The sequence below is a fragment of the Leadbetterella sp. DM7 genome (assembly GCF_040829825.2).
Classification (GTDB): Bacteria; Bacteroidota; Bacteroidia; order Cytophagales; family Spirosomataceae; genus Leadbetterella.
In genome coordinates, this window is the sequence record NZ_JBFOLH020000001.1 from 1 (window position 1) to 230,686 (window position 230,686).

Below are 230,686 nucleotides of genomic sequence, written 5' to 3' on the forward strand. Positions count from 1 at the left end.
ATGGCAGCAGGGATGATTGCTGCACCCATAGCGGCAATCGGAGCTGCTGAGTTTGGAGTAGGCGGAGCAATGGCCGCCGGGGTTTCTCGCTTGGGAGCTATCCGTACGCTTTCCATAGGCCGAGCTGTCTTAAGAGCCGCACTTGCCAAAGGCGCGTTTAATCTGGGAGGACAAACGGTAAGTAATGCTTTAGACAATAAAATGAGATTAGATTTGATAGGATTGGGCTTTGATATATTCGCACCAACTTATATTTCAGCTTTAACCGGCTTTGGAGGAGCAGGGTTTGATTTTAAATCAATGAGATTCTATGAAGATGTTAAACTTGATACTAAAGGAGCTATAAAAACCGGTTTAGGACTGGGTTTTGGGAGAGTGGGTGGCGGCTTACAAAGTGTGATGGGGGCCAATGGATTCTCTACAACTATGTCAAATATGGCTGAAGGTATTTTAAAGGTGTATAATGAAGCTTTTAATTCAATGATTGATAAATTCCCTTCAGGGCAGCAAAATGATAAAAAGGGCAATTAATGGCATATTAGAATTCTTGAAATTGGACAGTAAGGAATCACAAGTTAAGATCATAATTCTTCTTGTATTATTAGCTATCTTTCATATTTTTTACGTCAGACAAGAAGATGATATTACAGCTAAATTAGAGGAATGCAGTTTTTATACAATTATGGAACCCCGAATTATGCATTCAAGTGATTATTTATACTACGATTTCTACTATGACCATAAAAGATACTCTTCAAGTACAACTTTAGGTTCCGAAGATGTGGGTATCGGGCATACTAAAGAAAGCGTGATGAGGGAGCGATATTGGATACAAGTATATTGTAATGATTTTAAGACTGATCGGATTTTATGGAAAATCCCTGTACCGGATACTTTAAAATACATACCTCCAAAAGGCTGGAAGAAGATACCATATGGTTTAAAAGAAGAATCGGTCTGGTTTAAACGTTGGAGAAAGTAACTTTGATCCGTGGGGAGTACGTTTAAATGGTACGGGAGTAGTAAATTCCGTGCAGAACCGCTGGGAGTTGCAAGCGAAGGAAAAAGAATCTACCTTTAACCTCAACAGGATTAACTTTGGAGCGAGGATGTATAACCCGGCGATTGGCATGTGGGATAAGGTGGATCCGATGGCGGGGTAGTACTATGCGTATTCAGTCTATCAATATACATTGAATGATCCTCTCATTTCCCTCCTAAAAAGAATACCTGCAGCACAGAAAGCGTAAACCGTTCATCCTTATCCGGTTATCTGTGTATTTAAAATAAGGGGGGGGGCCAAATGTACAATTATACCTTTCCCAGGAGAGTAGTCATATAAACAGAAAGCACAAGCAATGCAAAACCGGTCAAAACGGCCAGGACATAGGTTCTCCTTTTCCCGGCGAAATCTTCACCGGTATCCGTGACAGGAATTGCAGATATACTTCGGAGAAGAGCATTTCCTATTACAATTACCGGCAGATAAATCACTGCTGCGGCAAGAACTATTTTTAACCCGGCGTTCGCCCCCAAAAGTACATTCATATCGGGTTTGAAAAACTTCCTGTAAAAATAAAGCGCCAGGCCCAGGAAGGTAAAATAGTAGATTCCGACAACATAGTAAAATTTTGTTTTATATCTTACTTTTTCATTTCCGGATAAATTCCCCATTTGCCTCTTTGTCCATAAATAGGAAAAGTCCCGTATATTCACCAGAATTTCTTTCATATTGTATAATTATTAACGTCCATCCCGACATACCCGTTCCCATTGACGTTTGCCGTTTGGTTCATCTGATCTCCCGGTCCCGGATATCTAAAAGCCAGTTCTTTATCATAAAAACAAAACAAGCACAACCACCGCAGTCTTTTTCACCGGGTTGTTTACAAGTTATCGCTGAAATTTGAAGTACCCGAAAATAAAAACACACCCAAAAATAAACACCAAACTCATAAAAAGGAACAGATAAGTGCTCAGAAGTTTCCTTCTGAACACTTTAGGGGTAATCTCGTCCTTCAACGGCAGAGGATTCCTGATCAATAAATAATCAAATCCTTTTGCCAATAATAATGCAGGAGCCATATACATAATATAACTGACTATTTGAACTATAGCAGGATATTGCCCGGTTTTTGCAATATACAGGAAAAGCCAATCCGGAATAAATATTCCTAATAACAAAAAGAATCCCAAATAGTAAAAGAACACTATCCCGATACAGTAAATCCAATATGGTAAATTACGGTTGTAAAAGGCCAATATATAAATGTAATCCCGTACATCTGTCAGAAACTTATTCATTCAATAACTAATTAATCACAAAAATCATAAATTGAAATTGGCTCATTATTCGCTTCATATATAACAATTCAGGTCATCTTAGATTTTAGGATGTAATGAAATTTTTAGTTAGTTATATAAATCAACGGGAATATGAGGTTATAATAAAAAACCACGAATAAATTAGAACTCAATAATGTTGTTCTAAAGAGAACACAATAACACGAAGACACTATCACTTCTAAGTTACGTTCCGGTAACAGAAGCAACTAATTTAACTCAAGAAGGGTTCATAATTATTCGCCAGTGATGCACCTGTGTCAAATTTGAATGTATAACCTAAACATTAAATTAAAAAATGATCTCCATAGCAAGAATCTTAAAAACCGGCCTGTTATCTTCCTTTTTGTTTTTATACGGGTGCTCCGATAAGAAAGAAAATGATTATCTTAAAAATAAAGCTATTCAGAATAAGCTGGACAAAGCCATTGCTTCTGCTCTCACCAACACGCCTTACCCTGATTATGTCACTGTTTACTTTACAGAATCTGGAGGAAAAGGGTACATTTTTATAACTCCTCATGTATCTATTGAGAACATTAGAAGTAAATATTATTTTGAAGCAGGTAAGAAGTTAATAATAATTGGTTATAAAAGTGAAAATATAGAAAACAAATTTGCCAAATTAAAATCTTCCAAACCGGAAAAAACTTTCAATTCCGCCAATAACATGACGGATATATATGATGGTAAACAAGCTGTTTTTGAAATTTTAAATGACAATAGTATTCAGGAAATTACTCCCACCGTAGAGGTTCTGGAGTTAAATGATTATGGTCTTGTTCAATTTGTTCCTCCTGACAAATAAGCTCTCTACTAGATTCACATCAGTGACCTGTAGAGAAATTTATTAAAAATTATTACCAGTAGAAACTTCGTAATCCTTTCAAGTTATAGTGCCAGATGCAATGTATCCAAAGAAACAAATTAATATGGAGAATTTAGAGGAGATAAAATCTTTATTGATGAAACAAGGCGTAGAAAAAGACAAAATTAATCTAAATACAACTATTCAATCATTGGGCCTGGGTCCAGAAGAAATAGATGAATTTTTCGGGGACTTTGTTAAAACTTTCTATATTGATGGCCAGGAATACAATTATTACGACTATTTTTTTGAAATGGTTCATCCTTTACATATGCTTTGTGACTTATTCTACCGCATTTTTTATCCTTCAAAAAACAAAAAGATAATGATAACGATGGCTCATTTATTAGCTGTGATAGAGAAAGGCAAATGGTTTAAGCCTCAAAAGGACCAATAGGTGGAATAATTAAACCATTGAGAATTCGTATGGACAAAACTATTTTTCTGAAAGAGATAAAGACGATTTCAAACCAGGTTTGGGGAGCAGAACCAAAATCATTAAATGATACTATTCGGCAAATGCGGGTTGCTTCTGATGATATCGAAATTTTCATGGAGAAATATGCCAGTAAATACGTAATAGATATGCAGGCCTATGATTATTCTGACTATTTTTACGATGATAACTTCTTTATAATTAATACATTCAGAGAGGTCGGTTTTCTACTGAATATTATTAAGCGAAAACAGGATTTAACATTTGAGCATTTATACACAATTGCAGAAAACAGAAAATGGGTAAACCCTTTCGTCTGAAAACCGTATTTGATGACAAACAAAGAAGTGCATTCTTCTTTACCCGGAAGCCCTAAAATAAAAACCTTTGCCATAATAAAGCCCCCGGCATTTCTTCCCGGAAAATTACTCCGCTTCGAATTTCATAAACAGGAAATCGAACGGATCAAGGTATTCGCCGTTCTTTTTGAGGGTATAATGCAGGTGCGGGCCCGTGACTTTCCCGGTGGCGCCTACCCTGCCGATCCGGGTGTTTCTTTGAACATCCTGGCCTTTTTTTACACTGATTTTGCTTAAATGGCCGTAAACAGATTCAAAGCCGTATTTATGCCGGATCTTCACAAAGTAGCCCAGGTCTTCCTGGAAGCCCGTTTCCGATACCGTGCCGTCTCCGCTCGAAACCACGTATTCGCCCGTCTTCCCTTCCAGGTCAATACCCCGGTGAAATTTGAGCACTTTGTGAATAGGATGCTTACGGGCTCCGTAGAACGAGTTCACTTCAACAGGCCTCTCCAACGGGTTGCCGGCAGGAATATAGCAGATGAACAGGTCTCTGAACGGGTCGTTATGAATAAAGCTCACCAGCTCTCCGAGGTCGGTCATCGGAGAAAGTTCTTTTTCCCAGTAATCGTCTACAGGCGTTTTATAACTATATTGGGCGCTCAAAATATGGACACTGCACACCAAAACCGTCAAAATTCTCAAAAACATGGGTATGAAAGTATTTGAAAGCATTATTGAGACGCAAAATTACATAAAAAGTCATTCCGTAGGTTTTGTTCCCACCATGGGCGCCCTGCACGAAGGGCATATTTCCCTGATCAGCCGGGCCGTAAAAGAAAACGAATTAAGTGTGGCCAGTATTTTTGTCAACCCCACCCAATTTAATAACCCCGATGACCTGGCCAAATACCCGCGTACACTGGAAACCGATCTCGACCGCCTGGAAAAGGCCGGCTGTGACGTGGTTTTTGTACCTTCTGTCCGGGAAATGTACCCCGGGCCCGCCGTCCTGAAAATCGATTTCGGGAGGCTTGAGCAGATTCTCGAAGGCGCCTTCCGCCCCGGCCATTTCAACGGCGTGGGGCTGGTGGTCAGCAAGCTGTTCCATATTGTACGGCCGCACCGGGCCTATTTCGGGCAGAAAGATATCCAGCAATGCGCCATCATCAACCGCCTGGTAAACGATCTAAGCTTTGGCATTGAGCTGGTTTTCTGCGAAACGGTGAGGGAACCTGACGGCCTGGCCATGTCGTCACGGAATGTACGCCTCAGCCCGGAAAAGCGGCAGGCCGCCCCCTTTATTTACCAGTCACTGCTGCAGGGAAAAGAGCTGCTGCTGAACGGAGTCTCACCGGCAGAAACAGAACGACAGGTAGCCGCCGCCTACAACGGGCACCCCGACTTTACCCTGGAATACTACGAGGTAGTGGCTTTTGAAAACCTTGAACGCATTCAGCACTACGACCCCTCCGTGAAAACGGCTGTCGTTACAGCCGCCCATCTTGACGGCGTGCGACTGATCGACAATATTATTTTCTGAAACATTTCAGCCGTATATCCTGTTATAGAAGTATAAGCGAATTTCTAGTAATGAACTGGCAGAAACTTACCGATATAAGCCAACTGGCGCAACTGAACGAAGAATCGGGTCAAACCCCCGTAGGCATATTCAAGCACAGCACACGCTGTTCTATCAGTGCCACGGCCCTTGACCGCCTCGAACGCAACTGGTCTAAAGCACAGGATACGGAAGCCGTAAGCATGTATTACCTTGATCTGCTGGCCCACCGCGACATTTCCAATGCCATTGCCGAAAAATACGGGATTCCGCACGAGTCGCCGCAGTTTATTTTACTGAAAAACGGGGAAGCCGTCTACCATGAGTCTCACTACGGTATTGACCTGGGGGAGATCCTGGAGCAGGCCAGAAACTAACCTGTGATAAGGCGCTTAATACGCTACCACAAGATAATACTCCCCGATACGGGTAATGTAAAACCGGCAATCCAGGCGGGTGCCGTTGATGTCGATCAATCCTCTTAGCTGCCCGCCGCTCCCGGAAAGCCGGAGGTGCTTTTTAAAATCTACCGACCTCTTGCCGTACAGCTTGTACAGGGCTTCCTTGGCTGACCAGTATATGGTGGCCGTATCCAGGTTGCCGTTTACAGCAGCCACTTCTTCCGGGGAGTAAAGCCGGGGCAGGATACGGAATATCTGCTCCCGGGGTTTTTCCAGGTCGATGCCTACAGGACAATGCCCCGAAAACACCACCGCAATAAAATCTTCGGTGTGGGTCAGTGAAATCTCGTATTTCCGGCCGGCCAGGTGGGGTTTCCCGTGCTCATCTTTCTCCATTCCCCCGTAAGCAATGTTCAGCAGCCGGCAGGCTTTCTCCAGCACATACTTCCCGGCCAGGAACTCCCGCTTCTTCGCCGGCACAGAAATGGCGTCCCAGGCCTCCTTCTCTTCCGGGGTCAGCGGTGTCAGCTCCTGCAGCTCTTCCAGGGTTTCGCTGAGATTCCATACCACAATCTGTAACCCATTCTCCAATGTTATGTTGCTAAAGAGAGACATTCAAGTTATTTTTGTTCGAAATACCGGCAATTAAACCACAGATCGCGAAGTGTACAAATGAAAAGGCATAAATTCAAAAGATACACGCACCAACCGGGAATAAAAGCCGGCATATACGTAAAATTCTGCGTATCTGCCCGTCAATTGGAAACAGATGAAATTTGAAATCAGCAAAGTGGCCACCTACAAAGGCCATAAAGACAGTGTTTACGACCTGGCCGACGGAATTACGGAAGGCAGGTTTCTCTCTGCCGCCGGCGACGGCTACCTGGTAGAATGGGTCTCGCCGGCAGAGGGCGTGCCGGTAGCCCGGGTAAACCACCCGGTATATGCCTTTGAGCACCGGAAAGAGCAGCACCTGATCTGGCTGGGTGAAAACTCTGAAGGCATCCACCTGATCGATACCGAAAGAAAAAAAGCCGAGACTTTCCTGAAGCTGGGCAAAGTATCTGTCTTTGCCATTGTTTCAGCCGGGAGCAAAACACTGGCCGGGAACAGCCTGGGGTATATCCACGTGATTGACAACCGGCAGAACACGTTCATCCGTCACCTGAAAGTAACGGATAAAAGCATCCGGGCCATTGCGGTAAACGGGGTGACCGGCGAGTTTGCCGCCGGTTCATCTGACCATTGCATCCGGGTTTATGACCTGGATACCCTGCAGCTGAAAAAAACCATACAGGCGCATTCCAATTCGGTATTTACGCTCGCCTACCGGGATCAGTTCCTGATTTCCAGCGGCAGGGATGCCCATATCACCCTCTGGGACAGCTCCCTTGATTATCAGTCCGCCATTTCCGTTCCGGCGCACAATTATGCCGTGAATCACATCCTGCCTTTAGCGGGCACTTCGCTCCTGGCCTCGTGCAGCATGGACAAGTCGATCAAAATATGGGATATCGATACAATGAACCTCCTGAAGGTGATTGACAAGGGGAAGTTCGCCTCGCACGGTACTTCGGTCAACCGCCTCTGGTGGAACAGCCGGACCCAAAACCTGTTTTCGGGGAGCGACGACCGGACGGTTTCGGAATGGAAACTGTTTTAAATGAAAAACTAAAAACTAAACGTTAAGGAACATCCTGAAACTCTTCACCGCAGCAGTGAACCGTTTTTAGTTTTTCACTTTTAACTTTTACTTTACTATCTTTTTTTTGTTATTTTGTGCTTAGAACAAGACTTGTCTCGTTATTAAGTGTATAGCGTATGTCACTTTATAATTAATTTTCCGTCTTATACATAACCGTTCTTTTAAAATTAGTAGAAATGAGAATCACTTCTTTGGAAATTAAGCAGCAGGAATTTGAAAAATCTTTCAGGGGATATAACGTGGACGAAGTCCAGGGTTTCCTGTCGGATATTGCCCAGGAGTGGGACAGAATGTTTAATGAGATAAAGATGTTAAAAATGCAGCTGGATATCGCGGAAAAAGAGGCATCCAAGCTCAGGGATGTGGAAATGACGCTGATTAAAACGCTGAGAACGGCAGAAGACACCAGCTCACGCATCGCCGAAACGGCCAATGCCGAAGCGACCAAAAAAGTAGAGAGCGCCCGCCTCGAAGCTTCCCAGACCCTCCAGAAAGCCGACCAGGAAGCGGCAAGAAAAGTTGAAGAAGCCACCCGGAAAGCCGATCAGATCATTCGTGAAGCAGAAAATACCGGCCGCCAGCTGGTTACCGAGGCAGAAAGCAAGGCGCGTGACATACAGAAAACTTCAGAAATGGAAATTGCGGAGCTGGACACTCGCTACAACGCCCTGGAAAAGAAGAAAAACGACCTGCTGTACCGGCTCAGGCAATACCATCACGAGCTTACAGCCCTGTTAAACGATACAGACCCGGCAGATATACCCGCACCGGCAGAAGAAAAGCCGGCCGTACCGGCGGCTCTGAAAGAAGAACCGGTAGACTTCTTCCGGGAAACCAGTGAAAAGATAGAAGACGATTACTCGAACGGCGTGAGCATTCCCTCAGCCGTAAATGCCATCAGCCTGGAAACCAGCCGGGAAGATGACGGCAAGACCAACCTGGAGGTAATTGAAGGGATTGGCCCCAAGATCAAAGAAGTGCTGAACAATGCCGGGATCATGGATTTCCGGACACTGGCCACCACTCCCGAATACCGGCTGAGAGATATCCTGGCGGCTGCTGGCCCTCATTTCGCCACGCACGATCCGGGCACCTGGAACGAGCAGGCGCTGCTGGCGGAGAACGGACAATGGGACAAGCTGGAAGAGCTGAAGGCCCGCCTGGTGGCCGGACGCCCCCAGGCAGCCCCGGCCGCCACTACCGACGGTTCCAACACCGAAGAAATGCTTGACAAGGTCAACAAGGTAAAGGCGGCCATCCGCAAGGCTATGGTAGAAAAATCAGCCCAGCCTGATGATGAAACACCTAAAAGCGGCTCCTTCTTCGACAGCATCTGATGGGACAAATAACGCTTGAAGGCATGGAGTTCTTTGCTCATCACGGGGTTTCAGATGAAGAGCAGAAAACAGGTAACCGTTACAGCGTAGATATCTGTATTGACGCTGACCTGCAGGCTCCCTGCCTTTCAGATGACCTCGCAGATACCCTGAACTACGGCAGGATCTACGCCATCATAGCAGAAGAAATGCAAACCCGTAGCCGGCTGCTCGAGCACCTGGCCTACCGCATCATCCTTCGCCTGAAAGAAGAATTTACCGGTATGTTAAAAGTTACCCTGCATGTTTCCAAATACAACCCGCCGGTGGGAGGAGTAGTGCACCGGTCAAAAGTTACTTTAGAAGAAAGCTTTATTCATTGAACCGCGTATATACCCTCCAGTTCTGGCTGCTCTGTACCAGCTCATTCTTGTTCTTTTCAAGTTTTAATATGCTCATCCCCGAGCTGCCCGATTACCTGTCGAAAATGGGCGGCGGTGAGTTTAAAGGACTGATCATTGCCCTGTTTACACTTACAGCAGGGGTTTCACGCCCTTTCAGCGGCAAGCTCTCCGATACGGTAGGCCGGGTACCGGTCATGGCCTTCGGCTCGCTGGTCTGCTTTGTATGCGGGTTTCTCTACCCGGTGACCACCACGGTCATCCCCTTTCTGCTGCTCAGGCTGGTGCACGGCTTTTCAACCGGCTTCAAGCCTACCGGAACAGCGGCGTATATTGCCGACATCGTGCCCTTTAACCGCCGGGGTGAATCTATGGGCATTCACGGGCTGATCGGCAGCCTGGGTATGGCTTTCGGCCCTTTCCTGGGCGGATGGATCGTACAGCATTTTGACTTTAATATCCTGTTTTACACCTCATCGGTACTGTCTTTCCTTTCCATTGCCATCCTGGTGAATATGAAAGAAACGCTGCCTTCCGGGCGCAGGGAGACCTTCCGGTGGTCATTGCTGAAGATCAGCCGTAGCGAGGTCTTTGACGGGAGTGTCATGCCCGTAGTGATCGTGGTTTTCTTCTGCCTTTTCTCGTACGGAACGGTCATCACGCTCATTCCCGACCTTAGCAAAAGCATAGGACTGAAGAACAAAGGATTTTACTTCCTGGTCTATACCCTGGCCTCCATCGGTATCCGGATCATTGCCGGCCGGTGGTCAGACAGGAAAGGCCGGTCTAACGTGCTGATCATCGGCAGCCTGTTCATGATGATGTCGCTGGTCTGCCTTATATTTACCCGTGACCTCTGGCTGCTGTCGGTCTCCGCCGTGCTGTTCGGAATAGGCAACGGTATCGTTTCGCCCATCACCCAGGCCTGGACCATCGACCTCTGCGCAGAGGAAAACCGGGGGAAAGCCGTGGCCACCATGTACATTGCGCTGGAAGCCGGTATAGGGCTGGGTGCCCTCCTGCCCACTTTTATCTACCGGAACAGGGTGGAAAATCTGCCGGCATCTTTTATTTTTACAACGGCAGTGGTCAGTGTGGCCCTTATTTATTTGTTGATATATAACCGGAAACATTCGGTTTCCATTACATAAGAATGACAATCATAGACGGAAAATTGATTTCAGGCCAGGTGAAGGCCGAATTAAAGCAGGAAGTAGAGGCCATCCGGGCAGCGGGCGGAAAAATTCCGCACCTGGCAGCCATTCTCATTGGCGACAACGGTGCTTCGGAGACTTACGTGGCAAGCAAGATCCGCTCATGCGAGGAAATAGGCTTTACATCCAGCCTGGTCAGAAGAGACTCTTCGGCCACGGAAGAAGAGGTGCTGGCCATCATTGACACCCTTAACCGCGATGCGGATATCGACGGCTTTATTGTGCAGCTTCCGCTTCCCGGGCATATCAATGTAGACAAGGTGATTGAAGCCATCGACCCCAGGAAAGACGTAGACGGCTTCCACCCCATCAATGTGGGCCGTATGGCCAAAGGCCTGCCGGCCTATATTTCGGCTACTCCTTTCGGTGTGCTGGAGCTGATCAAACGCTATCAGATTGAGACCTCGGGCAAGCATTGCGTGGTGGTAGGAAGAAGCCAGATCGTGGGCCTGCCCATGAGCCTGCTGATGGAGCGGAACGATTACCCCGGCAACTGCACCGTTACGCTTGCCCACAGCAAAACCCGGAATATCAAAGAGATCTGCCTGCAGGCCGATATACTGATTGCCGCTCTGGGCAAACCCGGCTTCATTACCGCTGATATGGTGAAAGAAGGCGCCGTGGTGATTGACGTGGGCCTTACCCGGGTGGAGGATCCCTCCAAAAAGTCGGGCTTTGCCCTGAAAGGAGATGTGGCCTTTGATGAAGTGGCCCCGAAGGCATCGTACATTACCCCGGTGCCGGGCGGCGTAGGCCTGATGACCGTGGCAGCCCTGATGCACAATACCCTGCTGGCCAGTAAAAAAGAAATTTACGGATAACCCCTCATTGCTATGAACTTTCATACCCGCAAATGGATCAAGCCGGAAGACCTGAACCCCAACCAGTCGCTGTTCGGCGGCCGTCTTCTCGAGTGGATTGACGAGGAAGCGGCCCTCTATTCCATCATCCAGCTTGAAAACCCGCGTTGTGTAACCAAGTACATGTCGGAGATCAACTTTGTCAGCTCTGCCCGGCAGGGCGATATCATCGAGATCGGCATCCTGGCCACTCATTTCGGCACTACCTCGCTGACCCTGGCCTGCGAGGTGCGGAACAAGATGACCCACCAGACCATCATCCGCATCGATAAGATCGTGATGGTGGCCCTCGACGAGGAAGGAAACCCTGCACCGCACGGGAAAACAAAAATTGAATATACCAAAGACCGGCTGGCGGGCAAATAAGAAGAACGGCTATAGCCCCTTCGTGGTCTGGTCATTTCACAGGGCCTGACCGGTCACGATCTGAACCTGTTAAGGCACAAACCATACACTTCTACTGCCAAATTGTCATATTTGTACCTCTTGGAATAACCTTTGAATATCCCAGGTAGATATTCATGTTAAATCAAGACGATAACCATAATATGACAACTGAAAAAGGTACGATTTCAATCAATACCGAGAACATTTTCCCGATTATCAAGAAATTCCTGTATTCTGACCATGAGATCTTCCTGAGAGAGCTGGTTTCGAATGCGGTAGATGCCACCCAGAAACTTCAGAAGCTTTCTTCCATTGGCCAGTTTGACGGAGAGCTGGGGGAGCTGAAAGTCAAAGTGTCATTTGACAAAGATGCCAAAACCATTACCATTTCGGATAACGGTATCGGTATGACCGCCGATGAGGTAAAAAAATACATCAACCAGATCGCGTTTTCAGGAGCAAAGGAGTTTGTGGAGAAATACCAGCAGGAGTCCGACAAAGGCAATATCATCGGGCAGTTCGGCCTGGGCTTTTATTCGGCCTTTATGGTGGCCCGCGAGGTAGAGATCATTACCCGCTCGTTCCAGCCTGACGCCCCTGCGGTAAGATGGTTCAGCGACGGCAGCACGGAATTTGAGATCTCAGCGGCCGAAAGAGCGGAAAGGGGTACCGATGTGATCCTGCATATCGCAGAAGACTCCGAAGAGTTCCTCGACGAATACAAGCTGGAGCAGATCCTTACCAAATACGGCAAATTCCTGCCTACCACCATTGAATTCAAAGATAAGGTGATCAATAATCCCAACCCGGTGTGGGTGAAAGCCCCGTCCGAGCTGAAAGACGAAGATTACCTGGCCTTCTATAAAGAGCTGTATCCTTACGCCGAAGATCCCCTGTTCTGGATCCATCTGAACGTAGACTACCCGTTCAACCTGACCGGGGTGCTTTATTTTCCGAAGATCCGGCAGGACTTCCAGCTGAACCGGGAGAAAATCCAGCTTTACAGCAAGCAGGTGTTCATTACAGACGATGTGAAAGATATCGTACCCGAATTCCTGCAATTGCTGCACGGGGTCATCGACTCGCCGGATATCCCGCTGAACGTATCGAGAAGCTACCTTCAGGCCGACGGTAACGTGAAGCGCATCAACACCTACATCACCAAAAAAGTGGGTGAAAAGCTGGCAGATCTTTTCCGCGAAGACCGCAAGGCTTTCGAGGAAAAATGGGAAAGCATCGGGCTGTTTGTCAAATACGGTGTGATAGCCGACGACAAGTTCTTTGAACGGGCCAAAGAATTCATCCTGTTCAAAAATACAGCCGGTGAGCACTTCACCATTGACGAATACAAAACAAAGCTGGAGGCCAACCAGACCGACAAAGACGGCAACGCCATTGCCCTCTATACCAATGATATCCAGAAAGAAGACGCCTACATCGCCGGCGCTGCCAAACGGGCGTACGACGTGCTGGTGTTTGACGATGTGCTGGATGCCCACTTCATTAACGCCCTGGAAATGAAAGTGGAAAAACTGAAATTTAAACGGGTGGACTCGGAAGCGGCCGACAAGCTGATCGATAAAGGACTCAAAACCGAAGTGGTTTTATCGGAAGACGAAAAGAAAAAGGTAGAAGAAGCATTCAAGCCGTTTATCGGCAACAATATTGTCCAGGTGGAGGCTCTGCCAACCGATGACCTCCCGGTATCTATTGTTCAGACCGAGTTTATGCGGCGGTATACCGACATGTCAAAAATCAACGGCCAGGCCGGTATGCTGGGGGCTATGCCGCTCATGTACAACCTCGTGGTGAACGGTAACCATCCGCTCATTCAGAAAATTGCACAGGAAGGCAACGAAAACGGCCTGGCCCGGCAGCTGGTTGACCTGGCACTGCTCTCGCAGGGCATGCTCACCGGGAAAGACCTTACCCAGTTCATTTACAGGAGTGTGGAAAAAATGGGGTAATTGAATTAAAAACCGGGGAAGCGCGTTTTATATAACCGGTTTCCCTTAATCTGCTTCCCCGGTTTTTACTTACTTCTATACACTTTTTCCCCATATAAAAAATGCAATGCATCATATAATAACCTGATCTTAATCATAAAAAAGTACCCGGAGCGAGGGGAAATTTGCATTTCAGTTATTTATATTTAGTCTAATTAATAATACAATGAAGTTCAGATTTCTGTTATTGTCGCTTGTACTGTTCATGTCCGCCTGTAAAGACAGCGAGGAAGAACCCAAGCCGGCACTCGAGGTAAAGACCGTACAAATTGATGCAAGAAGCTACGCCGACTGGGTGTATTTTTCGTTCGAGAAGGGAGAAGTGGTTTCGGTAGATCCTGCGGGATTTTCATCTGACCTGAACTGGGATATAGCTTTTCACCGGAACGACGTACGCCTCAACTGCGGGCTGTCTGGCAAAGGCGCCGGAGGAGCGCTGAAAACCACGGTAAAAACACTTGCCGACATTTCAACGGCCCCTACCAGCGGTTATGTAGTAGATGCAAAGAAGTCGATCATGACCAAATTCACCCTCCCCGTACCCGTTTTTGAAGATCAGCCCGCCAATACTGAGATCAACTGGCTGAACGTGGACACCAGCAATCCACCGCCGGTGTATACCCTTTTTGACGACGTGTATGTCATTAAAACCGCACAGGGAAAATACGCCAAGATCAAATTTAAGAATTACCTGAGTGATAAAAACGAGACCATGATCATCACCCTGGAATATGCCTACCAGGCGGATGGCTCAACATCGCTCTGATCGTGTATTTATCCTTGCCGGACGCTGTGAAAAAGGCTTTTCTCTTCGTTTTCATCTCCTGGTCAGCCCTGGCGCAGACCGATACCCTGCAGGTGGCCCCGGTAGAAGACATCACCCATCTGCATGAGGTGGTGATCACCGGTACGCGCACCCCCAAGCTGGTGAAAGACAGCCCTGTGCTGACCCGGGTGATTACGGCCAGGGACATCCGGAAGCTGAATCCCGGTAATTTCCAGTCCCTGCTGGAGATGGAGCTGCCCGGTATAGAATTTACCAGCAATGCCAATGTGCCCAACATCAACTTACAGGGCCTGGACGGCAACTATGTGCTTTTCCTGCTTGACGGGGAGCGGATAGCCGGTGAAACCCGGAACAATATTGATTATGACCTGCTTAACCCCAACAACATAGAACGGGTGGAGATTGTGAAAGGCTCACTCTCCACCCTCTACGGTTCCAACGCCATGGGCGGGGTAATCAATATCATTACCAAAAAGAATACAAAACCCCTTCATCTTCAGCTGAACGCCCGTACGGGTAGTTTTTCTGAGCAACAATACGCCGTGAACGCCGGCATAAGCCACAAAAAGCTGAACAGCTATACTTCCGCCCTCTGGAAAACCATTCATAACTACACCCTGGAAGACCGCGATTACCTGGAACGGATCTATACCGATAAAGTGGTTACCGACCCTGTTCTGCGAAAAAAGGAAGTGGAAGGCGGGAAAACCCTGAACCTGGAGCAAAAGCTGGCCTACCGTTTCTCAGACCGGCTGGTATCGGAGCTGAAAGCCACTTACCTGCAAAGAGAGCGGTTCAATGCCGGTGCGGAAGGTACCGTGATGCATAACCTGTACTATAGCTACAATACACTGCTCAGGAATACCTTCCGGTTTAACCCGGGAAACCAGCTGGACCTCACCTACAACTTCAGCACTTACGATAAGGTTAATTTTTACCACCGGATAGACCTTAAAGAGAAAGACTATACTCACCGGCTGCATAACCTGCGACTGATCTCCAACAACCGCCTGAGCAGCCGGCAAATGCTTACCAGCGGAGCTGAATTCCTGACCGAAGGCCTTTCCACCTACATGTTTCAAAGCGGGGAGAAATTCACCTCCGGCAGCTACACCCTGTACACCCAGCATGATTTTACCCCGGCAGAACGCTTTAACCTGCTGACGGGCTTTCGCTGGGACAAGCACTCCAACTACGGGGGCAATCTCAGTCCGTCGGTTTCCCTGAAATATACCCTTTCCAAAACCGTAAGCCTGCGCAGCACATATGCGGGCGGTTTTCGCTCGCCCAGCCTCAAGGAGCTGCATACCAACTGGGATCACCTCGGCATGTTCCAGATCATCGGTAACCCCGAGCTGAAGCCGGAAAAAAGCCGCACCTGGTCTGTTACCACCGATTATGCACACGGGAAGATGTATGCATCGGTCAACCTCTTCAGGAACCTCATTCACGACAAGCTTGACCTGCGGTGGAATGCCGCCAACGACACCGTGTATTACCACAACTCGGGGCGCCAGCTGCTGAAGGGGGCAGAGCTCAATACGGTTTTCTCTCCTTTGCAAAAATGGAAAGTTCAGCTGGGCTATACCTACACCCATGACGGACGGATACAGGGCGGAAAGAATCTCTCCTACACCCGGCCTCATACCGCAGTTTTCAAAACAGATTATACCTTTGGAAAAGCGAGCCACCGTACCGTGCTCAGCCTTAACGGCAAATACCTGAGCAGCACAGACGTGTACTCGGAAGATAACGATGATCTTTACTACAAAATACACTACCCCGGCTACAGCATCTGGCGCATCCAGGCCACACGGCATTACAAAGAGCACCTGGCTTTGAGTGCAGGCATCAGCAATATTTTCAATTACACCCCCGATGTCAACAGTTTTTACTCTTCCTCATCGCCGGGCAGAACCTTTTTTATCAGTCTTAACATAGATTCCGGTCTTATATTTTCAAATTAACTTTCAAACTTATGGAAATTATCTTCAAAATACTCCCTACCCTCCTGTTGACCGGCACTTTGCTGGCCTTTACAACCGATGACACGCCTGTAAAGGGAAAATACCGCTGGGATTTCGAGATCCCCGGATCGGGAACACAGAGCTCTGTACATGAATTTGCCGATGGCTATATCCTGTATACCATGAAAGGAGCCGCCTACACGGCAGAATACCGTATGGACATCGTAAAGCATGAGAAAAACCGTTATGTGCTGAAAGGCGCCGAAGGCGGTCCGAAAAGCGGGCGTTATTTTGTTATTTACCTGAAAGATATCTCGCCGGATACCATCACGATGTATAAAAAGGAATTGCCCACTTTAGAAGAAGCCCTGGCTTTCCCGGAACCGGATGCCGGCAATACCGAAAGCCACGGCTGGAACGTATATAGCCGTGTGAAGTAATGAAAATCTTTATGCTCTCCTGCAGGCCGGGCCGTGCAGGCTCAGAGTGGCAACGGTAAACGTTACAACTATCACCCCGGGCGCAGACGAGAACCAGATACCTCCCGTCTGCGCCCGGGGTGGCTATAACACCCTTACCTGTTAATGCCCATCATTCTACATAAAATTCCAATGTACCCGAAAGCGTACCCGTCTGGCTGAATGCCCCCGTATTGAGCGATTTATAAATGCTGTTCTGCGTGGTAGGCTTCAGGGTGATACCGTCTAATTTTACCTTCATCTTCTTCCCGCTCACCTCTACGGTCAGCTTTCCCGACGCATCGGTAGAAGTATATTCCAGCATGCCTCCGCTCTTGATTTCGGTGATGTTCATGGTAATATGACCGGGGTCTTCGTCAAATAAATCGCTTACCAGCGTATAGGTGGTTGTTTTTGCCGGTGGCGTATCCAGGTTAAAGAAAACGGAAAACGTTTTCAGGCTGTTAGAGCCGTCATTGGCTCCGATATACCGGTTACCTCCGGCCGAGGCCCAGCCGCAGGGGCCCTGAATTTTGTACTGCTCTCCACCGGCTGTAAGCGTAATGTCGGCTTTGCCTTCTGCCGTCTCGTCCGGAATGCCGGGCTCCCCTTTCTTTGTACAAAAGCTGAGTGAAACAACTACTGTACTCACCATTAAAATCCATTTTACTGTTTTCATCTTTCTTTTATTTTTAAGTCATTAATCTTTTGTGTTATATATTTCTGACACATTCCCGTAGTATACTACTCCGTTAGAAATCACGTAAGCTCTGAAGTAATAATACTTTCTATTTCCCTCAAGATTCAGGGTAAATGAATAATTATAAGGGAATGACCCCGGGTTACCTGCATTGCTTAACCTGGAATTGGCTATGGTAGGAGTATTAGTGGTTTCAGCATAGCATATCCCGTATTCCGATATACCATAACTGCCCCCTGAATTAACCCTTCCGTCAAAGCGAAAGCCTATGCTCACAATGGCAGCCCCCACAGTAGTCACACTGGGCGGTGAGGGGTCAGCCGTACGGAACGTCTGGTCGGCACCGTAGAGGGTCTGGCCGTTCGAAACCACATAAGCCCGGTAATGGTACGTGGTAGAAGCGTTTAATCCGTTTGCCAGCATGGTAAACCCTTTCGGGAACGACGTAACGTTACCGTATTCTGCAGCACGTGCATTACCGGTGGTAGGATTCGCAGAAGTGCTCCAGCAAATACCATACTCTCCTATCGGGTACGAGCCTCCGGAAGTCAGCGAGCCGTCGAGCCGTGCTGAATTGATGCTTATGCCGCCCGCACCGCCGGTGCTTACTCCCGGCCATGACACCGCCGATGTTCTGAAGCTTTGTTCCGACCCGTAGATAGTTACCCCGTTAGCTACCACAAAAGCCCGGTAATAGTAGGTAGAAGACATGTTCAGCCCGCCGGCCGTTACCGTAAAGTTCCGGGGGAAAGACGTTACATTTCCATACTCCGACGCCTTGGATCCCGCTGTGGTAGGGCCCGACGATGTGCCCCAGCAAACGCCATACTCGGTAATGGGGTAGGTTCCGCCGGAAGTCAGGGTGCCGTCCAGCCGGGCAGAGTTAACGGTTATATCGTGTGCTCCGCCAGTAGTTACCTGGGGCTGTACCACTGCGGTGGTCCGGAAGCTCTGGTCAGCACCATACGTGGTCACATTATTCGAAATGACATACGCCCGGTAGTAATAAAGCGTATTGGCGTTCAGGCCGGTGGCTGTAGCCGAGAACGAGGCCGGTACGGTAGCCACATCTCCTTTCTGCGCAGACTTGCTGCCTGCCGTGGTAGGAGCCGCCGCCGTACCCCAGCAGATCCCGTATTCAGTGACCGGGAAGGTACCTTTGCTCAGCACCGTACCGCTTAAGCGGGCAGTATTTGCCGTGATATCTGCCGAACCGTCGGTGCGTATCCCGGGCTGGCGCAGGTCTTCTGTCTTAAAGGTCAGGTCGGCTCCGTAAGAAACCACGTTATTCGCTATCACGTAAGCTCTGAAATGGTATGTAGTAGCGGGAGAAAGACTTTCCGCATTGACCGTAAACGAGGCAGGGAATGTAGAAACGTTGCCATTAATGGTTGTTTTTGTCGTCAAAGCCACCGTAGGGTTGGTCTCTTTACCCCAGACCATGCCGTACTGGGTGATCGGGTAGGTTCCTTTGCTGGTGACGGTTCCTTTCAAACGGGCAGAATTATAGGCCACCGCTTCAGCGCCATCGGTCCGGATACCCGGCTGTATAATGTTCAGGGTTTTGAAAGAGCTCTTCTCCCCGTAAAAGGTTCCGGCAGCCGTTATGGCATAAGAACGCACATAGTACGTTGTGTTCAATTTCAGGCTGCTGATGGTTTCCCTGAACCCGATCGGCGTAGGCTGGGTAGGATCCAGTGCCCCTGCCGTGGTTTTCACCCCGTCTGTAGCTTCTTCCTGCTCCGAATACACAAAGCCGTGCTCCCGGATATCCTGGTTTCCCGCCTTGCTGACGGCCGAGCTAAGCACGGCCGATGAAAGGGTAATGTCAGAAACGGCCACCCCGTCCAGCTCCGGTGGCCGGGAGGGCTCTTCCGCTACCTGACAGGAATGGAAAAGCCACATACAAAGGGCTAAAAGAAGCAAATTATATCTTTTCATCTTTGAAGAAGTTTTGAGTTCGGGGTGCCTGGTCCTGCTAAGACCGAAGGTCTTTAAAAGTTCACCACCAGGGGTTCAGCCCTGTTTTCCCTGCCTTTGAGATCTACGGTAGCCACCTGGTATGTGTAGCTTCTGCCTTTTTTCACCGCTATATCCCGGTACTGGGTCTTCTGGTTGTCGAGGGTAGAAACCAGGCTGATATTGCCGTTATCTTCTGCCCGGTAAATTTTAATGCTTTTGACCTGCCCCGCAGAGATGGCGGTCCACCGTAACGTAATCCCTTTGGCATCTGCCGCAAAGCCGGTTTCTTCCGGAACCAGCACAAACCTGCCTGACAGATCGAGGTTAACCGGGAGGCTCTGCGCCCCGGTATTTCCCATGCCGTCTACACCGGCAATCACGTAGCTGAACCGGGTTGCCCCGTTAAAGGCCGAGTCGAGGTACATATTCTGGCTGAAGTGAAGAGGCTCACGGGTGAGCTGGCGGTATTCTTTCTCGTCTTCCGATTTGCGGTATACCACGTATCCCAATACCCGCGGATACTCATCGTGCACGTTCTCCCAGGTAAGCCTTGCCGCAGTTCCCGTATACGAAAGATGGATATCGTAAGGCGGCTTCAGGTACGCCGGCGAGCGGCTCACGGCCGGCTGGTAAAAGAGGGTATCCGAAAAATCACTCTGGTTGTAGGTATCGCTTTCCGATTTTACAGCATAAAAATAATTAAATTCGGGGCTCAGCCGGGCCGAATCCAGGAAAGCACCTTTTCCTTCCCGGATCAGGATCATGGGAGAAACCTGCACAAACGTACCGTTAAGCCCTTCTTTCCTGAACACATAAAAGCCCCGTGTTATGCGGTCAGAAGCGGCCCAGCTTAGCTGCGGTCCCTGTGCGCTCTCCGTGAGCGTCACCTCTGCCGGAGGCGTAGGTATGCTGCTGCCTTCGTATACCGAATGGTAACGGACCGTGCGGGTGGAATGTCCGAAAATATCCTTTACTTCAAAATAGTAGAAATACAATTCATTGGCCTCACCCACATGATCCGTATAGCTCTTATCGGTACCGTTAAATACCCCTTCCACCCGGTAGCCGGTGTCGTACTCGCGGCTGCGGTACAGGGTAACACTCTGCACCCGGTCAGGCGCGCTTACACTCCAGGAGAGCTGCAAAGCACGGGCCTCCGGTGCGGAAACGATCTTTACATCAGACACCTCGGGCACCCATTGCCGGGGGATATTGTCTTCCTCAAAATAATATACGGCCGTGTCTTTGTTGCCGAAAATATCTTTCAGCTGTACCCGGTAATGGTAGGCACCCAACACCCGAAGGCTGGTGTCGGCTATCTGCATGACCTGCTTGTCGGTAACCGTAATCCGGGGATAGACCGGCTTGTACTGCCCGGCATCCTGGGTAATATTCTTGCGTTTTACGTCGGCGCTGATCACCTGTTTCCACTGCGCCGGGAAACGGAGATCCATATAAATGGACTGCTCATATTTGTCGGAAGCCAGCTGGGTCAGGGGTGGAAAATACGGTGGATGCGCATACAGGTATTCTTCCGAATCGAAACGGGAGGCCCCGGCCACTGCCCGGTACTGGTATTTCCGGCCGGCCTCCACTTCGCTGTCGAGCCAGGCTACATTAAAAATATAGGCCAGCTGCGGAACGGCATTGATCACGTCCAGCACCTGCCGGTTACCCGACCGGAAGTCCGTCCATATCTTTTCAAGAGAGGTGTCAGAGGGCTTTGCATCGTCGGCAAATACGCCTGCTGCCTCACGTATTTTTTCTCTTACGCGCTCTATGTCTTCGGGCGGGGTGACCCGGGCAATGGTTTTAAAGGCAGCCTCTCCTGCAGCTTTTCGCTGCAGCTCAAACGGCTTACCGACAAAATCCGGCTTTCCGAAAGAAATGAAGATTCCTTTCGGGGCAGCCCTGAGCACCAGGCCGGGAGATTGCTGTGCCCGCAGGGACAACGATACGAAGCTGATCAACAGAATTACTATCTTTTTCATCATTTTTGAGTGCTTAAGGTTTCCATAGGCATGCCGTTGCCGCAACTGTCAAAAGATAAGCTTATATCAGGCCGGGTACTGATCGTAAAACGGGCAGAGATGTTTTCATTAAAATTTATCAGCGTGTAACAATCCAATACCGGCGGACAAACTTCTATTTTCACACTGCCTCCTACGCTGCCGCATCCTTCCATCTTCAGGCTTTTGATACTTTTGGCAATGCTCTTGGCGCTGATACCCACTTCAGGACTTGCTTTTTGTTTTAATGACAGCTGAACGTTCAGCGCAAGGTGCCCGGCTACTCCCCCCACGGGCAATTCAGCCACGGCGTCAACTCCGGCTTCTCCGTAACCAAACATGCCGGTTTCCACATCAAAGCTGGTAGCCGACCGGAAGTTCAGGAACGTCCGGTATTCATAGGCCACCCGTACATACGCTTCTACGCCTACTTTTGCCACTTCGGCAAAATTCCGGATACGCCCTACGGTCTTATCTATAGAAAGGGTGTACGAAGAATACATGCCCTTGATCCCGCTGTTCAGCTCGGCCGGATACGATTTATTCACAGCCAGCTGGGTGAGGGTGCTCAGGTCTTCCGGGTAAATGGATTTGTTGTAATACCCCAGCAACAGGTTCACCGTGCCATTGATGGGCGTTGGGAGCCCGGCCAGTGTGAGCAGGCCGGTGGCAGAGGTACGCATGTACATACCGCCCGTTCCGATCACCACGGCGCCCCCTATCGAGGTGATGTCTACAATACCGCATTTAATGGGGGCATATTCCGGCAATACCAGGGTAAAGTCGCCCCTTACCTCCTGCCGGGCAAAATTGTAGAACAGGCTCATGTTGCCAAAGCCGGTGTCCATGCCTGTAACTCCCAGCTTCCCTTTTGAGGGGTCGGTCTCCAGCGCTCCCTTGACCACAAAGGTCAGGCTGCGGTCTGCCTCTTCCTTGCTCATATTCTGAAAACCACTTTCAGGAAGCACCGTGCTCAGCACCAGGTTCTGCCACGCTCCGCCGGCCACTTTCATGCTGCTGTTGTCCAGGCCGGGTTTGATCTCCAGGAATTTCCCTTCTAAGGGGATCTTCTGTTTTTCCAGCACTTCCACAGAAGTGCTGAACCCGTTGCCGGTTTTCCGGTGCGTCAGCAGGGCTTCTACCGAGAACCACTGGGAGCTGGGTGTATCGTATATTTTTAGCATCCCTTTTGACGTATAGAGGCCATCCGATATGCTCTGGCTCTTGGCCGCATCGTCGGCTTTAAAGGTCACCTGGCCTTTTCCTTCCACTTCAAAATACAGGGGCTTGATATCGGCTTTTATCTTCCCTGAAGCATTTTTTGCGTAGATAATCTGTCCTACTATGCCGTTTCCGCCCGAGCTCATATTGGGAATGTCCATAGACGCCTGCCCTACGAGGGTAAAGAAGTCTTTGCCCACGTCAATGGTGTTCAGTGAAAACTTCAGCACCTTAAACAAGGTCAGGCTTTTCGACGACGGGCCGTTGAGCTGCTGCTGGTTATCGGAAAACAGGTTCATGGAACCGAACTGCAGCTTGTCGCCGGCTGCCAGACCGTCGAGGTTCGAAACCTCAGCCGCTACCGTGCCCGACTTCCCGGCCAGAGTCAGCTTCCAGTGCGGCTTGTTGTCGTGATAACAGTTCGGATCGTAGGCAAACATGGTTTGCGTACCGGGCTTGATTTCCAGCGGTACAATACCGCCCAGGCTAAAGGCTCCGGCGTCTGAGCTGTTCAGATCCAGCTTGTCGGCAATAAGGCGGTCGGGTTTGATGATCAGGTGGCTCAGGCCAACCGCCACCACACCGGTATTTACCACGGCTTTGGCAATTGAAATTCCGCCGTTATTCAGATCGTATGTCCATACCTGACCCGTAGCCGGCTTTTGCCCGGTAACTTTCCATTTCTCCAGTGAGAAGCTGATGTCTTCTCCCCCGCTGAACGGCAATATTTTGTTGGGCAGCACCGTGATATACCCCGCTTTTACGGCCAGGTCTGAAGGCACCATGTCCGGGATGTTGGTATGCAGCACCGTATAGAAATTCACCGAATCACCCGAGATATAGGATTGCTCTTTCTCTGCCTCAGCCGGGAAATTATGCACTTTGTATTTCAGGTTAACCATTGACGAGTTGCTGCTGGAAGTACCCAGGTTCAGCCTTCTTTTCGGCAGGTTGGCAGCGCTGAAAATAAGTATATCTCCCGGGTTCATGTTCTCCCCGAGCTCTATTTTGCCGGAAAGCTGGTAAGTGCCTTCAAAAGAAGAAAGCTCAAGCCGTGCGGCTGCCCGTAGCTCGCCTTTCCCCTGGCTGTTCCGGGTCACCTGGATACGCGGGAAGTTCAGGCTGTAAACGTACTGCAGGGGGGTAGGCGCCACCACTCCCTGCAGGCCCTGCCCTATCTTCACCTTAAACGACTTCTGCTCCAGCGGGAACGCATCTTTCTCAGGCTGGTGGGTGTTCCCGTTTCCGGGGGCGGCCACAAACCGAACGTCTTTAAAATCGAGGCGGCCGTCTGTGGAAGAGAAGTTAGGATTACCGGGGATGTCGCGCAGGGAGCCTGACACCCGGTACGATCCGTCGGCCTGGGCCTGGGCTGTCTCAATATTCACAGGGAAACCCCACACATCGTTGATCTTAAAGCCCGATTGAAGGGTCAGCGTCAGCTCTACCTTTGACTGGAACTGCCCGTTCATCCAGAAAGCTTCTTTCTTTTCTCCTACGAAAGTCCCCTTATCCGACTCCTTGGCCACAAATACCTCCAGGTTATTTTCGGTGACCGGTATACCTTTCAAGGTGCATTGCCCGCTGGCATCTGTCGTGCACTCTGCATAATTCACTGTACTATTGCCCCAGCCGGTTTTCAGGGTCTTGATGTATACCCGGGCGCCGGAAGAAGGCCCTGTTTTCCCGTCTATGCTCTCTTTAACGGTGGCCAGAACGGTTCGGGCCGGGGTCAGATCTACTACCTTCTGTACGGGGGTGCGGGTAACCGGTATGGTCACTTTTTCTTCCCAATGCGAAAAGTTGTCATCAGCAGCCGGCTTCACGGCCACTACGAACTCCGTTCCGGGGCTTTCAAATTCCAGCAAAGCCTGCCCCTTGGCATTGGTAAGCGCTGTATATTCCTTAATGGTCACCGCGGCTCCTTCCAGCGGCATCACGTTGCTTCCCTGCCTGCCGTTTACCTGCACCCGGATCCGGTGCTTTTTCCGCAATACCGCTAACGTACCTGCCGGAATATTCGTGGTACCTTCCTCCTGGATATCGTACGTAAATTCTCCGTCAAAATACACATCCGAAGCCCGTGGATTCACTTTGATAGTACGGGCTTTTCCTACCTGTGCGGGGATATCCACCACACAGCCTTTCATGACCCCGCTTTCTATGGTCTTATAAAAAGCACCGTCACCCACCCGGATATCCGACACCACGCGGTGCCCGTCTTCATCCGACACACAGGCCGTTATACGCCCTGACGGGTTCATGACAATATCATTGGTCTGCAGCAGCTGGCCGGTCATCAGGGTGAAAGGCTTCAATACAATTACCATATTTCCGATGATCGTATTTCCGTCGGGGTACAACACCGGCTTGTAGCCCGGCTTTGAAAATTCGAGAAGGTAGTCGCCCGACTTCAGATCCTTGAACTCAAAATACCCGTCGTCTTTGGTCACCATAGCCGCCAGCGGTTTCCACTCGGTAGTTTTGACTTCCTCTTTAAACAGTCCGAACATGCCTGAGTCAACTACCTTGGTGGTGGTCACCTTGGTCTTGAGCAATACCTGTACAGAGGCCAGCCCCATGTTTTTCTCCACCACCTTGCCTTTTACCGCCGGATTTTTGGAGAGCATAACAGTTTCTACTTCTGAGCCCGTATACCGGTAAAGCGAGTTAAATTCAACAGCCGAATTCCATTCCGGGCTGTTCCCGGAGGGAATATCGATACCGCCCAGCTGCGGATAGCTAACGGCATCAACCACCTTTATGCCGTCAAATTTATTGTAAACCCCTACGTTTTTATCGCTGTACGAATGGGCTATGAAAGAGTCACTGGCCCGGGTGTTGATCCGTATTACCCGCTGAACTTTGAATTTACCCTGTTCCTGGCCGGCTCCGGTTCGGCCTACGGCCACCGTACGCCCCACTTTTGTGATAGGGTACATTTTGGAGTAATCGCCCATTTGCAGGGCCTGCACAGCCGACGGGGGCAAATTCTGCCCTTCTCCTTCCGGCAGGTCCACTTCCATCGGTTTCAGCCGGAAGAGCTCAATGTTTACATTCTCCAGCTTGCCCTCCTTGGAGCCCATCTGTCCTTCTTTTTCATTGTTACGGGCTATTATGGTCAGCTCCTGGCTTTTTACCAGGCTTACCAGCTCAGGCAGGACAATGTTGTCGCCGGGCCGGGCATTGACCATAATAAAAGGCGTGCAGTAATACGGGCTGTCTACGATCAGCACGCAGGTTTTTCTTACCGCACCTTCATACGAGCCCTTGAACTCTCCGCTTCCGAACGTACTTTTCATGCTTTTCATGCCCGAGGTATCCTTCATCGCAAAGGTCAGGTTAAACTCCCCGTTATCGTTGGTGAAACCGGTAGCCAGCACCTGGCTCACAGACGACAGGCTGGTAGCCTTATTGTTGATAAGCAATGTACCCTCAGCCGAGGTCAGGATGTTCCACTTGTGCCCTACCGGGATAGACGACAGGCTCACCCCGCTGCCCGTCATGAGCGCATCGTGATATGCGTATACCATCATGAGCATCACTTTTACCTTTCTGGCCGGCCGGGCGTCCGGTTTGGGACTCAGGTAGGCCGGGGCTTCGTAAAGATTTTCCAGCAGCCCTCCTCCCGGGCGGTGCTGCGATCTTGCAGAAAAGTTATCAGCGGTCAGTGTCTGGTAATGCTTCCCGATGACCGGTATCATCTTGTAGTCTTCCGGGTAGGAATAGATCAGCTTACCGCTGACTGAGGTCAGCAATTTGGTGATGTCCATTTCCGGGTCCAGCTTGGGCGTGGCTTTGATCGCCGGGGCATTTTTGCCGGGTTGAACATCGGTAAGGGCGGCCGTTCTCCGTTGCTTCCAGGTGAACGCCCGCACCTCACTTCTTCCGCCGTTCCGGAAGGCCGTTCCTTCGCTCCGTATGCTTTCATTCGGATCCAGCGCAGTCACGGCCCACGCATATTTCCGGCCGTCTGCCAGGGCCGGGTCTGCCGGGCCGTATACATATACGTTCCCCGTAACCACCTTTTCAAAAAACGGAGGTTGGGTGCCGGCCAGGAAGGCGTCGTTCGGGTTGCGTTTGGGATCCAGCAGTTCAATAAGCTTTATCCTGAACCGGGTACCCGGAGGTGCGCCGGCGGGCAGGCTCCAGCTGAAAATAATGTTTTGTGGCTGAACAGATGTCACCTCCTCGTTTTCAAAAGGTTTGATCAGCATGGGCGGCTCTATGCTGGTCAGCCGTATAGTGGTGCACCCCAGGGGTGATTCGGAAGACAAAGGCACCGTATGCCGTGTAAAATCATAAGCCCGTACACATACCTGGTACACGCCTTCGGGCAGGCCGTTCTTCCGTTCTATATCATGCATGGTAATGCCCCGGGTATTGAGCTGGTTAACATCAAATACCTCCTGGAGATCGCCCACGGTGAGGGTAAACGGGATATTCGGCCGGAGCGTTATGCCTCGTACCGGCCTGAAGTCAGGGCTGGTATAGACCATAATGCCGTTGTCGCCGCTGATGGTGGCCCGCAGGTAAACGGTCACCTCACGGGTCTGGGTATTCCGTAAGGTGATCAGCACCTTGCCCGGGTTATTGGCGTAATCGCTCAGCCGGGTGGAATACGGCGGTACCATGTTAATGCTGACATTGACCGGGAAGAGGGTCTGGGCCTGCGAAACAGCAACCCCCAGCATAAAAACCAAAAAGATAAAAGCTTTTTTCATAGCCTGTAAAAATTTAAAAGCTCAACGTATAACCTGCCTCTGCCGTAAATTCTGAAAATGTGTTCCCCATACCTTCTGCATAAGCCTGCTTCAGCGAGTTGATTCTCAGGCTTAAACGCTGTTTGGCTACCAGCTGCCAGGTAGCGGTACCGCCCAGGCTCAGGATATTGCTTTTGCCCTGGGGCAGGGTGCTGATGATATACGAGTTCTGGGTACCTACCTGCAATTTGCTCTTCAGAAATGCCTTGGAGGCCCCCAGTGAAAAACCGGTGTTGCTGATATCTCCGTCTGCTATTTTATTGACCGTGTAGTTCAGCCCCGACAGCAGAGTCAGCCCCGGCTGGTTCAGGGTAATGCTGTAATTCAGCAGCGCTACGGTAGAATTGATGTTGTTCATGATCTTGGTTTCCTCGTTGACATCCTTAAGGTTACTGTTATTGTACGAAAGGAGGAACATCTGTGTGCTTTCTGTGCGGGCCAGCACCAGGCGCGGGCTTACAGACAGGTTGGCGGTGGTTTGGGTAAGCAGGTACTTATTCTGCACCAGGGCCACCACAGGCTCCGAATTGGAGGAGAAGTTAGTATAGGCAATATCCAGCCCCAGTTTTTCGTTAATATCCCAGGAGAGGTTCGACAGGCCTATCACCCGTCGGGTTGTGGCCTGTTTTTGTTTTTTGGTGTTGTCGTCCTGCACGCCGATGCTGGCCATGAGCCGGAGCTTCCCGTTCAGTATATTCAGTGTGGGCGATACCGTCAGGTTTTTGATGTCATTCTGGAAATAGTAGGCTCCCATAGAGCGGAATTCCGGGTCCACATACCGGTAAGCCGCTTTCAGGCTGAAATTCTTTTCCTTATATCCCAGTCCGCCGCTGTAGGCAATGTAATATTCCGAAGTACCGTTGACCGGGATCAGCTTTTTGATCACGCCCGGCACCCCGGCTGAATCGGTATAGAGGGCTACGGTTGAGTTCCGGTCGCCGGTATAAACGCTGATCCCTCCGTCGCCAAAAACAAAGAACTTCCCGGCAAAAGTCAGCTTGAGATCTCCTCCCAGCACCACATTGGCAGCGGGCCGCAGGAGGCTGGTTTCCAGGTCACCCTTGAAATTCTTTTCGCCGTCTTTGGCACTGAGAAAGCTGAGATCGAAGTGATTATTTTCTGTGCCCACTCCTACTTTGGCGGCATAGCCGTTCCGTGAAAAGCTATACGGCTCTACCGCACCCGTAGTGGTATCGATGGTGGTGGCCCGGTTGAGCCGCCCGGCCATAAAGCCCAGCCTCAGCTTCCCCGGATTGAGCTCAAAACCTGCCCCCAGCATAGTGTGCCCGGCCAGGGTATACGGTGAGAAGGTGAGGTTCCGGTAGCCGGCATGAACCGTAGCCCATTTATAGGTAGGGCTCATGCCAAACTGGTTAAAAGGCTGGCGGAAGGAACGATCCTGCTCACTATACATAAAATACAGGGGAACAGAAATGCCGTATATTGAAAATACGGGGCTACCGCTGATCATGTACATAAACGGGCTTCTCCGGGCGGCAATGCCCGCTGCCGTGTACCCAATACCCCGAATATCCAGTGAACCGCTCATGCTAAAGGGTTTCTGGCTGCCGATGGCCGCCAGGTCCTGCGCATATGCTCCCAGCGGAGCAAGCAATAAGAGAAGTATCCGTTTTAGCATCGCTTTTGGAATTACTTCCACAAAGCTAGATTTCCTCTGTATGTGCGTCAATTACGGAAATCCGTGATAGGAACTAAAGTTGCTCCTTTGTTTTTTGTGAATTTACAAAACACACCCTTACAAACCCCGGAAATCACACCAACTTATCTCTATAGGCCTTCGTAATGGCCTCACCCTTGGAATTTACCCTCAGCTTCTGGTAAATATGAAGAATGTGCTTTTCCACCGTATTAATACTGAGGTCAAAGTGTGCGGCAATCAACTTATAGCTATCCCCCTCCACCAGCCGGCGAAGCACCCCCACCTCGCGTTCGGTAAGCCCGTAGGGATTCTGTTTGGGTTCATGAAAGGAGCTGAGCACCTTCAGGGCAATAGACGGGCTCATGGCTCCCCCGCCTTTGGCCACCTCCAGGATGCTCTCAATAATCTTTTCACCGGACGTGCTCTTCAGAAGATAACCCACGGCCCCGGCTTTAATGGCCTCAAAAATCTTTTCCGTGTCCTCAAATACCGTAAACATCAGCACTTTGGGCATATAAGTGGCCCGCTCCGAAATCTCCCGTAAAGCTTCTATGCCCGACATCTGCGGCATCTCGATATCCATCAGGATCACGTCGGGAAGCTCCTTCCCCACCTCTTCTGCTATGTGAACGGGGTGAAGATGTGTGCCGGTCAGCACCAGCTCATCACTGGACTCAATGATCCAGCCTAATGTTTCGCTCAGCTGGACATTATCTTCATAAACAGACACTCGGGTTCGCGCCATGGCATAGATTTTTGACCGCACAAATATAGGTGGAATAACCGCTTACCTCAATGACGGATTTATGTGAGAGGAAATTTGGTTAACTTTACAACAACCAAACCTTAAGCCAATGCCCGTAAATCTGGATGCCTTGTTGCGTTACCACACCATTAATAATTGCCTGCAAAGACGGGAGAAGAAAAGGACGAAGAGGCCAGGGGCATCCATTACCTTCAATCGTTGCTCCATCAAACTGAAACAAATCCACATCCACGATTTGGCATTTCAACAATTCGTACTGGAGCAATGCGGGTTAAAAATCAATAACACCCGGGTGATGCTGGCCAATAGGCATTAACGTGGCTACGGAGGCGCTGGATCAGATTTTTGTCATAATCCAATTCTATTCAAATCACTTTCTCCCTTAGTACGTACCAAGCAAAATCTGGAACCGTTTCGGGTCAGAAATGGGTTTCGTATTTTACATATCCATAGAGCTGCGTGTTTTGTATGTATCGAAGGTAATAAAATGTAATTTCCTGAAAATTAAAAATTAACCACTATCGGAATTTTGCGCGGTTTCGTATATTTGTGTGTTAGCTGCAAGGTAACGACAACTCAACAAAATTAAATGAATGAACAAGATTGACTCGACAATAAAAAAACTTAAATCAAGTCCTTTATTTTACCTTTTCTTGTCATCAAGAGAGCTTTTTCATTCTAACTTTTGGTTTTGGTTATCAACTTTGAATAAAACTGAAACAGCAAAACTTTTTAGCGACAAATCAGTAACTAGCGACATTACTTTCAAAAGAGAACACAATCAAACCAGTGGGGAATTCAAAGCTACTGTTGACTTATATGTGTCAGACAAAATTGCAATTGAAAACAAGGTCAAAGACTTCCCAACGGAAGGACAACTTGAACGAATTAAAAACTCATTTGGTAAATCTGATATAGAGTTTGTGCTTACAACTTTATTTTGGACAGATGAGCTGTCTTTCAACGGTTGGACAGTCAAAACCTATAAAAACATTTCTGATGCAATTGAGCCCGTAAAATTCACGAATGACACATACTACCAAAGCTTAATTTCTGATTACAAACAGTTCTCACTTAATTTATCGGAATTGGCCGAACAACTGGAAATAATGAATGAATACGATTTTGCTATTTCATTGAACAAAGTTTTATACGGCAAACTGAACGAGATAAAACTTTGGGAAGGTTATCAAAAATTAAGAGCAAGCCATTTACTAATCCATTTTAATAACTCAAACAAACATAACGTAACTACAGCTTACGGCATCAATAATCAAAAAGCAACTATTGACTTTGTACTTGACTTGAATGACGGTTACAAAATAGGGATTCAGATTGAGGATATTCAATACAGAAAATTCGTAATCGGAAGAAAAGCAGGAAAATTTGCAGAAAATTTAATAAGCAGCAATCTATTTCTAAATAATGCATTTTGGGGTAGAGGAAAAAAGAGTTACTTAAATTATGGCGACACCTTTAAATACCAATATGAAAAAATTGAAAAAATAACATTTACGGACTTGTTTGAAAAAATAAACAACGACTTCCAAAACATTCATAACGAAATTGACAACATTAAAGGACAAATACCCAGCAGCTAACAGCGGTTTGGCGAAGGGTGGGGTTTCGTGCCCCGCAGACACATTTGTGCAAGCCGAAAGTTTTATACTCCGAACAAACTTTAGTGCTAAAAATCCCGCCCGAACGCCAAGCCCCGAACCGTTAGCAACAAGGTTGACGGAACGGTAATTCTAAAATCAACATTCCCGAATTAACAAGTCGTCCGTTAGACTTTGTTGCTGCCCAAAACGAACGAGAGTAATTTTTACCTCTAGTTACACAACGAGAGTAATTTTTTTATATTTTTACCCTCGTATCGAAAACGAGAGTAAAACTTACACTTGAACGAAATGAGCAAATTTGATAAAAATATACCATACAACGACCTGCCTTTATTGCCGCCAAACGCAGATGTAGAAACAAAAGAGATATTGCGTAAAACGATTTCGGCAGGTAGAGCATTGGCTCAACTGAACGGGACTTTGAAGAATTTACCCAATCCAACTTTGTTTTTAGACACGATTTATCTTCAAGAAGCAAAGGCAAGTTCAGAAGTAGAAAATATCATCACAACCAATGATGAACTTTACAAATCGTTGGTTGCAGACAAAAAAGTTGAAAATTCAGCCACCAAAGAAGTATTGAGCTATAAAGAAGCTCTTTGGTTGGGTTTGGAACAGTTAAAGAAAAAACCGTTTATCACAACCAACCTTTGCATAAGCATTGTTCAATGTATCAAACAAAACACCGCTTCTATTCGGGTTACACCCGGAACAACTTTGAGCAACACAAAAGGCGAAGTAATTTATACGCCACCAAGTGGCGAAGCCGTTATTCGTGAAAAATTGGCAAATTTGGAAAAGTTCATCAATGAAGATGATACTATTGACCCATTGATAAAGATGGCGTTAATGCACTACCAATTTGAGGCAATCCACCCATTTGCAGACGGTAACGGAAGAACAGGACGGATTTTATTATTGCTATACCTCAAACTTTCGGGTTTACTCGATACACCAGCCATTTATTTGAGTGAATACATCATTAAAAACAAAGTGGATTATTACAAAAATTTGCGTAGTGTAACCGAAAAAAACGATTGGGAAAACTACATTTTGTATATGTTAGATATGATTGAGGAAACTTCTGCAAGAGGTTTAGAACGGTTGAATAAATTCACAAAAGTCATAGACAAAACCGCAGAAGAAATAAAAACAAAATTGCCAAAAATATATTCCAAAGATTTGGTTGAAATTTTGTTTCGGTTGCCTTACACCAAACGCCAACACTTAATTGATGAAAATTTCGGAAACCCCAAAACAGTCGGAAATTATTTGATAGCATTAGAAGAAAACAGCTTTTTGAAATCAGTAAAAGTCGGTAAAGAAAAATTGTATTTGAATGAACGATTGTTGGAAATTTTAGAGGGAAAGTAAAACAATGAATACGAAATTATGGCTTGATAATCCAGCCCAGCATTTCGCTCAGTTGCACGTTATCTTCATACACAGATACCCGGATTCGGCTCATATACACAGACTTTTGAGCGTACAAATATGGAGGCAAGTATCCTACTCCTCAATGGCGGATTTATGTGAGGAGAAATTAGGTTAACTTTACAAGCTTTAAACCTTAAACCCGATGCCTGTAAATTTAGATGCCCTATTGCGTTACCACACCATTAATAATTGCCTGCAAAGGCGTAACAGAAAATGGAGTTGGGAAGAACTGGCCAATGCCTGTGCGGAATATGCCGATGAAGTGGCTCACCGTGATACCCGAAATATACCTTCCAAACGGACCATCCAAAACGACATTAAAGTTATGCGATCGGGCGATTTGGGTTATTTCGCTCCGATTAAAACCGAAAATGGCCAATATTTTTATGAAGACCCGGATTATTCTATCAAGAACGCTACGTTAAATAAAAATGATTTCAGGGCTATCGGTACGGCGGCCAAAGTTCTCGGACAATACAGAGGCTTCGATTTCTTCAACGACCTTAATCCTATCTACAGGAAATTTGAGAGTAAACTGTATATAAAGTTACAGGAAGAAAATCAACACGCCATTTCTTTTGAAAAAGACGAAGAGGCCAGGGGCATCCATTACCTGCAATCATTACTGAATCATATTGAAACTAAAACCGTGCTCCACATCGGCTATAAGAAGTTCACAGACAGCGCCTTAAAACACCACATCATCCACCCCTATTTACTAAAAGAATTTGACGGGCGCTGGTACCTGTTGGGTTGGCACGATCAGGGGAAATATATTATCACCCTGGCTTTAGACCGCATGGAAGAGGTTTCGGAAGCCGTGGGTTATACCTACCAGGAAGGAAACTTTAATGCGGAAGAGTACTTTGGTAATACCCTGGGCATCACCTATACCGGTCAACCTGCTCAAACGGTTGGTATCGAGGTGGATGCAGATTTTGCCCCTTTCCTGCTGACCAAGCCTTTGCACAAAAGCCAACAATTATTATGTAACGATGCCCATGTTTATACATTCAGCTTCCGGTTAGTCATTAACCAGGAGCTGGAAAACTGGGTTCTAGCGCATTCTAACCATTTAAAAGTACTTGAACCCATAGAATTAAAACAATCCATTTTAGAAAAAATCAAAAAGGCTTACCATAATTTTTCATAGCGCAAATAGGCTGCACACCGGCTGTTTTCTTTGGATTTTAATTCAAAGATGATGATAATAGCCCTAATTGGAAGTCGTAATTTTAACGATTATGCGTATTTGAAAGAAAAAATGAAATTGTTTCCGGGGATTACAAAAATCATTTCGGGTGGTGCGAAAGGTGCTGATAAACTCGCCGAAAAGTATGCGAAAGAATTCGATATACCCATTGAAATAGTTCTGCCCGATTGGAAAAATCATGGAAAATCGGCCGGTATTTTTCGGAACAGACTGATTGTTGACAAAGCCGATTTGATCGTGGCATTTTGGGATGGAAAATCGGCCGGTACCCGAAGCGGCATTGAGTACGCCAAAAAAACACATAAAGAATTTCGTACCTTTATTTACACATTTACCTGAAAATATGCCCAAACTGTTAACCAAATCAAAATTTCTCAACGGCTTAGATTCCGAGGCCCTTTTGTGGCGCGTGGTCAATCAGCCCGAAACCATCCCTCCGCCGGGTGCTTTCGCGCAACAGATATTTGAAAGCGGTACAGAAGTGGGTCTGTTAGCTCAACAGTATTTTGAGGAAGGTATTGACTTAACTCCCTTCGATTTTCTTCCCAATATCCGGCAAACCCGTCTAGCCCTGAGGAACCGCAAACCTATTTTTGAAGCCGGCTTTCTCACCGGCCGGTTTTATGTAAGGGTAGATATCCTGATCCCTTCCGGGAAGGAGGAATGGGACATCATCGAGGTGAAATCCTCCACCAAACTGAAAGAAACCCACATTCATGATTTGGCGTTTCAACGATTTGTACTGGAAAAATGCGGGTTAAAAATTAATGCTACCCGGGTGATGCTGGTCAATAATCAGTATATCCGTCAGGGAGAACTCTCTACCCGGGATTTATTTTACTTTGAAGAGGTCAACGAACAGGTAAGCGAATTCCTCCATCAGGTTCCCGCATTGGCACAAAACATGCTGGCCGTCATGGATCAGCCCGTATGCCCCGAGTTCCGTCTTGAAGACCTGACTAAGGGTGAATACAGTAACGTATTTAAAGATGAATTTAACGCCGCTCTACCCAAAGGCTCTGTTTTTGAATTATATCGCGGTCAAAAGAAAAAGCTGATAGAACTCTGGTCTTCGGGCATTCATCTAATCAAAGACCTGCCCACAGATGAACAAACCCCGGACAAACACTTAATACAAAGGGAAGCCGCCATTTCAGGGAAACCCTATGCTAACCCCGAGCAAATACGAGCGTTTATTGAGGGGCTGGAATACCCCATCTATCATTTAGATTTTGAGACTTTCAACCCCGCCATTCCGCCCTTTGACGGCACCCGGCCTTATATGCAGATACCGTTCCAATACTCCCTTCATATAGAACAGGCAGATGGCACCATTGAGCATCGGGAGCACCTGCATACGGCTTCCACTGATCCCCGAAAGGCCTTATTTAGTCAATTACATGAGGATATAGGCCCACAAGGAACTATACTATCTTTTTACGAAACCTTTGAAAAGAGCAGGATAACCGAATGGGCAAGTGCAGCCCCCGAATACCATATCTGGGCCGAAGATTTAACTGCCCGAATGCAGGATTTGCTCACGCCCTTCAAGCAGTTCTATTATTACCATCCCGACCAGCAAGGCTCTTGCTCCATCAAAAAAGTACTGCCCGTAATGTCCGATTTATCCTACAAAGGAATGGCCATCTCCAATGGCGGAGAGGCGCTTAGTGCCTATGTCAAACATTTTGTTAATAATCAGCCGCATGATGATAATGAGCAGTTGATTAAAGATATGCTGGCTTATTGTGAACTGGATACTTGGGCGATGGTGATGATTTTGAGGAGGTTGGGGGAGCTAACTGAAAATTAGATTAATTTAAAAAAGAAAAATTAACCCAATTAATTTCTATCTTATAATTATACCCGCCTTCAACTATAAAGCGGGTAATCAATTTGTAAAGATTTAGGTATTGGTACAATTGTAATCGAAAACAACAAAGAAATAAATTATGTCAAGCGGATTTGTAACACCAATAACAATAAAAGATGCGATAGATAACATTGTTAGTAGAAATTATTTACTTCCTGCAATCCAACGAAAATTTGTTTGGAGTAGCGACCAAATTGAAGTACTGTTTGACAGCATAATGCGAAGCTACCCAATCAACTCTTTTATGTTTTGGGAGGTAAAAGAAAGTAAAATAAAAAACGATTTTAAATTCTATCAATTCTTAACTGAATATCGGCAATTTTTTAAAGAAGATAATCACGACATAGACACTAAAAGTAATCCTGACTTTAAAGCAGTTATTGACGGACAACAACGGTTGACAAGTATTTATATTGGTTTAAAAGGTTCTTACGCTTACAAACTACCAAGAAAACGGTGGGTTGATAACGAAGAAAATATCCCAACAAGACATCTATACTTAAACCTTTCAAACCCTTTACCTGACGAGAACGAAAGGCAGATGATTTATGATTTTCAATTCCTAACAAAACAAGAATTTGACAAAAAAACCGAAAGTGACGATATTTGGTTTAAAGCAAATGATATTTTAAAATTTGAGAAAACTAATGACCTTGACAGCCTTATAGATGAAAGCGGTTGGTTGTCAAAAACTTTTACAAAAGATACCATTCGCCAACTTCGCAAAGTCATTTTTGAAGATAAATTAATCAATTACTATCTTGAAACCACACAAGAAATAGACACCGTTTTAGACATTTTTATTCGGACAAATAGCGGTGGCGAGCCGTTAAGTTTTTCGGATTTGCTAATGTCAATCACAACAGCAAATTGGAAATCTGACGCACGAGAAGAAATTCCGGACGTTGTAAAGAAAGTTTTTGAAATTGGCAATCCCGGTTTTCTAATCAGCAAAGATTTTGTTCTAAAAACTTGTCTTGTGCTTTTTAATGACAAAAGCATTAAATTTCAAGTCAAAAATTTTGTTCAAAACGACGTAATTGTTTTTGAAGAGAATTGGGATAGAATAAAGAAAAGCATTATTGAAGCATTTACATTACTTTCTAATCTTGGGTTTAATGACCATAGTTTAAGAGCTAAAAATGCAGTAATTCCAATCATTTATTACATCTATCATCGTGGAATTGAAAACGACATAAACAGTCCGATAAAATACAAAGACGATAAGTTATTGATTAGAAAATGGCTTTGCCTTTCCCTTTTAAAAGGTGTTTTTGGTGGTCAATCCGACACTGTTTTAACAAGCATAAAAAAAGCAATCAAAGCGGAACTTGCAGACACAAGCAAACAACCAACGTTTCCGCTCGACAGAATTAAAGAGGAGTTTAAAGGAAATCCGGCCAAAAATCTTTCGTTTGACGATGATTTTATTGAAGGACTTTTGACAACACGAAAAGATGCACCTAACTGTTTTCCGGTTTTATCATTGATTTATTCGCATTTGAACTTCGGAAATCAAGATTATCACAAAGACCATTTGCACCCTGCGAGTTATTTTTACAACAGTAAACTAGCAAACTATCAAACAGAAGAAGATTTTAAATTTTATACCGACCCAACAAATTGGGACAGCATTTTAAATCTTCAATTACTGAACGGAACTTTAAATCAATCCAAACTTGACACTCCTTTGAAAGATTGGGTAACAAATAACAAAATTGACAAAGTAAACCAACTTATTCCTAATGTTAGTTTAGACATTGCGGACTTTAAAGCATTTTTAACTGAACGTAAAACTTTACTAATTGGACAATTAAAGAAAATGGTAGTGTAATGACAAAAGAAAGCATAGGATGTGAAAAGTTGCTAAGTAAATAACCAAATGAATTGTTTTTTAAACTACATAAAATATTGTTTAAAACAATATTTCGTAAATATAATAAACTCCCCACACCGAGTTGTGTTGTAAAAAATTATCCCCAGCGCAAATACACTGCACCCCATCCTTCCACATTTGTATCATATCAGAATGACAATTATAAAACCGAAAAACAATGCTTGAATACAACCTTGATCTATCATTCATCGAACAAAATACTAATCTGGATAGTGGTGAGTTAATTGTGTTGGGTGGACGCCCGGGAATGGGGAAAACGTCATTTATTATGAACTTATTAAGTAATAGTTCAAGAAAAGTGTGCTTTATCTCTTTAAGCGAATCCTTGGAGGAAATAGCCTATAAAAAAGAAAGAATGAATATATACCCCGACTCTAAAAAAAACTATGATACTATTTGTATTGACAGACCTCCGCTGATCGAATTACTGGAATTAATTGTAACTCAAAAAGGGAATTTTCAATATTTTGTAATTGACGACCTGAGAAGCTTAGAAGAAGATGTCAATCCTCTTTTTAGCGAACATAAGAACTATCAGTTGGTGTTAAGGCACCTGAAAGTATTAGCAAAAAGTTTACACACAAACATCATTTTAGTTTCGTTACTTGACAAAAGAGTGGAAGACGGTTTTCCTTTTAGGTTTTATTCGTCCAAAGAAAAATATATAGATCATCTTCTGATTATTCATCGCCCCGCATATTACCATATTCAAACAAACGAGTTCAATGACCCGATTGAATATGACGATGCTTTTTTGTACATCACTAAAACCAAGCTTTTAAAAGGCCGCGATGACTTTAGGCTAAAATTCAAATATCCGCTCTGGTATTTTCCCGGAGAAAAGTACCTGAATAAAAACGAAAATAATATTGTTCCGTTTTAAAACACTCTTCCTTAAACGGAACTTCACGTTTACCCCTTAATCTGTCGAATAAAAAACATTCCCAGGCGCAAATACACTGCGCACATTATCGACACATTTGCAGAAAACAAACGCAGTATATCATGAAAAATCTTTACCGGGAAAATCTGATTAGTCTGGTATGCTCCCTGGAAAACATTTTAGATGAATTAGAAATAACCATTATTAACCTGGCAATGAGCGGAGAATTTTCAGACTTTAATGATCAATGCGAGATCGGAGAAGTGATGAGAATCAGAATAGAAGATTTTAAAAATGCAGATGATCAAAATATCAAAACCTGCATCGAACTATTTAACAGCATAGAGCAATCCTATATCTATATCATGAACATTAACGCCATTAAACGGAAAGAAATAGAAGGAGATAACCCTAACGAGCATTAACCTTTATGATTATTAGGTATTTCAAAGTCTTGTAGTACTGCGGTAAACAATAACTCATAATTTTCTGTTTAATCGTACCATTTCGTAATTTAGGGCCACTTATCAATTGTAAACTATTATTCATCAATGAAAAAGTTACTACTCATTCTGAGTACGCTGGCTTTGAGCCCGATGGCCAGAAGCCAGTCTACCCCCCATTTTGCTACCGACCCAACCCTGAGCCCCGACGGAAAAACCGCCTATTTCAGCTTTGACAGCGACATCTGGAAAGTGCCGGTCAGCGGCGGCGAAGCCCTGCGGATCACAGCGCTTGAAGGCATTGAAATTAACCCGCGGGTATCGCCTGACGGCAAATGGCTGGCCTTCAGCTCCAACCAATACGGCAATTATGATGTATTTGTCATGCCGCTTGAGGGCGGGGAGATCCGGCAGCTGACCTGGCACCAGGCCACAGACCGGGTCGAAAGCTGGAGCTGGGACAGCAGGAAGATCTATTTCACGTCTGACCGGTACAATAATTTCGGAAGCTACTCGGTGGAAGTGAGCGGAGGCACGGCCAAACGCCTGTTCCCCCATTTCTTTAACACCACCAATGCCCTGGCTGAGACCCCTTCCGGCGAATACATTTTCACCGGTACCATGGAAAGCGACGGCCAGGCGACCCGTAAACGGTATAAAGGAGAGAACAACCCCGACCTGCTGGGCTACCATCCCAAAACGGGAAAGTTCACCCAGTATACCACCTATAACGGCAAAGACCTGAACCCTACCGTAGACAAAAACGGGATTATTTATTTTATTTCTGACGAAAAAAACGGCGAATACAACCTTTATTCGCTTCATAAAGGTACACAGCAGGCTTTAACCGGGTTTCCCACGTCTATTCGCCGGCCCTCTGTATCTGCCAACGGGGAGAAAGTCATCTTTGAAAAAGACTATCAGCTCTTTGTTTACGATGTAGCCGGCAAACAAACCCGGCCGCTCGACTTCAGGGCCAACTACAACAGAAGCCTGGTCAAAAGCCAGGAGTTTAAAACCGAAGGAAATATCTCCGCTTTTGATATATCGCCCGACGGTAAGAAGATCACGTTCGTGTCGCGGGGCGAATTGTTCGTGTCTGACATAAAAGGAAAGTTCATCCAAAAGGTGCTGGAGAGCCCGGAACGGGCTTTGGAGGTAAAGTGGCTGAAAGACAACCGTACCCTCCTCTTCAACCAGACCCGGAACGGTTACCAGAACCTTTACACGGTCAATGCTGACGGCAGCGGAAATCTCAAAGAGCTGACCACAGATGTGCGCAATAACCGTGACATCACCCTGACCCCCGATCTCTCCCGGGCCGTATACCTCAGCGGCAGAGACGAAGTCCGCATTCTGGACCTCTCCACCCTGCAGTCGTCTGTCATTGTAAAAGATGAGATCTGGGGTTTCCAGAATTCTTCTCCCTCATTTTCTCCTGACGGTCAATACGTACTTTTCACGGCCATAAGAAACTTTGAGCAGGATATCTTTGTGCATCACCTCAAAGACAACAAAACCATTAACCTTACCCAAACCGGGGTAACTGAAGCGGGTCCGGTGTGGTCGGCCGACGGCCGCTACATTTATTTTGCCAGCAACCGCACAGCTCCTTCCTACCCGTTCGGTATGCAGGATGCCACCGTTTATCGCCTGGCGCTCGACTGGTATGCCGACCCCTTCCGGTCAGATAACTTCTCCAGGCTGTTTGACGATAAAAAAGACAGCCTTGCCTCAAAGCCGGTCACGATCAATACCGACGGGCTGCTGGACCGGATCACCCCGGTTTCGAACCTTTTCGGAACCCAGTCAGGGCCGGTGACCTTTTCGGTAAAAGAAAAGAACTATATCTTTTACAATTCCAACGAAGAAATGGGCCGGCCCCGGTTCTTCCGCACGGTTACGTCTGACTTTGAACCCGATAAAACAGAAAAAGTGGCTGAGCGGCCCTTCTCTTCCATCGTAAAAGCGGCCGATAAGTTTTACGTGCTGATGGGCGGTGATATTCATACCTATTCTCCGGAATCCAATAAAACGGAGAAAATTACCATCGCATACAAATTTCAGAAAAACCTGGAAAACGAGTTCCGGCAAATGTATTACGAAGCCTGGGCCGGGCTGGAAGAAAACTTCTATAACGAGACCTTCCACGGGGTTGACTGGAAGGCCCAGCGCGACCGGTACGCTGCTTACCTGCCTTTTGTAAACAGCCGGAAAGACCTGCGGGTGTTGCTCGGCGACCTCCTCGGCGAGCTTAACTCCTCCCACCTGGGCTTTACTTCAGGCGGAGACGAAGAAAGCACCCATCTTAAATATATAACGAATGAAACCGGTATTGTATTTGACGGGGCCGATCCGTACAAAGTAGATCACGTGGTGCGGAAGTCGGCCGGAAGCCCCGTTCAGCTTCAGAAAGGCGACGTGCTGACTGCGGTAAACGGCGTAAAGACAGACAAAACCAGGGACCGCGACTATTACTTTACCCTGCCTACGCTACAGGAAGAAATCACCCTTGAACTGGAAAGAAACGGCAAACCGTTTACAGTAAAAATACATCCCGAAGCCAGCTTCTCTTTCAAAGATAAGCTATACGACGAGTGGATCCTGGAAAGCAGGAAGCGGGTAGATCGCCTGAGTAAGAACCGGATCGCCTACTCGCATATGAAGAACATGAGCGGACAGGCACTGGAATCCTTCCTGCTGGATATGGTGGAACAGGAAAACAACAAAGAAGCCACCATCCTCGACCTGCGTTTCAACCGGGGCGGCAACGTACACGACAAAGTGCTGCAGTTCCTGGCGCAGCGCCCTTACCTGCAGTGGCAATACCGGGGTGGGAAACGTTCGCCTCAAAGTAATTTTGCACCTTCGGGCAAGCCCATTGTTCTGCTGATCAACGAGGCCTCTCTGAGCGATGCGGAAATGACGGCGGCAGGCTTCAAAGCCCTGAAGCTGGGCACCATTATCGGCACCGAAACCTACCGGTGGATCATCTTCACTTCCGGCAAAAGCCTGGTTGACGGCTCGTTCTACCGTATCCCCGGCTGGGGTTGCTACACCCTTGACGGCCAGAACCTGGAAGTTACCGGCGTGTCTCCCGATATTTATGTGAAAAATACTTTTGAAGACCGGTTAAAAGGCAATGATCCGCAGCTGGACCGGGCCATAGAAGAGATTCTGAAACAGTTGAAATAAGAAGATGCCTGAAAATATGCAGAATGCAAGACGTTGAGAAAGAGCCTAACATACTCTGGTATGTGATTACGGGCAATTTTTCGGAACAACGCAGCATTTTGGATACTTTTCAGGCAGCTTTTGTTTCTTTTGCAGTTGCCCAATACACAAGTAAGTGCCTGGTTTCTGCCAGCGGATACCCGTTTTGAAGACTCCATGTTTTCACCCATCTCTTTCCGGTCTGATCGTATTTGCGTAATCATCCGAAGAAATCTACGGTTGCGTAAAGGATCAAGGCCACCCTTTCACAGGTTTATTGTTGGCCATGTAAACTAACATACGGGATATGGGTTCCGTAATGTTTATTGATAGCCCGGATTGTCTCATTCGCTAAGACGATTTGTCCTGCTAGAGACGGACTATAGCCATCTTCTGCAAAAAACTCCCTGCTACTGATTTTATACCCATCAGGACTCATGTACTTATTATTCATAATATCCCTGTAAATGGTGGTAATGTCAACTACAGCCCAGTTCAATTGCCGGCTCAGGCTGAATGCTTCCTTCCTGTAGCTTTCCAAACCACTTTCTAACTCAGTAACAGGATAAAACGGAACCGGAAAATATGGATTTGATCTTTGATTAATATATGGCTTAAGGCTCATGCCGACATTAGGGCCCATTAAAGAATCAACTGAAGGGTACGGGTATACAAACATTGCATTCTCAGGAAGTAAATAGCCTTTTTGATAAATATTCAGCTGCTTCCGTACATCATCAACTTTGAAAATCCGGGTAAAAGGCAGAATATGAGTGGGCACCCTTGTATATAAAACACCTTTTAAACCCTTCCTTTTACTGAGCTCCTTTAAAAAATTAAGCCGGTCACTATACCGGGGCTGACATCCCGGACCGGAACATTCAAGACGTTCATCTTTGTAGCCTTCTATCCCGTCTTCAAAAGGCATACTGGCTCCCATTATCGATAAATTAGCAGAATACTGGCTCATTAACGAAGCATCCAACAGGAGGTCAAACTTTTCGTTCAAAACAATATCCTTATAATTAGAATACCCTGCCCGTGTAAATTCGGTCAGCCTTCTGAATGACGGATCATAATATACCGAATTAGGTAACATATAATCGGAATAAGAAACAAATCCCGGGAAAATCTTCACGCCAAGATGATCGACCCTTCTCCCATCATTTTTTAAAGGTTTAAGCACGGGTTTGCCCTTTTCATCGATATCTTCTATAGCAAGATTATTGTTTATTGCTTTAAATTTTTGCAGGCTCCCGCCGGTTGGGTTAACACCTGTGGGTACAAACGCCCCGAAGCCATTCGCATCTTCCGGATCAAAATACGGCGGATAAAACTCAATCCCCATTTGATTGGCTACAAGGCTGGGGAAACTGGTCAATAAGTTTTCATTATTGTATCCCCCGTTTCTTATTCCTGCTACCGGGCCGCCTCCTATTGCAATCATTCTTAAGGGCCGGTTTTCAGGATCTTCTATTCCTTTTTTCAGGATTTCAATGTCTTTGGTATTCTGTGGTTCTTTTCTTAAGGTTCTCCTTACCACAATCACACTGGTATCTCCTACGATAAAGAAGTCAGGATTTTGTAATGAAAACTTATTATCATTTCTCTGCTTGATCGTATCTCCGTCAATCATCAGATACTCCGGAAACTCCGGCTCTAAAATAATATCGTTACGGCAGCTTGTTAAATTGCCCGTAGTGAATAGCAAAATTAAAATTATACTATTTCGCATAGCTGTATTTTTAATATTTATATCGGAGCCGGCTCCCTTATGATATGATAAACAGGGCCGCTGCATGCAGCGGCCCCTACATCATTTTTCTATTACTACCGTCCGGGCCTCCACCCTCTCCCGGGTAATCACCCGAATGTGATATAACCCGCTCATTACTTTATCTGCCCGGAACTTTAAGACATTCTTCCCTTTTGTTCCTTTATAGCTCTCTTCTTTGTATACAGCCCCTGTAGAATTTATCAGCGACACCCGTACTTCCTGGTCTGAAGCCAGATCCACACTCACCGTAAATTCACCCTTGCTCACATTCGGGTAAACGGCCAGAAATGACGTATCGGTAGCCGCTATCCGACCTGACGAACTGCACGCCAGCCTTGCCCTTGCCCAGTTGGCATGGTCACAGTAAATATTGTCCCCTCCGTCTTCCACCACCAGCTTCAGGTAACGGACTCCCGTAATATCCACGCTCATATCTGCCGTTTGAGGTAAGCCGTACGATGGCGTGCCCACTACCGGTGAAGTAGCCAGCAGTGCATTCGTAGCATTGTTATACACCTTGAACACCATCCGGTCTTCTCCGCATACCGACTCGTTGTCTTTCCCCACCGTAGATTTAAAATGTGTATAACTATGCGATGCTCCCAGGTCATAAATGATCTCTGAACTAGCATGGGTGCCGATTCCCGTTCCCGGGTAAGAGGTGCCGTAATTGACCGAGCCCATCGTCATGTTATTGCCATCAAACGACTGTCCGATTTTGGGGGTACTCCCTGTACTGCCCGCTGCGCTTGCATAAGTCCATGAATTGGTCAGATACGCATCTGTGCAGCCCACCGGAGGTGTTCCCGAAAGGGTATAATACGGTTGCCCCCCCGGCTCATAACCGATAGAGTATCCGGAAGGAGTGGGAAACTGCGTACTGTTAGGCGAGTACAGTCCTCCGTAATCACTATATGTATACGCAAAACACGACACCAATGTAGCGTACGTACTGTTCGTCAGGTTCACATCGCTCCGCGTCAGCATCTCTGAAGCCCGCACCACAAACTGCTCGGGGCTGTTGTTGATCTTTTGCACCAGCCACCAGCTCCCGTGAAAATATTTGGCTACCAATGCATGCCCTGTCACCGTCCAATACCCCATCACCAGGTCATTGGTAATAGCACTGCAGCTACCTGAAGACGATACCGTCACTGTAACAGACACCGGGCTACTCTCTGAACACGAACCCGAAACACATTTGGCCGTGTAGGTAGTGGTAGAACCGGTAAAAACCGTCACTGAATTACCCGTATGTCCCGTGTTCCATTGTACCGTAGCCCCTGAGCTGCAGCTGGCCGAGAGCGTGGTATTCCCTCCGCCCGAATTGTGCGAAGTGGGGGAAGCCGAAATACCTGTAGGGGCAGTGTTCGTACAAGGCGTACCACCCCCGCCGCTCAGGTACACATCCATCCAGTTGGCGTGGTCATAGTAATTCTCATCGTTATATTTATCCGCGATAAGCTCAAGTGTACTCTTACCCGCTACGTTAACACTGAAACTCTCTGCACCGGTGGTGTTCCCGTGTACACCGGAGGTCCACACGGTAGAACCATCTGTTTTAATACTGAACTGTATCTTTCCCAGATCCGAACCGTTATCTGCTTCATCATCGCGCCCTACCTTCCCATAAAAGGTCGTATATCCACCACCGCTAAGATTATATACCATCCGGCTGTTGGCGTGAGTGCCTATGCCCTGATAGTAGGACACTCCACTTACCTGCATGGTATTGCCATCAATACTCTTGCTGTCAAACCGCGTTGACCCATAGCCGCTCCACTCGCTGCTGTTGTTGGTGGGCGTCAGAGTAAGTAGCGAAGAGGTACCAGAAGAACTTGTACCTGATTGGTTGATGGTGATGGTTTTAGAGAGACCACCACCAACCTCCTGAATAATTATTTGACCTGTTCGACTTGCTCCGGTATTTACGTCAAAAGTGATATTTAAATTTTCTTCCCCGTAAGAGGATACCGTGGAAATATTTGAAACCCAGCCAGGTTTAGAACCTACTTGCCATGTTACATTTTTTGAATAAACATTATTAGAAACTTGCTGCCAACTTGAGTTTATATTCATTACTGAGTTTGCAACCTCAAGTTGCTTTGAATTGGAGATTGTTCCTACAGGCGTAGCATAGTATGGCTGTCCCTGAATTAATCTATTCCCTACTTTAACATAACAGGATAAAAACTCTCCCTCATTTACGTCTATATTAGCAAATGTATATGTGCGGTTAGAATTATCCGATGCCTGATTGAAATAGGTTTTATAACTTCCTGAAAGGCCGGGAATTGTACCTTCAAAAACGCCGTTTTGACCACGAACAAAATAATACTCGCTACCGCCGGCTTCATACGTTAATGTTATACTATTTCCACTTTGAGATACCGTCTGAAGTTTTATCATATTCGCCGGTGCAATACCATTATAGTTACCGTAATTAGCATAAATAGATGAATACCAATCATCTGCTATTTTATCCAGTAAATTAAGTGATCCGCTATAGTTCTTATCTCCTGAAAAGTGTATTTTAAATTTATTATCTCTGATATTTCCCCCGATGTTATCACTGTTTGTAAACCCGGCATAAATTTTATTTGAAGAATTAAATACACTCTGTTGCTGAGTTATTAATGTACTATTTGTATAAGAGTACCGTCCATTACCTGCGGATGCGGCCGTACTTATTCCCGAATTACCACTACTATTGGTTAAACTATTATTCGTAGATGTAAATAAGGAAGCCTTAGAAACATACCAGGCCATATTTTTCCCAGCATCTCCAATGTAGTCACGGGAGTTGTGGATCAGCCCGTTTAACCTGGATGAGTATGCTGACAGGTTAACATTCTCTGTGCCTGAGTATTCTGTTGAAGCTCTTGCCGCATCTTCTTCACCCTGATGCCATAAGATAGCTTTTACACCATGTGCTGAGCCGTAAAGGGCTAGTGTCTTGAGAAATTTCTCCTGCAATTCAGGATAATCTCCGGATGAATAGCTATCCTTCGTCCAGTGTTTTATTAGCGAGGTTCCCGGAACCGCCACATTAAAAAACAAAGTAGGAACGGCGTTCTCCCAACCTATCTTTTGCCCCAGCAAAGCCCAATACCACGAAGCCTGCCCATTGGGATAAATATGAACCGGGTCATTTAATTTATCCGTCCCATTTCTTAATCGTTCATATTTATGACCATAGGGTAACCCAAACCAGTTCCCTCTTTCCGGGCTGAGTTGATTATACTCCCGGGATTTTTGGTTAATATCAATTACTGATCCCGGGTCAACACCCTGCACACCTGCTGATTCAAGAATACTTGCCCAAAAATCAAACCTCCCGTTAAAGTTTAGCGAGCGCGACATAATATCTCCTTTATTCTCATGAGCAGGCTTAAAAGGAATGGTCAAATCATCCGTATTAGTTCCATCGTGCAGTCCTCTTCTGTGACGAATGTTTTCTACGTTAGTCCATGTTTCTTTTGGAAAGATATTATAGCCTGCAGCATTTGACTGACCTGCGATAAAGTAGACATCGCCAACACCTAATGCAATATAATCTGAAAAGCTCAATACATCGTTTCCGCGATGTAAAAAGAGAACGTACTGCTTTTTAGGTAAATTGTTAAGCTTTCCTGTTACATACACATACGAGCTATTGTTAGTGACAGGGGTAGATATAAAACCCAGTAACGGGTCGTTTAATGGCCTCATATTGTAATTAGGCACTATATTTACGTTATACCTTGTGGTAGCGCCCCCGGGTATCAGATCGTATTGCAAAAGTGTGATCCGCCAATCAACTGTAGGGTTAAAAACCTGAAAACAAACATCTATGCTATTCGAGTTGGTAGTAGTTCCCTGCATTACAGAACCATATACCGGATAAGTGATTTTACCCCAATACGTTTGCGCAAATACCTCACCATAGCACAATAGTGCCAGGAATAAATATAAATATCTCATTATTAAAAGTTGTTTACTTAAGGAATTCTCTGGTGTTGATATAAGAAAAAGAGGTACCGTAATATTCATTAATGGTTTTCAATGCTTCATTAGCTAAAATAATATTCAGAACTTTAGAAAAATCTAAATGATCTTCTTCGTATATCTCCTTATAACTAACTTTTACTCCGTCAGGCGAAATATATTTATTCAAATAAATTAGGGTAAATATATAGTTCACATCAAGCTCGGCCCAATTAAGCTGCTCTGCAAGTTTTGACCGTTTCGGTCTGTCATATATCTCAACTCTTGATTTGGGGTCTGAGCTAGAACTTAAAATCATTTCGTTATCATTTATATAGGGTTTTAAATTCATATTCACATTCGGCCCCAGCAGAGAATCAATTTTCGGAGTAGGATAAATTATTAATACGTCTTTATCCAATAATCGGCCCTTTTGATATTTCTCTAATTCCCTCCGAACATCTTCTACCCGAATTAATTCTAACATTAATGCAGGAGTAGTAATTCTGCTGTTTATCAAAATTCCCTTAACACCTTTTCTTTTGATAATTTCACTGAGCATATCCAACTTAGCACTTCTGTAAGATTGATCCCAGGGACTTTTAAGCGGTTTCCAGGGTTCATAGCCCTCCAAACCTTTATTCATCATGTAGTCATCATTCGGAAAAATATTAATCATAAAATCAAATTTCTCATGAAGGACGGTTTGTTCATAACTAAGTTTAGAATTTAATCTATTCAACCAGGGCTTTTCTCCCATAAAAAGAAGCAGGTTGTCCACTCTGTCTTGATTTAACTTTCTTAAAACAGGAGAACCATCCTTATCGAAATATTCTATTGCAAGGTTATTCTTCGCTGCTTTAAACTTGGGTAACGGCCCTCCTGTCGGGTTAAAATTAGAAGGCACATAGGTAAATACCCCATTAAAGTCATTACTATCAAAATAGGGATTTTTAAACTCTACACCCATTTGATTCGCTATGATGTTAGAAATGCTATATTCAATTTCCTCATTATTAATTGCCCTGCTTCTATTAAAATTCCCTGTAGCTATAATCCTTAAAGGCTTTCCTTTCAAATCAGAGTCTTCTATCCCCTGTTTTAATATTGCTTCGTCTTGTTTGCTTAATGGTTGCTTTATTCGCTTATTATAGTTGGGAATTACAATCGTATCACCTACTATATTTGTGAAAATATTATTCGGAAAGAGATAACGTTTTCCAATGTCTTCTCTAATCCCCACCGTGTCTCCATTAATCACCCAATACTCCGGAAAGTCCGGCTCTAAAAGCACGTCAGTATGGCAACTCATTAAGCTGCTCACAACCAATAGTAGATTTAACAACATAATTCTTTTCATTTTTGTGTTTATTCAATAAAAATTTCAGAAAGGGAGACGTCCTCCTTTTAACACTGCAAAGTTAAGGCGGGATTTACACATAATCTCTTGATTTAAAATAAGAAAAAAATTGATTTAAATCAATTCGTGTAGTTACACAGTTTCATTTCTTGCCTTACCTGACGTTCCCTGATGCATATCCCGAAACGAAATAATATAATTGATAACCTGAGAGAAAACACAAAATATCCCTGATCCCCCTGATAAACCTTCGATACGAATAAACCGTATCCGATGCAAAGAAAAGAAGCGGGCGATTATCCGCTAAATACCGGTGGCAAATAGCTGTATTACAGGTGAGGCGACGACAGAAATTCCCGTGTATTGATCAGCGGTACCATATAAATATCGATGGATAATCTCGATCTCCAATATATTAATGTCAGTAATTCACCGAATCACCAGACAAAAAGAATGCTTCTCTGCCACCGTAGCAATGGCTGCTGCCAACATGAGTAGCTACACCGGTTTGATCGCTATCATTAATAAGGAAAGACCCTCTAAGAAACCAAGAATTAGAATAGTACAATTAAATCTATTCCCTAAAAACAGAGGGGTAGTTTTTTGAACTCCTCAAAAAACTACCCCTATCATTCAATAAAGCCCCTTTTTGTATAAATTTAACTTTTCCGCGGACGATAGTAGTTGTTTACTTAAGGAATTCTCTGGTGTTGATATAAGAAAAAGAGGTACCGTAATATTCATTAATGGTTTTCAATGCTTCATTTGCTAAAATAATATTCCTTAGTTTAGAAAAATTCAAAAAATCTTCTTCATAAATATCTTTATAGTTAATCTTTACCCCATCCGGCGAAATGTATTTACCCAAATAAATTTGAGTATGAATATAGTTCACATCAAGCTCCGGCCAATTAAGCTGTTCTGCAAGTTTTGACCGTTTGGGCCTGTCATACACCTCAATTCTTTTTTGGGGATCGGTGCTTGAATAATCTAGAATCTTTTCGTTACGGCTTATATAGGGTTTTAAGTTCATATTTACGTTGGTACCCAGCAATGAATCAATTTTCGAAGTAGGGTAAATTATAACAGCGTCTTTATCTAATAAGCGGCCTTTTTGATATTTTTCTAACTCTTTTCGTACGTCTTCAACCGGGATTAACTCCAGCATTAATGAAGGAGTGGTAATTCTGCTGTTTATTAAAATTCCCTTAACACCTTTTCTTTTGATAATTTCACTGAGCATATCCAACTTAGCACTTCTGTAAGATTGATCCCAGGGACTTTTAAGCGGTTTCCAGGGTTCATAGTCCTCCAAACCTTTGTTCATCATGTAGTCATCATTCGGAGAAATATTAATCATAAAATCAAACTTCTCATGAAGGACGGTCTGCTCATAATTCAACTTAGAGTTTAACCTTTCAAGCCAGGTTTTCTCGTCCGTAAAAAGGAGCAGATTATCTACTCTGTCTTGGTTCAGTTTTCTTAAAACAGGAGAACCGTCCTTTTCAAAGTAATCTATTGCAAGATTATTCTTTGCAGCTTTAAACTTAGGCACAGGTCCGCCGGTCGGATTAAAAGTAGTGGGTACATAGGTAAATACTCCGTTAAAGTCATTGCTGTCAAAGTATGGATTTTTAAACTCTACTCCCATTTGATTAACAATAATATTAGAAATACTGTACTCAATTTCTTCATTATTAATCGCTGTCCCATTTCGACTAAAAAAGCCTGTAGCTATGACTCTTAACGGCTTTCCTATCAGGTCCGGATCTTCCATTCCCTTTTTTAAGAGCTCTTCATTTTGTTTACTTAATGGTTGCTTTATTCGCTTTTTATAGTTAGGCACAACAAGTGTATCGCCCACTATAATTGTAGAAAAGTCATGTGGTGAGAGATAACGTTTTCCAATGTCTTCCCTAATTCTCACCGTATCTCCATTAATCATCCAATACTCCGGAAACTCCGGCTCTAAAAGCACATCAGTATGGCAACTCATTAAGCTGCTCACAACCAATAGTAGATTTAACAACCTGATTTTTTTCATTTTTGTGTTTGTTCAATAGATATTTCAGAAAGCGAGACACCCTCCTTTTAATACTGCAAAATTAAGGGGAGGTTTACGCATAATCTCTTGATTTAAATTAAGAAAAAAATTGATCAGAATCAATTCATGTAGCTACCTGGTTTCTTTCCTGATACGGCTCAGCGTTTCGGGCGTCATGTTCAGGTAAGAGGCAATATCTTTGATTTTGAGTCGTGTAGCGATGTCTTTGTGGCTTTTCAGAAAGTAGAGGTAACGTTGCTTGTGGGGTTCTAACAGCTTCAGCTCCTCTCTCTGCTCCGCAAGCAGCTGGTACTGCTCTGTCAGGATCCTGACCAGTCGCTCCACTTTAGGAACACGCCTGTAGAGTTCTTCCAGGCCGGCTTTCGACAAAGACAGGGTCTGTGTACTTTCCAGCGCTTCGGCATACCGCATGGAAGGCTCCCCCGAAATATAGCTCCGGATACAGTAATAGAAATCGCTTTCCGTAATGAAACGGGTACACACCTCCTTCGGAGGCCCCCCGGCTTCAGAACGCGTATAATATTCCTTCACCAGGCCGGATACGATAAAAAATACCCGGTCTGATATTTCGTCTTCCCGCACCAGGAAATGCCCCTGTGCATATTTTTTCGGTTGGAGATACCTGCTGATCGCCTCTTCCTCACCCGGAAGGAAAGGAATGATCTTTCCGATAGCAGCAAAAAATGATTTCATTCGTTATGTGTTATTAAATATCCGGAGTAATGGACATATAGAGTAATTTTATACCTGACTTCCCTTCCTAAGACCTGTGCTGCCTGTCAAAAGGTTGTGCTTTTGCAAAGGTACAAACGGAAGCAATACGAAAAAACCCGTTAAAACACGGTATTTTTTTCAGGTGTTTTCACCCGGAATATCAAATATGTTGCCCGTGGACTGACGTTGAAGAACAGTAAAAAGGGCGACATTCGCCGCCCTCTTTCACTCATTTAACCCTTTTATACCAATTTGTAAATATCGCCCAGGTGCTCCGCTATGCCCTGGACATCTATTTTCAAATCAATGATCTTACCTGTAGAAATATCAAAAACCCAGCCATGAACGCGCAGGTTCCTGTCGAGTACCGCCCTTTGCACCTCTTTCATCTTCACCACGTTCAGGCATTGCTCCTGTACGTTCAGCTCTACCAGCCTCCTGTACCGCTGCTCTTCCGATTCAATGGCTTCGAGCTCTTTCTGATGCAGGCGCACCACATCACGGATGTTGCGCAGCCAGGGGTTCAGGATACCCAGGTCTTCGGGCTGCATGGCCGCCTTTATGCCGCCGCAGTTATAATGTCCGCAAACCACCACGTGCTTTACCTTTAAATGCTTTACCGCATAGACCACTACCGACAGGATATTAAGATCATTGTTAGGCGCCAGGTTGGCAATATTCCGGTGAACAAATACCTCTCCCGGCTTGGCTCCCATTACGGCTTCTGCCGACACCCGGCTGTCTGAGCAGCCGATATACAGGTACTTGGGATCCTGCCCTGCGGCCAGTTTTTCAAAATATTCCGGATCGCCCTCCAGGTTTTTCGCGATCCACTCTTCGTTGTTTTTAAATATCTGTGCTATTTCCATAACTAACCCGATTGATGTTGATGCGAAAGTACTTCAATCCCCGTAAGAAAACAACTAAGCCCCCTCTCACACAACATATTCTAATCACATTCTAACAAGGATTAAAAAAGGATAAGAAGCGAAAACTAAAAGTGAAAAACTAAAAGCTATGGAACATCCGTATTTTAATTATAAAAGAATGTTCCTTAACTTTTAACTTTTAGTTTTTATCTATCAACTTAAATCCCACCCCGTGAATATTCTCCAGCTTCACGGCCGGGTCTTTGGCCAGCATTTTCCGGATGCGCGTCAGGAACACGTCCAGGCTCCGGCCCAGGAAATAATCGTCGCGGCCCCAGATGGCCACCAGTATCTCTTCTCTTTTCACCACCTGGTTCTTTCGCTCCAGGAAATATTTCAGCACCTCAGCCTCGCGGTGGGTGAGCTTCTGAACCTCATCATCGTAAGTAAGGGTTAGCTGCGAATAGCAGAACTCGTATTTCCCGCAGAAAAACACATCGTGGGTCACCTGTGTACCCGAAATGGCATTTCTCTTCAGGAATACCCGGATACGCAGCACCAGCTCCTCCACGCTGAAAGGCTTGGTAATGTAATCATCACCGCCCACTTTCAGGCCCTGGATCCGGTCTTCCTGCATGGCCTTGGCCGAAAGAAAAATAATGGGGATCTGCGGATTCTGCTCCCTGATCTTCTCGGCCAGCGAAAAGCCGTCCAGCTCGGGCAGCATCACATCCAGGAGGCACAGGTCAAATTTATCCTTTTTAAAGGTCTTCCAGGCATCCTTACCGTCTGTAAAATGAAAAATTTCAAATCCCTCTTCCTCCAGGCTGTCGCGTGTAACAAACCCCAGGTTAGGGTCATCTTCTACATAAAGTATCTTCGCCATCTTTATTAATTGCCTGACAGGATTTAATTACTGATCGGAATCTTAATTACAAAGGTAGTGCCTAAACCTACTTCGCTGTTCACATCAATTTCCCATTTATGCAGCCTGACCATCTCTTTCACATAATTCAGCCCCAGTCCAAAGCCCTTTACATTATGCACGTTGCCGGTGGGTACCCGGTAAAATTTATCAAAGATCCGGTTCAGGTGCTCCTTGGGTATTCCTATACCCTTGTCTTCTACTGCCACATAAATAAACTGCTCGTCATTCAGGGTTCTGAGGGTGATCTGCGGGGTGTCGCCTGAATATTTCCGGGCATTGTCGAGCAGGTTCCGGATAATGTTCATCAGGTGAAGCCGGTCGGCCCTGACCGTGGTCTTATCGGCTCCGAGGTGAAGCTCGAAATGGTCACCCAGCTCTACCCGCACGCTTTCGGTCACTTCCCAGATCAGGGCATGAAGATCCAGCAGCTGCTTATCGATCTGTATGTTCCCCTTCCCGATCTTTGCCGTAGACAGCACCGCCTCCACCTGGTTTTTCAGCCGGTTATTCTCTGACCGGATAATGTCCACATACTTTTTCATGCGTTCGGGCTGGCTGATGATCTTTTCGGTTCCCAGCACATCGGTAGCAATTTTGATGGTCGAAATAGGCGTCTGGAACTCGTGCGTCATGTTGTTGATAAAATCCCGCTGCACTTCGCTCAGGCGCTTCTGCCGCAGGATAACCGACATGGCATACCCGAAAAAAACGGTAAAAAGAAGGGTAATTACCGAAGATACAATCCAGATATCCAGCTTGGAGGTCAGGTAGCTCGATTTATCCAGGAATTTCACCCCGAAATAATTCAGGAACTTATCGGTCTTGGGCAGCTCTCCTGTTTTCGGGATATCGGGGGTTTCAAATTTGCTGTTGACAAAGCCGCCGTAAATGATCTTGTCGGTATCGCAGTTGTAAATCCCGTATTCAAAATCCGAGCTCAGGTTTTTCCGTTTAAACTCCTCGATCAGCAAAGGTTCCAGCACCGAAGGCTCCAGCGGAAGCCGCAGATTCACCACATAATAATCAGAAGAAAGCTGCTCTACCGGGTTGTCAATGACAGACATATTGTGTGACTGCGATATCTTGTGCGCCACATTTCTCAGACTGATCATTACGCCCTGCCTGAATTGCTGCTCGTAAAGATCAAACGCCTTTTTCATCCAATAGATCTGGATACCGATAATCCCGCAAATGGCTATTACGCCTAAGATGATTACCGTCCTTATGGTCTGTCTGGTCAAGGTTTAAAAAATCTGTAAGGTTGTATTAAAAATGGTAAAGGCGCGCAAATTTAATCTAAATAATGACAATTCGCAATAAATCCTCCTTTTACTCAGCCGTTTATTAAAATTAACCGTGTAAAATCAATACAAATCCACCCGCCTGAAAGTGCCCGGTATCCTGAAATACTACGGCCATATAATGGGATACGTACGCCTAATTGCTTAATTTTGCGCAATTAACTGACAAGAAAGGATGCAGATCAAAGAAATTCTTAAACTGGAGCCCGCAGGGCAGCAGGTAGTTGTAAAAGGATGGGTTAAAACCAAGCGCGGACAGGCCAATATCGTCTTTATCAATATTAACGACGGGTCCGCCCTGAAAAATATACAGGCTGTGGTAGAAAACGGAAAAATAGGAGAAGAGCTGCTCAAAACCGTTACTACCGGTGCAGCCGTGGCGGTCACCGGTACGCTGGTAGCCTCTTCGGGTGCAGGTCAGGCAGTAGAAGTACTGGCTGAAAAGATTGAAGTATACGGCCCCGCTGACGAGAGCTTCCCTATCCAGCCCAAGAAGCACAGTCTCGAATTCCTTCGCGAAAAAGCCCACCTGCGTTTCCGGACCAACGTTTTCGGAGCCGTATTCCGGGTGCGTCATACCCTGGCCTACGCCATTCACAAATTTTATCACGAGCAGGGATTTTTCTACCTCCATACGCCCATTATCACCGCATCTGATGCTGAAGGGGCCGGAGAAATGTTCCGGGTAAGCACATTCCAGCCCAACAAGGCTCCTTTAACCGAAACCGGTGAGATTGATTTCTCGCAGGATTTCTTCGGAAGAGAAACCTCGCTCACGGTTTCCGGCCAGCTGGAAGGCGAGCTGGGTGCCCTGGCCTTGTCGCGCATTTATACCTTCGGACCCACCTTCCGGGCTGAAAACTCCAATACCTCCCGCCACCTGGCCGAGTTCTGGATGATTGAGCCCGAAGTAGCCTTCTTCGACCTCGAAGATAACATGAACCTGGCAGAAAGCTTCGTAAAATACGTGATCCGCTATGCCCTGGAGCATTGCGCGGAAGACCTGGAGTTCCTGCAAAACCGCCTGGTGGAAGAAGAGAAACAAAAGCCTCAGAACGAACGCTCTGAGCTTACGCTGATCGATAAGCTGCGGTTCGTGGCAGAGAATGATTTTGAGCGCCTGACCTATACCGAGGCCATTGATATCCTGCTGAAATCAAAACCCGCCCAGAAAAAGCAATTCCAGTATGAAGTGGCCTGGGGCATTGACCTGCAGTCGGAGCACGAGCGCTACCTGGTAGAGAAACATTTCAAAAAGCCGGTGATCCTGACCAACTATCCCAAAGAGATCAAGGCCTTTTATATGAAGCAGGACGACGACCTGAACGGTGCCCCCGGACCTACCGTACGGGCCATGGATGTGCTCTTCCCCGGCATAGGTGAGATCATTGGCGGATCGCAGCGGGAAGACAACTACGAGAAGCTGATAGCCCGCGTGCAGGAGGTAGGCATTGACCCCGAAAACATCTGGTGGTACCTTGAAACCCGGAAATTCGGCTCGGCACCTCATGCCGGTTTCGGACTGGGCTTTGAGCGGCTGGTTCTTTTTGTGACGGGAATGACCAACATCCGCGACGTGATCCCTTTCCCCCGTACGCCTAAAAATGCTGAATTCTGATAAGGTATGCTCCTGCCCCTGTTCATATTTCTCGCTGTAGCAGGAATTAACGTTATCCTGAGCGTATACCTTGAACGCAAGGTATCGGCGTTTATCCAGGACAGGGTAGGCCCTATGGAAGTAGGGAAATGGGGGATGCTGCAGCTTTTTGCCGACCTCCTCAAGCTGTTTCAGAAAGAAGATGTGATTCCGTATGCGGCAGACCGCCGTATGTTCAAAGCGGCGCCCTTCCTGATCTTCGGGGCCGTATTTTCCGGCTTTGCCTTTATCCCGGTCAGCAACGGGCTGCAGGGTGTAAACATACAAACCGGGCTTTTCCTGCTGATAGGCCTTATTTCTATGGATGTCATGGGCATCCTGCTGGCGGGGTGGGCTTCCAATAACAAATATTCGCTGCTGGGCGCTATGCGCTCGGCAGCCCAGATCATCTCTTTTGAGGTGCCGCTGGGGCTTAGCATTCTCTGTGTATGCATGATCTCCACCTCGCTGAACCTCCAGGAGATCATCACGCAGCAGGGCCTGCTCAGCCCCGAAAAAAACTATCTCTTCGGCATTAAGGCCCTGGGTATAGAAACCAGCCTGACCGGGGGCTTTCTTACCTGGAACATCTTCCGGAGCCCGGTATTGATCCCTGTTTTCTTTGTTTTCTTTATTGCGGCGCTGGCCGAAGCCAACCGGGCACCGTTTGACCTCTCCGAAGCCGAATCCGAGCTCATAGCCGGTTTCCAGACCGAATATTCCGGCTTTCGCTGGGCCATTCTTTTCCTGGCCGAATACGGCATGATGCTCCTGCTCTCTTTCCTGGCCGCCATTCTGTTTTTCGGAGGCTGGAACACACCGCTTCCCAACATAGGCAGCTTCCGGCTGGCCGACCAGACCAGCGGCACTCCGGGCCATCTCAGCATGTACCTTTGGGGAGCTTTCTGGATGTTCTCCAAAGCCTACCTGGGCATGCTGGTCCAGATGTGGGTGCGGTGGAGCTTCCCGCGGGTGCGGGTAGACCAGCTCATGTACCTGTGCTGGAAAGTGCTCACCCCCTTTACTCTCGTTCTTCTTCTTCTCTCGGCCGCATGGCGCATCCTGATGATCTATGGCTAAGAAAAAGATAACATCCGAGCTGGAGGAGGCCATCCTCAACCTGCCGCTGAAAGAAAAGAACAAGCTGCTGATCCGGCTGATCGGGAAAGACCCGGTCCTGACCGAGCAATTGCGTTATAAGCTCCTGGAGAATACCGAATCCGACCTGGTTTTCAGGCGTGCCGAAATAAAAGAACGGCTCACTAAAATCTTCGGCGATCACTCCATTTATTATTTCAAAGACCTGCTGTATTACGTACGCGACGGCGTTTCGTACATCAACCGGCACTTTAAGATCACCCGGGACAAAAAAGGAGAGCTCGAATTACTGATCCATCTTTACCAGCAGGCAATGAATACCCGCCACACCCTGAAAAACAACTGGCGAGATCAGGGCTTTAAGGTCAAATTTACAGAATACAGCCAGGCCAAGCTGGCCAAAATGAATACGCTGCTGAACGACCTGCATGAAGATTTCAGGGTAGAATACGAAGAAGACATCACCACGCTTTCTACCTTCATCACTGACCTCTGACCCACCCTGCACGCTATACCCGGAACTAACCCACTCAGAACTCATTTACCCAGAACTAACTTACTCGGAACTAACCTACTCGGAACTAACTTATGAAACGTGACCTCTTAGTCATAAAATTCGGAACAGCATCGCTCACCTTGCCTTCTGGCGAGCCCGATATCTCCATTCTGCAGGAAATAGCCCGGCAGGTGGCTACCCTGCATAAAACACACCGGGTGGTCATTGTGTCGTCAGGTGCCGTGGGAGCCGGGAAACAGTACATAAAAAATTACGAGGGCCAGATAGCACAGAAAAAAGCAGCAGCGGCTATCGGTAACCCGCTGCTTCTGAAAATGTACGATACGGTTTTTTCTGCCTACGGAATTACCGTGGCCCAGAGCCTCCTCGAACGCCAGCATTTTGCCAACCGGCAGCAGTTTCTGCAGCTTAAAGAAACGTATGAGGAACTCTGGCGCAACAACATCATTGCCATAGCCAATGAAAACGACGTGGTCAGCAACCGCGAACTGAAGTTTTCAGATAACGACGAGCTGGCTACCCTTATCGCCGGCGGGTTCGGGGCCAGGCTCATGATGCTCTGCACGGCATCCGGAGGACTGATGAACAAAGAGGGGCACCTGCTCAGCGCCGTTGAAGAGATCAATGAGGAGGTATTGTCGTATGTCAGCAAAACCAAAACCAGCCTGGGTTCGGGCGGGATGTCTTCCAAGCTTACCTTTACGCACCTGGCCGGCAAGATGGGCATCAAAGTGGTCATCTTTGGCATGAAAGAAGCAGACAGTATCCTGAAGGCATTTAACGGTGCTGCCGGCACCACGTTCACTCCGCAGCAAAAAAACCTCAAAGCCCGTAACAAGTGGCTGGCCAGCGCCGGTGTTTCTGTCGGGAAAATAGTGGTAGACGAAGGCGCCGCAGCGGCTGTACAGGACCGGAAAAGCCTGCTGGCGGTAGGCGTAAAAAGATACGAAGGAGGCTTTACCCGCGGAGAGCTGGTTGAAATTATAACCGAAAGCGGGGAAGTGATCGGGGTAGGAAAAGTGAGGATCTCGGCCGCAGCCCTGGCAGAAGAAACCGGCCGCAGCACCATTATCATCCATACCAATGACCTGGTACTGCTATAGAGGCGCCGGGTTCTCGTCTTCGCTCGAACTGACAAATGACACTCGAACTGACAAATGACGACCGCTACAGTCAGTTCAGGCACAAACGGGCACAGGAGCGCGAAGTTTGCCGGTGAAGCTGTCGGGAACCACAGGCAGTACATACAAAAACAGCGTGGATCTCCACAGAAACCTGTAAAAATCCACGCTGTTCACGGGTTAGCTTACTTATTTCTTCTCCGTTGTAGCCGGAGGAGGTGTAACACCCAGCTTCTTCAATACCAGGTTGGTAATGTTATCGTTATCAGGAGCTACCAGCAGTACCATGGTGGTTCCCATGCCGGCATCTGAGTTCAATACATACGTATACCCGCTTTCTTTCGCTACTTCGGTGATGGCATTCTGAATCTTATCCATTACAGGCATCAGCAACTCCTGCTCCTTGGCCTGCAGGGCAGTTTGCGAATTTTGCTGAAGCTCCTGAAGCTCCTGGTTTTTGTTCTGAAGAACTTTCTCCTTGTCTTTACGGATCACGTCAGACATGGTAGCCACATTCTTCTGGTAATCTTCCGCCAGCTTCTGACCTTCTGCCAGCTTCTCATTGAACAGCTTTTCATACTGCGATCTTTCCGTAGTCAATTTGGTTTGTATGTCTTTGAAATCAGGCAGACTCTGCAGGATAAAGTCAACGTTTGTCCAACCGATTTTTACGCTTGTCTGGGCATTCATGCTTAAGCTCCCCAAAAGTGCCAGCGCAGTTACAACTAATTTGATTTTCATTTTTTAAAACTATTAATTTACTTGGTTTACTACTTACTACTCAGACCCAGCTCCTCTAACATAAAATCTGTATAATCATGTCTTGGATCCGCATAAAAAATACTCAGGTCAGATGCTTTGTCAAAGATAAAGCTAAGTTTATGCTTCTTTGCAATTTTTTCCGACGTTTTATAAATTTCTTCTACAATAGGTTTCAAAATCTCCTTCTTCTTCTGAAACAACAGCCCGTTCAGGCCAAAAATACTGTTATTCAAATCTTTAAGATCCTCTTCCGCTTTTTCAATGGCCCGTTGCCGCTCCTGCCGCATATCCTGTGTCAGCAAAATCTCTTCCTGCTGGTACTTCACCTTCAGCTTAGCCACTTCCTCATATTTGGCAGAAACGTCACGTGTCCATTGCTCGGTCAGCCGGGTCATGGTTTCTTCCGCCTTTTTGTATTCGGGCATCTTGTTCAGGATATATTCACTGTCAATATAACCGAACTTCTGAGCCGAAGCAGAAAGCCCTGTAACGAAAACCAGCAAAAAGAGCACTAAACTTCTCATAACTTTTATTTAGCTGTGAGCCCTGAGCTATGAGCTGTGAGTTTTTAGCCCCGGCGATCTAATCACCACAGGTTCACAGCTCATAGCTCACAACTCTTTCCACCTGCACCAGTAAGACACCGTTTGTGCCGGATGGTTTATTCAATTAACAACTATTAACAATCTTTACCGTATCTGCTGACCTATACTGAAGGTAAAGGACTTCCTGCCCTGGTTAGGCAAACCGGGGATCGGGTCAAACGCATAACCGTAATCAATTCCCAGCAAACCGAAGGCCGCCATAAACACCCGTGCTCCCACACCGGCTGAGCGCCTGATCTTGAAGGGGTTAAAGTCTTTGTAACTTCCCCAGCTGTTACCGGCTTCAGCAAAAGTCAGCAGGTAAATGGTAGCCTGGGCACTCAGCGATACAGGATAACGTAATTCAAGGGCATATTTATTGTATATAATACCGCCCTGGCGGGTATAGCTGCTCTGGCCCAGCACTTCGGAAGCTTCTGAATAGGTAGGCTCATATACGATGCCCTCTTCGTAACCTCTCAAACCGATCAGCTCAATACCGATACTGTTGCTGTTTTGCATACCCATACCGGCACCTCCCAGCACAAAGCGTCCGAACGGACTGTAGGCCGTGTGCGTGTTGTATCTTCCGAGGAAGCCCATATTGGCCTTGGCCATGAATACAAACTTGCCTACCACCGGTGTGAACCAGTTCAGGTCAAACATCCACTTATGGCCTTCAATGAACATCCTGTCGGCTTTGGTTTCTATGCCCAGGCCCGAATAAGGCGGGTTAAAGGTACCGCTGAGTGAAATATTGGAGCCCGTACGGGTAAACTGCGGGTTATCCAGGCTGTAGCGTGAAATGTTAAAGCCCAGCGACACGTCATGCGCCACACCGTTACTGAAACCACGGAGATACCAGCTGTCTTTCACATCATAGAACTGGTACGACAAGCTGGAACTGAAGTTAAAGTTCCGGTCAGGCCAGTTCAGACGCTTACCAAACGACAGCGAGAGACCCGTATTTTTGAAGTATCCGTTGTAATACGCGCTGCTGTACAGGCTGTTATAATAGTCTGCGTAGGCCGAGTTGGCATAATACCGCCGCATACGGTCATACATCTTGCCCAGATCCTGCACAGAATGCCAGAGAGATACCGACAGCGAGTTCGGTTTTTTACCGCCCAGCCAGGGTTCTGAGAAAGAAAGGGAATAGTTCTGGAAGCCGCCGTTGGCCTGCAGGCGTATAGAGAATTTCTGTCCGTCACCCTTAGGCAGCGGCTTGTATTCCTTGAAATCAAAGATCTTGCGGATAGAGAAGTTATTGAATACCACCCCAAAGGTACCTATGATACCCTGCATGGCCGAATACCCTCCCGACAGCTCAATATTATCACTCGATTTCTCTTCTACCGTATATTCAATATTCACCGTACCGTCAGCCTGCGGAACCGGCTTGGGATCAATCTTCTGCGGGTCAAAATACCCCAGCCTCGACAGCCCCTGAACGGTTTCCACCAAATCTGAACGGCTGAATTTCTGTCCCGGCTTGGTCAGGATCTCCCTGAACACCACGTGGTCACTGGTTTTCGTGTTCCCGTTCAGTATGATCTTGGAAATAGTAGCCTGCTTCCCTTCCCGGATACGCAGTTCGATATCGATAGAGTCGCCCACTACAGCGGTTTCTACCGGTTCAATGTTGAAATACAGGTAGCCGTCATCCTGGTAGTACGAGCTCACGTCACCCCCGGTTGGCTTTCCGCTCAGGCGTTTCTGAAGGTCTTCCGGGTTATATACGTCGCCCTTTTCAATACCCAGGATCATGTTCAGGGTATCGGTATTCCTGACGTAGTTACCTGACCAGGTGATGTTCCGGTAATAAAAACGCTGCCCTTCGGTCACTTCCATGACAATGCCTACGTGGCCGTTAGGCTTGCGGTAAACCGAGTCTTTATCGATGCTGGCGTTCCGGTAACCGTTTTTATTCAGGAAAGCAACCAGCTTCTCTTTATCTTCTTTGTATTTCTTCTCCCTGAATTTTGAAGGCGTAAATATGCGCAGCGGAGCCCTTTCTTTGGTTCCTTTCATCTTAGACAGCGCCCGCCACTTCGGAACTTCGTGCAGGCCGGTCAGCTGAATCTCGTCGATCTTGGTCTTCCTGCCTTTATCAATGTTAAAAATCAGCTGGGCCGTGCTGGTACGGATGGTATCATTCACCTGCTGCGCCTGTACAGTGGTATTCAGGAAGCCCTTGTCAAGGAAATGCCGCCTGATGATATTCTGCATATTCTTGACCATGGCCTCGGTGATCACCTTCCCCTTGTAGGTCTTGATTTTGTCTTCCAGGGTTTCGCGCTGCCCGCTTTTGATGCCGTTCAGCACAATTTTGTTCAGGCGGGGCCTTTCACGCAGCTCCAGCTCCAGGAAAATCTTATTGTCTTCGATCTTTGTAATATTGATCGCCACATCTTCCAGGATACCTTGCTGCATCAGCCGTTTAATGGCGGTAGAGATACGTTCTCCGGGAATTTCGATCTTGTCATTGACATTCAGACCTGAAACGGAGATCAGGGTATTCTGATCGAGGTACTTTACCCCGGTCACGGTTATCCCGCCGATAATGTATTCTTTGGGGTGGGCATAATCTACCAGCTTCGACTCCTGGGCCGGCGTTGGAGCACCGGGCTGCCGCCCCACACCTATCCGCTGCGCATGGGCAGTAAGGGTAAAACCAATAAGAAGGAAAATAGCGAAAAGTCTTGAAATCATCTGAAAATTAATCATGGGTTTTACCGAAACGCCTGTCCCGGGTTTGAAAAGCGCGTACTGCATCGAGCAAATGGCTTTTCCGGAAGTCGGGCCACAATACATCTAAAAATAAAAGTTCGGCATACGCAGACTGCCAAAGAAGGTAATTGCTGATCCGGTGATCTCCCCCGGTGCGGATCAGCAGATCCACTTCAGGGGCCGGGTAGGTGGAAAGAAGGCGGCTGAATTGTTCTTCATCAATTTCCTCCGGGGTCATCTCTCCCGACTTCACTGCGGAAGCCAGTTTCCTGGTGGCCTGAATAATATCCCACTTACCGCTGTAGCTCAATGCAATATTGAGCACCAGGCCGGTATTATTTTTTGTGGTATCTATCCCTTTCTCCATATTTCTCCGGGCCTTTTCAGGAAGCGCATCCATATCACCGATGCACTTCAACTGCACGTTGTTCTTATGAAGGCGGGGCACCTCATCACCAATGGTTTTTACTAAAAGGTCCATAATCCCATCTACTTCCATCTTGGGCCGTCCCCAGTTTTCCGTAGAAAAAGTATATAAAGTTAAATATCCTACTCCCAGTTCTGCACAGGCTTCCACCGTTTCCCGGACCGCCTTAATGCCGTTCTGATGGCCGAAAATACGCAAAGCACCTCTGCTCTTTGCCCATCTTCCGTTACCGTCCATAATAACGGCAATATGCTTCGGTAAATTGTTCAGACTGATCTCTTCCAAATGTTTAGGTGAAAAAGGGACTGCAAAAATATAAAATTAAGCAACTAATAAAAAGGCGAACCTCAAATAATACATTGTCTTTTAATGTTTTTCAGGTGAAAGGGTCATTTTCAAAAGACTGAAAGGATAGGATAAAGAAGAATTCCTTAAATTTGCGGCTTATTTTATCAATTATCCCGAATGTTAAGAACTCATACCTGCGGGCAGCTCCGGCTGTCAGACGTAAACCATACCGTTACCCTTTGCGGCTGGGTACAGAAAGTGCGCGATAAAGGCGGCATGATCTGGGTAGACCTCCGCGACCGGTACGGTATTACACAGCTCATCTTTGAAGAAGGGAAAACGGCCCCTGAAGTTATTGCACGCGTACGCTCACTGGGCCGCGAGTACGTGATTTCTGCTACAGGAACCGTACAGGAAAGACTTTCCAAGAATGATAAAATAGAAACGGGCGACATAGAGATCAACGTAACCGGCCTCGAAATACTTAACCCGGCCAAGCTGCCGCCGTTCCTGATCGAAGACGACACCGACGGCGGCGACGAGCTCCGGATGAAGTTCCGTTACCTCGACCTCAGGAGAAATACCGTACGGCAAAACCTGGTGTTGCGGCACAAAGTGGCTCAGCAGACCCGCCTTTACCTCGACTCCCAGGAATTCATCGAAGTGGAAACCCCGGTACTGATCAAATCAACCCCGGAGGGTGCCCGCGACTTCGTGGTGCCCAGCCGCATGAACCCGGGTGAGTTTTACGCCCTTCCGCAGTCGCCCCAGACCTTTAAGCAGCTGCTGATGGTGTCGGGCTTTGACCGCTATTACCAGATTGTAAAATGTTTCCGTGACGAGGACCTGCGCGCCGACCGCCAGCCTGAATTCACGCAGATCGACTGCGAGATGTCGTTTGTGAAGCAGGAAGACGTGCTCAACATGTTTGAAGGGCTGATCCGTCACCTGTTCAAAACCGTAAAAGGCATAGACCTGGCCGAGGTACCGCGCATGACTTATGCCGACGCCATGAAATATTACGGCTCCGATAAGCCGGACACCCGTTTCGGCATGCCGTTTACCGAGCTCAATGACCTGGTGCAAAACAAAGGCTTCCAGGTATTTGACGAAGCCGAGCTGGTGGTGGGCATCAATGCCGAAGGCTGTGCCGGGTATACCCGCAAGCAGCTGGATGAGCTGACCGATTGGGTCAAAAGACCGCAAATCGGTGCCAAGGGACTGGTATACATCCGTTTAAACGAAGACGGAACCCTGAAATCTTCTGTAGATAAATTCTATTCGGAAAGCGACCTGAAAGCCATTGCCGACCGGTTCGGCGCCAAAGCCGGCGACCTGATCCTGGTGATTTCGGGCCGGAAAGACAAAGCCCGGAAGCAGCTGAATGAGCTGCGCCTGGAAATGGGCAGCCGCCTGGGCCTGAGAAAGCCCGATGAATTCAAAGTATTGTGGGTGCTTGACTTCCCGCTGCTGGAATACGGCGAGGAAGAGCAGCGCTGGTTTGCCATGCACCATCCGTTTACGGCGCCCAAGCCCGAAGATCTTTCCCTGCTGGAAACCGATCCCGGTAGCGTAAGAGCCAACGCCTATGACATGGTGATTAACGGTACCGAAGTAGGTGGCGGATCGGTCAGGATCTTTCAAAAGGAACTGCAGGGCAAAATGTTTGAAATACTGGGATTCACGCCGGAAGAAGCGAAAAAGCAGTTTGGCTTCCTGATGGAGGCATTTGAATACGGTGCCCCGCCGCACGCCGGCCTGGCTTTCGGATTTGACCGCCTGTGCTCTATTTTCGGAGGGGCAGACTCCATCCGTGATTTCATTGCCTTCCCTAAAAATAACAGCGGCCGTGATGTAATGATCGACTCGCCTTCCACCCTTCACGAAGAGCAGCTGAAGGAGCTGAGCATACAGGTGAGATAACCAATTTCCGACCCCGAAGGGGTTAAATGTTTATAGGATATCACCCCGTTTCAGATTCCACCCCTTCAGGGTCGCATAGGTTTTGTTTTATGCCTGTTGCTATAAACATTTGACCCCTGTCGGGGTCATTTTTATTAACAAGTAATCTTATTTCCTGTCAGGCATTACCCGGTCGAAAACCACACTTGCCCCCAAACCTACCAGCATACCTGCCATATCTGCCAGGATATCTTTCAGATCAAAAGAACGTAAAAAAGAAGCCGGGAGCAGGTATTGCACAATTTCCGTAAAAAAAGCGAAGGCAAGCAGCACCAGGATCACCCGGCGGCTTTTCTGAAAATACTGCATCCAGAGAAAGCCCAGGCCGGCAAACACGGTACCGTGGGCTACTTTATCGTTGATCCACGTAGGGGTATTGTCGGGGAGATCAGACGCAGGCGCAAATAACAATATACAAACCCCCACCGTAGCTACTATAGCCAGGTGCGGTTTCATCAGCCACTGTTTTATCACTACCGGGAAATCCACTTAAATTCGTATTCCAGTTGAGGTATCCGGGTTCTGTCGGCAATTCTTCTCAAACGCCCGGGCAGCCCCAGCAGGTAGTCGCGGGCACGCTCGGCCGAAGAATTCAGCCCGGTAATTTTATCAATTTTCCAGTCGTTCAGAAGACTTTCGAGAATTTCAATATAATCTATGGTGGTGTATACCCCCAGGCGCTGGGCCGAATCGGAGAAGTGAGAAAACACCTCACCGATCTTTTCGCCGGTTTCTCTCAGGAAATGCGCCGGCATAACAATTTTCTTGCGCATCATATCTTCAAAAGCCAGCATGACTCCCGAGGCATCCACTTCAAAAAATTTCGAAATAAATGTTTTGTAGGCTTTGGCATGCCGCATTTCGTCAGACGCTATTTTCCCGCAGATCTTCGACAGGTGGCCGTTACCGAATTTCTTGGCCAGGGTAGCGGTCCTGCGGTGAGAAATGTTGGTGGCCAGCTCCTGGAACGACGTATATATAAAGTTCCGGTACGGGTCATCGTCGGTACCAATATCAAAACCGTCGGCCAGCAGCCACTGGGTAGAAGTCTCCATTTCGCGCATGTTGATCCGCCCGGAAAGATACAGGTATTTGTTCAGCAGATCACCGTGGCGGTTTTCCTCGGCCGTCCACCAGCGTACCCATTTCACCCAGCCCGAATCGGGTTCGTCTACCTGCTTTATTCCCTCCACGCACATCAGCCAGGAGGTATAGGTAGGCAGGGCCTCTTCGGTAATGCAGTCGCCTACCAGCACGGCCAGGTAATCGTACGGCAGTTCCCGGCAGGCTTCGCGGAGCTCTTTCAACTCTTCAATGAAATCTTCACGGGTAGAGTCGGGCAGGAAATCAGAAGGCTGCCAGTTAGAATCAATAGGGTTCAGAAATTCCATGGAAAGGGCATCCATTTCCTTTCCAAAGTGTCTCATTACTTCTATTCTCGACGGATCCATGTACTTATAAGGCTGTTTTTGGTGCAAAATTACTGAAATATACATTATTTCACCAGAACCCTGAAAAATCTATTGGAAAAATATTCACTGAATGACCTAACTTTGTAAAAAAATCAATAGGTGAAGAAAGTTGTTGATTATATCCTGGGAAGCCTCTATTTGTTGTATTTCGGCCTCCTGATGATCATCTTTCACGGGGTGCAGGTGATCGCGTATCGTATTTTTGGTCCCCGCGCACATCAGAAATCGGTAGAGATTTTTAACCTCTTTATCGTTGCAGGCCTGTATATGACCGGCTCTACCGTATCATTTTCACAAAAGGTCGCCATTCCTACCGGCAGAACCGTCATTTTTATCTCCAATCACCAAAGCATGTTTGATATCCCGGGGATTATCTGGTTCCTGCGAAAATATACCCCGAAGTTCGTATCGAAAAAAGAGCTGGCGAGGGGCATTCCCGGCATCTCCTATAACCTGCGGGTAGGCCAGGCGGCCCTTATTGACCGCCATGACCCCAAGCAGGCCATTACAGAGATCCTCCGGTTTGCGAAACACATCAGCGAGAACCATTTTTCAGCGGTGATCTTCCCGGAAGGTACCCGCTCAAGAACGGGCCGGCTGAAGCCTTTTGCCGTAGGCGGGGTGGCCACCCTGCTGAAAAAATGCCCGGGAGCGCTGGTGGTGCCTGTCGCTGTCCGGAATACCGGCCGCTTCAACCCGAAAGGTCTTTTTCCCCTGAGCTCTTTCACCGCCATGTCATGGACCACCCTTGACCCGGTAGAACCGGCCGGCAGGACTCCTGAAGATGTGGTAGCCGACTGTGAAAAGCAGATTGCCGGCTTTTTAGGGCAAAATCCTGCCTGATCGTTAGGTTTTTCTTATAATTTTGATGCATATTTACAGAACAATTTTTCGTTGCTGCCTGACGTTATATTTATACGGCCCCGTTATTGAGGATGAAATCATACATTAACCCAAATATCCCGGTGTTAAGACCATCCGATACGGTGGATGATGCGCTCTTGCTTTTCAGCGACTTTAAAACCAATCATTTACCGTATGTCATCGACCGGTCTTTTGAAGGTTTCTTCTCGGAAGATCTCCTTCTGAACTACGACAGCGATGACCGGCTCACCGACATCCAGCCCCTGCCGGCAGAAGAGATCATCCTGGAGAATGACCCGCTGACCGAAGCCGTCAGGAAGGCTGCCGCTGCGCAGATCATGCTGCTACCCCTGCTCAACGCCGACGGAGAGTTCATGGGGGTTATTGAAAAAACAGAACTTTACGAACGCTTTATCCGTCACTTTGCCCTGCACGAGGCCGGCGGCCTGCTGGAAATCAACCTGAAAGGGAAAGACTACTCGCTGGCAGAAATAGCAAGAATAATTGAAGGCGAATCGGGGAAGATCATCAGCCTGTTTATAACGCACGATATAAACAACGACATGGTTCTCTCGCTCAAACTCGACATTACGCATATCAGTGCTGTCATCAGCGCACTGGGCAGATTCGGCTACGAGGTGATCTCTTATCACAGCTCAGAGCCTGTCAATAACCTGGAGAAAGACCGGTTCGAAATGTTGATGAAATACCTCAGCATTTAAAAGATACGATATATGAAATTTGCTATTCATGGCAGGCCTTTTAAGCAGGATTCAACAGAAGATATCCAGGAGATTTTCCGGGAGCTGGATGCCAACGGGGTTTTCTACCAGATATCCGGCACCTTCGCTGACCTGCTGAACGAAAGTAATATCCGCTATGACAGCAGCCAGCTCTTCCGCGAAAAAGAAGAGCTCTGCGATATTGATGTAGCCCTCAGCCTCGGCGGTGACGGGGCCTTCCTGGAAACCCTGGGCATGGTGGCCCACAACGAGACCCCCGTGCTGGGCATTAATTTCGGCCGGCTGGGTTTCCTGACCGACATCGCGCCGAAGAATATCCGTGAAACCCTCTCGAAAATCCTCCGTAAAGAATATACCGTTGACGAAAGGATCATGCTGAGAGCCGATGCCCGGCAGCCCATTTTTGCGGCCGGCATGGATTTTGCCCTGAATGAAATAGCAATTTCCAAGACCGATACCTCATCTATGATCGTCATTCATACCTATATTGACGGGGAATTTTTAAACAGCTACTGGGCTGACGGCCTGATGGTGGCCACCCCCACGGGGTCTACCGGCTATAACCTCAGCTGCGGCGGCCCGCTGGTTATGCCCATTTCCAACGACTTTATCATAACGCCCATCTGTCCGCATAACCTCTTTGTAAGACCCATTATTGTTTCGGGCAAAAGCAAAATCACCCTGAAAGTGGAAAGCCGGAGTAACAATTACCTCGTTTCCATGGATTCACGTGCCCGGATAGTGGGCGACGAGATGGGAGAAATTACCGTAAGCCTCGAAAATTTTAAAGCCAAGCTCCTGAAAATTGACGGCACAAGCTTTCTGTCTACGCTCAGGAATAAACTGAAATGGGGAGAAGATGTAAGAAATAGAATTTAATAAAATCAATAAAAGCACTTCCGTCTCGTTTAAACAGGAAGAGGCTTTTTAATCAATGACTGAAAAATGCTAAAGAATAAAATTTACTTTATTACAATAGCTATCGCTTTCCTACCTGCTCATTTTGCTTTCGGACAATTAAGTGATCTGTTTAAAAAAAGTAAGGATAGTTACTCTACCGTAGGCATAGGCGGTGGTTCTACCCATTATTACGGAGATCTTTCGCCTTACCGGTCATTTTATTACGGCCTCTACTCCAACGTTCGCTGGAACGGGACCCTCAACTACCAGATTCATTTTAACCCGAGGGTTTCTGCCCGCGCCGCCATTACCTATGCCCGCATTTTCGGCAATGACGCTACCTACGGGTGGAACCTGGCCGACTCCAAACCGGCTGTCCGCACTGCGCGGCTCCGTAACCTTCATTTCCGGAACGACCTCATGGAATTCACCGTTATGGGCCTTTACAATTTCCGCCCGATGGAGGAAAAGAAAACCCGGAATTCTCCCCTGCAATGGACCCCCTACGTGGGTATCGGCATAGGCATTACCAGCAATGACCCGAAAGCAAGGGCCAGCATCCAGGACAACAACGGGAACATCCGCTTTGACCCGAACGGAAAAGTATATGTACAGCCCTGGCAGTCGCTGAGAAGCCAGCTGAATGAAGGGCAAACCAAAGTATATTCGTCTATTGTACCCGTTTTCCCGCTGGCGCTGGGCATCACCACCAAGCTCAACCAGAACTGGATACTTTCACTGGAGGGCAGCTTCCGGTTTACCTTCAGCGACTTCCTGGATGATGTGAGCACCGGGCCTTATACCAACGGGGAATTCTCGTACCGGGCCGATGAAGATTATTATGCCCTTACCGGGAAATCACGTGTAGAAGATTTCAGGAAAGCCCTCGGAAGCGGGCATTCTCCCAGTGTAACCCCTACCGCCTATGCACCTGTAGTAGTTTCCAAAACGGGCCAGCGGGCATCGGAAGGGAAGCTGAAAGACGGCTACATTGTTACCCAGATCACCCTCAACTACATCATTACCAGCCGGGTCAAATGTCCTCCTATAACACAATGAAAACGGTATACGGCATACTTTTCCTGGCGTTTATACCGGTAGCTGCCTATGCCCAGAAAGTGGAATTCGGCGGTGGCGGAGGGCCTACTTTTTACAAGGGTGACCTGCAGCCCCGGTTTCGCCCCCTGAACCCCGGTGCTGCCGGCAATCTTATGCTGCGGTATAATTTTAACCGGGTTATCTCGGCCAGGGCCAATGTGATGTATGGCCTTATCAAAGGAGACGACAGCCGCTCGGGAGATCCCTTTCAGCGGGAACGTAATTTTTCTTTCCGGAATACCGTACTCGACTATGCCGTGCAGGTGGAATACAACTTTCTGAATTTCCGTACCCATGACGGGCGCTATGAGCACGACTGGACCCCCTACCTGTTCGGTGGCTACGGGAAAAGCAAAAATATGAAAAGGGTGTATGCGGTAGGAGCCAACAAGGCCGTTCGCACCAACCAGAGGGGCGGTAATGACATCGTGCCTTTTGGCATAGGCATAAAAAAAATACTTACGCCCCGCATTAACCTGACAGCCGAGTTTTCTACCCGGGTATTCCTCAACAAACGAAACGGAAGTATGTTTGACGGGCTTGACGGCGCCCGGGGACAGAACGCCTATTCCACCCAAAACCTGATCACCGATCCCCGGCAGAGCGACTTCTTCTTTTATCCCAACACCCAGCAGAACGACAAGTATTTTCACCTTTCGGTAACTTTAAGCTACCTGATCTACACTGTACACTGCGATATCCCCGGTAAGCGCTTCTCGTTGTTCTAGACGATCCGGAAATATGCCTGCCGGTATACAGGTTCAGGCTTCCTGCGGCATAATAATGGCCATTATAAAATAGGCCAGGATCAGCCCGCCGAAACTGAATATGGTCAGCAGCGTCATCGCGATCCGGATAATGGTAGGATCGGCGTCCAGGTACTTGGCCAATCCTCCGCACACGCCCAGAAGCATGGCTTCGGGTCCTTTGGTTCTGAATAATTTCTTGTTCATCTGTATATTAGTTCCGAGTAGTGAGTTCCGAGTAGTGAGTTCCGAGTAATGAGTTCCGAGTAATGAGTTTTTCCCGGCTCACTAACTGCCTGTACCTCAAATTTACATTTAAAATTTTGATAATCCCACACCATACATGCCTGCAACCCAATATATTTGTAAAAATCGTCAATCCCAATATTGTCAATCCTAATTCCCATATATGTTTGTCAAAGCCATAGAAAAAGCCTCCGCTTTTACTTTTCCGCTGATCATTTCCAACAAATACCAGGACGGAAGCATCAGCAGCAGCCTGGGCAGCTTTATTATTCTCAATGAAGAAGGTTGGATGCTGACGGCTGCCCATATTATCGGAGAGACCTCGCTTCACCAGGCACATCTGAAAGAATACAACGAATATATACAGGGCGAAGCAACCGTGCTGAACCCCAAATGGATCCTGAACCATTCGCTGTGGTTCGGTGCGGATCACCATCGCGTTCACGAGTTTTTTGTACTTCCGGAAAACGACCTGGCTATCGGGAAAATTGAAAATTTTGACCCGGCTTCTGTCAGGGAGTACCCCCGGTTTATCGCACCGGGTTCTGTAAAGGCCGGCCGGTCGCTCTGTAAGCTGGGTTTCCCGTTTTATGACATACAGGCTACGTTCACGGAAAACATCTTCCGGTACGACCCGGGCCTGTTCCCTATTCCCCGGTTCCCGTACGAAGGCATGGTCACCCGGATCATTTCAGGCGGAGTCACGGGGCCGGATGCCTCTAACGAGATTCTCTGGATAGAAACCAGCTCGCCGGGCTTACGCGGGCAAAGCGGCGGCCCGGTCTTTGATACCGCCGGCCACGTATGGGGCATACAGTCTATGACCCGGCACCTGCCGTTGGGCTTTTCGCCCACCCTTCAGAAAAACGGGGTTACCGTAGAAGAAAACCAGTTCATCAACCTGGGCTGGTGTGCGCATGTTCAGGCCGTGCTGAACTTTCTTGACCAGCACGCCGTCACCTGTTACCGGGCAGCTGACGCCGAATGAATTGCGGCGTGATGCTCTTGTGAAGTAGCGATATATTCCCCGTACTGGATAAGGGCCGGGAAATCGTCCTGGGTGATCAGCCGGTCACGGAAACCCTCGCCAAACACTTTTTTTACCGGGATCTTGAAACCGGCCTTGATTTCCAGTGTATAATATTCCGTAAAGTCTTTGCCGTCAGAGGCCTTTTCAGGTACCAGCAGCTCATATTGGCTTTCTCCTTTGAGGTCGCTGTCTACCACCAGCGGGGAAACCCGCCCCAGGATTTCAAACTGTCTTTTGATCAGCACTTTCCGGCTGGGCAATTTAGCCGTACCTGACCACCAGATATCTTTCACGTCGTTCATGGCCTGGCGCGTTTCTTCTACCGTAGATACCGCGTCCAGCTCTTCCAGTGTTTCGCGGATATTGCGGGTCATTTCGCTCTCATAATCCTTATCGCTGAGCAGTGATTTTATACTAAGGTGTACCCCGAGCAGGTTGGAATAGGCGTCTTCTACCGAAAAGCTGGAATACCTTTCAGGAACCAGGGGAATATACGAAGCTCCGTACCAGGTAGAAATTTCGTGCCATACCGAAAGGTCGTAGGCAATTTTCCCGGCCAGCCGCGCTATATCTTCATCGGTGAAGCTCTCCGGAATTTTCACGGAAAGCTTCTTCAGCCCGCCCTCTTTGCCCAGCCGGAAGTCGGTAAGGCCCTGCTCACGGTTTTCCCGGATAAGTCCGAACAGGTAGGCCGTATAATCGGCTATATCTCTCAGGTGGCCCATGTCGATAAAGCCACCGTTACGGGTATAAATAATACCGTTCTTCTCCTGTTTGCTGCCCAGGAAAGTATGATCGCCGAGATCGGCCACCGACGTAATATCCGTTACTTTCAGGAACGACAATACAGAAACCTTCACGTCTACACCAAACGAGCAGCAGGTTCTTATAATTCTTTTGGGAGGGGTTTTTACATCCAGGTGATCAGGAACCCTCGCGAAAGTCGCCAGGGGGATGCACACAATAAGCAATATCTTTTTCATTTTCAGCTAAATCTGCCGGATAACAGAATAATAAAGAAACGATAATATACAGGTAATATTGAAAGATTAACAAAAAACAGGACGCAGATGTTCAAAATGAAGCGGCAGATTGAGTCAGCATGCTTTAAAAACGCCGATAACGCTGATTTAAGCGGTAAACGCAGCCCCTATCATCTGCGAAAACCCTTAAATAAGCGTTATCGGTGCTCAGGTTCTTAAACCGTAAGCGAGTGAACCGCCGTATTCTTCACCGGCATGATGATCCACATGACCAGGTAAGGAATAAATGCCGGAACCGGTGTCACCAGGGCAATTACGAACAATAACCGGATGATGGTCACGTCAATATCGAAATACTCGGCAAGACCGGCACATACACCCCCTAACATCGAACCTTCTCCTTTTATTCTAAATAGCTTTTTCATAATTTGCTTTTGTTTTATGCTTCAAAATTAATGGGTCACATGGTACTATGCAATACAAAGTACATCAATGGTCAGGGAAAATGAAGAACGGTTAAAAGGGAGGGTTTCTGTGATGGAGGTACTTGTGCAAAGTTGCGCTTTCGTAAAGTTAAGTTTTCGCCAGGCTGACCATTTGCTGAAGACAACCTGACGAAAACACCATTTCAGGCCGCTTCTGTCATTTAAACTCGGGTATAAACATCATTCTCGCCTGGATCTTATCCATACTTTTCAGTGAAAGCAGCTGCCGGTAAACAGGGGCATACTCGCCCAGGTAAGCCGCTACACGGGCATCTTCTTCTTTTTTGGTGAGGCGTTCCATCAGCCGGTCCAGGTCTGATTTGGGGTAAGGGTAATATTTTACCTGGAAATCACCTGCTTTGAGGTTCACTTTTCCGGCAGCAATGGCTATGGCTTCATCCAGTCCGCCCAGCACATCTACCAGGCCCAGCTCTTTGGCCTGTTCGCCTGTCCATACGCGCCCGCCGGCGATCGACTTCAGTTTCTCGATACTCATTTTTCTTCCCCGGGCCGCTTTTGAAGTAAAGGTCTCGTAGCCGTCATTCACCATATTCTGGATAGTTTGCTTTTCAGCATCCGACATCCTGCGGGTGGTAGAAGGCGAATCGGCAAATTCATGGGTCTTCACCCCGTCAAAAGTAATTCCCAGCTTATCGTTCATCAGCTTCTGGGTGTTCATCATCAGGCCGAAAATGCCTATCGAGCCTGTAATGGTAGCGGGGTGCGCTACGATGGTATCGCATCCCATGGCCATATAATACCCGCCTGAGGCGGCCAGGTCGCTCATAGAAGCAATCACCGGTTTTTCTTTCCGGGTCAGCTGAATCTCACGCCACATGATGTCAGAAGCCATGGCGCTACCGCCCGGCGAGTTGATCCTCAGTACAACGGCTTTCACTTTTTTGTCATTGCGTGCCCGGCGGATCTCCTTCACGAAATCGTCTGAGCCAATGATCCCGTCACTGCTCTTTCCCTGCACAATTTCGCCTTCTGATACGATCACCGTTATCTTATTTTCAATACTGCCGGCTTTTACGTATTTCTTTGCTTTACCGTAAGCTCCGAGTCCCACGTATGCAATTTTGGCATTTTCTTTTATTCCCAGTTTCCGGCGAAGGGCACTTTCATACTCATCGGCATACGCTTTGGCCGATACCAGCCTGTTCTGAGTGCTTTCATCGGCCGAAAGCATGGAGGCCTTGTTCAGGATACGATCCACCTCTTCTTTCGTCATTTTCTTGTCTTCCGCAAAAGCGCTGTAAATGGTACGGGCCACAGAGCCGGTATATTTGCCGGTCTGCTCGCGGCTTTCGGCGCTCATATCGGTACGGATATAAGGCTCTACCGCACTTTTAAACTCGCCTACCCGGAACACCAGGGGTTCAATGCCCAGCTTATCCAATGTTCCTTTCACAAAGGTCACTTCGCTGGATAAGCCGTTAAATTCGGCAGAACCCATCGGGTGAATAAAGGAGCTGTCGGCCAGGGCAGCTATCAGCACGGCCTTCTCCGACAGGTAATCGCTGTAGGTATAAATAAATTTACCCGTTTTCCGGAAGTCTTTCAACGCCGTTCTTACTTCCTCCATTTCCCCGAAGCCCAGGAGCGGGTTGTTCATGGTGATGCTGATGCCTTTGATATTGGGATCGAGCGCTGCGTTGGCAACGGCACTCTTGAACTCGTTCAGGCCGATGTTCTGAATCGGGTTACCGAATATTTCCGAAAAGGTGTCTCCCGGAACCGCTAATTCCGTAAACCGGCTGTCAAAATTCAGCTTCAGCACTGATTTTTCCTTCACCGTGGTCACCGAATCTCCCCCGGAAACCATGGAGCCGATGCCCAGCATGACCACAAAAGATAAAACGGCAAACAGGAAAAGACCCACTATCGTGGCCAGCACATATTTAAAAAACTGAAGCATAATTATCCAATTTAAATTCTTTTGCAAAAATAACATCTTACCCCGGCTTATCATTCCCCTAAATAATCAAACGGAAGAATAGCAGGCTGAATGGTCAGAACTCCCGTCCTACGGTGAAAAACAATTTCCGTTCCCCCATCCGGTTCACCGAATAGTAGGTCCGGAGGTTAATGTTATAAAAAGTAACGATATCCAGGCCCACTCCACCCCCCGGCAGGTGCGTATTGCCCAGGTTGGAATTGCTTCTTTCGGGATTAAAATTTCGCACATAGGCGTAATCCAGGTATACGTTCGGATATACGCTTACGGGAATAATGGCAAATTCTTTTTTCCAGATCAGGCGGCTCATGTCAAACTTCCGTTCAAAAGCCCGTACTTTCAGGGTATTGCGGTTCAGTGCAAAATACTGGCCGTCAATCACGTAGAGCTCATACCCGCGGGCTATATTCCCGCCGTAGCCCAGTCCGCTCACCAGAAAATAGCTCTGCCGGCGGGGCAGTGAGGCTTTACCCCGTAACCCTATCTCCAGGAACCACTTCTCAGCAAGAGGAATATACCGGTTCCAGGTGAGCAGCAGGTTGGTCTGGTCTTTTCCTCCGGGTACGAAAAAATGGCTGATACCCGCGGCAAAGAAGCTACCCTTCAGCGGGTATTGCCGTACATCCCGGAAGTCGGCCCGGTACTCATAGCCCGCATTCACCAGGAGCTGATCGTTTCTGCCTCCGCCGAAATACTCCGGGTTGGCCCGTACCACCGTATCGGCCACGTGATTTTTCGAAACCCCCAGGAACCACGTATGAAAATAATTGTACCCCTGCCGGTACCGGAAGTCGGCAGAAGCCCCGTACCGCCGCAGGCTGATGCTGTCAGAGCTGATAAAAGAAAGCTTATCGTTCCAGGTGCGGTAAGCCAGGTTCCGGCGTGAGGTATAAAACACACGCCCCGAAACGCCGAACCGTTTCTGCTTATCAATATAAGGCCGCGAATAGGCCAGCTGGTAATAAGGCGCAAAGCCCAGGTGCACGCCCGCGTAAAAAATATCGGCGTTCCCCGTAAAGTTGTACTGGGTAAGGTTCACGCCGTATGTCAGCCGGCGGAGGTCTCTGCCATGCTCATACCACCATTCGTTAAAGCTGCGGTCGCTCAGCACCAGGAAAGGCAGAACCGACCAGTACCAGCGTTCCTTTACCCGGATGGTTACATCCAGCATGCCCAGCGAATCGGCCGTAAACCCTACCGAGGCTTCCAGGAAAAGGTGGGTATTGATGATGTTCGAGCGGGTGAGCTCCAGCTTCTCCTCAAGCTGGTCCTGTAAAATCTCGTCCCCTTTCTTAAAGACCACTTCTCGCTCAATAATGGCGGTCCGGGTGATCTTATTGCCTTCTACCCGGATGCTTCTCACCCGGTAAACAGGATTTCCGGAAGCTACGGCATTGCTACCGGCCAACCACAGAACCAACACCATAAAACGGTATAATCTCAAATCCGGAATTTTTGCAAAGAGGTACAAATATATCTTAATATTACTATAATTCAACGAACCGAAACCGGAATCCGGCCCTTATTTTTTAGCTATTTTTAACAGAAAACCCGTAGTATTTCGTACTTTTGCGGCTTCAATCATTAGCGGATGAATTATTCTTTATCGCATATACCGGAGCGGACTTCCCAGCCCCGTAATAACGGCCTGACCATGGTAATGGACAAAGGCCTCAGCCTCGGAGAGGCAGAGAACTTTCTCTCGAAAGCCTCCCGTTTTGTGGATATCATTAAACTGGGATGGGCCACCTCCTATATAACGGAAAATCTCAAGGAAAAGATTGACCTGTATCACGCACACCGTATCCCTGTATATTTTGGCGGAACTCTTTTTGAGGCCTTTGTGGTCAGGAACCAGTTTGAAGATTACCTCAGGATTTTAGATAAATTCGGGCTGGAATATGCCGAGGTATCTGACGGCTCCATCACCCTTCCCCACGAAGAAAAGTGCAATTATATTGCCCGGCTGGCTTCACGCGGGAAAGTGCTTTCAGAAGTAGGCTCAAAAGACGCCGAGAAGATCTTTGCCCCCTACAAATGGATAAACCTGATGCGCAGCGAGCTGCAGGCAGGCTCCTGGAAGGTGATCGGTGAAGCGCGTGAAAGCGGTAATATCGGCCTTTACCGGAGCTCAGGCGAAGTACGGCAGGGGCTGGTTGACGAGATCATCAATGCCATTTCTGCCGAAAATATCATCTGGGAGGCCCCGCAAAGGCCTCAGCAGGTCTATTTTGTCAAGCTGATCGGTCCGAATGTAAACCTGGGCAATATAGCACCCGAGGAAGCCATTGCCCTGGAAACCACCCGGCTCGGGTTGCGGAGCGATACGTTTGCTTCCTTCCTTCCCGAAGACATCAAACAAAAATACAAGCTGGGCAAATACTTCCAGGACGAACGATTAAAACAAGACGACTAAGGCATGGAGCTGATTCATTTCATCATTGATTTTTTAAAAGATCCGCTGACTGTATTACAACAATTCCTGGCCGAGTACGACAAGCTCACCTATGCGCTGCTTTTCCTGGTAATATTTGTAGAAACCGGCCTGATCATCATGCCGCTTCTGCCCGGCGATTCGCTGCTTTTCGCCGTAGGGCTCCTGGCCGCCTCCACCGGGCAGCTGGATATTGCCCTGGTCATTCCCCTGCTGATCGGTGCTGCGCTCCTGGGCGACAACATCAATTATTTTGTGGGCAGCCGCTTCGGGCATTACATTAAATCGAGGGAGAAAATCCTGTTCCTGAAACGGGAATACATTGAACAAACGGAAGAATTTTACGCCAGGCACGGAGGCATAGCGGTTATTCTTGCCCGCTTTATGCCGATCATCCGTACGGTAGCCCCTTTTGTGGCCGGTGCCGGTAGCATGCGCTATCCGCGGTATATCCTTTTCTGCATTATCGGGGCCGCTGTATGGGTAAGCAGCATTACCCTGCTGGGGTATTTCCTCGGAACCAACGAATGGGTGAAAGCCAACTTTGAAAAAGTGGTTTTAAGTATTATCTTTATCTCCGTTCTTCCTATGATCATTGGGTTCATCAAAGTGAAGTTCGGGAAAAAGTAAGCATGCAGACAGCAAAAAAAAGATTCGGCCTCATCGGGTTTCCCCTCTCCCACTCTTTCTCCAAACGGTATTTTACCGGGAAATTTGAAGAAGAGGGACTCTCGGATACACACCGGTACGACCTCTTTGAAATAGAAGACATCAGTGCCTTACCCGGCATCATTGCAGAAACTGAGGGCCTGAAAGGGCTGAATGTGACCATTCCGCATAAGCTGAATGTACTGCCCTACCTTTCTGAAATTGACCCTGCAGCAAAACGCATAGGTGCCGTTAATGTGATCAGGGTAGAAGAAGATAAGCGCCTCAAAGGCTACAACAGCGATTATTACGGTTTCCGGCGTTCGCTGGAGGAATTCCTGGACGGGAACACCCCCGAAAATGCGCTGGTGCTGGGCAACGGTGGTGCGGCACGTGCCATCCGGGTGGCCCTGGAAGATATGGGGATCCCGCATAAGCTGGTATCGCGGTCTGCCGGTGACGACAGGATATCGTACGAAACCGCCAATACCCTGCTGGAAAACCATACCCTCATCATCAACTGCACACCATTAGGTACGTTTCCCAGGACAGACACGGCCCCTGAGCTGGATTATACCTTACTGACCCCGGCTCATTTCCTGTATGACCTGGTGTACAACCCCGAAGAAACCCTTTTTATGAAAAGAGGGAAAGACCGGGGCGCCAGAACCCGGAACGGTTACTCCATGCTGGTGTACCAGGCCGAAAAATCGTGGGAGATCTGGAATTCATAGGAAAAACGTTACCCGATCAGAGCTGAAAGCTTTTATAAATATGAAATACGAAAAACATATCTTCATATGCACCAACGACAAGCCCGCGCCTAAAAAGTGCTGCGGGAGTGACCGCGGAATGGTGCTGGTGGATCTCTTTAAGGAGAAGCTGAAGGAAAACGGCCTGAACAAGACCATGCGGGCGCAAAAGACGGGCTGTCTCGACGTTTGCGCGTTTGGTCCGGGGATGGTGGTTTATCCCGAAGGCGTTTTCTACGGGAACGTTACCCCGGAAGACGTGGACGAGATCTTCGAAAGCCATATCCTGAACAATAAGCCGGTAGAACGCCTGATTCTGCGGGAAGAATGATCCGGCATATTTTCTTTGACCTCGACCATACCCTGTGGGATTTTGAACGGAATTCGGAAGCCTGCCTGAAAGAGATTTATGCGCACGAGGTAGCCGGCAAGGTTTCGTATGAGGCTTTTATTCAAACCTTCCGGGTCATTAACAAAAGCCTCTGGCGGCAGCTGGAAACCAATGTCGTCACACACGACGAGCTCCGGCGGGTACGCTTCAGAAATACCCTGCTCACCCTTGACGTTTCCTGTACGGAAGAAGAATCACTGGCGATGAACGACCGCTTCATGCAGCTACTGCCCGTGCAGAGGCACCTGGTAGCGGGTACGCTGGAGATACTGGATTATTTACACCCTAAATACGAGCTGCACATCATCAGTAACGGGTATCTCGACATCCAGACCCGGAAGATGACGCAAAGCGGGTTGCTTCCGTATTTCCGTCATATTATCACGAGTGACGTCTCGGGATCGCGGAAGCCCGACCGGCAGATTTTTGATTTTGCCCTGGAATCAGCCGGCGCCACACCCGAGTGCTCGGTATATATCGGTGATGATGAGATCGCCGATAAAGCAGGTTCGGAGAATGCCGGCTTACCTTTTATCCACTTCGACCCTGCCGCAGCCGGTTCTTCAGCGGGAGTCATCCGGCAGCTGACCGAACTGAAAGACCTTTTATGAGCCCAGTCCTGAAAGGTAGGAGATCAGGTCCAGCATATCTTTCTCGGGCAGCGGGAAAGGAGGCATGAACGACTCTTTCTCCAGCACTTCCACCGATTTCACCTGGTTAAGAGGATACCGCCGCTGTTCCTGTTCGCCCAGTACTTTTACGAGGTACGCATCAGAGGTCTTACTGGTCACAATGGCTTTCAGCGTGCTACCGTCGGCCAGGGTGATCAGGCTGGTTTCGTACCCCAGGTTAATGCCCTGACTGGGATAGACGATGGCATTATAAAGGCCTTCTTTGGTCAGCTTCTTACCGATAGACGCCAGCGAAGGGCCGAAATCTGCACCCGAGGTTCCGTTACTGTGACACACCGAGCAAACATTCTGAAAAATCACTTTTCCTTTTGTGGCATCGCCTTTCCCCGGGCTGAAATCAGGCATAGGGTACGCCTGGGCAGCCTCCGGGTTGCCGTAGACATGCTCAAACTCTACTTTTATGTCATTATGAAATGTCTTCCGCAGCACTTCTTTAGCTGCAGGAATGAGCTCTTTACTGACTTTGTTTACTTTCATGAGATCCCACAGCCTGACATCACTCAGGTAGCCCTCCATAGCCAGAACAGCCGCCTGGCGCAGTTCAAACGGGTATTTCCGGTTGGTAAACACCTGGATCAGCTGCCGGGTTACCACCTCATTGTCTACCAGGCCCATACGTTCTATTCTCCTGACTGCAAAGTCTTTATCCAGCGGTTTCCGGCTAAGCACCTCTTTGAGCAGGCTTATACCGAACAGGGTATTGCCAACGTCAGCCGCCTGCCTGTAGAGCGCCGGATCTTCACTGGTGTCCAGGATGCGGAGAATCCTCTCCCGCTCATCGGTAAACCGGTACTTCAATACGATATCCAGGAAATCGCGGTCATTCTTTATACCGGCCAGCACGCCGGGTATCATTTTTTGAAAATCAGGATCCTGCAAAACAGACTCCGTATCAAAATGCTTAAAGATAAGCAGCTTTTCCTGCTCGGAGTGTGCACTCTTCAGAAGGCTCAGCAAAGCCGCGTTCCGGGCGCTGATATCCTGGAAATCAAAAGCCCTGAAATAGCGTAATGCATTTTCAAAAGGCGTAACCCGGATGAGCTCTGCGAGGTATCCCGGTGTTTTTTTACTGCGGCTTCTCCAGACTATATCCCGGGCTTCCGGGCTGCTCTGCCAGTTTTTCCCGGCCAGGTATTTTTCCAGGTAATCATCCCAGTGCCCTGTAGCGCCTATGCCCAGCGCTTCCAGGAACCAGCGGTCATCTGCCTTATAGGCACTTGCCAGGTTCAGCCAGGCCTCCGGGTTTTCGGTCAGGTAAAGCCGGGTAGCTACCGCCTGCTTTACCTGGTACGAAGCATCCAGCGACATCCGGGTTAAAAAGGGCGAATGATCTTCCTGCGGCGCCATCCGTACGGTGGCGGCCCGGATATCTTCATCCGGGTGGCGGGAGAACTCTTCGGAGTAGCCGGAGCTCAGGTCCTTCAGCAGCCACAAGGCCCGGGCCGTATATACCGGGTTATTTTCTTTTGCCAAAGCATACAGCTCTTTTTTTGCAGCTTTCCCTTTACTCTTCAAAGCGGTATAGGCCATATACCTGACTGAATTGGCCGGGTTCTTCAGGGCTTCTATACAGGAGCTCACATCCGAAAAATTGTATTCCGGTACTTTGTAGCTTCCCTTTCCTTTGGGATAAACCCGGTAAATCCGGCCTTTTTCAAGATCACCGATAAAATGCCCGCCCACGCTTACATCGTACCAGTCGGCTACAAAAACAGAACCGTCAGGGCCGGCGGCCACATCAGAGGGCCTGAACCACTGGTCTTTTTTGGAGGCGTCCAGCACTACCTGCCCCTGCAGCTCGTATCCGGCACCTTTTTTATGCACACCGTAGGCGATAATGTTGTTATTAACGGCGTCTCCCAGGAAAACAGCCCCCTTATATCGCTCAGGGAGAAGCCCCCCTTCATAAACAAAAATACCTGTAGGCGAGCCGGCCCCGATGATCTTCAGGTTAGGCACCACTCCCGGGTCATTCTGATGCCAGTGCTGCTGCCAGAGCGAGTCTTCCTTGTTGGTTCTGTAAGCCCGCCAGTCGGCCCCCGTCATCTCATCTTTGTACCCGTAATTTCCATACGGCAGCACATAGTTGATCCGGTTGCTTCTCACCCCGTCATCGTCGTTATCACTCTGCCATATGCGTCCGAAAGAATCCAGGCACAGCTCATAGTTGTTCCTGAAGTTCCAGCCTACCACCTCAAAATTCTTGGTATCTATATCGCAGCGAAGGGCCATTCCGTCCTGGAAAGGCTGCAGTGTCTGGCCTATTTCCCGCCCGTGAATGTCTTTCAGGGGCTGGCCGTCAGGCGTGGTCAGTCCTACGCCATGATTACCGAAGCTGAAATAAAGCTTACCGTCAGGGCCGAACACCATGGCATGTACCCCGTGATCACTTTGCAGGCCGTCGATCGTCTTGAAAAGGACTTCCTTTTTATCGGGCACGTCATCGCCGTCTTCATCGGTAAACATCAGCACATTCGGACTCGCCGATACGATCACCCGGTTGCCCAGCACACAGATCCCTAAGGCAGCATTCACATCTTCTCCCTGGTAATAGACTTTGGTCTTATCGGCTTTCCCGTCGCCGTCCGTATCTTCCAGGATAAGAATCTTGTCGCCCTTTTTCTCGTACGGGATATGGTTGACGTCGTTCCGGTAGTTGTATGCCTCGCAGATCCATACTCTTCCTTTATGGTCGATATCCATGTTGGTGGGGTTGAAGACATCGGGTTCGGAAGCAAAGAGGCCGGCTTCCAGGTCCTTGTCGGGCACATTTATTCCCTCCAGGGTGATCAGCTCTTTCTTTTTTCCTTCCGGAAAGCGGTCAAACCGGTCTTTCCCGCTTTGTTTGCAGGAAACCCCCACGCCCAGAAGCACAACAATAAGCCCAACTCTAAACATAGTATCGCAGGTGATAAGCAGCGCAAATTTACACCTTTCAGGCGATTTTCCGGCATCTCCGGCTACGGAACAGCACAGCAAATTCAATCGGTTATAAACCTTTCCCGGAGACCGGGGGGTGGAACCCGGCAGGACTCCTGGCGGCCAAACCATCGTATCCGGTTTTCTGCCACCCGGTTATAAAGCCCGTCGGCCATGCGCCGGGGCACAAAGCGGAAGATCCGTAACCAGCGCCAGGCCGGAAGATGCCGGAGGAGCTCAAAGGCTGCTTCCGAACGGGTAAGGTACCGGTCTCCATCCAGGTAAACCAGGGTTCCCGCCGTCAGAAGAGAAGGATCCAGCATTTTTTTCGCATAGCTGCCCTGTAAAGAGGCAAAATGAATATTCCCGGCAGGATTTCGTTCTGCTATTTTATGGGCAACGGTATTGCAGAAAACACATTCTCCGTCAAAAAATAAAACCGGCATATTTCCAAAGCTTCAGGTAGCAGATCAGCAGGATCATAATGATCAGCGCTATTCCGAAATACATGAACATGGCTCCGTATTTTTTGCCGTGGATCAGGGTATTCCTGATTTTTCCCATCCCCAGGCTGATCCATACGGCCACAAAAAACAGAACCAGGATCTCTACTTTTAAAAAGCGCCCCGGATCTGCTTCGCGCCACACATCTTCTAAAACCTGCAGCATAGCAAGCCCCAGGTTAACGTAGGCAAGCAAACCGGTTAGTCGCAGCAAAATCCATTGTTTCTGTTCAAATCTCCGGATTTGCGAAGCACCCCGAAACCCTCTCCACGTAGCTAAAAGCATAAAGAGGCCGGTAAGGTAAAGCAGGCCGTCCTGAATGATATTCATTTTATAGGGTATGTCTTTATGAAGTACCCTCAAAATTAGCTCATATTCGCCGGTTTATCTCAAAAAAAAGGTATTTTCTCTGTAATTCCGGCAGAAAAAGCCGGGTTCCTGCCGGGTAAGCAGATGCCTCCATACCCTTCCCCTGTCAGAACGGAAGGCCGTCATCTTCAGAGACCGGCGGAAGCGGCTCTGCCGGACCCTGCGCCTTCCGGCTCAGCATCTGCATGCTGGTGGCCCTGATCTTGGTGGAATAGCGCTCCACCTGGTTGGCATCGGTGTACTTTTCCGTACGGATACGCCCCTCCACATAGAGGCTGTCTCCCTTTTTGACATATTGTTCCACTATGCCGGCCAGGCCGCCCCAGAATTCCACCCGGTGCCATTCGGTATCTTCCACCCGTTCACCGTTCTTATTCTTATACGTTTCCGTTGTAGCCAAACGAATGCCCGCTACCTTGTCGCCGCTGGGAAGGGTTTTCACTTCCGGGTCTGCGCCCAGGTTCCCGATTAACAATACTTTGTTTAACGCTGCCATAATCGCCTGTGTTTAAATGATAAAAAAAATCCTGTTGTGTCGACATTGCAAAATTGAAATGCCGCCGGGAAATAGCCGGTTTATAACCGTTTGTATTCGATTATAAACGACTGTTGTCGCTTATATAACTCATATTTAGCTATTTATATCTTATAATTTTTGATATTTTTTTTACCCGGGAATACTTCCGATCCTGAAAATCCGGCAAGCGAGCGATAAAAAACCGCTTTTCCCCGAACTATCTTTTTTAAAAACGGATTTAGAAAATAATGAGTTGTTCGAAGCGTTCATATCTTTCGGAAGAATTGGCCGTCACGGCTTTACTGGAGGTCAGGAGCCGGTTTGAGACCAATTCATCGGTAACCGTATACTTATGCGAAGATTGCGGGCAGTGGCATCTGACCTCCCGGGGTACCATACACCCTAAACTGACCGCCCTGCTCCAATCGGGTGAAATTACCCGCCGGATAGAGGCCGGTCACTGGGAAAGAAAACTGAGATAAAGTGGAATTTGTAGCAATAGATTTTGAAACCGCCACCGCACACAAAGACAGTGCCTGTGCCGTAGGCGTGGTATGGGTGAAAGACCTGGATATCATAGAAGAGTATTATACCCTGATACAGCCGCCTAACAACGAGTATAATTTTTACAACACCCGCGTTCACGGCATCCGGGCAAAAGATACCGTCAATGCGCCTTCTTTCACTGAAATTTACCCCAGGTTAAAATCGATCCTCCAGGGAAAGAAAATGGTGGCGCATAACGCCGAGTTTGACCGGGATATCCTGTATCACAGCATGTTAAGCGCCGGGCTCAATTATAATGAACTCAACCTGATCAAAAAATGGGACTGTACCGTTAAGATATACCGCCGCAAAGGCCTGCCCAAGGTCAACCTGGCCGCCTGCTCCCGGCTTTATGGCATTGACCTTCACCACCACAATGCCCTGTCAGATGCCCGGGCCTGTGCCAAACTGTACATGATCCATCATAATCCGCTGTTTACCGAGCTGATCCCTCAGAAAGAGGCGCTAAAAGCAGGATGAAACCGATGAATTGCGTATTTTTGAATAAATTTTGACCTATGCTGAAAACAGAAGAGCTGTACATGAAAATCGGCATCAGCCTGGCCGCCTGTGTGATTCTTTTAGGCGTGCGCGAAATCTCCCGCACCATTATCCGGAATCACGCCAGGAAATACGAGCTGGACGAATCCCAGCGCCTCTATGCCAACAAGTTTTTCAATTTCACCCTGGCCACCCTCTTATTTATTATTCTCGGAATTGTGTGGGACATCTCCGTAAAAGGCCTGTCGGTTTATTTTGCTTCAATATTTGCCGTGGTAGGCGTGGCTTTGTTTGCCCAGTGGTCGATCATCAGCAGCATAACCGCTTCGATTATCCTCTTCTTTAATTCGCCTTTTAAGATAGGTTCAAGAATACGGATCATGGACAAAGACGACTCGGTAGAGGGCAAAGTGCACGATATTACTTTTTTTAATATTCATATAGAAACCGACGAGGGACTGATCATTTCATATCCGAATAACCTGGCCCTTCAGCGGCCCATTGTGCTGATGAGCAATGATTCGCGCATTTAACGGATCGCGCCAGGTAGTATTTCCCCTCTAAAAAAACAGCATATGAACCTGCCGGAGACATTTTCCGCCAACCTGAAGGATATCCTGGGTGAAGAGTACGAAGCCTTTGAAAAAGCGCTTCAAACCGAGGCTCCCGTGAGCATCCGGTTAAATCCCCTGAAGAAATTCAACCCGTCTTTTTCCCTGAATGAGCCTGTCCCGTGGACCTCAACGGGGTATTACCTGGAAAGCAGGCCGGTATTTACGCTTGACCCTGCCTTTCATGCCGGGGCCTACTATGTGCAGGAAGCCTCTTCCATGATCCTGGAGCATATCCTGAAAAACCATGCCCCGGCCCGGCAACCGCTGAAGGTGCTGGACCTCTGCGCCGCACCGGGAGGAAAGACCACGCACCTGGCCTCACTTTTGTCGGCAGACGACCTGCTGGTAGCCAACGAGGTGATCAAAAGCCGGGTAGGCATCCTGAAAGAAAACCTGCTAAAATGGGGTTTTCCCAACGTGATCATCGTTAACCAGGATCCCGAAACCTTTGCAGACCTGGAAGGGTTTTTCGATATTGTGCTGGTAGACGCCCCCTGCTCGGGAGAAGGCATGTTTCGTAAAACTCCGGAGGCCGTTAAGGAGTGGTCGGAAGAAAGCGTATCGGCCTGCTCTGCCCGCCAGAAACGTATACTGAGCGCAGCGGCCATGCTGGTGGCTCCTGACGGGCTCCTGATTTACTCCACCTGCACCTACAACAGCACTGAAAACCAGCAAAATGCGCACTGGCTTACGCGTACGCTTGATTTTGAAACGGTAGAAACAGATGTTCCCGCCGGCTGGGGCATTGCCGGGGGAAATCCCGGCCTGCAGTTCTTCCCGCATAAAGTAAAAGGAGAAGGCTTCTATATAGCGGCTTTCCGGAATAAGAGCCGCGACGAACGGTATGTAAAAGGGAAGCCCAACATTCCGCGGCTGCCCCGGAAACAAACCGAAGAGCTGGCCCGCTGGATCCGGCCGGAAATCTTCGGCGCATACGCCTATTACCTGAAGAATGACGGGGGCATTGTGGCCCTGAAGCAGACCCTTCTGAACGAAACGGGAGCCGTGCTCCGGGCATTGCACAAACGCTCTTCGGGCCTGGATCTGGGTCATTTTAAAGGAAATGATTTTATACCTTCCCATGCCCTGGCGCTGTCGGGTTGGGTTTCGGAGGAAATTTTGCGGATCCCGCTTTCTGAAAAAGAAGCCCTGCTTTACCTGAAAAAAGAGAGTACCGGGCCAAACGGGCACCCGAACGGTTGGGCGCTGGTGACCTTCCAGGGCCTGGAACTGGGCTGGATAAAGGTGATCGGAAACCGGGTCAACAATTACCTGCCGGCCGAATGGCGGATCCGGATGAAGCTGGAAGAGTAAAACCCTGGCAAATACGGCCGGAATCGCATTAAAAAATAAGAGAATTGTTTATTCAGATTTCGGATTGTATTTTTGTCCTCTTTACTCTTTTGTATGTCTCAGAAATTCGCATTTACAATCTGCTCCATCAATTACCTGGCCCAGGCCAGAATCCTGGCCGACTCTATCCGGCAGACCAACCCGGATTATGAGTTTGTGATAGGTCTGTGCGATAAGGTGGAAGGAAGCGGGGTGGACAAAAGTAAGCTGGCGGATCTGAACCTGCTGGAAGTGCATACCATCGGCATAGAGGGTTTTGACGAAATGACCGAACGCTATGACATCACCGAGCTCAATACAGCCGTAAAGCCTTTTTATTTCAATTACTTCTTTAACACCCGGCCCGATATCGACCGGATCATTTACTTTGATCCCGATATTGAAATTTTTGACCGCCTGACCGGCATTGAAGAAGGGCTGGATACACACAATATCATTCTTACACCCCATTTTTATACCCCGATATTCGACAACAAAAGCAGAACGGAGCAGCAAATGTTCGTTAACGGGATATATAATTTAGGTTTTCTGGCCGTTAAGAGATCAGGAGAAACCTCCAGGTTCCTGGATTGGTGGATGACAAAGCTGAGAACAGAATGCTATATGGACATTCAGAACGGGATGTTTGTAGACCAGTTGTACTGCAATATGGTTCCGCTTTATTATGAAGGGGTGAAAATAGACAAATACCCGGGATATAACATTTCGTACTGGAACCTGCATGAGCGGACCCTCAGCTCTGAAAACGGCAAATACCTGGCTAACGGCGTTCCCCTGGTATTTTATCACTTCAGCGGCATCAACATCGGTGATCCCGACAATATCTCCAGGTGGCAGAACCGGTTCGACCTGAACAACCGCCCCGACCTCAGGGAGCTTTTCCGGAATTACCGCAGCCGCTTAAAAGCCAACCACAACGATTATTTTAAGACCATCCGCTGCTTTTACCTGAAACCGGTGCCACCGGCGCCCACCAAAAGCATGCTGAAAAAAGTGCTGACGGGAGTTACCTTCAGGATTTACCATTTCTTTGAAAAATTACCTGTGTAAGAAGTTATGAACATCCTGCTGGTTACATTAGTATTCCCCTATCCCATCAATGACGGTGGCAAAAGCGGCACCTTCCGGATGGTAGATTCATTGCGGGAAAATCATTCGGTGACTCTTATTGTTCCGGAGAGCACCGATCTCCACCGGAACGAGCTGAAGAAGCTCTGGCCCGATGTCAATATCAAAACGTTCAGGCAGCTGCCCGGTGCACCGAAAGACGGCGCCATGATGAGCTTCCTGAAAAAAATAACCGGCCGGAAGAGAACGCTTACCCAGGAAGAGGTAATGGAGCAGGAAATGCAGCTCAACAGCTCCAACCTCATCAATTATTATTTTGATGACCTGCTGGATGTTTTCCAGAGCGAGATCCTGCTGGGAATCTTTGACCTGGTACAGATCGACTTCATCGACCTGGCGCCCCTGGTGCATTTTATCCCGAAGGAGATCCCGAAAATCTTTGTGCATCACGAGCTTCGCTATAAGCGGATGGCATTGGAAAAAGCTACGTTACCTGAACAGAAGGCCGCTCACGACTGGAAGATCCAGAATACGAAAATCCTGGAAATCGGGCTCATCAACCGGTTTGATAAAGTGGTTTGCCTGACCGAGACCGATAAGCAGATTTTGCTGGAAGACGGTGTAGCCAAAGAAAAGCTGGAAGTATCGCCGCTACCCATGGTTATGTTTGAGCACGAGATCAACCAGCCCTTTACATCGGAAAACCGCCTGCTTTTTCTCGGCCCGGATCAGCATTATCCTAATCTCGACGGCATAGACTGGTTTCTGAGCAATTGCTGGAGCGAAATTCAGCGGCTGAACCCCGGGGTACGGCTAAGCATTGTAGGCCGCTGGTCGCCCGAGAAAAGAAAATGGTTTGAGGAATACAGCAATATCACCTTTGAAGGCTTTGTACCCGACCTGGAAACCGTCATGAAGGGTTCGGTAATGATTGTTCCGCTCCGGATAGGCAGCGGTATGCGCATGAAGATTCTCGAAGGGGTTTCGTACCATGTGCCGGTAGTCAGCACATCAGTAGGTGCCGAAGGCCTCCCGATGGTTAATGATGTCAACTGCAAAATAGCCGACAGCGCCGAAGATTTCATTGTGGCTACTCACCAGGTGCTCAATAACCCCGAATTGCAGAATACCTTTACCGAGCGCGCCTCCCGCATCCTGAACGAAGACTACTCATCGCCGGAATGCGGCAAAAAAAGGGAAAGCATTTACCGCCGTGCCTTGCTGGGAGCCGCCACCAAGCTGTGAATCCATCCGGATGCCGCATAAAAAAGCCACCTGAAACTTGCCTTCTGCCTCCTCTTTGCTTATCTTTGAAAAGATAACTCGATCCTGCTTTGTTCAAAGACCTTAAATATTTCCTTGCACGACTGGCCTACCTGCGTAGTGCCTGCTCGTTTGTTCCCGATTTCTGTTAAAGCACCTGGTTATCTGCCGTGTGCTGTACACGGTTTCCCGTATATTTTTTTAAAACAAAAGCTGTCAGCCACCGGCCCCGGTCGGGTACAGGCTCACAGCCCAATCCTGATGTATACCTTATGAAAAATGTTCTCGTTATAGGAATGGGCAAGGTAGGCTCCCTGGTGGGAATCTTACTTTCCAAACGTTTTAAAGTCACCGGCCTTGACAAGCGCAAACCTGCCGTTGATCTGCCCTTTGAAGTCATCCCGGGCGATGTCTCCGACCTGGGTTTCCTGGAGAAAACCCTCCCCGGTTTTGATGCGGTAGCCTCTGCCATGCCGTATAACCTCAATCTCAATATTGCAAAAGTGGCCCATAAAAACGGGATCCACTATTTTGACCTTACGGAAGATGTGCCTACCACAACCGCCATTATGGAGCTGTCAAAGACGTCTTCGGCGGTTATGGCACCGCAATGCGGGCTGGCACCGGGGCTGATCGGCATTGTGGGTGCCCACCTGGCCAAAAGATTCACCCGCCTGCGTGACATCGAGCTGCGCGTGGGGGCCCTTCCGCGTTACCCGAACGGCCTGCTGGGCTATTCGTTCACCTGGTCGCCGGCCGGTGTGATCAATGAATACATCAATGACGCCGAAGTGATCCACAACGGCGTCAGGAAGATGGTGCCTTCGCTCGACGGCCTGGAATACATCCAGATAGACGGCAATGAATTTGAAGCCTTCAGCACATCGGGCGGACTGGGTACCATGTGCGACACCTACGCCGGCCAGGTGGATACGCTCAACTACAAAACCATCCGCTATCCGGGCCATGCCAAGCTTATGAAATTCCTCCTTTATGAGCTGATCCTGAAAGAAAAGAGAGAGCTGGTAGAGCAGATCCTGACCGAAGCAAAGCCGCCCGTGCAGGAAGACGTGGTATATGTATACGCCGTGGTGGAAGGCTGGAAAGGCAGCGAGATAGCCCGTGAAGAGTTTTACGAGGCCTATTACCCCATAACGATAGACGGGCAGCACTGGCGGGCCATTTCGTGGACCACGGCAGCTTCTATTGCTGCGGTGATTGAGATGGTGGCCGACGGAAAACTTCCGCAGAAAGGCTTTATCAAACAGGAAGAAATTAATTTTGATGATTTTTTAAATACGGGAACCGGTAAATTTTACCAGCATGAAAAATGAACATTCTACCCTGGAGGTAGTTCTTGAAGGCTTAATGAAACGCTATTCCGAACGGGTTCCGGATGTAAAAAAAATTACCCGGGCCATGATCTCCGGGGGGATCATCGGTGATGCGGCCGAGATTGAAAATGATCACGTGGCCTTTCGTACCATGGGTGTGGAGCACCTGGGTATCCGCTCTTTCGAGAAGATTTTCCTGGCCCTGGGCTACCGGAAAATGGATTATTTTTATTTCGGGGGAAAGAAGCTGGATGCCTACTGGTTTGCGCCCCCTGAACCGCATTTTCCGCGGATTTTTATAAGCGAGCTCCGGGTAAATGACCTGAGCGAAACCGCCCGTGAGATCATCCTTTCGTATACCCGTGAAGTCACTGCCGACCCTGTAGATCAGCTGGATTTAACAGACGGCGAAGCCATTGACCGTTTTCTCCATCAGCCGTTGTGGCGTACCCCGCAGTGGGCCGATTATGCAACCCTGTTAAAAGAAAGTGAGTACGCCGCATGGGTGATCTATAACCGGTATTACCTGAATCACTACACCATCTCTGTGCATAACCTGAAAGACGGATACAATACCATCCCGGAATTCAACGCTTTCCTGGAAAAAACAGGGATCCGGCTCAATGATTCGGGAGGTAAAATCAAAATCAGCCCTGACGGCGGCTTACTGCAGAGCTCTACCGTAGCCGAAATGATCGATGCCCGCTTTGCTGATGGAGATGTGCATACCATTTCGGGCAGCTACGTGGAATTTGCCGAACGGAAAGTGCTGCCGCAATTTGCTCACCTGGAACCCGCCGAAATCAGGCGTGAGCACCGGCGTGACGGGTTTGAGACGGGTAATGCCGATAAGATTTTTGAAAGCACGTTTACGAGCCAGACCGCACGCGTGAAATAGAGGTTGGGGCGTTGCATGCAACGCCCCAACCAACAAATTTACCCTAAAAACGGGTACCTGTAATCTACCGGGGCCACAAAGGTCTCCTTGATCGTCCGGGCATTTACCCAACGCAGCAGGTTCAGCTTTGAGCCGGCCTTATCGTTGGTTCCTGAAGCCCGGGCGCCGCCAAAAGGCTGCTGGCCCACCACAGCACCGGTAGGCTTATCGTTAATATAAAAATTACCGGCTGAATTTTCAAGCAGCTGGGTAGCCTGGTGAACGGCAAAGCGATCACGGGCAAAGACCGCACCGGTCAGCGCATAGGGAGAGGTGCTGTCTACCAGCTTCAGGGTTTCTTCCCATTTGCTCTCGTCGTACACATAAATGCTCAGCACGGGGCCGAAGATCTCTTCCTGCATGGTTTCATACAGCGGATCGGCAGTAACAATCACCGTCGGGTCAATGAAGTACCCTTTTGACTTATCAAACTTACCCCCGGCAATGATCTCCGCATCGGTATGTGCCTGTGCCCGGGTAATGTAGCCCGAAATCTTATCAAAAGCCTTCTCATCAATAACTGCATTCACAAAATTGGAGAAATCTTCGGTTGGCCCTACTTTAACCGTAGCCAGGTCTTCGAGCATGTAGGTTTTCACTTCCTCCCACAGGTTAGACGGAATATACGCTCTTGAAGCGGCCGAGCATTTCTGGCCCTGGTATTCAAAAGCGCCTCTTACCAATCCTACGGCCACGGCTTTGGCATCTGCCGATTTATGGGCTATCACAAAGTCTTTTCCGCCGGTTTCGCCAACAATTCTGGGGTACGAGCGGTACAGGTGGATATTCTCACCAATGGTTTTCCAGATATTCTGGAATACCCCGGTGCTTCCCGTGAAGTGAATACCCGCAAAGTCGGGATGCTTAAAGATGACATCGCCGGCAGTAGGCCCGTCTACATATATGAGGTTGATGACCCCGTCAGGAAGGCCTGCTTCACGGAAGATCTCCATGATCACATGGGCGGCGTAAATCTGGGTATTAGAAGGTTTCCAGACCACTACATTGCCCATCAGTGCAGCAGAAGCCGGGAGGTTTCCGGCGATAGCCGTAAAGTTAAAGGGCGTCAGCGCGAACACAAAGCCTTCCAGCGGACGGTACTCCATTTTATTCCATACACCCGGTGAAGAAACCGGCTGCTCCTGTATGATCTCCTGGTAAAAAGCAGCATTGAAGCGCAGGAAGTCGATCAGCTCACAGGCCGAATCAATTTCTGCCTGGAACGCGTTTTTGGATTGGCCCAGCATGGTGGCCGCATTCATTTTCCAGCGGTAGGGGCCAGCCAGCAGATCAGCGGCTTTCAGGAATACCGCCGCACGGTCGCTCCAGGGCAGGGCTGCCCATGCCCCCCGGGCTGCCAGTGCCGCATCAATGGCCTGCTGCACATGCTCAGCGGTGCCTTCCGAAGCATAGCCCAGTACGTGGGCGTGATCGTGCGGGGGCGACAAGCGGATTTTTTTATCGGTATGTACGGTACGTTCGCCTATATACATAGGTATCTCCACCTGCCGGCTCCTGGCTTCTTTCAGGGCGGCCTCGAGGGCAGCCTTCTCCCGGCTGCCCGGAGCGTAAGCCAATACAGGTTCATTCACAGGACGGGGAATATTGAATATTGCGTTATGCATACATTTTGTTAGTTTATATGTACAAAGTTAGGCACTATTCATTTTTAAGACAATTAAATTAACGGTGTCTGCCGGTTTACCCGGCAAAGAACGTTATTTTTACAGGTAGCAATTGCATTACGGCAGCTCTTAATTCAAAGCTAATTTTTATATCAATGAAAAAAGTAATTTATACCGAAAAAGCACCTGCGGCCATAGGGCCCTACTCCCAGGCCATACTGGCCGGAAACACCCTTTACATCTCCGGGCAGATTGCGCTTGACCTGGCTCCGCTGAATGATATCCCGGCTGAAACCACCAGAATCCTGGAAAATATAGGGCACATCCTGGCCGAAGCCGGCATGGATTATTCCCACATTGTAAAATCCAGCATTTTCCTGAAAAATATGGATGACTTTGCTACCGTGAATGAAGTTTACGGCACTTTTTTCACCGAAAACCCGCCTGCCCGTGAAACCGTACAGGTGGCCAGGTTGCCGCGCGATGTCAACGTGGAGATATCTGTCATTGCCGTAAAATGAGAAAAGCCTCCCGGAATCTTTCCCGGGAGACTTTCTATGAATGATTTAAGGTTAAATAGTGTGACAAAGATAGAACTTAAACAAGAATAAAATTAAAATTTTCAATATTTTTTTTCTTATTTTACCTGAATAAAAAGAAAACCTAAACGTACAAGTATGAACTCCCGACGCTCATTTTTGAAAAGTACCATTACAACTACCTCATTACTAGGAATCGGCGGAATACCCCTTGTTTCGCACGCCCGGGAAGCGGTAGCAGAAAAATATAATTTCAACCTCAGCTATGCCCCGCATTTCGGGATGTTCAGAGAGTCTGCCGGGGAAGACCTCATTGCGCAACTCGACTTTATGGCGGCCAGCGGCTTCCGCTCTTTTGAGGATAACGGCATGATGGACCGAACGCCGGACCTCCAGAAAAAGATCGGGGAGCACCTGGCCAAACGCAATATGGAGATGGGCGTATTTGTTATTGATGCGGGCGACAACTGGAAAACCTCACTTACCACCGGGAAAAAAGAATTTACCGATGCGTTTCTGAAGCGATGCCGGGAAGCGGTAGAGGTAGCCAAAAGGGTGAACGGGAAATACATGACGGTGGTACCGGGATATTTTGCCCGTGAGCTGCCCCCGGGCATACAAACGGGAAACGTGATCGAAGCCTACAAAAGGGCTGCAGAGATCTTTGAACCGCACGGGCTGGTGATGGTCATGGAACCCCTGAGCGATAACCCCGACCTGTTTCTGCGGCACTCTGACCAGGGCTATATGATCTGCAAGGCCGTAGGCAGCCCCGCCTGCAAGATTCTTTTTGATATCTATCACATGCAGAAAAATGAGGGCCGGCTGATCCAGCATATCGACTGGGCCTGGGATGAGATCGCCTATTTCCAGATCGGTGATGAGCCCGGCCGGAAAGAACCCACCACCGGTGAGATCAACTACAAAAATGTTTTTAAGCATGTTTACCAGAAAGGCAAAGCATCGGGGAGGTCGTTCATCTTCGGCATGGAGCACGGAAACTTTGGCAAAGGGATTGAGGGAGAAAAAGCCGTGATCCGCGCCTACCAGGAAGTGGATAAATTTCTGTGAATCCTTAGATTTGCTTTTACATTTTAACCTTAAGTGAAAAAATGAGAATAAGAACAATTGAAGATTATCATGAGGCCTACAAAGACAGCATAGAAGACCCCAAAACATTCTGGGCAGCCATAGCCCAGGAATTCAGATGGAAAAAACCCTGGACCAAAGTACTGGATTGGAGCTTTGACGATTATAATGTAAAATGGTTCCGGAACGGGAAGCTCAATATTACCGAGAACTGCCTGGACCGGCACGCAGAAAATAAACCGAACCACCCGGCCCTGATCTGGGAGCCGAATGACCCGGAAGATGAGCCGGAGATCATCACCTATAAAGTGCTGCTCGACCGGGTATGCCGCTTCGCAAACGTACTGAAAAAACACGGTGTAACGAAAGGTGACCGGGTTTGTATCTATATGCCCATGATCCCGGAGCTGGCTGTGGCGGTGCTGGCCTGTGCACGTATCGGGGCCATTCACTCGGTCATTTTCGGTGGCTTTTCGGCCCAATCTATCTCTGACCGTATCAACGACTCCCAGTGTGAGCTGGTAGTCACCACTGACGGTGCGGTAAGGGGTGCCAAGAACATCCCTATGAAAGAAACTGTAGACGACGCCCTGGTGGCGTGTCCTTCGGTCAAAAAAGTGATTGTAGCCACCCATACCCGTACCCCGGTTTCCATGATCAAGGGAAGAGATTACTGGTGGGAATCAGAGGTGAAGCATGTGGAAGCCGAATGCCCTGCCGAAGAAATGGACTCGGAAGACCCGCTCTTCATCCTGTATACATCGGGCTCTACCGGTAAGCCCAAGGGCGTGGTGCATACCTGCGGCGGCTATATGGTATTCACTTCCTACACTTTTGAAAATGTATTCCAGTACCACCCGGGCGACGTCTTTTTCTGTACGGCCGATGTGGGCTGGATTACGGGCCACTCGTATCTGGTGTACGGCCCCTTGCTATCGGGTGCCATTACCGTCATGTTTGAGGGTATCCCCACCTATCCCGACGCCGGGCGTCTCTGGGATATTGTAGACCGCCATAAAGTAAATATCCTCTATACCGCCCCCACCGCCATACGCTCGCTGATGGGCTTTGGCCTGGAATACCTGGAAGGGAAAGACCTGAGTTCGCTGAAAGTGCTGGGTTCGGTAGGTGAGCCCATCAACGAAGAAGCCTGGCATTGGTACAACGATCACATCGGGAAGGGAAAATGCCCCATTGTAGATACCTGGTGGCAAACCGAAACCGGGGGGATTATGATCTCACCGCTGGCAGGAATTACAAAAACCAAGCCGTCGTATGCCACTCTGCCCCTGCCGGGTGTTCAGCTGGAGCTGGTGGATGAGAACGGCAGCACCATTGAAGGGAACGGGGTGAACGGGAACCTCTGCATCACTTACCCCTGGCCCTCGATCATCCGTACCACCTGGGGAGATCACGAGCGCTGCAAAAGCACGTACTTTTCCACTTACCCGGGAAAATACTTTACCGGCGACGGCTGTATGCGCGACGAAGACGGCTACTACCGGATTACCGGCCGTGTGGACGACGTGCTGAATGTATCGGGACACCGTATCGGTACGGCCGAAGTGGAAAACGCCATCAACAGCCACACCGGAGTGGTAGAATCAGCAGTGGTGGGCTACCCGCACGACGTAAAAGGGCAGGGTGTTCATGCCTTTGTGATCTGTGAGGAACCGCAGGACGAAGATTCAATGATGAAGCGGGACATCCTCATGACCGTTTCCCGGATCATCGGGCCTATTGCCAAACCCGATAAAATCCAGATTGTAAGCGGGCTGCCGAAAACCCGTTCCGGGAAGATCATGCGCCGTATTCTCCGGAAAATAGCCGAGGGAGAATACAATAACCTGGGAGATACCTCTACCCTGCTGGATCCGGGCGTGGTAGATGAGATCGTGAAGGGGGCGAAGGAGCTGTAAAGGGGTATTTTTAACTACATCTGGTTTTTGACCATACTTGATTTTTGATTATGCCTGGTTCTCGTCTTCGCTCGATTCTCGTCTTCGCTCGAATTGACAGGTAGCGTTTGTGGCGTGTCAGTTCGAGCGTAGTCGAGAATCGAGCGAAGACGAGAACCGGGCGTAACTGAGAACCGAACGGCATAACCGGAAACCCGGCGCCTCTTATTTCAGGTACACCACTTCAAAACGTGCCAGCGGCGCCATCCGGGCCTTATTCAGGCTGAGAAACCTGCCGTCTGTAGTGAAGTTATCCGCCTCACCCAGCACTTTAAAGAATTCTCCTTCTACATTTTCACCCATACAGGCCATTTGCGTGGCAGCAATCTTCGAAAAACGGACCCGCCCGGTAGCTTCATTCAGCTCACAGGTGCCGCCAAAGCTGTTACATCCGCTATTCCCCGTTACCCGGTTTTCTTCCTGCCGGATAATCAGGTGAGGCTCCCGGCCCCCTTCCCGAACGGTTACCGGCCGGCCGTACAGCTCTATGAGTTTCCAGTATTTTTCACGGATACCGGTATCCGCCGTTTTTTCGAGCCGGTACCTGCTCCCGTCCACTTCTTTCCCCTTCCGGTTAACTGCTTTCATAAAATTCTCTCCTGCAAATAAATACAATGACTCACCCGGAATAACGATAGTTCCGCCGTCAGGCGCCCAGTTAAATCCTCCTTCTGACCTTTGCCCGTTGCGTATCATTTCATAGGAAAGATCTTGTTTCAATACCAATATTACAGTTTCCGAAACATTACCTTTACCGGGTAGTATACCTTCATACCGCCCTGCCCAGTCGAGAGAATTCATGCTGTTATGCTGATTATACGTATGGCGGGTGCAGGAAATCCCGAAAATTATCAAAGCCGGAAGAAGCAGATTTTTCATTTTATATTATTCTTAATAATGATATATAGCTATTGGACTATACTACCCCGGAAACGTTTAGCCTCAATACAGAATTAATTTCGTATTTTGGCCCCTCAAAAACCTCAGTAAACATAAAAACAGCATAATGGCAGCACCTTCTTCCGCATTTTCAGATACTAAACCCCATTACAACATACTTGACGGATTCCGCGGGGTGGCAGCCCTGACGGTTCTCTGCTTTCACGTATTCGAGGCCTTTGCCACCAGTCATTTAGACCAGAATATTAATCACGGCTACCTGGCGGTGGATTTCTTCTTTATCCTTTCCGGCTTTGTGATGGGTTATGCGTATGATAACAAAAACATGACCACCGTAAACTTTCTGAAACGCAGGATTATACGCCTGCATCCCATGGTGGTATTGGGCGCCCTTATCGGAGCTGCTTTATTTTACCTGCAGGGCTGTGAAGTCTGGGATGTATCGCTGATATCCGTATCCATGCTGATCGTAGCTACCCTGCTGAATATTTTCCTGATTCCGGCCACGCCCGGTTCCGAGATACGGGGAGTGGGTGAAATGTACCCTCTGAACGGGCCCAGCTGGTCGTTGTTTTTTGAATATGCAGGCAATATCCTCTATATCTTTCTTATCCGTAAGCTCTCTACCCGGGCGCTTTCGGTACTGGTTCTGCTTGCAGGTGCCGGACTGGCCGCTTATGCCATGTTCGGGCCTGAAGGCGATTTATGCGTAGGATTCTCCATGACACCTGCGGGCATGCTGGGCGGCTCTTTACGGCTGCTGTTTGCCTTCCCGGCCGGCCTGCTGCTGTCCCGCCTCTTTAAGCCTGCGAAGGTAAAAGGAGTCTTTTGGACAGGTAGCCTGGTCATTGTTATTCTTTCGGCCATTCCCCGGATCGGTGGTACTGAAAACTTCTGGATGAACGGCTTATACGATGCCCTGTGCGTGATCCTGGTTTTTCCCCTGCTGGTTTACTTCGGTGCCTCCGCCAGGATCACGAACGAAGCCACAAACCGGGTATGCAAATTCCTGGGTGACATCTCCTACCCCCTGTACATGGTACATTACCCCTTTATTTACGGGTACTATGCCTGGGTTAAAAATGAAAACCTAACCTTTATGGAATCCCTCCCGGGAGCTGCCGCGCTGGTGGCAGGAAGCATTCTATTGGCCTGGATTTCCTTAAAATTGTACGATGAGCCGGTGCGCAGGTACCTGACGAAAAGACTTTTGAAGGTGAAAAAGTAATTGCCCCACCGGTTTTGATCCGGATTTTTTTCATTCCGGTTCCTGTATGGCAAGATAAATTGCCTCCCTTCTTTTCTTCATTTGTTGAAGGGTCAGGAAAGCAGGTGTACCATATTGGGGATTTTTACTCTCTGCTACAGAAATAATATGATTCAATATGCTAATTTCTTTATCATATTTTTCAGAGGAGTTACTGATTAATGTTTTTAATTTCATTTTTTAAGAAAAAATATATAAATCACTTATTCATGGTCAATGATTAACCCATTCTTAATCATTAAATTCAGTTTCAAAAAACCTTTTCGATGTATTCCATCTGCACTATGTGAAAAACTATATTTCCAATAATTAACCCAATCGTCAAATGTGTTTTTATCATCATCACATGGAACAAAATATACGTCAATATAATTAAAACGCTTTGTAAAATCGGTTATTATAGTCGCAAAATCAGGAATGGTTTTGTCAACAAATACAAGAAAATCTATATCTTTTGGTTCCAATTCATCTGTCACAAAGCTCCCGTTAACCCAAATAGAAATTATATCCTGTTTTAATATCCCAGGAAGGCCTAATAAATATTCTTTAAACTCTTCCAATATTAAAGGCCTTTTATAAAAGCTGTTGTTACCAAAAAAGTCCTCAAAATCTTTAAAGGAAATGAATTGTGTTTTGGTTAGATGTCCTCTTCTATTAAACTTCAAGTTAGTGTATATTACAAGTATTTTAATCTATCCACCAGGAAAATCATGGTAAATATAAGAATTATCCCGGTTGGCTTGCAGATTCCCCTTAAATGTCGTGTTCTTATTCCGGCGAATTTTTATTTTTTGTAGGTTTGGGTTCTAATTCAAACCGGGAACTTGACTTTAACTGCACTATATAAAAAGCTCCGGCCCTTTGTTAAGCCGTACAATACACTGGTGATCCTGACGCTCACCCTTACGGTCATCGGTTCATTTGCCGCCCAGGTAAACGCCTACATCCTTCGTTTCACCGTTGATTCCATCTCGGATTTGATGGTGGCCAAAGAACCGCTGAGTAAAGGATTCTCCCTCCTGACGGTGATCAGCAGTATCCTCCTGGGCAAGGAAGTGGTCAACTCCCTGGTGCAATTCGGGCAAAAATATTACGGTGAAAGGCTGCGGATCCTGATTGCCCGCGATTTCTCCCAGTCTATCGTGGAAAAGATCCTGACGTACCGCCTGGCTTTTTACACTTCTGCAGAAAACGAAAGCGGTAAGCTCCAAACCCGGATTGATACCGGTATCAGCAGCCTTACCCGCCTCGTACAAAATTTCTTTATTGATATCTTTCCGCTGTTTGCCAATGCCATTGTGGCGCTGATTGCCATGTTTTCAGCCAACTTCTGGATCGGGCTGGTCAGCCTCAGCATTGTACCCGTGTACTTCTATATCAGCCAGTACCAGGCCACTAAGCTGAGCGGCTTCCGGCGAAAAATGCGCAATTACCGCGAAACCAAAAACCACAGCATCATCAGCCTCATTGAGTCGATTACCGTGATCAAGTCATTTGTACGCGAGTCTACCGAGGCCGAGAAGCACCGGGTCATCCAGCACGACATGACTAACAACCAGCTGGAGACCCGCAAAACAGCCTTTATCTTTGACAGCGTCAAGAGCCTGATCGAACAGGTAGGCGTGGTGGTCATCATTATCCTAACCGCCTGGTTTGTGCTGGAAGGCAGAATGACCATCGGAGCCATCATGTTCCATGTGATGCTTTTCGGGAATATCTCTGCACCCATCCGGCAGCTCCACCGGATTTACGACGAGGTAAACGATGCGCTGATCTATTCTGAAGGATTCTTCGACATCCTGGAATCGGATCAGGAGATTGAAAACAGCGGAACCTACATTCCTAAAAAGGTAAAAGGCAAAATTGAGCTGAGAAACGTAGATTTTGTGTACCCCAACGGCACCCAGGCCCTCTTTAACGTCAGCATGGTTATCCCGCCCGACGAAACCACCGCCCTGGTGGGGCTCAGCGGTGCAGGGAAGAGCACGGTGGTGAACCTGCTGGATAAATTCTATGAACCCACCCGGGGCAAGATCTTTATAGACGGTGTAGACCTGGCAGATTACGATACCACGGAGCTCCGCAAGAACATCGGGCTGGTGCTGCAGAAAAACCACATTTTTAAAGGTACCATAGCCGAGAACATTCGTTATGGCTTACCCGACGCCTCTGATAATGAAGTGGAAGAAGCGGCTAAAAAAGCATATATACACGACCAGATCATGCTTTTGCCCGAAGGCTACGCATCTGATGCCCGGTCTCTGTCAGGCGGACAGCAGCAAAGGATCGCCATAGCCCGCCTGTTTCTTAAAAACCCGCCCATTATTTTCCTGGATGAGCCTACCGCCAGCCTCGACGCCATTGCTACCGAACAGATCAAAAAAAGCCTTGACGCCATCAAAGCCAACCGCACGGTCATCATCATTTCTCACAGCATTTCCCAGATCATTGATGCCACCAACATAGTGGTTATGGAGCAGGGCCGGGCAGTAGAAAGTGGTGTTCACGAAGAGCTCTTCGACAGAAAGGGAACCTATTATGAGATATTTACGGCCATGGCCAACAGCCTCAACATTGACAAGATCACACGAACACTGGAATCTGACGAGGAATAGGCCGTTTCCGAAGACCAAAAGCAATAATTACCCCTGACCATCAGAAGGAAATCCAATTATTTAAGTTGTTTTTAATGAGTGCAATCACTTTTTAAATTGTATATTTGTCGTTTGAAACACGGAAAACACTTTTTTTAAAGTCTATCCGATTACCAGATTTTTGCTGATTCAGATGAAGTTATATTTCAATACAGGGGAGCTGGAAAAACTTGCCAGATCAAAAGCAAAAGAATACAAAAGCGCCCAACCCTTTCCACACATTGCTATTGATAACTTTATGGATCCGGAACCCCTGGAACAGGTTCTGGCTGAATTCCCCAGTCCGGAGGTGAAAATCTGGAAAGAATACGAAAATTATTTTGAGGGCAAACTGGAAGCCCAGGGAGAAGAGAAAGTTTCCGACTTTACTTCCCGGTTGCTATACCAGTTCAATTCTGCCCCTTTCATCTATTTCCTGGAAACGCTTACCGGCATCAAAAACCTTATGCCTGACCCCTATTTTGTGGGTGGCGGGCTTCACCAGCTGAAACGCGGAGGCAAACTGGGAGTACATGCCGACTTCAACATGCACGGGAAGCTTCCGCATCTTTCCCGGCGTATCAATGCTATACTCTACCTGAATAAAGACTGGAAACCTGAATACAACGGCGACCTGGAACTCTGGGATACCGACATGACCCGCTGCGAAGTAAAAATAGCACCGCTGTTTAACCGCCTCGTCGTTTTTGATGTTACGGATTACAATTACCACGGCATTCCGGAGATCATCAGCTGCCCGGAAGGTATGAGCCGGAAATCCATCGGCCTCTTCTACTTTACGGTAGGCCGGCCCGAAGGAGAAATCATGCCCGGTAAAAAATCCACGCTCTTCCTGGCACGGCCGGGAGAGAAAATTCCGGAAGGAATACAGTTCAACAGGGATAATTATGATGGAGTAAAAGTGAAGAAGAACTTTAACTGGTTAGTAGGCCAGGTGCTGCCTCCGTTCGTAACTAATCTTTTGAAAAAGTAAATGCCAAAAGCCTTAGCAATTTATTTGCCGCAGTACCATCCTGTTCCTGAAAATGACGCCTGGTGGGGGAAAGGATTTACAGAATGGACCAATGTTTCAGCGGCCCGGCCCCTGTTTAAAGGGCATTACCAGCCTCAGCTTCCCACCGATAACGGCTATTATGATTTAAGAGTACCGGAAACCCGCGAGGCCCAGGCGCAAATGGCCCGTGAATACGGTATAGACGGTTTCTGCTATTACCATTACTGGTTTTCAGGAAAAAGACTGCTCCATCAGCCCATTGATGAAGTGCTTGCCTCCGGGAAGCCCGATTTTCCTTTCTGCTACTTCTGGGCCAACGAAAGCTGGTCGCGGCGGTGGGAAGGCAAAGAGCAGGAAAGTGTCAAGCTGATCGAACAGAAATACAGCGATGAAGACCACCGCGCACATGCCGAGTGGCTGGTGAGTTCATTCAAAGACGAAAGATATATCAAGATCAACGGGCGCCCCCTGTTCCTGGTCTACAAGCCTTTTGATCTCCCGGATGCCCCTCGTATGATTGCCATTTTTGAAGAGGTGTGCCGGGAAAACGGGATCCCGAAACCTTATTTTGTGGGGAGCAACTCGCACGACCCGGATAAAAACCCGGCAGATATCGGTTTCGACTGCGCCATTCATTTCCAGACCCGCCATAACCTGTTGTCGGAGTTCTGGATAGACGGCTTCACCCCCAAACGGATGATCCGGAACCTGATGCAGGGCATTCTTAACCCTACGTTGAAAGTATACGATTATAAGCAGTACAAAGAAAGGGCCCGTATCCACAAGATCCGGTACAAAGGTTTCCCCTGCCCCATGGTGGGGTTTGATAACACGGCAAGGAAAGGGAAAAATGCCGTGATCCTGGCCAACCAGAACGTGGAAGACTTTAAAGCATCACTGGTTGATGCCCTGAACGATGTAAAAGATTTCCCGGAAGAAGAGCAGATTGTTTTTGTCAACTCCTGGAACGAGTGGGCCGAGGGCAACCACCTTGAACCCTGCGTAAAATTCGGCCGGGACTTCCTCAAAGCCGTACAGGAGGTTTTTGGCAACAAAAGCTAGCTCTTCCATTTGATATTGCAACCCATGCTCGGAAACTGGATTTCGGAGAGAAGCTGACCCGACAAAAGCGCATTCAGCGCTCCTCTCAGGTCTTTCCCGGTCAGGGGTTTCGGGTTCTCCACCCGCGGCCGCGACTCATCAAGCCGGCCACGATAAGCCAGCTTTAACTCGCTGTCAAACAAATAGAAATCAGGCGTACAGGCAGCATCATAAGCCCGGGCCACCTGCTGCGTTTCATCGTACAGGTACGGAAACGCCATTTCCCAGGTGCCGGCAAATTCCTTCATTTTCCCCGGGGAGTCTTCGGGATACGCCACCACATCGTTCGAGCTGATGGCCACCAACCCGATGCCCTGTGACCGGTAATCGGCGGCCAGGCGGATGATCTCCGGCATTACATGGATCACATAGGGACAATGGTTACAAATAAACATGATGAGCGTACCTTTTGTACCCCGGAGCTCTTCGAGCGAAAGCTCTTTCCCGCTAATGACATCCGGCAGACAGAAGCCAGGCGCCGCTGTCCCTAAGTTCATCATATTGGATGCTGTAAGTGCCATAGTTAAAAAGGGTTTAATGGGGAGGGGTGTTTTCCGGCAAAAGTACCACACGGATAAAGTTTTCACCCTCCAGGTATTTCTGCGCAATCGCCCGCGTACTTTCCACCGTTACTTTTTCCAGGTTTTTATCGGCATACGGGATGGTCCGGATGTCGCCGTCCTTCTGGTATTTATCGGCTAACGCGCTTACCCAGTAATTATTATTTTTCAGGTTGGTCTGGAAATTCAGCTTTTCGTTACTGACATACTTTTCAATGTCTTCGCGGGAGCCCCCGTTTTCCCGGATTTTCCGGATCTCTTCCAGCGTAAGGGCTACCAGCTTCTCCACATTGGCCGGAGCACAGCCGAAACCTACTATCAGCTGGTAGCGGGCCGACGGGAACCGGTTATACCGCATGCTGGCATACGGCGAGTATACCCCGCCTTCTTCCTCGCGCAGCTTCTCGGTCAGCTTGATCTGCAGGATCTCCCCTACTGCCGAAAGCAACAGCTCGTCGGTATCGTTTGCCGCATATTCACCGGACAAGATCAGGGTAACATTGGCCTTGTCTTCGCTTCCCTTTTTCACGGTTTTGGCTATTTTTCCTTCTGCCGGGTACAGGCCCAGGTCTTTATAAGCCGGTTTTTTACCGGTTGACGGCAGACTTCCGAGATAAACGGCCAGCAGGAGTTTCATCTTTTCCACATCAAAGTTTCCTGCAAAAGTGAACTCAAAGCCTGACGCATCGGCGAAACGTTCTTTGAAAATCTCCATAGACCGTTCAGGGTCAAGGGCTGCCCAGCGCGCAGAGGTCATGGGTCGCACACGGGGGTTATGATTGTAAATAACCGACTGAAGCGTGTCGCTGTACACCTTTTCCGGTGTGGGGGTGGCTTCCAGGTTGGCCAGGTAGTCGCGCTGGTTTCCTATGGCTCCGGCAACCACCTCTTTGTCGAGGTGATTGTTCGTAAATTTATTATATAGCAGCTGAAGCGCGGTCTCGAAGTCTTTCACGCTGGCCATGCCCGAGATATTTTCCGAGATATTTCCTATCGTAACATTGACGCGTGCCACCTTGCCTGCCATAAATTTAGTAAGCTGCGGCACGGTCAGGTTCCCGTTTCCGCTGTTTGAAGCTACAAAGGAAGCGTACGTTGCGTTATCGGCTTCTGCATCCGGATACAGCGAGGTGCCTCCCCACCGGCTTCCGCGAAATACGATCTCATCGTTCTTAAAGTCGGTAGGCTTCAGGTTGACCTTCACCCCGTTCTCAAAAATGAGCTCGGTGACACCCACTTCCGGCACCTGTTTTTCCGAACGGATCTTTCCCGGTGCCGGAATTTTCTCTACCAGCGATGCGGCCACAGCCTCATCCACATAGGCGGTAACGGCTGAACCGGTGTTATCCAGCAATTGCTTTAAGCGGTCTGGCCCGGGCAGGGCATCTTTGGCCGCTTCAGGCCCGATCAGGGCCAGTACCCGGTTTTCTTTGGTGATGACCTGCTTTACAAAGGCGTTCACCTCTTCCAGCCCGATGCCGTCGAGGTATTGGTCAACAAAGGCCTTATCGTACGAAATATCGGTCATCACCACGTCATCAAGAAAACATTGCACCAGCTCATCCACATACGAAGCCGACCTCGTCTTATCTCTCTCGGCAAACTGCTTTTCCACACCGGTTTTGTACGACAGTTTTGCTCTTTCAAGCTCACCCCCGGTAAAGCCGAACTGAGCGGCCCGATGATTTTCATCCAGCACAGCGATCAGGGCTTTCTCCACGTCGTTTCCTTTGGCTACGGCTATTGCGTTCAGGGCATCCAGCCCGGCCAGGAAAGAAGAATAACCGCTCATTCCGAACTGGAAAGGCGGATCAGCCTTCTGCTGCAGCTCGCTCAGCCTTCGGCTGATCATGGTATTAAACAGCGAACGAATGATGGCTTCGCGGCGGTTGGCAGCCGTGATCTCCTTCCGTTCGGGCTGCAGGTAGAAGAGCTGCACCATACTGTAAGGTTGTTCCTTGTCGGTGATCACCACGGCATCTGTTCCACCTGACAGCGGCACGGTGTACCGGGTTCTCGGCCGGGGTTTTGCCGGGTTTTTAAACCCGCTGAAAAGCTTTTTGATCATGCCTTCCACCACGGCCGGGTCAAAATCACCTACCGCCACCACAGCCTGCAGGTTAGGCCGGTACCACTCTTCCTTAAATTTCTTAAACTGGTCATACGGCGCATGCAGGATAACATTTTCCAGCCCTATCGGCAAACGTTCGGCATAGCGCGAGCCCCGGAATACCACGGGGTAGAGCTTATCATTGATGCGCTGCCCGGCTCCTTTCCCCAGGCGGGCTTCCTCCATGATCACTCCCCGCTCTTTGTCGATCTCGGCCGGATCCAGGGTAGCGTTACCCGACCAGTCGGCCAGTACGGAAAGGTATTTTTCCAGCTTGCCGAGGGTATCGGTAGGTACAGGCAGCATATATACGGTTTCATCAAACCCGGTATAGGCATTGAGGTCGGCGCCAAACTTGATCCCGCTTTTCTCCAGGAAATTCACCAGCTCATTTTTGGGGAAATTCGTGGTGCCGTTAAAATTCATGTGCTCCATAAAATGGGCAAGTCCGCGTTGCTCTTCCGTTTCAAGGATAGACCCTGCCTTAACCACCAGCCGGAGCTCCGCCCGGTTTTTAGGTTCGGTATTTTTCCGGATGTAATAGGTGAGCCCGTTAGGCAGCTTTCCTGTTCTCACGGCGGGGTCCATGGGTAGCTTATCGGATAAATCAATTTTTTGCGCAAATGTCCACGAGCTTACCAGTGAAATGAGTACCAGGCAGATGATTTGTCGTTTCATGTCTGAAATGTTGGTTGTTTACATGTTCTCCGGACATTTTGTGTAGCACCGGAACCGGCCGTAATTTACAAATAATTCAGAAGAGCAGGCAATAGTAACTAAATTTTTAAGAATATGCCGGTAAAAAGAGCCTGCTCCGTGTCTTCCCTCCTGCCTCTGCCACCCGGTTGACTCACAGCCGGTTTTGTCCGCTTTGCAACAAATATACTTTACCGGCCGGAGCTATTGCTGTACCTTTGCCGTATGAAAGATTATGAAATTCCTGTTCACAATATTCTGAAATACAGCTTCGTCTTTGCCCTCACGGTTTCGCTGATTTCTTTTCTGGGGTCTTTTATGCAGGAAGAGATCTGGTCTTCGGTCATATACCGGGTGATAAGCAATTTCCTGCTTTTTTACAGTTTCAGCCTGCTTAACCTCTGCCTGCTCAAAGGGTTTTACAACAAAAGCCCGCTCCGCGACAGCTACGTATCGATCAACAACAAACAGCATTTTCTCTGCGGCGTTATTTGCACAACCGCTATTTTCTTCGGGTTCCATTTCCTGTATGCTTACCTGGTCGACAAAGGTTTTATATCGGCCGTATTTGTTCGTGAAGAAATGGCCCGGCTGGGCAATTGGATATACCTTTTCTTTTTTATTGCCAGCACGGTCATTTATACCATGACCTATTTCCTGCATAATTTTATTATTCTCCAGGATATGAAGGTAAAGGTAGACCTGGAAAACTCGCACCTGCGTACAGTCAATGCCGAAACCGTCAACCAGCTATTGCGGCAGCAGATCCAGCCGCATTTTCTTTTCAATGCGCTGAATGTACTCAAATCGCTGATCCGGAAATACCCGGATACGGCTGAAGAATACCTGATCAGCCTTTCCGATTTCCTGCGGGCTTCGGTCACCCAGAACAAAAAAGTGCTGGTTCCGCTGGCAGAAGAATTGAAAATCTGCCACGATTACATGGAGATGCAGAAGATCCGCTTCGGGAATGCGCTTCGTTACGAGGTGAATATTACCGATAAAGAGGCCGGTTACCTGCCTGTTTTTTCGCTGCAGCCCCTGCTGGAAAATGCCATCAAGCACAATGAATTAACCGCCGTTTCGCCCCTGCATATACAGATCTCGGATACCGGCGGATGGGTCGAAGTAAAAAATAACCTGCAACCCAAGAGGTCGTTGTCGGAGTCTACCGGGAACGGACTCAGCAATCTTTCCGAACGGTACCGGATTCTTTCGGGAGACACCGTTCAGATCATCGAAAACCGGGAGGAATTTATTGTAAAGATCAAGCTTCTCGATGCCGAAAACCTGCTATCTCCCACCATTGAAACCGTAGAATTATGAAAATCATCATCATTGAAGACGAAAAGCTTACTGCCGAAGACCTGGCAGAAACCATACAGCGCTCAGAACCGGGGGCCGAGATTGTGGCCACGCTGAGTTCGGTAAAAGAGGCTCTGAATTATTTTAACGGGCCGGTAGAAGCCGACCTGATCTTCTCCGACATCCAGCTGGGTGATGGTCTCAGCTTCGAGATCTTCCGGGAAAGAAAATCTGAAATCCCGGTGATTTTCTGCACGGCTTACGATGAATATGCGCTGAATGCCTTCAAAACCAACGGTATTGATTACATCCTGAAGCCGTTTTCTGTCCATACCATCAGAACCGCGCTCGACAAATACAAAAACCTGAAAAAGATGCTGGCTCCCTCTCCTAATAACCTGGAGGCCCTGTTGTACGCACTGGATCAGCGCCCCCGTATCACCTCGGTACTGGTGCATTACAAAGACCAGATCATTCCCGTTTCTGAAAAAGACATTGCGCTGATCTGTATACGCAACGAAACCATCCTGCTCAAAACCTTTGACGAGAAGTCGTATTTTATCACCCGCACGCTGGATGACCTGGAGTCGAGGCTGGGCTCAGGCTTCTTCCGGGCCAACCGCCAATACCTGGTGAACCGCAGCGCCATCCGGTCAATAGAGAACTACGGTGCCCGGAAGCTGGCCCTTATCCTGAGCATTCCGCATGAAGAAACCATCACCGTAAGCAAGGAAAAACATACCCCGCTGATGAACTGGCTGGAAGGAAAATGAAGCTCTCCGGTTCAAAATCAGCACAGCCTGCTGACATAAGGTTGTCACCCGCTGCTGTCATCTTTGTGCCTGTAACCATGAATTTCAAACTCAAAAATGTCCGTTTAAACGAATTTATATTTTTATGGAAAAAAAACTTACCGAACTTTGCCCCCCGAAATACAGTATAAAGCTATACTTAACTGATTAACACTGTTTTTACAGTTCAACAAAACACTCATTGGATGAAATCAAGAATTTTAATTGCGGGGATATTCCTGTTGGTTTCCGCACTCCGGTCTAACGGACAAACAACACTCACCTTACAGGAGGCCATTAAATATTCGCTGGCGAACAGTGAGACCATCAAAAAGGCACGCCTGGATATTGAAAACGGCCTGAACGTGGTCAAGGAGACAAGAGCAAGTGCCAAACCCCAGCTGAGCGCCGTTTCCAGCATTACGCTAAACCCTGTGGTACAGCAATTTGTACTGCCTGCAGAGGCTTTCGGCGGTACACCGGGCGAGTTCATCGCCATCAAGGCAGGACAAACCTGGAACGCCATGACCAACCTCCAGCTCAGCCAGCAGCTGTATAACCAGCAGCTTTTTACGGGCCTGAAAGCCGCACGCAGCAGTGCTGAATTTTATAACCTGATGAAGGATCTCAGCGAAGAGAACGTGGTTCAGCAGGTAGCTACCAATTACTACCAGGTGCTGGTGAACCAGCATAAGCTGGGACTGATTGATGACAACCTGGCGCGCATCAGCAAGCTCCAGGAGGTGCTGCAGGGCCTGTACGAAAACGGGCTCGGCCGGAAAATCGATGTAGACCGGATCAAAGTGAACCGGGTGAATCTCGAAACCCAGAAAGCCCAGCTGTTGAATGCCATTGAGCTTCAGAAAAACGTGCTGAAATATTCAATGGCCATGCCCATGTCAGAGAGCATTGTGCTGCCGGATGAAGACATTCAGAAGCTCGAATCACTGGTAGCTACCCTGAAGGTTGATCCTCAGCTGGACGTTGAGTCGCTTCTGAGCGTTAAGGTGCTGCGCAAGCAGGAACAGCTCCTGGGCCTCAACCGCGATGCCAAAAGAGCCGAGTTCTTCCCTACAGCCTCCATCAGCGGCCAGTACATGCAGAACACCCAAAGCAACCGGTTCAACCTGTATACCGGCAACGCCCTGAACTACAGCACGCTGAATTTCACGTTAAACATTCATATCCCGATTTATGACGGTGGCGCCAAAAGAGCCCGGGTGGATCAGGCCAAAGTGGATATCCTGAAAAACCAGGAGGAGATCAACATGACCTCCAACGCCCTGAAAATGGCCTATGACAATGCCAAAATTCAAATGCAGAACAGCATTGAAGCTATCCAGAACCAGCGGGCCAACCTGGAGCTGGCCAAAGAAGTGTATGACAACATCAACAATAACTTCCGCCTGGGCCTGGTCAACCTGACCGACCTGCTCAATGCAGAATCAGAGCTGACCAGCACACAAAATGCTTACAGCGATGCGCTGCTGCAATTCAAAGTAGCTGAAATTGAATTAATGAAAGCCAGGGGTGAGATCAAAAATCTGGCTATAAACTAAAATAAAAAATAAACAATGAAACGTATTATCATTACTATACTCGTTCTCGCAGGATTCGGAGGGGCCATTGCGTATATCCTGAGCAAAAACAAAAAAGAAAACCAGGCCAAGGTAGACGTGGTGAATGCCGCCGGCGGTGCCGTACTGGTAAAAGTGGGCAACGCAGAAGTGAAGCCTATTGACCTTGACTTCGTGGCCAACGGTAACTTTGTTCCCAACCAGGACCTCGAATTCATGTCTGAAGTGTCAGGCAGGATCACTTCTATCCGTGTAAAAGAAGGCGACCGCGTGGCCAAAGGCCAGGTCATTGCTACAGTAGAAGATAAATATCTTGCGCTTGACCTGCAAAATGCCAATGAGCAGTACCAGAAGCTTCTTACCGATAAAACAAGGCTCGAAAACGCGCTGAAAACAGGGGGAGTTACCCAGGCCCAGGTAGACGAGATCAACCTGGCCGTAAAAAATGCCCGTAACGGCATAGACCAGATCCAGAAGAGAATCGGCGATGTGAGCATCAAAGCACCGATCTCCGGGGTGATCAATAAAAAGTATATTGAGCTGGGCTCTTATGCTTCTCCCGGAACAAAGCTGTTTGATATTGTAGACGTTTCCAGCCTGAAGCTGAACGTAAATGTCAATGAAAAGCAGGTGGTGCAGCTGAAGAAAGGCGACAGGGTAGACATTAAAATCCCGGTTTTCCCTGACAAAACCTTCAGCGGTCAGGTTTCATTTATTTCAGTAAAAGCCGATAATTCACTGAATTTCCCTATTGAAATCAGGCTGAACTCTGCCGGCGCATCAGAAGTAAAATCAGGGATGTACGCATCGGCCAATTTCAATTTTGAAAAAACAGCGCCTATCCTGACCGTTCCCCGTACCGCATTTGTGGGCAGTGTAAGAAACGGCCAGGTATACGTGGTAAACAGCAACAATACGGTTACGCTTACCCATGTGACTCCCGGAAGCATTTTCGGTGACAACGTAGAGATTCTTGACGGACTTTCAGCAGGCCAAACCATCGTCATTTCAGGACAGATCAACCTGCAGGACGGTGCTGCCATTGAAATTCAGAAATAACGGGCTTATCCCCTATCATACAAAATAATAGAATATGAAAATAGCTGATATATCCATAAGAAGGCCGTCTATTGTGATTGTGGTCTTCACAGCGCTTACTTTGTTCGGTATACTGAGCTACTTCAACCTGAATTACGAGCTTCTGCCCAAATTCACCCCCGGAGTAGTATCTATAGCCACCGTATACCCGGGAGCATCGCCCGGTGAGGTGGAAAACACCGTCACCAAAAAGATTGAAGATGCGGTGGCATCGCTTGAAAACATCAAAAAGCTGGACGCTACCTCGTACGAAAGCCTTTCGCTCGTTATTATCGAGCTGCGGCCCGGTGCCAATGTAGACCTGGCCCTGAACGATGCGCAACGAAAGATCAACGCCATGCTGTCGCAGCTGCCGGATGATGCCGAGGCGCCCTCGCTGAACAAGTTTTCTTTTGATGACCTGCCCATCCTTACCCTTTCTGCCACGGCACAGCTGGATGACGCCACTTTCTATGACCTGATCGACAAGCAGATCCAGCCTATTTTATCCCGCGTGCCGGGGGTGGCCCAGGTGAACATCATCGGGGGACAGGAAAGAGAGATACAGGTAAACATCAACGCCTCAAAGCTGGAAGGATACAACCTCTCCATTCTGCAGGTGCAGCAGGCCATCCTGGGTTCTAACCTCGACTTCCCGACCGGTAGCATCAAGTCAGACAACCAGGACATCCTGGTACGTCTATCCGGTAAATACAAAGATGTGGAAGAGCTGCGTAACCTGGTAATCGCCGACGGCCCTACAGGAGCCCAGGTGCGCCTGAAAGATATTGCCGACGTGCAGGATGCCCAGAAAGACGTAGAAAAGATTTCACGGGTGAACCGTAAAAGCGCTATCTCGCTGCAGGTGCTCAAGCAATCGGATGCCAACGCAGTAGAAGTAAGCAAGGCCACCAAGGAAATCCTGACCCGGGTGGAAAAACAATATGAAACAGAAGGGCTGAAAATCGCCGTAGCCAACGATACCTCCGATTATACCCTGAAATCGGCGAATGCCGTGGTGTTTGACCTCTTCCTGGCCATTGTGCTGGTGGCCATCATCATGCTGTTCTTCCTGCACAGCATCCGGAACTCGCTCATCGTAATGGTGGCTATCCCGGTTTCGCTGATCGCCACGTTCATTGGTATGAACCTGATGGGCTTCTCGCTGAACATGATGTCGCTGCTGGGACTCTCCCTGGTGGTGGGTATCCTGGTGGATGACGCCATTGTGGTAATTGAAAACATTTACCGTCACATGGAAATGGGGAAAAACCGGGTAAGGGCCGCCTACGACGGTGCCAAGGAGATCGGGTTTACCGTAATTTCCATCACCCTGGTAATTGTGGTGGTATTCTTACCGATTGCCCTCTCCACAGGTATGGTTTCTGACATTCTCCGCGAGTTCTGCCTCGTGGTGGTAATTTCGGTATTGCTTTCCCTGCTGACATCTTTCACCATTGTGCCGCTGCTGACCTCCCGTTTCGGTAAGCTGGAACAAATCAACGGAAGCAACTTCTTCAGCCGCTTTATTCTTTGGTTTGAAGGACAGCTGAACCGGTTCACCCGCTGGATCACCGGTATCCTGGAATGGTGCTTAAGCCATAAGCTGATCACACTGGTGATTGTAGTGGTGATGTTCTTCTCCTCGTTCCTGCTGGTAGTGGGCGGTTATATTAACGGTGAGTTCTTCCCTAACTCTGACCGGGGCGAGTTTTTTGTTCAGATAGAGCTTCCGAAAGATGCGGCCATTGAACAAACCAACCAGCTGACCCAGCAGGCGGAAGATTACCTGAGTAAAAAGCCGGAGATCATTTCCCTGATCACCTCCGTGGGCCAGTCGAGCGACGGTATGGTGGCTACCCTGGCGCCTGCCTATAAGGCAGAGATCATGGTGAAGCTGGTCGATAAGGAAAAACGGGCCGATGCCACCGAGGTATATGCCGCCAAAACCAAGCAGGAGCTGCAGAAAATACTGGTAGGTGCCAAGATCAAAACCCTGCCGGTAAGCTTTATCGGTACAGCTGACCAGGCCCCTATTGAGCTGGTAGTGGTAGGTTCAGACCGCGACAGCGTCACGGCATATGCCGAGAAGGCGCTGACCGAGCTGAAAAAAATACCGGGTGCGGTAGAAGCCAAGCTTTCGGCTGAAAGCGGTAACCCCGAAATTTCAGTAGAAGTAGACCGCGATAAGATGGCGGCCCTGGGGCTTGACCTTTCTACGGTAGGTGCTACCATGCAAACGGCCTTTAACGGAAATACCAACGGTAAATTCAGGCAGGGACAATACGAATACGATATCAATATCCGGTTTGATGATTTTGACCGTAAGAATGTAGATAACGTAAGCAACACCCTCTTTACCAATAAGCGGGGCGAGCTTATCCGGCTGTCGCAGTTTGCCGCAGTAAAAGAAAGCTCAGGTCCGAGCCAGCTGGAAAGAAGAGACAAGAGTACGGCCATCAAGGTACAGTCACAGGCGGTAGGGGTTCCTGCCTCCGTGGTCGTAGCCGGATGGCAGCCCAAGCTGGATTCCATTCCGAAGCCCAACGGCGTAAGCTACGTATGGAGCGGTGACATGGAGCAGCAGGCAGAAGGGTTCGGTACCCTGGGAGTGGCCCTGATCATGTCTATCCTTCTGGTGTACTTCATCATGGTAGCGCTTTATGACAGTTTTGTGCACCCGTTTGTGGTATTGTTCTCTATACCGCTGGCCCTGATCGGTGCCTTGCTGGCCCTGGCACTGACCAATAACACCCTGAACATATTTACCATACTGGGTATGATCATGCTGATTGGTCTGGTAGCCAAAAACGCCATTATCCTGGTCGACTTTACCAACCAGCTGCGGGCCGAAGGAAAATCCACGCGCGAAGCGCTGGTGCTGGCCAACCACGCCCGTCTTCGTCCTATCCTGATGACCACCATTGCCATGGTATTCGGTATGTTGCCTATCGCCATGGCTTCAGGTAGTGGTTCAGAGTCGAAAAACGGTATGGCGTGGGTGATTATCGGTGGTTTGCTGAGCTCGCTCTTCCTTACCCTGATTGTGGTGCCTGTAATTTACCAGGTGTTTGACAGCCTGCTGAACCGGCTGGGCCTGAACAAGCCCGAATTACCGGTAGACAAGCTGCTCACAGAGCCTTATGAGCACAAAGAGGTAAAAGAGTACTGATGAATATTCGTGGTACGGGATGATAATGAAATCATCTGCAGCTCCACAAGAAAAAAACCGCCTTTTTACAGGCGGTTTTTTTCTTATTTTTGCAATCCAAACTTTCATAACCGTGATCAAAAGACTCTACCAGTCCCAGGGCGTCCAGGGAATTTTTACCTTAGGCTATTTGTATATCGTTATTCTGGGTATCCTGGGCGAAGCCCTTTATTACAGCCAGCTGGGTATCAATATCCTGAATTATTCCGGCATCAGCGATGTGCTGCTCAGCCCTATTTCCAAACTAACGTCCAACTTCTATTTGCTGGGGAGCATCATCTTCATTGTGGTTTCCGTGCTAAGCATCCTGAACAGCACCAATACTCCTGAAAAGAAAGCCAGGCTGAAAAAACGACTGGGTATTCAACCGGGACGTGAAAATAAAGTCCTTGATCTCCTGGTTGTCTTCTTTTTCGTATTTCTTTTCAGCTTTTACGTGGGTCTGGATATCGGTTTTGGGGCAAAAAGAGCCTCTGCTATCCGGCGCGGCAACATCAGCTATACCGATAAGCTGGTTTTTGTATCCAATGACTCCGCATCGGTGAAAATAATGGGCGTTAACAGCTCATATGTATTTTATATCACCCACGACAGCCCGCTGGTAAAAATATCTCCTACCGGTGCCCTGAAATATTTTGAAAGACAGCCCGCCCGGCCCAACTTCAGCAAGCTGTTTAAATGATGCCCATTTTTTCCATCAGGAAGGTAGCACTTTTATTGCGGCAGACGCCTTCGCGAAGCTTGTAATCAAAAACCAGCTCATCGTTGATGATCTCTACCTCGAAGTTCCGGTTTTCCAGCCGGTCCGGGTATTCCTCTGCCAGCCGGCATACGGCCAGGTCATGGGTGGCAATTCCGCCGGTTGCCGTATGCGCTATAATTTTTTTGATGACGCCAATGGTGCCCGACTGCTTATCGTTGGAGTTGGTTCCTCTCAGAATCTCGTCAAGCAGCACCAGGCAGGGTTCTTTCTCCAGCTGATCCATTATAGCCTTCAGCCGCTTTACTTCTGCAAAGAAATAAGATTCACCGCTGCTCAGGGAGTCTGACTGCCGCATAGATACCAGAACAGGAAGGAGGCCCGCCTGCGCCTTTACGGCACAAACCGGAGCACCGGCTCCCGCCAAAACCATGTTCACACCTATAGCACGCAGGAAAGTACTCTTCCCTGACATATTAGACCCCGTAAGAATCATAAAGTTTACCGGTGTAAGGTGAATAGTATTATTTACCCGGGCCTGCTCATTGATCAGCGGGTGTCCCATATCTTCAAAACGGAGCTCCGGGCGGGCATGCAGAACCGGGTAGGCATACCCCGGGTTATTCCAGGCAAAATTAGCATAGCTGCTCAGCGCATCGGTCTCACCCATTACTTCCAGCCAGCGGTGCAGCCGGGCGGCATGTGCCTGTTTCCATTGCAAAAGGGCCCGCAGCGCATGAATGTGATAGGTCAGCGTTCCGTTCAGGACCAGCGCGCCCAGGTCAAAATTAATTCCCTGCAGCTTCAGGAAAAGTCTTGAGAGCCGGGCCAGCTCAGGGCCGGCCTGCCCGCCCAGCTCTTCCTGCAGCTTGACCAGGCCGGCCGACCGGAAAGGCCCGGCTTCAATGGCCGTCAGAATAAGGCCGTAATGCCTGATGATGTCAGCCACATTTTTAAAACCCGCCAGCTCACCCCTGATTTTTGCCAGTTGGGTTCCTGTTAAAACCAGGTTGCCCACAAACGCTGCCAGGATCCACTTCCAGCTCCATATTCCGGTTATATACCCTGCTGTCGCACCTATAAACAGGGCCGGCAACAGGAAACTTAAGGTCGTAGCTGCCCTGCTCACTTCGTTGTCCCGGTTTTCTGACCAGGCCACCAGTTTCTGGTATTCGGCTTCACTGTCAGGCATCATGCGGCCCCTGGCGGTTATATGCTGCCTCCTCTCCGGATCGGCGCTTAGCTCCCGGATGGCCTCCTGCCGTGAAAGCGCTTCTTCAGGCGAAAATGAACGGCTCAGGCTTTCGGCAAGCTTCATTTCACCGACATAGGTGGTAGTACGGTTGAGGTAGTGAAAAAGCGAATCTTTCCCGAAGATATCCAGGTCATAGGTATAGAAATGGGTGCTGTCTATATAGCGGGTCCCGTCATAATTCGCATTTTCTTTCCGCAACAGGAACGCGGCTTCCTCCCGGTTAATGTTCAGCAGGTTGACGCTCAGTCTCCTCTGCCATTGAATGGCCCGGTGCTTTTTCACACACCCCACAAAAAGCCCTGCGGCAAGGAGGGGAAGCAGCGCATATATCCATTGCCCGGAACGTATAGCCCACCAGGCGGTAAAGATAACGGTAAGAGCCAGAAGCACTCTGAACAGGCTGTAGGTATCGTAACGTTTTTTAAGCTGTGCGCTTTCAGACCTGTACCGGTCTGCCATAGAATCATAGTACTGTGTCATTACCTGCGGGGGTTAAAGTCCGTTATTAATCAGAACAAGGTGTCTCCAAAATAAATTTCCGGGTACTGCCCGGATTCTGAAGTTTTTATCTCCGGGCAAATAAACCGGCTTTTTGCTTCATAAAAGCATATTAATTTAGTAGGTTTGGGTTTTTAACCTTAAATGATACCTATTTCTATGAAAATCAAAATGCTAAGTATTCTTGCCCTGACAGCCGTCGGAGCCGTTTTCCTGTCTGCGTGCAGTAAAACTCAGAAAGCAGAAGAGACCCAACCCGACTGGAACATTTCACTGGCCCAATGGTCGCTTCATAACAGTTTCTTCGGTGATGCGCTGAAAGGCAACTGGCAGGAATTTGGCAGATTATTGAAAGAAGCCCCTGATTCCTTATTGCAGGGGCCGTTAAAGCCGATCGACTTCCCTTCTATTGCCAAAGGGTACGGCATTAACATTATTGAGCTGGTAAATACCTTTTACTACGGCAAAGCAAAAGACATGGCCTACTGGGAAGATTTCAAGAAACGCTGTGATGATGCCGGTGTAACCGTGGGCCTGATCATGTGTGATGCCCTGGGAGATCTTGGAAACGCCGACTCTGTTGCCCGTATGCAAACCGTGGAAAACCACTATCCGTGGGTAGACATTGCCGCTTACCTGGGCGCAAAAACCATCCGGGTAAATGCTGCCGGACAAGGTACTGCAGAAGAAGTAGCTGAACATGCAGCAGATGGCCTGAGAAAGCTGGGAGAATACGCAGCTACCAAAGGAATCAACGTAGTAGTGGAAAACCATGGCGGATACAGCTCTGACGGAAGCTGGCTGGCCGGTGTAATGAAAGCCGTAAACAGGGAAAACGTAGGTACACTGCCTGACTTCGGAAACTTCTGTATTGAGCGCGGTCCGGAAGGCTGTGTGAAAGAATACGATCTTTACAAAGGGATTGAAGAGCTGATGCCTTATGCAAAAGGAGTTTCTGCCAAAACCAACGATTTTGATGCAGACGGTAATGAAACTACCAAAGACTATGCAAGAATCATGAAGATTGTTAAAGACAGCGGATTTAAAGGAAACATCGGTATTGAATACGAAGGCCGTAATCTTTCGGAAGATGAAGGGATAAAAGCCACCAAGGCGCTTATCGAGAAAGTAATGGCCGAACTGAAGTAACCCTCCGGCGAAGGTGCCTGAAAAGCACGCAAACCGCTGCAATGTTTTGGAACTCCGGCTTCAGTTGCGTACTGCCTGTATGCTCTTCCGGGACCCCGTCACTTTGCATTTTGCGTTCTTTTCAGGCATTTTTTGTATTGCACTGCACTATTACAGACAAGTACTTTAATAGGCCCTTATACAACCTATCCTTGCCGTTTTGCACAGCTGACATACCTTACATCTGTACGGGTTATTCTTCGGGCAATTCTTCTGAGCCTGTCAGAACTATTCTCCGGTTTCCATATTCGTTCCTGTATACTTTGAACAGAACGCTTATGGAAGAAATGATCAGCGGGCCGAAGATCAGCCCCAGCATACCGAATACATTAAGACCGAACAGCACACCGAAAACCGTGATCAGCGGGTGGACGTCGCCCAGGGTTCTCAGAATGGTGAAGCGCAGGATATTATCAATTCCTCCTACCAGGAAAAAGCAGTAGAGGGTCAGCCAGACGGCATTCGACAGCCCGCCGGTAGCAAAAGAAACAATGCAGATCGGCAGGTAAACCGCCATAGTTCCCAAAACAGGAAATACGGTAGCCACGCCGGTAACAATACCCCAGAGCACGGCATTATGCACCCCGAAGATAGAATAGCCTATCATGGCCACAATGCCCTGGCATATACCGAGAATGGGGATACCAATGGCATTGGTTCTGACCATCAGGTTGATCTCTGACCAGAGCTCCTTCCGGCTTCTGTCGGAGAAAGGGAAAAAGTTTTCAATGGTGGCTTCCATTTTTTTGCCGCTGACCAGCATAAAATACAGCACAAAAAAAGTGACCAGCATATTGATCAGCACTTCTGCCACAGAATTGATCACACCGGGCAGGTATTTGGTCAGGCTTTGCAGAAACTGCACCAAAGCCTCGTCGGAAAGATCAATATGTTCCAGGACAGGCTTATTCCGGATAAACTCTTTCACCTGGTTAAATTTACTGACGATATCCTCGGTATTGCCCAGGAAAGAGGATATCCGCGGGATGAGGTAATCGATCAGCGCCCAGATTGGCAGCACGATAAAGACAATAGAAAAGAAAATAAACAGGATGCTGGTTATGACCCGGTTCCATTTTCTGCCCTCGGTCAGCCTGAAATACCAACCCCGGAAAATAATGTACAGGGTAATGGCCCCTAAAAAACCCGGCAGGTAATACGACAGGTACCTGAAAATAAACAAACAGGCCACAATAATTACAGCGATCAACATGATCTGGTTAATGGCTTGATTGCTGATCTGGCGTTTCTGCATAGTTATTTTCTGAAAGATGATGTAAATTAAGGATATCTGTTTTGTGTTAAAAGCGGGAGCACAAAAAATTATTGCCGCTACTATACAAACGGTTGCTTGATATCTCTGATTTAATTCCGGATATTTGTCTTTATAATTATGACTATAAACGCATTCCGCAATAATGTACCGGTGGCCATGACCTACCTGTACATTAATCTGCCTATCGCCCTGTTTTATTTATTCTGGCTAAGGACCCCCTGGGCGGTAGCGGCTTTTCTTCTTTTTTCGGGATACTCGGTATACCAGGCTTCAACCATAAAGGCCGAGGGATACAGCTTTAATTTTACGGGTTGGGAAATCACCAGGATACTCGTCCTCGGGGGTGTCCTTGTCTTTGTATCGGGTGTATCGGGCATTGGGGGTGATCCTGCTTTTGATATTTCGCACCATCTTCAGAAGGTTTTTGACTTCTCCCGGTCCGGTCTTCCTATCTATTATGGGAGTGCGTCGTCTTATGCCAGTTATTATTATGGCTTTTATATTATTCCCGGCCTGTTGCTGAATGCGATCAATAATATCACCCTCGTGTTCTCCCTGTGGGAATTGTGCGGAATTTACATTGGTCTATCCTGGCTTTACCTGCTGTTGAACCGCAATTTCCTGCATCTTACCCTCCTGTTCCTGGTTTCAGGATTGCTCAGTTTGCTGGTTCCGCTTTTCCGGCTTGAGAATTTTCTATTCAGCCCTTATTTCTATTTCCAGGATACCCGCTGGAACCTCCTGCCCATGTACCTGTCGCTCCGGTGGGTGCCCAACCAGTTTATTTATACGGCTATCCTGACGGGAGTCGTATTGTATCTAAGGCCGCGCGATCTGCTGAATGCGTCTACCCTGCTTATATCAGGCCTGTTCTGGGCGCCTTTTCCTACCCTGATGATCGGTATTATTTACCTGGTCAGGGTTGTGCCCGTTTTTGTCAGGGAAAAGGTCTCATCAATGGGGGTTTTCCTGGTTATCAATGCCTTCCCGACCTTTTTTATTTTTTTCTACCTGACCGCCAACCAAACCAGCAACGCTCTTGAGTTTACCCTGACCGACCCGGCCCGGATCTTTAATTATCTCTGCCTCATCTGTTTCGAGATTCTTATTTTTTATGGGTTAACGGAACCCGTATACAGGCAAAAAAAAGAATTAAAGGTGGTTCTGGGAATCCTCACTCTCCTGCCTTTGATCAAACTCGGCATCGGTAACGACCTGTTTTCCCGGGCCAGCTTGCCCCTGCTGCTGATCCTGTATATTTATTTTATAAAATCGCTCTCCTGTAAAACCGGGAAATGGGCTTACCGGGTAGTGGTTATGGTACTGGTATCGCTGTTGCCGTTGAAATACATCGGCGATAATATCCGGAATTTTTCACTGACCCCGTCTTATACCCCTTCTGCAGAAGTGGATACCTATTATCTCATTAAAAAAGACTATCAAAGCAAAAAGATAGCCGATCAGTACCTGATGGATCAGGATTCATTCTTCTATAAATTCTTATTGGCAAAGAGGCAGGATTAAACGGGTCATATTCTTACCTTTTTCTTCACCGGCAGCTTCTTCAGCGTAATTTCAAAGCGGGGTTTGCACGACAGCCAGATCAGCATTTCTGATTCACGGATGACGTGGCGGATATCTTTAACCTCAATTTCTGAAAAAAGCAGCTGGAACTTATCTGCATGATTACCCTCATTGATGGTTCCGTTCAGAAAATCAGGCAGGTTGTTCATGTAGTCCCCGATGTCAAGGATCACTTTCTTTTCGAGATACCGCAGGATACCGTCGCGAAATCTTTTATCTACCGCATTCAGTACTTTGTGATCGGTATCCAGGTCATAATCGGGGTGGGTAACTACCAGCGTCCGGGTTTCCGTATCGTATACCGGTGTACCTACTATAGTCAGCGCAGCGGGAGTACTCCCCTCAGTCTGTATATCAAAGGCCACTTTTTCACCGTGACCTCTCATTTTAATATCGCTGATCTCCGGAAACGCCAGCCGCCGGCCGGAAGAATAGGCTTTACCTATCACTTTCAGCTGCCGGTTGATCTCATCCAGGGGCACAGTAGCCAGGATCTCCAGGGTATTGGAGTCTTCCTGCATGTGCATTAAGGGCCTGAATTCGGGCAAAGGCTTATACCGGGAAAATTGCGTGGAGTCACGGTGCACCTGTGCCCGTGCATCTACGGCCAGGTTAAATACCAGTCCGTCAGCATTTCCCCGGATGTCGCCCCACAGGCTGTCGGGCTCTATCCTGAACCAAAGTGTGGCAGAATCCGAGCGGTAAACCGGCAGCGGCTTCTGCAGGTTCATCCAGGTACGGGTGATGCCCTTTTTTAAGTCTACTTTTTCCCGGAGCGCATCGTCGAGCGCACGGGTGAGGTCGCCCAGCTCGTTCCGCAACAGGTAATCGGCAATAAATTTTATCCCGATTTTAACCCGTCCGGTTTCCAGCCGGGGTCTTTTTTTCCATTCATAGCCGATCAAAACGGTACGGGTAGAGACTTCCCAGTTGGGGCTTACATCGGGCTTTATATTGAGGTAAAGGTTCAACGCCCCGGTAATTCTGCGGTATATTTTCCTGCCCGACTTTTTTTCCCGGTCTTCAATAATTTCAACTTCCAGGGGGAAAAGCACATTCACCGAATCTCCGGTCATAAGCAGCTCTATTCTTCCGGGCTTCGATACGGTCAGCAAAAGGCTGTCGTTTTTAAAAGGAATAAACGTATCGGCAATCACGCGGTCAAATTTCCGGTTCAGCCAGTCTTCAAGCTCTTCTACAGGGTAGAAAACAGGAAACCACAGCCGTTGCGGCCGGGCAGTCATATCTGCCGCTCCCGTCTTTATTTCCCGGGCATCCCGCTCATGGGAATTACAACCCGTCAAAACGGCTGAGATAAGTATAATACCGAAAAATAGTCTCATTCTTCTTTAAAAACACAAAGAAGGTGTCTAAAAAGGAGCGGTCGCCGCTTTTCAGACACCTCATCATTAAGCCTTTTCAGACTGCCTCTCTCCGTAAAATACGGGTGTAAAGAGGTGCCCCGCGCTTATCCTATCTTATCCAGAATAGCATTCAGTGTGGCGCTCGGGCGCATTGCCGCCGAAGCCCTGGCAAAATCAGGCTTGTAATACCCGCCGATATCCTGCGGCTTACCCTGAGCAGCAATCAGCTCTTCGTTGATTTTGGCTTCCTGCGCGCTCATCTCTTCTGCCACCGGGGTAAAGAGGGCTTTCAGCTCTGCATCCTTGTCCTGCGCTGCCAGCGCCTGTGCCCAATACAGCGCCAGGTAAAAATGGCTGCCGCGGTTATCGATCTGCCCTACCTTACGGGCGGGTGATTTGTCATTTTCAAGAAACTTACCGGTAGCTTCATCCAGTGTATCGGCCAGCACCTGGGCCCGCGAATTCCCGTTTACCTGCGCAAAATGCTCCAGCGATACCGCCAGGGCCAGGAATTCGCCCAGCGAATCCCAACGCAGGTAACCTTCTTCCTGGAATTGCTGAACATGTTTCGGAGCCGATCCGCCCGCCCCGGTTTCGAACAATCCGCCACCGTTCATCAGCGGAACAACAGACAGCATCTTGGCCGATGTACCTACTTCCAGGATAGGGAAAAGGTCGGTATTATAATCCCGGAGCACGTTACCGGTTACCGATATCGTGTCGAGTCCTTTTACAATCCGCTCCAACGAGTACTGCGTTGCTTCAGCCGGGCTCATAATATAGATTTCCAGCCCGCTGGTATCGTAATTTTTCAGGTATTTTTCTACTTTGGCGATAAGATTGGCGTCATGTGCCCGGTTTTTATCCAGCCAGAATACCGCCGGGGTACCGGTGGCTTTTGCCCGGTTAACGGCCAGCTTCACCCAGTCCTGCACGGGGGCGTCCTTGGTCTGGCACATCCTGAAGATATCGCCCGCCTCTACCGGCTGCTCCATCAGCACGTTGCCTTCATCATCGGTCACCTGCACCTTTCCGGCAGCAGCTGCCTGGAAGGTCTTATCGTGCGAGCCGTATTCTTCAGCCGCCTGGGCCATCAGACCCACGTTTGATACAGACCCCATGGTAACCGGATCCAGCGCGCCGTTTTTCTTACAGAAATCAATCACCGTCTGGTATACCCCTGAATACGAACGATCGGGGATCACAAACTTGGTATCTTTCGGCTTGCCGTCAGGCCCCCACATCTGTCCTGACGTACGGATAGCCGCCGGCATAGAGGCATCAATGATCACATCGCTCGGCACATGGAGGTTGGTAATTCCCTTATCGGAATTCACCATGGCCAACGGCGGGTTTTTGGCGTATACCGCCCGGATATCGGCTTCGATGGCCGCTTTCTGCTCGGCCGGAAGCGACTCGATTTTCTTTTCAAGATCGCCCAGTCCGTTATTCGGGTTGATATTCAGCTCATCAAACAGGGCGGCGTATTTATCGTACACTTCTTTAAAGTATTCGTATACCACACCTCCGAAAAGAATAGGGTCAGACACCTTCATCATGGTAGCTTTCAGGTGCACCGAGAACAATACATCTTCTGCTTTGGCATCCCGGATCTCCTGGGCGTAGAAGTTTTTCAGTTTGGAAAGGCTCATCACCGATGAGTCAATGGTTTCACCTTCCAGCAGGGGGCTGCCTTCTTTCAGCACTTTGGTACTGCCGTCGTTGCCGGTGAAGGTAATCCTGAAATGGGTGGGTTTGCTGACCACTACCGACTTCTCACTTCCGTAAAAGTCGCCTTCAGCCATAGACGATACGTGCGATTTGGAAGAAGCTGACCACGCGCCCATGGAGTGCGGGTGCTTCCGGGCATATTCTTTTACCGCTTTGGGCGCCCGCCTGTCGGAGTTGCCCTCTCTCAGCACCGGATTCACCGCCGAGCCCTTGATCTTGTCGTATTTTGCCTTGATGTAGGTTTCTTCGGCATCTTTGGGTTCTTCAGGGTAATCGGGAATGGCGTACCCTTTTGACTGAAGCTCTTTCACCGCAGCTACCAGCTGCGGAACAGATGCGGAAATATTGGGAAGCTTTATAATGTTTGCTTCCGGTTCTACGGCCAGTTTCCCCAGGTAAGCGAGGTCATCTGAAATTTTCTGATCTCCGGTTAAAAACTCCGCGAAATTAGCCAGGATACGTCCCGAAAGCGAGATATCGCGGGTTTCTATGGTCACACCTGCCGGCCGGGTAAATGCTTCTACTATAGGCAAAAAAGAATAGGTAGCCAAAGCGGGAGCTTCATCAGTAATGGTATAAATGATCTTTGACATTATAATAAGTTAATTTGAATCCGATGCGCACAAAGGTAAACATTCTCACCGAAAAGCATGTAAAACACTTTTCTAAATAAAGGTTACTTTACCTAAATTTGATAAAAAAAGCTGAATTTCTTACCTGTCAGGCGATTTCGTCTTAATTTTGAGAAACAGATACAAACTCATGCTTTTACGATCTCTTCTCACTTTACTTTTCGGGTGGATTTCCTTCCTGGGCTTCGGCCAGGCCGACCTGCTGAAATTCAGGGAGGAGTACCGGGCAAAAACACGGGAAGAGTTTCCCCACAGCGAACAGGCTTTTTTTGAACCGTCTGAAAAGTTCAATATTCAGGCGCACTATCGCCTGCTGAAGAAAGGAAAGGTAATTGCAGTACCCACTTCCGGCAGTAAAATCAAAAATTACCGCGAATATGCCCGGGTTAAATTCCGGGTTGACGGCAGGAAATACACGCTGATGATCTACCAGCCCGTACCCGTATCGCCGCTTTACAGGAACCTCCTCTTCCTGCCGCTCAAAGACCTGACGGCCCCGGAAGAAACCTACGGTGGCGGGCGCTATATGGATCTCAGCACGGCAGATTTTCAAAACGGGAAAGTAAGGATCGATTTTAACAGGCTTTACAATCCCTATTGTGCCTTTTCCGATGGCTGGAACTGCCCCGTTCCACCCCCGAAAAATCATTTAAAACTACGTATAGAAGCCGGCGAAAAGCTGCCGCTCAAAACCGAATATGATCGCCATTGACGAAAACGTATCGCTGAAACCGTACAATACCTTCGGCCTGGAGGTAACCGCGCGCTATTTTACCGAAATCAAAGAAACGGGGCAGCTTATTTCTCTCCTGCAGGACCCTGCCTGGACCTCCGTAAAAAAGCTTTTCCTGGGTAGCGGCAGCAACATCCTTTTGCTGAACGATTTTGACGGCCTGGTCATCAAAATTTCCATAAAGGGTATAACACAGACAGAAGAAACCGGCGGGTACGTTATTCTCCGGGCCGGTGCCGGTGAGATCTGGCATGAATTTGTGCTCTACTGCATTGAACGCAACCTGGGCGGGGTAGAAAACATGTCGCTTATCCCCGGTACGGTAGGCGCTGCCCCCATGCAGAATATCGGTGCCTACGGGGCAGAAATAAAGGATACGTTTCACTGCCTGGAGGCTCTGAACCTGGAGACCCTGCAAACAGAAGTTTTTGATCGTGAAAGATGTGCTTTCGGCTATCGGGAGAGCTTTTTCAAGCACGAAGGCAAAAACCGGTATGTTATTCTGAACGTCAGCTTCAGGCTCTCCAAACAGCCGGTCATTAACGCATCGTACGGGGCTATCCGGCAAATCCTGGCCGAAATGGGGGTAGATTCTCCTACTATCCGTGACGTCAGCAATGCTGTTATCCGTATCCGGAGAAGCAAGCTTCCTGATCCGGCAGAGATCGGCAACTCTGGCAGCTTCTTTAAAAACCCGGAAATACCTAAGGAGGAATACCTTAAAATAAGAGAGGAATATCCCGCTATGCCGGGTTATGAAGTAAGTGAAGACCGGGTAAAAGTACCGGCGGGCTGGCTTATTGAGCAGGCCGGCTGGAAAGGCAAACGCTTCGGTGAAGTAGGCGTGCACGATCAGCAGGCCCTGGTGCTCGTCAACTTCGGTAAAGGCAGCGGAGCTGAAATTTCAGACCTGGCCACCCGGATACAGGCTTCTGTTGCCGAAAAATTTGGCATTACCATTTCACCCGAAGTCAATTTTATTTTTTAACTTTACCCTAAAAGACCGGACATGAACCTTATACACGGATTATCAGACATCATACTGGCAGTGGCAGGTATTTATGTTTTCTTCAGATACATTAACCCGCTGGAGCTCTCCTCCACTATTTTGTGGGAGTCTTTCATCCTGTCGGTAGTGGTAGCTGCCGGGTTCGGTGCCCTCGGCTTTTTCGGGTTTGAGAAAGCCATCCCGGTCTCCCGGTTCTTCCAGACTTTAGCCACGATAAACGGGGCCATAGGCCTGGTGGCGGCCACGGCGGCGCTGGTTTCGGGCAGCGATTTTTCGCGGGGAACCGGCTATGCCATCATTGCCGCAGGATTTGTCTTTTTTACGCTTTACGAAGTTTTTGATATCCGGCCGGTATTCTTCTGGGTTCCCATCATTTGCATGACCGTCGTGCTTTTCCTGGGGCTATTTGCCCTCATCAAAGGCAATTTCCGGGTAGGTTTGTGGGTCATTGCCGGGGTAACTTTCTTTGCCCTGGGCAGCTTCCGTGAAGACCTCTTTGGCACCCATGAATTCAGCATCAGCCTGTACCACCTGCTTATGGCCGCCGGCGTGCTCAGCATAGGCATGGCCAACTCAGGAGCGGTACCGGCAAGGAAGTAAGCTGAAGAACCGGCAGAAAAACAGGAATTTTTATACCATCTGATACGATGAATTTACAACCTATACTTGAAGATGACCTGGTTTTACTCCGGCCACTGCATGAAAACGACTTTGAAGCCCTTTATGAAATAGCTTCTGACAAAACCATCTGGGAACAGCACCCCGCAAAAGAAAGAAGCGAACGGGAAGGTTTCACGCGTTATTTTAAGGAGGCTATGGCAACCGGCAGGGCCCTGGCCATTATTGACAAGAATACCCATAAAATTATCGGCACCAGCCGGTACAACCCCAGCACCGAATCGGAAAAAGCCGTAGAAATTGGCTGGACCTTCCTGGCGAAAAGCTATTGGGGAGGAAAATACAACACCGCCGTGAAAACCCTGATGATCCGGTATGCCTTTCAGTATTTTGATACGATCCTCTTCTATGTGGATGAGAACAATTTCCGCTCCCAAAAAGCGGTGGAGAAAATTGGGGGAAAACGGATTACGGAAATAAACGGCGTGCCGATAGCACCGCGCAACACTTCCGTGTTCTACGCCATTTACAGGCCGGAGGAAGGCCAGTAACAGGCCCCGGCCAACCGGGCCCGAAAAGTTTCAGGCCCGTATCCTCTTGTCAATCGGAATTAATTTTTACCTTTGCACCGTAAATCTCAAAAAGGGGTGCCTGAATACTGCGGGCTGAGATCATACCCATTGAACCTGATGCGGATAATACCGATGAAGGGATTTGAGGAGCCAATTCCGGCTCTCATTTATTCAATAGGGAACATCTTTTTACAAGCACCGGAACCTGCGGCCGACGTTCCGGATGTAGTAAAAAAGTATTGTTCCAGACAAAAGTAAAACGAATACAGGCGTATGCCCGAAGATTGTGTTTTGCTCCTTTAACTTCTTCGTAATGATTTAAAAATTGTTATGAAAAAGAATTTTTTTCTTCCGATTCTGCTGATTCTGCTCGCTGTACTGCCTTCTGCAGGACAGCAACTCGACACGCTGCAACACCTGAACGAAGTGGTGGTAAAAGCTACCCGCGCCAATGAAAAAACCGGTATGGTGTACAGCAATGTGTCGCAATCTGCCATCAAAAAACAAAACCTGGGCCAGGACCTGCCCTTCCTGCTGAACCAGCTGCCTTCTGTGGTGGTGACTTCTGACGCCGGCACCGGTGTGGGCTATACGGGGATCCGTATCCGGGGTACCGACCCTACCCGTATAAACGTTACCCTGAACGGCATTCCTTATAACGACTCCGAGTCGCAGGGTGTTTTCTGGGTAAACATGCCCGATTTCGCCTCCTCGGTGCAGAGCATACAGGTGCAGCGGGGCGTGGGTACTTCAACCAACGGGGCCGGAGCCTTCGGGGCTTCTGTCAACGTGAATACCCTTCAGCTCAGCCGCGACCCTTTTGCCGAGGTAAACGTTTCCGGCGGATCATTCAATACGCTAAAAACCAATTTTATAGCTTCATCAGGGCTATTGAATGACAAATTTGTCTTTGATGCCCGGCTATCGAAGATAGGCTCTGACGGGTTTGTAGACCGGGCCTCCTCTGATCTGCGGTCGTACTACCTCTCCGGCGGGTATTACTTCAAAAACAACTTTATCCGTCTGAATCATTTCTCCGGCAAAGAAATCACCTACCAGTCGTGGAACGGTATTCCGCAGGCGCTGGCTGACGGTGACAGGGCCGGGCTGGATGCCTATATCGAAAGAAACTGGTACAGCCAGGAACACAAGCAGGAACTGCTGGCCAGGGGGCGCAAATTCAACTACTACAACTACGAAAACGAGGTAGATAATTACGTCCAGTCGCACTGGCAGCTCATTTCCTCCTTCCAGCTGGGCCAGTACTGGCGTCTTAACCCTACCCTCTTTTATACCAAAGGCGACGGGTACTATGAGCAGTACAAAGACGGCGAAGACCTCGAAGAATACGGGCTTTCGTACATCACCATTGGCGGAGAGACCATTACGGAAACCGACCTGATCCGGCGGAAATACCTGGATAATGCTTTCTATGGCGGTGTGTGGTCGCTGGACTACGAAGGAAGCGGCAAGCTTACCGGTAGCCTCGGCGGCGGGTTCAATCAGTACGACGGCAGCCACTTCGGGGAGGTGATCTGGGCCCAATATTTCTCTGACGGTAAGATCAACCACCGGTACTACAATAACAACAGCACCAAAACCGATTTCAACCTCTACGGGAAACTGTACTATGCCCTGGCGCAAAGCTGGAATGCCTACCTCGACCTGCAATACCGCCGGGTAGGCTTTGATATGCTGGGAACCGGCGATGTGCTGCAGCAATTGAACTTTAACAATACCTGGAGCTTCTTCAATCCCAAGATAGGGCTTACTTACCGCTTACCCGGTAGCGCATCGGCCTATCTCTCCTATGCTAAAGGCACCAAGGAGCCCAACCGTACCGACTTCGTGGATACGGCCTCTAACGTGCCCCGCCCGGAGAAGTTGCATGATTTTGAGGCCGGGTACAAGGTAAGCCGGAAAAGCTGGGCGGCCGAAGCCAACCTCTATTTCATGAATTACAAAGACCAGCTGGTACTTACCGGGCAGATCAACCAGGTGGGCGAAGCCATCCGCATGAACGTTCCGGAAAGCTACCGGGCCGGTATTGAGCTGCAATGGGGTGGAAAAATCACCGAAAAGCTGGCTTTGGCAGCCAATGTGGCCTTAAGCCGGAACAAGATCAAAGCGTTTACCTATACCGTGCCTGCCTCAGACGGCACACCCGACGAGGTGACTCCATACAAAGATACCGACATTTCATTTTCGCCGAACGTGATCACCGGGGGAAGCCTCACTTATACCCTGGCCAAAGGCCTCAATGTGGCTCTATTGCCCAAATACGTAGGCAAGCAATACCTGGATAACACGTCATCGGAAGATAAAAAACTGGATGGTTATTTTGTATCGGATCTGAACGTTTCGTATACTCCGAAAGCCGAAAAGCTGAAAGATCTGAATTTTACGTTGCTGGTTAACAACATTTTCAATAAAGAATACGAATCAAACGGCTATACCTACAGCTATATCTACGGCGGGAAGGTCACCGAGAATTTTGTATTTCCGCAGGCCGGAATTAATTTTCTGGCGGGCATGAGGGTGAGGTTCTAAGAGTTTGAAACCCCGGGCAATTAACCCGGGGTTTTTAATAACCTGTTTTGGAAATTTGAAATTCCGCTAACAAGGAGCGAAAGAACGCGGCTCTCCGTAAGCTGCACGTTTGGGTCTCGTATTTTGTATATCTCGAAGACAAGAGAAAAAATTGAATTGATTGAATAACAACGAAATAAGAAATTTTGCAGATTGAAAAACTTCGTATATTTGGGCGTTAGCTGTCATTTTACAAAACAGCCGTCTAAACCAGAAAATTAAATTATGAAAAACATTTACTGCATTTTATGGACAGGAATTTTATGGCTAACAAGCTGTTCCAACGCTTCACAACCTAACGACCCTATTCCTCAACACGAAACTTTTACTATTACGTCTAACCAGGTTGGAGAAGATAGAATTATCAACGTCTGGACACCAGAAAACTATACAACAAGCTCCGACTCTTTGCCTGTAATGTATATGGCAGACGGTGGAATAAAAGAAGATTTTCCTCATATTGCGAACACTTTGGCAAAACTTATCAGGGAGAAAAAAATCAAACCGCTAATTCTTGTTGGTATTGAAAACACCCAAAGAAGAAGAGATTTGACAGGATTTACCGAAGTTGAAAAAGACAAAGAAATTGCACCTGTTGTTGGGGGTTCGGAAAAATTCAGAGCGTTTATTAACGATGAACTTTTTCCCGAAATCAACAAACGATACAGAACAACCAACGAAAAAAGCATTATCGGAGAATCAGCATCGGGACTCTTTGTCATGGAGACTTTTTTCCTTACACCCGAAATGTTCGACAATTACATTGCTTTTGATCCTTCGCTGTGGTGGAACAACCATTATTTGGTAAGAACAGCAAAAGAACATTTAGCCAAATTTCCGGCAAACGAAAAACGACTTTGGTTTGCAGGCTCAAATGCAGAAGATATTTTTCCATACACAAAGGAATTAGCAAACACTTTCAAAACTGAAAACTCTGCAAATCTAAAATGGAATTATTCAGACGAGCCGAAAGAAAAACACAACACCATTTTCAGGGTAACGAAAGAAAAGGCGATAATCTGGACATTGAACGAAGCGAAATAAAAATAGTTGCGAACACTGCGTTTGCCATGCTCCTGAATTTTGAGCAATTGCAAATTCAGCCAATTCCATATATTTGTACAATGCAATAAAAACTCTATGTCAAAAAGATTAGCTATTATTTCGCTGATAACCCTCATCAGCTCTGCCCTTACTGCCCAGGTCACCCCCAAATGGGCCCGCTATCCGTCTGTCTCTCCTGACGGAAGCACGATCGTCTTTACCTATAAAGGAGACCTCTACCGCGTTCCTTCCTCCGGTGGACAGGCCATCCAGCTGACCTTCCATGAGGCCCACGATTACCAGCCGGTATGGAGCCCGGACGGGAAGCAGATTGCCTTTGCTTCGGACCGCTACGGTAATTTTGACGTTTTCATCATGAATGCCCGGGGAGGCGACGCCCGGCGGCTCACGTATCACTCCGGCGACGAGACGCCCTTTTCTTTCACACCTGACGGGAAGTCTGTTGTATTTGGCGGGGTAAGACAAGACCTGGCCAGCCATCGCCAGTACCCCACCGCTTCGCAGCCCGAGCTCTATTCGGTACCGGCGCAGGGTGGAAGAGTAGACCAGGTTCTCTCGGTTCCGGCAGAATACGTTCAGTACAGCAAAGACGGAAAAACCCTGGTTTATCACGATAAAAAAGGGGGGGAGAACGAATGGCGCAAACACCATACGTCAGCCATTGCCCGGGATATCTGGACGTACGATACAAAAACGGGCAGGCATACCAGGATCACCTCGTACTACGGCGAAAACCGCCAGCCGGTTTTCACCAACGGCGACAAGGATATTTATTACCTGAGCGAAGAGAGCGGCACTTTCAACATTCATAAGCTATCGCTGGCCAATCCTGCTCAAAAAACACAGATCACGCGCCTGAAGACCTTCCCGGTGCGTTTCCTGAGCTCTTCTAACGACGGGCTGCTGGCATTTTCTTACGACGGCGAGCTTTACACCGTGCGGGAGGGACAGCAACCCAAAAAGGTAGAAATCACGCTGTATACCCAGAAAATTTCAAACAACGACGGCTTTTCTCCCGTTACTGCCGGCGTAAGCGACTTCTCGGTATCTCCTGACGGCAAAGAGGTGGCTTTTATTGCCCGCGGTGAAATTTTTGTATCTACTACCGACGGCAAAATCACGAAAAGAATTACCAATACACCGGAACAGGAGCGCTTCCTGGAATTTGCCCCTGACGGCAAGTCTATCGTATACGCCAGCGAAAGAGACGGCCGCTGGCAGATATTCCAGGCCAAAAAGACCCGTAAGGAAGAACCTTTGTTCTATGCCTCTACCCTGATCGAAGAATCTCCGCTGGTAAGCAACGGAAACGACAATTACCTGCCTAAGTTCTCTCCTGACGGCAAGAAGCTGGCTTTCGTGGAGAACAGGAGAACCCTGAAGGTATTGGATATCGCTTCGGGCAAAACCATTACCCTGATGACGCCGGCGCAATTGTTCCACATGCGCGACGGCGACCAGTATTTTGAGTGGAGCCCCGACAGCAAATGGCTGCTGGCATCTTACCACCCTACCATGGCCAACGGGGAAGTGGTTCTGCTTGATGCGGAAGGGAAAAAACCCATGACCAACCTTACCCAAAGCGGCTACAACGACTACTCGCCCAAATGGGTGAATGGCGGGAAGCAGATCCTGTGGTTCAGTGACCGCCACGGCATGAGAGACCACGCCAACAGCGGCAGCTCGCAGGGTGACGTTTACACCTTGTTCCTGACCCGGGAGGGCTGGGATAAATTTAACCTTTCCAAAGACGATTACAACGTTTTGAAAGAGTTGGAAAAAGCAAAAGAAGGTGACAAAGCCAAAAAAGATACCACGAAAACCAAAGAGGTTGCGCCCCTGGTAATTGACTGGGACGGGCTGAACGAGCGGAAAGCCAGGCTGACGATCCATTCCTCTTCTTTAGGTGATGCGGTCTTGTCAAAAGACGGTGAAAAGCTCTATTACCTGGCCCGGTTTGAGAAAAACAGCAACCTGTGGAGCACCGACCTGCGTACAAAAGAAACCAAAATGGAGATAGCGCTTGATGGAATGGGCGGCAGCCTTGTATGGGATAAAGACCAGAAAACCCTCTACCTCCTGAGCAGCGGCCGGATCTCCAAAATCAACCCGGAGAGCAAGAAACGCGACGCCATTACGATAGACGGTGAAGTACATTTTGATTCGGAAGCCGAGCGGCAGCGCATGTTTGACCACGTTTGGCTCAGAACCCAGAAAATGTTCTATACTCCGGATATGCATGGGGTAGACTGGGGAAAAATCAAGACCCAATACGCCAAATATGTTCCGCATATCGGGAACAGCTATGAATTTGCCGAAATGCTTTCGGAAATGCTGGGTGAGCTGAACGTTTCGCATGCCGGTGCCCGCTATAGCCGCTCCGTACCGAACAGCGATGCCACCGCTTCGCTGGGTATTTTCATGGATTATAACCACAAAGGAAACGGGATCCTCATCCGGGAGATCATTGCCCAGGGGCCGCTCGACAAAGCCGGCTTCCAGATTAAACCCGGCCACATCATTGAGAAAATTGACGGAGAAACTATTGCCGCCGACAAAGACGTGGCCATTTACCTGAACAGGAAGGCCGACAAGTTCACCCTGCTGGAGATCCTGGATCCCAAAACCGGCAACCGTGAGCAGATCACCGTGAAGCCCATTTCACTCGGAGCAGAAAACCAGCTGCTTTACAAACGCTGGGTGAAGATCAACCAGGCAGAAGTAGACAGCCTCAGCAAAGGTACCCTGGGTTATGTGCACATTGCAGGCATGAATGACGGCCAATACCGCAATACCTATGAAGAAATGATGGGCAAATATGCAGACCGGAAAGGGGTGATCGTAGATACCCGCTTCAACGGCGGCGGCGACCTGGTTTCTGACCTTGCCATGTTTTTTACCGGCGACAAGTTCCTGGATTATGCCACCAAAGACCGCTCTGTAGGGTATGAGCCTACGTTCCGCTGGACCAAGCCTACCCTTGCCATGTTCAATGAGGCAAATTACAGCGACGGACACTGCTTCTCCTGCGGGTATACCGACCTGAAGATCGGGAAAACTGTAGGGATGCCTGTACCGGGCACCTGCAGCTTTGCCGGCTGGGAGATGCTGCCTGACGGTACCCGTTGGGGCGCCGTTCCGATCTCCGCCAAAAACAAAGCCGGAGAATGGCTCGAAAACCATGAGACCAAACCTACATTCGAAGTTAAGAATGATCCGAAGCTGATTGCGGAAGGCAAAGATCAGCAGCTCGAAAAGGCAATAGAGGAATTACTGAAAGATGTGAAGTAAAAAGAAGGGGCGCCGCAAGCGGCGCCCCATTCTTTTTGGAAACCTCCCAAATTGCTACAGGCTCATCAGGTCTTTAAATTTGATCGATTGCCTCCTGGATATTTCGATCTTCTCCAGCGGCGTAGCCTTGTCTCCGCCTTTCAGCGTCACCAAAAGCCCGCCCGAGAACCAGGGCTCAATTTTATCGATCCAGTTCAGGTTAATGATGTGCTTGCGGTTAGCCCTGAAAAATATTTTGGGATCAAGCCGCTCTTCCAGGCTGTTCAGCGACTTCAGGATCATAGGCTTCTGGTCTTCAAAGTGAAGCCGCACATAGTTACCCATCGACTCGAACAGCCTGACTTTACCCAGCTTCACAAACCAGCATTTCTCACCGTCTTTCACAAATACCTGGTCGTTTTCACCGAGATAGCTCTCCGGGTGCTGCACGGCGGTCTCGGCCCGCTTCATTTCGCTTTCCACTTTCTGGATCGCCTCTGCCAGCCGGGCAGTATCTATCGGCTTCATGATGTAATCAAGCGCATTGTATTCAAACGCCTTTAATGCGTATTCATCATAAGCCGTGGTGAAGATCACTTCCGGCACCCGGTCTTCAATAGCTTCCAGTAACTCGAAACCGTTCTTGCCGGGCATCTGGATATCCAGGAAAAGCAGATCCGGGTTATGCTCGTTGATCAGCTCAATAGCCTCATCGGCATTGGCCGCTTCCGCCACAATGTTTATCTTGGGAAAATCTTCAAGAAGTCTTTTCAGCTCGTTCCTGGCCAGTCGCTCGTCATCAACTATTATGGTCTTCATCGGTTTCGGTTTTTAATGGTATTTTCTTTTCCAAAGGTATTTTTACTTTCGCCTGTACAATATGCGGTTCTTCCTGGTAAATATCAAATGTTGCTTCGTTCCCGTAAATGAGGCTTAACCGCCTCCGGGTGTTTTCCAGCCCGAAACCCGAGTCATCGCCATGGCTCTGGTGATCGGTAAAAATCCCGGTATTCCGGATCGTTACTTCCAGCATGTGGCCGGTTATATACGTTTTCACCTCTACAAATCCCCACTTTTCGGCCTTCTGCACCCCGTGCTTGATGGCATTCTCTACCAGGGTTTGCAGCATCATCGGCGGCACCTCCACATTCAGTGTATTGGGCTCAATTTCCAGTGTCGACTGCAGTCGCTCCTCGTAACGCACCTTCTCGAGGGCCAGGTAGTCTTCAATGGTCTTCAGCTCTTCTTTCAGCGGGATGGTGGTTCGCCGGTTGGCCACCAGCGAGCTCCTCAGGATATTGGAGAGCTGGGTAATCCCGTTCTGCGCCTTTTTCGGCTCTTCCAGGATCAGCGCCCGGATACTGTTCAGGGCATTGAACATAAAATGCGGGTTGATCTGCGCCTTCAGAATTTTGGCCTCCGAAGCCTCAATAGAGGCCTGCATCCGGATACGTTCTATATTATTCTTTTGAATTTCAATGGTGTACGCCACAAAAATATACAGCAGCACCCAGATAACCATGGGTTTGCTGAAGTTGATGATATAGGCAAAGTCTTTAAAAAGCCAGCTGATCCGGTCGGTCCTTCCCCCGAAATATTCATCGTATAACGAAATATTAATGGCTGTAAACAGGGAGGTGATCAGGATTACCCCCAACAGGCAGCGAAGTACCAGCTGGTTTACGGGCAGCTTGATCCAGTCGTAGTTTTTGAAGATCAGCTTAAAAAAATGGGTGAGCGATATCCCCGTCAGCACATAGATACACGAATTGAAGATCATTGCTTCCAGCTCATCCAGGCTGGAGGGTTGCAAAAAAAGCACAAAATACGCCAGGTCTGATAAGGCATAAAATACCCATCCTATGATCTGGAAGGCCCAGTAAAATTGTCTCTGATTCATAATCTCAACTTAAAATTAGCAGGTTACAGCATGCGTTGCACCAAAAGTATGATTACCGGGCTTAAGCCGCTTACGAACGGCATTTAATTCATATACTCCCGGATATGGCTGGTGTCATTGCTCAGCTTTACCTCAAACTGCTGCCGGTGATAGTCGTATTCCAGGATATACAAACAGGTATTCGAATGCTCAAAACGGTCCATATCCCGCAACGGAAAATCGAGCAGCCTGCTCAACAGGATCCGCATGGCCCGTCCGTGCATGGTAACCAGGATCAGCTCTTCTTCTTTCCTCGACAAAATCTGCTCTATAACCTGCATTTGCCGGTGTGCCACCTGCTCGGGGCTCTCTCCGCCGTCCAGGGCCTCATGGGTTTCTCCTTCCTGCCATTTTTCCAGCAGGGTTTTAAACAGCTCATACCCGTTTTCTTCCAGTGTCAGCCCTTCCAGCTTTCCCCAGCTTATCTCATCCAGGCCTTCGTGGGGCTCCCAGGGAATGCCCGCCTCGATAAACCCCTGCGACGTCTGGTGGGTTCTCTTCAGCGAAGAAACGTACACTTTCTGAAACGGAACATGCTTATACTTTTCATAGAACGCCCGGGCCTGTTGCTGACCGGTCTCATTCAGGTCCGCATCTATCCCCCGCCCCTGTACAGCACCCTTTTTATTATACGCTGTCTCTCCATGCCGGATCAAATAGATGATTTTTTTTGCCATATAGTCTGCACTTTTTCATTAAGTTTGGCAAAAATACGATTTAAAATACATGTTTAAGAACAATATCGACCTGGATGTTTTTATTCAGATGAGTAAAAATACCCTGGGCGATCACCTCGGTATAGAATTCATAGAGAAAGGAGACGATTACCTGGTAGCCCGGATGCCGGTTGATCACCGTACCAAACAGCCTTTCGGTCTTCTTCACGGCGGCGCTTCCGTAGCCCTGGCAGAAACCCTGGGCAGCATTGCATCTGTTCTCTGCCTCGATGATCCGGCGAAAGAAAAGGCCGTTGGCCTTGAAATCAATGCCAATCACGTCCGGTCAGTCACCGAAGGGTGGGTATACGGAAAAGTTTCGCCTATTCACATCGGCAGAAGAACGCACCTCTGGGATATAAAAATAACAAACGAAGAAGGCAAGCTGGTCTGCATCAGCCGGCTTACCGTAGCTATAGTCTGATATATATGAAAGCATTGGTACTGGGCGGAGGTTCTCTCAAAGGGGCCTGGCAGGTAGGCGCCATACAGGCGGTTCTGGACCGGGGGTTCGCTCCCGAAATGATCTACGGTATTTCAGCAGGGGCCCTTAACGCCTCCTTTCTCGTAGCCGAGGCCGGAAGGCAAAACAGGAAATACGGGTATGTAGACTGGAATTCCGTTAACAAAAAGCTGATCAGCTTCTGGCTGAAAAATATCACCCGACCCGAAGATGTGGGCATCGTGAAGTCGTACTGGAGCCTCGGCGTCGATACCATGCTCAGCCGCTTCGACGGCCTGCTGGATGTTAACCCCCTGCATGAAAAGGTAAAAAAATACGTTTCACAGGAAGAGCTTCAGAAAAGCCCGGTAAAAATTAAGGTGGGCGCCGTAAACATTCATACGGGAAACATGAAATATGCATCGCCTTTCGAGGATCACTTCATGGAGTACCTGCGGGCAAGCAGCTCTATTCCTATCATGATGCCCTCGGTTCAGATCGGAGATGACCACCTGGAAATCTACGTGGACGGCGGTATACGGGAGGTAGTGCCCATCCGGAAAGCCATAGAAGACGGTGCCACCGAAATTTATGCCATTGCTACTCACCCCAAGCATCGCAACATGGAGCCCATCAATCATCGCAGCCTCCTGAACCTGCTGGAAAGGATCAAAGACATTTCGGTAAGCCAGCTGGAAAACAACGACATCGACTGGGCCGAAAGCTACAACGAGAACCTGATGTCGATCTACGGCTTTACCCTGAATAAAAAGATAAAGCTGACCATTATCCGGCCCGATGAAAGCGTAGGCATCAAGCTCACCAGCTTTAACCTTGACGACATCAAAAACTCGATCAAAAGCGGTTTTGTCAAGGCCGAGGAAGTGCTGAGCACCGAATGATACCCGAAAAAAGGGAGTTAATTCCGGCCCGGGCAAGGATTCTAAACGGAAAAAACTAAATTTGTCCAAAAATACTATTCAATGAAAAGACTTATTATACTGATTTCTCTGCTTGGCGGGCTTTCTCCTGCCTTTGCACAGAAAAGCAGCACAGCACCGGCGAAACCCAAGCTGGTAGTAGGCATTATTGTAGACCAGATGCGGGACGAATACCTCCATCGCTTCAACAGCAAATTCTCTTCCGGCGGATTCAAACGCATGATGGGCGAAGGTTTCACCTGTCGGAATAACCAGTATCATTACGCCTCTACCGTAACGGGCCCCGGTCATGCCCATGTGTTTACAGGCTCATCTCCTGCCATTTCAGGAATTGTGGGTAACGACTGGTACGAGAAGCCTATCGGAAAAAAAATGTATGTAGCCGCCGACTCTACCGTTAGCCTGGTAGGCGAAGGCAAAGCTTCAGCCGGGAAGATGTCGCCCCGGAACCTCAAGGTAACCACCATTACCGACCAGCTCCGGGTGGCTACCCAGTTCCGCTCCAAAGTGATCGGTGTAGCCTTCAAAGACCGGGGAGCCATTATGCCGGCCGGCCACACCGGGCAAGCCTACTGGTTTGACGGCAGCAGCGGCAACTGGATCACCAGCACCTATTACCGGAACGACCTGCCGCAATGGGTAAAAGACTTCAACACCAGGAAATTGCCGGCCGAATATATCGCACAGAAATGGGATTACCTGTTCCCTGATTACGACTACCCGGAATCAGAAGCCGACGATCAGCCTTACGAAGCCCCTCTTTCAGGAGAAAAATCGGCGGTATTCCCCCATACTGTAAGCATGGAGAGCTTTACCACCTCCTACTATTCCAGCAGGCTTACCCGCGAATTCGCTATGGCAGCCATTGAAAACGAGAACCTGGGCAGCGGACCGGTAACCGATTTCCTGACCATCAGCTTCTCGGGCCCTGACTACGCCGGGCACGCCTTCGGTCCCCAGTCAAAAGAAGTACAGGACGTATACCTCCGGCTGGACCGGGAGATAGAGCAGCTGCTGAACTATCTCGACAAAAAGCTGGGCAAGGGTACCTATACGGTATTCCTGTCGGCTGACCACGCGGTGGCCAATGTTCCTGCCTTTAACATGAAAAACAATATCCCGTCAGGCGTATTTGTAGGAAAAGAATTGCAGCGTATGGCTCAGCAGGTATTGGAAGAACGCTACGGTGATTCAAAAATCATTGTGTCGTACGACAACTACCAGCTTTACCTGAACACCGACCTGCTGGCCAAGAAAAACCTGAGCATTGACGAAGTAACGGAAACGCTCAGAAGCAAGCTTTCGCAAAAAGAAGGGATTTATACCGTCATTAACCTGGCTGACGGTAAAGTGAGCAGCCTTCCTGAGTATTACCAGAAGAAGATCACCAACCTGTATAACCCGAAGCGAAGCGGGGAGATCATGATCCTGCCGGAACCGGCCTGGTTTGAAGGCGGTCTGAAAGGCACTACCCACGGCACAATGTACCGGTACGATACCCACGTGCCGCTGCTGTTCTTTGGCTGGGGCATTAACCACGGCGAAACCGTACGGCCCACTTTTGTATGCGACATTGCCCCTACCGTGGCCATGCTGCTGAAAATCCTGGAGCCGAACGGCGCTATCGGAGATCCTATCCAGGAAGTGCTGAAAAAGTAAATAACCGGAACCCGGGGAAGGGTGTCTGAAAAGTACGGCTCACCACCATTGCCGGCCTGCTTTTCAGGCACTTTTTTTTGTGATCAGAAGCTATGATCCCGCCCGTCTTGCAACGGATATGGAACCCCATTCAAAATAAGAGCGTAAAGCCGGAACCACGCAGAGACGATGGGCAGTGCGGAGATATAAAAGAAAAAAGCCGCTCAAATGAGCGGCTTTTCCAGTTGGCCGACCAGGGCTCGAACCTGGAATAAAGGCACCAAAAACCTCTGTGTTACCATTACACCATCAGCCATTCCTGTAATGTGGATGCAAAATTATGCGCTATTTTTATATCCTCCAAACACTTTTCAAAAAAAAATAACTTTAAATTTTTCATGCGCCTGAAAGTTTTTGTTTTACAAAACTTTACGGCAAAAACTTTCCCTGCGGATTTGGGTCATGCCCGATTCATTTCTTAATTTTGTGCGAAAAAAGGCTCCTTTATGAAATTCGGTGCAATGGTTTTTCCGGATCTTACCGTGAACAGCATATCGTATTTACTATTTAACGGGATATAAAGATGACAACACCGTATATCATAGGAATTACAGGCGGAAGCGCATCAGGCAAGACTTTTTTTTTGAACAGTCTCCTGAAACATTTCAGGGATGAAGAAATTTGCCTCATCTCCCAGGACAATTACTACAAAGAAAAAAGGCATGTACCCAAAGATACCAACGGTGTCTTTAATTTCGACCTGCCTGAATCGATCGATTTCGGACAATTTGCCACTCATATTCACCAGCTGAAAAACGGGGAAACCGTTACCATGAATGAATATACGTTCGAATGTGATTTTGAACCCAAAATCATTACCTTACGGCCTGCTCCCATTATCGTGGTAGAAGGGATCTTTGCCTTCCATGACCCGGTGATCTCTGCCATGCTTGACCTGAAAATCTTTATTGATGCGGTAGAGCACGTGAAGATCAGGAGGCGGATCATCCGCGACACCAATGAAAGGCAGTACGATATCGACTCCATTCTTTACCGTTGGGAGAACCATGTGGCTCCCACCTACGAGCGCTTTATCAGGCCAACCAAGCAGGATGCCGATATTATCATCAACAACAACCACGATTTCGAAAACGGCCTGAAGCTGCTTTCCGTATTTCTCAAAAGCAGGCTTGAAAAAGAATACGTTTAGAACGTTATACCGACCTGCCAGCCCCAGCGCTGCTTTTCTCCTTTTTCAAAGGCAGTGATCACCTCAAACCTCAGCAGCTTGAAGATGCCGTCAATGCCGTAACCGACCTCCAGGTAATTTTTCTTTGCCGGTGTTTTCAGGTAATTGAAAAACAGGTCTTCTTTTAAGCCGGTGAACCGGGCCACGGGAATCTGCGTAACCAGCAGCTTCCGGAATTCATTAATGGCATGCAGCTTCACATAAGCGCCCTTTGTGGAATACCGGTAGTAGTGGTCCGGGCTGATCTGTACAGGCAGGTTGGTATTCAGCAAACGGTAGAAAGAATAGGTGCCGGTGGCTGTTTCCGAAATCTTAACACTGTTGACATGCTTCATGTCCATCAGGTACAGCTGCGAAGCATTCAGGAATGTACCGGTTTCGGCATAATATTTCAATTTCACTGTTGGCCCGCTGCTGATCGAATGGTCCAGCCCGAAGCTCAGGAAGTCATAATTCACATCGTTCATTCCCCGGGTATAATTCAGGATAAACGTGGGCCAGTTGCTGCCGGCATACGACTTCCTGCCGTTCCTGATCCGGTACCTTGCCCCCGGCCGGTACTGCAGAACGTTAGACCATACAACGGCATTATGCGGGTCAAACCGGGTGTCGTCCAGCTCTTCGTTAGCGGGAGAGTTGGAAGAAGGCTCCCGTTTCCCGATAGCCAGCGGAAGCCGCGACAGGTTTTCGAGGGCGCTGCGGTGGGCAAATTCCACTTTTGTGGCGGCCCTGAAAATATTTTCCCTGGTATAGCTGTAGCCCAGGTACCCGCCTTCTTTCATGTACAGCTGCATCAGGTTGATCTTAAAGAGGTTGACCACGCTGTTGGCATACGCCGGAATGGCCTGCGCAGAATCAAAAGTCTGGGTAAAGCTGCCGCCGCCCGCCATCAGCGTATGGCCGTTCTTCCGGAGATTAAGGTCGGAGGCCGCCATCACCCGGTTCATCCCTGAGGCGTACCGGATCCGGTTATCCAGGTTATAGCTCCACCGGTCTTTCCGGTATCTCCGGGTACTGAAGTTCAGCCGGGTTTGCGCAAATATCCCTTCTACTATATTGTAATTGATTCCTGTGAATGGTAGCAGCGGTGAAGTATAGCTGAACGTCGTTTTTTTGCCGATACGCATATCATTGCCAATGAACACCTCCCGCCACAGCGTATTTTTCGCCTTACCGGAGGCTACTTTCCGGGTACTGTCTTTTTCTATTTTCTGAACTACCCGGATGCTGTCGCCTACCTGGTATCCTTTCTTTTCTTCCAGGGTAAGCGGTATGGAACGAACAGACTCCCAGTATTCTGCCGAACGCTTTAACGCCATTGAATCGGTCGATACCGAATCAATGGTCACCGTACTCCGTTCCTCTTTCTTCTGAGTTGCCTTTTCTTCTTTTTCCATTTGCCGCGCCAGGCGGTTCAGCTCTCTCAGGGTGAGCTCTTTCTGTGACAGGGAAACCTCTTTCCGGGGCTTTACCTGGGGCGCATCTTTGCTGTCGAGGACTTTCACTTCGGCCACGTATTTCTCGTTGATCTGAAGCGTCTTGTATTTCGGGCTGATCTGCATTTTGGCATCGAAATCAAAGCCAAAGGGCTTTCCGCCAAAATCGATCACCTGGCTCACCGGCACCCACACCTCCCGGAGCGGGCTGTACAATTGCTTCAGCCGGATGGTGAATCCCTGGTTAACGGTTTCTGCATCGATGCTGTGAATGCACCAGAGGTCATCAATGATATAGATGGTTCCCCGGCAAACCCCCGGGCCGTAGCTTCTAGGGATAATCTTTATTTTATTCACTATACGCCCCCGGTCTTCAAAAAAGCCCAGGTACTCAAAGCGGTAATACGAAAACGCTTTGGGCGACAGGGGTGACACCAGGTCAAGATCGCGGGGCATATCGTAAAAATTAACCAGGTAATACGCCCCTGAAATATCTATCTCATCAAAGCTCAGCTTTTTGGCCAGCACCCGGGTAACCCGTTTGTTGGGCTGGGTGAATTTCAGGTTAATAAGCGCCTCAGACACAAAGGGCACCCCTATTTTAATGTTGTTCTTTTCAAGCTGTTTCCGGAAAATCAGGGGTACCTTATTGATCAGCAAAGTATTTTTGACATATATATCGGCATCATAATGCTCTACCTGCTTATCGTGGATCCGGCTTTTGGCTATGGCCTTCCGCATGATGGAATAAGCCGGGTCTTCATTGCTCTTCCCTATCTTTACCTCCCCCAGCCGGATAGACTGCTCCTGCATGGTAATGCGGAGAAACACCTCCTTATCGCCCACCTCGGCTTTCTCTATCACCGTCTTGTAGCCCAGAAACTGGAATACCAGCTCATAGGTCTTTCCTCCCGGGAGATCCAGCGAAAACTCTCCCTGCTCATTGGCCATGGTACCGATAGTTTCGCCCCTGACCACCACCGAAGCAAAGCTCATAGGCTGGCCGGAGGTATCCAGGATCACGCCTTTTACCCGGGCCGCCCATACGGGCAGCGAGCCGGCAAAGAGCAGCGCCAGCACAAAGAGAAAACGTATATTTTTTAAAGGAAGAGTGTATTCGATAAGTTTTTTCATTCAGATTAAGAGGCAGATTAAGACAAATTTCCGGTGTTTTTTCTAATTATCGTTCTTTTCAATCGTTTATAATATATAACGCATGCACGGCCAATCTATTTCCGGTATACTTTTTGAGACAATATTATAGTAAATTTGTCTCCCCAATTTTAATACCATGCCAGAAGCTTCTAAAACCATAACGCTCATTTTATGGATCGCACTTTGTTTTCTCCAGTCGTGTAACCACCGGGGTGTAGAGCCCGATGGCCCGGATACCGGCAATCCGTCAGGTACTGATTCGACAAAAACGCCGGTCAGGCCCGAATTTTACGACGAAAATACATGGATATACGGGCAAATGACCATGAATTATTTATGGGCGGGCGATATGCCGGATGAAGAGGCCACCAATAAAGCCCTGGAACCCCTGGAATATTTCTATAGCCTCATCAATAAACAAAAAGACCGTTACTCGTATGCGGCAGACAATTACGCGGAAATTGCCGATTACTGGAACGGCCAGCTGGAATCGTTCGGGTTCCGCTACAAGCAACTGACCGACGGCTCCGGCTACAAGATAGCCGTTTCACTGGTTTTAAAAGGAAGCCCGGCCGAGGAAGCCGGCTTAAGCCGGGGCGATCTGATCACCGCCATAGACGGAGATACCCCGGACATGGACAATACCGGAACCTTACTCCAAAAGCAATCAGCCGTTTTTACCGTGGTCACGCCCGAAGATTCGGTTAAAACCCTGCGTATTTCCAAGAAGAAATTCCAGGTCAATCCCCTCCAATTCTTTAAAATTATTGAATGGGAAGGCAAAAAGATAGGCTACCTGGTGTATACCCAGTTTCTTTTCGACTATGAAACAGAAACCCGCCGGATCTTTCAGTATTTTAAAGACAACCGGATAGATGAAATGGTTTTCGACCTCCGGTTCAATCCCGGAGGCGTAACGCCCAATGCCGAGGTTATGGCTTCCTTACTGGCCCCTGACCTGGGCATTACGGTAGAGCTGTTTCACGGCAGCCTGAACGATTACCTTACCCGTCAGAAGCTGCAAAACGGGGAAAGTGCGGTAGGACAACGCTATTTTACCGACGAAACCGCCAATCTTTCCCACCTGAGCCGGGTTTTCGTACTTACGTCCAAATCATCGGCTTCTTCTTCCGAGCTGGTCATCAACTGCCTTCGCCCCTACCGCCAGGTAATAACCGTAGGCGGAAATACGTATGGGAAAAACGTGGTGTCAACCATTATTACCGACGAAACCGGCAGGTACCCCTATACGCTTATGCCGGCATGGGGCACCATTATCAATGCCAATAACGAGTCTTCGTACGGAAATAAAACAGGTATCCCCGCCGATTACCCGGTAGAAGAAAATATTTTACCCTACCGGCCGCTCGGTGATCCTTCTGAAACCCTGCTGAGTTCGGCATTGAGCATCATTTCAGGCAGCACGCCGGAAGATAAAACCCGGAAAACGAATAAAGTAAATCTTATTGACGGGTTCCATCATTTTGATACCGGTACGGGCTTTTTAGGCAACAAAAGATACAATCCCTGAGCAAACCGGCCGCTGTCTTTTGTTGTTATGCAATTTTTCACTGATCCTGCTGTTAATATACCAGCTAATAGCTATTTTTGAGCGTCATTTACGATCACATGAAAAAAACCATTTGGACTGTCTTCCTTGTAGTATGGGTTACCGGTGCTTTTGCACAGGCAAAAAAAACGAGTACCGGCTATATTTTTGAGGATTATATTTTTGAGAACTATAACGGCGTAAAGAAGCTGAACGAAGACTTGCAGAAAAAGCAGGAGGCGTTCCAGACCGAATTCAACAAGATAGCCCTCGAGTACCAGGAAGCCAACCTGAAATACCAGGAAAGCATGAAAGACATCGCTTCTGAAACCAGCGAGTCGATTAACGCCAAGCTAAAAAAGGTGCAGGAGCTGCGGCAGTCGGCCGAAGATTTCCAGAAAGAATCGGAGAAAAAGCTCCAGGAGTTCATGGGCGTAAACATCATACGGGTCAAAGAAGAGATCAGGACGGCCACCCAAAAGGTTTCGCAGCAGAAAGGCATCACCTATATCTTTACCCGGAATAAGGCCGATAATGCCATGAACCGGTATCGCTTCGTACTTTTTGCCGATGACACCAAAACCATGAATGTCTCTGATGAGGTTCTGAAGATTCTGAATGCCCAGGTGAAGTAGCTTTGGGGACGCTTTTATTTTTCTGTATTTTTCGTAATGGGTTATTACGCAGGCCGTTTCTTTGCGGTTTCGTTTTGGCGTGTTGAGCCAGTTCTTTCTTCTGCCTTATCTGCCCGGCCGGAAATACCTGTTTCTTTCCGTGTACAGATACCATAAACGATGAAAAAACTCCTTTTGACCCTTTCGGCAGTGGCATATGCTTTTTTTACATATGCCCGGGATGTACCCGTTTTCAAATCCGGCGAAGACGGTTACGCCAGCTACCGGATCCCGGCCATTATCCAAAGCAAGAGTGAGCTGATCGCTTTCAGCGAGGGCCGGGTAGACCATGCGGGCGACTTCGGCAACGTGGATATTGTTTATAAGATCAGTAAGGACGGAGGCAAAACCTGGGGGCCTCTGAAAGTGGCGGCCGATTATGACAGGCTCCAGGCGGGTAATGCGGCCCCGGTGGTGGATCTGCTGGATCCCCAATATCCGAAAGGCCGCATTTTTCTTTTCTATAATACCGGGAACGACCATGAAGGAGAAGTGAGAAAAGGGAAGGGCCTGCGGGAGCTCTGGTATATTACATCTACTGACGGGGCCATGACCTGGTCGGAGCCCGTGAATATCACTACCCAGGCCCACCGGCCCAGGCAGCCGCAGATCAGCCCGGATTATAATTTTAAAGAAGACTGGCGAACCTACGCCAACACTCCCGGCCATGCGTTTCAGTTTGTTTCCGGACCGAATAAAGGACGGATTTACATTGCAGCCAACCACAATGCGGGTAACCCTCAGCCGGGGAATAAGGATTGGAATGCCCATGCCTATTATTCGGATGATCACGGAAAGACGTTTAAGCTAAGTAAAAATGTTCCTTTCCCGGGAACCAACGAGTCGATGGCCGCCCAAACCGGGAAAAACAGCGTGTATATGAGCTCGCGGAACCAGCAGCTTACGCCCCGACAGCGGGTAATCTCGTTGTCGCACGACGGCGGTCAGACCTGGGTGTCTTCAGCGCCGGATCCTAACCTTCCTGACCCGGTTAACCAGGCTTCTGTGCTCTCCTGGAAGAAAGGAAAGCGCTTTGTATTGGCGCATCTGAATGCTGCTGACGAAAAACAGCGGAATAACCTCACGCTGCGCCTTTCTGCAGACGGCGGGAAAACATGGTATTCTAACCGGCTGATCGCTACAGCCCCCGCAGGGTATAAAGGGGCCTGGTCGGCTTATTCAGATATGGTTTTGATAAAAAAGAATACCCTGGGTATCCTGTATGAAAAGGATAATTACGGGGAGATCGTTTTCCTGGCGCAGAAAGTAAAATAGCAGGCATTGCAGAAGGTGTCTGAAAAGTGCACGGTTCGGTATTTTCACCCGATTAAGCCTTTTCGGACAGCCTCTGCTTTTCATTTTAGCTATCCGCTTCAGCCGGTCTGGCAGATTCCCCCGTCATTGAAGAAGCATTTGCATCAGCTCTTCCGGGGTAGCGGCTATCCACAGTTTCTCGCGGTTTTCCTTCAGGAGGAAGCCTTCTTCGGTCATTTTATCCAGCTGGACGATCAGCGGATCATAGAATCCGCCGGTATTTAAGATGATGACCGGCTTATGGTGAAAGCCCAGCTGGGCGTTGGTAAGCGATTCAAAGAGCTCGTCCATGCTGCCGTAGCCGCCGGGAAGGGTGATGATGACGTCAGCCAGCTCTTCCATAAGGGTTTTTCTTTCCTGCATGCTTTTCACCACTCGGAGCTCTGTGCAGCGGCTGTTAGCGATCTCCCGGTCTATCAGCCGTTGCGGCATTACCCCCAGCACCTCTCCGCCGTGGTCAAGCATGGCGTTCGATAAGATGCCCATGAGACCCACATTGCCCCCTCCGAAAAGCAGGCGATATTTTTTTTCGGCCAGCAGTTCGCCCAGGCGGGCCGCTGCGTGAGCGTATGTATCAGAATTTCCTGAGCGGGAACCGCAGTAGACGAGAACGGATTTCATATTCTTTTAAGGCAGGGCGATTAAATTTTGCCAAAGTTAAGTTACCGTAAGCAGGATATCAACGTATATTTATCAGCTTTTTGAAACAGCCCAGGCTTTTATGTCCTATGAAATAGCCATGAGCAGTCAGCTATCAGAAGTCGGGCACACCGGGTGACGTATCACCAACCGGCCTATGAATAAGCGGTCCGCCGCTGCGGCTGACTGCTGATAGCTGAAGACTGAAAGCTAAAAATTTATACATATGAAAAACCTTATTTTTCTCCTCTTTTTGTCCGTTACTGCGTATGCCCAAACCACCGGATACAAAAGCTGGAATCCTGCAGCAGGAGATATTTATGCGCTGGAAGGCCAGGGCTGGAAAAATGTCGAATCTTTTTTTGACCGGCTGCCGGTACCTGCGAAACAAACGGTAAGGAAAGAAGTGTGGGCGCTATCGAAAAACAGCGCCGGCATGCAATTGCATTTTGTGACCAATGCCCGGGAAGTGCGGATAAAATACGGTGTAGCCGGCTCTCACGAGATGCGACATATGCCTGCCACCGGCGTAAGCGGCGTTGACCTGTACTTCAGCGGAGAAAATAACCGGATGCAAAGGTTACGCCCGGTCTATTCCTTTGGCGATACCGTTCAATACCTGTATTCCCACCTGGAAACCGCTGAACGCTATCAGTATACCCTCTACCTGCCTTTGTACAATTCGGTCAACTGGATGGAGATTTCAGTACCGGAAGACAGTTATTTTGAACCGCTTCCCATCAGGTCAAAGCCTATTGTAGTATACGGAACGTCTATCGCCCAGGGCGGGTGTGCGTCGCGTCCGGGCTTAGGCTGGACCAATATCCTGAGCCGTATGACGAATAAGCCGCTGATCAACCTGGCTTTTTCGGGTAACGGTAAAATGGAGCCGGAACTGGTTGATCTGCTGGCGGAACTGGATGCATCCCTGTTCATTATCGACTGTCTCCCTAATCTTACGGGAGAGGCTGACCTTTCAACGAAAATAAACTATGTGGTCAATACGCTGCAACGCCAAAGACCCGGAGTACCCGTTTTGTTTGCCGATCATTGCGGTATGCCTGTTGCGAATGACAACGGGGGTAATGAAAAAATTATGATGCTGAACAGGCAGCAGAAAAGTATTGTGGATTCTCTGATACAGAAAGGAAAGAAGAATCTCTACTACCTTACTCAAAATGAGATCGGGCTCACCGAAAATGATATAGTGGATTATGTGCACCCCAACGACATCGGGATGATGCGTTATGCGGAAGCCTATTACAGGAGAATAAAAGAGATCACGGAATAAAATGAAGATGTACGATCAGCTGAAACAAAAAACGGTACAGACCGCCGGACTGGTGGTGGTCAGAGACAACAAGCTGCTGCTGGCCTACAGCAACAATAAAAAGGCCTGGTACCTCCCGGGAGGAAAGGTAGATGCCGGTGAGACTTCCCTGCAATCGCTGCAAAGAGAGATTTGGGAGGAGCTCACCCTCAGGATTAAAACGGAAGAGCTGAAATATTATTGTCATATTACGGCACCCGCCTACGGGGAAAACGCCCTCATTATGGAGCAGGACTGTTACCTGTATGAACTGGATGAAGAGATTACACCCCGCAATGAGATCGGCGCAGTCAGGTTTTTTGATAGTGAAAGCTATGCAAAAGAGCCGGCACAGGTGGTGGGAGTGCTGGAAATACTTGAAAAACTGAAGGCTGACGGGTTATTTATGTAAAAAGGTTTTCATTCCTGACCTGATTTTACGATATTTAAGCACGCTTGTAAGACGTAAAAGACCGTTATGATTTACAGAGTGTTCCATCCTGCTCCTTATTTACGTGATATCGTAGACCATTACTGGTATTCCAGAATTGATCTGACCGTATCTGTTGTTCAGCACTACCCCACGCCGCTATTACAGGGAATGGCATTTAATTTTCAAAAGAAGCCTGAACAACACAGCTATAATAATAAAACACTGCGGTTAGACCAGCAGGCCTATCTCTTCGGGCAACCTGTCAGCCCCAGGATTATCACAAGCAATGAAAACGGGGTAGATTTACTGGGCGTAAAGTTTAAACCTTTGGGTATCAGCCGGATCACCGGGATTAATATGGAATACATAGCAGATCAGATCATTGCGGCTACAGATATCTGGGGCAATGAGGCGGAGCTGCTTTGCGATGAAATGCAATCGGCCCCCACGCTTGAAAAAACTATTGGAGTCCTGGAAAAATTCCTTATCCGAAAATATCTCGGCACCACCTTACATTACCGGATCAACAGCGTGCAGAAGGCGATTCAGCTGATAAAGAGATCGAAAGGTGCTCTTCCGGTTCAGGATCTTCAGCTGCAGACCAATACCTCCCGGAAAACATTAGAACGTGCATTTATGCATTACCTGGGACTGATGCCCAAGCTGTATTCGGGCATTGTTCGTTTCAATGCGATAAAGCAAATGATGGATCACACACCGGACCTGTCGGTATCCGATATTGCTTTTGGCCTGGAATACTACGACAATTCCCATCTTGCGGCCAGCTTTAAACGCTTTTCGGGTATAACACCAACCGATTATATCGAGACGATCAAAATGGAACGCCTGAAAAATGCACATTTCAGGGAATATGAGGCCACTCCCCCGTCTTAACCCGCCTGAAAAAAACGATTTGTCCCTTTTTTCCTTACCCCTGCAGGGAAGGAAATGTAAATTTGTGATAGTACGTTCTGATAATCAATGAAGGCGGCGGGCTGACGCCTTTCAAACTTTACGGATGGATGCCATGGGCCGGAGATTGCTCCTGTATATTGTATTTCTGTTGATCTGCCGGAACCTTACGGCACAGGTATCCAATAACCTGGACAGCCTTCTGACGGCAGAAAAAACATTGCCTCCCGGCCCGGAAAAAATAAAATTACTTCGCGATATAGGTTTTAATTATTCCCGGAAAGATTCTGAAAAAGCCCTGGATTACCTGAAGCAGGCTATAACGCTGGGCGAGCAGATCAACGAGAACAAATATACCATCAGCAGCTATTCGCAGATCGCGATGCTTTACAACAATTTAGGGGATATCTCCCGTGCAGATTCTTACCTGGATGAAACGCTAAAAAGGGCTAAAAAAGTAAATGAAGATGCCACATGGGCTTCTTACTACCAGGCAGCTACCCTCATCTATAAGAAACGAAAAAAATTAAAGGAAGCTGTTTTGTATGCCCAAAAAGCATTAGAGTATAGCCGGAAAGCCGGCACCGGGAAAGCGAATATTGCCGGTGCCCATCTGAACCTGGCCAATGCCTATACCGATTCTCAACAGTTTGAACTGGCTGTACGTTCCTACTACAATGCTTTGTCGCTTTTTGATGAAGTAAAGAATGAATCGGGGCAGGCGTATTGTTACAATAGCCTGGCCAATGTACAGCGCGAGCTCGGGCTGTACAGGGAGTCGCTGGAAAATACCCGGAAATCTTTAGCGTTAAAAGAAAAAAATAAAGATGAAAAAGGGGTAGCCGCCAGCCGGCAGGTCATAGCGCAAAATTATTACGATTTAAAACAACCGGAAAAAGCGCTGGCCTACCTGGACAAGAGTACGGCTTTTTTCCGGGAGCAGGGTCTCTTTTTTGATATGGTGAACAATTATCACCTGAAAGCACGCATCTACCACCAGATGAAAGATACGCTTAATGCTGCAAAATATTATGACCTGGCCATTGCCGAAGCAGGAAAATTAGATGCCCCTGCATTGGTCAGCACCCTGGAAAAAGAAAAAGCAAGAAAGATCCAGTCTTTCGGTTTTTCCGATAAAAACAAAAACCTGCACGACCTTGCGCTGGCAAAGCAATCAGGAGATACCATGGCCATCATGAATACGCTGAGTTTTCTGGCCACCCTTGATTACCGCGAGGGCCGGTACAAATCGGCTTATGACTACCGGGAAGAATACCTGGCCCTGCATGAAAAAATATACAGCCCGGATATCCTGAAGCAGCTGAAGCAATTGGAATCGCAATACGAGCTGAGGAAAAAAGAAAATGACATCCGGCTCCTGGAAAAAGACAAGCTGCTGGATGCGGCCCGCTTGCATCAGCACAAAATAGCGCTCTACGCTTCTGTTGCGCTTATCCTGCTGACGGTCTTGTCCGGCTACCTGCTCTTTAAGCGCATCCGGACCCTGCAGGCCGACAAGCGAAAGCAGGAGCTGGAAACCATGCGCAACACCATTGCGAGTGACCTGCACGACGACATCGGCTCTACCCTTTCCAGCATACAGATCATCAGTAAGATGGCCATGATGCAATGCAACGGCAATGTGCAGCTCCGGCAATCGGTAGACCGTATAGCCGAGCTTTCGGATAAGGTCTCCGACGGCATCCGGGAGATTGTATGGTCAGTTAACCCCGCCTATGATAAGCTGGGGGCCGTAATTACACAGTGGAGAAAGCTGGCGGCAGACCTGCTGGGAACCAACGGTATTCTTTTTCAATTTACAGAAGAAATAAAAGATCCTGAAGCCGGGCTGACGCCCGAACAGCGGAAAGACCTGCTGATGATCTTCAAGGAAGCCATCAACAATGCCCGCAAATACAGCGGTACCGGGAGGGTAGACATCCATGTAAAACAAAGCGAACAACTGCTTTCTATCCAGATCAAAGACCATGGCTGCGGGTTTGACCAGGAAAAAATAACACCGGGCAACGGCCTCAGGAACATGAAGTACCGGGCAGAGGCCATCAACGGACACCTGGAAATTTATTCGCGGACGGGCAAAGGAACCTTTCTCTCCCTTGAGGTTCCCCTCTCCTGAATTGGGGATGGTCTGGCATGCAGGTTTTACAGATATTTGTACGCATGAACAAGGTTTTGAGCTATGGCCACTAAAGTTTTGCTATACGAAGACAACGCCGAGTTGAGAGCCAGCCTTTCATCACTCATTGCCTTTTCAGAAGAACTGGAGCTGGCCGCCGCTTTTGAAAACTGCTCCGGCGTTTTAGAGCACCTGCGAACCTATCAGCCTGACATCGTACTGACCGACATCGATATGCCCGTGGTCAACGGCATTAAAGGACTGGAAATGATACGTTCGGTCAACCCGGATCTTCCGGTGATCATGCTGACCGTTTTTGACGATAACCAGCACATCCTGGATGCCATTATGAACGGCGCAACCGGCTATATCCTCAAACAGCATCTTACCACACGCCTGGGCAATGCCATCAGCGAGGCCCTCCACGGCGGCGCTCCCATGTCGCCGGTAGTAGCCCAGCTGGTACTGAAACATATCAGCAGCAGGAAAGACCGGAAAACCCGGTACGCCCTTACCCTCCGCGAAAAAGACATCCTCCAGTCGCTCACCGATGGCAACAGCTATAAAATGATTGCCGCCAACCTGGGCATTACGCAGGGAACCGTATGCACCCACATCAAGAGCATCTACGAGAAGCTGGGCGTACACTCCCAGGCCGAAGCCGTAAGCAAAACCCTGAAAGAGGGTATCCTTTAAGACCGCCCCCGTAAAATTTCATTCCTTTTCTGCCCCTTCCGCCTCTCCTGTTTATGGGATTGACCGGGGTAAGCCTGCCGGCTAATTTTGGATCATCAAATACGTCAACAGGATAGCCCCGGGCTTTAGCCGGGTGGCGAACCACTTTCAGATGAGGTTACGTTTTGCATCTCCATAACAGGGGATTTTTACACCGACTGACCCATCAGTAAGCGGTTCGCAGGCGCGGCTGACTGCTGACAGCTAAATTTTTATGCACATGAAAAAACTACTCATTTTTTGCATTGCCGCCTGGGGCATACTCTGTATAAGTTCTTGTGGGGAAGAAGGCCCTCAGGGCGAGCTGGGACCGGTAGGGCCCCAGGGAGAAACAGGACCCATAGGCCCCGCAGGTAAAGACGGAAGCGTTATCTACAGCGGCACCACTGCACCTGACGCCTCGGTGGGCAGGGCAGGTGATTACTACATCAATACCAGCAACGGCAACTTCTACGGACCCAGGAAAGCAGACGGCTGGGGTACGGCCCTGAGCCTGAAAGGCAATGACGGGAAAGACGGTGCGAACGGCAAGGACGGAGCCAGCGGCAAAGACGGAGAAAAAGGGGATAAAGGAGACAAAGGCGATAAAGGCGACAACGGTGACAAAGGAGATAAGGGCGACAAAGGAGATAAAGGAGACCAGGGAGCCGCAGGTTCTCAAATCTATAGCGGAAACGGGGGGCCATCCGGTAACCAGGGTGTAGCAGGCGATTATTACCTGGATAAAGACAACCTGCTGCTTTACGGGCCGAAATTATCGGCAAGCGACTGGGGTGCTGCCCTGCAGCTGGGCGGTGGAAACGCCAACCCGGCTGTAAAAAGCTGGCTGGCCCAAAACGTAAAGCTGAGCCCTTATTTTGGTGTAAATATCCCTGCCCTCAGCGATGCCATCGCGAATAACGGAGCGGTATGGGTATATGTTCGCCAGAGCTCAGGCCGGGGTTCATCGTCCTGGAATTTTTTCCCTTACGCATTGCAATGGCATATTGTGGGTGGCGGGCAAACCGTATCCGGCACGGTATCGGTCTTATCTTTTCAGGAGGAATTTGTCCGCTTTAAGCTGGATCCCGGATACGATGATCAGAATACCTACGGTGACGATGCCTACGTGGATATCCGTATCGTGCTGATTGAGGGCCAGGCCGGAGGTACACTGGCCTTCGGCCCCCAGGCTGACTTCAACCACCTGAAATCGCTTTATAACCTCAGAGACTGAACCCGGGCATGAACAGGTTAATCATTTATACGATTTGGGGCCTGCTCCTTTGTACCCTGCCCGCACGTGCGCAGGATCTGGAAAAACTGAAAGGCCAGAAACCCGTTACGCTATCGGGGAGCATCGGCACAGGGGCAAATTTCTATACGTCTAACGAGGCCTACAAGACCCGCGATCCTTTCAGCTGGAATCTATATGGTAACCTGACGGCCCGTATTTACGGGATAGACCTGCCTTTTTCTTTTGTGGTCAATCAATACAGCCGGAGCTATAGCGCGCCGTTCAGCCAGTTTGGCATCAGCCCTACCTACAAATGGGCTACCCTGCACCTGGGCTACCGGAATATCTCCCTGTCGCCCCTGGTTTTTGACGGGCAGAGCTTTCTGGGTGCAGGCCTGGAGCTCCGGCCGGGGAAATGGGAATTGGCCGGGTTTTACGGTCGCCTCAACAAAGCAATAAGCGAAGATACCACCTACGATCACCGCATTGAACCCCAATATTCGCGTATAGGCTACGGCGTCAAAATAGGCTACGGAAAAGAAGACCGGCGGATCAGCCTTCACTTCTTTCACGCCAAAGACGACGAAGGCTCTATCCCGCTTATTTCCGACAGTCTTAACACCCTGATGCCCCGCGAAAATACCGTACTGGGCAGTTCCTGGACGCTCCGTTTCTTAAACGTGATGTCATTCAACGGCAACCTGGCGGTCAGCCTCCTCAACCGCGACATGCGTTACGGCGTACTTGACAGCATCGGGAATTACGAGGTGCCGAAATTCATCCGCAGCCTGTCGCCCGTCAATGAAAGCACCGTATTCAGCTATTCAGGCCGTGCGCAACTGGCACTGAACCTGCAAAAATTCAATGCCCTGGCCGGGTATCAGCGCATACAGCCCGATTATATCTCGCTCGGAACGCCATACACCATCAACGATGTGGAAACCATCAGCGGAAATATGGGTGGCAGCCTCTTCCGGAGCCACCTCAGCATCAATGCCTCCGGCAGCGCCCAGCACAACAACCTCAGCAAGGCTCTGGCCACCGAATTGCATGCCCGATCGGCCAACCTGTCGGTCAATGCCAACGTTAATACCCATTGGAACCTCAACCTGAATATCAACGGGGCTCACGTGCTGCAAAAAGACGGCCAGCTGGAGCTGAACGACAGCCTGCGCATGAACCAGCTGATGCTCAGCTATTCGCTGTCTCCCTCTTACATGACCTCTTCCGTTACACGGCAGCATGTGGTAAACGGCAATATCAGCTATACCGACCTCGACGACCGCAACCCGGTGACCGCAACACAGGCGGCCGGGAACAACCTCAATATCAGTGCCAGCTACAGCCTGCAGTTCCTGCAGTCGTTCAAAGGGGTGCAGGCCGGTCTTAATTACAGCGCTTACGGGCAGCAGGACTACCGCTACCATTCTACGGGTGTGCATGCAGGAGGCAATGCACAGCTGCTCAAAGATCACCAGCTTAACGTGCAGGGCGACATAGGCTACTACTTTAACCGCTCTAACGGTGAAACGGCCGGTAACAATACCACTTTCACCGTAAACAGCAGCTATACCGTTAAAAAGCATAGTTTCAGCCTGTACGGCAGCTATATCATTACACCACCCATTGATCTTAATCCATTGGATAAGGTGAACCGGGTGCCTTATGCCGTGGGAAGTAAAAACCTCTCAGCCGGCGTTACCTATGGTTATCATTTCTAAAACACGAGGATATGAACAGCTTTAGATCTATATCTTATCAAAAAGGCTCCTTTACTGCCTGGCTCATGGCCCTGGTATGCTGCCTGCTGAGCCTGCCGGGCAGCGGGCAGCAGCCTGTACGGGTCAACGTAACCATCATGCAGCCCGTTACGCCTTACCTGCCGCAGCTGGCAGCCGACATCCGCGGCGGCAATGCCGAACAAAGCCTGAGCGACAAGCTCATTGTGCGGGTGGTCAACACCAGCAATACAACCCTGCGGCTGAAGTTAAGCGCCCGTATTGAACGGATGTCGCCTTCACCCGCCAGTGTGTCATTACGCCCCGACTACCAGCCCGCACAGCCCCTGATTTTGCGCCCGCAGCAATCTATACAGCTAGACCGGTCGCTGATCGAGGAAACATTCGGTAATTTTTCACGCAGGCAGCTCGTCTTTGATAACCTCGATCTTTCTGATCTGCAACAAAACAAGATCAATTACAAGTTGCCCGAAGGCATCTACAGGATATGCATCGAGGCATACGATTACGACAAGCCCGGGCAGGCGGTACCGCTTTCTACGGTAGGCACCGGTTGTACCATTTTCACCATTTGCTATACGGCTGCCGCACCCCGGTTTACCATGCCGGTAGCTACGGTCATGCAACAGGGCTTTGTGCCTTTTACCCCCCAGTCACCCCAGATCCAGTTTGCATGGACACCCCCGGCCAGCACCTGCGGTTTGCCTATGGGGATGATCACCTATGACCTCGAGATACGCGAAATGTATGCCGGGCAGGCCGTTAACGATGCCCGGAACAACCCGTTTGTCTTTCGCCAGCAGGCCATTGCCACCAATATGTTCCTGCTCGACACCCTGAAATATCCCCATGTATTACAGGCCGGCCGGAAATACGTTATCCGGGTAAAAGCCAACCTTCAGAAAGCGGCCAACAGCCCGCTGGAAATTGCCAACCAGGGCTACAGTGAGCCGGCCATGATCATCTATACCCCTAAAACAAATCCTCTTGTTATACAGCAACCGGTGGCAAAAGTCATTACCGGTAACCCTGCGGTCAGAGACATCACCCCTCCAGCTCCCACACCCGCCAAGGCCATGTCTGCAGCCATGGCGAACATCTGCGAGGGAGTGCCCGCACCTCTCAGCACCACGGTCAGCACCGGCAATATTACCGGAAAAGACCTGCGGGTAGGCCAGTTTACCCTGCACGTAAACCAGGCTTCACTGGCCGGCGACAATAGGTTTAAAGGCAGCGGTTACATCACCTGGTCGCCCTACGGACACCCTATTAAGCTAAAAGTTACGTTTGATGCCATTACGGTAAGTGATAAAGGAGAAGTGCTGGCCGGTGAGGTGGAAACCACGTCTGACAGCCAGGTTCCTGAATGGGCCTCGCTCAAAGTGCCGGATAACCTCCCGGTAGTAAATAATATACTAGAAGCCGCTACCGATAAAATTAATGCTATAGCCGATCCTATACAGCAGTTCCGGGGTGAAAACCCGGTAAACCTCCCACTGGGCTTAAATGATGCCAACCTGGCCGGGGTAAAATCCACCCTGGCCATTACAGGCATTACCTTCACTTCAGGAGGCACCAATATGCGGGTGCTCTTTACCATGAACGTACCCGACGCCAACGGGTGGCTCTCCCTGGCCGGAACCAACTTCTGCATCCGGCCTGACGGCTTCTCCTTTAACCGGGGCCTGCTGTTTCTGCCGCAGGACAAAAAGCTCAATTTTGGCGGAGGATACGAGCTCACATTCAGGAAATCGCTGGCTGACCCGATGACCGGCGCAGTAGATACCACCGGCAAAACCTACCTGCTCTGGAACAAAGACGGTATAGATAAGGTGGTGGTAGCCGCCGATATGAAGTTTCCGGGAGCAGCGGTTTCTGCCGTGAACAGTGCCGGAAAACGCACCGGCACGCCCCTGATGCTGGAAGCCCGCTTTGCATTTAAAAAATGGGATAACTGGATCGCATCTGTAAAGGCCTCCAGCAGCTTTGAGTTTAATGCCTTGCCGGGCTTTACGGTTACCGCCACAGACGGGCTGTACTACGACCACTCCAAAGTAAGCAATCCCACCGGGCTGACCGCCGCTGTTTTCCCGGAAATATACAAAACGAACGGTTGGGAGACCGGTGCGGCCTACGAAGGTATTTTTATGAGAAACCTGCAAATGACACTGCCGGAAGACTTCCTGGGCGGCACCGGTACACGTACTTCATTTTCGTTTAAAAACCTGGTCATCGATGAAAACGGGGTGTCTACCCTCATTTCGGCAAACAATATTTTAACGGCCGGTAAGCTGGGGGGCTGGGCATTCAGCATTGATCAGCTGAATATAACGGTAGAAGCCAATGTGCCCGGTAAAGACATGAAAATGACCGGTAAGCTGGGGCTTCCTATCAGTAATGACCGCCTGGTCTACACCTGCCTGCTGAATACCGGCGGAGAAGAGGGCCTCAACTACCAGTTCCGGGTATCTCCGCCTGCAAAAGGCCTGAATGTGCCTATCTGGGGCAAGGCTACTACTTTCTGGCTGGATCCCGAATCTGATTTTACGATATTGAAAGATCAGTACGGTGCGGCCATCCGTACCGGACTGAGCGGTAAGCTGGATATTTCGCTGAAAACGCCTGTAAATGTTGACTTTACCGCCATGACCGTCCGGAATATGAAAATTGCGAACCGAAGCGCCGACGGAAAAGCAGGATTTAATTTCGAGGCCGGGCAGGTAGGCTTCGGCCCGGGTTCATCTGACCCGGTAACGGGCTTCAACAGCCTGCCTGAGCCCGGCAATGAGCAGCTGTATGCAAACGGTCCCTATACAGAAGAGACGGGAGGCTACGCCCCTGCAGAGACTGCTGCTCAAAAGAAAGTAGCCGGTTTTACGGTCAATATTAACAGCTTAAAGCCGGTGATAGGCATGGAGAGCCAGGGCTTTAAAGCCGGGTTTGAGTTTGTTCTGGGCGTTGACCTGGGCTTTGGCGACAAGATCGGGCTGGCTTCTACTACCACCTTAACCCTATACGGCTATATTGACCCTGCCACGTTTACACCCAAGCCCGATGTAAAAGCAAGCGTGTCTGAAATACACCTGACGGGCGAGTTCAGTAATTTCCTTACCGTAGACGGGCATTTGAATTTCCGGTCCAATGATCCCACCTGGGGCGATGGCGTAGAAGGCGGCGGAACCGTTTCTTTTATGCCGGGCATAGCCGTAGATGCCAAAATCATTTCCGGCACCGCACCCGATAAGTCGTATAGCTACTTCGGCTTTGCGGCCAGCGTATTCAGCAAAGGCGGGCTGGCGGCTATCGGACCTTTGGTTATCAACGGTTTTGGCGGCGGTTTCTATCATAATTTGACGATAAGGCCACCAGCAGATCTCACCCGCATGCCTGAAAATGGAACAGACAGGGTGGCCTTTGTTCCTAAAAAAAACAGTAACGTTTTTGAGGCAAAACTGTATGCTTCCTACATCAACACTACAGTCTTAAAGGCATCGGGCGACTTAAAAATAGATATTACCAATGGTGCCGTATCGGTCGTAACGTTTGATCTGGCTGGTGATATTTTTTCAGACGGCGACCTGAAATCCAAGGGTATCGTTCAGGCAAAGGTCAACATGCAGTATGACTTTGTGGCTGATGCCTTTGATATGTTTATCGGGGTAGATGCAGAAATCCTTAAAGCAACCGTCAGGGTGCCCATCTGGATGTACGCCGGTTATAAGGGGCCTAAGGCAGCTCCCGGTGAATCGGTGGAAGCAAAAAAACAGCGACTGGCGGATAAAGGCAATTTCGGGTTCTTCCTCTATGTAGGTTACCCGGCCGGTAATGGCGGACCAGAATCAAGAATAGGCGACGCCTACCGGCGGATAGAGCTGACCCTGGTGGATATGAAAGACGAAGGCCCGGTAAAAAAGGCCTACCTGGGCGCCAATGCTTATTTCTGCCTGGGTTCGGAGCTCCCGCCGTTCCCGGCCCTGCCTGATCAAGTACGTGATTTTATGGGCGGAGGCGGAAATAAAAATTCAGCCAATGAGCTGGTCAAAAGCATGATCAGCATCACCAAGCCTACTCCCGGCTTCATGTTTGGCGCCTCGGTAACGGGTGAAATAGACCTGAGCCTGCTTATTCTGCGGGCCTATGCCACGGCCACCCTGGGTTTTGATGTGGCGCTCATGAGGCCCGTTCCCGGCAGCTGCAAGTCGCCTGACGGCACCTTCGGTCTGGACGGATGGTACGCCGTGGGCCAGGCCTTTGTATACCTGAAAATGGGAGTAGATCTTCACGTAGATGTGGGCCTCTTCAGCGGTGACGTTACCCTGGCCAAAGTGCAGGTGGGTGCGGTCTTACTGGCCGGTCTGCCGAATCCTACCTGGATGAACGGGCGCGTAAAAGTGGTGGGTGAAGCCCTGGGCGGCATGGTGCGTGTCAATAAATCGTTCAATATGCAGATCGGCCAGATGTGCATTCCGGATACCGATCCGCTGGATAACATCAAGCTGATTGCCGAAGTAGGCCCGTCGAAAGACCACGTGAGCATTTTTGCCAAGCCTTACGTGGTGTTCAACCTGCCCATGGACGGAAGCGATTACACTTTTACCGCCATGGATAAAGACGGCAAGGAAACCGAACGCATGTATCACTTTTTTGTAAAAGGATATACGGTTAGTAAAAACACGCCGGGTGCAGTTGACCAGGGAGAAAAGAGGTTTGCCGACCCCTTCAATATGACCCTCTGGTCGAAAAATGCGCTGGCTCCCGATTCAAAATACACCGTTACCATGACCTGTAAAGCAGAGGAGTATTACAACGGCGCCTGGCGGGTACCCCGGGGCGAGAAATACAAGGGCATGTCAGAAATGGTACAAACCGAGAAAATATCGTTTACCACGGGTTCCGCACCTAAAACCCTGTCCAATCATGTGGTGATCAGCTATCCGCTGGAAGGGCAGAATTATATGCTCAAGGATGAATTCCCGGGTAAAAAAGGAATTATTATGCTGGATCAGTACTGGCCCGAACCCTTCCAGCTGGATAATGTGTTGCGGCCTGACTTAAAGGTAACTTTTATAGCGCAGAATGACGGCACAAAAATAGAAAGAAACTTCTCGGTAAACGGTAATAAAATTGAATTTGACCTGCCGGGTACTCTGAAAAACAGCACTACCTACCGGATGTACCTGAGCGTGGAAACCACCGTGGCCGAAAAGCAAACTGCCAGCATCAACCTGGAAAAGAACACTGCATCGAATACCCCGAAGGTGGCGGTACTGAATACGGCGGGCACCGCTTATGGAGGAATGGAAGAAAGCCGGACCGTCAAGCTGGTAAACGAAGCCATTGAGGCCAGGCTTATCAACCCCGCCACCATCACAGCGGGTATTTATACCCAGGGTAAGGTGGTCAAAACCTATGAGCCTAAAGTGGGGCGGAATATCTTCGAGCTGATTTTCAGAACCAGCCAGTTCAATACGTTCCAGGAAAAGATGGCCTCCTTTGGCAGTACCATGACCGGGAACCCCATGGCCGGCCTCAGCGGAATAGCGTATGATGGCATAACGGCTACTTCGGGTATTAAATATGCTACCTACGGGCTGAACTTTGCCCAGGGACCGGAACGGTTTGATGAATGGGAGATTAAAGGGATTAAAAGAGATGTGGGCGAATCTAATTCTGCACTTAAAGGGATGGTTATCCCGCCTTTACTACGGGTGGATATGCCGTTCGACAAAACCAGGGAGAATGACAAGACCATGGACGCGCTATACGTCACGGGGGTAATAGGAGCCACGGCCTCCCGGCTGGATCTGCAGCTGGGGGTGCCTGCCCTCCGCGGAACATTGAAACGGCCGGATTACACCATCAACACCCGGACCAGCTCTTATACCGGGCGGATCAACCTGACCAGCGGAACGGCCAGGGCCAGCACCGCCCAGTCTGACAAGCTTACCGTGCTGTATGAACGCGATAAATACTTTGCGCATGACCTGGCCCTGCTGTGGCAGGCAGCTGCCCATTATCGCCTGTATAAAGGAACTTTTGACCTTTATTATAAAGGTATGGTCAAAGAGAAAGACCGGATCGCAGAAATTATGAAAACGCCCGGCTGGTTTTCCAATATAAAGCTCATTGATGAGCTGAGCAGCCTGTTGAATATGAATGCAAAGTACACGTACGACAAGTTCATTACGCATCATACGGCACTCGCCAAAGGGCAATACGGCTCCATATCCATTACGCCGGGTTACGAAGAGTATTTCTGGCTCTACAAGCCTTTCGAGACCGTATCTTCTAAAATCCTGGATATCCGGTATAAGCCCCTGCCTGAGAACAGCACCCGTACGCTCCGGTTCTCGTATGGATTCGGGTTTGGAAGCCAATTGCTTAATGCTACAAATGAAGACGCTTATAAAATCAATCCCTACCTGTCTTTTTTAAGCCAATACCAGAAAAACAATATACAGAAGAGCCTTACACTGAAAGTCCCGTCAGTGTCTGACAGGGTTACGGAGATTTCCTCTACGTCTGTACAGTTGATTCCTTTCACCATTTTCCCCTAAAAACAGAGAGCTATGGATTTCAAGAATATCATTCCCGGGTTTTACCTTCCGTTGAAGGTCGCGGTAGTCCTGCTGCTTTGCCTGCCCGCCTGTCCTTCATCGGGGCAGACACAGCCATCCCCGAAGGCAGATTCGGTTAGCCGTCAGTCGGGCCTGGCTATCCTTTCCAAGGCTTACGGCGACTCGGTGGTGCTGCGTTGGGCGCCTACTGACGGCGTGGTCTGGTCGGCCAGCCGGCACAAAGGGTACAGCCTCTACCGCATCAATTATCGTGTAGACGGCGGCACCGATACGGTATTGCTTACACCCCCGGTGCGGCCGCAATCGCTGGAAATGCTGAACAAAAAAGCCGGCAGCAAAAATAAATACCTGGCCATGGCAGCTCAGGCGCTCTATGGCAAAGATTTCAGGGTGACCGAAGAGCAGCCCACCAGCTTTCTCGATGAGATACAACAGCAGAGCGATGCCTACAACCTGCGTTTCTTTGTGGCTATGCAGGCCGCCGACCTCTCACCCGAAGCCGCCGATGCCCTGGGGCTGAGATGGGTGGATAAAACCGTTAAGAAAGGACTGTATTACGGGTATATTGTACGAAGCGACACCGCCACGCTGTCGGGAGAAGTAATGCCCGGCATTACCAAAGTCATCAATATGCCTCTCGAAAAACCATTCGTCCCGCAGGGGCTGGAAGGCATAAGCGGAGACCGGCAGATTGAGCTGCACTGGTACCGCAGGCAGCCGGGCGACTTCAGCTATTACTATATAGAACGCAGTGATGACGGTGGTAAAACCTACAAACGCCTCACCGTTGAGCCGTATTTCTCGCCGTATGACCCGGCTATGGCTAAAGGTGACAGCCTGGCGGCAGAAGCTGCAACTCTGCTCGAAAACAGCCAGGTTTTTGTTGACAGTGTACAACAGAACTACAAAGACTATTATTACCGCATTGCGGGCATTGACGCCTTCGGCGATGTAAGCCCTTTTACCCTGCCGCTTAGAATTCATGCGGTAGACAAAACCCCGCCTGCTGCAGTGATTATTGACAGTGTGGTGAATGTTTCTCAGAACCGCCTGCTGGTGAAGTGGAAAGATGCGCAAAAGGCCCCGGACCTGGCCGGGTATTTTGTGGCAAAGGGAAATGATATAGCAGGCCCTTTTGAACCCCTGCACAAAAACCTGTTGTCCAAAGAAACCACTTACTTTCTCGATACTACTTCCACCGGGAGCGAAAAAAATTATTACGTGGTCGCCTCCCTTGATACCGCCGGGAACTATACCTACTCCATTCCCCGCCTGGGCATTATCACAGATACCACTCCTCCGGGCAAGCCCACCGGCCTGACCGGGCTAATGGATAAAACCGGGGTGGTAGGCCTGCAGTGGGATCCCAACCCCGAAGCCGACGTGAAAGGCTATAAGGTGTATTATTCGTATAACCCCGACAAAGACTATATTATGCTGACCAATTACCCCATTGCGGTCAATACTTTTGTAGACAGCCTGAGCCCCGAATCGCTGGAAAGAGTCGTTTATTACAAAGTAGCGGCCCTTGATTTCCACGGGAACCACTCCGACTATTCCGATGTGCTGAAGATAAACATGCCCGTGGTGGCCCCTACCAGCCCCGTAGCCAAAAGCATTTACATAGAAGACGGCCGTGTTCACGTGGAATGGATCGGCAGCAGCAGCGAATACGTCAGCGAATATGAAATTTTCAGGAAAGTGAAAGGCGATCCGGAGTGGTCACCGGTAGGAAAGAAAACCCGCAATATGCGTAACCCTGACTTTGCTTTCACCGACTCGCTGACTACCGCCGGCAAAGAATACAGCTATACGGCCGAATCGGTGGATATGACCGGCATACGTTCCGAAAAAGCATTCCCGGTAAACATCCTGAACAACCAGACCAACGTACTGAAAGTACCCGAAAACCTGAAAGCAGCCTATTCTGACCGCGAGAATGCCCTTAAAATCACCTGGGACTACCCGGACACCCCGGCCTGCTTTTTTATCCTGTACAAATCAGAAGACAATGAATCGCCCGGCCGGTGGGCCTCAAAAGACGGCCATGAACGCTCGGCAACCGATCAGGCCGTGCAAAAAGGCCATACCTACCGCTATCGTATCGAAGTCAGGCAGCAGGACGGTAACCTGCGCTCGGAAAAAAGCAGGGAAGTGCGTATTTCAATCCCGTAGCTGCAAGGCAGGAACAGAATACTTTTTGGGCTTCATCCCGATATGCTTTTCAAAAACCCGGCTAAAATGACTCAGGTTGGAAAAGCCCAGCCGGTACCCTGCTTCGGAAACGGAAAGCTTCTTTTCCTTCAGTAAGCGGGCGGCTTCCTGCATCCGGAACGCCTGGTAATAATGAAAGATGCTGTCGCCGAAGATCTGCCTGAACAGCCGTTTAAGCTTAGTCGGGCTCATACTCGCCTGCACGGCCAGCTCATGAATAACCGGTGGGGTATCCGGATGCTCCAGCATGCTCTGCTTTACCCTGTAAATGGCCCGGATGTCTTTACTGTTCAGGGCGTACAGGTGTTTCTCTTCCCGTCTTTCCAGCTCCACGAGGAGCCGGCAAATCAGCTCCTCTGCCTTTATCCGCATAAAATAACGCTCAAAGGTTTCTCCAACCGGTATCGTTACGATCTCATCCGCAATTTTCTGCAGAGACGGCGAAACGATCTGCTCAAATACCAATGGCTGTGTGTTTTGCAGGAGGCTCTGCAGTACCGTTGACCTCTCCGGGCCGTCAAACAGCCCGCTTAAATAGCCTGCATCCACTTCTATATTGATAGTAGCGGTGTTGGAATGCACTGAAATTACTTCGTCTGTATTGATCCGGCTGGTAGCAATAAGCACTGACGGCGCCGTTTCCGGTTGCCGTGCAGCCGGTTCCCGGAAAATATGCTGAAACTTGAAAAACAATATTCGCCGGGAAATGTCCTTTTCCGGGTTCTCAACAATAATATCCTCGTTCAGCCGGTAATTGCTGATCAGCATCCGGATGTGCTCATTGAAAACAAACCCTTTGCAATATCCCTCACCGTATTCTTCCGGGATATCCAGTTGCCTGTTTTTAATTTCTGTTCCCAGCAAACGGGCCAGCCGGGTAAGAATAGCAGGTATCATCTATATGGTCTTATACGACTATTTTGAAGCCTAATATAACTATTTTATCCATAACATATCCATCAATTTTGCACAAAAATTAGACAAGTCAATGAAACCGGGAAAATATACACCAGGAATTATACTGGGAATCGTGCTGCTTAACTCCATCGGGTTCTCCATTGTGTTACCGCTACTGCCGTTCCTGGTAGCTCAGTACCTTCCTGCTGACCGGGTGGTGGTAGGCATGAGCACGCTACTGTCGGTGTTTGCCGCATGCACATTTTTCGCAGCACCTGTTCTGGGGACTTTGAGCGACCGGTACGGACGAAAGAGCCTGCTGCTCATCAGCCTCCTGGGTTCTGTGGCCGGTTATATCCTTTTTGGCATCGGGGGTTCACTAGGAATACTATTCCTGGGGCGCATCATTGACGGGCTCACCGCCGGCAACATCAGTATTCTTTTTGCCTGTATATCCGATACTACCGAACCCGGAAAAAGAGCCCGGTGGTTTGGCTACATCGGTGCCGTGATGGGAATGGGAAAGATAGGCGGGCCCGCATTGGGCGGACTGCTGGGCAGCATCTCCGTTGGCCTGCCCTTCTTTATTACGGCCGGGCTGATATTCCTTTCGGCAGTGGCGGTGTATGTATTGCTGCCTGAATCCTTACAGCCCGAAAAGCGGACCAAAACCATAAGCTTCAAAAGCCTGAATACCTTTTCTCACCTCGATGAAATGTTCCGGAACACCCATATAAAGCGGCTGTTGCTGCTGGGCCTGTTGTTCTATGCGGCATTAGGGACTTTCCAGTTCAATTTCACGGTTTTTCTCAAAGACGTTTATACGTGGAGCCCGGCACAAATCGGGAGCATCCTGACCTTAGCCGGCCTGTGTGAAATTGCCGCCAGGGCTGCCGTATTCCCCACCCTGTTACGCTATTTCAACGAAAAAAGCATCGGCATAGCCGGTTTAATGCTGCTGGCCATAGGCCTGGGGCTGATCGTAATGAGCCTGTATGTGCACTCAGCAATAATTATTTCGCTTGCCGTATGCAGCATTATTACCGGCGAAGGTTTATTTGACCCGGTTTACAACGGGAAATTATCACAATCGGCCGGAGAAAACCAGCAGGGCAAGCTGCAGGGGGTAAACCAGAGCTTGCAGGCTGCCAGCAATGTAATCATTCCGCTGGGCGCCGCAGCCATCTATTTTTACAGTCCCGGCCTGTTATATGCCGCCGCCGGCAGTATTGCACTTGCTGCGATATACATGTATGCGGCAAAAATACAAAGTAACCGGAATTTCGGCGGGGGAATCCGATGAAAACGTTATTCAGTAAATAGAGGGATTTTTACATCATTTCACTACCATTACAACTTTTTGGGTCTGGCGGAAGTCTATTATATAAGGAGCCCCCGGGCGAAACAATTTTGTTCCTCATATACTCATGAAAACGAGAAAATCGATCAAAGGCATACTGCCAGGCAATACCTGTTTTAGGGTGTTGCTCGGCATATGGATTACCTTTTCAGGTTGTAAAAGCGACACTTTCTTTATTGACCCTCAAAATCCCGTTTTGGGCAAATGGGTTTTGATACAGATGAACGATACCCGTGTGGAGTCAGACGAATATCAGGAATTTCTCCCTGACAATGTCCTTCGTTTTTATCGGTTTAATGAAAGCGTCCCTTTCTCAGAAAGCATTTACCGGATCAACGACAGCCTCCTGTTAAAAGGCCGGATATCAGAAAACGGCCGGTTTGCCGGAGAAGCGTACAAATACCTGTTTTTCGACAAAGGCACCAAACTTAAGTTAATTCCCGATTATGATAATACTACTATTTTCAGTATTGCACCTATTCCGGTAACCATTTATAAACGCATAAAATAAATGGGAAGCCTTATAATTTGCTTTGCTGTGAAAATATCTATCCGGGTCAATCAGGTTTGCTTCTCTCATTTCTATGTAAACATCATAAAAATCTTTAACGCCACCTATTGCACCTGCTGCCGAACCTATCCCAAAACTGACACCACCACCTATAGCCTCGCCCGAGGCAATCCGTACAGGTATAAACGCTAATTGTCCATCGGGGTCTACAAAATGCCACGGTGATTAAGGATATTTCTTCTAATTCATTAATTAAATAGTGAATGTCTTCAATAATGAAAAGATTATATATCTTCATATTATAAAACAGAGGGAAGAGTTTTCCATCATGGAAAAGCAAATTGAAATTTATCAGGGTGTTGACGGCCGTACTCAGATTGAAGTCACATTTGAGCAGGATACGGTTTGGCTAAATCGTATGCAGCTGGCTACCCTTTTTGATAGAGATGTTAAAACAATAGGGAAACACATCAATAATGTTTTTTTAGAAGAAGAACTGAACAAAGAATCAGTTGTCGCAAATTTTGCGACAACTGCTACAGACGGTAAAACCTATCAGGTAGAGCACTATAATCTTGATCTTATCATATCTGTTGGCTATCGGGTCAAATCTAGGCAAGGAACAAAGTTTCGCCAATGGGCAACACAATGTCTGAAAGAATATCTGGTACAGGGCTATGCCATAAATGAAGCTCGCCTGGCTCAGAAGCAACAAGAAATACAAACCCTGAAAGACGGAATCAGGATATTAAGCCGAGCAATCGAAAACACAAACAATGATATCGGATCAATAGCAAAACTTGTGGAGAGTTAGATTTTAGGCATAGATTTGACAAAGTCTGAAGAGGAAGATCCAAAGTTAGTGCAATTTTAGTCCATAAAAAGAAGAAAGGCAGCCAGGATAACCTAACTGCCTTATTTTCAGCGTAGCGGGAACAGGACTCGAACCTGTGACCTTCGGGTTATGAGCCCGACGAGCTGCCAACTGCTCCATCCCGCGATATTGGACTACAAAGGTACGGAGATTTTTTTAAAATGCAATACATTGATGAAAAATAAACGGATTTTTTGTTTTTCCGGGCCGGAGGGCGCTGTTACAGGTCACCTGCCTGCGGCCGGATAACGATCTCCTCCATCACCGCAGAGGGTGAAAGCCGAAACGCCGCCCATACAGCTTCTGCCACATCTGCTGCCCGGATAAAGCGGGTATCCGGGAGGTCCGTGCCTGCCCAGCTGTCGGTAAGCGTGGCACCCGGCATAACAGACGTAACCTTAACACCGGTTTCTTTCAATTCCTCCCGCAGGCTCTTACTGAAACCCAGCAGGGCAAACTTTGAAACCGAATAAGAACCGCTATGGGGATAAGCCGCGAGGCTCGCAATAGAACATATATTGAAAATATGCGCACAACCCGCCGCTTTAACCCGGCTGATCAGCTTGCGGGTCAGGTAATAGGCGCTCCATACATTCGTATCCAGCTGTACCCGCAGGTTCTGCTCGTCTTCTTCCAGCAGCTTCCCCGGAATAAACACCCCCGCATTATTCACCAGCACAGAGACCGGCCGGTTCAGGGCCAGCACAAAATCACCAAAGGCTTCCACCTCCTCTTTCCGCGAAACATCGGCACTGAAAATATGCAAAGCCGCCGGCTCAAGAGTGGCCGTCAACTCCTCCAGGAGGGCGAGGTTCCGGGCACAGACCGCCACGTCATATCCTTCCCCTGAAAATTTTTCAACAAGGGCCCTTCCTATACCTTTTGACCCGCCGGTCACTACAACTAATTTTCGCATCTTTTATTTATTTTGACAAAAATACAGGAAACCCCGGGTATACTTTATATAAAATTTCACCGGATTACGGGCTCATCACATGCTATAGATGCTTACCTTTGTACCCTAATAATGAAGTGGCATGTTTAGAAAATTCGGGAAATTCCTCCTGTTTCTCTATGAACTTTTCACGCGACGCGAGAGCCTGAAGGTTTACTGGAAGCGTTTTATAGACGAATGCATGATGATCGGGATAGACTCGCTTCTCATCGTCTGTATCGTGGCATTTTTTATCGGGGCCGTAACCTGCGTGCAGATCAACGCCAACCTGGTGAGCCCCATCATACCTACCTATATTGTGAGTAACATCGTGCGGGACATGATGCTGCTGGAGCTCTCCTCCACCTTTATCTGTGTGATCCTGGCCGGTAAGGTAGGCTCCAATATCGCGTCAGAGCTGGGCACCATGCGGATCACCGAACAGGTGGAAGCCCTGGAGGTGATGGGCATTAACGCCGCCTCCTACCTGGTGCTGCCCAAAGTACTGGCCGCCTTTGTCATGTTCCCGATCTTATCCATTCTTTCCGGGTTTATCGGGATCGTCGGCGGGTACATCGCCGGAACAGCCACCGGCATCATCACCCCGGAACAATACGTCTACGGTATCCGCTTCTCCTTCATCCCTTTCAACCTGGTCATTCCGATCATTAAATCGGCCGTTTTCGGGATCCTGATTGCTACTATTTCTGCGTATAAAGGATTTTACACCCGCGGCGGCGCGCTTGAAGTAGGTAAAGTTTCTACCACCGCCGTAACCAACAGCTGTATAGCCATACTGATCGCCGACTACCTCTTAGCTGAACTTCTGACATGATAGAAATTAAGAATATTAGTAAAAGCTTCAACGGCCGTAAGGTGCTCGATAATGTTTCCGGGGTTTTCAAAGACGGAGAAACCAGCCTGGTCATCGGTGCCAGCGGTACCGGGAAAAGCGTTTTGCTGAAATGTATGCTTGACCTGGTCACCCCCGATACCGGTGAAGTGCTCTACGACGGACGGGAATTCCTGCATAAATCGGAAAAAGAGCGGATCGATGTACGCCGGGAAATGGGCGTGCTCTTCCAGGGCGGAGCCCTTTTTGACTCCCAGACCGTATTTCAGAACGTGAAGTTCCCGCTGGATATGCTGACCACGCAAAGCGAAGCGGAAAAACGCGACCGGGTGGAATTTTGCCTGAAGCGCGTAGGACTCGAAGCGGCAGGCAATCGTATGCCCTCTGAAATCTCCGGCGGTATGAAGAAACGGGTAGGCATTGCCCGGGCCATCGTGCTGAATCCCAAATACCTTTTCTGCGATGAGCCCAACAGTGGCCTCGACCCCCTGACCTCCATCCGGATCGACGAGCTCATCCAGGAAATCACCCAGGAATACGGCACCACCACCGTGGTGATCACGCACGACATGAACTCGGTGCTCTCCATTGGCCAGAATATCAAATTTCTTTACGAAGGAAAGAAGATCTGGGAAGGCGACAGCAAAACCATACTCGAAACCGACCTCCAGGAGCTGGACGAGTTCGTCTTCTCTAATCATGCCCTGAAGCAGCTCAGAGGCTAAGCCCGCTTTCCCGCAAAGCAATCATTGTTCAAACATCGAAGGCTCCCTGACGGCTTTCCGGAGGTAGTTGAACAGCTTTCCGCCGTGGGCGGCATCGGCCACTCGGTGATCCAGGGCTGCCGATATTTTAATGACCCGCCGGGGTACCACCTGTCCTTCATGCACCCAGGGCATCTCTCTTACCCTGCCCAGGATCAGCACCAGGCTGACATTCCCCGTAGGCATCAGCGCCGGGTAGCCTCCATCTAAGCCCAACGTTCCTACATTCGATATAATATACGTACCGAAAGACTGTGCCGAAAGGCCTAACGCAGGTATTGCGATACCCAGGTCAAGGATAATCAACCGGATAAGGCCATACACCCATTTCCGGAAAGGCCAGGGAATATTCCCCAGTGCCCCCTTCATGCGGTTCGCTTTGGACTCTTCGCCCTGCACCGCCTCTTCAATGCCTGCCGTAAGCTCATCAACCACCTCCCGGTAGTTTTTCTTCTCAGGGTCGCAAACTTTGATAGAGCTCATATCGCCCGAAGGCATACGCAGGCTTACCGAGGCCGTCAGCCGCTCAAACGGGTATATTTTACCCCGCTTCAGGTAAGTATTGAATTCGGGAATATGTTCAGCAATGGCCCGGCCCGTGGCCAGCGTAAAAAAGTGGGTAAGGGTAACCTTCGTACCTTTTTTCCGGAGCTCCGAGATATATTTTTCCAGGTCGGTCACATCCAGCTCGGCCGATCCCAGTATTTTGGAGTCTGTTGGTTTACGGTAAATGGTAGAGGCCGTCAGCCGCCAGGGCGTATTGAATTTTTCCATAATAAATGCCCGAATATAACAGGTCAGGCCGTTTCATGCAACGCCCCGGCGATCTATCCATCAATAAAACGCATCCTCAAAATGCACGATCTCAAAAACCGGGTATTCCACAATGGAAATCATATCAAACCGCACCCGGGCCGGCTTGGGTTTGTTCCACAGGTACCGGGCTGCCCCTCGCTTGATCGCATTGATTTTGGCCCGTGTAAGGGTGGTTTCAGGAAACCCGTAATCGGCATTGGCTTTGACACGAACCTCCACGAAGACCAGCAGGTCTCCTTTCTGTACAATGAGGTCAATCTCCGAATTGAGGGAAGTAAAGTTGCGGTCCAGGACGGTATACCCCTTTCTGACCAGGAAATCTGCAGCATACTCTTCTCCGAGTTTTCCTTTGTCGAGTTTTTCGCTCATATTTGTTCTTTCTTTTAAGTTGGCGAATGAAAAATAAACAGGTGAAATTCACTGACCTGGGCCTTATGGATTACAAGGAAGCCTGGGATTACCAGGAAAAGCTCTTTGCGCAGGTTGTGGATATAAAGTTAGCAAACCGGAACAACAATACCGCAGAGTCCACGCCCAATTACCTGCTTTTTTGCCAGCATCCGCATGTTTTTACCCTGGGCAAAAGCGGGAGTATAGACCATCTGCTGGTAAACGACGAGGAACTGAGCCGGAAAGAGGCCACTTTTTACAAAATAAACCGGGGCGGCGATATCACCTACCACGGGCCGGGACAGCTGGTAGCTTACCCCATATTTGATCTCGATAACTTCTTCACGGATATTCACCGGTATGTGCGTTTCCTCGAAGAATCGGTTATCCGTACCTGCGCCGATTACGGCATTACAGCGGGCAGAATCCAGGGACTTACCGGGGTTTGGCTGACAGACGGCATGCCCAGGAAAATATGCGCCATTGGCGTGAAATCGAGCCGGTGGGTAACCATGCACGGACTGGCCATGAACGTAAATACCGACCTCAGTTATTTCGGGAACATCATTCCCTGCGGCATAGACGACAAAGCCGTTACCTCCCTGCAGCAGGAGCTGGGCCGCGAAATCCCCCTCCGGGAAGCAGGAGAAAAATTAAAGCAGCACCTCGGCGATTTGTTTGAAATAGAATGGATATAAAGTCACACATCATCTCCCTGAAAAGCAGGTATCCTTTCCGGATCACCCACGGGGTAAGAACAGAAACCTCTACGTTTATCGTGGAATTGCATGACGGGTCTTTAACCGGTTACGGTGAAGCCACCCCCGTACCCTATTATGGGATCACGCCCGAAGGTATGAACGTGCTGATGGAAGCTCACCGGGAAGCCATTGAAACCGCCCCGTGGGATCATCCCGCTCAATTATGGGAACATCTCCGTCCTTTAATAGGTCACAACCATTTTCTTCAGTGCGCCATTGACATCGCTGCCTATGACCTGTGGGCCAAAAGGCACGGGAAAACCGTATACCAGATGCTGGGGCTGGATATTTCCCGTATTCCCTGCTCCGATTATACCATCGGCATGGATGAGATCCCGGAGATGATCCGGAAAATGAAGGAATTTGATTTCCCTATATACAAAATCAAGCTGGGTACCGACCACGACATAGCAATTGTGGAAGCGCTGCGGAAAGAGACCGATGCCGTTTTCCGGGTAGATGCCAACACCGCCTGGACCGTAGAGCAGACTATTGATTTTTCAGGAAAAATGAAAGCCCTCGGCGTAGAATTTATTGAACAGCCGTTAAAACCGGGCGATTACGAGGGAATGAAAGAAGTAATGGCCCATACCGCACTACCGGTGATAGCAGATGAAAGCTGCATTACGGAAGAAGACGTTCAGAAATGCGTGGGTGCTTTTTCGGGCATTAATATAAAGCTGGCCAAATGCGGCGGCATTACACCCGGCTTACGGATGATCGCCGAAGCAAGAGCGCACAACATGCAGCTAATGATGGGCTGTATGACCGAATCCAGCATCGGCATCTCGGCCATTGCCCAGCTTCTGCCCCTTCTCGACTACGTAGACATGGACGGTATCCTGCTCATTGCCAACGATCCCGCTGACGGCGTATACCTCGAAAAAGGCCGGGCTGTATTCCCTGACCGGCCGGGTATCGGCGCTTTTTTAAAGATTTAAAAAATATCAAACTTGAAAACTTTGATTATCAATAGGAATATTTCTATTTTTGCACCTCAAAATTTTATTTTAGGTAAATTATCTATCCGATAATCAGCATTTTTAAAACATATAATGGCAATAGTTAACAAAATCAGAGAGAAGTCAGGAATAGCAGTAGTAGTCATTGCAGTTGCGCTACTCCTATTTATTGTTGGAGGAGATTTCCTGGCGAGTTCAAAAAGAGGTGGGCTCTTTGGAAATAGCAACAGCGTGGGAGAAATCAACGGTACCACCATCGATTTTCAGCAATTTGCCGGCCTGACCGAAGCACAAAGAGTGCAATTCGAAGGATCTGCAGGCCGTTCGGCTACCGAACAGGAGCAGGCCCAGATCAGGGAGCAGGTATGGGAAAAACTTATTTTTAACTATGTTTATGCTGAGGCATTCGAGAAAATAGGGATCACTGTTTCAGACGATGAGCTGAGAGAAATGGTGCAGGGGCCCAAAAATATCCATCCGTTTGTGAAGCAGCAGTTCAGCGACCAGAACGGGAATTTTGATGCCACCACCCATGCCAATTTCATTGCCGCTTATGCCAATAACACCATGCCGGCCGAGCAGAGAGCCATGTGGGATAACTTTAAGCGTGAGCTCAGAGATGTCAGAATGAGAGAAAAATATGCCAACCTTCTGAACAGCTCCAGCTATATCACCAAAGCAGAGGCCAAAGCAGAATACGTAAATACTACAGAAAAAGCCAGCGGGAAATACCTCTATGTACCGTTCTACTCCATGGCAGATTCTACCGTAAAAATCTCTGACGGTGACATCAAAAATTACTACAGCAAGCACAAAGACCAGTTTAACCCGTACGACAGCCGGAGCCTTACCTACGTAACATTCAGCCTTCTGCCTACCCGTGAAGACAGTGTGGCGCTGATGAACGACCTGCGTGAGCTGGCCAAAGGAATGGCCGCCGCACCGGATCCTGTAGCGTATGCCAACGAAAACTCGGATATCAGAACACCCGGCGTACGTGCTGCCAACGAGCTCAGCCCTGAGCTGAAAGATGCATTGAACAATACCATAGTAGGCGCCCTGGTGGGTCCTTTCAAAGAAGGAACCACCTACGCCATTCACAAATACCTGGGTACTGAAACCGACGATAACTATACGGTACGCGCCAGCCATATCCTGTTCCGGGCTGACAGCACCATGACCGAAGAGCAACGCAATGAAGCCAGAACCAAAGCCCTTGAGGTGCTGAACATGGCTAAATCAGGAATAGACTTCAGCATGCTGGCCCGCCAGTACGGTAGCGACGGAACCGCCCAGACCGGCGGAGATCTCGGGTCTTTCCAAAACGACGGAAAGATGATCAAGCCGTTTGAAGATGCCGTATTCGGCTTCTCAGGAACCGGCGTGCTTCCTAACCTGGTTACCACCGACTTCGGATACCACATTATTAAAGTAACCGAGCCGAAATCGAACCTCAAATACAAGCTGGCTACCATTACCAAAGAGCTGCATGTGGGTGAAGAAGGTTCCAATGAAATATTCCAGAAAGCTTCAGAGCTGATGAACAGCGCCAGAACCATCAAAGAACTGGAAGAAGCCGCTAAAAAAGACAACTCGCTTACGGTATTTACCGCTGACAATATCCAGCCGGGAAGCCCTTACGTAAATACACTGAGAAACGCCAAAGAACTGGTGCAGTGGGCTTACGGCAAAGATGCCAAAGTAGGGAAAGTAGCTGACCGGGTATTTGTGCTGGAAGACAGCTACGTGGTAGCAGGCCTGAGAGCAGCCAGTGACAAAGACAGCCCTAAAGCAGAAGACTTCAAAGACCTGATCGCAGCCAGGCTCAGAAACGACAAGAAAGCTGAGCTGATCGCTAAAAAGCTGGGTGACGGTAAAGGCGACCTGTCACAAATTGCCGCTAAATACGGTGCAGGAGCCCTGGTGGAAGAAGTGGAAGACATCAGCCTCCAGACCGGTATGCTGAACAGCGCCGGCTTTGATCCTGTGGCTATCGGTAAGCTTTTCGGCTTAAAGCCCAATACCAGGAGCAAAGTATTCACCGGTGACTCGGGCGTATTCATCATGGAGAATACAGGCAAGACCACCGCTCCGCAAATTGCTGACTACAGCCAGTACAAAGGCATGATCCAGCAAAGAAGCATGGGCATGGGCGGTATGATCGGCGAAGAAATACTGAGAGCCAACGCGCACATAGAAGACAACCGCGCAAAGATGTTCTAAGCATCTTTCAACAACATAAAAAAGGCGGACCGGGTAACCCGGTCCGCCTTTTTTATACGCTATTCTTGTGCTATGCATCCGGCGCTGTATCCGGGTCTAACGTCTTCATAACCTCTGCCAGGGGCTTCATGCGTTCCGTAACCACCGGCACCGGCTCTTCCAGGTCATTATCCTCTTCATACGGGATCACGTCCAGGATCTTCGTAGCACCTATATCGGTAATGATATAATCCTGCACGGTACCCAGCTTGCTTTCCAGGATCGTATACGCATCTTTGATAGTATGAGCGTTCAGAAGAAAAGCATAAGGCACCTTTTTCTCCCGCTGGGTCTTCTCATCAAAAACAATATACGAAACCTTGCATTTGAACCAGATTTCTGAGCTGTTTTCCTCAAAATACACTTCGTTCAGCTTCATTTTGTTAAGCCCTGTCAGCTGAAAATCCGGAACTTCAGCCGCCAGATGCTGGTAAGCCCGGGCTTCCGCATCGGTATAAGACACGGCATCAAACAGGTAAACCTGGTTAATATTGCGTGCCACTCCTTTCTCATCTTCCTGTACAAATTTTATTTTTGCCTGAAACCAGGTTGCCATACTGATATTGTTTTTAATTTCTAACTAATTCAATTGCTCCGAAGACTCCCGCACTGTCTCCCAGCTTGGGTTTCAGGAAACGGGTCTCCACTTTTTTATTGTTAAAGATGTGCGCTTTCAGCTTTTCCGGTCCGTCGGTATACAGCTCTTCAATATGACTGACACCGCCGCCGAAAACAATCACATCCGGGTCCAGCACATTAACAATGTAGCTCACGGCCTTAGCGAAAGAATCGGTCAGGAAATGCACGGTCTGTGTGGCATACGGGTCTGACTGGTCCAGGTGGCGCCGGTAGATCTCTTTCAGGGGCAGCTTATTGCCCGAGAGCCGGCTGTAATATTTCTCAAGCGCCGGGCCCGCAAAAACGGTTTCATTGCACCCTCTTTTGCCGCAATAGCAGGGTTCTCCTTCCGGGTCAAAGGTATTATGCCCCCATTCACCCGCTATGCCGTGCTTGCCGTTCAGCACCTTCCCATTCACAACCACACCGCCGCCTACACCCGTACCCAGGATAACACCGAATACCACGTTGGCATCCATATCTTTTGCAGCACCTTCTGTAGCCTCTGCCAGGGCAAAACAATTGGCGTCATTGGCCAGCTCTATCCGTATCCTGAACAGGGCCTCCAGGTCTTTCTTCAGGTTTTTCCCGTTGATAGCCGTTGTGTTGCAGTTCTTCATGGTTTGCAAACCCGGATCCAGGGTACCCGGCGTACTGAAGCCAATGGCAGAAGGGCTCAGGCCCGTCTTCTTTTTCAGAATATCTATCAGGTGCGATATCTGTGAGAGAATGTGCTCATACCCCTGGTCGGCTTCGGTAGGAACCCGTTCCCTGGCCAGGATCTCATCGGTTTCACGGTCGATAACAATGCCTTCAATTTTGGTTCCGCCCAGGTCCACTCCCCAAAGATGCTTCATATTTTACTCGTTTTTAGTGGACGAAATTACGCATTAAAGTGTTTCTGCCCGAATTTATTTTCCAGAAACTTTGCCAGCTCTTTCCCCTTTTTTACCAATAGCTTTCCGGCATTCTGCATGGCTTCTTCTCGGGTAACCCAGTCCCCGGTGAGCGAGAGCTGCAGGAGTATTGAACCGGAACGCAGCGGCGCTTCCACCTGGCCGGCCACGATAATAAATTTGGGTTCGGCACCTAATGCCAGCACCCGTGATACCAGCTTCCCGTGGTGCGTCTGTCGGTCGATACGGCCTTCTCCGGTCACCACAATATCGGCAGAAGCCACCTTCCTTTCCAGGCCCGCCTCCCGGAAAAGAAGCGGGGTGGCAGGAACGATGTCTGCCCCCAGGAAAAGATGCAGGCCACCGGCCAGACCACCGGCTGCCCCTCCGCCCGGTATCCGGTTTACTGCCGCACCGGGAAATAACGCGGCAATATTCTTCATGCCGGCCTCCAGCAGCCTGCGCATGGCCGGGGTGGCTCCTTTTTGTGCGGCATACACGTGCGTGGCTCCGTTCGTTCCGTAAAAAACGTTGGTCACATCGGTAGCTACCGTTATAGCAGGAAGCCGCAACCCTTCAGGCCTGTTATACGAAGCAATATCTTTCAGGTTGCCGCCGGCCGGGACAATTTCCGTTCCGTTTCCGGAGAAAAAAGTAAATCCCAGTGCGTGCAGCGCTCCGAGGCCGGCATCGTTGGTAGCTGAACCGCCGGCAAAAATAACGATCCGGCGAAACCCCTTTCCTGCCGCCTTTTTAATATTCTCTCCCAGCCCGTATGTACTGGTCACCATCGGGTTATACTCTTCTTCTCTCAGGCGGGTAAGTCCGCAGGTAACGGCCATCTCCAGGTAGGCGGTATCTTCGTGGCCCAGGTAATATCCGCCCATCCTTCTTCCCAGCGGGTCGTGAGCCATAAACCGGTATTTTGTTTTTCCTGCTGCCAGCATTTCCAGTGAGCCCTCTCCGCCGTCAGCCACGGCCACTACCTCAACATCTGCGTCAGGATTTTGCGCACGAAGGCCCCTGGCCAGGTATTCCCCCACCTGCCTGGAGCTTAGCGTACCTTTGAAAGAGTCAGATGCCACCAGTATTTTCATAACCTGTAAAACAAAGGGTTTCCCGGTAACGTGTTCCGGGTTTCACAAGGTGAAATTAAAATAAATATCGACCCGTACCTGTTCCGGTAACAGATAAAAAGTTTACATTTGAATTATTAACCAATCGCACAGAACGGTCTTACAGCAGAAATGACCTTGTAAACCCCTCCTTCTGTGTTGAAAATGCATGATTGAAAAAAGTTTTTTCCTGGAGGCGTTTGACGGCCGGAAGATGTTTTTTAACCAGTGGACCAGCCATACCCCGGCAAAAGCCAGCCTTGTATTGATTCATGGAATGGGCGAGCACAGCGGCCGCTACCGGCACTTTGCAGAATATTTTACCGGGAATGGCGTAAACGTATACGCCGTAGATCTTTTCGGTCACGGCCGTACAGAAGGGACAAAAGGCCATACCCCCAGGATAGACGATTACCTCTGGCAGGTGGATTTCCTGGTAGGCATGATCGGGCAGCTGGGCCTGCCCCTGTTTATTTACGGACACAGCATGGGCGGCGGTGTGGTGCTCAACTATTTGTTTAAAAAGAACCCCCGGGTGGCAGGCGTAATTGTTTCGGCACCGGCCATTGAGCCCGGTTTTGAGATTTCCCGGAGCCGGATGACCGTAGGCCGTATAGGCCGTAAGCTGTTTCCTTCCCTGACCCAGAAAAACGGCCTCGATGTCAATGGGATCTCGCGTGACCCGGCGGTCATCAACGCCTATCATGCCGATCCCCTGGTGCACGATGTCATCTCTGCCGAAGTAGGCATGGGCGTGCTCGACTGGGGCAGATGGCTGGTTAACCTCCAGCGCGATGCCGTGGCTGTTTCCCTCCTTATCATGCACGGCGACAAAGATATGCTCACCAACCCCGATGCCAGCCGTAAGTTTGCAGCCAAGTTTATGAGCGGCGATGTTACCTTCAGGCTGTGGAAAGACTTCTTCCATGAGCTGCATAACGAACCCGGGAAAGAAGAGGTATTCCGCTATGTTTTGAACTGGATCATGGCCCGGCTGTAATCCTGGTATAATTTCAGGAAAATATTGAACTTTTAATTTCTTTCAGGCCGGATCCGGGCCTCAGGAAGAGAAATTATCCTACATTTCGGAAAAATTAAAGGGTGTCTCGTAAAAATCAATCCCTGGTCATATTGATCGTACTGGCGGTAGCATGGGGGCTGTCGTTTCTGTTTATAAAAAAACTGACCGCTGCCTTTTCCGGCATGGAGATCGGCGCAGGCAGGATTTTTGTGGCAGCGCTCTTTCTCCTCCCCTGGTCGGTTAAATACCGGGCTGATTTTCCCGTTCGCAAAGCCGTTCCCATTGCCCTCTCAGGACTTCTCGGCTATCTTTTACCCGCCCTTGTCTTCGGTACGGCAGGAAGCAGGATCAGCAGCTCGCTGTCGGGAACGCTGAACGCCACCACACCGGTTTTTGTACTCCTCGTAGGCTGGATCTTCTTCAGGAAACACATCTACCGGTACCAGTTTATCGGTATTTTTCTCGGTTTTATCGGGAGCCTGCTTCTGATATCAAGCGGTGAAGAGTTCTCTATTGACCTGAATAACCCCTATGCCCTGCTGGTGCTGGTGGCTACCATGATGTACGGAACCAACACCAACATCCTGAGTTATCACCTGACGGAAGTAAGACCCATTATCATCAGCTCATTTTCAATAGGCCTGATGGGGCTCCCGGCGCTGGGAATACTGGCTTTCACCGATTTCTTTCATAAGATATTCCTCCCCGAAAACACCGTCTATATCTTCTATTTCCTGGTACTGGGAGTAGTCAACTCAGGTCTCGCAGCCATTCTTTACAACTACCTTCTCAAAATCACCACCCCGGTTTTCGCCTCTTCCGTTACCTACCTCATCCCGGTAGTGGCCATGATTGCCGGTATAGCCGACGGCGAAAAGGTAGGCATCATTCACCTCTCGGGCATGCTGATCATTCTCTTCAGTATCTTTATCCTGAACAAGAAGGTTTCAAAGTAGTCTTTTAATTTGACGATTTAGAAATTATCTTTGTCAAAAAATAAAGTTTCATGTCTCTGAGATACAAAAGAATACTCCTGAAATTAAGCGGCGAAGCCCTCAACGGCGGAGATAAAAGCCAGATCATTAATCCCGACATCCTGGAAAGCTATGCCAAAGAGGTAGCTGAAGTGGTAAAAATAGGCTGCGAAGTAGCCATTGTGATCGGCGGCGGAAACATCTTCCGGGGTGCAGCCTCCAAATCAGGTATCGACCGTTCTCAGGGCGATTACATGGGCATGCTGGCCACCGTTATCAACGGCATGGCCATCCAGAGCGCCATGGAAGCAGAAGGCCTGAAAACCCGGCTGCTTTCAGCCATCAAAATGGAGCAGGTAGCAGAACCCTTTATCCGCAGAAGGGCCATCCGTCACCTTGAAAAAGGCCGGGTAGTGATCTTCGGGGCCGGTACCGGTAACCCTTACTTCTCTACTGACTCGGGAGGCGCCCTCAGGGCCATTGAAATCGGCGCGCAAATTCTCCTGAAAGGAACCAGCGTTGATGGCGTGTACAACGATGATCCGCGTAAAAACGCCGATGCCGTAAAATTTGACAGCATCGGCTTCGACGAGGTGATCGCCAAAGGCTTAAAGGTAATGGACATGACCGCTTTTACCTTATGCAAAGAAAACAAGCTACCGATCATCGTTTTTGACATGAACCAACCCGGCAACCTCCTGAAGGTGGTACAGGGCGAAGCAATAGGAACACTGGTAAATTAATTACGCTATACTTAACAGTTAATACAGAATATGGAGGAAATTGATTTAATTCTTGACATGGCCCAGGACGGGATGGACAGGGCGCTGAAGCACACACAGATAGAGTTAACCAAAATCAGGGCAGGAAGAGCCAGCGTGAATATGCTGGACGGTGTTATGGTGGAATACTACGGGGTAATGTCGCCCCTGGCACAGATCTCATCGGTAACCACCCCTGACGCCAGGACCATCCAGGTCAAGCCCTTTGAAAAAAAGATCATATCGGATATTGAAAGAGCCATCATCAATTCCAATGTAGGCTTAAACCCGGCTAACGACGGCGAGACCATCCGCCTCAATGTACCGCCTCTGACAGAAGACCGCAGGCGTGACCTGGTAAAGCGGGTAAAAAATGAAATTGAAATAGCAAAAGTAAATATCCGGAAAGTACGGCAGGAAATGAACGACGACCTGAAGAAGCTGAAAAACGACGGCGTGGCAGAAGATGCCATCAAAGGCGGCGAAGAGCGCGTTCAGAAGCTGACTAACCAGTTTATTGAAAAAATTGACCAGCTGATGGCGGCAAAAGAAGCCGATATCATGCAGGTGTAGCCAGATTCATCTGAACATAAAAAAGGGGGCCGCGGCCCCCTTTTTTATGCATTTATTCTTCATCACCGCCGCCTTTCGTATCGTCGTTGCTGATACCTCTCTTCTTCGATTGCACAAAGCGCATATTCCCCATTTTATACGAGAACGTAAGCCGGATATTCTGGTTGTACATATACGAGGTGCTGTTGGAAATGAACTGGCTGGTAGCCGAATTGTTTTTCATCTTTATTCCCCCGAAGAAATTATCGGCACCCAGTCCTATGCTGGCTGCTTTATTGATATCGTACCTGACGGCCAGCGCATAGTTAGGTACAGCTGCGCTTTCTCCCTGTAGCGATACCCGACGGCCTCTCCAGCCACCGTTGGCCTGCAGCGACCACTTATCGGCCAGCTTCAGGTTGGTAGACAAACGGGCGCTGACCACCACACCGTCGGTAGTTCTGTCTACCATGCGGTCGCCTTTGAACTCCTTACCCTCAATATTCACATAATACATGTCAAAATTCGTGGTAAACGACCAGTTCCGGTTGATCCCGATATTACCGAAGAAGTTTCCACCCAGTGTGGTCTCCTTCCCGATATTCTCAAAAGTGGTCACAATAGCAGAAGGATCCAGGTTTTGCAGCTCGGGGATCTGCGGGTAACGGGCCGCAGCCCCCTCGGCGGTCATGCTTACCCGTGTAATGTTGTTCCCGGAATACCGGCCGAACGTAGACAGGGTAAGGTAGGTACGCTGCCCGATAGATTTGCTCACGCTCAGCTCCACATTATGGGTTTTTTCCGGCACCAGGTCGGTAGTACCCATGCTGATGTTCAACGGGTCGGCCAGGTTGATATTCGGGTTAACCTGCCGTAGTCCCGGCCGCTGAATACGGTAGTTATAAGACAGCTTGGTTGTATAAGTACCGAAAGGCTTCGAAATATTCAGGCTGGGCACAAACACCGGGTATTCATCCTTAAAATACTGCTTCACCGGCACATCTGAACCGACCTGGTTGATGGTCTGGGTAGCATCCAGCGTAGTATACTCGAAACGTCCGCCGGCTTTCATGGTCAGCTTGCTGGCCGTAGAATAGGTATACGCTGCATAAGCCGCATAAATGCTCTGGTTATACTTCAGTCCTCCGCCCGGGTTCCGGGGATCTTCAGGCAGGTTGTCAAAATTATCTTTATCCTGGCTCACGGAAGACTCCGACAACAGGTAAAGGTACTTGCTGTCTATCGTCCGGCTCAGGCTCTTGGCCCCTACCTCCAGCTGCTGGTTTTTGCCGATCGACTTCAGGAAATCGGTCTGGAAGGCCAGCTCGCTGTTCATGTTGTCGTTGTCATTCCACTGCTTCTTGTAAATCGTATTCCCGTTAAGATAATTGGTGTAATTATCCGTCCTGTCTTTGCTCTGGCTGTACATGGCCGACACCGACCACTCGGTTCCCGGCTGGAATATCTTAACATAATCCAGCGTATAATCTATAGAGAGCCCCCTGTTAAGGGCATCCAGGTCGCGAAGCTCCTTCCTCAGGAGGGTCTGTGCATGGGTCAGTGAATCTCTCCCGAAATACGTGAAATTCTGGTCGTTGAAACGGTTAAAGGCCCGGGTTCCGAATGCTACCCCTCCGTAAAGGGTCTGGCCTTTGCCCAGGTCATAATCAAACCCGATATTGTATCTTCCGAACATGCCGTTATTGCGCCCTGTAGACAGCTGATCGGTGCGCAGCCCCGTCACCAGGTTTTCATTGAAGCTCTCGTTTTTAGACTTGTTGTAGTTCATCCGGCCGAATCCGCCGAAAGAAATACCCAGCTTACCGGTCCGGTAATTCCCGTTAAAGCCCAGGTTGGAAGCCCGGTTCCCCAAACCACCGTTCAGGTTCAGGTTCAGTCCCTGAAGGGTAGATTTCTTGGTAATGATATTAATGATACCGGCCGTTCCTTCGGCATCGTATTTGGCTGAGGGCGAAGTAATCACTTCCACTGACTTGATCAGCTCAGACGGGATCATCTTCAGGGCATCGGCAATGCTCGAAGCCACAATCGTAGACGGCTTATTATTGATCAGCACCTGGATATTCTCGCTACCCCGCAGCGACACGTTCCCGTCAAGGTCCACGCTTAGCATGGGTACGTTCTTCAGCACATCCGAAGCATCGCCGCCTGCAGCCGTCATATCTCTTTCGGCATTGTACACCAGGCGGTCTACTTTCTCCTCAATAACGGGTTTTTCACCGGTTACCACCACTCCTTCCAGCGTAATTGAGCTGGATTTCAGCTTGATAACGCCCAGGTCTACGTCTTTTCCCTTCTCTACTTTTATCTTTTCAATCTTCAGGGTCTCATACCCTACAAAAGAAACGGTCAGGTTATACGTACCCTCGGCTACCTTTTTCAGTTCAAACTTTCCTTTATCGTCAGCCATAGTGCCGTCAATGGCCCGTCCCGTGGCTGCATCCAGCAGGGCCACACTGGCAAACTCTACGGCAGTGGTCAGCTCCTGGTCCACAATATTCCCGCTGATCTTCGAGTTGCCCTTAGGCGCTACATCGAGGTTCAGCTCTGTGTTCTGCTGGCGGTTAGGCGGTACCCTTTCCTGGTTTCTGCCTCCGCCACCCGGAGGGCCCCATTGGGCAAAAGTGGAAGTGCTTATTAATATTCCTATAAGAATATGAATTTTCCGTGACATGATTATTGTATTGCTTTATTACCAAGAATTTTGACACAAAATAAGCACGCAGGTTTATTTGAAATGGCCTCGGATAGACCAAACCTCATTTTAAAGCGACCAATCCTACGGTTTTAATGACTCATCTGAACTGCACCGACAGCGATACAATATGGGCCTTCAGACCTGTTGACCGGCCGTAATATCCGTACCGCAACTCCATTGATTTCCAGCTGCTTACTCCCAATATACCGCCGGGGGTGGAAAACCGGAAGCCCAAACCGGCAAAATGGCTGGAAAATTTGGACAAATCAAAGTCGCTTGTATAGTATTCAGATACCGGCGAGCTTTCCCCGTAAGGAGCAAAATCATCAATTCCGGTCTGGGCGTTAAACCGGTAATGCGGCGTAACCGAAAAGAAAGGACTCACCTTAAACACGGTCTCCAGGCTGGCTGTATGAGCCGTCATGCCCCAGTCATCGGCATAAAAACGGTAAAAGCTGCGCAGTACCAGCCTGTCTCCCGCAAAATAATTGGCCCGGATACTGGCCGGAAGCTTCATTCTTTTGCCGGGCAGCTTTTCTACCCGGAGAGAATTATCGTTGAAATATACCCGGTGAAAAGGCGTGCTGAGCAGCCCTTCCTGGTAAGAGGGATCTACCATCAGCATCAGCTGGAGATCAGGGTTGATCACCCGTGAATAACCGAAGCTCAGGTTATACGAATTCCGGGGCTTGTAGGGAATACCCTTTGAATCTTCGCGGGCACCGGTAGGATAGCCCTCCGGGCGCAGCTCGGCCGGCAGGATGATCTTCCAGGTATCCAGAAAAACATTCAGCCGGGCGGTAAACTCCGAGTTATTGTCCGGGGCTGTCTTGGTATAAAACAAGCCGCCGCCATACGACTTATAATCAAACTCCGTAGAATACGCCGCGCTTAAGCCGAACGTATGGCCCGTCTTTTCATTCTTACGGCTCCATACCAGCGACGGGTAAAAATGTTCGTCGGTCCGGGAAGCCGAAGAAACCGTAGCGGGATCAATCTGGTCAGAAGACGCCGAAGTATACTTTTCAATGGAAGCATCCAGCGTGAACGAGTTTTTCCGGCTTTTCCGGTCCAGCATCGAAAAAGTAACGTTAAAGCCGCCCCCCACGTCTGTCAGCTTCTCAGAACCCGTTCCGCCGGTAACCGCTGCGTTGTTCCCCGTCTGGGAATAATAAGAAGAAACAAAATTCGCCTCTTCAAAAGTAAGCTTCCGCACGGGAGAAGTCAAGGTATCGGCAACTCCCTGGGCCTTCAGGGAAGAAGTCCAGAGAAAGGCAAGAAGCCCTGCTGACAGTACGAGTTTTTTCATAAGGTATACAATTAGCTCAGTTACATCCGCAGCCGCCGCCGCTTTTCCCGCCATTCGCCCCTCCGGCCCCTTCCCGGTACAAATAAAAGCTGCTTTCAAACTTTTCCACGTTCCGGTTGGAAAGGGTCATTTCGGCGTCATTGATCTTACTTTTCTGGTATTCTTTGACCGGTACACACGAAAACGTGCTCCATGCCGCCAGTAAAAAGAAAATAAGCTGTTTCATGCGCAAAGGTTTTTAGAAGTGAACAGGCGGTTATCGTCGTCAATAATAATACAGGCTATATCTTTCATCTGGTTAATGAGGTCCAGGCTTTCGTCAACACCCAGTACAGCCAGCGGCGTAGCCATGGCATCGGCCAGCTCGGCATAGGGGCAGATCACCGTTACACTCTTAATGCCTGACACCGGCAGGCCTGTGCGCGGGTTGATGGTATGAGAATACCTTTTCCCGTCAATCACCGTATACTTCTCGTAAGTTCCCGAGGTAGCCACCGCCATTTCTCCTACTTCCAGCTCGGAGAACGGGAAGGCCGGAGCATCAGGATCAGCCACGGAGATCGTCCAGGGCCGGCCGTTGCATGTACCCCAGGTCTTCAGGTCGCCGCTGGCATTGACCACCCCGTTGCTCACGCCCAGCTCTTTCAGCAGCCGGCTGGCACGGTCGGCCGCATACCCTTTTCCTATCCCGCCGAAGCCGATACGCATGCCTTTCTCTTTCAGGAAGACCGTTTGGCGGGTATCGTCGAGCACAATGTTCCGGTAATTGATCAGCCGGAGGTTCCGGAGGGCCTCGGCCGTGGGCAGGGCTGTCAGGGTCTGATCAAAATTCCACAATCTCTTGTCTATTGAGCCGTAAGAAAGGTCAAAAGCACCCCTTGTCAGGTCAGAAATGCCCCGGGCGCGTTTCACCAGGTAAAAAAACTCTTCCGGAACTTCCACCGGCTGCACACCCGCCTGTGCATTCACACGGCTGGTCATGCTGCTGTCTGAAAAAGTGGTCAAAAGCCTTTCTATCCGCGATATCTCTTCCACCGCCCGGTCGATCTTCTCCGCCGCCGCCGCTTCCGAATCCTCATCAATGCTGATGACGAAGCGGTTGCCCATAAGCTTTAATTTCCTCGACCAGAACATTTACCGATACGATTGAATGGTTTTGATCATCTGTTCCGTGGTCAGGTCTTTCGGGTAGCCCTCCCACATACGAAGTACCTTCCCCTCGGGCGAAAGCAATAACGTAAGCGGGAATTTCCCTGCCGGGTTATACTTCTCCGCCAGCGACTCGTTGTATTTTACCTGCTCTTTCGGCAGCTGGTTCTTTTTCTGGCGGGGAAAATCCGCCCGCACCAGCTCCAGCCCCGTATCGGCAAACCGTTTGAACTCTTCCGACTCAAAAACCTCTTTTTTCAGAAGTATGCAGGGGCCGCACCAGTCAGAGCCCGAAAAATTCAGGATCACCAGCTTGTGGGCCGGGCCGGCATCTGCCAGCGCCTTTTCCAGGTTATTTCCCCATCCGCCTGAAAGCCAGAAAAAACCCAGCAGAACGGTAATGATGCTATTCATAAATGACAATGGTTTGGCCGTCAAAGGCGGTTTTATATACTTTAATCCCCCTGGCACCGTAATCGTTGAGGCCGGCACCGGTCATGGAATACCGGGCACCGTGCTGCGGACAATACCACTCCCCGTTACGATAGGTCACCGTGCGGTTGTTCTCGTGTGAGCATACCACTGTGGCCGCTATATAGCGCCCCTCGCGTGACAGCGCCAGCACAAACGTATTGCCCACCACCACGTAATTGTTACGGATCAGCAGCCGGGCATACAAGGCATTGGTCACATCTACCCGGTACAGGAAATCAATGCCTTCCAGCTCTTCGGTGCTCACCAGGAAGCTTTCATCGGGGCCGCCTCCTTCCGTGCCTCCACCCACCAACGTGCCGTCAGGGTTCATAAAAGAGCCGTCGGGGTTCCGGGTCAGTGCTTCCACATAGCTGTCTTCTTCCTTCACGCAGGAAAGAAGGGCAAAGAGTGCCCCGCCGGTAAAGCCACATGATTTCAGAAACTCGTATCGGGTCATAAGCATGGGTGTATTTACTTAATAGTACGAAAAAATACCGGAATTGTTGACTTCTTCCGGCCTTTTCTTTCTATCCTGCAGACCCTGAGCCGGCAGGATGATCAAAAATAGAGCTTTCCGTTTAATTATTCAAACCCGGTATGCAGGGTAAACGAAATAAGCCCCGCCCGTACGGAAGTTGCGGAAAGGTGTGTTAATTTTGTTTTTTTATTGCCGGTCTATGAAAATAAGCATCGTAACGGTCTGCTATAACGCCGTAAAAACCATTGAGCAAACCATTCAGAGCGTTCTGGCCCAATCGTATCCCCATGTGGAGTATATTGTGGTGGATGGCGGCTCGCGCGACGGCACCGTAGCGATCCTCGAGAAATACAAAGACCGGTTGCGCTACATTTCAGAAAAAGACGAAGGAATATACGACGCCATGAACAAAGGCGTACGCATGGCTCAGGGAGAAGTGGTCGGCATTATCGGAGCCGATGATTTTTACCCCGATTCCGAAGTGCTGACCCGGGTAGCAGAAGCCTTCAGCCGCAACCCTACCGACTCGGCCTACGGCGATGTCAAATTTGTGGACCCCGAAGATACCACCCGGGTGGTGCGCTTCTGGAAAGACAAAACCTACAACCGGGAAAACTGGCTGAAAGGGTGGATGCCCCCCCATATTGCCTTCTATCTCAAAAAACCAGCCTACGAAAAATACGGCCTGTACAAAACCGGGTTTACCTGCGCAGGCGACTACGAGCTGATGCTGCGCATGCTGTACAAAAACAACCTGAGCAGCCAGCATATCCCGGCCACCCTCATGACCATGCGGGTAGGCGGCACCAGCAGCGCCTCGCTCCGGCACCGGTACATTGCCAACCGCGAAGACCGCAAGGCCTGGAAGATCAATGACCTGCAGCCCAGGTGGTATACCCTCTGGATGAAACCGCTTGGCAAGATCGGGCAGCTTTTTGCACGCGGATAACTGTTTTCTGCCCCGCAAATAACTTCAATATCCCCGGACTTCCGTACGGGGAACGGGCGTTCCTGCCCCTGAAAATATCCCCCGGATCACCCGTCCCGGTACATTTTTTTAATATTTCTTTTAAATTTTGCGGTTTTAATAAGTTTTTACATAAATTGGTTTTCTTAATCCGAAATTAACCCGATGAGTTTTACAGAAAAAGACCTTAAACAGATAAAAGACCGCAATAGCGATCTCCTGACCATCCAGAACCAGATTGAAAACTTCAAAACGGGTTTCCCGTTTATCAATGCCGTGAAGGCGGCTACCATTGGCGACGGCATCATCCGGCTTCCGGAAGAAGAGCTCAATAACTACATCCGGTTATTTGATGCTCAGGCGCCCAAAAAGAGCCTGGTGAAATTTGTCCCGGCCTCTGGTGCGGCCAGCCGGATGTTCAAAGCCCTTTACGCCGCCAAAGAAGAAGGGAAAACCGACAAATCAGTGGAACAGTTTGATAAAGAGATCGGGAAGTTCGCCTTCTACAGCAGCCTTTCCCGTCACCTGCAGGAGCACTCGCTGCAGCACAAGCTGGAAGCCCTGCTGGGTAAAAACGGGCTGGATTACGGCAATCTGCCTAAAGGGCTGCTCGAGTTCCACCTTTATCCCGACGGAGCCCGCACGGCCCTGGAAGAACACCTCGTGGAAGGCGCTCTGTATGCCAATAACAAAGGAAAAGTAAGGCTGCATTTTACGGTTTCGCCCGAGCACAAGCGCAAATTCAAAGCTCTTATTAACCAGGTAAAGAGCCGTTACGAAGAAAAATTCGGTGTTAAATACAACATCACCTTCTCCGAGCAGAAGCCCTCTACCGACACCATAGCCGTAGACCTCGAAAACAATCCTTTTCGCGACGGTTCCGGCAAGCTGCTTTTCAGGCCGGCAGGCCACGGGGCGCTCCTCGAAAACCTGGACGACATTAAAGCAGACGTCATCTTTATTAAAAACATCGATAACGTAGTCCCCGATCACCTGAAAGAAGAGACCATCCGCTATAAAAAAGCATTGGCCGGCCTGCTTCTCGACTACCAGAAAAAAATATTCTACTTCATCAAACGCCTGGAAAAACCCGATCCCAGCGTTTTCATGATCAATAAAGCCGCCCGTTTCCTGAAAAATGAGCTGAACGTAGACCCGCCCAAAGGTTTCAGGCTCTGGCCCGCTGAAGAAAAGCTGAAATTTGTACTGGCCAAGCTGAAGCGCCCGCTGCGGGTATGCGGCATGGTAAAAAATGTGGGAGAACCCGGCGGAGGCCCTTTCTGGGTAGCCAATGAAGACGGCTCGGTTTCGCTCCAGGTGGTTGAATCGGCCCAGTTTGACATGGCAAATAAAAAGCAGAAAGCCATCTTTGAAAACGCTACCCACTTTAACCCGGTAGATCTCATCTGCTCTTTCCGCGATCACCGGAAAGAATATTACCCGTTACCCGGATTCCGGGACGATAAAACCGGCTTTATCACCGAAAAATCACAAAGCGGCAAGACCCTCAAAGCCCAGGAGCTGCCCGGCCTCTGGAACGGGGCCATGGCCGACTGGAATACCTTGTTTGTAGAGGTTCCGTTGATTACCTTTAACCCGGTAAAAACCGTAAACGACCTGTTGCGAAAAGAACATCAACCCGAATAACCGTATGAAGTTTATTAAATTTCTGTGGAGTCCGCTGGTCGCCATAGCACTGATTTACTTTTTTAACAAGCCCCTGGGCAGCGTTCCGCCCCTGGGGAAATTTTTCAGCCCTTTTCACGGTTTTCTTCAGAATACCACCCAGGAGGAAGACCTTTCGGAAGAAATCTTCCTGAAAGGTGTAAATGAACCCGTAAAAGTAGTGTATGACAGCAACTACGTACCCCATGTTTTTGCCGCCAATGAAGACGACCTGTACTTTACACAGGGCTATCTTGTGGCCAAAGACCGGCTTTGGCAGATGGAGTTCTATACCCTGGTTTCTTCCGGCCGCCTGACCGAAGTAGTAGGCGAAACCGCCTTTGAGTTTGACCGCTATAACCGGCGCCTGGGCATGGCCCGTGCCGCCGAGGAAATCGTGGAAAACCAGAAAAAGGACGAAAAAGCCTGGCGTATACTCACGGCCTATGCCGCCGGTGTGAATACCTATATTTCCCAGCTGAATTATAAAAAATTACCTGTGGAATATAAGATCCTGGGCTACGAACCCGAAGAATGGACTCCCCTGAAGACCATCCTGATGCTCATGAACATGCGCCAGACCTTAAACGGCCAGAGCGACGACTTCCGGCTGACCAATGTGCTGGCCCAATACGGCATGGAGACCGTGAACGACCTCTTCCCCGACTATCCTTCGGTAGAGTCGCCCATCATTCCCTCAGGTACCCCGTGGAACTTCACACCGGAAAAGGTGAAAGTTCCCGAAGTGACGCTTCCCCCGCTGCAGAAAGAGCTGCTCAGCCAGTACATCACCCGGCCCGATCCGGGCATCGGGTCCAACAACTGGGCCATCAGCGGAAGCAAATCGGCCACAGGCCTGCCTATCCTGGCCAATGACCCGCATCTGGGGCTCAGCCTGCCTTCCATCTGGTACCAGATGCAGCTCTCGGCTCCCGGGGTTAATGTATACGGTGTGGCGCTGCCCGGTTGCCCCGGTATCGTCATCGGCTTCAACAAAGACGTGGCCTGGGGCGTAACAAACGTGGGAAGCGACGTCATGGATTTCTACCAGATCCGGTTCAAAGACAGCTCCAAAAAAGAATACTGGCACGACAACCAGTGGAAGCCCACCAAAATTTATATCGAAGAATTCCGGTTTAAAAACGGGAAAGTGGTGCAGGATACCCTGGTTTATACCCACCACGGCCCGGTAGTATACAACGAGGATAAAAAAGACAATTACGGAAAAAATGCTCCTGCCGGGCATGCCATGAAATGGATAGCCCATTATACGGCAGGCTCCGACCTGTCTACGTTCCTGGCCCTGAACCGTGCGCATAATTACGACGATTACCGGAAAGCCCTGGCCGTTTATTCGGCCCCGGCCCAGAACTTTATCTTTGCCAGCAACGGGAACGACATTGCCATAACCGTAAACGGCAAGCTGCCCCTGAAATGGAAAGACCAGGGAAAATTCATCCTGGACGGCACCAACCCCGAACACGACTGGCAGGGGTATATTCCGTACGAGCAAAACCCTACAGTGAAAAACCCGCCCCGCGGTTTTGTAAGCTCGGCCAACCAGTTTTCTACCGATCCTACCTACCCGTATTACCTGGGCTGGCGATTTGCCCCGGCTTACCGCGGACGCCGGATCAATGACCGGCTGACCCATCTTACCAACGCCAATGCCGACAGCCTGAGGAGCATTCAGAACGATAACTACAACCTGATGGCCGAAAGGATATTGCCTTCGCTGATCCCGGTGCTCGAAAAGCACTCTACCCCGGATATGCTGCCTTCCATAAAGCTTCTGAAAGAATGGAACAGGCAGAATACCGCCACTTCCGTAGCCGCCACTATCTTTGAAACCTGGGCGGCAGAACTGACCCGGTGGATCTGGGACGATGAATTTCCGGCAGAGAAAAATATGCTGTACCCGTCGAATGACCGGACAGCCCAGCTGGTCACCACTGAGCCGGCCGGCCGGTGGTTTGACAACATCAATACCGCAGATACGGTGGAAACCTACGACTACATCGTTCTGGGCAGCTTCAAGGCCTCGCTCGACTCGCTTACCCGGCATCACGGCACCATGAATAAAGAAAACTGGGCCTGGTACAAAGTTAAAAATACCAGCATCAATCACCTCGTACCTGCCTTTAAAAGCTTCAGCCGGGCTACCATTAAAAACGGGGGCGGAAGCCAGATCGTCAATGCCTCTACCTCTCGCACCGGGCCTTCCTGGCGAATGGTGGTTGAGCTCGACAAAGAATGGCCCCGCGCCTACGGACTATACCCCGGCGGGCAGTCCGGAAGGCCGTCAAGCAAATACTACGATAACATGATTGACGACTGGGCAGAGGGTAAGCTGAACCCGCTGATCTTTATGAAGACCAAAGATGAAAAAATCAGCAAGCATCTCAAAAATGTGATTATTAACCCGAAGAAGTGATGTTGTACTTACTCATTATAATTTTAGGAGCCGTCGGCTCCCTTGTGGGGCCCTGGTGGGTGCTGCCCCTGGTAGCCTGCCTGATCTGCGCGTTGAAAGCCAAAACCACCCGGCAGGCGTTCTGGGTGTCTGCAGCAGCCGGGGTGACCCTCTGGACAGGCTATTCGCTTATCCTGGCCTTCTCAGGAAAAGAAAACCTGGTCGATAAGATCGGCGCCCTCTTTACGGGCGACAATGCCCTGCTGGCCTATGTGCCCAGCCTGGCGCTCATCCTGACCATTGTTACCCTCGTAGCCGGTCTGACCACGGGCTTTGCCGGCCTGGCAGGCAGGCATCTCCGGATGATGTTCAGCTAACCCCGGCAGGGAGGCACCGGTAAAACGCGAACGGGTAAGAGGCACATAATTTTAGCAATGCCTCTTACCCGTCCGCGTTCTGTTTCCCGGTATTCTACTTGGCCCGGATAGCAATCACAGGATCCATATTGGCTGCCTGGAACGCCGGTATCAGCCCCGCTACCACACCGATAACGCTGGAGATTACCAGGCCGAAGATCATATTCGACGGCGTAAGAACAATATCCATGGTTCCCAGCTGGATAAAGCTGGCCATATACACCAGCAACAAGCCGATCAGCCCGCCCAGCAGGCATAAAAACACGGCCTCAAACAGGAACTGGAACAAAATGAAAAAATTCTTGGCCCCCAGCGACTTCTGGATACCAATGATATTGGTACGCTCCTTCACCGACACAAACATAATATTGGCTATACCGAAGCCGCCGATCAGGAGGGCAAACAAACCGATCACGAAGCCGCCCGTACGGATAGACGAGAAAATAGTGGTCATAAAATTCACCAGCGCATCGGGCCGGTTCAGTGCAAAATTGTCGTCGGCCAGGGGTTTCAGTCCTCTCAGCGTACGCATTTGCCCTTTCACCTCGCTCTCCAGGGTCTCCAGTCCGCCATCCACATCCCTGGCCTTCACCTGTATGGTTCCCGTCAGGTTTCCCGAGCTGAACATCCGCTTATGCTTCAGGAAAGGAATAAATATCTTGTCGTCGGGGTTTCCACCCACATCCAGCATCTGCTTACCCTTCTTCTCCACCACGCCTATCACCGTAAAATTTTCTCCCTTTACCTTAATTCGCTGGTTGATCGGGTCTTCATCTCCAAAGAGCGTTTCTGCTACGCTGGCGCCCAGGATGGCCACCGGCCGGGCCGCGTCTGTCTCCTGCTCCAGGAAATAACGCCCTTTTTCGATCGGGGTTTCGTTGATCAGGTCGTATTCAAAGGATACGCCCTGCACCAGGCTGCTGAAGCTGTTGCTTTTTCGTTTGGCAATGGCCGAATTCCACGACATAATGGTAATGGCATCGGCCTCTTTCAGGGTATTCTTCAGGCTCCTGAACTCCCGGTAAGTAGGTTGGGGCCGCATAAAATACTTCCACCAGGGGTATTCCGACTCACCGATGCCCCAGGGAAACTTCTCGATGTAAATCGACTGGCTACCGATAGAGCTCAGGCCGGCTTTCACATTGGTTTCCAGCGAGTCTACCATGGTATACACCCCGATAATCGAAAAAATACCCACCGTAACCCCCAGGAGAGAAAGCACCGTGCGCAAAATATTAGAGCGCAGGGCCTGCCAGGCAAAACGGAAACTTTCAAGTGTAAGCCGTAAAAAAAGCATTTACCTATATTTTTATTGTAAAAGTCATTAAAAAATATGTAGTTTCAAGCCTTATTTTTACCAAATATACTTTTAGAACAAACCAACGGTCAATTTTAGGGATTGGCGGAAAAACCTGGAACCAATGAAAACCGGATTCTCATTTATTGTATTTAGTTTGCTTACGCTGTTACTGGTCGGATCATGTAAAAATGCGCCCCGGAAAGAGCCTTCAAAAGACCTCTTCACCCTGTTTGTGGAAGACCCCGACGCCCGCCCGTTCTACTCCGATAAGCAAGGGGTATTCGGGAAAAACGGCATGGTGGCCTCCGCCCACGAAGAAGCCTCAAAAGCCGGCCTGGAGATTCTGCAGGCAGGAGGCAATGCCGTTGATGCCGCCATCGCTACCCATTACGCCCTCGCAGTGGTTTTCCCCTTTGCCGGTAACCTGGGCGGCGGCGGTTTTGCCGTGATCCGTGAGCACAGCGGGAAATACCATTCCATTGATTTCCGGGAAAAAGCCCCCCTGGCAGCTCACCGCGACATGTACCTTGACAAAGACGGGAATGTTATAGAAGGCCTCAGCCTGAAAGGACATCTCGCCAGCGGGGTGCCCGGATCGGTAGACGGCACCGTGGAAATGCACAGCAGGCTGGGAAAAATAGCCTGGGAAAAGATTCTCGGCCCGGCCATCCGGCTGGCAGAAGAAGGCGTTATCCTTACCGAAAGAGAAGCCCGCGGGCTCAACAGCTACAAAAAGACTTTCCTGGAAGTAAACGGCCCTCAGCTTACCTATTTCATCAAACCCGACGGTACCGAGTGGAAAAAAGGTGACCTACTGGTGCAGAAAGACCTGGCCGAATGCCTGAAAAGAATCCGGGATAAAGGCCGGGAAGGATTTTACAGCGGCAAAACCGCTGATCTTTTGGTTGCCGAAATGAAAAAAGGCGGCGGCATCATCACCCACGAAGACCTCAAACAATACAAATCAGCCTGGCGCAAGCCCCTGGTATCCGACTACCGCGGCCACAAAGTAGTCTCCATGGCCCCTTCTTCCAGCGGCGGGGTCGCCCTCATCCAGATGCTTAAGCTGGTAGAACAATACCCGCTGCAGCAATGGGGATGGAACTCGGAAAAAACAGCCCAGGTAATGATTGAAGCGGAAAGAAGGGTTTACGCCGACCGCGCAAAGTGGATGGGAGACACCGATTTCATTGATATCCCCCTGGACAAGCTGATCTCGGCCGCTTACCTGAAAGAACGCTGGAAAGACTTTAATCCCGAAGTAGCCTCCAAAAGCTCCGATATCCGGGCCGGTGATATCCCCGGGTATGAATCGATGGAAACCACCCATTTTTCTGTAGTAGACAAGGAAGGAAATGCCGTTTCACTGACCACCACCATTAACGGGGCCTACGGGTCTAAAGTCATTGTAGAAGGCGGCGGCTTCCTGATGAACAATGAAATGGACGATTTCTCTATCAAAGCCGGGGTGCCCAACATGTTCGGGCTGATCGGTAACAAAGCCAATGAAATTGCCCCCGGCAAGCGTATGCTGAGCTGTATGACACCCACCATCATTGAGAAAAACGGCAAGCTCTTCATGGTGGTAGGCACACCGGGCGGAAGCACCATCATGACCTCCATTTTCCAGACCATTCTCAACGTGATCGATCACAAGATGACCATGCAGCAATCGGTGAATGCGCTGAAATTTCACCACCAGTGGCTTCCTGATCGTACAGTATTTGAAAAAGGGGCTTTTTCAGATAAAACCCTTGCTGAGCTTCGTAAAAAAGGATACGTCATGGATCCTCAAAACGGTACGCTCGGCCGGATGGACTGTATCCTGGTATATCCCGACGGCCGCCTGGAAGGAGCCTCCGATCCGCGGGCAGATAATACGAGTGTGGGATATTGATTCCCGCACCCGTTCCAACCTTTTCAGCCGTATCCGGGTCTCTGTAATATACTAATCAAACAAAATATATATGAGAAAAGTTATTGCAGTAGTTGGGGTGATGTGGTGTATGGCATGTAAGAACGATGCTGATGTCAACCGTATGTCGATAATTATTGACCACAGCTTTAACTCTTCCACTACCGACTGGATCGGCGGGTTTGCCGATTACCCCGAAGGCGTGGAAGAAGACTGGGGATTATCCGTAACCCACTCCTTTCTGCCCTCACCGTTGGATACCACCAAAAAAGCAGTACGGATTTCCGGTAACAATCACAGTGACGACCTTTTCATGTACCTGACCCGGAAAGTCAGCATGGGCCTGCCCAACCAGGTATACAAGGGCACGTTTACCGTACAGTTTGCCACCAACGCCGCTGAAGGCTCAGTGGGCGTGGGCGGCTCGCCCGCACACAGCGTGTATATGGGAGTAGGCCTGGCTTCTGAAGAACCCAAAAAAGTACTGGATCCTGCAGACGGCCATTACCGGATGAACATTTCCAAAATACAGCAGGCCACTGACGGTGACGACATGAAGGTGATCGGTAACATTTCCAACGGGAAATCCGTTCCCGAATATACCCTGGTTACCCGCTCGGGCGAATTCACCGGCAAAACCGATAAAGACGGTAACCTGTGGATCATAGTGGGTACCGACTCGGGCTTTGAAGCAGCTACCACGCTGTATTATACCCGCATCCGGGTAGAGCTGGCAACGGCCATCGAATAAATTACAGGGAGGAATAAACGGGCGGCAGGAACAGGCCTTAAGGTCTGTCCTGCCGCCCATCCAAATTAATAGGTCTTGGTTATATCTTTCGGAACCACCAGGTTAAAATCGGTCTTCACAAAATCAGCCGGCAGGGGCAGCTTCTGCTCTTCACTTTCAGCCACCGAGATCACGGCAATCTTCAGGTCAGGACGCGCCTGTTTCAGGTACCAGTAAATACCCCCGTATTCTTTGCTATGAAAATCGCCGTGATAATGCAGTAAAATCCGGCCCGGTTGCAGGTTCTTCAGGATAGATTCGGCCATGGTAGCATCTTTAATGGCCTGGGCGGCCACAAAATTCATGGCTTTGCCCCCGGCGTGATCGCCCATCATCTTTCTCATCTCTTCGTAACCCGGCGTTTCGAGGGTAACGGTAAACGGCAATTGTACAACCCAGTCTTTCTCGGAAGCTTCGAGGTACAGGCTGTCTATACCCTTTTTAGCTACTGCCGACGCATAACGGCGCGGCACATTGGTAGCCACCATCGGAAGCTTTTTGCTTTTGGCAAAATCAAGCAGGGGCTTGTAGTCGGTTTTATAATTGGGCCACAACCTGGCCTCCTCTGCCAGCTTCTTATCGTCTGTTTCTCCTTTCAGGTAACGGTTTATGGCTTCCTGGTTGTCGCGTTCAAACATTTCGGCTCCCAGCAGCAGCCGGTCACCTGCCCGGTTGTACAGCTCTTCGGTAGCTTTTAGCTGAAGCCAGTGTACAATAGAGCTGTTGTGGTATTCACCAAACAGCACCACATCGTACTTCTCCAGCTGCCTGACCATCTTACCGAAATCAACGGCTTTTCCTTTCGAATTATAAATCCGGTAAGCCGGCAATTCCTGGGCATGCAATGACACCGCAGCCAGGAACAGGCATAAGGCGAATATTTTTTTCATTTGTATAAAATTTTAGCTTTCAGCCTTCAGCTATCAGCTATCAGCAATAAACCGCAGCGGCGGACGCTGATTCATGGCCCAATTTCTGAAAGCTGATTGCTGATAGCTGATTGCTGAACGCTCACGGCTATTCCATAAATATAAATTTTTGCTCTATCACCCCTCCAGTGACCTTACCAGCGCCTGCCATTCGGGCAGCTCGGGGATTCCCGGCTTACGTTTTCCGAAAAACTGGACAATAATTTCTCCTTTCCGGTTAAACACCTCCACGGAAGTCACCATCCCGTCTTCTGTAGGCTTTCTGACCACCCAGGTTTCATGGATCTTGGAAGTATCCAGGTGAAGATTAAAATCGGGGTCCATCACGTTGATCCAGCTTTCGTGCCACAGCAGGCGGTTCACTTCTCCCGTATGGATCTGGATATTTCCCCGGTTCCCCACAAAAACCATAATGGGAAAATCTGCTTTTGACGCTTTTTCCAGCAGCTCCGCCACTTTTTCGTTCCCTACTTTCCGGGCGTGGTATTCGTCGGGTGCCAGGCGCATAGCCTGGGTACGGGTCACCTTGTACTTTCTCAGAAGACCAAAGAAATCATGGGTATCTTTCAGCGCCAGCCAGGCCTGTCTGAATCCTTCCGTATCGATCTCGCTATCGGGCTTTTCCGGTGCCGGCGCAGGAATTTCCTCTACGGCAAGCGCTGAAACCTGGTCGTCAGAGCGGTATTTCTCTACCAAAGCATCAAACGCTTCCGGGTTGCTGTCTTTGGTCAGGTAAATCTTATGAATTGCAGAACCGTCTTTCCCGAAAAACTGCAGGCTTTTCTTATCTCCGTCTGTAACGGCAAAAGCCGACGCCCAGGCCGAAAGGAAAATCCGCATATCAATATCATCTCCTACAAAAATCTGGGCGTGCGGGTTTGAGAAATCACCGTTCAGGTAAACGCCTTTCCGCTCATGCACACACTCGTCATTCCGGGTCAGTCCCATTACTTTTCCCAGGCTTTCCACCCCGGTGAGTATCTGAGCAAACTCGTTCCGCAGGCGGGTAACCCCGTTGCCCAGGTCGGTCACCAACAGCTCTCCTTCGCTTACGCCCAGCTTCTCAGCCGCATTCCGTATCCTTAACCGGGGATTTTCCGCTTTTAACGCTTCCCATTTCTCTTTCAATGACATTAGTGTTGTTTCCATATTCCTATAACAAAATTTAAAATATCTTAATTTCCGAATAAAATAACCGGTTGCTGACGAACCGGGTGCATCCATATGCTGCAGGGGAAACCATAGGCCTCCGATATAATCTCAGCAGTAAGTACTTCGCCGGGCGCGCCCTGGGCCAGTACCGTACCGTTTTTCATCATCAATACCCGGGTAGCAAACCGGGCGGCCAGGTTCAGGTCATGCAGCACGGTGACCACGGTGTTTCCCTTTTTGGCAAAACCCGACATCAGCTCCAGCACCTGGTACTGGTGTTTTACGTCCAGGTTGTTCAGCGGTTCATCCAGCAAAACCAGCTTATGCGCTATTTCGTTTCTCATCTGGGTCATCACCCGCGCCAGGTGAACCCGTTGCTTCTCTCCTCCCGACAGCAGGTTATACTCCCGGTCTCTTAAATCCCATATGCCCACCTCTTTCATGGCTTCTTCTATGGCCTCAAGATCGGCAGGGCGGGGAATCGAATCAAAATACGGGTAGCGGCCCATCAGCACTACCTCCCGTACGGGCAGGGGGATATCCCCGTTGTGGTGCTGGGAAAATTTGGCCTTATTTTTTGACAAATCCAAAACGTCCCATTCTCTGAAACGCTTCAATTTGAAATAAATATCTTCTGTATTCCGCGATATCTCATTGGCCAGCACATTCAGCAGGGTCGATTTCCCTGCACCGTTCGGCCCCACGATCACCAGCATATCGCCATAGTCTACCGACACATCCACCCCTTTCAGGATGGAATAGTTTTTATGAGAGTAGGATATTTTATGCCCTTTTACCATTACATTGATTTTTTGTACCGCACCAGGATAGCAATAAATACCGGCGCACCCAGAATGGCCGTCAGGATACCGATTGGCAACTCTGAAGGAGCCACGAGGGTACGGCTGACCGTATCGGCAGCCAGCAGAAGCACGGCTCCCCATACGGCAGATAACGGCAGGATCACCGTATAGTTCGAGCTGAACAAAAGCCGGAGAATATACGGTATGATCAGTCCCACAAAGCCAATGCTACCCGAAAATGCCACCGCTGTTCCCACCATCAGGGCAGAGAACAGCACGGTAAGGCGTTTCACGCTTTCTACGCGTATTCCCAGGTGTTCTGCATCTTTCTCGCCCAGCATCATCGCATTCAGGGCCTTGCCCTTGGTGATCAGGTAACTGTAGGTACCCAGTATCACTACCGCCAGGATACCGTTCTTGGTCCAGGTAGCAGCGCCCAGGCTGCCCAGGTTCCAGAAGGTGAGATCCCTGAGCTGGTCATCTTTGGCCAGGTAGGTCATAAAGCCCACAAGGGCAAAACCCAGCGAAGAAATGGCCACACCGGCCAGCAGCATAATGACCACATTGGTCTTTCCACCTCCTGAAGCAATGCTATATACCATAGAGATGGCGCCCAACGCACCGATGAACGCCCCGATGCTGACCAATGAAAAATGAAGGGCCTCCGGGATAAACGGCCGCACCGACTCTCCGAGCACAATGGTAACGGCCGCCATCAGCGTGGCTCCCGAAGTAACCCCGATCAGGTCAGGGGTTGCCAGCGGGTTTTTGAAGATCCCCTGCAGGCAGGTACCCGAAACGGCCAGGATGCTTCCTACCAGCATAGCCATCACTACCCGGGGCAGCCGCACTTTCCCGATGATATACGCATCTGTAGCCGGTACCGACGGGTCTCCGCGCAGAAAGCTCCCCAGGATTTTTATGACGGAAGACTCCTCAAACCGGTATACGCCCATGTGCAGCGACAGCCAGGCCAGCGCCAGCAGCACCAGGAACGAGATCAACAGGTACAAGGGCAGTTTATTCTTCAACACAGCTTACTTAACTTTCTCTGCCAGGGCTTTGTTCAGCGCAAGTGCCGCCTCTCCGGTTCTCGGGCCGAAATTAGAAATCAGGCCGCCGTCAAGAGAAATTATCGCCTTATTTTTTCCGGCAGTGGTCTGGGCTACACCGGGCACCGCCAGTAAGCCGTCTATACCGCCCAGGCTGGCCAGGCCTGAATCAAACAAGAGAATCACGTCGGGGTTGCCCTGTACCAGGGCTTCAGGCGTAAGCGGCTTAAAGTCTTCAAAGCCGGTTACGGCATTTTCACCGCCGGCCAGCTTCACAACCTCTGTAAACGGGGTTTTATCGCCGGCTACCATTAAAGTACCCGCGCCCCGCGCATAAATAAAGAGTACTTTGGGTGCTTTTTCAAACGGCTTAACCTGGGCCAGGTCGGCATCAATTTTATCCGTTAATGATTTCGTATCGGCTTTCCCCAATAATTCTCCTACCGTATGAATAAGATTTTTGGCACCCTGCGCCGAATATTCCTGCTCAACCAGCTTTACCTCAATACCGGCCTCTTTCAGCTTTGCCTGCAGCTCAGGGTTAAACTCTTTGGCACCGGCCACCACCACATCAGGCTGCAACGCTACAATGGGCTCCAGCGTAATGCTCCGGATATGGCCCAGGTCAGAGGCATGGGTTTTCACCGATTCCGGGAAAGTACTGGTAACATCCACGCCTACCAGCTGGTCTTCACCCCCCAGGGCAGCGATTGTCTCCGTGACAGCACCACTGAGGGATACGATCTTCTTCCCGCTCTTTTCTTCCGCTTTCTCTGATGAGGTATTGCACGAAACGGCAAGCCCGGCCAGCAGAGCCAGGCTCAAAATTATCTTCTTCATTATGTATTTATATTAAATCTAAATAAACGCAAAACTAGGAAGAATTGCGAGACCGTAAAAGGAAATGGCCGAAAAGATTGCATACAGACATTAATCGGTGCTGTCTGCGTCTCCCCCGATCATGGCTATAAACTCCTGCTCGCTGATGGTTTTTACACCCAGGTCAGCCGCTTTCTTTAGCTTGGAAGGCCCGGCGCCTTCACCCACAATGAGGTAATCCAGCTTTTTAGATACTCCGCTGACCAGCCGGCCACCGTTTGATTCTATCTTTTTTTCGATCTCTTCCCGCGTAAAATGCTCAAATGTCCCGGTATAAAGCAGGGTCAGCCCCTCAAGGCCATTGCCTTCTTTCTCGGTAACGCCATTCTCCGCCTGCAGGGTTACCCCGGCCGCTTTCAGCTTTTCCAGGAAGTTCAGGTTCTTTTCCGAGCGGAAATAATCGTGAATGCTCTGCGCCACCTTTTCACCCACATCGGGAACCGCCATCAGCTCTTCATACCCGGCAGCAATAAGTGCGTCGATCGTTTTAAAATACTGGGCCAGCTTCTGGGCCGTGGTTTCGCCTACAAACCGGATCCCCATACCGAAAAGCACCTTCGCAAACGGTTCATTTTTCGACTTCTCAATACCATCCAGGATATTCTGCACGGTCTTCTCCTTAAAGCTGACCTTCCGTTCTTTCTCCGTTTCCTCGTCAAAATGTACTTTTTCCAGCCCCAGCAGTTGCTCAAAAGTCAGGGAATAAAGGTCTGCCGCATCACCGATCAGCCCGTTTTCGAGGAGAATATCGATTTTGCCTTCTCCCAGGCTGTCAATATCCATGGCTTTGCGCTGGATAAAATGTTCAATCGTTCCCTTGATCTGCGGCGGGCATCCTTCCGTATCCGGACAGTACCAGGCAGCTTCCCCCTCGTTCCGGTACAGGGCCGATCCGCAGGCCGGGCACGCGGCCGGGAAACAGATCGGCTCCCGGTCAGGATTGGGCTGACTGTAATCTACCCCCGTCACTTTCGGGATAATTTCACCGGCCTTCTCCACAAAAACGTAATCGCCGATGGCCAGTCCCAGCCGGTCTATCTCATCGGCATTGTGCAGGGTGGCTCTTTTCACGGTCGTCATAGACAGCTCTACCGGCTCAAGTTCGGCAACAGGAGTAACCGCCCCGGTTCGCCCCACCTGGAACGTTACGCCGAGCAGCTTCGTGGATTTCGATTCGGCCTTATACTTGTAGGCAATGGCCCATCGCGGGCTTTTGGCCGTGTAGCCCAGCTCCTCCCGCTGGTCGTACCGGTTCACCTTCACCACAATCCCGTCGGTAGCACAGCTCAACCGGTGCCTTTTGCTCTCCCACTCGTGAATATAGGCCATCACGCCCTCTATATCTTCTACCTTCCTCCAGGAATCAGACACATTAAAGCCGGCCGCTTTAAGGGCTCTGAAGCTTTCCTCGTGCGTGGTAAACTTTTCGTCATCCGAAATATACTGGTAAATGAAGCAATCGAGCTTCCGAGCAGCCACCATGGCCGAATCCTGTAGCTTGAACGTTCCGGCCGCCGCATTCCTGGGGTTGGCCAGCGTTGCCTCGCCCCGTTCTATCTTGGATGCGTTGATCTGCTGAAAAACTTCATTGGGCATAAAACCCTCACCCCGAACCTCAAACGAGCGCCCGATCAGATGATCAAACTTACGCACATTCAGCGGCAGGGAGCGGATCGTCCTGACATTCGCGCTGATATCATCGCCCTGCACCCCGTCTCCGCGCGTAACGCCCCGCACCAGGATACCGTCTTCATAGGCCACCGAAAGCGAAATCCCGTCAAACTTTATCTCGCAGATATATTCGTAGGGTTCCCCGTTCAGGCCTTTCCGCACCCGGGCATCCCAGTCCCTGATTTCTTCCTCGCTATAGGTATTCGACAAAGAAAGCATGGGAAACCTGTGCTTTACTGTGGCAAAGCTCCGGGTTATGCCCCCGCCTACACGTTGGGTCGGGCTGTCGGGCAGCCGGAATTCCGGGTACCCGCTTTCCAGCTTTTCCAGCTCTTTTAATAAGTGATCAAACTCAAAATCGCTGATTTCCGAAACGGCATCCTGGTAATACCGGTCGTTATAATAATTCAGAAGATCGGTTAATTCCTTTATTCTGGCCTGTGCTTCCATTTCCATAGGTTTACCCGGGCAAAAATAGTACTAAAACTTACTTTTAGGTTCAAACACGCCGAAAACATGCCTGTACGCCGTTCCTGTTTCCTCAATTTATTTACAGATTTGACCGGGGCAACTGAAAAAATTAGTAAATTGCCTCCAATTCTTAACAAAAATCCTATTCATAGTTCAGTATGGCAAAAATTTTGGTAATTGACGACGAGAAAACCATACGTGATGCCATGAGAGATATCCTCGAATACGAGGGTTATGAAATAGATGAAGCCAAAGACGGCCAGCAGGGCCTCGAAATGGTAACTACCGGCAAGTATGACATAGCCCTTTGTGATATTAAAATGCCCAAGCTGGATGGCCTCGAGGTGCTTCTCAAAGCCCGTGAAGAAGGCGTTCTCACCCAGTTTGTTATGGTATCGGCTTTCGGAAACGTGGAAAATGCCGTTGAAGCTACCAAAAGGGGTGCGTTTGACTTTATCACCAAGCCACCCGATCTGAACCGGCTTTTGGTGACGGTCCGCAATGCCATCGAAAAAAGCAATGACACCGAAGTTATCAAAACCCTGAAGAAAAGGGTGTACAAGATCAACGAGATCGTGGGCGATTCTCCGCTGATCATGAAAGTAAAAGACACCATTGAGAAGGTTGCTCCTACTGAAGCCCGGATCCTGATCACGGGTCCGAACGGCTCGGGTAAGGAGATGGTGGCCAAGCAGATTCATGAACGCTCCAACCGCGTAAAAAAACCGCTCATTGAAGTAAACTGTGCGGCTATTCCCTCAGAGCTGATTGAATCAGAGCTCTTCGGGCACGAAAAGGGGGCTTTTACATCGGCGGTCAAGCAAAGGCTCGGCAAATTTGAGCTGGCCGATAACGGTACACTCTTCCTCGATGAGATCGGTGATATGAGCCTTTCTGCCCAGGCAAAAGTGCTGCGGGCATTGCAGGAAAGTAAAATCACCCGGGTAGGCGGAGAAAAGGAGATCAAGATCAACGTACGGATCATTGCGGCTACCAATAAGGACCTTAAAAAGGAAATTGCCGAAGGAAACTTCCGGGAAGACCTTTACCACCGGTTAAATGTTATCCCGATTTACGTACCGCCGCTTTCCGAAAGACGGGAAGACATTCCCCTGCTGGCTGAAAAATTCCTGCAGGATGTGGCCGAAGAATATAGCGATCAGCCGAAAACCTTCAAAGCCGACGCCATGGAGCACCTCAAAAGCCTTCCCTGGACGGGTAATGTACGGGAGCTGAGAAACGTGGTGGAAAGGCTGGTCATCATGTGCGGGCAGGAGATCACCATTGACGAAGTAAAACTATATGCCGGCCTGGGCCTGTAAAAGAAAAAAGGGGCGCTGAGGCCCCTTTTTTCAATCAACGTCAACTTCGTTTTATAAAACTAATCAGGAACAATATTACCAACGCACCGATCACGGCCGAAATAACGTTGGCAATTACACCGGAGCCTATGGAGATGCCCAAAACTCCGAAAAGCCAGTTACCGACTACTGCTCCAATGATTCCCACAATAATGTTTCCGATTAATCCGAACCCCATTCCCCGCTTGATCTCGCCTGCCAGCCAACCGGCAATGGCACCAATAATGATTGCATACAAAACGCCGTTCATAAAATTCAAGTTTAGGTTAAGAATTGATTTTCCGGACACTAATTTAGGAAACTATTAGCAAAATCAAATAAATTATTTATTTTATTATATTTCCCTCACCGCAACTTTTAACTGTTAACTTTTAACTTACCTGTTCACTCGTACACAAACTTCCCCTTCTCACTCTCTATCGTCAGCTTCTTCCCGTTAAACGCTTCCACCCGGCCTACAATCCGGGCCTCTATACCAAAAGATTCCGAAATGCGGATCACTTCTGCAGCATATGCTTCGGGCAGGTACACCTCCAGGCGGTGTCCCATATTGAACACCTTGTACATTTCTGCCCATGAAGTCCCGCTCTCTTCCTGGATCAGCCGGAACAGCGGCGGCACCGGGAACAGGTTGTCTTTGATCACATGCACCTGGTCTACAAAATGCAGCACCTTGGTCTGTGCTCCTCCGCTGCAATGTACCATCCCGTTTATCCGGCCCTTCAGTTCGCGCAGCAGCTCTTTCACCACAGGGGCATAGGTACGGGTAGGTGAAAGGATCAGCCTGCCAACGTTAACCAGCAGCGAGTCATTGATCCTTACTTCATCCAGCAGGTCTTTCGAGCCGCTGTAAACCAGTGACCCGTCTATCGACCCGTCGTAGCTTTCGGGGTATTTACCGGCATATTTCTTCGCCAATACGTCATGCCGTGCCGATGTCAGCCCGTTGCTTCCCATTCCGCCGTTGTATTCCTCCTCGTAAACGGCTTTCCCGGAAGAGGCCAGCCCCACAATCACGTCACCTGGTGCTATCCGGTCGTTGGAGATGACCTCCTCCCGTTTCATCCGGGAGATCACCGTGGTATTTACCGTAATGGTTTTCACGAGGTCACCCACGTCAGCGGTTTCCCCGCCGGTGCTGTAAATCTCCACCCCGTTGCTGCGCAGCATGGCCAGTACTTCCTCACTTCCGTTAATAATGGCCGAGATCACCTCTCCGGGTATCTTGTTCTTATTCCTGTCAATAGACGATGACATCAGGATAGGCCCGGTGGCACCTACGCAGATCAGGTCATCGGTATTCATGATGATGGAGTCCTGGGCTATTCCCTTCCACACCGACAGATCACCGGTTTCCTTCCAGTAAAGATAGGCCAGCGAGGTCTTGGTGCCGGCGCCGTCGGCATGCATAATATTGCAATAGCGCTCATCACCGCCCAGTATATCGGGCGAGATTTTACAAAATGCTTTGGGGTATAAACCCTTATCGAGCTTTTCAATCGCCTTATGCACATCTTCTTTAGAGGCTGAAACCCCCCGCTGCATATATCTTTCTGACATAGAAATAAAATTTGTACAAAATTACGGATTTTTACGGCTCAGCCGCCCGATTATCCTCCCAATAATCTCCTGCCGAAAATCAGCAGGCCCACCAGTACGGCACCCGTTACGGTAAAAAGCACAGCGGCCGCCGCCAGGTCCTTGACGGCTCCTACCGCCGGATCACGCCCGGGCAGCAGCCGATCGCACAGCTTTTCCAGGGCCGTATTGAATGCCTCAGCACTAAAAACCAGGAAAATACACGCCGTAACCGCGGTCCATTCCCAGGGTTTCAGCCCGAAATATACGCCCGCTGACACCACTCCCACAGCGGCTAAAAGATGGAAACGGGCGTTATTTTCGTACTTAAAAAGCAGGTAAACACCATTGATGGCATACCTGAAGCTTCGAAGCATTTTCCTGACATTCATATTCCGGGCTATTTAAACCAAGCGCTAATTTACCTAACTTTGCAAAAAAACCTGATCATGCCGAAAGCCAAATACGTTAGGGAATCGCACACTGTTATGACGGAAATGGTTTTTCCTAACGACACCAACCCCCTTTCTAATCTTATGGGAGGGAACCTCATGCGCTTCATGGACATCGCCGGGGCCATCTGCGCCCAGAAGCACAGCAACCGGATAGTGGTCACTGCATCGGTAGACAACGTTTCGTTTGTAAACCCCATTCCTTTGGGAAATGTGGTCACCCTCGAAGCCCGCATCACCCGGGCGTTCAACACCTCTATGGAAGTAGTGGTGGATGTTTTTTCGGAGAACATCCCGGCCGGCGTCAAAAATAAAACCAACCAGGCCTTCCTCACTTTTGTGGCTGTAGACCAGAGCGGCCGTCCTATTGAAGTATCGGAAGTTATCCCTGAAACGGAAGAAGAAAAAATTCAATATGAAAAGGCGCTGCACCGCCGCCAATTGCGTCTTCTGATGGCCGGCCGGCTCAATCCGACCGATACGGAAGAACTAAAAAAGACATTTTTTGAACATTCCGCTTCCATTTAATCAATGCAACTCGTATCTTTGCGTACTTTTTGAGGCAAGGTGCTCTTTTCAGAACGCTTTCCCGAAATAACGGCTCCATAGTTTAAAGGATAGAACGAAGGTTTCCGGTACCTTTGGTGGGGGTTCGATTCCCTCTGGAGCTACGAAAAAACCCGTATTGGCTTTAAAAGCTGATGCGGGTTTTTTATTCTCTCCCCCCTCAAACCAGGCATAACTCGCCTCAATATTTTGCCGGGTACGGCTCTTAACTTACATTTGTATAGCCCTGGCTGGTTTTATTTCAAATTATTTGACATCATACAGAGAATCAGGAATATGCAAAAAAACAAACATACTATAGCCCGAAAACCGACTTTGCTTCTTCTTTTACCCTTACTCTCCCTGCTTCTCTGCACCGGTACATTCGCCTTTGCCCAGGCCGACAGCTCAAAAACCCTGCAAGAAGTGACCGTCAGGGGCTTTGAAACCCGGCAGACGCCGTTGCAGACGCCTGCGGCGGTCAGCCGTATTTCCGGCGAAGACATCGGCCGTCATACGCTTTCCGACCCGCTCCCCGTTTTCAATTCACAAACGGGCATACGCATGGAAGAACGTTCTCCCGGCAGCTACCGCCTCACCCTCCGGGGGTCGTCGCTGCGCTCGCCTTTCGGTGTGAGAAACGTAAAGATTTACTGGAACGGCATCCCGATGTCAGATGCCAACGGCACCACCTATTTTAACCTGGTTGATTTTAATACGCTCGGCTCCATCGAGATTTTAAAAGGGCCTGCCGGCAGCATTTTCGGCGCCAGCTACGGAGGTGTCGTTCAGCTCAACACTCCTGCGGCCACAGCCGGTCATGAATTTACCGCCGGCATACAGGCCGGAAGCTATACTTCTTCAGCGGGCAATGCCCGGTATCAGTATGCCTCCCCAAAAATGAATATCCTGGCGGCATTTTCAGGCAGAACGTCAGACGGCTACCGTGACCATGCTGAAATGTCAGGATACAACGGCATTTTCTCCGGGTCTTTTTTCCTGAAGCAGGGCCATACCCTTACCTTCTCCTATTCGGGGGCCCATATTGACTACCAGACTCCCGGCGGACTTACCCTGGCACAGATGGAGGCCGACCGACGGGCCTCCCGCCCGGCCACGCCCACGCTGCCGTCTGCCCGTGACCAGCAGGCCGGCATTATCCAGACCTACCACCTCGCAGGCCTGACCCACGAATGGCAGGTAGCGCCCAAAACCGCGCTGACTACCACCCTGTTCTACGCCGGCAATGACCTGGCCAACCCTTTCATCACCAGCTACGAGCAACGAAATGAAAAAACCACGGGATACCGGCTGGTAGGCCGTACGGCGCTTGGGAGGATCATCTTTTATACCGGCTCGGAAGGGATATTTACCACATCCACCTTCCATGTCAATGAAAATAACTTCGGCAAAAAAGGGGCATTTCTTTACGACACCGATCTCCTCTCCCGCCAGCTTTCTCATTTTGTACAGGCACAAATCTCCCTGCCCGCACAGGTAGAAATCACCGGCGGGCTCAGCTACAATACCCAGCTTTACCGGAACGAAACCGTGGAGGCAGGCTCTCCCGCCGCCCTGTATGTCAGGGAAAGGCCCGGCTTACCCTGGAGCCCCCGCATAGCCATCCTTAAATCGCTGAATGCCAAAGCAGGCCTGTATTACACCTTCTCCAACGGCTACTCTCCTCCTACTGCGCAGGAAATGACGGCCAACTTTGAAAACGGGCATACCATCAGCCTGCTTGCCGAAAAGGGAGTAAGCCATGAGGCAGGTTTCAAATCACAATGGAACTCCATCTTCCGTACCGAAATAGCCGCATATTACCAGGTGGTCAGAAACGCCCTGGTGCGGCATGTCCTGGATAATGGCGGAGAATACTTTCAAAATACCGGGCGTATCCTCCAGAAAGGCCTGGAGATCACGAACCGGCTCACCTTTGATAACAAAGACAAGTATATCACCCATACCGACCTCCTCCTTAACCTGACCCTGAACGACTTCCGGTTCGGATCGTATGTCAATGAAGGCACAGACCTCCGGGGGAAAAAGCTGCCCGGTGCACCGGGCAGCTCCGTAGCCCTGTCGGGGAAATGGGTGCAGCGGAAAGGCGTATACCTTACGGCCGACATCAATTTCATATCCGGCATGTTCCTGAACAACCAGAATACGGTGAGCACGGAAGGCTATGCCACTACCCGGCTGAGAGCGGGCTGGAAATTTGCCATAGGGGATAAAGCCCGGGTAAACCTGTACGGCGGTGCAGACAACCTCCTGAATGAAAAATACTCGCTCGGCTTTGATTTTAATGCCATCGGTAACCGCTTTTATAACCCGGCTCCCCTGCGGAATTATCATGCCGGTGCCGGTATTACCCTTAAATTCCGGTGAGTCTCATTTAATCAGGCAGTAATTTTTCCAAATTATGCGTAAATTCGCTCCCTATTAAAATACAAAACATTTGAGTCTGGTAAATGAAGTAATCGGGTTTTTCATGAAAAGCAGGATAGGCAGAATTGAACATTTCAAGAACTATCCCATAGAAGCCCAGTCAGATGTCTTCCACAACCTGATAGACAGGGGACGTTTCACCGAATTCGGCCTGAAACACGGTTTTTCAGACATCAAAAGCATCAAAGACTTCCAGGAACGCGTTCCTGTAGTAACCTATGAAGAATACTTCCCCTGGCTCGAACGGGTGCTCAGGGGAGAAAAAAATATCACCTGGCCCTCTGAAATAACCTGGTTTTCCAAGTCATCCGGTACCACCAATGCCCGGAGCAAATTCATACCGGTCTCGGAAGAAGCCCTGCACGAGTGCAATTACAGGGGTGGAAGAGACATCCTGACCCTGTATGTGGAAAATGTACCCAACACCCAGCTTTTTACGGGGAAGTCCATTTCCATTAACGGCTCTTTGCACCCTAACCCGTACAACGAAAACGTACAGGCAGGCGACGTATCGGCCATTATCACCCGGAACCTGCCCAAGTGGGCGGAATATTTCAGAACGCCCCCTGCAGAAATTGCGCTTCTCGACAAATGGGAAGACAAGATGAAATACATGACCCGGCATTGTGTTCATGAAAACGTAGTGGCCATGCTGGGCGTACCCACCTGGGGAGTGGTGCTGATTGAACAGATCATGGAAGCGGTGGGTGCGCAAAATGCCCTCGAATTCTGGCCCAACTTCGAGGTTTTCTTTCACGGGGCCGTTTCTTTCACTCCGTACCGCTCAATGTTCAGGGAAAAGCTTTTCCCCTCCGCATCGGTAAACTACATGGAGTCGTACAATGCCTCTGAAGGTTACTTTGCCATCCAGGATGACCTCTCGCTCGAAGACCAGATGCTGCTGATGCTCGATTACGGCGTATTTTTCGAATTTCTGCCTGCCGAAGAGTGGGACAAGCCGTTTCCCCGCGCGCTCACGCTGGAAGAAGTAGAGCTTCACAAGAATTACGCGCTGGTCATCTCTACCAATGCCGGGCTATGGCGGTACAAAATAGGCGATACCGTAAAATTCACCTCCCTGTACCCTTTCCGGATAAAGATCTCCGGCCGTACCAAACATTTCATCAATGTTTTCGGCGAAGAGCTGATGGTCGAAAACGCCGATCAGGCGCTGGCCTGCGCCTGCGAAGAATCAGCCGTTGAGCTCAAAGAATATACCGCCGCTCCTATTTTTATGAGCGCTGATGCCAAAGGCGGCCACGAATGGATCATTGAGCTGGCCGCGCCTCCGAAGAACCCTGAAGCGTTTACCCGAACCCTGGATACCCGCCTGCGGGAAATAAATTCGGATTACGATGCCAAAAGACAAAAGGATATGGCCTTACAGATGCCCCTGGTTCATTTCTGCCCGCAGGGAACTTTCCTCAAATGGCTGCAGAAAAACAATAAGCTGGGCGGGCAGCACAAGGTACCCCGTTTAAGTAATGAAAGAAAACTGCTGGAAGAAATACTGGAACTGGCCGGCTGACCGGAAGAAAATTAACCCTTACTCCCACTTATAGCTCCCCGAGTCAAAATCGGAAGACTCCCTTGATTCCTCGGTATTCCTGTACTGCTCAAAGTCAATGTGCGGCAGAAGTTCATTTTTGATGTGGTTAACGGCATCCTGAAGAGCCTCAGCTACCTTGTCCAGGTCTTCTTTATAAACAAAAAGCTTGGACTTCTCAAATACAAAATCGCCGTCCTTCTGAAATCTTCTGCTTTCCGTTATCGTCAGATAGTAGTCATTTGAACGAGTGGATCTGACATCAAAAAAATAAGTTCTCTTTCCGGCCCTTATTTTCCTGGAGTATATCATTTCCTGGTCATCTCTTTCCACGCTGTCAAAATAGTTTTAGAGGTTTGTAAATGCGATCAAAAATATACTTTTATTAAAAATAAAAAAAATATTTACTTATAAAAAAATGCCTTTTTTGTATATTTGTTTTGGATATTTCTAATAATTTATAGAATATTTGTTACCGGCAAGGTAAAATAGGAAAGGGTCTGCACAATAAAATCATAAATAATGCATTGATTTGCAGTATGAAATATTTAAATAGAAAATTTTCATTGGTGTTTTTGACGATACTGATGACGTTAATACCTAATTTAAGTATTTACGCCCAAAAGGTCGATATCGGCCATATATTTAAGGGGTATGCATCGTATTATCATACCAAATTCCTTGGACGTAAAACCGCCAACGGTGAAACCTTTACCAGAGGAGCCTACACCTGCGCTCATAAATCTCTTCCCTTCGGAACGCTGATTGAAGTAGAAAATACCAAAACCGGTCGCTGGGTAATTGTACGGGTAAATGACCGCGGACCTTTCTCGCGGAACCGGGTGCTCGACCTCTCCATTGATGCGGCCAAACAATTGGGTATACTGGAAAAGGGCGTTGCCCATATTTCGGCAAAAGTGGTAGGTTTTGACGGTAACCTCGAACTGCTCCGCGACGGCATGGCCCTGGAAATCTACAATTGTTTCCTGGGCATAGGGAATAATCCGCTAAAAATTCCGTACTTGCCGGCTCAAAGAAGCTAATGTACTTTTCAGAATTTAATGCTGGAACTGGATCTTTCAAAAATCCGTGAATACGGGCGCCTCGATTTCCTGGCCAAACAGCTCGTGGAAGGTTTTATCACCGGGCTTCACAAATCTCCCTTTCACGGTTTCTCCGTAGAATTTGCCGAACACCGCCTGTATAATGCGGGCGAAAGCACCCGGCACATCGACTGGAAGGTCTTTGGTAAAACCGATAAGCTTTTTATCAAAAACTACGAAGAAGAGACCAACCTGAGGTGCCACCTCCTGCTGGATGTGTCTTCCTCCATGTATTACCCGCAAAAATCACGGGGCAAGCTCGCCTTTTCTGTACTGGCCGCTGCTGCCCTGGCCAATATGCTGCAACGCCAGCGGGATGCCGTAGGGCTGGTCACCTTCTCTGACCGGATTGAGACCCAGACCGAATGCCGGTCTACCACCACGCACCTGCAAAAAGTATTTTACGAGCTCGAACAGGTGCTCAACCGCGAAAAACGGAACCAGGCTACGGCCGTGGCCGATACGCTGCACCTGATTGCCGACAAGATCCATACCCGCTCGCTGGTGGTCATCTTCAGCGATATGTTCGAGGACGTGGAAAACAGCGAAAAGCTCTTTTCGGCCCTTCAGCATCTCAAGCACAAGAAGCACGAGGTGCTGCTGTTTCACGTCACTGAAAAAAAGACCGAAATGGCCTTTGAATTTGCCGACGGCCCCTATGAGTTCATTGATCTCGAAACCCATGAAAAGCTGAGGCTCCAGCCCGCCGATGTGCGGCAACGCTACATCAGGGCCCTCGATACCTTTTACCACGAGCTCCTGATCAAATGCGGCCAGTATAAAATTGATTTTATCGAGGCCGATATTGAAAAAGGATTTGACCCCGTGATGTCGTCTTTCCTTGCCAAAAGAGCTAAAATGCGCTGATATTACCGCTCAGCCTGAAAATAAACCCATCTTAAAAACGCGCTTGCACACCCGGACCGGCCTGTTTACCTTTGAAGAAAAAAACAAACATGTTACTGACAACAACAAATAACATTGAGGGAAGAATAATCACAGAATACAAGGCACTGGTTACCGGTGAAACCATTATCGGTGCCAATATATTCAAAGATTTTTTTGCCGGGATCCGTGATATTGTGGGTGGCCGTGCCGCCTCCTATGAAAATGTACTGCGCGAAGCCAAAGACACCGCCATCAGCGAAATGATAGAACGTGCCCGTTCTTACGGCGCCGATGCCATTATCGGCATTGACCTGGACTACGAAACCCTGGGCGAAAAAAACGGCATGATGATGGTAACGGCCTGCGGCACTGCCGTAAAACTGAACTAATGACAAAATAAGCGTGTTGTTACTCGTAGCCCGGCTTTCGAAAGAGCGCCGGGCTGTTTAATTTTGCAGTCGGGGAAGAAAAACTTCCCATCTTGAAAGTTTAGACCATGCTCTATCCCAAAAATATAGAAACCAAGCTGGGTTTTGATAAAATAAAAGAACTCCTGGAAGAAGAATGCGTAAGCTCACTGGGCAAGTCGTTCGTGGGCAAAATGCGTTTTTCCGCAAAATTCGACCAGATCCGGAAAATGATGGCTCAAACGGCGGAGTTCCGCCTGATCCTGGAAACCGAGTCGGCTTTCCCGAACCAGCATTATATTGACGTCACCGAATACCTGAAAAAGGCGGCCATTCCCGGGGCGATCATCTACGAAGAAGAATTCTTCGAGATCCGCTTATCGCTTACCACCATCCAGCAGATCATTCATTTCTTTCATAACCGGCCTGCAGAGAAATTCCCGGAGCTCCTGTCTCTGATGCAGGCAGCCCTCCCTCCTGACCGTCCCAGGGGCTGGGAAACCCTTCTGACAGAGATCACCTCAGTGATCGATGAACGGGGAAAAGTCAGGGACAACGCCTCTAAAGAGCTGTTCGATATCCGCAGGAAACTGGCCGTAGAGCAGGCCAATGTAAAGCGTACCCTCGACCGTATCTACCGGACCGCCAAAAATTCGGGGTGGATCGGTGAAGAAATGACCCTCGCCGTAAGAAACGGCCGCCTGGTGCTGCCCGTGCTTGCCGAACATAAAAGAAAGCTATCCGGTTTCGTTCACGACGAAACCTCCACCGGTAATATTGCCTATGTGGAGCCCGGTGAGGTGCTGGAAGCCAACAACGAGATCCGTGACCTTGAAATCAGGGAAAGAAGAGAAGTTTTACGGATCCTGGAGCAGCTCACCTCCCGTTTACGGCCGGAGCTGCCTGACCTCGAACGCTCGTATGTTTTTCTCGGGCTGATGGACTTCATCCGTGCCAAAGCCCGCCTGGCCATCCGTACCGACAGCACGTTTCCGCTGCTGGTGGAAGACCCGGTTGTTGACTGGCAGAATGCCCGGCACCCCCTGTTGCTGCTGGCGCACCGCAAGCAAAACAAGCCGGTGGTTCCGCTTCGCGTTTCCCTGAACAGCGAAGAACGCATACTGGTGGTTTCCGGCCCCAACGCCGGGGGGAAGTCCGTTATGCTCAAAACCATAGGACTGGTGCAGTACATGGCCCAGTGCGGTATGCTGCTCCCGGTTTCCCCCGATTCTAAAATAGGCCTTTTTAAGAGCCTCTTTATTGATATCGGTGATGAGCAGAGCATTGAAAATGACCTCAGCACGTACAGTTCCCACCTGACCAACATGCGGGAGTTTCTCCGGCATGCCGACCAGGATACCCTTTTCCTGATCGATGAATTCGGTACCGGAACCGAACCTTCGCTGGGCGGTGCCCTGGCCGAGTCTATCCTGGAGAGCTTTGCCGCCAAAAAAGCCTTTGGCGTGATCAATACGCACTATACCAACCTCAAGGTCTTTGCCGATAAAAACGAAGGCCTGCTGAACGGAGCCATGCGTTTTGATTCAGAAGAGCTGACCCCTATGTTTGAGCTGGAAATGGGTAAGCCGGGCAACTCCTTTGCATTTGAGGTAGCCCAAAAGATGGGCCTGCCCGCACATATCATTAAAAATGCCCAGCGTAAGCTCGGGAAAAACCAGATCAACTTCGAAAAGCTGCTGAAGGAGCTCGACATTGAGAAGAAAGCATTTGCCGAACAAAATGCCTTGTTGCAAAAGCAGGTTGAAGAGCTGAAAGAGCGTGCCGGGCAATACACCGCCCTGAAGAACTTCCTGGAAAGCGACAAGCAGCGCATCATTTCCCAGGCAAAAGAAGATGCCAAAAAGATAGTGCGCGACGCCAACAAAACCATTGAAAACACCATACGGCACATCAAGGAAAACAATGCTGAAAAAGAAGCTTCACGGCGGGCCCGCGAGCAGGTAAAAGAATTTGCCGAAACCGTTTTGCAGCCTGAGCCCGAAGCAGCCCCCAAAGTAATTGTTCAAAAAGCCGACGGCCCGATCATGCCCGGAGATTATGTGCGGATAAAAGGGCAGGAAGCCCTGGCCCAGGTGCTCAGCCTGAACGGCAAAGATGCAGAGATCTTACTGGGTGAGCTTAAATCCAACATCCGGCTGAACCGCCTGGAAAAAATATCCCGGAAAGAATTCCGCTCTTCGCAAAAAGAATCGGCCAAAAGCATGAAAGGAGTAGATCTCAACGAAAAAATGACGGGATTCAGCTTCAACCTCGACATCCGGGGCAAACGGGGCGAAGAGGCCCTCATAGAGGTCGATAACCTGGTTGATGACGCCATCCTGCTGGGATATCCCCAGCTCCGGATAGTTCACGGGAAAGGCGACGGTATTTTACGTAACCTGATCCGGAACCACATAAAACAATACAAGCAGGTAGGTAAAATGTACGACGAGCACGCCGACCGTGGCGGAGCCGGCGTGACCATCGTGGAAATGAAATAAACGGCTTTATTTCTTTTTCCCCTTAAAGGTGTTTCCCGCGTATTCGACCTCTATCCCGGTGATCCTCCCGGTGGCGTCCCGTTTAAATACAACGCCACCGCTGGCGGCGGTCATCTGGAAAGAATCTTTTACATCTGTAGCCATCAGCTGCGAGCCGCCTATGCTGGCCTCTATACCCAGGGTTCCGTTCTGAACCGTAATATTCACCTCCGATACCTCAGAGCTCCCCTCCAGGCTGTATTTCCCTGCATATTCATCAAAAGAAATGCCTTCTTTCGCCCCTTCAAAACTGCTCCCGTTAAAGCTTACCACCAGCCGTATCACCTTCCCCGATGTCTCCCGCACAAATTTTAAAAGCGCTTCGTAATTGTCTTCGGTAAATTCATCGGCTGTGCCCGACGGTACGATCTGTCCTTTCCCCACGCCTTCGGCATCGGCCATGAATGCCCCGTTTTCGTAAGAAATCACGATCTGTGCAAAGGGAGTACCCTGGAATTTATAGACCCCGGTATAGTCATTTGGATTGGGCTGCTGTGCCTTCAGCGCAAAAGAAAGGATTAAAAATCCTGTCAGAGCTACTAGTTTTTTCATCTCTTTTAAGGTTGTAATTTTTTAATTTTTAGATAAATTAACCAAATTTAAACAACATTACCACATAAATTATCTCCTGCCTCCGCTTTTTCCGTCACACCTTCTATTTTTGCGGTAAATCATTGACCATGGCCAAAGTAACCGAACATATTGCCAACAGTAAAGGGCAGCCCCTGTTCTCTATTGAGATCATTCCTCCTGTGAAAGGCGGAAAAATCGACGAGCTTCTTAACGACATTACTCCGTTGATGGAGCTAAAGCCCAAATTTGTGGACGTTACTTATCACCGGGAAGAATACCTCAGCCAGACACGCGACGACGGCACCGTGATTCAGGTCAAAACCCGCAAAAGACCGGGAACCGTAGGCATCTGCGCCGCCCTGATGCACAAATTTGATACCGACCCCGTGCCCCATGTACTGTGTGGCGGGTTCACCCGCGACGATACCGAAGACCTGCTCATTGACCTGAATTACCTGGGCATAGAAAACGTGATGGCCCTGCGCGGTGACCATGCCAAGCCTTTTACCTCTTTCAAACCCCGGAAAGGCGGCCATGCCTATGCTTCCGAGCTCATTACACAGATCCGGGAAATGAACGAAGGAAAATACCTTCATCAAACCTCCGAGTACCTGAACAACTCCGACTTCTGTATCGGCGCAGCGGCTTATCCTGAAAAGCACTTCGAGGCAGAAAGCTCACGGGTAGATTTCGAGCACCTTAAGCAAAAAGTAGCCCGCGGCGCCGACTACCTGGTTACCCAGATGTTTTTTGATAACCGGAAATATTTTGATTTCGTGGAAAAATGCCGTACCCATGGCATCAACGTCCCGATTATTCCCGGCCTCAAAATCCTCTCCACCAAAAAGCAGCTGGAGGTACTTCCCAGGTTGTTTTATCTCAACATCCCTGAAGAATTTGCTACCGCCATCCGGCAATGCAAAGACGATAAGGAGGTTCGTAAGGTCGGTATCGAATGGTGCATCCGGCAATGCCGCGAACTTAAAGCCTTCGGTGTACCGGCTCTGCATTTTTACACCATGAGCAAATCTACCACTACCCTTGCCGTAGCCCGGGAAGTATTTTAAAGAGCACAGATTTTCCGGTCAGATGGACTGTTATTTACGGGCAAAACATCATTCTTCATTACTAATGAACAATAATATTCATTACTAATGAATATTATTAATTATTACCAACAAATTATATTATTTAATAGTACTGGATAATATTGTTCATTACTATTAAATAAATGAATATATTTGTATTTGATATCTTATTAAGATGCTGTTAGATAGCCAGATAAATGAAGTAGCCGACCGTCAGAAAAAAACATTTCTGGACAGAAATACGGGCGTTTTGAGAGAAAAACGGCAGGAAATAACCCTGTATGAGAACTTCGTAACGGTTATAACGGGGGTCAGACGGGGTGGAAAAAGCACGCTGATGCTCCAGTTACTGGAAAATGCGACAGAAGGGGTATTCTTCCTGAACTTCGAAGATCCCCGCCTGGCCGGTTTCGACCCGGATGATTTTTCAAGGCTCGACACCGTTATAGAGAAAGCAGGTGCCCGGATATTATTTTTCGACGAGATCCAGATGCTTACTCATTGGGAGGGATATGTCCGTCAAAAGCTGGACGAAAGCTTCCGGGTGGTGGTCACGGGCTCCAATGCTACTCTTTTGAGCCGGGAGCTGGGCACCAAACTCACCGGAAGGAATCTCCCATATGAGCTGTTCCCTTTTTCTTACCGGGAATTCCTGGCCTTCAGTTCCCGCGAAAATTCCGATAGCAGTGTCCTGTACTACCTGGAGCACGGCGGCTTTCCTGAATACCTGAAGACCGGGAACGGCGTAGTACTCAACCGGCTTCTCGAAGATATCCTGATGAAAGACATCGCGGTACGGTACGGGCTCAGGGATGTCAACTCCTTGCGCCAGCTAGCCGTTTACCTCCTCTCCAATATAGGCAAACCGGTATCAGCCACAGGGCTCAAAAACCTCTTTGATCTCCGTTCACCGGCTACTATACTCGAGTATTTTTCCTACCTGGAAAATACCTATGTAGTACAGTTTATGCCCAAATTCAGCTATTCGTTAAAGGTACAGATACGAAATCCCAGAAAAGTATATGCCATAGATATGGGCCTGTTTACCCATAACTCCATCGTTTTTACCGATGAAGCCGGCAGACGCCTGGAAAACACCGTTTACCTGCATCTCCGGAGAAAATACACCGAACTCTACTACTTCCAGGATCAAAGGGAATGTGATTTCATCGCCGTCTATAAAGGGAAACCTGTAGAAATCCTGCAGGTATGTTACGAATTAACGGATCTTAACAGGAACAGGGAATTTACGGGGTTAAAAGAGGCCCTCGACTTCTTTAAAGAAGAAAAGGGACGGATTATCACCTTTCACCAGAAGGATACCTTTAAGTTTCACGGGAAGGTGATCGAGGTGGTGCCGCTGAAAGAGTTTCTGATGGAATAAGAATAGGCTGTAATGACCCTTGGCCACCGGCAGAGGACATGAAAAGAGGCGCCCGGAATTACCCGGACGCCTCTTTTACCGTATTGCAATTTAGTTCACTGACACCAGCTCCAGCTCGAAATTGAGCTCCTGGCCGGCCAGCGGATGGTTGGCATCCAGGCGCACATAGGCGTCTGTCACTTCCCGGATAATGACCGGAACCGCTCTTTGTCCGTCATGCATATTGAGGGTTTCACCTACCACCAGCGGAATATCCGCCGGGATATCCGCCCGGTCAAAGTTAAAAACCATTTCTTCGCTGGCGGGACCGTAAGCGTCTTCTACCGCAATATGGATAGATTTCTTTTCACCCACTTCCATTCCCTGCACGCCTTCATCAAAACCTTTGATGACCATACCGCTGCCTACTTCAAATTCCAGTGGCTCACGGCCTTCTGAAGAGTCGAAAAGCGTACCGTCGTTCAAGGTTCCTTTGTAGTGGATGGCTACTTTATCTCCTGATTTTACCATTTTATTCGATTTTAGTTTACTATTAATATGCTTTGGCAAATATAACCCTGCCCCGGGAAGGCTGACCGGAATAAACACAACAGCCCTCTTCTTCGGTAAAGTCTAAAGGAATACAACGTATGGTAGCCTTTGTGAGTTCCTTGATTTTCTCTTCGGTTTCCGAAGTGCCGTCCCAATGCGCCAAAAGGAAGCCCCCTTCCTCAATTTGCCGGGTAAATTCTTCCCAGGTATCCACCTTAAAGGTATGCTCCTTCCTGAATTTCAGCGCTTTGTTGTAGATATTGGACTGGATGTCATCCAGCAGCGCCACCAGGTAGTCATAAAGGCCGTCAAGCGACACCGTTTCTTTGCTCAGCGTATCTCTCCGGGCTACTTCCACCTGGTTATTTTCCAGGTCCCTGGCTCCTACCGCAATGCGCACAGGCACTCCTTTGAGCTCATATTCTGCAAATTTCCAGCCGGGCCGGGCCGAATCGTCGTCGTCAAATTTAACACTTACCCCGTGCGACTTCAGCTCGTTAATCAACGGCAGAAGCCGGTCGTAAATGGCGTTCAGCTGCTCTTCTCCTTTATAAATGGGCACGATCACCACCTGGATAGGGGCCAGCCTGGGAGGCAGCACCAGGCCCAGGTCATCGGAATGCGCCATGATCAGCGCTCCCATCAGGCGTGTGCTCACACCCCATGACGTTCCCCAAACATATTCCAGGTTACCGTTTTTATCCTGGAACTTCACATCAAAGGCTTTGGCAAAATTCTGTCCCAGGAAGTGGCTTGTACCGGCCTGCAGCGCTTTGCCATCCTGCATCATCGCCTCAATACACAGGGTGTCATCGGCACCTGCAAAACGCTCGTTCGGGGTTTTCCGTCCTCTTAGTACGGGTACGGCCATCCACTCTTCTGCAAATTTTGCGTATACTTCCAGCATCTGCGCCGTTTCCGAAACCGCCTCGTCGCGGGTAGCGTGGGCGGTATGCCCTTCCTGCCAGAGAAACTCCGCCGTGCGCAGGAAGATCCGTGTACGCATTTCCCACCGGACCACATTGGCCCACTGGTTGATCAGGATGGGCAGGTCGCGGTGCGACTGCACCCAGTTTTTATAGCTGTTCCAGATGACGGTCTCCGAGGTAGGTCTTACAATCAGCTCCTCTTCCAGCTTCGCTTCCGGGTCTACAATCACTCCTTCTCCGCCCGGGTCATTCTTCAGGCGGTAATGCGTAATTACGGCACATTCTTTCGCAAAACCCTCTACGTGAGAGGCTTCTTTGGAAAGAAATGATTTGGGAATAAAAAGCGGGAAATAGGCATTGGTATGGCCGGTTTCCTTAAACATATCGTCAAGCGCACGCTGCATCTTCTCCCAGATGGCATATCCGTAGGGTTTGATGACCATGCAGCCCCTGACCGCAGAGTTTTCTGCCAGGTTAGCTCTTTTTACCAGCTCATTATACCATTCTGAGTAATTCTCACTTCGGGTAGGTAATGATTTCGACATCTTCTGATTGTTAAATTTGTACGGTTTACCGTCTCTCTTCGTTAATTATTAACATGGGAATTTGCAAAGATAAGTTATATAATTACATTTGTAATACTTAAAAATGGCTTTATCAGGAGCGAAAAAAAAATGTTAAAGGCATACAAACCTTTCTGCATGATTTCAGTCTAATAAGTAAAGCGATAGATTTTAAGATTTTTAAATATATTTACGACTATGAAAATCAACAGATTAGCATTGTTTTTAGGAGCGGGGGTGTTGATGGCCTCATGTACCGGTAAATCTGTTCCTTCCAAAACAGATACCGATGACATGTATGTGAAGTCGGGTGATGTGGTGCTTCCCGGTGCAGTAGCTGCCAGCCGTACACAGGCTCCTGCGGCTGTTCCTTATGACGACAGCTATGACCCTGCTACCGAAGGCTTCCAGGGAGGTACTGATGAGTATTTCGATGAGAATTACCTCAGCAGCAAAGACCTGAAAAGAAAAGTAGGTGCCAATGCCGGCTATTCTGACGGCTATGCCGACGGTTACAGCCAGGGCTGGTCTGATAATTCCTGGACCTATGCCGGAGCAGGCAGGTTCATGAATTCGCCTTTCGGCTATTACAATTCGTTCTACCCTTCTATGCGTTCAGGATTCTACATGTCTTACTCGCCCTATTTCGGAAGTTACCTGGGTATGAGCATGGGCATGGGCTGGGGATCCAGATGGGGCGGCGGATGGTATGATCCGTGGGATCCTTTCTACAGCTCATACGCTTACGGATGGGGCGGTTATCCGTACTACGGCTACAACTCATTCTACTCTCCATGGGGCTATAACCCATACTATGATTACTACGGATGGGGCGGTTACCGCAATCCTTATTACGGATACCAAACCGTTTACGTGAATAATATTTATAACGGAAGAACCGTGAGGCAAAGAAATGCCAGCCTGGCCAACAGCAGGTACAATGACCGCCTGGTAAGCAGAACTTCTGCCCAGAATGCCCGTGTGGCAGCGGTAGACAGGAGCTCACGCTCGGCAATAGGCAGAACCGCCGGCAGTTCGGCAAGAGAAATTAATTCGGCTGCCCGTATGGGGGCTACCGACCGGAGCAGCATCAGCCGGAGCTCGGGCACAAGAAGCTACGATTCGTATACCCGAAGCAGCAGCCCGGTTAACTCCGGACGTGCATCGCAGTCAGCCGGATCACGGGTGAACAGCTCTTCAAGCCGGGGCGGAAGCTATTCGCCGGCCAGCCGTCAGAGCCCTTCTACTTACAGCCGGGGCAGCGAACGGAGCTCGTCGCCTTCGTATAACAGCGGAAGCAGGACTTCCTCGCCGTCATACAACAGCGGCAGCAGAAGCTCATCGCCTTCGTATTCAGCTCCTTCCCGCTCTTCTTCTTCCTCCGGTAGCAGCTCTTCCGGAAGCAGTAGCAGCAGAAGTAGTAGCGGTAGCAGCAGAGGCCGCGGATAATATTAAACAGGAACATAATTTTACTCCCCGCTGATTAACCAATTCCGTTCATTGGCGGGGATCTTTTTTTCCATAATTGCAATGAAAAAGTTAATTTTAACAGGCCTGACAGGATTAGCCTTCTGTTTAACGGCTAACGCGCAGGGGACCGATGAACCTTTCTTTCATCTGAGAAAGTACTACACACAGGGCAACTACGGCACGGCTCGCAGCCAGGCCATGGGAGGCGCTTTTACCGCTTTGGGCGGGGATCTGAGCAACACGTATATTAACCCGGCGGGACTGGGTTTTTATAACCGTTCCGAGTTTTCAGGCACCTTTAACTTCATAGGCAGCAAAAATACAGCTACCTATATTGATCAGTCGACCACCGAAAACCGATCACCGCTGGATATCGGTCAGCTGGGTGTGGTATTTTCAAGAGAAGGTACGGGCTCCCGCTTAAAGAAAGGCAACTTCGGGATTTCCTACAGCACCCTCGCCTCCTTCTCCAATAGCTATTCGTTCAGGGGGAGCAACAATGCACACTCTATCTCCGATTCTTTTGCCGAACTGGCCAACGGGTCGGGCTTAACACCCAAGGAGATCGCAGACGACTACGACAAATACGGGAATGCCCCTGACGGCTTCTCTATGGCCCTGATGGGCGGCTTATTGTTCTACGATCAGGGACGTTACCTGGTGAATGAAGAAGCTCTTCCGGTAAGCCAGTCGGGGAAAGTGACGGAATCCGGTAACCTGGGACAGCTGAATGTGAGCTACGGGGCCAATTTTGACGACAAAACGTACATCGGGGCCGGCCTGGGGATACAAACCCTGCGGTTTGACCGGTCTACTTCCTTTGACGAAAAGTTCCCTTCCAATGCACAGTACCTCAGGTCCCAGTATTACGACAATGAGCTGAGCATCAACGGCACAGGCCTCAACCTGACCGTAGGGGTCATCCAGCGGCTCAACGACCACCTGAACCTGGGCGCCACCATCACCACTCCTACTTTACTATGGCTCACCGACAGCTTTATCCAGTATGCCGGCGTAGACCCGATCACGTCTGATGCCATCTTATACGACAGGGATGCCCGGACAGCGCTTGATGAGTTCAAATACCGGGTAGTATCACCTTTAAAGGCTAATGTAGGCCTCAGTGCCTTCCTGCCGCAGAAAATAGGTGTGGTCAGCGTAGAGGCCGAGTATGTGGGCTTCAGCCGGATGAACATCAAAGACAAGAATTCAGCGGCCTGGTCAGACGGGCAGAACGGAAGCATCCAGGACGAATACAAAGACGTGGTCAATCTGAAAGCCGGGGTTGAATTGCGGAAAGGCATAGGAAGGCTGCGGGGCGGTATAAACCTCATTAATGATCCGCTGCGGTACGCTTCTGATTTTAACGTCAAGAAAAATGCCGTCGTAGGAAGTGCAGGTGTAGGTATCCGGACTGCCAATTTCTTTGCTGATCTCTCCTACTCGCGGTATGTCAGCACCGGTGCGTACAACCCGTATATCCTGGATGACGCAAGCCACAACTCGGTTTTGTTCCGCCAGGTAAGAAGTACCGTAGGAATAACCGTGGGATCATTCTTTTAACAGGGTATACGACAGGTAACATTTAATATCATTGAGGGCCGGGTATCCGGCCCTTTTTTTACGGTCTTTCAGATTCTGCCGGGCCTTTATTCATAGACCGGCGCTAAACCTCCGGACTACATTCGAGGGGTATAGCTTATTGGGTTACCTGGTACCCGATGAGGCTGATAGCGCGTTTTCCGGGAACAGCCTGGTAAACAAAGATCTCGTAGGTATTGCCCGCCTGCTGGAAGTTGCCTTCAAAATAGCTGCGGTCTGTTTCACCCGTAAGCGTGTTCTGCAGGCCGAAGGCGAAGTCGTAAACGCCGTTTTTAAGGAGCAGTACATGCTGCAGAAAGCCTGATTCTGCATCAAATTCCAGGGGCAGGTACTGCCAGTCGGTCAGCTTTCCGTAAAGCACGGGTTCGGTGTTATCGGGGTAGTGGCCGGGCGTCAGCCGGAAAAATACGTTTACGTAATCCGAGCCGGTGTCGGCATCGCCGCCGTCGCGGTTGGCGATCACCAGGCCACCGTCATTGTCATAGGCATCCACAAAGTTGGTTCCGGAGCGGCTCAGCTGGGGGTTGGTGAAGACGTCGTCAGGCCTGCCGCGAACGATCTCTTTCACGTTCTGTCCCCGGCTGATGTTGCTGCTGATATCCAGGTAACGGAATTCATTTCCGGCAGGAAAGAGATAGTCATTATTGAAGGGCTGGAGGGTAAAGGTGTTTCTCCCCGAGCTTGCCAGGTCGTCGTTATTCACTTCTTTCCACTGGTTCCGGTTAAACCGCAGGTACACTTTCAGCTCACGCCGGGGGATACCGATCCGGTAATTGCCCAGGTCTATTTTGAGATCGAGCTGCTGATGGGTTTTCCAGAATTCAGGGTCGCGGGCCGGGTTCACAGAGGCAACGATATTGACCTGGTTTTCGTAAATCCAGAATTTCCTTTGCACAACCAGCTCGTCATTTTCAAAGAGCTGGAGTACAAAATTACCGGAAATGGTGGGTTTAGGTACTACAAAACGGTAGTGATAGTACGGCACTTTGGTGTTTTGAGAGACCTGGAAGTCGTTCAGGAAAAATTCATTGATGCCGGTGAGGTATTCCATGTCGAGCAGGCGTGAGCGGGTCCAGTCTGCCTCACAATGCATGATTCTCACCTTATACTGGGAGAACCGGGCCCGGAGGTCATCAAATTCCAGGACGATCTGCTG

194 protein-coding genes, 3 tRNA genes and 1 riboswitch (1 of these 198 cut by a window edge) are annotated in these 230,686 nt (G+C 49.1%); of the genes, 119 read left to right on the plus strand and 78 right to left on the minus strand.

Features of this window, described 5'->3' with window-relative positions; translation table 11 throughout:
• A partial coding sequence (locus tag AB2U10_RS00005; RefSeq protein WP_493820015.1) for a hypothetical protein occupies positions 1-531 on the plus strand: 531 nt, incomplete at its 5' end.
• A 22-nt stretch (positions 532-553) separates the two neighbouring features.
• On the plus strand, positions 554-982 hold the full coding sequence (locus tag AB2U10_RS00010) for a hypothetical protein (RefSeq protein WP_367916519.1): 429 nt from the start codon (positions 554-556) through the stop codon (positions 980-982).
• Between the two features lie 329 nt (positions 983-1,311).
• On the opposite strand, the gene AB2U10_RS00015 is transcribed toward AB2U10_RS00010, so the two are convergent.
• A complete protein-coding gene (locus tag AB2U10_RS00015) occupies positions 1,312-1,731 on the minus strand; it encodes a hypothetical protein (RefSeq protein WP_367916520.1) in 420 nt (139 codons plus the stop codon).
• 910 nt (positions 1,732-2,641) lie between these two features.
• Between AB2U10_RS00015 and AB2U10_RS00020 the strand changes: the two genes are divergently transcribed.
• The 3 genes from AB2U10_RS00020 (at position 2,642) to AB2U10_RS00030 (ending at position 3,967) form a co-directional block, all read left to right on the plus strand.
• Complete coding sequence (locus AB2U10_RS00020) at positions 2,642-3,151, plus strand: hypothetical protein (RefSeq protein WP_367916521.1); 510 nt, start codon at positions 2,642-2,644, stop codon at positions 3,149-3,151.
• A gap of 124 nt (positions 3,152-3,275) precedes the next feature.
• The gene (locus tag AB2U10_RS00025) at positions 3,276-3,608 is read left to right on the plus strand and encodes a DUF1493 family protein (protein ID WP_367916522.1); all 333 of its coding nucleotides are present in this window, start codon (positions 3,276-3,278) and stop codon (positions 3,606-3,608) included.
• Positions 3,609-3,637: 29 nt separating this feature from the next.
• On the plus strand, positions 3,638-3,967 hold the full coding sequence (locus AB2U10_RS00030) for a DUF1493 family protein (protein WP_367916523.1): 330 nt from the start codon (positions 3,638-3,640) through the stop codon (positions 3,965-3,967).
• A 105-nt stretch (positions 3,968-4,072) separates the two neighbouring features.
• Here the strand turns inward: AB2U10_RS00030 and AB2U10_RS00035 are convergent, their stop codons facing one another.
• Positions 4,073-4,657, minus strand: a complete 585-nt coding sequence (locus tag AB2U10_RS00035) for a M23 family metallopeptidase (RefSeq protein WP_367916524.1) — start codon at positions 4,655-4,657, stop codon at positions 4,073-4,075.
• Between the two features lie 4 nt (positions 4,658-4,661).
• On the opposite strand from AB2U10_RS00035, the gene panC reads away from it, so the two are divergent.
• Both panC and ytxJ read left to right on the plus strand, forming a co-directional pair.
• Entirely contained in the window at positions 4,662-5,489 is an 828-nt protein-coding gene (panC, locus tag AB2U10_RS00040; protein ID WP_367916525.1) for a pantoate--beta-alanine ligase, read from the plus strand.
• A gap of 50 nt (positions 5,490-5,539) precedes the next feature.
• Complete coding sequence (gene ytxJ, locus AB2U10_RS00045; protein ID WP_367916526.1) at positions 5,540-5,884, plus strand: bacillithiol system redox-active protein YtxJ; 345 nt, start codon at positions 5,540-5,542, stop codon at positions 5,882-5,884.
• A gap of 15 nt (positions 5,885-5,899) precedes the next feature.
• Here the strand turns inward: ytxJ and AB2U10_RS00050 are convergent, their stop codons facing one another.
• The gene (locus AB2U10_RS00050; protein ID WP_367916527.1) at positions 5,900-6,523 is read right to left on the minus strand and encodes a 4'-phosphopantetheinyl transferase family protein; all 624 of its coding nucleotides are present in this window, start codon (positions 6,521-6,523) and stop codon (positions 5,900-5,902) included.
• Between the two features lie 154 nt (positions 6,524-6,677).
• Between AB2U10_RS00050 and AB2U10_RS00055 the strand changes: the two genes are divergently transcribed.
• From AB2U10_RS00055 to AB2U10_RS00100, 10 genes are all read left to right on the plus strand, one after another.
• Complete coding sequence (locus AB2U10_RS00055; protein WP_367916528.1) at positions 6,678-7,571, plus strand: WD40 repeat domain-containing protein; 894 nt, start codon at positions 6,678-6,680, stop codon at positions 7,569-7,571.
• 218 nt (positions 7,572-7,789) lie between these two features.
• Positions 7,790-8,950, plus strand: a complete 1,161-nt coding sequence (locus tag AB2U10_RS00060) for a DivIVA domain-containing protein (protein ID WP_367916529.1) — start codon at positions 7,790-7,792, stop codon at positions 8,948-8,950.
• Complete coding sequence (gene folB, locus AB2U10_RS00065; protein ID WP_367916530.1) at positions 8,950-9,312, plus strand: dihydroneopterin aldolase; 363 nt, start codon at positions 8,950-8,952, stop codon at positions 9,310-9,312. Before AB2U10_RS00060 ends, folB begins: the two co-directional genes overlap by 1 nt.
• Positions 9,309-10,481, plus strand: coding sequence for an MFS transporter (locus AB2U10_RS00070; RefSeq protein WP_367916531.1), 1,173 nt, complete (start codon positions 9,309-9,311; stop codon positions 10,479-10,481). Before folB ends, AB2U10_RS00070 begins: the two co-directional genes overlap by 4 nt.
• 2 nt (positions 10,482-10,483) lie before the next feature.
• The gene (locus AB2U10_RS00075; RefSeq protein ID WP_367916532.1) at positions 10,484-11,365 is read left to right on the plus strand and encodes a bifunctional 5,10-methylenetetrahydrofolate dehydrogenase/5,10-methenyltetrahydrofolate cyclohydrolase; all 882 of its coding nucleotides are present in this window, start codon (positions 10,484-10,486) and stop codon (positions 11,363-11,365) included.
• Between the two features lie 12 nt (positions 11,366-11,377).
• Entirely contained in the window at positions 11,378-11,770 is a 393-nt protein-coding gene (locus AB2U10_RS00080) for an acyl-CoA thioesterase (RefSeq protein ID WP_367916533.1), read from the plus strand.
• Between the two features lie 182 nt (positions 11,771-11,952).
• A complete protein-coding gene (gene htpG / locus AB2U10_RS00085) occupies positions 11,953-13,758 on the plus strand; it encodes a molecular chaperone HtpG (RefSeq protein WP_367916534.1) in 1,806 nt (601 codons plus the stop codon).
• 205 nt (positions 13,759-13,963) lie between these two features.
• Positions 13,964-14,563, plus strand: a complete 600-nt coding sequence (locus tag AB2U10_RS00090; protein WP_367916535.1) for an HmuY family protein — start codon at positions 13,964-13,966, stop codon at positions 14,561-14,563.
• 26 nt (positions 14,564-14,589) lie between these two features.
• Positions 14,590-16,551 (plus strand): TonB-dependent receptor plug domain-containing protein, encoded by a 1,962-nt coding sequence (locus tag AB2U10_RS00095; protein WP_367916536.1) that lies wholly within the window; start codon positions 14,590-14,592, stop codon positions 16,549-16,551.
• A gap of 11 nt (positions 16,552-16,562) precedes the next feature.
• On the plus strand, positions 16,563-16,991 hold the full coding sequence (locus tag AB2U10_RS00100; protein ID WP_367916537.1) for a hypothetical protein: 429 nt from the start codon (positions 16,563-16,565) through the stop codon (positions 16,989-16,991).
• Positions 16,992-17,142: 151 nt separating this feature from the next.
• Here AB2U10_RS00100 and AB2U10_RS00105 read toward each other — a convergent pair whose 3' ends face one another.
• The 6 genes from AB2U10_RS00105 to AB2U10_RS00130 all read right to left on the minus strand — a co-directional run bounded on the left by AB2U10_RS00105 (position 17,143) and on the right by AB2U10_RS00130 (position 30,069).
• Entirely contained in the window at positions 17,143-17,688 is a 546-nt protein-coding gene (locus tag AB2U10_RS00105) for a hypothetical protein (protein ID WP_367916538.1), read from the minus strand.
• A 21-nt stretch (positions 17,689-17,709) separates the two neighbouring features.
• The gene (locus AB2U10_RS00110; protein ID WP_367916539.1) at positions 17,710-19,650 is read right to left on the minus strand and encodes a hypothetical protein; all 1,941 of its coding nucleotides are present in this window, start codon (positions 19,648-19,650) and stop codon (positions 17,710-17,712) included.
• Positions 19,651-19,703: 53 nt separating this feature from the next.
• On the minus strand, positions 19,704-21,665 hold the full coding sequence (locus AB2U10_RS00115) for a fibronectin type III domain-containing protein (RefSeq protein WP_367916540.1): 1,962 nt from the start codon (positions 21,663-21,665) through the stop codon (positions 19,704-19,706).
• Positions 21,662-27,625, minus strand: coding sequence for a hypothetical protein (locus tag AB2U10_RS00120; protein WP_367916541.1), 5,964 nt, complete (start codon positions 27,623-27,625; stop codon positions 21,662-21,664). Before AB2U10_RS00120 ends, AB2U10_RS00115 begins: the two co-directional genes overlap by 4 nt.
• Before the next feature lie 13 nt (positions 27,626-27,638).
• Positions 27,639-29,303, minus strand: a complete 1,665-nt coding sequence (locus AB2U10_RS00125; protein WP_493820020.1) for a hypothetical protein — start codon at positions 29,301-29,303, stop codon at positions 27,639-27,641.
• Positions 29,304-29,436: 133 nt separating this feature from the next.
• Complete coding sequence (locus tag AB2U10_RS00130; protein WP_367916542.1) at positions 29,437-30,069, minus strand: response regulator; 633 nt, start codon at positions 30,067-30,069, stop codon at positions 29,437-29,439.
• 614 nt (positions 30,070-30,683) lie between these two features.
• Between AB2U10_RS00130 and AB2U10_RS00135 the strand changes: the two genes are divergently transcribed.
• The 9 genes from AB2U10_RS00135 (at position 30,684) to AB2U10_RS00175 (ending at position 42,653) form a co-directional block, all read left to right on the plus strand.
• The gene (locus tag AB2U10_RS00135; protein ID WP_367916543.1) at positions 30,684-31,691 is read left to right on the plus strand and encodes a hypothetical protein; all 1,008 of its coding nucleotides are present in this window, start codon (positions 30,684-30,686) and stop codon (positions 31,689-31,691) included.
• Between the two features lie 309 nt (positions 31,692-32,000).
• Positions 32,001-33,086 (plus strand): Fic family protein, encoded by a 1,086-nt coding sequence (locus AB2U10_RS00140; protein WP_367916544.1) that lies wholly within the window; start codon positions 32,001-32,003, stop codon positions 33,084-33,086.
• Positions 33,087-33,291: 205 nt separating this feature from the next.
• Positions 33,292-34,302, plus strand: coding sequence for a helix-turn-helix transcriptional regulator (locus AB2U10_RS00145; RefSeq protein ID WP_367916545.1), 1,011 nt, complete (start codon positions 33,292-33,294; stop codon positions 34,300-34,302).
• A 48-nt stretch (positions 34,303-34,350) separates the two neighbouring features.
• Positions 34,351-34,701, plus strand: a complete 351-nt coding sequence (locus AB2U10_RS00150) for a DUF2493 domain-containing protein (protein ID WP_367916546.1) — start codon at positions 34,351-34,353, stop codon at positions 34,699-34,701.
• 4 nt (positions 34,702-34,705) lie between these two features.
• Positions 34,706-36,175, plus strand: a complete 1,470-nt coding sequence (locus AB2U10_RS00155) for a DUF2779 domain-containing protein (protein ID WP_367916547.1) — start codon at positions 34,706-34,708, stop codon at positions 36,173-36,175.
• 139 nt (positions 36,176-36,314) lie between these two features.
• The gene (locus tag AB2U10_RS00160) at positions 36,315-38,069 is read left to right on the plus strand and encodes a DUF262 domain-containing protein (protein ID WP_367916548.1); all 1,755 of its coding nucleotides are present in this window, start codon (positions 36,315-36,317) and stop codon (positions 38,067-38,069) included.
• A 220-nt stretch (positions 38,070-38,289) separates the two neighbouring features.
• The gene (locus AB2U10_RS00165) at positions 38,290-39,015 is read left to right on the plus strand and encodes a DnaB-like helicase C-terminal domain-containing protein (protein ID WP_367916549.1); all 726 of its coding nucleotides are present in this window, start codon (positions 38,290-38,292) and stop codon (positions 39,013-39,015) included.
• Between the two features lie 122 nt (positions 39,016-39,137).
• Positions 39,138-39,440: a hypothetical protein gene (locus AB2U10_RS00170; protein ID WP_367916550.1), complete on the plus strand. Its 303-nt coding sequence runs from the start codon at positions 39,138-39,140 to the stop codon at positions 39,438-39,440.
• A gap of 126 nt (positions 39,441-39,566) precedes the next feature.
• Positions 39,567-42,653: a S41 family peptidase gene (locus AB2U10_RS00175; protein ID WP_367916551.1), complete on the plus strand. Its 3,087-nt coding sequence runs from the start codon at positions 39,567-39,569 to the stop codon at positions 42,651-42,653.
• A gap of 292 nt (positions 42,654-42,945) precedes the next feature.
• Here the strand turns inward: AB2U10_RS00175 and AB2U10_RS00180 are convergent, their stop codons facing one another.
• The 8 genes from AB2U10_RS00180 to AB2U10_RS00215 all read right to left on the minus strand — a co-directional run bounded on the left by AB2U10_RS00180 (position 42,946) and on the right by AB2U10_RS00215 (position 55,591).
• A complete protein-coding gene (locus tag AB2U10_RS00180) occupies positions 42,946-44,406 on the minus strand; it encodes a hypothetical protein (protein ID WP_367916552.1) in 1,461 nt (486 codons plus the stop codon).
• 81 nt (positions 44,407-44,487) lie between these two features.
• Positions 44,488-48,480 carry an NPCBM/NEW2 domain-containing protein gene (locus tag AB2U10_RS00185; protein WP_367916553.1) on the minus strand — a complete coding sequence of 1,331 codons (3,993 nt, stop codon included), beginning with the start codon at positions 48,478-48,480 and terminating at the stop codon, positions 44,488-44,490.
• Positions 48,425-49,774: a hypothetical protein gene (locus tag AB2U10_RS00190; RefSeq protein WP_367916677.1), complete on the minus strand. Its 1,350-nt coding sequence runs from the start codon at positions 49,772-49,774 to the stop codon at positions 48,425-48,427. The genes AB2U10_RS00185 and AB2U10_RS00190 overlap by 56 nt, the downstream gene beginning before the upstream one ends.
• A 688-nt stretch (positions 49,775-50,462) precedes the next feature.
• Complete coding sequence (locus AB2U10_RS00195) at positions 50,463-51,818, minus strand: hypothetical protein (RefSeq protein WP_367914417.1); 1,356 nt, start codon at positions 51,816-51,818, stop codon at positions 50,463-50,465.
• Between the two features lie 132 nt (positions 51,819-51,950).
• A complete protein-coding gene (locus AB2U10_RS00200; RefSeq protein WP_367914416.1) occupies positions 51,951-52,532 on the minus strand; it encodes a Crp/Fnr family transcriptional regulator in 582 nt (193 codons plus the stop codon).
• A 263-nt stretch (positions 52,533-52,795) separates the two neighbouring features.
• Positions 52,796-53,422: a carbonic anhydrase gene (locus AB2U10_RS00205; RefSeq protein ID WP_367914415.1), complete on the minus strand. Its 627-nt coding sequence runs from the start codon at positions 53,420-53,422 to the stop codon at positions 52,796-52,798.
• A gap of 199 nt (positions 53,423-53,621) precedes the next feature.
• Positions 53,622-54,308 (minus strand): response regulator transcription factor, encoded by a 687-nt coding sequence (locus AB2U10_RS00210; protein WP_367914414.1) that lies wholly within the window; start codon positions 54,306-54,308, stop codon positions 53,622-53,624.
• A gap of 23 nt (positions 54,309-54,331) precedes the next feature.
• Positions 54,332-55,591, minus strand: coding sequence for a sensor histidine kinase (locus tag AB2U10_RS00215; RefSeq protein ID WP_367914413.1), 1,260 nt, complete (start codon positions 55,589-55,591; stop codon positions 54,332-54,334).
• 235 nt (positions 55,592-55,826) lie between these two features.
• Here AB2U10_RS00215 and asnS point away from each other — a divergent pair, with 235 nt between their 5' ends.
• The 4 genes from asnS (at position 55,827) to proB (ending at position 60,005) form a co-directional block, all read left to right on the plus strand.
• Complete coding sequence (asnS, locus tag AB2U10_RS00220) at positions 55,827-57,269, plus strand: asparagine--tRNA ligase (protein WP_367914412.1); 1,443 nt, start codon at positions 55,827-55,829, stop codon at positions 57,267-57,269.
• Positions 57,270-57,275: 6 nt separating this feature from the next.
• On the plus strand, positions 57,276-58,367 hold the full coding sequence (locus tag AB2U10_RS00225; protein ID WP_367914411.1) for a complex I subunit 1/NuoH family protein: 1,092 nt from the start codon (positions 57,276-57,278) through the stop codon (positions 58,365-58,367).
• Complete coding sequence (locus AB2U10_RS00230; RefSeq protein ID WP_367914410.1) at positions 58,360-58,881, plus strand: hypothetical protein; 522 nt, start codon at positions 58,360-58,362, stop codon at positions 58,879-58,881. Before AB2U10_RS00225 ends, AB2U10_RS00230 begins: the two co-directional genes overlap by 8 nt.
• 92 nt (positions 58,882-58,973) lie before the next feature.
• The gene (gene proB / locus AB2U10_RS00235; RefSeq protein ID WP_367914409.1) at positions 58,974-60,005 is read left to right on the plus strand and encodes a glutamate 5-kinase; all 1,032 of its coding nucleotides are present in this window, start codon (positions 58,974-58,976) and stop codon (positions 60,003-60,005) included.
• Positions 60,006-60,212: 207 nt separating this feature from the next.
• Here the strand turns inward: proB and AB2U10_RS00240 are convergent, their stop codons facing one another.
• The 4 genes from AB2U10_RS00240 to uppS all read right to left on the minus strand — a co-directional run bounded on the left by AB2U10_RS00240 (position 60,213) and on the right by uppS (position 64,811).
• The gene (locus AB2U10_RS00240) at positions 60,213-60,764 is read right to left on the minus strand and encodes an OmpH/Skp family outer membrane protein (protein WP_367914408.1); all 552 of its coding nucleotides are present in this window, start codon (positions 60,762-60,764) and stop codon (positions 60,213-60,215) included.
• Positions 60,765-60,793: 29 nt separating this feature from the next.
• Complete coding sequence (locus AB2U10_RS00245) at positions 60,794-61,309, minus strand: OmpH/Skp family outer membrane protein (protein ID WP_367914407.1); 516 nt, start codon at positions 61,307-61,309, stop codon at positions 60,794-60,796.
• Positions 61,310-61,474: 165 nt separating this feature from the next.
• Positions 61,475-64,096, minus strand: coding sequence for an outer membrane protein assembly factor BamA (gene bamA, locus AB2U10_RS00250; RefSeq protein ID WP_367914406.1), 2,622 nt, complete (start codon positions 64,094-64,096; stop codon positions 61,475-61,477).
• Positions 64,089-64,811 carry an undecaprenyl pyrophosphate synthase gene (gene uppS, locus AB2U10_RS00255; protein WP_367914405.1) on the minus strand — a complete coding sequence of 241 codons (723 nt, stop codon included), beginning with the start codon at positions 64,809-64,811 and terminating at the stop codon, positions 64,089-64,091. The genes bamA and uppS overlap by 8 nt, the downstream gene beginning before the upstream one ends.
• A 180-nt stretch (positions 64,812-64,991) precedes the next feature.
• Between uppS and aspS the strand changes: the two genes are divergently transcribed.
• Positions 64,992-66,737 carry an aspartate--tRNA ligase gene (gene aspS, locus AB2U10_RS00260; protein WP_367914404.1) on the plus strand — a complete coding sequence of 582 codons (1,746 nt, stop codon included), beginning with the start codon at positions 64,992-64,994 and terminating at the stop codon, positions 66,735-66,737.
• A 147-nt stretch (positions 66,738-66,884) separates the two neighbouring features.
• Here aspS and AB2U10_RS00265 read toward each other — a convergent pair whose 3' ends face one another.
• Together AB2U10_RS00265 and AB2U10_RS00270 are read right to left on the minus strand one after the other, a co-directional pair.
• Complete coding sequence (locus tag AB2U10_RS00265; RefSeq protein WP_367914403.1) at positions 66,885-67,232, minus strand: VanZ family protein; 348 nt, start codon at positions 67,230-67,232, stop codon at positions 66,885-66,887.
• A 17-nt stretch (positions 67,233-67,249) separates the two neighbouring features.
• Positions 67,250-68,227 carry an acyl-ACP desaturase gene (locus tag AB2U10_RS00270; RefSeq protein WP_367914402.1) on the minus strand — a complete coding sequence of 326 codons (978 nt, stop codon included), beginning with the start codon at positions 68,225-68,227 and terminating at the stop codon, positions 67,250-67,252.
• 120 nt (positions 68,228-68,347) lie between these two features.
• On the opposite strand from AB2U10_RS00270, the gene AB2U10_RS00275 reads away from it, so the two are divergent.
• The 5 genes from AB2U10_RS00275 to porG all read left to right on the plus strand — a co-directional run bounded on the left by AB2U10_RS00275 (position 68,348) and on the right by porG (position 72,581).
• Positions 68,348-69,091: a lysophospholipid acyltransferase family protein gene (locus tag AB2U10_RS00275; RefSeq protein WP_367914401.1), complete on the plus strand. Its 744-nt coding sequence runs from the start codon at positions 68,348-68,350 to the stop codon at positions 69,089-69,091.
• A gap of 92 nt (positions 69,092-69,183) precedes the next feature.
• Positions 69,184-69,834, plus strand: a complete 651-nt coding sequence (locus tag AB2U10_RS00280; protein WP_367914400.1) for a CBS domain-containing protein — start codon at positions 69,184-69,186, stop codon at positions 69,832-69,834.
• Between the two features lie 12 nt (positions 69,835-69,846).
• On the plus strand, positions 69,847-70,734 hold the full coding sequence (locus AB2U10_RS00285; protein WP_367914399.1) for an NAD kinase: 888 nt from the start codon (positions 69,847-69,849) through the stop codon (positions 70,732-70,734).
• 66 nt (positions 70,735-70,800) lie between these two features.
• Positions 70,801-71,814 carry a DUF6089 family protein gene (locus AB2U10_RS00290; RefSeq protein ID WP_367914398.1) on the plus strand — a complete coding sequence of 338 codons (1,014 nt, stop codon included), beginning with the start codon at positions 70,801-70,803 and terminating at the stop codon, positions 71,812-71,814.
• Entirely contained in the window at positions 71,811-72,581 is a 771-nt protein-coding gene (porG, locus tag AB2U10_RS00295) for a type IX secretion system protein PorG (protein WP_367914397.1), read from the plus strand. The genes AB2U10_RS00290 and porG overlap by 4 nt, the downstream gene beginning before the upstream one ends.
• 33 nt (positions 72,582-72,614) lie before the next feature.
• Here porG and AB2U10_RS00300 read toward each other — a convergent pair whose 3' ends face one another.
• Positions 72,615-72,806 (minus strand): PspC domain-containing protein, encoded by a 192-nt coding sequence (locus AB2U10_RS00300; RefSeq protein WP_367914396.1) that lies wholly within the window; start codon positions 72,804-72,806, stop codon positions 72,615-72,617.
• Between the two features lie 202 nt (positions 72,807-73,008).
• Here AB2U10_RS00300 and AB2U10_RS00305 point away from each other — a divergent pair, with 202 nt between their 5' ends.
• Positions 73,009-73,833, plus strand: coding sequence for a S1 family peptidase (locus AB2U10_RS00305; RefSeq protein WP_367914395.1), 825 nt, complete (start codon positions 73,009-73,011; stop codon positions 73,831-73,833).
• Here AB2U10_RS00305 and AB2U10_RS00310 read toward each other — a convergent pair.
• The 4 genes from AB2U10_RS00310 to AB2U10_RS00325 all read right to left on the minus strand — a co-directional run bounded on the left by AB2U10_RS00310 (position 73,809) and on the right by AB2U10_RS00325 (position 78,747).
• Complete coding sequence (locus AB2U10_RS00310) at positions 73,809-74,858, minus strand: DUF4056 domain-containing protein (protein WP_367914394.1); 1,050 nt, start codon at positions 74,856-74,858, stop codon at positions 73,809-73,811. The two genes, AB2U10_RS00305 and AB2U10_RS00310, sit on opposite strands and share 25 nt — an antisense overlap.
• Before the next feature lie 215 nt (positions 74,859-75,073).
• On the minus strand, positions 75,074-75,283 hold the full coding sequence (locus tag AB2U10_RS00315) for a PspC domain-containing protein (RefSeq protein WP_367914393.1): 210 nt from the start codon (positions 75,281-75,283) through the stop codon (positions 75,074-75,076).
• 217 nt (positions 75,284-75,500) lie between these two features.
• Positions 75,501-77,264 (minus strand): signal peptide peptidase SppA, encoded by a 1,764-nt coding sequence (gene sppA / locus AB2U10_RS00320; RefSeq protein WP_367914392.1) that lies wholly within the window; start codon positions 77,262-77,264, stop codon positions 75,501-75,503.
• A 94-nt stretch (positions 77,265-77,358) separates the two neighbouring features.
• Positions 77,359-78,747, minus strand: coding sequence for a POTRA domain-containing protein (locus AB2U10_RS00325; protein WP_367914391.1), 1,389 nt, complete (start codon positions 78,745-78,747; stop codon positions 77,359-77,361).
• A 147-nt stretch (positions 78,748-78,894) separates the two neighbouring features.
• Here AB2U10_RS00325 and AB2U10_RS00330 point away from each other — a divergent pair, with 147 nt between their 5' ends.
• The 5 genes from AB2U10_RS00330 to AB2U10_RS00350 are packed head-to-tail and all read left to right on the plus strand — an operon-like array spanning position 78,895 to position 82,139.
• Positions 78,895-79,719, plus strand: a complete 825-nt coding sequence (locus AB2U10_RS00330) for a phosphosulfolactate synthase (RefSeq protein WP_367914390.1) — start codon at positions 78,895-78,897, stop codon at positions 79,717-79,719.
• Positions 79,720-79,722: 3 nt separating this feature from the next.
• The gene (locus AB2U10_RS00335; protein WP_367914389.1) at positions 79,723-80,367 is read left to right on the plus strand and encodes a VTT domain-containing protein; all 645 of its coding nucleotides are present in this window, start codon (positions 79,723-79,725) and stop codon (positions 80,365-80,367) included.
• A gap of 2 nt (positions 80,368-80,369) precedes the next feature.
• Positions 80,370-81,119, plus strand: coding sequence for a shikimate dehydrogenase family protein (locus AB2U10_RS00340; RefSeq protein WP_367914388.1), 750 nt, complete (start codon positions 80,370-80,372; stop codon positions 81,117-81,119).
• Positions 81,120-81,159: 40 nt separating this feature from the next.
• Positions 81,160-81,468, plus strand: coding sequence for a (2Fe-2S) ferredoxin domain-containing protein (locus AB2U10_RS00345; protein ID WP_367914387.1), 309 nt, complete (start codon positions 81,160-81,162; stop codon positions 81,466-81,468).
• The gene (locus AB2U10_RS00350; protein ID WP_367914386.1) at positions 81,465-82,139 is read left to right on the plus strand and encodes a YjjG family noncanonical pyrimidine nucleotidase; all 675 of its coding nucleotides are present in this window, start codon (positions 81,465-81,467) and stop codon (positions 82,137-82,139) included. Before AB2U10_RS00345 ends, AB2U10_RS00350 begins: the two co-directional genes overlap by 4 nt.
• Here the strand turns inward: AB2U10_RS00350 and AB2U10_RS00355 are convergent.
• The 4 genes from AB2U10_RS00355 to AB2U10_RS00370 form a co-directional block, all read right to left on the minus strand.
• Complete coding sequence (locus tag AB2U10_RS00355) at positions 82,134-85,118, minus strand: PVC-type heme-binding CxxCH protein (RefSeq protein ID WP_367914385.1); 2,985 nt, start codon at positions 85,116-85,118, stop codon at positions 82,134-82,136. The genes AB2U10_RS00350 and AB2U10_RS00355 overlap by 6 nt on opposite strands.
• Before the next feature lie 83 nt (positions 85,119-85,201).
• Positions 85,202-85,585, minus strand: coding sequence for a thiol-disulfide oxidoreductase DCC family protein (locus AB2U10_RS00360; protein WP_367914384.1), 384 nt, complete (start codon positions 85,583-85,585; stop codon positions 85,202-85,204).
• Entirely contained in the window at positions 85,566-85,973 is a 408-nt protein-coding gene (locus AB2U10_RS00365) for a hypothetical protein (protein ID WP_367914383.1), read from the minus strand. Before AB2U10_RS00365 ends, AB2U10_RS00360 begins: the two co-directional genes overlap by 20 nt.
• Positions 85,974-86,118: 145 nt before the next feature.
• Positions 86,119-86,508: a single-stranded DNA-binding protein gene (locus AB2U10_RS00370; RefSeq protein WP_367914382.1), complete on the minus strand. Its 390-nt coding sequence runs from the start codon at positions 86,506-86,508 to the stop codon at positions 86,119-86,121.
• Between the two features lie 269 nt (positions 86,509-86,777).
• Between AB2U10_RS00370 and AB2U10_RS00375 the strand changes: the two genes are divergently transcribed.
• From AB2U10_RS00375 to AB2U10_RS00410, 8 genes are all read left to right on the plus strand, one after another.
• Complete coding sequence (locus AB2U10_RS00375; RefSeq protein ID WP_367914381.1) at positions 86,778-87,011, plus strand: hypothetical protein; 234 nt, start codon at positions 86,778-86,780, stop codon at positions 87,009-87,011.
• Position 87,012: 1 nt separating this feature from the next.
• Complete coding sequence (locus AB2U10_RS00380) at positions 87,013-87,555, plus strand: 3'-5' exonuclease (RefSeq protein WP_367914380.1); 543 nt, start codon at positions 87,013-87,015, stop codon at positions 87,553-87,555.
• Positions 87,556-87,593: 38 nt separating this feature from the next.
• Entirely contained in the window at positions 87,594-88,109 is a 516-nt protein-coding gene (locus AB2U10_RS00385) for a mechanosensitive ion channel domain-containing protein (RefSeq protein ID WP_367914379.1), read from the plus strand.
• Between the two features lie 42 nt (positions 88,110-88,151).
• Positions 88,152-89,504, plus strand: a complete 1,353-nt coding sequence (locus AB2U10_RS00390) for a methyltransferase RsmF C-terminal domain-like protein (RefSeq protein ID WP_367914378.1) — start codon at positions 88,152-88,154, stop codon at positions 89,502-89,504.
• Between the two features lie 93 nt (positions 89,505-89,597).
• Positions 89,598-90,593: a glycosyl transferase gene (locus AB2U10_RS00395; RefSeq protein ID WP_367914377.1), complete on the plus strand. Its 996-nt coding sequence runs from the start codon at positions 89,598-89,600 to the stop codon at positions 90,591-90,593.
• A gap of 6 nt (positions 90,594-90,599) precedes the next feature.
• Positions 90,600-91,856 (plus strand): glycosyltransferase, encoded by a 1,257-nt coding sequence (locus AB2U10_RS00400; RefSeq protein WP_367914376.1) that lies wholly within the window; start codon positions 90,600-90,602, stop codon positions 91,854-91,856.
• 290 nt (positions 91,857-92,146) lie between these two features.
• Positions 92,147-93,208 (plus strand): saccharopine dehydrogenase family protein, encoded by a 1,062-nt coding sequence (locus tag AB2U10_RS00405; protein ID WP_367914375.1) that lies wholly within the window; start codon positions 92,147-92,149, stop codon positions 93,206-93,208.
• Positions 93,198-94,106, plus strand: coding sequence for a DUF1338 domain-containing protein (locus tag AB2U10_RS00410; RefSeq protein ID WP_367914374.1), 909 nt, complete (start codon positions 93,198-93,200; stop codon positions 94,104-94,106). Before AB2U10_RS00405 ends, AB2U10_RS00410 begins: the two co-directional genes overlap by 11 nt.
• A 38-nt stretch (positions 94,107-94,144) precedes the next feature.
• Here the strand turns inward: AB2U10_RS00410 and pruA are convergent, their stop codons facing one another.
• Positions 94,145-95,770, minus strand: coding sequence for an L-glutamate gamma-semialdehyde dehydrogenase (gene pruA / locus AB2U10_RS00415; protein ID WP_367914373.1), 1,626 nt, complete (start codon positions 95,768-95,770; stop codon positions 94,145-94,147).
• Positions 95,771-95,925: 155 nt separating this feature from the next.
• On the opposite strand from pruA, the gene AB2U10_RS00420 reads away from it, so the two are divergent.
• From AB2U10_RS00420 to acs, 3 genes are all read left to right on the plus strand, one after another.
• On the plus strand, positions 95,926-96,291 hold the full coding sequence (locus AB2U10_RS00420) for a RidA family protein (RefSeq protein ID WP_367914372.1): 366 nt from the start codon (positions 95,926-95,928) through the stop codon (positions 96,289-96,291).
• Positions 96,292-96,447: 156 nt separating this feature from the next.
• Positions 96,448-97,380 carry a hydroxypyruvate isomerase family protein gene (locus AB2U10_RS00425; protein WP_367914371.1) on the plus strand — a complete coding sequence of 311 codons (933 nt, stop codon included), beginning with the start codon at positions 96,448-96,450 and terminating at the stop codon, positions 97,378-97,380.
• Positions 97,381-97,421: 41 nt separating this feature from the next.
• Positions 97,422-99,317 carry an acetate--CoA ligase gene (gene acs / locus AB2U10_RS00430; protein WP_367914370.1) on the plus strand — a complete coding sequence of 632 codons (1,896 nt, stop codon included), beginning with the start codon at positions 97,422-97,424 and terminating at the stop codon, positions 99,315-99,317.
• 204 nt (positions 99,318-99,521) lie between these two features.
• Here the strand turns inward: acs and AB2U10_RS00435 are convergent, their stop codons facing one another.
• Complete coding sequence (locus AB2U10_RS00435; RefSeq protein WP_367914369.1) at positions 99,522-100,235, minus strand: META domain-containing protein; 714 nt, start codon at positions 100,233-100,235, stop codon at positions 99,522-99,524.
• Between the two features lie 127 nt (positions 100,236-100,362).
• Between AB2U10_RS00435 and AB2U10_RS00440 the strand changes: the two genes are divergently transcribed.
• Entirely contained in the window at positions 100,363-101,484 is a 1,122-nt protein-coding gene (locus AB2U10_RS00440) for an acyltransferase family protein (RefSeq protein WP_367914368.1), read from the plus strand.
• Between the two features lie 30 nt (positions 101,485-101,514).
• Here AB2U10_RS00440 and AB2U10_RS00445 read toward each other — a convergent pair whose 3' ends face one another.
• Positions 101,515-101,700, minus strand: coding sequence for a hypothetical protein (locus AB2U10_RS00445; protein ID WP_367914367.1), 186 nt, complete (start codon positions 101,698-101,700; stop codon positions 101,515-101,517).
• A gap of 26 nt (positions 101,701-101,726) precedes the next feature.
• The gene (locus tag AB2U10_RS00450; protein ID WP_493820033.1) at positions 101,727-102,188 is read right to left on the minus strand and encodes a DUF6932 family protein; all 462 of its coding nucleotides are present in this window, start codon (positions 102,186-102,188) and stop codon (positions 101,727-101,729) included.
• Between the two features lie 159 nt (positions 102,189-102,347).
• On the opposite strand from AB2U10_RS00450, the gene AB2U10_RS00455 reads away from it, so the two are divergent.
• The 3 genes from AB2U10_RS00455 to AB2U10_RS00465 all read left to right on the plus strand — a co-directional run bounded on the left by AB2U10_RS00455 (position 102,348) and on the right by AB2U10_RS00465 (position 106,233).
• Complete coding sequence (locus AB2U10_RS00455) at positions 102,348-104,138, plus strand: ABC transporter ATP-binding protein (protein WP_367914365.1); 1,791 nt, start codon at positions 102,348-102,350, stop codon at positions 104,136-104,138.
• A 172-nt stretch (positions 104,139-104,310) separates the two neighbouring features.
• Positions 104,311-105,150 (plus strand): 2OG-Fe(II) oxygenase, encoded by an 840-nt coding sequence (locus AB2U10_RS00460; protein WP_367914364.1) that lies wholly within the window; start codon positions 104,311-104,313, stop codon positions 105,148-105,150.
• Positions 105,151-106,233 (plus strand): glycoside hydrolase family 99-like domain-containing protein, encoded by a 1,083-nt coding sequence (locus AB2U10_RS00465; protein WP_367914363.1) that lies wholly within the window; start codon positions 105,151-105,153, stop codon positions 106,231-106,233. It begins immediately after the preceding gene.
• On the opposite strand, the gene AB2U10_RS00470 is transcribed toward AB2U10_RS00465, so the two are convergent.
• Together AB2U10_RS00470 and AB2U10_RS00475 are read right to left on the minus strand one after the other, a co-directional pair.
• The gene (locus tag AB2U10_RS00470; protein WP_367914362.1) at positions 106,230-106,793 is read right to left on the minus strand and encodes a thioredoxin family protein; all 564 of its coding nucleotides are present in this window, start codon (positions 106,791-106,793) and stop codon (positions 106,230-106,232) included. The genes AB2U10_RS00465 and AB2U10_RS00470 overlap by 4 nt on opposite strands.
• A 13-nt stretch (positions 106,794-106,806) precedes the next feature.
• The gene (locus AB2U10_RS00475; RefSeq protein ID WP_367914361.1) at positions 106,807-109,620 is read right to left on the minus strand and encodes a M16 family metallopeptidase; all 2,814 of its coding nucleotides are present in this window, start codon (positions 109,618-109,620) and stop codon (positions 106,807-106,809) included.
• A 243-nt stretch (positions 109,621-109,863) separates the two neighbouring features.
• On the opposite strand from AB2U10_RS00475, the gene AB2U10_RS00480 reads away from it, so the two are divergent.
• From AB2U10_RS00480 to AB2U10_RS00505, 6 genes are all read left to right on the plus strand, one after another.
• A complete protein-coding gene (locus AB2U10_RS00480) occupies positions 109,864-110,964 on the plus strand; it encodes a sensor histidine kinase (RefSeq protein ID WP_367914360.1) in 1,101 nt (366 codons plus the stop codon).
• Complete coding sequence (locus tag AB2U10_RS00485) at positions 110,961-111,716, plus strand: LytR/AlgR family response regulator transcription factor (RefSeq protein WP_367914359.1); 756 nt, start codon at positions 110,961-110,963, stop codon at positions 111,714-111,716. Before AB2U10_RS00480 ends, AB2U10_RS00485 begins: the two co-directional genes overlap by 4 nt.
• A gap of 224 nt (positions 111,717-111,940) precedes the next feature.
• Positions 111,941-113,293, plus strand: coding sequence for a TolC family protein (locus AB2U10_RS00490; RefSeq protein ID WP_367914358.1), 1,353 nt, complete (start codon positions 111,941-111,943; stop codon positions 113,291-113,293).
• Between the two features lie 15 nt (positions 113,294-113,308).
• Positions 113,309-114,370: an efflux RND transporter periplasmic adaptor subunit gene (locus AB2U10_RS00495; protein ID WP_367914357.1), complete on the plus strand. Its 1,062-nt coding sequence runs from the start codon at positions 113,309-113,311 to the stop codon at positions 114,368-114,370.
• A 34-nt stretch (positions 114,371-114,404) separates the two neighbouring features.
• Positions 114,405-117,560: an efflux RND transporter permease subunit gene (locus AB2U10_RS00500; protein WP_367914356.1), complete on the plus strand. Its 3,156-nt coding sequence runs from the start codon at positions 114,405-114,407 to the stop codon at positions 117,558-117,560.
• Positions 117,561-117,672: 112 nt separating this feature from the next.
• A complete protein-coding gene (locus AB2U10_RS00505) occupies positions 117,673-118,281 on the plus strand; it encodes a hypothetical protein (protein WP_367914355.1) in 609 nt (202 codons plus the stop codon).
• Here AB2U10_RS00505 and AB2U10_RS00510 read toward each other — a convergent pair.
• Positions 118,274-120,034, minus strand: a complete 1,761-nt coding sequence (locus AB2U10_RS00510) for a MutS-related protein (protein ID WP_367914354.1) — start codon at positions 120,032-120,034, stop codon at positions 118,274-118,276. The genes AB2U10_RS00505 and AB2U10_RS00510 overlap by 8 nt on opposite strands.
• Before the next feature lie 177 nt (positions 120,035-120,211).
• On the opposite strand from AB2U10_RS00510, the gene AB2U10_RS00515 reads away from it, so the two are divergent.
• Positions 120,212-121,201 carry a sugar phosphate isomerase/epimerase family protein gene (locus AB2U10_RS00515; RefSeq protein WP_367914353.1) on the plus strand — a complete coding sequence of 330 codons (990 nt, stop codon included), beginning with the start codon at positions 120,212-120,214 and terminating at the stop codon, positions 121,199-121,201.
• Between the two features lie 232 nt (positions 121,202-121,433).
• On the opposite strand, the gene AB2U10_RS00520 is transcribed toward AB2U10_RS00515, so the two are convergent.
• Positions 121,434-122,495, minus strand: a complete 1,062-nt coding sequence (locus AB2U10_RS00520; RefSeq protein WP_367914352.1) for an AI-2E family transporter — start codon at positions 122,493-122,495, stop codon at positions 121,434-121,436.
• A gap of 138 nt (positions 122,496-122,633) precedes the next feature.
• Between AB2U10_RS00520 and AB2U10_RS00525 the strand changes: the two genes are divergently transcribed.
• Positions 122,634-124,040: a hypothetical protein gene (locus tag AB2U10_RS00525; RefSeq protein ID WP_367914351.1), complete on the plus strand. Its 1,407-nt coding sequence runs from the start codon at positions 122,634-122,636 to the stop codon at positions 124,038-124,040.
• A gap of 5 nt (positions 124,041-124,045) precedes the next feature.
• On the opposite strand, the gene AB2U10_RS00530 is transcribed toward AB2U10_RS00525, so the two are convergent.
• Positions 124,046-125,443 carry a DUF4403 family protein gene (locus AB2U10_RS00530; RefSeq protein WP_367914350.1) on the minus strand — a complete coding sequence of 466 codons (1,398 nt, stop codon included), beginning with the start codon at positions 125,441-125,443 and terminating at the stop codon, positions 124,046-124,048.
• Between the two features lie 125 nt (positions 125,444-125,568).
• Positions 125,569-127,788, minus strand: a complete 2,220-nt coding sequence (locus AB2U10_RS00535) for an NADP-dependent isocitrate dehydrogenase (protein WP_367914349.1) — start codon at positions 127,786-127,788, stop codon at positions 125,569-125,571.
• A 169-nt stretch (positions 127,789-127,957) separates the two neighbouring features.
• Between AB2U10_RS00535 and AB2U10_RS00540 the strand changes: the two genes are divergently transcribed.
• The 7 genes from AB2U10_RS00540 (at position 127,958) to AB2U10_RS00570 (ending at position 137,704) form a co-directional block, all read left to right on the plus strand.
• Complete coding sequence (locus tag AB2U10_RS00540; protein ID WP_367914348.1) at positions 127,958-128,539, plus strand: DUF1684 domain-containing protein; 582 nt, start codon at positions 127,958-127,960, stop codon at positions 128,537-128,539.
• The gene (murB, locus tag AB2U10_RS00545; RefSeq protein ID WP_367914347.1) at positions 128,526-129,548 is read left to right on the plus strand and encodes a UDP-N-acetylmuramate dehydrogenase; all 1,023 of its coding nucleotides are present in this window, start codon (positions 128,526-128,528) and stop codon (positions 129,546-129,548) included. The genes AB2U10_RS00540 and murB overlap by 14 nt, the downstream gene beginning before the upstream one ends.
• 21 nt (positions 129,549-129,569) lie before the next feature.
• Entirely contained in the window at positions 129,570-130,169 is a 600-nt protein-coding gene (locus AB2U10_RS00550) for a hypothetical protein (RefSeq protein WP_367914346.1), read from the plus strand.
• A gap of 47 nt (positions 130,170-130,216) precedes the next feature.
• Complete coding sequence (locus tag AB2U10_RS00555) at positions 130,217-130,738, plus strand: GNAT family N-acetyltransferase (RefSeq protein ID WP_367914345.1); 522 nt, start codon at positions 130,217-130,219, stop codon at positions 130,736-130,738.
• 82 nt (positions 130,739-130,820) lie between these two features.
• A riboswitch (TPP riboswitch) is annotated at positions 130,821-130,917 on the plus strand.
• A gap of 172 nt (positions 130,918-131,089) precedes the next feature.
• Complete coding sequence (locus tag AB2U10_RS00560; protein ID WP_367914344.1) at positions 131,090-133,309, plus strand: TonB-dependent receptor; 2,220 nt, start codon at positions 131,090-131,092, stop codon at positions 133,307-133,309.
• 264 nt (positions 133,310-133,573) lie between these two features.
• Positions 133,574-134,392 (plus strand): alpha/beta hydrolase, encoded by an 819-nt coding sequence (locus AB2U10_RS00565; protein ID WP_367914343.1) that lies wholly within the window; start codon positions 133,574-133,576, stop codon positions 134,390-134,392.
• Positions 134,393-134,488: 96 nt separating this feature from the next.
• Positions 134,489-137,704, plus strand: coding sequence for a S41 family peptidase (locus tag AB2U10_RS00570; RefSeq protein WP_367914342.1), 3,216 nt, complete (start codon positions 134,489-134,491; stop codon positions 137,702-137,704).
• A 54-nt stretch (positions 137,705-137,758) separates the two neighbouring features.
• Here the strand turns inward: AB2U10_RS00570 and AB2U10_RS00575 are convergent, their stop codons facing one another.
• From AB2U10_RS00575 to AB2U10_RS00585, 3 genes are all read right to left on the minus strand, one after another.
• Positions 137,759-138,502 carry a LytR/AlgR family response regulator transcription factor gene (locus AB2U10_RS00575; RefSeq protein ID WP_367914341.1) on the minus strand — a complete coding sequence of 248 codons (744 nt, stop codon included), beginning with the start codon at positions 138,500-138,502 and terminating at the stop codon, positions 137,759-137,761.
• The gene (locus tag AB2U10_RS00580) at positions 138,483-139,583 is read right to left on the minus strand and encodes a sensor histidine kinase (protein WP_367914340.1); all 1,101 of its coding nucleotides are present in this window, start codon (positions 139,581-139,583) and stop codon (positions 138,483-138,485) included. Before AB2U10_RS00580 ends, AB2U10_RS00575 begins: the two co-directional genes overlap by 20 nt.
• 83 nt (positions 139,584-139,666) lie before the next feature.
• Positions 139,667-140,299 (minus strand): histidine phosphatase family protein, encoded by a 633-nt coding sequence (locus AB2U10_RS00585; protein WP_367914339.1) that lies wholly within the window; start codon positions 140,297-140,299, stop codon positions 139,667-139,669.
• 49 nt (positions 140,300-140,348) lie between these two features.
• Between AB2U10_RS00585 and AB2U10_RS00590 the strand changes: the two genes are divergently transcribed.
• The 3 genes from AB2U10_RS00590 (at position 140,349) to pafA (ending at position 143,380) form a co-directional block, all read left to right on the plus strand.
• Positions 140,349-140,762 (plus strand): hotdog fold thioesterase, encoded by a 414-nt coding sequence (locus AB2U10_RS00590; protein WP_367914338.1) that lies wholly within the window; start codon positions 140,349-140,351, stop codon positions 140,760-140,762.
• Between the two features lie 5 nt (positions 140,763-140,767).
• Entirely contained in the window at positions 140,768-141,682 is a 915-nt protein-coding gene (locus tag AB2U10_RS00595) for a patatin-like phospholipase family protein (RefSeq protein ID WP_367914337.1), read from the plus strand.
• 81 nt (positions 141,683-141,763) lie between these two features.
• Positions 141,764-143,380: an alkaline phosphatase PafA gene (gene pafA / locus AB2U10_RS00600; RefSeq protein ID WP_367914336.1), complete on the plus strand. Its 1,617-nt coding sequence runs from the start codon at positions 141,764-141,766 to the stop codon at positions 143,378-143,380.
• A gap of 224 nt (positions 143,381-143,604) precedes the next feature.
• Here pafA and AB2U10_RS00605 read toward each other — a convergent pair.
• Positions 143,605-143,675, minus strand: a tRNA-Gln gene (locus tag AB2U10_RS00605).
• Between the two features lie 267 nt (positions 143,676-143,942).
• Between AB2U10_RS00605 and udk the strand changes: the two genes are divergently transcribed.
• The gene (gene udk / locus AB2U10_RS00610) at positions 143,943-144,569 is read left to right on the plus strand and encodes a uridine kinase (RefSeq protein ID WP_367914335.1); all 627 of its coding nucleotides are present in this window, start codon (positions 143,943-143,945) and stop codon (positions 144,567-144,569) included.
• Here the strand turns inward: udk and AB2U10_RS00615 are convergent.
• Positions 144,566-147,178: a DUF5686 and carboxypeptidase regulatory-like domain-containing protein gene (locus AB2U10_RS00615; protein ID WP_367914334.1), complete on the minus strand. Its 2,613-nt coding sequence runs from the start codon at positions 147,176-147,178 to the stop codon at positions 144,566-144,568. The genes udk and AB2U10_RS00615 overlap by 4 nt on opposite strands.
• A 157-nt stretch (positions 147,179-147,335) precedes the next feature.
• Here AB2U10_RS00615 and AB2U10_RS00620 point away from each other — a divergent pair, with 157 nt between their 5' ends.
• From AB2U10_RS00620 to AB2U10_RS00630, 3 genes are all read left to right on the plus strand, one after another.
• Complete coding sequence (locus tag AB2U10_RS00620; protein WP_367914333.1) at positions 147,336-148,730, plus strand: S41 family peptidase; 1,395 nt, start codon at positions 147,336-147,338, stop codon at positions 148,728-148,730.
• Positions 148,731-148,828: 98 nt separating this feature from the next.
• Positions 148,829-149,383 (plus strand): OmpH/Skp family outer membrane protein, encoded by a 555-nt coding sequence (locus tag AB2U10_RS00625; protein ID WP_367914332.1) that lies wholly within the window; start codon positions 148,829-148,831, stop codon positions 149,381-149,383.
• A 159-nt stretch (positions 149,384-149,542) separates the two neighbouring features.
• Entirely contained in the window at positions 149,543-150,697 is a 1,155-nt protein-coding gene (locus AB2U10_RS00630; protein WP_367914331.1) for a sialidase family protein, read from the plus strand.
• A 123-nt stretch (positions 150,698-150,820) separates the two neighbouring features.
• On the opposite strand, the gene AB2U10_RS00635 is transcribed toward AB2U10_RS00630, so the two are convergent.
• Positions 150,821-151,357, minus strand: coding sequence for an LOG family protein (locus tag AB2U10_RS00635; RefSeq protein ID WP_367914330.1), 537 nt, complete (start codon positions 151,355-151,357; stop codon positions 150,821-150,823).
• 244 nt (positions 151,358-151,601) lie between these two features.
• Here AB2U10_RS00635 and AB2U10_RS00640 point away from each other — a divergent pair, with 244 nt between their 5' ends.
• The 9 genes from AB2U10_RS00640 to AB2U10_RS00680 all read left to right on the plus strand — a co-directional run bounded on the left by AB2U10_RS00640 (position 151,602) and on the right by AB2U10_RS00680 (position 168,609).
• The gene (locus AB2U10_RS00640; RefSeq protein ID WP_367914329.1) at positions 151,602-152,666 is read left to right on the plus strand and encodes an SGNH/GDSL hydrolase family protein; all 1,065 of its coding nucleotides are present in this window, start codon (positions 151,602-151,604) and stop codon (positions 152,664-152,666) included.
• A gap of 1 nt (position 152,667) precedes the next feature.
• On the plus strand, positions 152,668-153,096 hold the full coding sequence (locus AB2U10_RS00645; protein WP_367914328.1) for an NUDIX hydrolase: 429 nt from the start codon (positions 152,668-152,670) through the stop codon (positions 153,094-153,096).
• Positions 153,097-153,162: 66 nt separating this feature from the next.
• Positions 153,163-154,011 (plus strand): helix-turn-helix domain-containing protein, encoded by an 849-nt coding sequence (locus AB2U10_RS00650; protein ID WP_367914327.1) that lies wholly within the window; start codon positions 153,163-153,165, stop codon positions 154,009-154,011.
• 133 nt (positions 154,012-154,144) lie between these two features.
• Positions 154,145-156,166: a tetratricopeptide repeat-containing sensor histidine kinase gene (locus tag AB2U10_RS00655; RefSeq protein ID WP_367914326.1), complete on the plus strand. Its 2,022-nt coding sequence runs from the start codon at positions 154,145-154,147 to the stop codon at positions 156,164-156,166.
• Between the two features lie 63 nt (positions 156,167-156,229).
• Positions 156,230-156,862 (plus strand): response regulator, encoded by a 633-nt coding sequence (locus AB2U10_RS00660; RefSeq protein ID WP_367914325.1) that lies wholly within the window; start codon positions 156,230-156,232, stop codon positions 156,860-156,862.
• Positions 156,863-157,121: 259 nt separating this feature from the next.
• Positions 157,122-158,117, plus strand: a complete 996-nt coding sequence (locus AB2U10_RS00665; RefSeq protein WP_367914324.1) for a collagen-like domain-containing protein — start codon at positions 157,122-157,124, stop codon at positions 158,115-158,117.
• 8 nt (positions 158,118-158,125) lie between these two features.
• A complete protein-coding gene (locus tag AB2U10_RS00670) occupies positions 158,126-159,838 on the plus strand; it encodes a fimbria/pilus outer membrane usher protein (protein WP_367914323.1) in 1,713 nt (570 codons plus the stop codon).
• Positions 159,839-159,849: 11 nt separating this feature from the next.
• Positions 159,850-166,413 carry a translocation/assembly module TamB domain-containing protein gene (locus tag AB2U10_RS00675; protein ID WP_367914322.1) on the plus strand — a complete coding sequence of 2,188 codons (6,564 nt, stop codon included), beginning with the start codon at positions 159,850-159,852 and terminating at the stop codon, positions 166,411-166,413.
• A 12-nt stretch (positions 166,414-166,425) separates the two neighbouring features.
• A complete protein-coding gene (locus AB2U10_RS00680; RefSeq protein ID WP_367914321.1) occupies positions 166,426-168,609 on the plus strand; it encodes a fibronectin type III domain-containing protein in 2,184 nt (727 codons plus the stop codon).
• Here the strand turns inward: AB2U10_RS00680 and AB2U10_RS00685 are convergent.
• Complete coding sequence (locus tag AB2U10_RS00685) at positions 168,598-169,545, minus strand: helix-turn-helix transcriptional regulator (RefSeq protein WP_367914320.1); 948 nt, start codon at positions 169,543-169,545, stop codon at positions 168,598-168,600. The genes AB2U10_RS00680 and AB2U10_RS00685 overlap by 12 nt on opposite strands.
• 91 nt (positions 169,546-169,636) lie before the next feature.
• Between AB2U10_RS00685 and AB2U10_RS00690 the strand changes: the two genes are divergently transcribed.
• Together AB2U10_RS00690 and AB2U10_RS00695 are read left to right on the plus strand one after the other, a co-directional pair.
• A complete protein-coding gene (locus tag AB2U10_RS00690; RefSeq protein ID WP_367914319.1) occupies positions 169,637-170,848 on the plus strand; it encodes an MFS transporter in 1,212 nt (403 codons plus the stop codon).
• Positions 170,849-170,972: 124 nt separating this feature from the next.
• Positions 170,973-171,416: a hypothetical protein gene (locus tag AB2U10_RS00695; RefSeq protein WP_493820042.1), complete on the plus strand. Its 444-nt coding sequence runs from the start codon at positions 170,973-170,975 to the stop codon at positions 171,414-171,416.
• Here AB2U10_RS00695 and AB2U10_RS00700 read toward each other — a convergent pair.
• On the minus strand, positions 171,339-171,599 hold the full coding sequence (locus AB2U10_RS00700) for a hypothetical protein (protein ID WP_493820083.1): 261 nt from the start codon (positions 171,597-171,599) through the stop codon (positions 171,339-171,341). The two genes, AB2U10_RS00695 and AB2U10_RS00700, sit on opposite strands and share 78 nt — an antisense overlap.
• 145 nt (positions 171,600-171,744) lie before the next feature.
• Here AB2U10_RS00700 and AB2U10_RS00705 point away from each other — a divergent pair, with 145 nt between their 5' ends.
• The gene (locus AB2U10_RS00705) at positions 171,745-172,230 is read left to right on the plus strand and encodes a virulence RhuM family protein (protein WP_493820043.1); all 486 of its coding nucleotides are present in this window, start codon (positions 171,745-171,747) and stop codon (positions 172,228-172,230) included.
• Between the two features lie 113 nt (positions 172,231-172,343).
• On the opposite strand, the gene AB2U10_RS00710 is transcribed toward AB2U10_RS00705, so the two are convergent.
• Both AB2U10_RS00710 and AB2U10_RS00715 read right to left on the minus strand, forming a co-directional pair.
• A tRNA-Met gene (locus AB2U10_RS00710) sits at positions 172,344-172,416 on the minus strand.
• Between the two features lie 94 nt (positions 172,417-172,510).
• Complete coding sequence (locus AB2U10_RS00715; protein WP_367914316.1) at positions 172,511-173,206, minus strand: SDR family oxidoreductase; 696 nt, start codon at positions 173,204-173,206, stop codon at positions 172,511-172,513.
• A gap of 121 nt (positions 173,207-173,327) precedes the next feature.
• On the opposite strand from AB2U10_RS00715, the gene AB2U10_RS00720 reads away from it, so the two are divergent.
• Both AB2U10_RS00720 and AB2U10_RS00725 read left to right on the plus strand, forming a co-directional pair.
• Entirely contained in the window at positions 173,328-174,059 is a 732-nt protein-coding gene (locus AB2U10_RS00720; protein ID WP_367914315.1) for an MlaE family ABC transporter permease, read from the plus strand.
• Positions 174,056-174,802 (plus strand): ABC transporter ATP-binding protein, encoded by a 747-nt coding sequence (locus AB2U10_RS00725; protein WP_367914314.1) that lies wholly within the window; start codon positions 174,056-174,058, stop codon positions 174,800-174,802. Before AB2U10_RS00720 ends, AB2U10_RS00725 begins: the two co-directional genes overlap by 4 nt.
• Before the next feature lie 21 nt (positions 174,803-174,823).
• On the opposite strand, the gene AB2U10_RS00730 is transcribed toward AB2U10_RS00725, so the two are convergent.
• Together AB2U10_RS00730 and AB2U10_RS00735 are read right to left on the minus strand one after the other, a co-directional pair.
• A complete protein-coding gene (locus tag AB2U10_RS00730) occupies positions 174,824-175,615 on the minus strand; it encodes a 2-oxo acid dehydrogenase subunit E2 (protein WP_367914313.1) in 792 nt (263 codons plus the stop codon).
• 60 nt (positions 175,616-175,675) lie between these two features.
• Positions 175,676-176,026 (minus strand): YraN family protein, encoded by a 351-nt coding sequence (locus AB2U10_RS00735; RefSeq protein WP_367914312.1) that lies wholly within the window; start codon positions 176,024-176,026, stop codon positions 175,676-175,678.
• A gap of 26 nt (positions 176,027-176,052) precedes the next feature.
• On the opposite strand from AB2U10_RS00735, the gene lipB reads away from it, so the two are divergent.
• From lipB to AB2U10_RS00750, 3 genes are all read left to right on the plus strand, one after another.
• Complete coding sequence (gene lipB, locus AB2U10_RS00740; RefSeq protein WP_367914311.1) at positions 176,053-176,745, plus strand: lipoyl(octanoyl) transferase LipB; 693 nt, start codon at positions 176,053-176,055, stop codon at positions 176,743-176,745.
• Positions 176,736-177,749, plus strand: coding sequence for a dipeptide epimerase (locus AB2U10_RS00745; protein WP_367914310.1), 1,014 nt, complete (start codon positions 176,736-176,738; stop codon positions 177,747-177,749). Before lipB ends, AB2U10_RS00745 begins: the two co-directional genes overlap by 10 nt.
• Positions 177,750-177,863: 114 nt before the next feature.
• On the plus strand, positions 177,864-179,993 hold the full coding sequence (locus AB2U10_RS00750; protein WP_367914309.1) for a peptidylprolyl isomerase: 2,130 nt from the start codon (positions 177,864-177,866) through the stop codon (positions 179,991-179,993).
• 70 nt (positions 179,994-180,063) lie between these two features.
• Here AB2U10_RS00750 and AB2U10_RS00755 read toward each other — a convergent pair whose 3' ends face one another.
• The 3 genes from AB2U10_RS00755 to AB2U10_RS00765 are packed head-to-tail and all read right to left on the minus strand — an operon-like array spanning position 180,064 to position 182,643.
• Positions 180,064-180,588 carry a DUF4494 domain-containing protein gene (locus tag AB2U10_RS00755; RefSeq protein WP_367914308.1) on the minus strand — a complete coding sequence of 175 codons (525 nt, stop codon included), beginning with the start codon at positions 180,586-180,588 and terminating at the stop codon, positions 180,064-180,066.
• Between the two features lie 13 nt (positions 180,589-180,601).
• On the minus strand, positions 180,602-181,507 hold the full coding sequence (locus AB2U10_RS00760; RefSeq protein WP_367914307.1) for an ROK family protein: 906 nt from the start codon (positions 181,505-181,507) through the stop codon (positions 180,602-180,604).
• A 26-nt stretch (positions 181,508-181,533) separates the two neighbouring features.
• Positions 181,534-182,643 carry a glycerate kinase family protein gene (locus tag AB2U10_RS00765; protein WP_367914306.1) on the minus strand — a complete coding sequence of 370 codons (1,110 nt, stop codon included), beginning with the start codon at positions 182,641-182,643 and terminating at the stop codon, positions 181,534-181,536.
• Between the two features lie 187 nt (positions 182,644-182,830).
• Here AB2U10_RS00765 and AB2U10_RS00770 point away from each other — a divergent pair, with 187 nt between their 5' ends.
• The 4 genes from AB2U10_RS00770 (at position 182,831) to frr (ending at position 185,990) form a co-directional block, all read left to right on the plus strand.
• The gene (locus AB2U10_RS00770) at positions 182,831-183,661 is read left to right on the plus strand and encodes an alpha/beta hydrolase (RefSeq protein WP_367914305.1); all 831 of its coding nucleotides are present in this window, start codon (positions 182,831-182,833) and stop codon (positions 183,659-183,661) included.
• Positions 183,662-183,762: 101 nt separating this feature from the next.
• Positions 183,763-184,638, plus strand: a complete 876-nt coding sequence (locus AB2U10_RS00775; RefSeq protein WP_367914304.1) for a DMT family transporter — start codon at positions 183,763-183,765, stop codon at positions 184,636-184,638.
• Positions 184,639-184,688: 50 nt separating this feature from the next.
• A complete protein-coding gene (gene pyrH, locus AB2U10_RS00780; RefSeq protein WP_367914303.1) occupies positions 184,689-185,399 on the plus strand; it encodes a UMP kinase in 711 nt (236 codons plus the stop codon).
• A 30-nt stretch (positions 185,400-185,429) separates the two neighbouring features.
• Positions 185,430-185,990 carry a ribosome recycling factor gene (gene frr / locus AB2U10_RS00785; protein ID WP_367914302.1) on the plus strand — a complete coding sequence of 187 codons (561 nt, stop codon included), beginning with the start codon at positions 185,430-185,432 and terminating at the stop codon, positions 185,988-185,990.
• 52 nt (positions 185,991-186,042) lie between these two features.
• On the opposite strand, the gene AB2U10_RS00790 is transcribed toward frr, so the two are convergent.
• The 6 genes from AB2U10_RS00790 to AB2U10_RS00815 form a co-directional block, all read right to left on the minus strand.
• Complete coding sequence (locus tag AB2U10_RS00790) at positions 186,043-188,664, minus strand: TonB-dependent receptor (protein WP_367914301.1); 2,622 nt, start codon at positions 188,662-188,664, stop codon at positions 186,043-186,045.
• Positions 188,665-188,785: 121 nt separating this feature from the next.
• On the minus strand, positions 188,786-189,997 hold the full coding sequence (locus AB2U10_RS00795; RefSeq protein WP_367914300.1) for a DUF3570 domain-containing protein: 1,212 nt from the start codon (positions 189,995-189,997) through the stop codon (positions 188,786-188,788).
• A 16-nt stretch (positions 189,998-190,013) separates the two neighbouring features.
• Entirely contained in the window at positions 190,014-190,223 is a 210-nt protein-coding gene (locus AB2U10_RS00800; RefSeq protein WP_367914299.1) for a DUF4266 domain-containing protein, read from the minus strand.
• Positions 190,220-191,104, minus strand: a complete 885-nt coding sequence (locus AB2U10_RS00805; protein WP_367914298.1) for an FAD:protein FMN transferase — start codon at positions 191,102-191,104, stop codon at positions 190,220-190,222. Before AB2U10_RS00805 ends, AB2U10_RS00800 begins: the two co-directional genes overlap by 4 nt.
• A 27-nt stretch (positions 191,105-191,131) precedes the next feature.
• The gene (locus AB2U10_RS00810; protein ID WP_367914297.1) at positions 191,132-191,560 is read right to left on the minus strand and encodes a thioredoxin family protein; all 429 of its coding nucleotides are present in this window, start codon (positions 191,558-191,560) and stop codon (positions 191,132-191,134) included.
• Positions 191,553-192,077: a QcrA and Rieske domain-containing protein gene (locus AB2U10_RS00815; RefSeq protein WP_367914296.1), complete on the minus strand. Its 525-nt coding sequence runs from the start codon at positions 192,075-192,077 to the stop codon at positions 191,553-191,555. The genes AB2U10_RS00810 and AB2U10_RS00815 overlap by 8 nt, the downstream gene beginning before the upstream one ends.
• Before the next feature lie 220 nt (positions 192,078-192,297).
• Here AB2U10_RS00815 and AB2U10_RS00820 point away from each other — a divergent pair, with 220 nt between their 5' ends.
• The 4 genes from AB2U10_RS00820 to AB2U10_RS00835 all read left to right on the plus strand — a co-directional run bounded on the left by AB2U10_RS00820 (position 192,298) and on the right by AB2U10_RS00835 (position 197,520).
• Positions 192,298-193,047: a glycosyltransferase family 2 protein gene (locus AB2U10_RS00820; protein WP_367914295.1), complete on the plus strand. Its 750-nt coding sequence runs from the start codon at positions 192,298-192,300 to the stop codon at positions 193,045-193,047.
• A gap of 183 nt (positions 193,048-193,230) precedes the next feature.
• Positions 193,231-194,712 (plus strand): DUF4301 family protein, encoded by a 1,482-nt coding sequence (locus AB2U10_RS00825; RefSeq protein ID WP_367914294.1) that lies wholly within the window; start codon positions 193,231-193,233, stop codon positions 194,710-194,712.
• 4 nt (positions 194,713-194,716) lie between these two features.
• The gene (locus tag AB2U10_RS00830) at positions 194,717-197,164 is read left to right on the plus strand and encodes a penicillin acylase family protein (RefSeq protein ID WP_367914293.1); all 2,448 of its coding nucleotides are present in this window, start codon (positions 194,717-194,719) and stop codon (positions 197,162-197,164) included.
• Complete coding sequence (locus tag AB2U10_RS00835) at positions 197,164-197,520, plus strand: hypothetical protein (protein ID WP_367914292.1); 357 nt, start codon at positions 197,164-197,166, stop codon at positions 197,518-197,520. Before AB2U10_RS00830 ends, AB2U10_RS00835 begins: the two co-directional genes overlap by 1 nt.
• Positions 197,521-197,614: 94 nt before the next feature.
• Here AB2U10_RS00835 and AB2U10_RS00840 read toward each other — a convergent pair whose 3' ends face one another.
• On the minus strand, positions 197,615-198,856 hold the full coding sequence (locus AB2U10_RS00840; protein WP_367914291.1) for an ABC transporter permease: 1,242 nt from the start codon (positions 198,854-198,856) through the stop codon (positions 197,615-197,617).
• Between the two features lie 124 nt (positions 198,857-198,980).
• Here AB2U10_RS00840 and ggt point away from each other — a divergent pair, with 124 nt between their 5' ends.
• Both ggt and AB2U10_RS00850 read left to right on the plus strand, forming a co-directional pair.
• Entirely contained in the window at positions 198,981-200,756 is a 1,776-nt protein-coding gene (gene ggt, locus AB2U10_RS00845; protein WP_367914290.1) for a gamma-glutamyltransferase, read from the plus strand.
• Positions 200,757-200,826: 70 nt separating this feature from the next.
• Positions 200,827-201,525: a hypothetical protein gene (locus AB2U10_RS00850; RefSeq protein WP_367914289.1), complete on the plus strand. Its 699-nt coding sequence runs from the start codon at positions 200,827-200,829 to the stop codon at positions 201,523-201,525.
• A gap of 65 nt (positions 201,526-201,590) precedes the next feature.
• Here AB2U10_RS00850 and AB2U10_RS00855 read toward each other — a convergent pair whose 3' ends face one another.
• From AB2U10_RS00855 to ligA, 6 genes are all read right to left on the minus strand, one after another.
• Complete coding sequence (locus AB2U10_RS00855; RefSeq protein ID WP_367914288.1) at positions 201,591-202,454, minus strand: ChaN family lipoprotein; 864 nt, start codon at positions 202,452-202,454, stop codon at positions 201,591-201,593.
• A 156-nt stretch (positions 202,455-202,610) separates the two neighbouring features.
• Positions 202,611-203,642: a hemin-degrading factor gene (locus AB2U10_RS00860; RefSeq protein ID WP_367914287.1), complete on the minus strand. Its 1,032-nt coding sequence runs from the start codon at positions 203,640-203,642 to the stop codon at positions 202,611-202,613.
• Positions 203,643-203,668: 26 nt separating this feature from the next.
• Complete coding sequence (locus tag AB2U10_RS00865; protein WP_367914286.1) at positions 203,669-204,445, minus strand: heme ABC transporter ATP-binding protein; 777 nt, start codon at positions 204,443-204,445, stop codon at positions 203,669-203,671.
• Positions 204,445-205,482 (minus strand): FecCD family ABC transporter permease, encoded by a 1,038-nt coding sequence (locus tag AB2U10_RS00870; protein WP_367914285.1) that lies wholly within the window; start codon positions 205,480-205,482, stop codon positions 204,445-204,447. Before AB2U10_RS00870 ends, AB2U10_RS00865 begins: the two co-directional genes overlap by 1 nt.
• A gap of 3 nt (positions 205,483-205,485) precedes the next feature.
• Positions 205,486-206,340, minus strand: a complete 855-nt coding sequence (locus tag AB2U10_RS00875) for a heme/hemin ABC transporter substrate-binding protein (RefSeq protein WP_367914284.1) — start codon at positions 206,338-206,340, stop codon at positions 205,486-205,488.
• A gap of 90 nt (positions 206,341-206,430) precedes the next feature.
• Positions 206,431-208,500 carry an NAD-dependent DNA ligase LigA gene (gene ligA, locus AB2U10_RS00880; RefSeq protein WP_367914418.1) on the minus strand — a complete coding sequence of 690 codons (2,070 nt, stop codon included), beginning with the start codon at positions 208,498-208,500 and terminating at the stop codon, positions 206,431-206,433.
• A gap of 179 nt (positions 208,501-208,679) precedes the next feature.
• Here ligA and AB2U10_RS00885 point away from each other — a divergent pair, with 179 nt between their 5' ends.
• Complete coding sequence (locus AB2U10_RS00885) at positions 208,680-209,843, plus strand: sigma-54-dependent transcriptional regulator (protein WP_367914283.1); 1,164 nt, start codon at positions 208,680-208,682, stop codon at positions 209,841-209,843.
• A 40-nt stretch (positions 209,844-209,883) separates the two neighbouring features.
• Here the strand turns inward: AB2U10_RS00885 and AB2U10_RS00890 are convergent, their stop codons facing one another.
• The 3 genes from AB2U10_RS00890 to AB2U10_RS00900 form a co-directional block, all read right to left on the minus strand.
• Positions 209,884-210,132, minus strand: a complete 249-nt coding sequence (locus AB2U10_RS00890; RefSeq protein ID WP_367914282.1) for a GlsB/YeaQ/YmgE family stress response membrane protein — start codon at positions 210,130-210,132, stop codon at positions 209,884-209,886.
• A 134-nt stretch (positions 210,133-210,266) separates the two neighbouring features.
• Positions 210,267-211,442, minus strand: a complete 1,176-nt coding sequence (locus tag AB2U10_RS00895) for an AIR synthase related protein (protein WP_367914281.1) — start codon at positions 211,440-211,442, stop codon at positions 210,267-210,269.
• A gap of 50 nt (positions 211,443-211,492) precedes the next feature.
• On the minus strand, positions 211,493-211,852 hold the full coding sequence (locus AB2U10_RS00900) for a diacylglycerol kinase family protein (RefSeq protein WP_367914280.1): 360 nt from the start codon (positions 211,850-211,852) through the stop codon (positions 211,493-211,495).
• 57 nt (positions 211,853-211,909) lie between these two features.
• Between AB2U10_RS00900 and AB2U10_RS00905 the strand changes: the two genes are divergently transcribed.
• The 4 genes from AB2U10_RS00905 to AB2U10_RS00920 all read left to right on the plus strand — a co-directional run bounded on the left by AB2U10_RS00905 (position 211,910) and on the right by AB2U10_RS00920 (position 216,434).
• Positions 211,910-212,440 carry an acyl-CoA thioesterase gene (locus AB2U10_RS00905; RefSeq protein ID WP_367914279.1) on the plus strand — a complete coding sequence of 177 codons (531 nt, stop codon included), beginning with the start codon at positions 211,910-211,912 and terminating at the stop codon, positions 212,438-212,440.
• A 71-nt stretch (positions 212,441-212,511) separates the two neighbouring features.
• Positions 212,512-212,583: transfer RNA gene (locus tag AB2U10_RS00910), tRNA-Arg, on the plus strand.
• A gap of 211 nt (positions 212,584-212,794) precedes the next feature.
• Positions 212,795-214,846, plus strand: a complete 2,052-nt coding sequence (locus AB2U10_RS00915; protein ID WP_367914278.1) for a TonB-dependent receptor — start codon at positions 212,795-212,797, stop codon at positions 214,844-214,846.
• A 70-nt stretch (positions 214,847-214,916) separates the two neighbouring features.
• The gene (locus AB2U10_RS00920; protein ID WP_367914277.1) at positions 214,917-216,434 is read left to right on the plus strand and encodes a GH3 auxin-responsive promoter family protein; all 1,518 of its coding nucleotides are present in this window, start codon (positions 214,917-214,919) and stop codon (positions 216,432-216,434) included.
• Positions 216,435-216,452: 18 nt separating this feature from the next.
• On the opposite strand, the gene AB2U10_RS00925 is transcribed toward AB2U10_RS00920, so the two are convergent.
• A complete protein-coding gene (locus AB2U10_RS00925; RefSeq protein WP_367914276.1) occupies positions 216,453-216,785 on the minus strand; it encodes a DUF3276 family protein in 333 nt (110 codons plus the stop codon).
• Between the two features lie 254 nt (positions 216,786-217,039).
• Here AB2U10_RS00925 and AB2U10_RS00930 point away from each other — a divergent pair, with 254 nt between their 5' ends.
• The 4 genes from AB2U10_RS00930 to AB2U10_RS00945 all read left to right on the plus strand — a co-directional run bounded on the left by AB2U10_RS00930 (position 217,040) and on the right by AB2U10_RS00945 (position 221,351).
• Positions 217,040-217,495 (plus strand): septal ring lytic transglycosylase RlpA family protein, encoded by a 456-nt coding sequence (locus AB2U10_RS00930; RefSeq protein ID WP_367914275.1) that lies wholly within the window; start codon positions 217,040-217,042, stop codon positions 217,493-217,495.
• A gap of 18 nt (positions 217,496-217,513) precedes the next feature.
• Entirely contained in the window at positions 217,514-218,422 is a 909-nt protein-coding gene (locus AB2U10_RS00935) for a DUF58 domain-containing protein (RefSeq protein ID WP_367914274.1), read from the plus strand.
• Positions 218,423-218,511: 89 nt separating this feature from the next.
• Entirely contained in the window at positions 218,512-218,832 is a 321-nt protein-coding gene (locus AB2U10_RS00940; protein WP_367914273.1) for a heavy metal-binding domain-containing protein, read from the plus strand.
• A gap of 107 nt (positions 218,833-218,939) precedes the next feature.
• On the plus strand, positions 218,940-221,351 hold the full coding sequence (locus tag AB2U10_RS00945; protein ID WP_367914272.1) for an endonuclease MutS2: 2,412 nt from the start codon (positions 218,940-218,942) through the stop codon (positions 221,349-221,351).
• A gap of 6 nt (positions 221,352-221,357) precedes the next feature.
• Here AB2U10_RS00945 and AB2U10_RS00950 read toward each other — a convergent pair whose 3' ends face one another.
• Positions 221,358-221,942 (minus strand): hypothetical protein, encoded by a 585-nt coding sequence (locus tag AB2U10_RS00950; RefSeq protein WP_367914271.1) that lies wholly within the window; start codon positions 221,940-221,942, stop codon positions 221,358-221,360.
• A 128-nt stretch (positions 221,943-222,070) separates the two neighbouring features.
• Between AB2U10_RS00950 and AB2U10_RS00955 the strand changes: the two genes are divergently transcribed.
• Entirely contained in the window at positions 222,071-223,030 is a 960-nt protein-coding gene (locus tag AB2U10_RS00955) for a methylenetetrahydrofolate reductase (protein WP_367914270.1), read from the plus strand.
• Between the two features lie 196 nt (positions 223,031-223,226).
• Positions 223,227-224,435: an ATP-binding protein gene (locus AB2U10_RS00960; RefSeq protein ID WP_367914269.1), complete on the plus strand. Its 1,209-nt coding sequence runs from the start codon at positions 223,227-223,229 to the stop codon at positions 224,433-224,435.
• Between the two features lie 90 nt (positions 224,436-224,525).
• Here AB2U10_RS00960 and AB2U10_RS00965 read toward each other — a convergent pair whose 3' ends face one another.
• Both AB2U10_RS00965 and proS read right to left on the minus strand, forming a co-directional pair.
• On the minus strand, positions 224,526-224,945 hold the full coding sequence (locus AB2U10_RS00965; protein ID WP_367914268.1) for an FKBP-type peptidyl-prolyl cis-trans isomerase: 420 nt from the start codon (positions 224,943-224,945) through the stop codon (positions 224,526-224,528).
• 22 nt (positions 224,946-224,967) lie between these two features.
• Positions 224,968-226,440 (minus strand): proline--tRNA ligase, encoded by a 1,473-nt coding sequence (proS, locus tag AB2U10_RS00970; RefSeq protein ID WP_367914267.1) that lies wholly within the window; start codon positions 226,438-226,440, stop codon positions 224,968-224,970.
• A 216-nt stretch (positions 226,441-226,656) separates the two neighbouring features.
• Here proS and AB2U10_RS00975 point away from each other — a divergent pair, with 216 nt between their 5' ends.
• Complete coding sequence (locus tag AB2U10_RS00975) at positions 226,657-227,907, plus strand: hypothetical protein (protein ID WP_367914266.1); 1,251 nt, start codon at positions 226,657-226,659, stop codon at positions 227,905-227,907.
• 81 nt (positions 227,908-227,988) lie between these two features.
• Positions 227,989-229,491 carry a hypothetical protein gene (locus AB2U10_RS00980; RefSeq protein ID WP_367914265.1) on the plus strand — a complete coding sequence of 501 codons (1,503 nt, stop codon included), beginning with the start codon at positions 227,989-227,991 and terminating at the stop codon, positions 229,489-229,491.
• Positions 229,492-229,627: 136 nt separating this feature from the next.
• Here AB2U10_RS00980 and AB2U10_RS00985 read toward each other — a convergent pair whose 3' ends face one another.
• Positions 229,628-230,686, minus strand: partial view of a type IX secretion system plug protein gene (locus tag AB2U10_RS00985; RefSeq protein WP_367914264.1) — the 3' portion only. 183 nt of this gene lie beyond the right edge of the window; only the last 1,059 of its 1,242 coding nucleotides appear in the window; the start codon falls outside the window, past its right edge — the gene reads right to left on this strand; it ends in the stop codon at positions 229,628-229,630.

What these genes read in the sequence shown, in the direction of transcription:
- AB2U10_RS00015 (WP_367916520.1), bottom strand. Translation starts at nt 1,731, where the DNA reads ATGAAAGAAATTCTGGTGAATATACGGGACTTTTCCTATTTATGGACA.
- AB2U10_RS00020 (WP_367916521.1), top strand. Translation starts at nt 2,642, where the DNA reads ATGATCTCCATAGCAAGAATCTTAAAAACCGGCCTGTTATCTTCCTTT.
- AB2U10_RS00025 (WP_367916522.1), top strand. Translation starts at nt 3,276, where the DNA reads ATGGAGAATTTAGAGGAGATAAAATCTTTATTGATGAAACAAGGCGTA.
- AB2U10_RS00030 (WP_367916523.1), top strand. Translation starts at nt 3,638, where the DNA reads ATGGACAAAACTATTTTTCTGAAAGAGATAAAGACGATTTCAAACCAG.
- AB2U10_RS00035 (WP_367916524.1), bottom strand. Translation starts at nt 4,657, where the DNA reads ATGTTTTTGAGAATTTTGACGGTTTTGGTGTGCAGTGTCCATATTTTG.
- panC (WP_367916525.1), top strand. Translation starts at nt 4,662, where the DNA reads ATGAAAGTATTTGAAAGCATTATTGAGACGCAAAATTACATAAAAAGT.
- ytxJ (WP_367916526.1), top strand. Translation starts at nt 5,540, where the DNA reads ATGAACTGGCAGAAACTTACCGATATAAGCCAACTGGCGCAACTGAAC.
- AB2U10_RS00050 (WP_367916527.1), bottom strand. Translation starts at nt 6,523, where the DNA reads ATGTCTCTCTTTAGCAACATAACATTGGAGAATGGGTTACAGATTGTG.
- AB2U10_RS00055 (WP_367916528.1), top strand. Translation starts at nt 6,678, where the DNA reads ATGAAATTTGAAATCAGCAAAGTGGCCACCTACAAAGGCCATAAAGAC.
- AB2U10_RS00060 (WP_367916529.1), top strand. Translation starts at nt 7,790, where the DNA reads ATGAGAATCACTTCTTTGGAAATTAAGCAGCAGGAATTTGAAAAATCT.
- folB (WP_367916530.1), top strand. Translation starts at nt 8,950, where the DNA reads ATGGGACAAATAACGCTTGAAGGCATGGAGTTCTTTGCTCATCACGGG.
- AB2U10_RS00075 (WP_367916532.1), top strand. Translation starts at nt 10,484, where the DNA reads ATGACAATCATAGACGGAAAATTGATTTCAGGCCAGGTGAAGGCCGAA.
- AB2U10_RS00080 (WP_367916533.1), top strand. Translation starts at nt 11,378, where the DNA reads ATGAACTTTCATACCCGCAAATGGATCAAGCCGGAAGACCTGAACCCC.
- htpG (WP_367916534.1), top strand. Translation starts at nt 11,953, where the DNA reads ATGACAACTGAAAAAGGTACGATTTCAATCAATACCGAGAACATTTTC.
- AB2U10_RS00090 (WP_367916535.1), top strand. Translation starts at nt 13,964, where the DNA reads ATGAAGTTCAGATTTCTGTTATTGTCGCTTGTACTGTTCATGTCCGCC.
- AB2U10_RS00100 (WP_367916537.1), top strand. Translation starts at nt 16,563, where the DNA reads ATGGAAATTATCTTCAAAATACTCCCTACCCTCCTGTTGACCGGCACT.
- AB2U10_RS00105 (WP_367916538.1), bottom strand. Translation starts at nt 17,688, where the DNA reads ATGAAAACAGTAAAATGGATTTTAATGGTGAGTACAGTAGTTGTTTCA.
- AB2U10_RS00110 (WP_367916539.1), bottom strand. Translation starts at nt 19,650, where the DNA reads ATGAAAAGATATAATTTGCTTCTTTTAGCCCTTTGTATGTGGCTTTTC.
- AB2U10_RS00115 (WP_367916540.1), bottom strand. Translation starts at nt 21,665, where the DNA reads ATGATGAAAAAGATAGTAATTCTGTTGATCAGCTTCGTATCGTTGTCC.
- AB2U10_RS00120 (WP_367916541.1), bottom strand. Translation starts at nt 27,625, where the DNA reads ATGAAAAAAGCTTTTATCTTTTTGGTTTTTATGCTGGGGGTTGCTGTT.
- AB2U10_RS00125 (WP_493820020.1), bottom strand. Translation starts at nt 29,303, where the DNA reads ATGCTAAAACGGATACTTCTCTTATTGCTTGCTCCGCTGGGAGCATAT.
- AB2U10_RS00130 (WP_367916542.1), bottom strand. Translation starts at nt 30,069, where the DNA reads ATGGCGCGAACCCGAGTGTCTGTTTATGAAGATAATGTCCAGCTGAGC.
- AB2U10_RS00135 (WP_367916543.1), top strand. Translation starts at nt 30,684, where the DNA reads ATGAACAAGATTGACTCGACAATAAAAAAACTTAAATCAAGTCCTTTA.
- AB2U10_RS00140 (WP_367916544.1), top strand. Translation starts at nt 32,001, where the DNA reads ATGAGCAAATTTGATAAAAATATACCATACAACGACCTGCCTTTATTG.
- AB2U10_RS00145 (WP_367916545.1), top strand. Translation starts at nt 33,292, where the DNA reads ATGCCTGTAAATTTAGATGCCCTATTGCGTTACCACACCATTAATAAT.
- AB2U10_RS00150 (WP_367916546.1), top strand. Translation starts at nt 34,351, where the DNA reads ATGATGATAATAGCCCTAATTGGAAGTCGTAATTTTAACGATTATGCG.
- AB2U10_RS00155 (WP_367916547.1), top strand. Translation starts at nt 34,706, where the DNA reads ATGCCCAAACTGTTAACCAAATCAAAATTTCTCAACGGCTTAGATTCC.
- AB2U10_RS00160 (WP_367916548.1), top strand. Translation starts at nt 36,315, where the DNA reads ATGTCAAGCGGATTTGTAACACCAATAACAATAAAAGATGCGATAGAT.
- AB2U10_RS00165 (WP_367916549.1), top strand. Translation starts at nt 38,290, where the DNA reads ATGCTTGAATACAACCTTGATCTATCATTCATCGAACAAAATACTAAT.
- AB2U10_RS00170 (WP_367916550.1), top strand. Translation starts at nt 39,138, where the DNA reads ATGAAAAATCTTTACCGGGAAAATCTGATTAGTCTGGTATGCTCCCTG.
- AB2U10_RS00175 (WP_367916551.1), top strand. Translation starts at nt 39,567, where the DNA reads ATGAAAAAGTTACTACTCATTCTGAGTACGCTGGCTTTGAGCCCGATG.
- AB2U10_RS00180 (WP_367916552.1), bottom strand. Translation starts at nt 44,406, where the DNA reads ATGCGAAATAGTATAATTTTAATTTTGCTATTCACTACGGGCAATTTA.
- AB2U10_RS00185 (WP_367916553.1), bottom strand. Translation starts at nt 48,480, where the DNA reads ATGAATATTACGGTACCTCTTTTTCTTATATCAACACCAGAGAATTCC.
- AB2U10_RS00190 (WP_367916677.1), bottom strand. Translation starts at nt 49,774, where the DNA reads ATGAAAAGAATTATGTTGTTAAATCTACTATTGGTTGTGAGCAGCTTA.
- AB2U10_RS00195 (WP_367914417.1), bottom strand. Translation starts at nt 51,818, where the DNA reads ATGAAAAAAATCAGGTTGTTAAATCTACTATTGGTTGTGAGCAGCTTA.
- AB2U10_RS00200 (WP_367914416.1), bottom strand. Translation starts at nt 52,532, where the DNA reads ATGAAATCATTTTTTGCTGCTATCGGAAAGATCATTCCTTTCCTTCCG.
- AB2U10_RS00205 (WP_367914415.1), bottom strand. Translation starts at nt 53,422, where the DNA reads ATGGAAATAGCACAGATATTTAAAAACAACGAAGAGTGGATCGCGAAA.
- AB2U10_RS00210 (WP_367914414.1), bottom strand. Translation starts at nt 54,308, where the DNA reads ATGGCGAAGATACTTTATGTAGAAGATGACCCTAACCTGGGGTTTGTT.
- asnS (WP_367914412.1), top strand. Translation starts at nt 55,827, where the DNA reads ATGCAGATCAAAGAAATTCTTAAACTGGAGCCCGCAGGGCAGCAGGTA.
- AB2U10_RS00225 (WP_367914411.1), top strand. Translation starts at nt 57,276, where the DNA reads ATGCTCCTGCCCCTGTTCATATTTCTCGCTGTAGCAGGAATTAACGTT.
- AB2U10_RS00230 (WP_367914410.1), top strand. Translation starts at nt 58,360, where the DNA reads ATGGCTAAGAAAAAGATAACATCCGAGCTGGAGGAGGCCATCCTCAAC.
- proB (WP_367914409.1), top strand. Translation starts at nt 58,974, where the DNA reads ATGAAACGTGACCTCTTAGTCATAAAATTCGGAACAGCATCGCTCACC.
- AB2U10_RS00240 (WP_367914408.1), bottom strand. Translation starts at nt 60,764, where the DNA reads ATGAAAATCAAATTAGTTGTAACTGCGCTGGCACTTTTGGGGAGCTTA.
- AB2U10_RS00245 (WP_367914407.1), bottom strand. Translation starts at nt 61,309, where the DNA reads ATGAGAAGTTTAGTGCTCTTTTTGCTGGTTTTCGTTACAGGGCTTTCT.
- bamA (WP_367914406.1), bottom strand. Translation starts at nt 64,096, where the DNA reads ATGATTAATTTTCAGATGATTTCAAGACTTTTCGCTATTTTCCTTCTT.
- aspS (WP_367914404.1), top strand. Translation starts at nt 64,992, where the DNA reads ATGTTAAGAACTCATACCTGCGGGCAGCTCCGGCTGTCAGACGTAAAC.
- AB2U10_RS00265 (WP_367914403.1), bottom strand. Translation starts at nt 67,232, where the DNA reads ATGAAACCGCACCTGGCTATAGTAGCTACGGTGGGGGTTTGTATATTG.
- AB2U10_RS00270 (WP_367914402.1), bottom strand. Translation starts at nt 68,227, where the DNA reads ATGGATCCGTCGAGAATAGAAGTAATGAGACACTTTGGAAAGGAAATG.
- AB2U10_RS00280 (WP_367914400.1), top strand. Translation starts at nt 69,184, where the DNA reads ATGAAATCATACATTAACCCAAATATCCCGGTGTTAAGACCATCCGAT.
- AB2U10_RS00285 (WP_367914399.1), top strand. Translation starts at nt 69,847, where the DNA reads ATGAAATTTGCTATTCATGGCAGGCCTTTTAAGCAGGATTCAACAGAA.
- AB2U10_RS00290 (WP_367914398.1), top strand. Translation starts at nt 70,801, where the DNA reads ATGCTAAAGAATAAAATTTACTTTATTACAATAGCTATCGCTTTCCTA.
- porG (WP_367914397.1), top strand. Translation starts at nt 71,811, where the DNA reads ATGAAAACGGTATACGGCATACTTTTCCTGGCGTTTATACCGGTAGCT.
- AB2U10_RS00300 (WP_367914396.1), bottom strand. Translation starts at nt 72,806, where the DNA reads ATGAACAAGAAATTATTCAGAACCAAAGGACCCGAAGCCATGCTTCTG.
- AB2U10_RS00305 (WP_367914395.1), top strand. Translation starts at nt 73,009, where the DNA reads ATGTTTGTCAAAGCCATAGAAAAAGCCTCCGCTTTTACTTTTCCGCTG.
- AB2U10_RS00310 (WP_367914394.1), bottom strand. Translation starts at nt 74,858, where the DNA reads ATGAAAAAGATATTGCTTATTGTGTGCATCCCCCTGGCGACTTTCGCG.
- AB2U10_RS00315 (WP_367914393.1), bottom strand. Translation starts at nt 75,283, where the DNA reads ATGAAAAAGCTATTTAGAATAAAAGGAGAAGGTTCGATGTTAGGGGGT.
- sppA (WP_367914392.1), bottom strand. Translation starts at nt 77,264, where the DNA reads ATGCTTCAGTTTTTTAAATATGTGCTGGCCACGATAGTGGGTCTTTTC.
- AB2U10_RS00330 (WP_367914390.1), top strand. Translation starts at nt 78,895, where the DNA reads ATGAATTATTCTTTATCGCATATACCGGAGCGGACTTCCCAGCCCCGT.
- AB2U10_RS00335 (WP_367914389.1), top strand. Translation starts at nt 79,723, where the DNA reads ATGGAGCTGATTCATTTCATCATTGATTTTTTAAAAGATCCGCTGACT.
- AB2U10_RS00340 (WP_367914388.1), top strand. Translation starts at nt 80,370, where the DNA reads ATGCAGACAGCAAAAAAAAGATTCGGCCTCATCGGGTTTCCCCTCTCC.
- AB2U10_RS00345 (WP_367914387.1), top strand. Translation starts at nt 81,160, where the DNA reads ATGAAATACGAAAAACATATCTTCATATGCACCAACGACAAGCCCGCG.
- AB2U10_RS00350 (WP_367914386.1), top strand. Translation starts at nt 81,465, where the DNA reads ATGATCCGGCATATTTTCTTTGACCTCGACCATACCCTGTGGGATTTT.
- AB2U10_RS00355 (WP_367914385.1), bottom strand. Translation starts at nt 85,118, where the DNA reads ATGTTTAGAGTTGGGCTTATTGTTGTGCTTCTGGGCGTGGGGGTTTCC.
- AB2U10_RS00360 (WP_367914384.1), bottom strand. Translation starts at nt 85,585, where the DNA reads ATGCCGGTTTTATTTTTTGACGGAGAATGTGTTTTCTGCAATACCGTT.
- AB2U10_RS00365 (WP_367914383.1), bottom strand. Translation starts at nt 85,973, where the DNA reads ATGAATATCATTCAGGACGGCCTGCTTTACCTTACCGGCCTCTTTATG.
- AB2U10_RS00370 (WP_367914382.1), bottom strand. Translation starts at nt 86,508, where the DNA reads ATGGCAGCGTTAAACAAAGTATTGTTAATCGGGAACCTGGGCGCAGAC.
- AB2U10_RS00375 (WP_367914381.1), top strand. Translation starts at nt 86,778, where the DNA reads ATGAGTTGTTCGAAGCGTTCATATCTTTCGGAAGAATTGGCCGTCACG.
- AB2U10_RS00385 (WP_367914379.1), top strand. Translation starts at nt 87,594, where the DNA reads ATGCTGAAAACAGAAGAGCTGTACATGAAAATCGGCATCAGCCTGGCC.
- AB2U10_RS00390 (WP_367914378.1), top strand. Translation starts at nt 88,152, where the DNA reads ATGAACCTGCCGGAGACATTTTCCGCCAACCTGAAGGATATCCTGGGT.
- AB2U10_RS00395 (WP_367914377.1), top strand. Translation starts at nt 89,598, where the DNA reads ATGTCTCAGAAATTCGCATTTACAATCTGCTCCATCAATTACCTGGCC.
- AB2U10_RS00400 (WP_367914376.1), top strand. Translation starts at nt 90,600, where the DNA reads ATGAACATCCTGCTGGTTACATTAGTATTCCCCTATCCCATCAATGAC.
- AB2U10_RS00405 (WP_367914375.1), top strand. Translation starts at nt 92,147, where the DNA reads ATGAAAAATGTTCTCGTTATAGGAATGGGCAAGGTAGGCTCCCTGGTG.
- AB2U10_RS00410 (WP_367914374.1), top strand. Translation starts at nt 93,198, where the DNA reads ATGAAAAATGAACATTCTACCCTGGAGGTAGTTCTTGAAGGCTTAATG.
- pruA (WP_367914373.1), bottom strand. Translation starts at nt 95,770, where the DNA reads ATGCATAACGCAATATTCAATATTCCCCGTCCTGTGAATGAACCTGTA.
- AB2U10_RS00420 (WP_367914372.1), top strand. Translation starts at nt 95,926, where the DNA reads ATGAAAAAAGTAATTTATACCGAAAAAGCACCTGCGGCCATAGGGCCC.
- AB2U10_RS00425 (WP_367914371.1), top strand. Translation starts at nt 96,448, where the DNA reads ATGAACTCCCGACGCTCATTTTTGAAAAGTACCATTACAACTACCTCA.
- acs (WP_367914370.1), top strand. Translation starts at nt 97,422, where the DNA reads ATGAGAATAAGAACAATTGAAGATTATCATGAGGCCTACAAAGACAGC.
- AB2U10_RS00435 (WP_367914369.1), bottom strand. Translation starts at nt 100,235, where the DNA reads ATGAAAAATCTGCTTCTTCCGGCTTTGATAATTTTCGGGATTTCCTGC.
- AB2U10_RS00440 (WP_367914368.1), top strand. Translation starts at nt 100,363, where the DNA reads ATGGCAGCACCTTCTTCCGCATTTTCAGATACTAAACCCCATTACAAC.
- AB2U10_RS00445 (WP_367914367.1), bottom strand. Translation starts at nt 101,700, where the DNA reads ATGAAATTAAAAACATTAATCAGTAACTCCTCTGAAAAATATGATAAA.
- AB2U10_RS00460 (WP_367914364.1), top strand. Translation starts at nt 104,311, where the DNA reads ATGAAGTTATATTTCAATACAGGGGAGCTGGAAAAACTTGCCAGATCA.
- AB2U10_RS00465 (WP_367914363.1), top strand. Translation starts at nt 105,151, where the DNA reads ATGCCAAAAGCCTTAGCAATTTATTTGCCGCAGTACCATCCTGTTCCT.
- AB2U10_RS00470 (WP_367914362.1), bottom strand. Translation starts at nt 106,793, where the DNA reads ATGGCACTTACAGCATCCAATATGATGAACTTAGGGACAGCGGCGCCT.
- AB2U10_RS00475 (WP_367914361.1), bottom strand. Translation starts at nt 109,620, where the DNA reads ATGAAACGACAAATCATCTGCCTGGTACTCATTTCACTGGTAAGCTCG.
- AB2U10_RS00480 (WP_367914360.1), top strand. Translation starts at nt 109,864, where the DNA reads ATGAAAGATTATGAAATTCCTGTTCACAATATTCTGAAATACAGCTTC.
- AB2U10_RS00485 (WP_367914359.1), top strand. Translation starts at nt 110,961, where the DNA reads ATGAAAATCATCATCATTGAAGACGAAAAGCTTACTGCCGAAGACCTG.
- AB2U10_RS00490 (WP_367914358.1), top strand. Translation starts at nt 111,941, where the DNA reads ATGAAATCAAGAATTTTAATTGCGGGGATATTCCTGTTGGTTTCCGCA.
- AB2U10_RS00495 (WP_367914357.1), top strand. Translation starts at nt 113,309, where the DNA reads ATGAAACGTATTATCATTACTATACTCGTTCTCGCAGGATTCGGAGGG.
- AB2U10_RS00500 (WP_367914356.1), top strand. Translation starts at nt 114,405, where the DNA reads ATGAAAATAGCTGATATATCCATAAGAAGGCCGTCTATTGTGATTGTG.
- AB2U10_RS00510 (WP_367914354.1), bottom strand. Translation starts at nt 120,034, where the DNA reads ATGACACAGTACTATGATTCTATGGCAGACCGGTACAGGTCTGAAAGC.
- AB2U10_RS00515 (WP_367914353.1), top strand. Translation starts at nt 120,212, where the DNA reads ATGAAAATCAAAATGCTAAGTATTCTTGCCCTGACAGCCGTCGGAGCC.
- AB2U10_RS00520 (WP_367914352.1), bottom strand. Translation starts at nt 122,495, where the DNA reads ATGCAGAAACGCCAGATCAGCAATCAAGCCATTAACCAGATCATGTTG.
- AB2U10_RS00525 (WP_367914351.1), top strand. Translation starts at nt 122,634, where the DNA reads ATGACTATAAACGCATTCCGCAATAATGTACCGGTGGCCATGACCTAC.
- AB2U10_RS00530 (WP_367914350.1), bottom strand. Translation starts at nt 125,443, where the DNA reads ATGAGACTATTTTTCGGTATTATACTTATCTCAGCCGTTTTGACGGGT.
- AB2U10_RS00535 (WP_367914349.1), bottom strand. Translation starts at nt 127,788, where the DNA reads ATGTCAAAGATCATTTATACCATTACTGATGAAGCTCCCGCTTTGGCT.
- AB2U10_RS00540 (WP_367914348.1), top strand. Translation starts at nt 127,958, where the DNA reads ATGCTTTTACGATCTCTTCTCACTTTACTTTTCGGGTGGATTTCCTTC.
- murB (WP_367914347.1), top strand. Translation starts at nt 128,526, where the DNA reads ATGATCGCCATTGACGAAAACGTATCGCTGAAACCGTACAATACCTTC.
- AB2U10_RS00550 (WP_367914346.1), top strand. Translation starts at nt 129,570, where the DNA reads ATGAACCTTATACACGGATTATCAGACATCATACTGGCAGTGGCAGGT.
- AB2U10_RS00555 (WP_367914345.1), top strand. Translation starts at nt 130,217, where the DNA reads ATGAATTTACAACCTATACTTGAAGATGACCTGGTTTTACTCCGGCCA.
- AB2U10_RS00560 (WP_367914344.1), top strand. Translation starts at nt 131,090, where the DNA reads ATGAAAAAGAATTTTTTTCTTCCGATTCTGCTGATTCTGCTCGCTGTA.
- AB2U10_RS00565 (WP_367914343.1), top strand. Translation starts at nt 133,574, where the DNA reads ATGAAAAACATTTACTGCATTTTATGGACAGGAATTTTATGGCTAACA.
- AB2U10_RS00570 (WP_367914342.1), top strand. Translation starts at nt 134,489, where the DNA reads ATGTCAAAAAGATTAGCTATTATTTCGCTGATAACCCTCATCAGCTCT.
- AB2U10_RS00575 (WP_367914341.1), bottom strand. Translation starts at nt 138,502, where the DNA reads ATGAAGACCATAATAGTTGATGACGAGCGACTGGCCAGGAACGAGCTG.
- AB2U10_RS00580 (WP_367914340.1), bottom strand. Translation starts at nt 139,583, where the DNA reads ATGAATCAGAGACAATTTTACTGGGCCTTCCAGATCATAGGATGGGTA.
- AB2U10_RS00585 (WP_367914339.1), bottom strand. Translation starts at nt 140,299, where the DNA reads ATGGCAAAAAAAATCATCTATTTGATCCGGCATGGAGAGACAGCGTAT.
- AB2U10_RS00590 (WP_367914338.1), top strand. Translation starts at nt 140,349, where the DNA reads ATGTTTAAGAACAATATCGACCTGGATGTTTTTATTCAGATGAGTAAA.
- AB2U10_RS00595 (WP_367914337.1), top strand. Translation starts at nt 140,768, where the DNA reads ATGAAAGCATTGGTACTGGGCGGAGGTTCTCTCAAAGGGGCCTGGCAG.
- pafA (WP_367914336.1), top strand. Translation starts at nt 141,764, where the DNA reads ATGAAAAGACTTATTATACTGATTTCTCTGCTTGGCGGGCTTTCTCCT.
- udk (WP_367914335.1), top strand. Translation starts at nt 143,943, where the DNA reads ATGACAACACCGTATATCATAGGAATTACAGGCGGAAGCGCATCAGGC.
- AB2U10_RS00615 (WP_367914334.1), bottom strand. Translation starts at nt 147,178, where the DNA reads ATGAAAAAACTTATCGAATACACTCTTCCTTTAAAAAATATACGTTTT.
- AB2U10_RS00620 (WP_367914333.1), top strand. Translation starts at nt 147,336, where the DNA reads ATGCCAGAAGCTTCTAAAACCATAACGCTCATTTTATGGATCGCACTT.
- AB2U10_RS00625 (WP_367914332.1), top strand. Translation starts at nt 148,829, where the DNA reads ATGAAAAAAACCATTTGGACTGTCTTCCTTGTAGTATGGGTTACCGGT.
- AB2U10_RS00630 (WP_367914331.1), top strand. Translation starts at nt 149,543, where the DNA reads ATGAAAAAACTCCTTTTGACCCTTTCGGCAGTGGCATATGCTTTTTTT.
- AB2U10_RS00635 (WP_367914330.1), bottom strand. Translation starts at nt 151,357, where the DNA reads ATGAAATCCGTTCTCGTCTACTGCGGTTCCCGCTCAGGAAATTCTGAT.
- AB2U10_RS00640 (WP_367914329.1), top strand. Translation starts at nt 151,602, where the DNA reads ATGAAAAACCTTATTTTTCTCCTCTTTTTGTCCGTTACTGCGTATGCC.
- AB2U10_RS00645 (WP_367914328.1), top strand. Translation starts at nt 152,668, where the DNA reads ATGAAGATGTACGATCAGCTGAAACAAAAAACGGTACAGACCGCCGGA.
- AB2U10_RS00650 (WP_367914327.1), top strand. Translation starts at nt 153,163, where the DNA reads ATGATTTACAGAGTGTTCCATCCTGCTCCTTATTTACGTGATATCGTA.
- AB2U10_RS00655 (WP_367914326.1), top strand. Translation starts at nt 154,145, where the DNA reads ATGGGCCGGAGATTGCTCCTGTATATTGTATTTCTGTTGATCTGCCGG.
- AB2U10_RS00660 (WP_367914325.1), top strand. Translation starts at nt 156,230, where the DNA reads ATGGCCACTAAAGTTTTGCTATACGAAGACAACGCCGAGTTGAGAGCC.
- AB2U10_RS00665 (WP_367914324.1), top strand. Translation starts at nt 157,122, where the DNA reads ATGAAAAAACTACTCATTTTTTGCATTGCCGCCTGGGGCATACTCTGT.
- AB2U10_RS00670 (WP_367914323.1), top strand. Translation starts at nt 158,126, where the DNA reads ATGAACAGGTTAATCATTTATACGATTTGGGGCCTGCTCCTTTGTACC.
- AB2U10_RS00675 (WP_367914322.1), top strand. Translation starts at nt 159,850, where the DNA reads ATGAACAGCTTTAGATCTATATCTTATCAAAAAGGCTCCTTTACTGCC.
- AB2U10_RS00680 (WP_367914321.1), top strand. Translation starts at nt 166,426, where the DNA reads ATGGATTTCAAGAATATCATTCCCGGGTTTTACCTTCCGTTGAAGGTC.
- AB2U10_RS00685 (WP_367914320.1), bottom strand. Translation starts at nt 169,545, where the DNA reads ATGATACCTGCTATTCTTACCCGGCTGGCCCGTTTGCTGGGAACAGAA.
- AB2U10_RS00690 (WP_367914319.1), top strand. Translation starts at nt 169,637, where the DNA reads ATGAAACCGGGAAAATATACACCAGGAATTATACTGGGAATCGTGCTG.
- AB2U10_RS00695 (WP_493820042.1), top strand. Translation starts at nt 170,973, where the DNA reads ATGAAAACGAGAAAATCGATCAAAGGCATACTGCCAGGCAATACCTGT.
- AB2U10_RS00705 (WP_493820043.1), top strand. Translation starts at nt 171,745, where the DNA reads ATGGAAAAGCAAATTGAAATTTATCAGGGTGTTGACGGCCGTACTCAG.
- AB2U10_RS00715 (WP_367914316.1), bottom strand. Translation starts at nt 173,206, where the DNA reads ATGCGAAAATTAGTTGTAGTGACCGGCGGGTCAAAAGGTATAGGAAGG.
- AB2U10_RS00720 (WP_367914315.1), top strand. Translation starts at nt 173,328, where the DNA reads ATGTTTAGAAAATTCGGGAAATTCCTCCTGTTTCTCTATGAACTTTTC.
- AB2U10_RS00725 (WP_367914314.1), top strand. Translation starts at nt 174,056, where the DNA reads ATGATAGAAATTAAGAATATTAGTAAAAGCTTCAACGGCCGTAAGGTG.
- AB2U10_RS00730 (WP_367914313.1), bottom strand. Translation starts at nt 175,615, where the DNA reads ATGGAAAAATTCAATACGCCCTGGCGGCTGACGGCCTCTACCATTTAC.
- AB2U10_RS00735 (WP_367914312.1), bottom strand. Translation starts at nt 176,026, where the DNA reads ATGAGCGAAAAACTCGACAAAGGAAAACTCGGAGAAGAGTATGCTGCA.
- lipB (WP_367914311.1), top strand. Translation starts at nt 176,053, where the DNA reads ATGAAAAATAAACAGGTGAAATTCACTGACCTGGGCCTTATGGATTAC.
- AB2U10_RS00745 (WP_367914310.1), top strand. Translation starts at nt 176,736, where the DNA reads ATGGATATAAAGTCACACATCATCTCCCTGAAAAGCAGGTATCCTTTC.
- AB2U10_RS00750 (WP_367914309.1), top strand. Translation starts at nt 177,864, where the DNA reads ATGGCAATAGTTAACAAAATCAGAGAGAAGTCAGGAATAGCAGTAGTA.
- AB2U10_RS00755 (WP_367914308.1), bottom strand. Translation starts at nt 180,588, where the DNA reads ATGGCAACCTGGTTTCAGGCAAAAATAAAATTTGTACAGGAAGATGAG.
- AB2U10_RS00760 (WP_367914307.1), bottom strand. Translation starts at nt 181,507, where the DNA reads ATGAAGCATCTTTGGGGAGTGGACCTGGGCGGAACCAAAATTGAAGGC.
- AB2U10_RS00765 (WP_367914306.1), bottom strand. Translation starts at nt 182,643, where the DNA reads ATGAAAATACTGGTGGCATCTGACTCTTTCAAAGGTACGCTAAGCTCC.
- AB2U10_RS00770 (WP_367914305.1), top strand. Translation starts at nt 182,831, where the DNA reads ATGATTGAAAAAAGTTTTTTCCTGGAGGCGTTTGACGGCCGGAAGATG.
- pyrH (WP_367914303.1), top strand. Translation starts at nt 184,689, where the DNA reads ATGTCTCTGAGATACAAAAGAATACTCCTGAAATTAAGCGGCGAAGCC.
- frr (WP_367914302.1), top strand. Translation starts at nt 185,430, where the DNA reads ATGGAGGAAATTGATTTAATTCTTGACATGGCCCAGGACGGGATGGAC.
- AB2U10_RS00790 (WP_367914301.1), bottom strand. Translation starts at nt 188,664, where the DNA reads ATGTCACGGAAAATTCATATTCTTATAGGAATATTAATAAGCACTTCC.
- AB2U10_RS00795 (WP_367914300.1), bottom strand. Translation starts at nt 189,997, where the DNA reads ATGAAAAAACTCGTACTGTCAGCAGGGCTTCTTGCCTTTCTCTGGACT.
- AB2U10_RS00800 (WP_367914299.1), bottom strand. Translation starts at nt 190,223, where the DNA reads ATGAAACAGCTTATTTTCTTTTTACTGGCGGCATGGAGCACGTTTTCG.
- AB2U10_RS00805 (WP_367914298.1), bottom strand. Translation starts at nt 191,104, where the DNA reads ATGGGCAACCGCTTCGTCATCAGCATTGATGAGGATTCGGAAGCGGCG.
- AB2U10_RS00810 (WP_367914297.1), bottom strand. Translation starts at nt 191,560, where the DNA reads ATGAATAGCATCATTACCGTTCTGCTGGGTTTTTTCTGGCTTTCAGGC.
- AB2U10_RS00815 (WP_367914296.1), bottom strand. Translation starts at nt 192,077, where the DNA reads ATGACCCGATACGAGTTTCTGAAATCATGTGGCTTTACCGGCGGGGCA.
- AB2U10_RS00820 (WP_367914295.1), top strand. Translation starts at nt 192,298, where the DNA reads ATGAAAATAAGCATCGTAACGGTCTGCTATAACGCCGTAAAAACCATT.
- AB2U10_RS00825 (WP_367914294.1), top strand. Translation starts at nt 193,231, where the DNA reads ATGAGTTTTACAGAAAAAGACCTTAAACAGATAAAAGACCGCAATAGC.
- AB2U10_RS00830 (WP_367914293.1), top strand. Translation starts at nt 194,717, where the DNA reads ATGAAGTTTATTAAATTTCTGTGGAGTCCGCTGGTCGCCATAGCACTG.
- AB2U10_RS00835 (WP_367914292.1), top strand. Translation starts at nt 197,164, where the DNA reads ATGTTGTACTTACTCATTATAATTTTAGGAGCCGTCGGCTCCCTTGTG.
- AB2U10_RS00840 (WP_367914291.1), bottom strand. Translation starts at nt 198,856, where the DNA reads ATGCTTTTTTTACGGCTTACACTTGAAAGTTTCCGTTTTGCCTGGCAG.
- ggt (WP_367914290.1), top strand. Translation starts at nt 198,981, where the DNA reads ATGAAAACCGGATTCTCATTTATTGTATTTAGTTTGCTTACGCTGTTA.
- AB2U10_RS00850 (WP_367914289.1), top strand. Translation starts at nt 200,827, where the DNA reads ATGAGAAAAGTTATTGCAGTAGTTGGGGTGATGTGGTGTATGGCATGT.
- AB2U10_RS00855 (WP_367914288.1), bottom strand. Translation starts at nt 202,454, where the DNA reads ATGAAAAAAATATTCGCCTTATGCCTGTTCCTGGCTGCGGTGTCATTG.
- AB2U10_RS00860 (WP_367914287.1), bottom strand. Translation starts at nt 203,642, where the DNA reads ATGGAAACAACACTAATGTCATTGAAAGAGAAATGGGAAGCGTTAAAA.
- AB2U10_RS00865 (WP_367914286.1), bottom strand. Translation starts at nt 204,445, where the DNA reads ATGGTAAAAGGGCATAAAATATCCTACTCTCATAAAAACTATTCCATC.
- AB2U10_RS00875 (WP_367914284.1), bottom strand. Translation starts at nt 206,340, where the DNA reads ATGAAGAAGATAATTTTGAGCCTGGCTCTGCTGGCCGGGCTTGCCGTT.
- ligA (WP_367914418.1), bottom strand. Translation starts at nt 208,500, where the DNA reads ATGGAAGCACAGGCCAGAATAAAGGAATTAACCGATCTTCTGAATTAT.
- AB2U10_RS00885 (WP_367914283.1), top strand. Translation starts at nt 208,680, where the DNA reads ATGGCAAAAATTTTGGTAATTGACGACGAGAAAACCATACGTGATGCC.
- AB2U10_RS00890 (WP_367914282.1), bottom strand. Translation starts at nt 210,132, where the DNA reads ATGAACGGCGTTTTGTATGCAATCATTATTGGTGCCATTGCCGGTTGG.
- AB2U10_RS00895 (WP_367914281.1), bottom strand. Translation starts at nt 211,442, where the DNA reads ATGTCAGAAAGATATATGCAGCGGGGGGTTTCAGCCTCTAAAGAAGAT.
- AB2U10_RS00900 (WP_367914280.1), bottom strand. Translation starts at nt 211,852, where the DNA reads ATGAATGTCAGGAAAATGCTTCGAAGCTTCAGGTATGCCATCAATGGT.
- AB2U10_RS00905 (WP_367914279.1), top strand. Translation starts at nt 211,910, where the DNA reads ATGCCGAAAGCCAAATACGTTAGGGAATCGCACACTGTTATGACGGAA.
- AB2U10_RS00930 (WP_367914275.1), top strand. Translation starts at nt 217,040, where the DNA reads ATGACGTTAATACCTAATTTAAGTATTTACGCCCAAAAGGTCGATATC.
- AB2U10_RS00935 (WP_367914274.1), top strand. Translation starts at nt 217,514, where the DNA reads ATGCTGGAACTGGATCTTTCAAAAATCCGTGAATACGGGCGCCTCGAT.
- AB2U10_RS00940 (WP_367914273.1), top strand. Translation starts at nt 218,512, where the DNA reads ATGTTACTGACAACAACAAATAACATTGAGGGAAGAATAATCACAGAA.
- AB2U10_RS00945 (WP_367914272.1), top strand. Translation starts at nt 218,940, where the DNA reads ATGCTCTATCCCAAAAATATAGAAACCAAGCTGGGTTTTGATAAAATA.
- AB2U10_RS00950 (WP_367914271.1), bottom strand. Translation starts at nt 221,942, where the DNA reads ATGAAAAAACTAGTAGCTCTGACAGGATTTTTAATCCTTTCTTTTGCG.
- AB2U10_RS00955 (WP_367914270.1), top strand. Translation starts at nt 222,071, where the DNA reads ATGGCCAAAGTAACCGAACATATTGCCAACAGTAAAGGGCAGCCCCTG.
- AB2U10_RS00960 (WP_367914269.1), top strand. Translation starts at nt 223,227, where the DNA reads ATGCTGTTAGATAGCCAGATAAATGAAGTAGCCGACCGTCAGAAAAAA.
- AB2U10_RS00965 (WP_367914268.1), bottom strand. Translation starts at nt 224,945, where the DNA reads ATGGTAAAATCAGGAGATAAAGTAGCCATCCACTACAAAGGAACCTTG.
- proS (WP_367914267.1), bottom strand. Translation starts at nt 226,440, where the DNA reads ATGTCGAAATCATTACCTACCCGAAGTGAGAATTACTCAGAATGGTAT.
- AB2U10_RS00975 (WP_367914266.1), top strand. Translation starts at nt 226,657, where the DNA reads ATGAAAATCAACAGATTAGCATTGTTTTTAGGAGCGGGGGTGTTGATG.
- AB2U10_RS00980 (WP_367914265.1), top strand. Translation starts at nt 227,989, where the DNA reads ATGAAAAAGTTAATTTTAACAGGCCTGACAGGATTAGCCTTCTGTTTA.